Source organism: Pseudomonas sp. TE21435 (genome assembly GCF_056279265.1).
The window spans coordinates 3,029,650-3,242,500 of record NZ_JBWBQZ010000001.1 but is presented as its reverse complement, the minus strand read 5'-3'; the positions used below and the strand labels follow the sequence as shown (position 1 = coordinate 3,242,500).

Sequence of the window (212,851 nt, the reverse complement as noted above, 5' to 3'; positions counted from 1 at the left end):
TGCGCAACGTTAATCGACGCAGGGTTAGTCGGTCCCTAAGGCGAGGCTGAAAAGCGTAGTCGATGGAAAACAGGTTAATATTCCTGTACTTCCAGTTATTGCGATGGAGGGACGGAGAAGGCTAGGCCAGCTTGGCGTTGGTTGTCCAAGTTTAAGGTGGTAGGCTGAGATCTTAGGCAAATCCGGGATCTCAAGGCCGAGAGCTGATGACGAGTGCTCATTAGAGCGCGAAGTGGTTGATGCCATGCTTCCAAGAAAAGCTCCTAAGCTTCAGATAACTGGGAACCGTACCCCAAACCGACACAGGTGGTTAGGTAGAGAATACCAAGGCGCTTGAGAGAACTCGGGTGAAGGAACTAGGCAAAATGGCACCGTAACTTCGGGAGAAGGTGCGCCGGTGAGGGTGAAGCACTTGCTGCGTAAGCCCACGCCGGTCGAAGATACCAGGCCGCTGCGACTGTTTATTAAAAACACAGCACTCTGCAAACACGAAAGTGGACGTATAGGGTGTGACGCCTGCCCGGTGCCGGAAGGTTAATTGATGGGGTTAGCGCAAGCGAAGCTCTTGATCGAAGCCCCGGTAAACGGCGGCCGTAACTATAACGGTCCTAAGGTAGCGAAATTCCTTGTCGGGTAAGTTCCGACCTGCACGAATGGCGTAACGATGGCGGCGCTGTCTCCACCCGAGACTCAGTGAAATTGAAATCGCTGTGAAGATGCAGTGTATCCGCGGCTAGACGGAAAGACCCCGTGAACCTTTACTATAGCTTTGCACTGGACTTTGAGCTTGCTTGTGTAGGATAGGTGGGAGGCTTTGAAGTGGGGACGCCAGTTCTCATGGAGCCATCCTTGAAATACCACCCTGGCAACCTTGAGGTTCTAACTCAGGTCCGTTATCCGGATCGAGGACAGTGTATGGTGGGTAGTTTGACTGGGGCGGTCTCCTCCCAAAGAGTAACGGAGGAGTACGAAGGTGCGCTCAGACCGGTCGGAAATCGGTCGTAGAGTATAAAGGCAAAAGCGCGCTTGACTGCGAGACACACACGTCGAGCAGGTACGAAAGTAGGTCTTAGTGATCCGGTGGTTCTGTATGGAAGGGCCATCGCTCAACGGATAAAAGGTACTCCGGGGATAACAGGCTGATACCGCCCAAGAGTTCATATCGACGGCGGTGTTTGGCACCTCGATGTCGGCTCATCACATCCTGGGGCTGAAGCCGGTCCCAAGGGTATGGCTGTTCGCCATTTAAAGTGGTACGCGAGCTGGGTTTAGAACGTCGTGAGACAGTTCGGTCCCTATCTGCCGTGGACGTTTGAGATTTGAGAGGGGCTGCTCCTAGTACGAGAGGACCGGAGTGGACGAACCTCTGGTGTTCCGGTTGTCACGCCAGTGGCATTGCCGGGTAGCTATGTTCGGAAGAGATAACCGCTGAAAGCATCTAAGCGGGAAACTTGCCTCAAGATGAGATCTCACTGGAGCCTTGAGCTCCCTGAAGGGCCGTCGAAGACTACGACGTTGATAGGTTGGGTGTGTAAGCGCTGTGAGGCGTTGAGCTAACCAATACTAATTGCCCGTGAGGCTTGACCATATAACACCCAAGCAATTTGCGCTGAGGCCAAATTGTGGTGGTGAAGACGAAACGAACCGAAAGTTCGCGACGACCCACAAATATCGCATATCCGAATTGGCTGGCATGTCTGCAAAGACGTACTGGCAACCGAATTTCTTGACGACCATAGAGCATTGGAACCACCTGATCCCATCCCGAACTCAGTAGTGAAACGATGCATCGCCGATGGTAGTGTGGGGTTTCCCCATGTGAGAGTAGGTCATCGTCAAGATTCATTTCGCAAAACCCCTATCTGCGCGAGCAGGTAGGGGTTTTGTCTTTGTGCCTGGAAAACACTGTAGGAGCCGGCTCGCCGGCGATGCGCCGCGTCAGCGGCGCCCCGGGGGCCACGCTCATGGAAAGTGTGACTCGAACACCGATACAGTTCCTCATATGGCCATCTCCCACAATTCGAGTCGGAACACTAGAATAGAGCCGACGCATCCATTCAGAACCCCTTTATGCCTAACCCTGTCGAACCCGAAGCGCTCGCGCAGCTGCGGCTGGATGAACTGGTGGCCTGCCACGAGTGCGACCTGCTGATGCGCAAGCCAACCCTGCAGCATGACGAGAAGGCCCTGTGCCCACGCTGCGGCTATGAGCTCTATGCCCATCGCCACAACCTGGTCAACCGAAGCCTCGCCCTGGTGCTGACGGCGCTGCTGTTGTACGTGCCGGCCAACTTCCTGCCGATCATGCAATTGCACCTGCTCGGTCAGACCTCCGACGATACGGTCTGGAGTGGCGTGCTCGGCCTGTACAACTCAGAGATGCGCGGTATCGCCGTGGTGGTGTTCCTGTGCAGCATGGCCATCCCGCTGCTGAAGCTGCTGTGCCAGCTGGCGGTGCTGTTGAGCATCCGTTTTGACTTCGGTCGCAGCTATGGCCTGCTGATCTATCGTATCTACCACCACCTGCGTGAGTGGGGGATGCTCGAGGTCTACTTCATGGGCGTGCTGGTGGCCATCGTCAAGCTGGTCGACCTGGCCGAGCTGAGCATCGGCCTGGGCCTGTTCTGCTTCATCAGTCTGCTGCTGGTGCAGGTCTGGCTCGAGGTGGTCATGTCGCCGCACCAGATCTGGGTGGCCTTGTCGGGGGAGGATGTCCATGCGGGCGATTGATGCAGGCATCCTGGTCTGTAATGAATGCCATGAGCTGAACCGCCATGAGCCTGGCAGCAACTCGCAGGCCTGCACCCGCTGCGGTGCGGTGGTGCACGCTCGGCGGCCCAACAGTATCGTGCGTACCTGGGCGCTGCTGGTCACGGCGATGATTCTCTATATCCCGGCCAACGTGCTGCCGATCATGACCGTCAGTGCCCTGGGGCAGGGCAGCCCGGACACCATCATGTCTGGCGTCATCACCCTGATGAAGCACGGCATGTTGCCGATCGCCGCCGTGGTGTTCATCGCAAGCATCCTGGTGCCCACCTTCAAGCTGGTGGGTATCGCCCTGCTGCTCTATTCGGTGCAACGCCACCAGCCCCTGTCCGCACGGCAGCGCATCCTGATGTACCGCTTCATCGAATTCATCGGCCGCTGGTCGATGCTGGACATCTTCGTCATCGCCATTCTCGTGGCCGTGGTGAATTTCGGCCGCATCGCCAGTGTCGAAGCCAACCTGGGCGCTGTCGCCTTCGCCACTGTGGTGATCCTGACGATGCTCGCCGCTTTAACTTTCGATCCCCGACTGATCTGGGACAACACGGAGTCGGATGACGACCATGAGTGACTTGCCTACGGCTAAAACCCGCCCAGCTTCGAACTGGTCGGCCATCTGGATCCTGCCGCTGATTGCCTTGGCGATCGGCGGCTGGCTGGCCTGGCAAGCCTACAAGGATGCCGGCATCGAGATACAGGTGCGCTTCGAGAGTGGCGAGGGCATCGTCGCCAACAAGACCGAGGTCATCTATAAAGGCATGTCGGTGGGCAAGGTGGTCGCCCTGGTGCTGGATGACAAAGGGGACAGCCGTGGCGTCGTCGCCACCGTCGAGATGCGCAAGGAGGCAGGCCCGCACCTGACCAAGGGCACGCGCTTCTGGCTGGTCAAGCCGAGCGTCAGCCTGGCAGGTATCTCGGGCCTGGAGACACTGGTTTCAGGTAACTACATTGCCGTCGATCCCGGGGAGGGGGAGCCTACCAAGCGCTTCACCGCGCTCAAGGAAGCTCCGCCACTGTCCGATGCCGAGCCGGGCTTGCACCTGACCCTCAAGGCCGAGCGACTGGGCTCGCTCAACCGCGACAGTCCGATCTTCTACAAACAGATCCAGGTAGGTCGGGTGAAGAGCTATCGGCTGTCTGAAGATCAGGGCACGGTAGAGATCAAGGTGTTCATCGCGCCAGCCTATGCCAGCCTGGTGCGCAAGCACACACGTTTCTGGAACGCCAGCGGGGTCAGCATCGATGCCGACCTGTCCGGGGTCAAGGTGCGCACTGAATCGCTGTCGAGCATCGTGGCCGGGGGCATCGCCTTTGCAACGCCGGAGAACCGCAAGGACAGCCCGCCCACCGATCCAAGCCTGCCGTTCCGCTTGTACGAGGACTTCGACGCAGCCCAGGCCGGCATCCGCGTCAAGGTCAAGCTCAGTGACTTCGAAGGTTTGCAGAAGGGGCGTACACCGGTGCTGTACAAGGGCATCCAGGTGGGCACGCTCAAGGATCTCAAGGTCGAAAATGACCTTGCCAGTGCAACGGCCGAGCTGACCCTCGACCCACTGGCCGAGGACTACCTGGTCGAAGGCACGCAGTTCTGGGTGGTCAAGCCGTCGATCTCGCTTGCCGGTATCACCGGCCTCGAGGCATTGGTGAAGGGTAACTACATTGCGGTGCGCCCGGGCGAGCCGGGCGCCAAGCCCCTGCGCGAGTTCGAGGCGCGTGCCAAGGCGCCACCATTGGACCTGAAGGCGCCCGGCCTGCACATGGTGCTGTTCGCTGACACCCTGGGCTCGCTGGAAGTGGGCAGCCCGGTGATGTACCGCCAGGTGCGCGTGGGCAGCGTGCAGAGCTACCAGTTCGCTCGCAACAGCAAGCGCATCCTGATTGGCGTGCACATCGAGAAGGAATACGCCAACCTGGTCAACGGTTCCACGCGCTTCTGGAATGCCAGTGGCATCACCCTGACCGGTGGCCTGTCGGGTATCCAGGTCAAGAGCGAGTCGCTGCAGACGCTCATGGCCGGCGGTATCGCCTTCGACACGCCGAAACCGGATGTACCGCTCAAACGGCATATCCCACGTTTCCGCCTGCATGAAAGCCAGGACGCGGCCAACCGTGCCGGTACCCTGATCACCATTCGCGTGGACCGCGCCGATGGCCTCAAGCCGGGCACGCCGATCCGCTTCCGCGGGTTGGACGTGGGCAGCGTAGAGAGCGTCGACCTGACTGGCGACCTGCAGGCGGTTCTGCTCCGTGCGCGGATTACTCAGGCGGCCGAGCGTATCGCCCGCGTGGGTACGCAGTTCTGGGTGGTCAAGCCTGCCTTGGGGCTGGTGCGTACCCAGAATCTCGACACGCTGATCGGCGGCCAATACCTGGAGGTGCTGCCAGCGCTCAAGGATAAGGGGCCGCAGCGTGACTTCATCGCCCTGGGCGATGCCCCCGAGGTGAAAGGCGAGGAGGTCGGCCTGCCGCTGACCTTGAGCGCGGCGCGTCGTGGCTCGATCAAGCCGGGCGTGCCGGTCACCTACCGTGAGATCGCAGTGGGCAAGGTCACCGGCTTCGAACTGGGTCAGACCGCCGACCGGGTACTTATCCACATCCTTATCGAGCCTCGCTACGCCGGACTGGTGCGTGGCGGCAGCCGCTTCTGGAACAGCAGTGGGTTCGGCTTCGACTGGGGCCTGTTCAAGGGCGCCACGGTACGTACCGAGTCGGTGGAGACCTTGATCGAGGGTGGGATTGCCTTCGCCACGCCCGATGGCGAGCAGATGGGCAACCCGGCGCGACCGCAGCAGACCTTTGCGCTGTTCGACAAGCCGGAGGATGAGTGGATGCAGTGGGCGCCGAAGATCCAGATCGGCAAGTAATGATGGGATGGGCCGCTATGCGGCCCTTTCGCCGCGGTTCTTCGTCACGACAAGCCGGCTCCCACGCCGACCGCATTGGCCTCGGGCCATTCGTTATTCTGTGGCAGCCGGCTTGCCGGTAGCCTAGAAGGCACCGACGCTAATGCAGTTTTGGCGAGTAACGAGAAAATCACAGGCATAAAAAAACCGACCCTAGGGTCGGTTTTTTCGACAAGAACGTCGCTTAGGCAGCTGCAGCTTCTTTCAGTGCCTTGATGTGGCCATTCAGACGGCCTTTGTGGCGAGCAGCTTTGTTCTTGTGGATGATACCCTTGTCGGCCATACGGTCGATTACAGGTACAGCCAGAACGTAAGCGGCTTGCGCTTTTTCGGCGTCTTTTGCGTCGATGGCCTTGACTACATTCTTGATGTAGGTACGGACCATGGAACGCAGGCTGGCGTTGTGGCTGCGACGCTTCTCAGCCTGTTTTGCACGTTTCTTGGCGGAAGGTGAGTTGGCCACCGTCGAGCTCCTCGAAAGACTTTAGGTAAATAGCAAACAAAATAGGCCGCGAATCATGCCGATGAGTCGATCGGATGTCAAGGCCACCTGCAAGGTTCCGCCGAGTGGTGAGCCAACAGGAGGGAAATATTCCTTTCTGTCGCACGACCTGTAAACTCGGGAATTTTTGGCTCCCCTGCGAAGGCGCGGGAGTATCGCACATTCGGACGCTGTCTGGCAGCGTCCTCTGCCCCTGGCGTGAAACTTTTCGATGAACCTGCTCAAATCCCTGGCCGCGGTCAGCTCCATCACCATGATTTCCCGGGTGCTCGGCTTCGTGCGCGATACCATCCTGGCGCGGGTGTTCGGCGCCGGCATCGCTACCGATGCCTTCTTCATCGCCTTCAAATTGCCCAACCTGCTGCGGCGGATCTTCGCCGAAGGCGCGTTCTCCCAGGCCTTCGTGCCGATCCTTGCCGAGTACAAGACCCAGCAGGGCGAGGAGGCCACCCGTACCTTCATCGCCTATGTCAGTGGCCTGCTGACCCTGATCCTGGCGCTGGTCACCGCCATCGGCATCCTCGCCGCGCCCTGGGTGGTCTGGGTCACGGCACCGGGGTTTGTCGACAGCACCGAGAAGTACGAGCTGACCACCGCGCTGCTGCGGGTGACCTTTCCTTATATATTGCTGATCTCGCTGTCGTCGTTGGTCGGTGCGATCCTCAACACCTGGAACCGCTTCAGCGTGCCGGCGTTCACCCCCACGTTGCTCAACGTGGCGATGATTGCCTTCGCCGTGCTGCTCACGCCCTACTTCGACCCACCGATCATGGCCCTGGCCTGGGGCGTGCTGGCCGGTGGCCTGGCGCAACTGCTGTACCAGCTGCCGGCGCTGAAGAAGATCGGCATGCTCGTGCTGCCGCGCCTGAACCTGCGCGATACCGGCGTGTGGCGCGTGCTCAAGCAGATGCTGCCGGCGATCCTTGGGGTATCGGTGAGCCAGATCTCGCTGATCATCAACACCATCTTCGCCTCCTTCCTGGTGGCCGGCTCGGTGTCCTGGATGTATTACGCCGACCGCCTCATGGAGCTGCCCTCCGGCGTGCTGGGCGTGGCCCTGGGCACCATCTTGCTGCCGACCCTGGCCAAGACCTACGCCAACCAGGACCGTGAGGAGTATTCACGGATCCTCGACTGGGGCCTGCGCCTGTGCTTCCTGCTGGTGCTGCCCTGCACCCTGGCCCTGGGCATCCTCGCCGAACCGCTGACCGTGGCGCTGTTCCAGTACGGCAAGTTCACCGCCTTCGACGCAGCCATGACCCAGCGGGCGCTGGTCGCATATTCGGTGGGGCTGATGGCGATCATCCTGGTCAAGGTGCTGGCACCTGGCTTCTATGCGCAGCAGAATATCCGCACACCGGTGAAGATCGCCGTGTTCACGCTGGTGTGCACGCAGTTGCTCAACCTGGCCCTTGTCGGCCCGCTGGCCCATGCCGGGCTGGCCCTGGCGATCAGCCTGGGCGCCTGCCTGAACGCCGGCCTGCTGTACTGGAAGCTGCGCAGCCAGCAACTGTTCCAGCCGCAACCGGGCTGGGCGATGTTCCTGCTCAAGCTGGTGCTGGCAGTGGCGTTGATGTCGGGCGTGCTGTTGCTGGGCATGCACTACATGCCGGCCTGGGAGCAGGGCAACATGCTCGAGCGCTTCGTGCGCCTGGGCGCTCTGATCGTCGCCGGTGTGGTGACCTATTTCGGTTGCCTGTACCTGTGTGGTTTCCGCCCACGGCATTTCGCCCGCAAGGCGCTGCACTGAGGCGCGAAAAGGGTCAGGCGTCGGTTTTTCGCATTCCATACCCCGTGGTGGCGCTGCTGCCTGTCACCAGCGCCCGGGTGTGGTTATAATCGGCCACTTTATGAGCAAGAAGCGCGTTATGCAGCTGGTTCGAGGTCTTCACAACCTGCGCCCCGAGCACCGGGGCTGTGTCGCCACCATTGGCAACTTCGACGGGGTCCACCGCGGCCACCAGGCGATCCTCGCGCGCCTGCGCGAACGTGGCCAGGAACTCGGCCTGCCCACCTGCGTGGTGATCTTCGAGCCACAGCCTCGCGAGTATTTTGCCCCGGATACCGCGCCGGCCCGCCTGGCGCGCCTGCGTGACAAGGTCGAGCTGCTGGCCGGCGAGGGCATCGACCGGGTGCTGTGCCTGTCGTTCAACCAGCGCCTGAGCCAGCTCAGCGCCGAGCAGTTCGTCAAGGCGGTGCTGGTCGATGGCCTGGGCGTGCGCCACCTCGAAGTGGGCGACGACTTCCGCTTCGGCTGCGACCGCGCCGGTGATTTCGCCTTCCTCACCGAAGCCGGCAAGCGCCATGGCTTCAGCGTCGAGGCAGCCAACACGGTCATCCAGGACGGCCTGCGGGTCAGCAGCACCGAAGTGCGCAAGGCCCTGGCCGATGGCAACTTCGAGCTGGCCGAACACCTGCTGGGCCGCCCGTACCGCATTACCGGCCGCGTGTTGCATGGCCAGAAGCTGGCCCGCCAGCTCGGCACCCCTACCGCCAACATCCAGCTCAAGCGCCGTCGCGTGCCGCTGTCCGGGGTCTACCTGGCCAGCATCGAGATCGACGGCCAGCAGTGGCCGGGTGTCGGTAATATCGGAGTACGCCCCACCGTTGCCGGTGACGGGCGTCCTCACCTGGAGATTCATCTCCTGGACTACGCCGGTGACCTCTATGGCCGGCGCCTGACGGTGGAATTCCACCACAAGCTGCGTGAAGAGCAGCGTTTCGCCTCCCTGGAGGCGCTGAAGTCGGCGATCGACGCGGACATCGCCGCCGCACGTGCCCACTGGCACGCTCAACCGCTAACGAAGAGCCTGAAATGACCGACTACAAAGCCACGCTTAACCTTCCGGACACCGCCTTCCCCATGAAGGCCGGCCTGCCTCAGCGCGAACCGCAGATCCTGCAGCGCTGGGACAGCATTGGCCTGTACCAGAAGCTGCGCGAAATTGGCAAGGATCGTCCGAAGTTCGTCCTGCACGACGGCCCGCCCTATGCCAACGGCAAGATCCATATCGGTCATGCGCTGAACAAGATTCTCAAGGACATGATCGTCCGCTCCAAGACCCTGTCGGGCTTCGACGCCCCGTACGTACCGGGCTGGGACTGCCACGGCCTGCCGATCGAACACAAGGTCGAGGTCACCCATGGCAAGCACCTGTCCGCCGACCGCACCCGCGAGCTGTGCCGCGAGTACGCAGCCGAGCAGATCGAAGGGCAGAAGACCGAGTTCATCCGCCTGGGCGTGCTGGGTGACTGGGACAATCCGTACAAGACCATGAACTTCGCCAACGAGGCCGGGGAGATCCGCGCCCTGGCCGAGATGGTCAAGCAAGGCTTCGTGTTCAAAGGCCTGAAGCCTGTGAACTGGTGCTTCGATTGCGGTTCGGCCCTGGCCGAAGCCGAAGTCGAGTATGCCGACAAGAAGTCCCAGACCATCGACGTCGCCTTCCCGGTCGCCGACGAGGCCAAGCTGGCCGCTGCCTTCGGCCTGGCCGCGCTGGCCAAGCCCGCCGCCATCGTGATCTGGACCACCACCCCGTGGACCATCCCGGCCAACCAGGCGCTGAACATCCACCCGGACTTCACCTACGCGCTGGTCGATACCGGCGAGCGCCTGCTGGTGCTGGCCGAAGAGCTGGTCGAGTCGTGCCTGAAACGCTATGCCCTGGAAGGTTCGGTCATTGCCACCGCCCCGGGTTCGGCCCTCGAGCTGATCAACTTCCGTCACCCGTTCTACGACCGCCTGTCGCCGATCTACCTGGCCGAATACGTCGAGCTGGGCGCCGGTACCGGCGTGGTGCATTCCTCGCCCGCCTACGGTGAAGATGACTTCGTCACCTGCAAGCGCTACGGCATGGTCAACGACGACATCCTCACCCCGGTGCAGAGCAACGGCGTGTACGTCGAGTCGCTGCCGTTCTTCGGCGGCCAGTTCATCTGGAAGGCCAACCCGGCCATCGTCGACAAGCTCAGCGAAGTCGGCGCGTTGATGCACACCGAAACCATCAGCCACAGCTACATGCACTGCTGGCGCCACAAGACCCCGCTGATCTACCGCGCCACCGCGCAGTGGTTCGTCGGCATGGACAAGCAGCCCACCAGCGGCGACAACCTGCGCGAGCGCTCGCTCAAGGCCATCGAAGAGACCAAGTTCGTTCCGGCCTGGGGCCAGGCGCGCCTGCACTCGATGATCGCCAACCGTCCGGACTGGTGCATCTCGCGTCAGCGCAACTGGGGCGTGCCGATCCCGTTCTTCCTGGACAAGCAGACCGGTGAACTGCACCCACGTACCGTCGAGCTGATGGAAGAAGTGGCCAAGCGCGTCGAGCAGCAAGGCATCGAGGCCTGGTTCAAGCTGGATGCCGCCGAACTGCTGGGCGATGAAGCCGGCCAGTACGACAAGATTTCCGACACCCTTGACGTCTGGTTCGACTCCGGCACCACGCACTGGCACGTGCTGCGCGGCTCCCACGATATCGGCCACGCCACCGGCCCGCGCGCCGACCTGTACCTGGAAGGCTCCGACCAGCACCGCGGCTGGTTCCACTCTTCCTTGCTGACCGGCTGTGCCATCGACGGCCACGCGCCGTACCGCGAGCTGCTGACCCACGGCTTCACCGTGGACGAGAACGGCCGCAAGATGTCCAAGTCGCTGGGCAACACCATCGAGCCGGAAAAGGTCAACAACACCCTGGGTGCCGACATCCTGCGCCTGTGGGTCTCCGCCACCGACTACTCCGGTGAGATGGCCGTTTCCGAGCAGATCCTGCAGCGCAGCGCCGACGCCTACCGCCGCATCCGCAACACCGCGCGCTTCCTGCTCTCCAACCTGTCCGGCTTCGACCCGGCCCGCGACCTGCTGCCGGCCGAGGACATGCTGGCCCTGGACCGTTGGGCGGTCGACCGCACTCTGCTGCTGCAGCGCGAGCTGGAGGAGCACTATGGCGAGTACCGTTTCTGGAACGTCTACTCGAAGATCCACAACTTCTGCGTGCAGGAGCTTGGTGGCTTCTATCTCGACATCATCAAGGACCGCCAGTACACCACCGGCGCCAACAGTGTCGCCCGCCGCTCCTGCCAGACCGCGCTGTACCACATCAGCGAGGCGCTGGTGCGCTGGATCGCGCCGATCCTGGCGTTCACCGCCGACGAGATCTGGCAGTACCTGCCGGGCGAGCGCAACGAGTCGGTGATGCTCAACACCTGGTACCAGGGCCTGACGGAACTGCCGGCCGACGCCGAGCTGGACCGCGCCTACTGGGACCGCGTGATGGCGGTCAAGGCGGCGGTCAACAAGGAGCTGGAGAACCAGCGCACCGCCAAGGTCATCGGTGGCAACCTGCAGGCCGAAGTCACCCTGTTCGCCGAAGAGGGCCTGACCGCCGACCTGAACAAGCTCGGCGACGAGCTGCGCTTCGTGCTGATCACCTCGGCCGCCAGCGTGGTGCCGTTCGTCCAGGCCCCGGCCGATGCCGTGGCAACCGAAGTGGAAGGTCTCAAGCTGAAGGTGGTCAAGTCCGGCCATGTCAAATGCGGCCGTTGCTGGCACTTCCGCGCCGATGTGGGCAGCCACCCGGAGCATCCGGAAATCTGCGCCCGTTGCGTCGACAACCTGAGCGGTTCGGGCGAGGTGCGCCACTATGCCTAATGCGTCCGCGGGGCGTTTCGGGCGCCTTGCCTGGCTCTGGCTGAGCCTGGTGGTGCTGGTCCTCGACCAGGCCACCAAGGTCTACTTCGAGGGCGCGCTGAGCCTGTACCAGCAGATTGTGGTCATCCCTGACTACTTCAGCTGGACACTGGCCTACAACACCGGCGCGGCGTTCAGCTTCCTGGCCGACAGCTCCGGCTGGCAGCGCTGGCTGTTCGCCGTGATCGCCGTGGTGGTCAGCGCCGTGCTGGTGGTCTGGCTCAAGCGTCTGGGGCGTAACGAGACCTGGCTGGCCGTGGCCCTGGCCCTGGTGCTGGGCGGTGCATTGGGCAACCTGTACGACCGCGTGGTGCTCGGCCATGTGGTCGACTTCATCCTGGTGCACTGGCAGAACCGCCACTATTTCCCGGCCTTCAACCTGGCCGACAGCGCCATTACCGTGGGCGCGGTGATGCTGGCGCTGGATATGTTCAAGAGCAAGAAGTCCGAGGAAGCCGTCCATGACTGAGACCCGTATCGGCCAGAACACCGAAGTCACCCTGCACTTCGCGCTGCACCTGGAAAACGGCGACACCGTCGACAGCACCTTCGACAAGGCCCCGGCCACGTTCAAGGTCGGCGACGGCAACCTGCTGCCGGGCTTCGAGAACGCCCTGTTCGGCTTCAAGGCCGGTGACCAGCGCAAGCTGAGCATCGCCCCGGAGAACGCCTTCGGCCAGCACAACCCGCAGAACGTGCAGGTGATGCCGCGCTCGCAGTTCGAAGGCATGGAGCTGTCCGAAGGGCTGCTGGTGATCTTCAACGATGCCGCCAACACCGAACTGCCAGGTGTGGTAAAAGCGTTCGACGATAACCAGGTGACCATCGATTTCAACCATCCACTGGCTGGCAAGACCCTGAACTTCGAGGTGCAGATCCTCGACGTGAAGGCCGTGTGAGCCTGGAGCCGAGCATGCAAATCAAACTCGCCAACCCGCGCGGCTTCTGTGCGGGGGTCGACCGGGCGATCGAGATCGTCAACCGCGCCCTGGAAGTCTTCGGCCCGCCGATCTACGTGCGCCACGAAGTGGTGCACAACAAGTTCGTGGTCGAAGACCTGCGCAACCGTGGCGCGGTGTTCGTCGAAGAGCTGGACCAGGTGCCGGACGACGTCATCGTCATCTTCAGCGCCCATGGCGTTTCCCAGGCCGTGCGCCAGGAAGCCGCGGGCCGTGGCCTGAAGGTGTTCGATGCCACCTGCCCGCTGGTGACCAAGGTGCATATCGAGGTGGCCAAGTACAGCCGTGATGGCCGTGAGACCATTCTCATCGGCCATGAAGGGCACCCGGAAGTCGAAGGCACCATGGGCCAGTACGACGCCAGCAACGGCGGTGCCATCTACCTCGTCGAGGACGAGGACGATGTTGCCAGGCTGCAGGTGAACGACCCCGACCACCTGGCTTTCGTCACCCAGACCACGTTGTCGATGGACGACACCAGCCGGGTGATCGACGCCCTGCGCGCACGCTTCCCGAACATCGGTGGCCCGCGCAAGGACGACATCTGCTACGCCACGCAAAACCGCCAGGACGCCGTCAAGCAACTGGCCGACGAGTGTGACGTGGTGCTGGTGGTCGGCAGCCCCAACAGCTCCAACTCCAACCGCCTGCGCGAGTTGGCCGAGCGCATGAGCACCCCGGCCTACCTGATCGACGGTGCCGAGGACCTGCAACGCAGCTGGTTCGACGGTGTCCAGCGCATCGGCATCACCGCCGGTGCCTCGGCGCCCGAAGTGCTGGTGCGTGGCGTGATCGAGCAGCTCAAGGCCTGGGGCGCCACCGGCGCCGAAGAGCTCGACGGCCGCGAAGAGAACATCACCTTCTCGATGCCCAAGGAACTGCGGGTTCGCTCGCTGATCTGACTTAGTCACCTGCACAGCGGCGGCCCTCGTCGCTGCGCAGGCTGACCCGGCCACTGGGGCTCAGCACCACCTGATGCTGGCTGCCAGGCCCGCTGCGCTGGCAGATGTCCAGCGTGATGCCGACAAAGCCTTCCCCTATCGGTGCGCCCCGCCTGCTGAAGCGCACCTCCCGCGCAGAACTGGCTACTACCTTTACCGGCTTGGCCAGGCGATGTTCGCGCAACATCTGGCCGTCGTGCTCTTGCGACACGCGCCAGCCTTTGCCCCAGTCACCTTCCAATGGATGAACCGTCAGCGCCTGTTGTTGCAGCGCGGCCTGGTTGCGCGCGGCGCGCAGTGCCTGCGCCAGTTCCCGGGCGACGGCGGCCAGCTGCAGGGTTTCGCCGAGCCTGGCGTAGGCCGTTGTCCCCAGGTGTGTCAGCAGGCTGCCAATCATCAGTGCGCACATCATTTGTAGCAGTGTTACGCCTTGTTGCTTCACCGTGCATTCCTCCCTGGAAGTGCTTCGCTGTAGCTTCCGGCCTGGCCGCGCGAGGCGCCAGTCAGCCGGTTCGGGCAGACGGCGAGGAAAGATCCCAGGAGGGCGACGATGCGAGCGAAGGACGGCGGGATGACGCTGCTGGAGGTGCTGCTGGCGATGACGGTGCTGGCGCTTGGGGTGTTCGCCGCAGCGGCCATGCAGGTGCGTGGCATGCAGGCGGCCGAGAGCACCCGGCGCGATGGTCAGGCGTTGCAACTGGCTCAGGGCATGCTCGAGCGGGTGAGGGCCAGCGGCACGCTCGAAGCGGGGGAGGAGAGTGCCTGGCGCTCGCGGGTCACCCAGGTGCTTGGCGCCTCGGCACAGGGGCGGATCAGGCGCCACGCCGGCATGTTGGAGCTGCAGGTGAACTGGCCGGCCCAGGCAGAGGGTCGCCCGGCCTTGCAGTTGCAGGGCAAGGTACTGCCATGAAACGCGGGCAAGCGGGCGCCGGGCTGGTCGAAGTGTTGTTGGCCGTGGCCCTGGGGGCGTTGTTGCTGGTGGCGGCGGGCCAGTTGTTCGGCCAGGCCTATCAGGCCTGGCGGCTGCAAGGCGCGGTGGCGAGGCTGCAGGACGATGCGCGCCTGGTCCTGCAGCGCCTGGCCGAGGATATCCGCATGGCGGGCATGTTCGGCTGCCTGCGCCTGGAGGCGGCGGACTTCGCCGATCCGCAGGCTGCGCTAGCCTTCGCCAGGCCAATCGAGGTCAACGCTGACAGCCTCACGCTGGTAGGCGCCGAGCTGCCGGGATTGCTCGGTGCGCCGGACTGGACCGTGCTAACCGACTGTCGCAGTTGGGCGCAGGTCCTGCGTGGCCAGCATGTGCCTGGCGATGCCCTGCTGGCCTTGCCGGTGCGCCGGGTTACCTACCGCGTGCGCAATGGCAGCCTGATGTTCACCAGCAACGCCCAGCATGCCAGCCTGGTCGACAATGTCCGGGCCCTGCGGGTGCGCCAGGGCGACGGTCGCGTCGATATCGAGTTGCTCATGCAGGACCGCGAACATCGGCTGGAGCAGCGCCATGCACTGAGCGTGGCCGTGCGCAATCCTGGGGCTGGCGCATGATTCGCCAGCGTGGCGTGGTGCTCTTGCTGGCCCTGAGCCTCAGCCTGCTGCTTGGCCTGCTGACCGCTCTGGGCATGCGCGAGGCCTTGCTGCAGGCGCGGCAGGTCGGCGAACAATGGCGCAGGGCGCAGGCCTTCGAACAAGCCGAAGCCAGCCTGGTGGAAGGGGCCGCGTTGCTGCAAGGCGGGTTGCCTGCGTTGTGTCTTGACTGCCTGCCGCCTGAGCTGCCGACGGCATCACCTGCCGCGCCGTGGCGAACCACCGACAGTGGCTACGTGCTGCTCCAGCACCTGGGGCAAACACTCCGTGCCGTCGGCCTGCCGCGAGACAAGCGGGTCGACCTCGTGCGGATCACGGCGCTGAGCCACCAGGTGCGTGGCCGACAATTCCTGGAAGCGGTCTATGCCGTGGACGGGCAGGGCAGTATCGGACGCATCAGCTGGCGGCAGCGCCTGGAGGAGGGCTGATATGCAGCGGGGCCTTGGTCTGATCGAATTATTGATTGTCGTGGCGCTGATCGGCATGCTGGCAGCCATTGCCTACCCCAGTTACAGCGACCAGCTACGCCGTGCCGCGCGCGGCGAGGTGGTCGGGCTGCTGCAGGACGCGGCGTTGCGCCTGGAACAGCATCACGCGCATGTCGGCGGCTATGCCGACAGCGAGCAGCTTGTCACGGTATTGTCGGCTGGCAGCCGCTACTACCGCCTGCAGGTACAGCGCGACGAAGACGCTTTCACACTGCTTGCCCGCCGTGTGACGGAGACGTTCATGGCAGGCGACCGCTGTGGCGACTTCCGCCTCGATCACGCTGGCGTGCGTGACAACCCGGGCGGCAGCGAAGACGAGCAGACATGCTGGGGAAGCTGAAGATCAAAAGGTGCCCGCGCACCGTGGAATTACTTCAGGTGTTGGATCGAACGATGAGCAAGCAAGTAGTGATTGTCGGCGGTGGCGTCATCGGCCTGCTGACGGCGTTGAACCTGGCGGCGGATGTCGACCGGGTGGTGGTGTGCGACCAGGGCGAAGTAGGGCGTGAGTCGTCCTGGGCCGGTGGCGGCATCGTCTCGCCGTTGTACCCCTGGCGTTATAGCCCGGCGGTGACGGCGCTGGCGCATTGGTCGCAGGATTTCTATCCACAGCTGGGCGAGCGTCTGTTCGCCAGCACCGGCATCGACCCGGAGGTCCACACCACCGGGCTGTACTGGCTGGACCTGGACGACGAAGCCGAGGCGCTGGCCTGGGCGGCGCGTGAGCAACGGCCGCTCAGCGCCGTGGATATCTCGGCTGCTTATGACGCGGTGCCCGTGCTGGGAGCGGGCTTCCACCGCGCCGTGTACATGGCGGGCGTGGCCAACGTGCGCAACCCGCGGCTGGTGAAGTCGCTCAAGGCGGCGCTGCTGGCGCTGCCCAACGTGACCCTGCGCGAACATTGCCAGATCAGCGGTTTTGTCCATGAAGGCGGGCGTGTCGCCGGGGTACGTACCGAGCAGGGTGTGCTGGCTGCCGACGAGGTGGTGCTCAGTGCCGGTGCCTGGAGCGGCGATCTGCTGCAGACTTTGGGCCTGAGCCTGCCGGTGGAGCCGGTGAAAGGGCAGATGATCCTGTTCAAGTGCGCCGAGGACTTTCTGCCGAGCATGGTCCTGGCCAAGGGCCGCTACGCGATCCCGCGTCGCGACGGGCATATCCTGGTCGGCAGCACTCTGGAGCATGCCGGTTACGACAAGACCCCGACCGCGGATGCACTTGAGAGTCTGAAGGCTTCGGCGGTGGAGCTGCTGCCGGCGCTGGCAGATGCCGAGGTGGTGGGGCACTGGGCTGGCCTGCGCCCTGGGTCGCCGGAAGGCATCCCTTACATTGGCGCGGTGCCGGGGCATGAGGGGCTATGGCTGAACTGCGGCCATTACCGCAACGGGCTGGTGCTGGCGCCGGCGTCTTGCCAGCTGTTCAGCGACCTGCTGCTGGGGCGTGCGCCGATCATCGATCCGGCGCCGTATGCGCCGCAAGGGCGTTTGGCTTAAGTTCGTCGGGCCCGCTGTGCGGGCCTTTCGCCGGCAAGCCGGCTCCCACAACGACTGCGCTGGCTTCGAACCTTGTGGGAGCCGGCTTGCCGGCGAAAGGCCGCAGGGCAGCCTCGCTCAGCGCGGTTGCCCCGGCCCTTGCTCCAGATGCTGCTGGCTGCAATACCAGTCCTTGCCCAACTGCAACGCCCGGTCATTGGGCAGGTGCACGCCGCAATGGGCGCAACGCACCATCTGCAGCGGGTCCTGCAGGCGCGGTTCGGCAGGCGATTGCTGACTGGTCTTGAACTTGCGCCACAGCCAGAACGCGGCGGCGATCAGGGCGATCCAGAAAAGTAGGCGAACCATGGTGTCCAGCTTGTCGAATGAAGAAGGCGACAGTCTAGGACGCGGCCAATAAAAAAGGGAGGCCTCGGGCCTCCCTTTCTTTGCATGCGACGTATCAGTCGAACAGACCGAAGGTCATATAGCTGAACCAGCTGCGGTCCTTCTCGGCTTCCTTCGGACCTTCCGGCAGGATCGGGTCGCCGTTCTCGTCCTTGGGCAGCAGTTCTTCGGGCATCTCGGAGCGGGCGTCCTGGAACTGCTTGACCACGTCCTGGTTGGCGCGGGTCTCGCCCGGCGGCAGCGGGGTCTTGGTCTCGATCAGGCCCAGGGTGGCCTTGGACAGCCACGAGCGGTTGCCGTTTTCGTCGACCTTGGTGACGAACTGGCCATCGACCAGGCTCGGGTGGTCCGGGTAGTTGAGCTTGAGGGTCTCGAGGCTGGTGGCGGCCAGTTCGTCCAGGTGCATGCGCTGGTACGACTCGACCATCACCGCCAGGCCGTCACCCACCGACGGGGTTTCCTGGAAGTTCTCCACCACATAGCGGCCACGGTTGGCGGCGGCCACATAGGCCTCGCGGCTCAGGTAGTAGTTGGCCACGTGGATTTCGTAGGAGGCCAGCAGGTTGCGCAGGTAGATCATGCGCTGCTTGGCGTCCGGGGCGTAGCGGCTGTTGGGGAAGCGGCTGGTCAGCTGGGCGAATTCGTTGTACGAGTCGCGGGCGGCGCCCGGGTCACGCTTGGTCATGTCCAGCGGCAGGAAGCGCGCCAGCAGGCCGCGGTCCTGGTCGAACGAGGTCAGGCCCTTGAGGTAGTAGGCGTAGTCGACGTTCGGGTGCTGCGGGTGCAGGCGGATGAAGCGCTCGGCAGCCGACTTGGCGGCCTCGGGCTCGGAGTTCTTGTAGTTGGCGTAGATCAGCTCGAGCTGGGCCTGGTCGGCGTAGCGGCCGAACGGGTAGCGCGACTCCAGGGCCTTGAGCTTGTTCACGGCGCTGGTATAGCTGGAGTTGTCCAGGTCGGCCTGCGCCTGCTGGTACAGCTCGGCCTCGCTGAGGTTCTCGTCAATGACTTCCTTGTTCGAGGAACAGGCAGCGGTGAGCCCGAGGATGGCGATCAGCAGCAGGTGTTTCACTTGCATGGCGGCTTGCGTCCCTTTGACGGCCGCTGTCTTGGGCGGTGCCGTCCTGTTATGATGAGCGCCCCCGGCCAAACCCCGGGGCAAAAGAAGCCGTATTTAACCACAAGCGCGCAGCCGAAACCAAAGGCTGAACGCCCGTCGATTCGAGCATGTCCGAGATCATTCAACTTAGCGCAGAGGTCCCGTCCGAACTGGGCGGCCAACGCCTCGACCAGGTCGCCGCCCAATTGTTCGCCGAGTACTCGCGTTCGCGCCTGTCCTCGTGGATCAAAGATGGCCGCCTGACCGTCGATGGCGCGGTGCTGCGGCCGCGCGACACCGTCCACACCGGCTCCATCCTGGCCCTCGAGGCCGAGCAGGAGGCCCAGGGCGAATGGGTGGCTCAGGACATCGAGCTGGACATCGTCTATGAAGATGACCAGATCCTGGTGATCAACAAGCCGGCCGGGCTGGTGGTCCACCCGGCGGCGGGGCACCCCGACGGCACCCTGCTCAATGCCCTGCTGCACCATGTGCCGGACATCATCAACGTACCGCGCGCCGGTATCGTGCACCGCCTGGACAAGGACACCACGGGCCTGATGGTGGTGGCCAAGACCCTGCAGGCGCAGACCAATCTGGTCGACCAGCTGCAGAAGCGCTCGGTCAGCCGCATCTACGAGTGCATCGTGGTCGGCGTGGTGATCGCCGGCGGCAAGATCGACGCCCCGATCGGCCGCCACGGCGGCGAGCGCCAGCGCATGGCGGTCACCGATGGCGGCAAGCCAGCCGTCAGCCACTACCGCGTGCTCAAGCGCTTCCGCTCGCACACCCATGTGCGGGTCAAGCTGGAGACCGGCCGTACCCACCAGATCCGTGTGCACATGGCGCATGTGGGCTATCCGCTGGTCGGCGACCAGACCTACGGCGTGCGCTTCCGCATTCCGCCGGCCGCCAGCGTGGCCATGGTCGAGGCGGTGAAGAACTTCCCGCGCCAGGCCCTGCACGCTCGCTTCCTGGCCCTGGATCACCCGACCACCGGTGAGCGCATGGAATGGGCCTCGCCGCTGCCGGACGACTTCCTCTGGCTGCTGTCGCTGCTCAACGACGACCGCGAGAGCTTCATCGGATGAGTGGCCTGACGCAGGCGCTGATCATTCCCGACTGGCCGGCCCCGGCCTCGGTACGCGCCTGTGTCACCACCCGCGAGGGCGGCGTCAGCCTGCCGCCCTATGAATCCTTCAATCTTGGCGATCATGTGGGCGATGACCCCGCTGCGGTTGCCGAGAACCGTCGTCGCCTGAGCGACGAATTCGCCATCCAGCCAGCCTGGCTCAAGCAGGTACACGGGCTGGTGGTGGCCGATGCCGACCCTGCCGTGGTCGCCGAGGCCGATGCCAGCTGGAGCGACCAGCCAGGCATCGCCTGCACCGTGATGACCGCCGATTGCCTGCCCGCCTTGTTCTGCGACCGCGCCGGCACCCGCGTGGCCGCCGCCCATGCCGGCTGGCGCGGTTTGGCCGGTGGCGTGCTGGAAGCCACCCTCGACCGCCTGGCCCTGCCACCTGAAGAGGTGCTGGTGTGGCTGGGCCCGGCCATCGGGCCGCAGGCGTTCGAGGTCGGCATGGAAGTGCGCGATGCCTTTACCGCCGTGCATCCCGAGGCGGCCGCGGCGTTCGTCGACGGCGAGCGGCCGGGCAAGTTGATGGCCGATATCTACCAGCTGGCGCGGATTCGCCTGGCGGCGCGTGGGGTGACTGCCGTTTATGGCGGAGGGTTCTGCACGGTCAGCGATCCACGCTTCTTCTCTTATCGCCGTACCCCGCAGGGTGGGCGGTTTGCTTCACTGGTGTGGCTCAGCCCTCGCTAAGCCTGGGGCCGCTTCGCGGCCCAATCGCTGGCAAGCCAGCTCCCACATGCCAAAGTCTGTACTGCCCCTGTGGGAGCCGGCTTGCCGGCGATTGGGCTGCGCAGCAGCCCCGGCAATATCAATCCCATCACCACCCTGCTGACCTCCGTCAACCCCGCTACGCTTGAATCTTCCAGAATCACCCTTATCTATTGGTCATCTCAGGCAGGTTCATCATTACAGGTGCTGTCCATCGCTCCGCCTGCCCTTTAAAGGAAGGTATCCCCCATGCGAATAGACCGACTGACCAGCAAGCTGCAACTCGCGTTATCCGATTCCCAATCCCTGGCCGTGGGCATGGACCACCCGGCCATCGAGCCCCTGCACCTGCTGCAGGCGCTGATCGACCAGCAGGGCGGCTCGATCAAGCCGCTGCTGATGCAGGTCGGCTTCGACGTCAACAGCCTGCGCAAGGCGCTGACCAAAGAGCTCGACCAGCTGCCGAAAATCCAGAACCCCACCGGCGACGTGAACATGTCGCAGGACCTGGCGCGCCTGCTCAACCAGGCTGACCGCCTGGCCCAGCAGAAGGGCGACCAGTTCATCTCCAGCGAGCTGGTGCTGCTCGCCGCCATGGACGAGAACAGCAAGGTGGGCAAGCTGCTGCTCGGCCAGGGCGTGAGCAAGAAGGCCCTGGAAAACGCCATCAACAACCTGCGCGGCGGCGCGGCAGTGAACGACGCCAACGCCGAGGAATCGCGCCAGGCCCTGGACAAGTACACTGTCGACCTGACCAAGCGCGCCGAGGAAGGCAAGCTCGACCCGGTAATCGGCCGTGACGACGAGATCCGCCGCACCATCCAGGTGCTGCAACGCCGTACCAAGAACAACCCGGTGTTGATCGGTGAGCCCGGCGTCGGCAAGACCGCCATCGCCGAAGGCCTGGCCCAGCGCATCATCAACGGCGAAGTGCCCGATGGCCTCAAGGGCAAGCGCCTGCTGGCGCTGGACATGGGCGCGCTGATCGCCGGCGCCAAGTACCGCGGCGAGTTCGAAGAGCGCCTCAAAGGCCTGCTCAACGAACTGAGCAAGCAGGAAGGCCAGATCATCCTGTTCATCGACGAGCTGCACACCATGGTCGGCGCTGGTAAAGGCGAGGGCGCCATGGACGCCGGTAACATGCTCAAGCCGGCCCTGGCCCGTGGCGAACTGCACTGCGTAGGCGCCACCACGCTCAACGAGTACCGCCAGTTCATCGAGAAGGACGCAGCCCTCGAGCGCCGCTTCCAGAAGGTGCTGGTCGAAGAGCCGAGCGAGGAAGACACCATCGCCATCCTGCGCGGCCTGAAAGAACGCTATGAAGTGCACCACAAGGTGGCCATCACCGACGGCGCGATCATTGCCGCGGCCAAGCTCAGCCACCGCTACATCACCGACCGCCAGCTGCCGGACAAGGCCATCGACCTGATCGACGAAGCCGCCAGCCGCATCCGCATGGAGATCGACTCCAAGCCGGAGGTGCTCGACCGCCTCGACCGGCGCCTGATCCAGCTGAAGGTGGAATCCCAGGCGCTGAAGAAGGAAGAAGACGAAGCGGCGAAGAAACGCCTGGAAAAACTGACCGAGGAAATCGAGCGTCTGGAGCGCGAGTATTCCGACCTCGAAGAAATCTGGGCCTCGGAAAAGGCCGAGGTGCAAGGTTCGGCGCAGATCCAGCAGAAGATCGAGCAGGCCCGCCAGGAACTGGAAGCCGCGCGCCGCAAGGGCGACCTCAGCCGCATGGCCGAGCTGCAGTACGGGGTGATCCCGGACCTGGAGCGCAGCCTGCAGATGGTCGACCAGCACGGCAAGACCGACAACCAGCTGCTGCGCAACAAGGTCACCGAGGAAGAGATTGCCGAAGTGGTGTCCAAGTGGACCGGCATCCCGGTGGCGAAGATGCTCGAAGGCGAGCGTGAGAAACTGCTGAAGATGGAAAGCCTGCTGCACGAACGGGTGATCGGCCAGGACGAGGCGGTGACCGCCGTGGCCAACGCCGTGCGCCGTTCCCGCGCCGGGCTGTCCGACCCGAACCGCCCGAGTGGTTCGTTCCTGTTCCTTGGGCCCACCGGGGTGGGCAAGACCGAACTGTGCAAGGCGCTGGCCGAGTTCCTCTTCGACACCGAAGAGGCCATGGTGCGCATCGACATGTCCGAGTTCATGGAGAAACACTCCGTGGCGCGTCTGATCGGTGCCCCACCAGGGTACGTGGGCTATGAAGAGGGCGGTTACCTGACCGAGGCCGTGCGCCGCAAGCCATACTCGGTGGTGCTGCTCGACGAGGTGGAGAAAGCCCACCCGGATGTGTTCAACGTGCTGCTGCAGGTGCTGGAGGATGGTCGCCTGACCGACAGCCACGGCCGTACCGTGGACTTCCGCAACACCGTGATCGTGATGACCTCCAACCTGGGCTCGGCACAGATCCAGGAACTGGCCGGTGACCGCGAAGCGCAGCGTGCGGCAGTGATGGACGCGGTGGGCGCGCACTTCCGCCCGGAGTTCATCAACCGTATCGACGAAGTGGTGGTGTTCGAACCGCTGGGCCGCGAGCAGATCGCCGGTATCACCGAGATTCAGCTTGGCCGCCTGCGTGGTCGCCTGGCCGAGCGCGAGCTGTCGCTGAGCCTGAGCCCGGAGGCGTTGGACAAGCTGATTGCCGTCGGTTACGACCCGGTGTACGGCGCACGGCCATTGAAGCGTGCGATCCAGCGCTGGATCGAGAACCCGCTGGCGCAGTTGATCCTGGCGGGCGAGTTCCTGCCGGGTGCGGCGATCACCGCGAAGGTGGAGGGCGACGAGATCGTCTTCGCCTGACCCGCAGTAAACGAAGAGCCCCGCGTCAGCGGGGCTTTTTTATGTGTGCTGTCCGGCCTTATCGCGGGGCAAGCCCGCTCCCACGCCGATCTGCGCCAGAAGATACCCAATGCGTGGGAGCGGGCTTGCCCCGCGATAAGGCCAGTGCAGGCAGCGCAAACCCCTGATTTTCCGGCTTCCCAGCTAACTTGCTGAAAATTTTGAAAAAAGTGCTTGCACAAAAATCAGAGTGCCCCTAATATTCGCCCCGCTGTCAGGCACTGAGCAGATCGCCAGCAACACCGACGATCTGAAAACAACTTACAAATCAGTAAGTTGAACGAAAAAAAGTGGTTGACAAGCAAAACGAAGAATGTAGAATAGCCGGCCTCAGCAGCGACAACGCGAAAGCGGATAGCCAAAGAGATCGAAGCTAACACAGGCTTCGAAGCAGTAAAGATGTACCGAAGTTCAGTTCCGCGATAGCTCAGTCGGTAGAGCAAATGACTGTTAATCATTGGGTCCCTGGTTCGAGTCCAGGTCGCGGAGCCAATCTCGGGGTGTAGCGCAGTCCGGTAGCGCGCCTGCTTTGGGAGCAGGATGTCAGGAGTTCGAATCCCCTCACCCCGACCATTTTCCGGGTCGTTAGCTCAGTTGGTAGAGCAGTTGGCTTTTAACCAATTGGTCGTAGGTTCGAATCCTACACGACCCACCATGTAAAAAGGGCATCTCGAATGAGATGCCCTTTTTCTTTTGTCCGCGATTTATATCCCCGCCCTTTGCTACCCTGTGGCCTTCGCCCGCAGGAGCGCCCGCGCATGCCACTCAAAGCCAGTGTTTTCATTGCCTCCAGCCTGGATGGCTTTATCGCCCGCGAGGACGGCGGCCTCGATTGGTTGATGGGGGCGACTCAGTCCAGCGACGACCATGGCTATGCCGGTTTCATGGCGGGCGTCGATACGTTGGTAATGGGGCGCGGCACCTTCGACAAGGTCATGACCTTTGGTGAGTGGCCGTACCCTGATACGCGAGTGGTGGTGGTCAGCAGTACGCTCGAGGCACTGCCCAGGGGTGTGTCAGGGCGCGTCGAGCTGCATCCGGGGCCGATCCCGGCGTTGCTCGAGCACCTGCAGGCCACGGGCGCAAAGAGCCTCTACCTGGATGGCGGCAAGCTGATTCAAGGGTTCTTGCGCGAGGGGCTGGTGGATGAACTGACCATCACCCGCATCCCCGTGCTGCTGGGGCAGGGGATACCGTTGTTCGGCGAGTTGGCGAAGGATGTGCTGTTGCAGCACATGAAGACGACCAGTTACGAGAGTGGGTTCGTGCAGAGCACGTATCGCGTGGTCAAGTAAACAGTAGCGGCCGCGTTGATTCGGCTCGATCCCTGTAGGAGCGGCTTCAGCCGCGATCACCCGCAAAGCGGGTGCCAGGCACCGCAGTGCCTGCATCGCGGCTGAAGCCGCTCCTACAGAGCAACCTCAAGGGCTGGAAGCCTCAGTGCAGCTTTAGGCGCGGCTCGGTGCCCCGCCCAATCTTGCTGCCCAGCATCAGCATCAAGGTGCGGAAGGTCCCGTACAGCGCCATCTGGTGCATGCGATACAGCGACACATAGAACATCCGCGCCAACCAGCCCTCCAGCTTCACGCTGCCCATCAGGTTACCCATCAAGTTACCCACCGCCGAGAAGCGTGACAGCGATACCAGCGAGCCGTAGTCCTTGTACTCGTAGGTCGGCAGCGGTTTGTTCTCCAGGCGCAGCTTGATGCTCTTGGCCAGCAGCGAGGCCTGCTGGTGCGCGGCCTGGGCCCGTGGCGGCACGTTGCGGTCGGTGCCCGGCTGCGGGCAGGCGGCGCAGTCGCCGAAGGCGAAGATGTTGTCGTCCAGGGTGGTCTGCAGGGTCGGGCGCACCACCAGTTGGTTGATGCGGTTGGTCTCCAGGCCGTCGATGTCCTTGAGGAAGCCCGGCGCGCGAATGCCCGCCGCCCAGACCTTCAAGCTGGCCTGGATCACTTCGCCGGCCGCTGTCTTCAGGCCATCCTCGGTCACTTCGCTGACCGCGGCATTGGTCATCACCGTCACCCCGAGTTTTTCCAGGGTCTTGTGCACCGGCACGCTGATGCGCTCCGGCAGCGCCGGCAACACCCGTGGGCCCGCTTCGATGAGGGTGATGTGCATGTCTTTCGGCTGGATCTTGTCCAGGCCATAGGCCGCCAGCTCGTGGGCGGCGTTGTGCAGCTCGGCCGCCAGTTCCACGCCGGTGGCGCCGGCACCGACGATGGCCACGCTGATCTGCTCGCTGGCCACATCACCCGCGTGGGCGCGCAGGTAGTGGTTGAGCAGTTGCTGATGGAAGCGCTCGGCCTGCTTGCGGCTGTCGAGGAACAGGCAGTGCTGCGCCGCGCCCAGGGTGCCGAAATCGTTGGTATTGCTGCCCACGGCGATCACCAGGGTGTCGTAGCCGATGGTGCGCGCAGGCAGCAGCTCACGGCCCTCGTCGTCGAGGGTCGCGGCCAGCTGGATCAGTTTACTTTCGCGGTCCAGGCCGCTCATGCGCCCCATCTGGAAGTTGAAGTGGTTCCACTTGGCCTGGGCCACGTAGTTCAGTTCGTCTTCCGAGGAGTTCAGCGAGCCGGCCGCCACTTCGTGCAGCAGTGGCTTCCAGATGTGCGTCAGGTTGGCATCAACCAGGGTGATCTCGGCCTGTTTGCGCTTGCCCAGGCTTTTACCCAGGCGGGTCGCCAGTTCCAGGCCGCCGGCGCCGCCGCCGACAATCACGATGCGATGAGTCATGGGGATATCTCACAAGTTTTACGGAATTCGTGGACACAAGGTCCGGCCGCATCCGGCATGAGAGGCGGGCGAGCGCGAGGCAGCTCATAGCACCAGTCCACTCAGCAGGCGGCTCAACAGGCCCAGACCGATGGTCACGGCCACCACCAGCAGCAGGAGCAGCCACGGCCGGAAGGGCCGGCGCTCGACTTGATGCTGGGGGGCGCTCAGATACTCATCGACGCGACGCTGATCTTCAGGATTCAGGCGGCTGGTCATGGTGGGCCTCGTCAGATAGACGTTCGTGACTGCGTGCACGCCACAGCGCTCACGCAAACGCATGGGTCGAATGATAATGCTTTCTATCCCTGGCGCCGAGTGTACGTGATCGCAAAGACACCCGGCACTGGATCAAAGACTGATGCCTACGTCGAACACGATGCTGCGCCCCAGGTTGCCGCGCAGGAAATCCGGCGCGTCCGGGTGGGCGAACAGCACCCGGGCGAAAGTCGGCCCCACCAGCGACAGCGACCGCCAGCCCTGGCGCAGGTACTCGGTGGGCGGCGGGAAATGGCTATTGAGGTCGAGCACTTCGCGCTTGAGGCTGGCGAAGGCGATGATGTCCAGCTCGCTCAGGTCCAGCCCGCGCTCGCGGTAGTTGTGCGACTTCTTGCGCAGGGTCGGCGCCAGGCGCGCCAGCAGCTCCTGGGCGCTGATGCGCCGGGGCCGCTGCTCGCGGCGCACCAGCTGGGCCAGGGAGAAGGCGCTGCGCCGCCGTTGCAGCTCCTCGCGCCATTCATCGTTGAGCCGGCGGCCCTCGTCGAGCACGAAGAACACCTCGAACGCCGCGTCGCGGAACAGCACGTCCGGTGGCTCTTGCCCGGCCGGGGTGAAATCCTCGCTGCGGTAGGGGATGTTCAGCCCTTGCAGCAGGCGCTGGCAGACCCAACGCTCGCGCTCCCATTTGCGGGCATTGGACAGGAACGCATTGGCTTGCTCGGCCTGGATGGTAAGCAGGCGCAGGTAGTCTGAGTCATCCATGGGGACAAGCTTAGTCGCTAATTGATGACGGTAAGATGCTGTTTGTGCGTAGGAATCAGCCCAGCACCAGCCACTGCTGCACCACCCCCAGCAGATGCAGCAGCCCGCCGCCCAGGCAAATGGCCGAACTGACCGCGATAAACCGCCGGCTTCGCCCGGTGCCGGCCAGCACCAGCGGCCCCAGCAGGCCCCGCGCCAGGTACACCAGGGTGATCAGGCAGATCACCGGCAACAGCAAGGGCAACGGGCGCATCAGCCCAGCCGCTGACAAGGCATAGGCCGACCAGACGAGCAGCACCGCCGCGATCGCCGCAGTGACCAGGGCCGGGTAGACGCGCCCTTGCTCCGCCGCCCTGGCCATGCGCTCGCCAGCGCCGAACAAGCGGTACCAACGCGGGCCAACGGCGATCACCGCCAGGTGCAGCACGCCGGCGATGGCGCTGAACGCCGCGCCGAGCAGCAGCGGCAGGTTAAGTCCTTCAGGCATGGTGGACGCGTCCTGCATCGAAATGAGGTGCCAGCCTATAGCAACCGGCTGAAAGGGAGAATGGGTGTAGACTCAGGCTTGTCCACATGGCCGACAGGGATATTGTTCAGGTGATCAGCGCACAAGTCTTGTCCAGCACCAGCCTTACCCTTGGCTGGATAGGTTACGTGCCCCTGCTGATCTGGGCCGCCAGCCGCACCCGCTGGGTCGAGCTGTTCACTGACACCCGCCGCCAGCACCTGCTGTTCGGCACGGTGTTCTGCCTGTTCATACTCTGGCTGGTGCGCCGCGACTTCGATACCGGGGTGTCGTACCACTTTATCGGCATGACCGCCGTCACCCTGCTGCTGGACTGGCCATTGGCCGTGCTCGGCGGCTTTCTCGCCCAGCTTGGCCTGTTGCTGATGGGCCGCCAGGACCTTGCCGCCATCGGCGTCAACGGCCTGCTGATCGTCGGCCTGCCGGTGCTGGTCACCGAGGTGTGCGCGATCCTGGTCGAGCGCGCCCAGCCGCGTAACCTGTTCGTTTATATCTTCTGTTGCGGGTTTTTCCCGGCGGCGTTGACGGTGTTGCTGTGCCTGGCGGCGGGGTTGGGGGTGCTGTGGATGGACGAGCGTTTCGCCATGCCGGAATGGCTAAGCGACTTCGTTGGCTACCTATGGCTGATGATGTTCCCCGAGGCGTTCATCAATGGCACGGTGATCAGTGCGCTGGTGGTGTTCTGCCCGGAGTGGCTGGAGACCTTCAACCGCAGCCGCTATTTGCAGGCGCCGTGGAAGGATGAAGAGCGCTAAAGCGTTATCGAGTGGCCTCTCGCCGGCAAGCCGGCTCCCACACCGACCGCGTAAACCTAAAGCCAAGCGCCGTCCCTGTGGGAGCTGGCTTGCCAGCGATGGGCCGCAACGCGGCCCCAGGATTCAAGCAGCAGCTGTTGTCAAGGCTGCGCGATCCGTTTAGTGCCGCGGCTCCAGATCCCCCGAATACAGCTCATCCTCGGACTCCTCCGCCCCGGCGATCTTGTGCTCCTCGGCCGCCCAGGCGCCCAGGTCGATCAACTTGCAGCGGTCCGAGCAGAACGGCCGGAACGGGCTCTGCTCGCCCCATTCCACGGGCGCCCCGCAGGTCGGGCAATCAACGGTCATCGGCTGGCTCATGGCTGGCCTCCTCGTAAAGTCAGGTAAAAGTGGTGCAGGCGGTCGATTTCGTCGTGCAGCGATTGCAGGTCACGATCATTGACCACCACGTCATCGGCATGGCGCAGGCGTTCTTCCCGGGCCAGCTGGGCCTTGAGAATCGCCTGCACCTGTTCCGCGCTGGTGTTGTCGCGGGCCAAGGTGCGTTGCACCTGCAACTCGGTCGGCGCATCGATCACCAGGATGCGCTGGGTCTTCTGGTGCTGCCCCGACTCGATCAACAGCGGCGAAACGTACACCGCATAGGGCGTCTCGGCCTTGGCCAGGTAGCTGAAGATCTCCTGGCCGATCAGCGGGTGCAGCAGTTGTTCCAACCATTGCCGTTGGCTCGGGTCGGCGAAGATGAGTTGGCGCAGGGCGCCACGGTCGAGCTGGCCGTCCGCCTGCAGCACGCCTGCGCCAAAGCGCTCGACGATGCTGGCCAGGGCAGGGCGCCCCGGCTCGACGACCCAGCGCGCGGCCTGGTCGGCATCGACCAGGTGCACGCCCAGTTCGACGAAACGTTCGGCGGCGGCGCTCTTGCCGCTGCCGATGCCGCCAGTGAGGCCAAGAATCCAGGGTGTGAAGGGCGCTGTGCTCATCAGGTTCCAAGCAGTTGCAGGTATGAGGCGACTATTTCATCACCCCAGAGCAATGCGATCCACCCCGCAATGGCCAGATAAGGCCCGAAAGGCAATGCCGCGCCCATTTGCGTGCGCTTGAAACGCACCAGGGTCAGCCCGATCAGCGCCCCCACCAAGGACGCCAGCATCAAGGTCAGCGGCAGGATCTGCCAGCCGCCCCAGGCACCGAGCATGGCCAGCAGCTTGAAGTCGCCAAAGCCCATGCCCTCCTTGCCGGTGATCAGCTTGAAGACCCAGTACACCGACCACAAACTCAGGTAACCCGCCACCGCGCCCCACAGCGCATCGCTCAGCGGCACCAGCAGCCCGAAGGCGTTGCCGATCAACCCCAGCCACAACAGCGGCAGCACCAGCACATCCGGCAGCAACTGGTGCTCGGCATCGATCAGGCTCAAGGCGATCAATCCCCAGGTCAGCAGCATCACTGCCAGCGCCTCCACGCCTGGCCCGAAATGCCAAGCGACCAACAGCGACAGCAGCGCGGTGGCCAGCTCCACGAGTGGATAACGCGCACTGATCCGTGCCTTGCACCCCGAGCAACGCCCACGCAAGGCCAGGTAACTCAGCACAGGAATGTTTTCCCACGCGCGAATCTGGCGCTGGCAGTGCGGGCAGCGCGAAGCCGGCAGGCACAGGTCGAAGCGCTCGTGCTCGGCCTGCGGCAGCCCCAGCACCTCCTTCGCCTCCCGCTGCCATTGGCGCTCGAGCATGATCGGCAGCCGGTACGCCAGCACATTGAGAAAACTGCCCACCAGCAGCCCCAGCACTGCGGCCAGGGCGTAGAAAAACGGCGGATGTTCGACGATTACGGTCCAGGCATTCATGTTCAGATCAGGCTACCCAACTGGAAGATCGGCAAATACATCGCCACGACGAGGCCCCCCACCAGCAGCCCGAGGATCAGCACGATGGCCGGCTCCAGCAGCGTGGTCAACTGCTCCAGCGCCTGGCTCACCTGTTCTTCGTAATGCAGCGCGGCCTTGTCCAGCATCCGGTCGAGGGTGCCGCTGGCTTCGCCCACCGCCACCAGCTGGCGCAACAGCGGCGGGAACAGCGCATCCGCCTCCATTGCCTGCTGCAGGCCCATGCCACCGGCCACGTCCTGGCGCAACTTGAGGATCGCCCGCTCGTGCAGGCTGTTACCACTCACCGGCGCCACCGTGGCCAGCGCATCCAGCAACGCCACCCCGGCGGCATACGAGGTCGCCAGGCTACGGGCAAAGCGCGCCAACGCCGCCTGCCCGAGCAAGGTGCCCACCACCGGCACCCGCAACACCCCGCGCAATATCCACAGGCGCGCCGGCAGATGCCGCCGGTACAACGCCCGCACCCCAAACCCCAGCGCAGTTATCAACAGCACCAACCACCCGACGTGATTGCCCAGCCCTGTGGATAAATCGATCACCCACTGGGTGAACGCCGGCAGTGCCTTGTCGAAACTGGCGAACAACCCCTGGAACCGCGGCACCACCTCCAGCAGCAACAACGCCGCCACCCCCAGCCCCGTGAGCAGCAACAGCGCCGGATACAGCATCGCTTTGCGCACCTTCTGCCGCAGCGCCTGGCGTTTCTCCAGCATGGTCGCCATCTGTTCCAGCTGCCGGTTCAGCGTGCCCGACTGCTCGCCCACCCGCACCAGGTTGCAGTACAGCGCATCGAACCACCCCGGATGGCGCTGCAAGGCATCCGCCAAACCCAACCCCGCCGCTACATCCTGTTGCAACCGCACCAGCAGCGCCGCCATGGCGCTATTCACCGTGCTGCGCGCCATCACCTCGAACGCCTGTAACAGCGGCACCCCCGCCGTGAGCAAGGTCGCCAGCTGCCGGCTGAACCCCGGCGCATCCACCTTGCCCGCCCGTTGCGGCCAGCGCCAGCGCAGCCCACCCGCCAGCCGCACCCGCGTCGCGCGAATCCCCTGCTGGCGCAACCACGCCTGCACGAACGCCGGGCTGCGCCCAGTGTGCTGGCCCTGTTGCGGCGCGCCGCTGGCATCGACGCCTTCCCAGGCGTACAGACGGGTGGAAGCAGGCATGGCGAGAGTCCTTTTGCACGAGGGCGAAAAGCCCGGTAACAGCTTGCCCGGCCTGCTGCCGGGCGCGTTTCCCTGTGGCTCACTAGAGTAGTCCAGCGAAGATGACGCCCCGCCGCGCAGGGGTGACAAAAGGTGTCGGTTCAGGCCTACTGCGCGCCTGCCGGCCGGGGCGCGCCACGATGAAAGCGCCCGCCGCGCCTCCACGTATCACGAAGGAAGACCGTTCATGAAAGGGCAACGAGGTATCACCCTGATCGAACTGATGATCGTCGTCGCGATCATCGGCATCCTGGCGACCATCGCCATCCCCCTGTACACCAACCATCAGGCCCACGCCAAGGCTACCGCCGCGTTGCTGGAAATCTCCGCGCTGAAGACACCGATGGACGTGCGCCTGAACGACGGCAAGGACGTGCCCGACGTCGCCAGCCTCGGCGGCCAGCCCGCCACCGCCCACTGCGCGATCACCGCCAGCGGCAAGGCCGCCGACGGCACCGCCAGCATCGCCTGCACCCTGGCCGACGCACCGGCCAATGTGCTGGGCAAGACCGTGACCCTGGCGCGTACCCAGGCAGGCTGGACCTGCGTGACCACGGTAGAGGAAGACCTCGCGCCCAATGGCTGCACGGTGCAATGAAAGTGAGGTGAAACAGGGGTTTGCGTAACCGACACGGCAGTGGTACGTTGCGCAACACGCCGGTGTAGCTCAGTCGGTAGAGCAGCGCACTCGTAACGCGAAGGTCGCAGGTTCGATTCCTGTCTCCGGCACCAGATATCAAGAAGGCTTGCAGCGATGCAGGCCTTTTTTTGGGTTCTTCACGGATTGCCGGGAAAGTCATACTTGATCTTCATGAAAAAGAATTCGCTGTCCCGGTAGCCGTAAGCCATCCGCTTGATCACCTTGATCCGGTTGTTTATGCCTTCCAACTGCCCGGTGTGCATGGGCCATCGCACCCTGCTCAGGATGCCGCGCCAGTATCCCTTCAGCCGTCTAGCAAACTGCTTCAGCGCCGGTATTTCGCTTTCAGCAGCCAAGCGCAGCCACTGTTTCCAGGCTGATCGCCACCCCCAAGCGGTGGTAGGCGACCACAGGGCTTTGAGCTCTGCCTTCATCAAGTAAACTGTCATCAGCGATTGGTTGGCCGCCAGCAGATCCTGCAGATGTACCTGCTGATCTTCTCGCTTGAGGTTCTCTGGATTGCGCAGCAGCAGCCACCGCGCTTGCTTGATCACCTTGCGCGCGGGTTTGTCCTGGCGCAGGCGGTTGGCCTCATCGACCCGTACCCGGTCAATCACCTCTCGCCCATACTTGGCGACCACATGAAACAGGTCATAGACAACGCGTGCCCTAGGGCAATGTTGGCGCACCTCCAAGTCAAATGCGGTGTTCATGTCCATTGCCACTGCTTCGATCCGTGCACAGCCCTCCGGCCCCAGCTCCTCGAAAAAGGGCCTGACAGCGGCTCGGCTACGCCCTTCGCCAATCCACAGCACCCGGCGAGTGTCGGCATCCAACACCACGCTGGCGTAGCGATGCCCTTTGAACAGAGCGAACTCATCCATCACCAAGCGTCTGGGCTGGGCCCTCGGCAGCTTCTCCAGTGCGGCCTGTAGCGCCCGCCGCTCCAGCAAACGCACGCTGTCCCAATGCAAACCAAACAGCTCCGCGACGTGCAAGGTGGGCAGTCTTTGGCAAGCCTGGATCACGGCTTCGGACAAACGCCTGGTCATCCGCGAATAGCGGTCAAGCCAGCGGACTGACTCCATTCGCTTGCCACATGCGCTACACCCAACGCGTCGCAGCTCGACATTCAATCGCACCGCCCGGCCAAGAATGGGCAGGTCACGGATTGAGCGCTGACAGTATTCGTGGATGGCGGTGCTGGGCTGATGACAGCCGCTGCAGGTGGGGAATCTGGTGGGCTGCGGAATCAGGTCGATCAACAGGTCGTTGCCGTCATGCCGGATCGCGGTGACAGAAAAGCCCTCCCAAAAGGGCAGAAACGTATTAATATCGTGCACAAGAACGCCGGTTTGTAGATGTGTTTGCTCGCACGAACATCATCCATCAAACCGGCGTTCTTGTTTCTGTCTTTCCCGGGATTCCGTGAAGAACCTTTTTTTGTGCCTCGAGAAAGAGCTAAGTGTTTTCAGTCGTGCTCCCTCGACCGTGTGCATCGGATCGACTCGTACGATTCGCTTAGCTACCTGCTGCCTAGCGAGAAAATACATCCGTCGCCTTTTGGGGGCCCTTTTTGGATCGTGTCCCGGGAAGTGGTGTAACTGAACCAGCCGAAGGCGCCCTGCGGGCGAAAGAGGATGGTCATCGTGGTTCTTGGCTAACGTTGAGTTTGCGGACTTAACCTTCACCAGAGAAACCACGATGACCAAGCCCACTATCGCATTGACCGAGTTGGTTGAGAAAGGGGCAGATGCTGATCTGCTCAAGCAAATGATCCAGTTCGTTGCCCAGCGCATGATGGAGTTCGATGTCGAAGGCCTGTGCGGTGCCGGCTTCGATGTCAAAAGCCCAGACCGGACAAACAGCCGCAATGGCTACCGTGACCGCCTGTGGCAAACCCGTGCCGGCGACGTCGACCTGAAGATCCCCAAGTTGCGCCAAGGCAGCTACTTTCCGGGCTTCCTCGAACCTCGACGCACCGCCGAGAAGGCCATGGCGGCGGTCATTCAGGAGGCCTACATTCAAGGCGTTTCAACGCGTTCAGTAGATGAGCTGGTGAAGGCCATGGGCATGACCGGCATTTCCAAAAGCCAGGTGTCACGGCTGGCAGGCGAGATTGATGAACGCGTTCATGCGTTTCTTGATCGGCCACTTGAAGGTGACTGGCCCTACCTCTGGATCGATGCCACCTACGTCAAGGTGCGGGAGGCCGGGCGCATCGTCTCGGTCGCCGTAATAATCGCCGTGGCCGTGAACACTGACGGTGGCCGCGAAGTCCTGGGCATGCGGGTTGGGCCATCGGAGGCCGAGCCGTTCTGGACAGACTTCCTGCGCAGCCTCATGCGACGTGGCTTACGGGGCGTGAAGCTGGTCATCTCCGACGCCCACGAAGGCCTGAAAGCAGCTGTGTCCAAGGTCTTCAATGCGACCTGGCAGCGCTGTCGCGTGCACTTCATGCGCAACGCCATGGCCCATGTCGGCAAGGGCCAGCGCACCATGGTAGCGGCGCTGCTGCGCACGGTCTTCGCCCAGGACAGCCGTGCCGAATGCCATCAGCAATGGCGTTTGGTCGCTGATCAACTGCGCGAAAAATACCCCAAGATCGCGACACTCATGGACGGCTGCGAGGATGAAGTGCTGGCTCACATGGCGTTTCCAAAAGCGCACCGACAGCAGTTACACAGCACCAACCCGCTTGAACGGCTTAACGCTGAAATCAAACGCCGCACCGATGTCGTGGGGATTTTTCCCAACGATCCGGCCATCACACGGCTGGTAGGCGCGATGCTGCTGGAGCAGAACGACGAGTGGTGCCTGCAAAGACGCTACATGCAGTTGGAGGCCTTCGAAGCGGTCAGCGATAATCCACAGGCCAAGCTGTCGGCCGTGATCAACTAAACGGCAAACTCAGTGGCCAGAGCCATGATGAGTTACACCACTTCCTGGGACACAATCCAAACCTTGAGCTAAAACTCATCCTCAGAAAGTGCGTAGGTTGTTGCGTTCCCATTCGCTACTTTATAGAGGGTGAGTGTGATCACCGCGTACTCAGTACCGCGATACGTAGTCTTTTCAGTTAATTGCATGGGTTCTGATCGAGATAATCCACCGGATTTGAGGTCTCGGTAGCGAACGTCATAGCGGCCTTGCGTGAGGTTTTTCATCGTGAACTGACTGTGCGCTGGGATGAATACCTGCCGTGCCGGACGAGCCACGGTCCCTTGTAGCGCCACGAGCTTCAAAAAGACATCCGAACTGTTCCGCGTATTGTCGATTGTTACTTCTGAATGACCGGACGTGTGGGTTTGAGGCTCGCCTGCCAGATAACCTGCGTTTTTTGGCCATGGACGGCCATTCGGAGTTGCTTTAGGTCTGACATAGACCTGTTTGGTGACTGCCGCTGGTGACGCTGTGGCAGGGCTACTCTGAGCAGTTTTTCCGTTAGGGTTGATTGGTGATTGTGTTGCAATAGGTTGAGCCGAGTAGGGCATTGGTCCTAGCGGCGGTGTGTAACGAGATGCAGGTGCATTGATTACAGCAATAGCAATCCCTAAACCTACTGCGACGATTGCACCCAAATGGATGAAGAAGCGCTTATGGATCAGCCCCCAGCTGCTTTTTAGCTGCTTGGCCTCGGTGAGGCCTCCTAGCTCCCGCATGAACAATTCGAGGTTGCCGGTCAGGCTCTCTTTCTCTTTTACTGATACCCCTCCAGGGCTGGATTCGCTTGGTATTTTCTTGCAGTACGTCATCGCGCTTTGAGCAAGTGACTGTGCCAAGTCGGGCCGACCGGTCGCATAGAAATAGTAAGCCTGGTAGCCCAGCATCCGGGCATTCTCAAGAGGTGGCTGGGTACCTCCGAACATGTTCGTCACTAGCGCCTGTAGCGTATAGATCGGCCCCCACGGAAAGCCCCACCAACCCAGCAGCCAGGTGATTGCAGACGCTTTCAAGGACTGCTTTTGAGCACAGTCACTACAGTAGACACCAGCTATAGGCTTCCGCAGAGTGACCAAAAGGAAGCTTTTCACGGAGCGGAAAACTACTACCCTAGGCTGGGCTGAAACCTTTGCGCAGATCGTACAGCTGATAGGATCCGGAATCGCAGACGCGGTTGGTTCGGCGCTTGTACTGGCGGGCTCTCTTCTATCGTATTCGGCTCTCAATTCCGGGTCTGAGAGCACTGCATAAGCCTCATTCAAAAATTGAAATTGCTTAGTGGTGTCTTTCGCGGCGTTACGGTCAGGGTGTAGGTCCATTGCACGCCTGCGATATGCTGCCTTGATCTGGTCATCTGTGGCGGCGGGGCTCACGCCCAGAACTGCATAGAAACCATGAGGGTCGTTTTTGTCGCTTTGCATGAAACTATCCTTGTCAGCCCTAGTGGCTAGCAGGTACGTGTGGCTCAGATCGAATGGACACCCTCAATCGCAAGCAAGTGGCTTGAGAATACTGGAGTAACGATCCGAAGAATGCCAATTCGCGGGTATACCCAATAGTAGCTAATTGCCACTTTGACAGTCCAACTTAACCAAGGGAGCCATGTCTGCGTGTAGCACTTTTACAAGCCCACCACCCATTCTCTACGATGTAGGCAATTTCTCGCAGCCTCCATTGCCTTTTCCCGACCGTCCTGAGCTTGCATTAGCAGCTCCCAAGGAATAAATTCCCTCCGTCGCGGCCATTTCCGCGACCGGGTTTGGCGACCCGACCGAAAAAGGCGCAACGGCGCCCCGACCACGATTGCAGGCGCTTTTTTTGTGTCCGCAGTTCCGTGTAATGGCGGCTGTGCGTGGGAGACCTTCGGGTCTGCCGGGTTCCTTTTCCTCGGTTCGCCAACCTGCGTACAGCTGCCACCCTATTCGTTTGGCGACGATGGTGTGGTGCTTCAACCGAAAAGGACCTCATGCATGCATTTCGCAAATCTGTACAGGATCCTCGCATCCGCTCTCCGCCGCCCAACCCGTGCGGCCACCCCATCCCCAGCCTTCTACCCGATCGACAGCCAATCCCTCGCCGAACGCGCCAACCGCGAGGTGTCCCATGACTGACCGTGACCGCATGTCTACCCTGCAAAGCTACGTCTGGACCCTCGAACTGCTAGGCGAGGCGCTGGTCCAGCATGACGAGGTGCTCGAGTGCGAGCACAACCCGCAACTGAGCTTCCGCAACACGGCGGGCATTCACCAGGCGATCCGGATCATCAGCCGCTTGGCCAGTGAGCAGTTCGGCAAGCTGGAGGTGATGAAAGAAGAGGGTGTTTCTACAGGCTGATGCTGCGCATCATCGGGGCCGCTTTGCGGCCCTATTGCGGGGTGTGTCCTGAGCAGACTTCACTTGAACCATCGCGTCTTGCAAGAGCGTGCCCGGTCGGCAACGCATCGCTTGCCCGGTGCTTCATCACCCCCGAATCAGCGTCTACCAGAACCACCCACCCCGAGCCAGTTCCTGCTCACAACTCCGATATTGCGCCCCAAACACCGACGCCCGCGCCTGCACCTTCTGCGACACGTTCTTCAGCCACGGCTTGGCATCGTAGCTGCGGTTGCGGTAGCCACCCCAGCCTTCGTGGTAATTCAGGTACTGGCCATAGGCGTCCCACTTGGACGTGCCATTCACCCGTTGGCTCTTCTGCATGTACCAGCCCATGAAGTCGAGGGCGTCGGCGAAGTCGTCACGGGCGGCGCCCCAGCCGCCGGCTTCGCGCTTGTAGTCGGCCCAGGTCTCGTCCTTGGCCTGGGCGTAGCCGTAGGCGGTGCTCACCCGGCCCCAGGGGATGAAGCCGAGGAAGTAATAGCGCGGCGGCAGGGCGTCGTGCTTGAACGAGGACTCCTGGTACATCATCGCCATCGGCACCTGCACCGGGGCGCCCCAGCGCGCCTGCATCTTCAACGCCGCCTCGTGCCACTTCGGCTTCTCGCGGAAGATCTCGCAGAGGTTGTCGGGGTTGGCGGGCGGCTTGGTGGCACAGCCGGCTACAGCCAGGAGCAGGGCCGGCAGGGTGAGCCGAAGCATGGAGGGGGTTTCCTTGTGCGGACGTCGGGGTCGCAGGGCGCTGACGCTTTATACATTCTTTTGAGATGCAGATGAATCAGCGGGCGATCACACGATGCCGAGCTTTTGCTCTGCCCTGCAGTGAAAAGCCTACAGGAGCAATACTCTTCATACGCGACGCTCAGGTAGCCGTTCTATATCACCCCGACAGATGCGACCATGCCGCGAAAGTGGCTGCTCGGCTGCGGGGTGTCTCCAAGGTGCGTCCGCTTGGGGCGGGAGGCCCAAGTGGCGGAGCTTCGAATGGGTGCGCACCGTAGCAATCGCGGCAGTTGGCCAACTTTATGAACCTTGCTAATGATTGTTAAAAAGTTTCAACGGCATCGATCTGCCGTGGCCTTTGAGCGGCGGTTCATCATCGCTGCGTCGGCGGACGGTCATCGTGGTGTTGGCGCGGCAGCCGGGCATGACGCTCTGCCAATGCCATCAGGCGCGGCACAAGGCCGCCCCGGCAGGTGGGGCGGCATAGGCACGCTCAGCGCCCGGTCGCTTGCTCGATGAGCAACTGCCAGTTGCGCGCCTCTTGCCAGTCGGCGGCAAAGGGCAGCTGAAGCCAGTAGGGATGCTGGCCAGCGCTCTGCAACTGCACGTGCAGGGTGAAGGTGCGCACGGTGTCGTGGGTGGTGGTCGAAGTGGAGCGGGACTTGCCGCCGCCGATCATGCCGAAATGGTTGTTGAACGCGTAGACGTTGCGCCAGCCGTGCTTGGTGGTGGTCTTGGTAGTGCTGCGGGTGACAGCCTGTTCGTCCACGCGCACTTGCTTGACCACCCGTGGCGCATCCATCAATGCGTGGCACTCGCCGGTTTCCGGGGCCAGCACATACAGCGCGTGGCTGTCGGGGAACACCGCCAGCATGCGCCCGCCGCGGCACACCCAGCGGTATGGCCCCAGGGCCTGGCTGGCCAGGAATGCCTTGCCATGCTCCATGCGCGCCGCATCGAGTGTGCGCCAGGCCTTGTCCAGCGCGCGTTGGCGGGGGTACCACAGTACCGACACCGGGTAGTACAGCAGCCACAACAGGCACCAGAGCAACACGGCATAGATCGGCCCGCCGATGTAATGGCCCTGCCAGATCCACTTGAGCATCAGATAGGCGCAGTAGGCGGCTTGCACGCCCATGAATGCCAGGGTGACCTGGCGCCGGCGCTGGTGCAGGCTGGCCTCGGCCTGCCGCACCTGTTCAACGGCGCGGCTGAGCGGTTCGGGTGTGGCGGTGAGGAGGGTATCGGCGGCGGTAACGTGTTGCTGAACTGACATAAGGCATCCTGCGCATGAAGGCTACGCGCGCCACTCTGGGCGCGACGGGCCGGGAGTATACCTTGGGTAAAACGCAGGGTTCGAGCCGGGAGCGGGCGAGGAATGCCAGTACTTCGTTTGCTGCTCGGTCAGTGACTTTTCCGACGGACAATGCGCATGGCTATAGGCGTATTACTCGTTGAACTCCGCAGCGACGTCGGGCTGCCGGGAGGGCGATCTCGAGGTGGCCGCTTCGAACCACCCCGGCCACGAACTACGCTGCCGGTTCTCCACCTGCACACAGGGAATCAGCCGCTCACGCAGCACCTCGGTCCTGCCCACGCTCACCGCCAGCCGATACTTGGCGCTGTGCACGCATTCCCGATCGCCAAACTCGCAACGGTCCAGGCGGGTGCCGCCGCACGGCCCGTTTGCCAGCCCCTTGGGGCAGGTCTCGGGGCAGATATACAGCGTGTCCTCCAGCCGGCAACTGCCACAGGTATCGCAGCCCACCATCGGCCGTTTGATACGCCGCTCCAGCTGGTGCAGCCACTGCGCCGCCGTGGGGTTGGCCCACAGTGGCCGGGTCACGGCCCAGCCGAAGGCCTTGCTCAAGGCGGTGGTGCGGCTGAACAGCTGGTGGTGCATCGCCGACAGCAGGTGATAGCGAACCTTTTCCTTGTTGGAGGCGGTGATCTGCCGTTGCCCGAGGCGCCAGGCGTGCCCGGGTGGATGGAAGGTGGCCGGCTCAAGGTCCGCTTCCTGCCAGGCCGCTTCCCAGGCCGGGGTCCAGTCTTCCAGTGAGGTGAACTGCGGTTGCAGTGCGCTGATGGCCTGCTCCAGCGCCTCGAACTGCGCCACCTCGTGGATACCGGACAAGTGCACCCCGGCATAGCCCATCAACTTCAGGCCGATCACCTGCAAGGCCAGGCGCTGGTTGGCGCGCTGCTTGGCGTAGGTCTTGGAAACCGCAGCCTCGGCGGCCAGCAGTGCGCGCATCGATGGCGTGACGGTCACCCCGGCAACATGCTCGAGCATCCCGGCACGGCCCTCGGTGAGCGCCATGATGCAGGCCATCAGCGGCTTGGGGCGGGGTTGGCGCTGCATCCAGTCGAAGGCTTCCTGATGCTTATCGATATCGAAACCCAGTTGCAGGATGAACAGGTCGGCTCCGGCGGCGAGTTTCTTTTCAGCCTTGCAGTACTGCGCGCCGCCTTCGGCCTCCTGGTACTTGAACGGGTTGAGCGCGGCGGCCAGCAGCCAGTGCGGGCGGGCCTGGCGGACGATCTGCAGGGCGGCGACGGATTCGAGGTAGCGCACCGGGCGCTCGCCCGGGACGTGGCCGGGCAGACGGTCGCCGGTGAGCAGCAGGAGCTGGTCGAGGCCGGCGGCGTCCATGCGTTGCAATTGCGCCAGCAGTTCGCGACGTTCGCGGTCCTTGCCTGAGAAGTGCAGCAGGGCGGGGACGGGCTCGGCCAGGCTGTTGAAGGCGTCCAGCGGCGACATGTCCAGGGCGCTGCCGACGCGGTCGCCGATGGCCACGGTCAGCGGCCAGCCGCACAGCTGGGTGCGGGCCATGAGGGTGTCGAGGGTGGCGAAACGCTCGGCGCTGGGCTTGGGCACGAACTCCAGGATACAGGCGAAGGCGTTGGCGTCCAGGGTCGTTTTCAGCAGGCTCATGGGGTGTGGGCTACCGGGTTGGGGCAGGGTGGCAGTGTGCGACAGGTGGGCGGCGTTGGCATGTCTGATTGCGCGGGTGAGTGTGTTGATTGAGACATTTGGGTCACCTGGGGCGACGTCATCGCGGGGCAAGCCCGCTCCCACGAAGCCTGCAACAACTTCGATGGCTGTAATGGCTCATCACAGGAATTGGCACTATGAACAAATCTTGAGTTCATCTCAAATTTAATGAGTTTGTCTCACATTAAACCGCAGCCCAGAATCTCCCTCATTCATTTTAAAAAGATCGAGGGACCACGACATGGCACTGGCACACAACCTGGGTTTCCCACGTATCGGCCGCGACCGTGAGTTGAAGAAAGCCCAGGAAGCGTTCTGGAAGGGCGAGCTGAACGAAGCCGGCTTGCGCGCCGTGGGCCGTGAGCTGCGTGCCGCCCACTGGCAGGTGCAGAAGGATGCCGGCATCGACCTGCTGCCGGTCGGCGACTTCGCCTGGTACGACCAGGTGCTGACCCACTCGCTGACCTTTGGCGTGATCCCCGAACGCTTCCGTGCCAAGGACGGTGCCAAGCCGACCCTGCAGACCCTGTTCGCCATGGCCCGAGGCGCCGTGGCGACGGACCGAAGCGATAGCTGCTGCGGTGGTGCCCACGCCCAGGAGATGACCAAGTGGTTCGACACCAACTACCACTACCTGGTCCCCGAGTTCAGCGCCGACCAGCAATTCGCCCTGAGCTGGGAGCAGCTGTTCGAGGAGGTCGAGGAGGCCAGGGCCCTGGGCCATGCGGTCAAGCCGGTGGTGATCGGCCCGTTGACCTACCTGTGGCTGGGCAAGGCCAAGGGCGCCGACTTCGACAAGCTCGACCTGCTCGACCGCCTGCTGCCGCTGTATGACCAGATCTTCAACCGCCTGGCGGTGCAGGGCGTGGAGTGGGTGCAGATCGACGAGCCGATCCTCGCCCTCGACCTGCCGCAGGACTGGAAGAACGCCTACGAGCGGGTCTACAACATCCTCCAGCGCGCGCCGCTGAAAAAACTGATCGCCACCTACTTCGGCGGCCTCGAAGACAATCTCGGCCTGGCCGCCAACCTGCCGGTCGATGGCCTGCACATCGACCTGGTGCGTGCCCCGGACCAGTACCCGACCATCCTCGACCGCCTGCCGGCCTACAAGGTGCTGTCGCTGGGCGTGGTCAACGGCCGCAATGTCTGGCGCTGCGACCTGGACAAGGCGCTGGAGGTGTTGCGCCATGCCCATGAGCGCCTGGGTGATCGCCTGTGGGTGGCGCCGTCGTGCTCGCTGCTGCACAGCCCAGTGGACCTGGACCGTGAAGACCAGCTCGATGACGAACTGAAAAGCTGGCTGGCGTTCGCCGTGCAGAAGTGCCGCGAAGTGACGTTGCTGGCCAAGGCACTGAACCAGCCCGAAGCCGACGAGGTACTGGCGGCGCTGGCGCAGAGCCGCGCCGTGCAGCGCAGCCGCGCCACCTCGCCACGGATTCACAAGCCGGCGGTGCAGGCCCGAGTCGCCGCGATCAAGCCAACCGACAGCCAGCGCACCACCGCTTTCGAGCAGCGCATCGCCAAGCAGCGCGCCGGGCTCAACCTGCCGGCGTTTCCGACCACCACCATCGGTTCGTTCCCGCAGACCGCGGCCATCCGCCTGGCGCGCCAGGCGTTCAAGCAGGGCAAGCTGACCGAGGCCGACTACATCGAGGCCATGCACAGCGAGATCCGTCATGCGGTGCAGATCCAGGAGAACCTCGGCCTGGACGTACTGGTGCACGGCGAGGCCGAGCGCAACGACATGGTCGAGTACTTCGCCGAACAGCTGGACGGCTACGTGTTCACCCGTTTCGGCTGGGTGCAGAGCTACGGTTCGCGCTGCGTGAAGCCAGCGGTGATCTTCGGTGACCTGAGCCGCCCGAAGGCGATGACCGTGGACTGGATCACGTACGCCCAGGGCCTGACCCGCAAGGTGATGAAGGGCATGCTGACCGGCCCGGTGACCATGCTGATGTGGTCGTTCCCGCGCGAGGACGTGAGCCGCGAGGTGCAGGCACGCCAGCTGGCGCTGGCCATTCGTGACGAAGTGGTCGATCTGGAAGCCGCCGGCATCAAGATCGTGCAGATCGACGAGGCCGCTTTCCGCGAGGGCCTGCCGCTGCGCCGCAGCGCCTGGCCGCGCTACCTGGAATGGGCCACCGAGGCGTTCCGCCTGTGTGCCTCGGGCGTGCGGGACGAGACGCAGATCCACACCCATATGTGCTACAGCGAGTTCAACGATGTGATCGAGTCGATCGCGGCGATGGATGCGGATGTGATCACCATCGAAACCTCGCGCTCCGACATGGAGTTGCTGGAGGCGTTCGAGCGTTTCGCCTACCCGAACGAGATCGGCCCGGGGGTGTACGACATCCACTCGCCGCGGGTGCCGAGCAAGGAGGAGATGGTCAAGCTACTGTGCAAGGCGGCACAGCGGATTCCGGCCGAGCGGTTGTGGGTGAACCCGGATTGCGGCTTGAAGACCCGTGGCTGGCCGGAGACCGAGGCAGCTTTGGTGAACATGGTCGCCGCTGCCCGCGAGTTGCGCGCTTCGGCCTGATCCCATCGCGGGGCAAGCCCGCTCCCACGTAGGTTCATTCCGGCGTTGTGGGAGCGGGCTTGCCCCGCGATTGGGCCCGCGCATGTTCCCCGGACTTCGGCTAGAGTGCCCGGACATCCCTGCCGAAGCCCTGCCATGAAGCTCATCCACCTCACCCTGATCTGCCACGCCCGCACCGCGGCGCAAAGGGTGGGGCGTTTCGCTCTGGATAGTGAGCCGTTGCTGGAGTTGCCCTCGCTTGTGCCTGAACCGGCGGTGCGCTACCTCAGCGCACCGGAGCTGCGCGCCCGGCAGACGGCCGAGGGCCTGAGGGCGACGGTTGATGAGGGGCTGCGCGACTGCGACCTGGGCACCTGGAAAGGTCAGCCGCTCAAGCAACTGGATGAGGCCGCGTTGCAGGCGTGGCTGAGCGACCCCCATGCCACGCCTCACGGCGGCGAATCGCTGGCCGCGCTGTGCGAGCGTGTTGCCCACTGGATGGACAGCGCCCTGGGCGAGGGTGAATGGATCGCCGTGACCCACCCCTTCGTCATCCGCGCCGCAATGCTGCATGCGCTGGGCGCGCCTCTGCAATCCTTCCACCGCATAGATGTGCAGCCCCTGGCCAATGTGCGTTTCAGCCATTACGGTCAGTGGCGGGTGCGACTGGGCTGAGCATTGTGGGGCCGCTCCGCGCCCCATTCGCCGGCAAGCCGGCTCCCACAGGGATGGCACTTGGCTTGAGAGCAGAGCGGTCGGGGTGGGAGCCGGCTTGCCGGCGAAAGGGGCGCGAAGCGGCCCCGACGACATCAGCTTGAATGATCGGCTCGTACCAAACTCGGCACAACACGAACGTAGACCAGCTCGCTGACCAACTCCACCAGCGTCTGGGTAATAACCGCCGCTGCCGCCAACGCCCGGATCGACTCAGGCAGCGCCAACGCCAGCGGCAGCACCACCAACGAATTACGCGTGGCGGCGCTGAAGGTCACCGCCCGGGCCTCGCCTGTGGACAACTTGAACAGCCGCGCCGCAAACCATCCGAGCAGCGGCGCCAGCAAAGCGAAGCCGACATACACCGGCACTACCGGCAGCAGGTCGTCCAGCCGGCTGGCGACCACGCCGATCTGCGAGCCGATCACCGCGATCAGCACCAGGGCCATGGCCGGCACCGGCAGCCAGGCCCAGGCATCGTTCCACTTCGAAACCAGCGCAGAGCGCCGCGCCCCGGCGCTGGTGGCGACGGCCAGCAGCAGTGGCAGCACGATCAGCAGCACGAAGGCTTCGACAAATGGCGCCACGGAAATCTCCACATGGCCGGCGCCGCCGAGCATCAACGCCAGGTACAGCGGCAGCAGCGCCAGTTGCACCAGTAGCAGCACGGGCGTGGCGGCCAGGGTCAGGCGCGCGTCGCCCTTGCCGAGGTGGGTGAACACCACCACATAGTCGATGCACGGCGTCAGCAGCACCAGCAGGGCGCCGACCAGCACGGCGGGGTGCTCGGCCAGCCCGCGTGTGCCGGCCCAGACCAGCAGCGGCACCAGCACGAAGTTGGCCAGCAGCAGCGCGCCCATGAAGCGCCGATTGCCAAGCCCCGCGCGCAGGTCGAGGAACGGGATCTGCAGGAACATCGCGTACATCAGCACGGCAATGGCCGGGGTCACCAGCGCTTCGAGCGCGCCGGCGGCGCCGGGTGCGAGCAGGCCGAGCACGGCGGCCAGCGCTACGGCGATGAAGTACAGGGGGATCTGGTTTTGCTCGAGTTGCGCTCTGTCCACGGGCGGCCTGGCATTTCCGACTGGATTACTGGGGCAGGCAGGGTACTATCCGGCGCAGTCCATAGGGAGTGATTCGATGAGAATTCTGGTGGTCGGTGCAAGCAAGGGATTGGGCCAGGCGCTGGTGCAGGGCCTGGGTGGGCATGGCGATACGCTGATCGGTGTGTCGCGCAGCAGGCCGGTGGCGTTGCCGGGCGCGGCGCAGTGGATCGAGGCCGACCTCGGCCAGCCGCGCCAGGCCGCGGCGATCATCCATGAGGCGGTGGCCGACGGTGGGCTGGACGTGCTGGTGTACAACGTCGGCATCTGGGAGGCGCGGGCCTTCGAGGAAGGCTACAGCTTCCTCGATGATGACGAGGCGCAGATCGAGCGCATGGTCGACACCAACATCACCGCGCCGCTGCTGCTGATCAAGCGCCTGCTGCCGCTGCTGCTGCAGAGTGCCCGACCACGGATCATCCTCACCGGCTCCACCTCCGGCCTGCCGGGCAGTGGTCGCCCGGAGGTGACCTTCGGCGCCAGCAAGTTCGGCTTGCGCGGCATCGCCGAAAGCTTGCGCGAAGGTTTCCGCGAACAGGGCCTGGGGGTGAGTTGCCTGAACCTGGGTTACCTGAACACCGAGGATGGCCTGGACGTGCCGCTGGCCGAGGCCGAACGGCGGGGCGAGGGCTCGCTGATCCCGCTGCACGATGTGGTGCAGGTGTGCCGGATGATGCTGAATCTGTCGTCGGCCAGCTATGTGCGCGACATCACCTTGCCGGCGCTGCGCGACGAGCGCTTCTGAGCTGCGAGGGCGCGCACTGATGCTGAAAAGGCCCGACAGGAGAACCCGTCGGGCCTGGGCGAAGGTCTCAGCTGACCAGACAGATCGCCCGCAGTTTTGAGCCTTCGCGCACTTGCGTGGTGGTATCGCCGAGCCATTGCTGGGTATCGGTCTTCTGCTGTTTGGAGAACACGTCTTTGACGTTGTTCCAGCTTTCCACCGACAGCTGGTAGATCGCCTGGGACAAGGTGTAAGACGATTGGAAGGTGATGGTGCCCTTGTGGCTGGACGCCTTGATGGTGAATTCGCTGGCGTACAGCATGAAGTTCACCGAGCCGCTGTCGCCGGTTTGCAGGATGTTCTGGTTGAAGTTCGACTGGCGCTCGGTCTGCTCGGAATAGGACAGTGCCGCATTCACCAGGCTGCTGAGGGACTGTTTGATCTGTTCGACATCCTGGTTCTTCAGGCCGATGAAGCCTTTGACGAATGAGTCGACCAGCGCGTTGGCGTCATGGCTTTTTTGCTGGATCTGCGTGACTTGCGCTGCCAGCAGGGAAAGGAACGGGATTTCCGCGATCTGCTGGGTGAAGGCGATGAAGTGCTCACGGTCACCGGCGGACTTCGGCTTCTGGTCGGTCGGCTGGTCCAGTGGGTTGTAGCCGGAGCGTCGGCGGGCAATGTCGATGGCCGTCTGCAGGCCTTCGTAGATGCTCACTGGTGCGCTGCCGGGGCTGACGTTGGCGTCCGCATCCTTGGCATAGCTGCCGGTCGCCGTGCCCTTGGCCGGGCTGAAGAAGGGGTTGATGGCATCCGCGCCGCTGCGCATGGATTGGCCAGTCGCCGTGAGCAGTTGGCGGTTGTAGTCTTGCGCGAAAATGTTGCCGCGCAGCGCAGTGGATTTTGCATTCGCCTTGGTTTCCGTCAGCCAGGCGTGGGCACTTTCTTTTTCCGATGGGATTGCTCCTGGAGCGTGCATGTCAAATCCCTTTAGCAGATTTATTTATAGGGTCGATTGCGCTCGAACTTAAGCAGTTCAGGGAGTGCCTGACACAGGTTAGAGGGCGCCTTGAAAGTGTCAAAGTGTTGTTTTGGTGGCAGTCGGAAAGTAGGGGGCGCTGGTGAGAGTATTCGAATTAATGGCGCAGCTGCTTATCGTGAGGGGTTAAGTTGATGAGACGTTAAGTGTTCATTTGAATATGTTTGTTTCTTTTATGAGCTCTTTAAAGCTGCACTATTAATTACAACTAGTGCTTGTGGATGGCGATTGTTCAGGGTGGGCAACAGGTCTTCGGGGCCGCTTCTGCGGTCCATCGCCAGCGGGCCGGCTCCCACCGAAACAGCGCATGGCTATTGGGCAGTGCGAACGGGGTGGGAGTCGGCTTGCCGACGATGGGCTGCAAAGCAGCCCCAAAAGCCGTCAGGTCAGCGTTCGATTGCCAGGGCCACGCCTTGGCCGCCGCCGATGCATAGCGTCGCCAACCCTTTCTTCGCATCGCGCTTGATCATCTCGTGCAGCAGGGTCACCAGCACCCGGCAGCCCGACGCGCCGATCGGGTGGCCCAGGGCAATGGCGCCGCCATTGACGTTGACCTTCGCCGCATCCCATTCCAGCTGCTTGCCAACCGCCAGCGCTTGGGCGGCGAAGGCCTCGTTGGCTTCGATCAGGTCCAGGTCGGTAAGCTGCCAGCCGGCCTTGTCCAGGCAGCGCTGGGTTGCCGACACCGGGCCGATGCCCATGATCGCCGGGTCCACGCCCGCGCTGGCGTAGGCCGCGATCTTCGCCAGCACCGGCAGGCCCAGGGCCTTGGCCTTGCTGGCGCTCATCAGCAGCACGGCGGCGGCGCCGTCGTTGAGGCTGGAGGCGTTGCCGGCGGTGACACTGCCGTCCTTCTTGAACGCGGCGCGCAGTTTGCCCAGGGACTCGGCGGTGGTGCCGGGGCGTGGCTGCTCGTCGGTGTCGAACACCAGCGGCTCGCCTTTTTTCTGCGGGATGTGGATCGGGGTGATCTCGTCCTTGAAGCGGCCGGCCTCGATGGCGGCCACGGCCTTGCGCTGCGACTCGGCGGCGAAGGCGTCCTGCTGCTCGCGGGTCAGGCCGTACTTGTCCACCAGGTTCTCGGCGGTGATGCCCATGTGGTAATCGTTGAAGGCATCCCACAGGCCGTCGCTGATCATGCTGTCGACCAACTGGCCGTGGCCCATGCGCTGGCCAGTGCGTGCCGAGGGCATCACATAGGGCGCCAGGCTCATGCTCTCCTGGCCACCGGCGATCACCACCTCGGCGTCGCCGCAGCGGATGGCCTGGGCGGCCAGGTGCAGGGCCTTGAGGCCCGAGCCGCAGACCTTGTTCAGGGTCAGGGCAGGTACTTCGTAAGGCAGGCCGGCCTTGACGGCGGCCTGGCGGGCGGGGTTCTGCCCGGCGCCGGCGGTGAGCACCTGGCCGAGGATCACTTCGTCGACCTGGGCCGGGTCCAGCTGGGTCTGGGCCAGCAGCTGGCGGATCACCGCGGCGCCCAGTTCCACGGCGGACACGTTGGCCAGGGCCCCCTGGAAGCTGCCGATGGCAGTGCGGGTGGCGGCGACGATGACGACTTCGTTCATTGTTGTTCTCCAGGATACGAGCGTGATCGTCACAGCATCCGCGCCCGGGGCTTATTTGAGAAGTTTGTTTTTCTTTGCCATTGATCCGAAATTCAAATGAATGATCGGGGTCGCGGCATGCCTTCATTCGGTCAGGGCCAGGTTTGGCCGCTCCCGTGAGCCTGGGGCCGCATGGCGGCCCTTTGCCGTTCAGCGCACGGTGCTGGCCTGGATCGCGGTCAAGGCGATGGTGTGCACGATGTCGTCCACCTGCGCCCCGCGCGGCAGGTCGTTGACCGGCTTGCGTAGCCCTTGCAGCATCGGCCCGAGGCTGACGCAGTCGGCGCTGCGCTGCACCGCCTTGTGCGTGGTGTTGCCGGTGTTCAGGTCGGGGAACACGAACACTGTGGCCCGCCCGGCCACCGGGCTGGCGGGCGCCAGCTGGCGGGCGATCTCGGGGTTGGCGGCGGCGTCGTACTGCAACGGGCCGTCGATCAGCAGGTCGTGCTCGGCCTGCTGCGCCAGGCGCGTGGCCTCGCGGACCTTCTCCACCTCTTCGTCGCTGGCCGCCGAGTCGCTGGAGTAGCTGAGCATCGCCACCCGTGGCGCGATGCCGAACGATTCGGCCGACTCGGCGCTCTGCCGGGCGATCTCGGCCAGCTCGGCGGCGCTGGGGTGCGGGTTCATCACGCAGTCGCCATAGACCAGCACCTGGTCGGGGAACAGCATGAAGAACACCGAGGACACCAGGCTGCTGCCTGGCGCGGTCTTGATCAGCTGCAAGGCCGGCCGGATGGTGTTGGCGGTGGAATGCACCAGGCCCGAGACCAGGCCGTCGACTTCACCGAGTGCCAGCATCATGGTACCGATCACCACCGGGTCTTCCAGTTGCTGCTCGGCCATCGGCGCGTTGAGGTTCTTGCTCTTGCGCAGGTTCACCATGGGCTCGACATAGCGGCCACGGATCACCTCGGGGTCGAGCACCTCCAGGTCCGGCGGCAGGCTGATGCCCTGGGCGCGGGCCACGGCCTGCACTTCCTCGGGCTTGGCCAGCAGCACGCAACGGGCGATGCCCCGGGCCTGGCACAAGGCCGCAGCCTGCACCAGCAAGGGCTCGGCGCCCTCGGGCAAAACGATGCGCTTGTTGGCCTGCTGGGCGCGCTGGATCAACTGGTAGCGGAACACCGCCGGTGACAGGCGCAGCTCGCGTGGCGTGCCGCAGCGCTGGTGCAGCCAGGCGGCGTCCAGGTGGCTGGCGACGAAGTCGGTGATGAACTCGGCGCGCTCGCGGTCGTCCACCGGGATCTCGCGGTTCAGCGAGTTGAGCTGGTTGGCGGTGTCGTAGGAGCCGGTGCTCACCGACAGGATCGGCAGGCCGGCCTGCAGGGCGCCGCGGCACAACTCGAGGATGCGCGGGTCGGGCTTGCTGTCGCTGGTCAGCAGCAGGCCGGCCAGGGGCACGCCGTTGATCGCCGCCATGCACACGGCGAGGATGATGTCGTCGCGGTCGCCCGGCGTCACCACCAGGGTGCCGGAGGTCAGCAGCGGCACGGTGTTGGCGACGGTGCGCGCGCAGATGATGATCTTGCTCATGCGCCGCTGGTCATAGTCGCCGGGGTTGAGCACCTGGGCGCCGAGCAGCTCGGCCACGTCGCGGGTGCGCGGGGCGTTGAGCTCGGCCTGGTAGGGGATGCAGCCGAGCAGGCGGAAGTCGTTGCCGCGCAGCAGCGGCGAGTGCTCGCGCAGGCGTGTGGCGAAATCGGCCATGCTTTCGTCGGTGCGCACCTTGTTGAGGATCACCCCCAGCACCTTCGGGTCGCGCGGGCCGCCGAACAGCTGGGCCTGCAGTTCGACGCGGCCGGACAGCTCGCTGAGCACCTCGTTTTCCGGCGCCGACACCAGGATCACCTCGGCGTCCAGGCTCTTGGCCAGGTGCAGGTTGACCCGGGCGGCATAGCTGGCGTGACGGGTCGGCACCATGCCCTCGACCACCACCACGTCCTTGCCGACGCAGGCCTGCTGGTACAGGCGGATGATCTGTTCGAGCAGTTCGTCGAGCTGGCCGTCACCGAGCATGCGTTCGACATGGCCCAGGCTCAGGGGCGTCGGCGGCTTGATGCCATGGGTGCGGGCGACCAGTTCGCTGGAGCGCTCCGGGCCGGTGTCGCCGGGGTGCGGCTGGGCGATCGGCTTGAAGAAGCCGACTTTCAGCCCGGCGCGCTCCAGGGTGCGCACCAGGCCCAGGCTGATGGAGGTCAGGCCGACACCGAAGTCGGTCGGCGCGATGAAAAATGTCTGCATGCGTGCTTCTCGGAATAAGCGGTGCAAGGAGTTCAGCGGCCAAGGGTAGCGCTAACGGCACCTTGAGCGCACCAGCCGCAGGCGAATACCTGGCCGATGCGCCGGGCGCGTTCGTTGGCATCGAGCACCCAGGGCCGGGCCTGCCACGGCGGCTGGTGGCGCAGATGCTGGGTGTGGCCGCAGGACAGCTCGACCACCCAGTGCCGCTCTTCGTCGAGGTGGAAGCCGGTGATCCGACTGATGGGCTGCTGTTGGTCCGCGCCGGGTTCGCAATCGGCCGATGCGTTGGTTACACTTGTTCGTTCTATATTCTTTTGCAAAAGGTCTTGCCCCATGCTGATCGCCGCCAACAAGGCTGTCTCCATCGACTATACCCTCACCAACGACGCAGGTGAGGTCATCGACAGCTCCGCCGGTGGTGCGCCGCTGGTCTACCTGCACGGTGCCGGCAACATCATCCCGGGCCTGGAAAAAGCCCTGGAAGGCAAGCAGGCTGGTGAGGAGCTGACCGTTGCCATCGAACCCGAAGAAGCCTACGGCGAGTACTCCGCCGAGCTGGTCAGCACCCTGAGCAGCAAGATGTTCGAAGGCGTCGACCAACTGGAAGTCGGCATGCAGTTCCACGCCTCGGCGCCGGACGGCCAGATGCAGATCGTCACCATCCGCGACATCGACGGCGACGACGTGACCGTCGACGGCAACCACCCGCTGGCTGGCCAGCGCCTGAACTTCAAGGTCAAGGTTGTCGACGTGCGTGACGCCAGCGAAGAAGAAATCGCTCACCGTCACATCCACGGTGAAGGTGGCCATCACCACTGATTTTCTGCGCTAAGCTCAGAGAGTCGCCAGGCGCTCGGGCAAGCCGGACTTGCCCTCCTCGGGAGGGTGGACGGTTTGGCCGCGCGCCTTTTTCGTGGGCGGGATTCGCCCCTGCGGCAATCGGAACCTGAGAGGGGATTTCATCATGAGTGCATTTCACGACCTGACGTTGAAGGCGCTGAACGGCGAGGACCTGCCCCTTGCACCGTTCAAGGGCCAGGTGGTGCTGGTGGTCAATGTCGCCTCCAAGTGCGGCCTGACGCCGCAATACGCTTCGCTGGAAAAGCTGCACCAGCAGTACAAGGGCCAGGGCTTCAACGTGCTCGGCCTGCCGTGCAACCAGTTCGCAGGCCAGGAGCCTGGTAGCGACAAGGAAATCCAGGACTTCTGCAGCCTCAACTACGGCGTGAGCTTCCCGCTGGGGGCCAAGCTCGAGGTCAACGGCGCGCAACGTCATTCGCTGTATCGCCTGCTGGCGGGCGAAGGCGCCGAGTTCCCCGGCGACATCACCTGGAACTTCGAGAAGTTCCTGGTCGGCAAGGATGGCCGGGTGCTGGCACGTTTTGCCCCGCGTACCGCGCCAGACGATCCGACCGTGGTGCAGGCGATCGAGAAAGCGTTGGCCTGATCATGGTTTGCCCAGCGCCGGCCCGCCGGCGCTGGGCAACACGGGCCCGGGCAACCTAGAACGCCACGGACGTCTGCACGTAAAGCGTGCGCGGCTCTCCCACGTACTTGCCCTTGTTGTTGTCATCGAACGAGCGGGTGTAGTACTCGCGGTTGAACAGGTTCTTCACCCCCACCGCTACCTTCAGGTTCGAAAGCGCAGGCCCGAAGTCATAGCCGGCGCGGGTGCTGACCAGCATGTAGCCGGGGATGCGCCCGGTGCTGCCGTCGGCGCTCTCGCTGCCGGTGTTGGCGTTGTCGGCGTACTGGCTGCTCTGGAAGCTGCTGTCCAGGTTCAACTGCCACGGGCCTTCGGTATAGCCGATGCCCAGCGTGCCCTTGTGGCGCGACGAGAACGGCACCTGGTTGCCCTTGTTCGGACCGTCTTCACGAATGGTGGCGTCGACGAAGGCGTAGCCGGCATGCACATCGAAACCGGCCAGGGCCGGGCTCAGGCCGTCGAGGGCGTAGCGCACGCTGGTCTCGATGCCCTGGTGGCGGGTTTCGCCACGGGCGATCACCGAGTCGTTGGTCTGGTTGCTTTCGTACTGGTTGTCGAAATTGATCAGGAACGCGCCGATCTCTGCCTGCAGGTCGCCATTGTCGTAGCGGGTGCCGACTTCCCAGGTGCGCGCCTTCTCCGGTTTCACCTCGCCACTGCTGACCCGGTTGGGCATCTGGCTGTACTGCACGCTGCCGAACGAACCTTCGGTGTTGGCGTACAGGTTCCAGTCGTCGGTGAGGTGGTACATCACGTTCAGTGCGGGCAAGGCGGTGTTGTAGCTGCCCTGGTACTGCTGGCCGTTGAGCTTGTTGCTCTGCCGCGAGTCGATCATCTCGTAGCGGATGCCCGGGGTGATGGTCCAGCGGCCGATGTCGATGCGGTCGTCCAGGTAGATCGCGTGGGCTTCGGTACTGCCGCGGGTGTCGCGGTCATTGCGGCTGGCCGTGGTCGGCAGGGCGCCGTTGACCGGCTCGCGGTAACGCAGTTCATGGCCGGCTTCGTTGACGTAGCGGTAGCCGACGCCCAGCTCGTGCCAGCTGTCGCCCAGGGCCAGGCCCTGCGAGAAACGCGTTTCGATACCGCGCACCCAGTACTCGCGCGGCGACAGCGAGACGAAGCTGCCCTGGTCCAGGTAGCCGCTGCGCAGGGTCTTGGTGAAGAAGCTGTTGACGCTGAACTGGCGGTCGTCCTGCTTGTAGTCGTAACCGAAGTTGAACAGGGTGCGACGGCCCCAGAACTTGTCCTTCAAGCGGGTCGACTGGTACGGATCGGCGTCGAAGTCTGCCGTGCTGAGGCCGCCGGGCATTTCAGCCTCGCCCTCGTAGTACTGGGCCATGGCGTGCAGGCTGTTGGCGTCGTCCAGTTGCAGCTTGCCCTTGAGCATCAGGTCGTCGATCTGCGTGTCGCTGTGCTCGCGCCAGTCACTGCCACGGGTGCCGGAGTAGAGCAGGGCGCCGCCCAGGCCGTTGGCGTTGGTGCCGCCGATCAGCAGGTTGGCGCTGTTCTTCAGGCCATCCTGGCTGGACGACGGGCTGAGCTGGTTCTGCATCGCCGCCTTGAAGGTGGCCTCTTCGGGAATGGCGCGGGTGACGAAGTTGACGATGCCGCCGACGTTCTGCGGCCCGTAGCGTACCGCGCCGCCGCCGCGCACCACGTCGACGGCGTCCATGTTGCCCAGGCTGATCGGCGCCAGCGACAGCTGCGGCTGGCCGTAGGGGGCGAAGGGCACCGGGATGCCGTCCATCAGCACGGTGGAGCGCGAGGCCAGGCGCGGATTGAGGCCGCGGATGCCGAAGTTCAGCGCCAGGTCGTGGCTGCCGGTGCCGTTGTTTTCCGGGGCGTTGACGCCGGGGATGCGGTTGAGCACTTCGCGGGCACTGCTGGCGCCATTGCGTTCGAAGTCGTCGCGGCGTACCACGTCGCGGGCACCGGGGTGCTCGAAGACGTTGTCCTGGCGGGCCTCGGCCAGCCAATCGCCGACCACGGTCGAGGCGCCCAGCTCGACCGGTGCATTGCCGCCCGTGGCCGGCAGCGGTTGCAGGCTATAGGCATTGTCGGCCTCCTTACGCGCCTGCAGGCCACTGCCGCGCAGCAGGGCGTCCAAGCCCTGGCCGACCTCGTACTGGCCTTCCAGGCCGGGGCTGTTCAGACCTTGAGTGAGGCCGGGGTTGAACGAGATCAGCGCGCCGCTTTCGCGACCGAACTGGTTCAGGGCCTGTTCCAGTGTGCCGGGCGCGATATGGTAGTCGCGGGGCTCGCCGGCCAGGGCGAACGGGGCGGCGAGGATCAGGGCGTAGGCGAGGGGACTGAGGCGCAGGGGCATGTGACGGAGGTCCTGTGACAAGGGGTTCTGCCTTCTCTGTCACGCGAGGTTCGCGAAATGGCTCAACGGATATGAAATAAATGTGCGCTGGCACCGCTCTTCGTGGGAGCGGGCTTGCCCCGCGATGGCCATGTGTTGCCGCTCGCTTGTCTCTCAGCCGGTTTTCGCTGCCTCGAGCGACACCCAGTACCGGGTGAACCGTCGCACCTTCACCGGGAGTGCCACCTCAAGCATTTCCAGGATCCGTTCACTGTCGGCCAGTGGATACGACCCGGAAATCCGCAGCTCGGCGACGCTTTCGCTGCAACCCAGTTGCCCGAGCCGATAACGCCCAAGCTCGGCGAGAAAATCGCCCAGGCGCATCTGCGACACCACCAGCATGCCGTCTACCCAGGCCGCGCGGTTGGGGTCGAGCGGCGCGATGGCCTGCCAACCGCCCACGGCAAACCGCGCCTGGTGGCCGGCCAGCAGCGGTGTGCCGGCCACGCTGGCGCTGCCGCTGAACACCGAGACCAGGCTGAAACCGTCGAACTGGCGCACATCGAAGCGCCCGCTTTCCAGGCGCAGTTCGCCCTGGGCCGTGGCTAGGCGCAGTGGACGGGGATCGTTTTGCACGTCGAGCAACAACTCGCCCTCCTGCAATCGCACCCGGCGCTGCTGGCCGTCGAAACGCACATCGGCGGCGCTGCGGGTGTTCAGGTGCAGCTGGCTGCCGTCGTCGAGGGTCAGGCGGCGGCGCTGGCCAACCGGGCTGCGGTAGTCGGCCATCAGCCCGGGCAGCGGATTGTGCTGCTGCAGGCCCAGCCCGGCGGCACTGGCCACGCCGGCCAGCAGCAAGACCTTGAGGGCGCGGCGCCGGGCGGGTGAAGGTGGTGCCTGCAGGGTGGCGTGGACCACTGGCGCGGTCACGCCGCGCAGGCGCTGGTTGACCTGCTGGATATGCGCCCAGGCGCGCTGATGCTCGCTGTCTGCCTGCAGCCAATGCTGCAGGGCCTGGTGCTGGTCGAAATCGGCACTCTGCGATTCGATCAGCCAGTGCACCGCCTGTTCGGCGATCTGCGCCGAGAACGTGCCGTTCACAGGGCGAAGTAGCAGCGCAGGGCTGCCTTGTGCAGGTAGCGCTTGACCGTGGCCAGGGAGATGCCCAGCTCACGGGCGATCTCGCCCTGGCCCAGGCCATCGACCTGGGCCAGCAGGAAGGCGCGCTTGACCAGTGCCGGCAGGCCGTCCAGCAGGCGGTCGAGCGCCTGCAGGGTATCGAAGATAAGGGCTTTGTCTTCCTCGCTCGGTGCCACCTGTTCGGGCACCTGGGCCAGGGCCTCAAGGTAGGCGCGCTCCAGTTCCTGGCGGCGGAAATGGTTGCACAGCACACGCTTGGCCACGGTGGTGAGGAACGCACGGGGCTCGATCAGTTGCGGCGCTTCGCGGGCCTGGAGCAAGCGCACGTAGGTGTCCTGTGCCAGGTCGGCGGCACTCTGCGGGCAGCCCAGGCGCCGTCGCAGCCAACCGGTCAGCCACCTGTGGTGGGCGAGGTAGAGGCCTTCGACGGTGGAAGAGAGGGCGCTGGGCACCGATGCGACTCCGGCGCCGGATAGCGCAACTGGAAGTAAGAATTGTTCGCATTGTATTCATGCCGCTGGTGTTCGGCAATCGCTGCCGACGCAAGGCATGCGACCGCTCGCGCCGCCATGCTTTGCTTATGAGAATTGAAATCATTAGTATTGCAGCCCCAATTCCCGGACCCTCGCCATGAAGAGCAAAGCTGCCGGCCTTCCCCTGAGCTACCGCCTGGCCGTGACCTCACGCAGCCTGGCCGCGCTGCTGGGTGGCTACCTGCTGGCGTCGATGGCCAGTGTCTGCATCACCCTGCTTGCGCCGATGACCCAGGCCGACGCGACGATGACCGGGATGATGCTGTCATTCGTCTTCTACCTGATCGCCTTCATCTGGTGCTTCGCCTGCCGCAGCGCCTGGCGCGCCTGGCTGGGCATGCTGCTGCCAAGCCTGGTGCTGGGGCTGATCAACGCACTGGCCTACTGGATGAACCTGCCATGAAAGAAGGCTTCCGCCAGGCCATGGCCTGGCTGCACACCTGGACCGGCCTGATCTTCGGTTGGCTGCTGTTCGCCATCTTCCTCACCGGGACGCTGTCGTACTTCAAGGACGAGATCAGCCACTGGACCCAGCCCGAGGTGCAGAGCCATCCGCTCGACCCGGTAACCAGTCTTGGCCTGGCCCAGCGTTACCTCGAAAGCAATGCCGGCCACGCCAGCACCTGGTTCATCCGCCTGCCCAGCGAGCGCGAGGCGGCGCTGAGTGTCAGCTGGCGCGACCCGAACGGTGGTGGGCGTCGTGGCTTCACCGACAAGGAGCTCGACGCGCGCACCGGCGAGGCGGTCGAGGCCCGCGACAGCCGTGGCGGCGAGTTCTTCTACCGCTTCCACTTCCAACTGCAGATGCCGCACCCATGGGGGCGCTGGCTGTCGACCTTCTGCGCCTTCATCATGCTATTGGGGCTGGTCACCGGGATCATCACCCACAAGAAGATCTTCAAGGAATTCTTCACCTTCCGCCCGGGCAAGGGCCAGCGGTCCTGGCTCGACGGCCACAACGCCATCGGTGTGCTGGTGCTGCCGTTCCACCTGATGATCAGCTACAGCAGCCTGGTGATCTTCATGTACATGGTCATGCCGGCCAGCATCCTGGCCAGCTACGGCGACAGCAGCGGCTACTTCAACGATGTGTTCGGCCGCGACGAGGTGCCCGAGGCGGTTGCCCAGGCCGCGCCGCTGGCGCCGTTGAGCGACCTGTATGCCAAGGTCCAGGAACAGGCGCCGGGGGCGCGCATGGGCTACATCCAGGTGCACAACCCCGGTGACCGCAACGCCCGGGTCACCTTCACCCGCGCCTCGGCCGACAGTGTCGCCTACCAGCGCAGCGCCATCTGGACCTTCGATGGCGTCAGTGGCGAGCTGCTGCGCCGCGGCGCGCCGGAAAGCGCGGCGATGACCACCTCGTTCACCTTCGTCGGCCTGCACATGGGCAACTTCGCCGGGCCTTGGCTGCGCTGGCTGTACTTCGCCTTCGGCGTGGCCGGCACCGCGGTGATCGGCACCGGGCTGGTGATGTGGCTGGGCAAGCGCCAGCTCAAGCATGCCAAGAGCGCACGCATGCCCGGCGAGCTGCGCCTGGTCGAAGTGCTGAACATCGCCAGCATGAGCGGCCTGTTGCTGGGCGTGGCGGCGTTCTTCTGGGCCAATCGCCTGCTGCCGGCAACGCTGGAAGGGCGGGCCGACTGGGAAATCAACGGTTTCTTCCTGGCCTGGGGCGCGTCATTGCTCCACGCCATGCTGAGGAGCGGGCGCCGCGCCTGGGGCGAGCAACTGACGCTGGGCGCGCTGGCGTTCGCCTTGCTGCCGTTGCTCAACGCACTGACCTCCGACAAGGGGCTGGATCACTCCATCGCCTCCGGTGACTGGGCCATGGCCGGTTTCGACCTGACGGCCCTGGCCACCGGCCTGTTCCTGGCCTGGGCCGCCGGCAAGATGCTGCGCGCGCCCAAGCCGGCCGCCAAGCGTGCGCCCCGCGCCGCCAAGACCGTGGAGGCGAGCTGATGCTGGGAGTTGCGCTGATGGGCTTCGCCGGTTTCGCCGGCCTGTGCCTGGCCATGGAAAAACACTTCAACGACCTGCTCGGGCGCAAGCCCACGGGGCGGCAGCTACGAGCCTTGAAAATCACGGGCTGGGCGTTGCTGCTGCTGTCGTTGATCCTCGCGGTGAATGGGCGCGGCTGGGCCCTGGGCCTGGTGGAGTGGATCGCCGTGCTGATGGCCGGGGTGACCCTGTGGGTGTTCGGCCTGCCCTATCAGCCGCGGCTGTTGCTCGGCGCGGCGCTTGCCAGCCTGGTGCTAGGGCCGCTGCTGGCCGTGCTGGCGGTCTAGGCCCTTGAGCGACTCCGAGGCCGGCGGCGGGCGGGCACGCTTCCTCCAGGTGTTCCTCGCCCAGCGTGCGCGCATGGAGGCGCTGGTCAGCCGCCGCGTCGGCTGCCGCGCCACGGCGTCGGACCTGGTGCAGGACTTGTTCCTGCGCTTCTGGCGGCGCCCCGAGGTGAAGGTCGAGGCGCTCGACACCTACCTGCTGCGCAGCGCCAGCAACCTGGCCATTGACTACCTGCGCAGCGAGGGCAGCCGCGATCGCGCTGCCGAGGGTTTGCACGACCCCGACGAAGCCCACTGCGCCCAGGCGCCCGAGCAGGCCCTGGAGGTCGACCACGACCTGCAACGCATCGAGGCTGCCCTGCGGGCATTGCCCGAACGCACCCGGCAGATCTTCCTGCTCAGCCGCATCCATGGTTGCACCTACGGCGAGATCGCCAAGGCCATGCAACTGTCCCAGAGCGCGGTGGAAAAGCATATGATGCGCGCCCTCGAAGCGTGCAAGGCGAGTGTTGCCGAACCCGCGTCCCCATTGCGCCGGCCAGGGAGCGCCCGTCGATGAGTGTTGAACAGCCGATCACTGCCGCCCAGTCCCAGGCCGCCCTGCGTTGGCTGGGGCGCATCCAGCAGCAGCCGGCGCAGGCCGAGGGCGCGGCGTTCAAGCGCTGGTTGCTGGAGAGCCCCGCCCATCGCCAGGCCTATGCCGAGGCCCAGGCGCTTTGGCGCCTGAGCGAGGCGCCGGCGGCGCGGCTGGCGGCCGAGGAGCACCAAGGTCTGCAAGCATACCTGGAGGCCATGCGCCGGCCCGAGCGCAAGCGACCGTGGCGCGGCCTGGCGGTGGCGGCGAGCTTGGTACTGGCGTTGGGATTCGCGGCAGGCTGGCAGCCGCAGTTCTGGCTGCAGGACCTGCGTGCCGACTACACCAGCGGGGCGCAGGTGCGCCAGGTGACCCTGGCCGATCGTTCGCAATTGACCCTGGATGCCGGTACCGCCGTGACTGTGGACTTCGCCCATGGGCAGCGGCGCGTGCGGTTGCTGCGCGGCGCCGCATTCTTCGAGGTGACCCATACCGGCGAGCCGTTCCTGGTGGATGCCCAGGGCGGCGAAGTGCGGGTGCTGGGGACCCAGTTCGAGGTGCGCGGGCAGGGTGACGGCGCGCAGGTCACGGTGCGCAGCGGACGGGTGGCGGTGACGGCGGCCGAAGGGCAACCGGCCCGCGAACTGACAGCCAACCAGCAGTTGGCCTATGCCGGTGGTGTGGCCGCTGGGGTCGAGGCGGTGGACAGCGACAGCCGCCTGGCTTGGCGCCAGGGTTGGCTGAACTACTACCAGGTGCCGTTGGCGCAGGTGCTCGAGGACCTGGGGCGTTACTACCCGGGGCGGATCCTGCTGCTCGACGGTGAGCTGGCGCAGCGCAAGGTCAGTGGCAGTTTCCCGGTGACGGAACCGCTGGCCGCGCTGGATTCGCTGGGCAAGGTGATGGGGTTCGAGCGGCAGACGCTGCTGGGCCGGTTGACCATTTTGCGTTGACCTGAGCCGACGTCATCGCGGGGCAAGCCCGCTCCCACGAGTCCGTTCCCATAAGCCATTGCGTGGGAGCGGGCTTGCCCCGCGATAGCGTCGGAACAGCAAAATATTTCCATCAGGTGATGAGGTACCCCACGCCGGCATCCGTGTAGTGAGTGGAAGTGCGATTCATTCGCATACGATCATCCCGCCCACAGGTCCGCGTCCATGAAGTTCACCCCGCGTTGCGTCTCGCTCTGGTTCGGCCTCTGCAGCTTGTCCGCCATGGCCGTCGTGCCCCCTGCCGTGGCCGCCCAGCAGAGCCAGGTCTATGCCTTCGCCCAGCCCAGCCAGCCGCTGGCCCAGGCACTCAACGCCTTCAGCCGTACTACCGGGCAGAGCGTGGTCTATACCCTGACGCTACCGGACCTGCGGGCCCCGGCGCTGAACGGCACCTTCGACGCCGAGCAGGCGCTGCAGCAGTTGCTCGGCAACTCGGGCCTGGCCTGGCGCCGCCTCGACGCCCGCACCCTGACCCTGGAGCCGGTCGACACCTCCGGCGCGCTGAACCTGCAGGCCACCACCATCAACTCGCAACTGGACGACTACAGCTACCAGCCGCCGGCCAGCGCCTCGATCATGCGTGGCCAGGGCGCGACCCTGGATATCCCGCAGGCCGTGAACGTGGTTCCGGCCCAGGTGATCCGCGACCAGGCGCCGCGCAACCTGGACGATGCCCTGTACAACGTCAGCGGCATCACCCAGGGCAACAACTTCGGCGGTACCGCCGACACCGTGATGAAGCGTGGCTTCGGCGACAACCGCGACGGCTCGATCATGCGCGACGGCATGCCGATCGTGCAGGGCCGCGCGCTCAACGCCAGTACCGAGCGGGTCGAGGTGCTCAAGGGGCCGGCCTCGCTGTTGTACGGCATCCAGGACCCGGGCGGGGTGATCAACGTGGTCAGCAAGCGCCCGCAACTTACCCAGTACAACGCCCTGACCCTGCGCGGCTCGACCTACGGCAGCGGCAAGAACGGCAGCGGTGGCGGCCTGGACAGCACCGGTGCGCTGGGGGAGAGCAACCTGGCCTATCGCCTGATCGTCGATCATGAGGATGAGGACTACTGGCGCAACTTCGGCGTGCACCGCGAATCGCTGGTGGCGCCATCGCTGGCCTGGTATGGCGAGGACACCCAGGTGGTGCTGGCCTATGAGCACCGCGAGTTTCGCTACCCGTTCGACCGCGGTACCGCCTTCGGCAGCGACGGCCATCCTCTGAATATTCCTGCCACCCGCCGCCTGGACGAGCCGTTCAACGATATGGAAGGGCGCTCCGACCTGTACCGCCTGGAGGTCGATCATCAGTTGGACGATGCGTGGAAGCTGCACGTCGGCTACAGCTTCAACCGCGAGACCTACGACGCCAGCCAGGTGCGCGTGACCGGCGTGGATGAAAGCCAGGGCACGTTGTCGCGCAGCATCGACGGTACCCGGGGCGCCCTGAGTCGCGATCAGTTTGCCACCTTCAGCCTCAACGGCAGCGTCGAGCTGGCGGGCATGCGCCACGACCTGGTGGTCGGTGTCGATCACGAGGACCGCAAGGTCTACCGCGCCGACCTGATCCGCCAGAACAGCCGCTCGACCTTCAGCTACCTGAACCCGGTCTATGGCCGCGAAGTGCAAGGCACCAGCGTGCGCGCCAGCGACAGCGACCAGACCGACAAGCTGCGCACCGATTCGCTGTTCCTGCAGGACGCCTGGCACCTGGACGAGCACTGGATCCTGGTGGCCGGCGGGCGTTTCCAGCAGTACGACCAGTACGCCGGCCGTGGCCGGCCGTTCAATGTCAACACCGACACCCGCGACCAGACCTGGGTGCCCCATGCGGGCGTGGTGTACAAGGTCGATGACCAGCTGTCGTTCTATGGCAGCTACAGCGAGTCGTTCAAGCCCAACTCGACCATCGCACCGCTGAGCATCGGCGGTGGCCGCACCCTGACCCTGGACTCTGGGATCGCGCCGGAGGAGGGCAAGTCCTGGGAGCTGGGGGCCAAGCTCGATGTGCCGGGCGCGGTGAGCGGTACCCTGGCGCTGTTCGACATCACCAAGCGCAACGTGCTGGTGGCCGATGGCGACACCCAGCCGGGGACCATTCTCTACAGCAACGCAGGGGAAGTCCGCTCACGGGGTGTCGAGCTGGACCTGACCGGCCAACTCAGCGAGCGCTGGAGCCTGATCGGCGCCTATGCCTTCACCGACGCCGAGGTCACCAAGGACCCACAGCTCAAGGGCAACCGCCTGCAGAACGTCGCGCGTCACAGTGGCTCGCTTTCGGCGGTATACGACTACGGCAGCCTGTTCGGCGGTGATCGCCTGCGCCTGGGGGCAGGTGCGCGCTACGTGGGTGAGCGTGCGGGCAACGCGACAAACGACTTCGACATGCCGGCCTACACCGTGGCCGATGCCTTCGCCAGCTACGAAACCAAGCTGGACGAGCACAAGGTGCGCTTGCAGTTGAACGTGAAGAACCTGTTCGACAAGGTGTACTACAGCTCGGCGGTGAACCGTTACTTCGTCGCCGTGGGGGATGCGCGGCAAGTCAGCCTGTCGAGCACCTTCGAGTTCTGACGCCAACCTATGATGGGCGGCGTGGGAGCGGGCTGGCCCCGCGATAGCGCCCGGCAGTCAGGCGCAGAACGCCGCCCGATACTCCCCCGGCGTCGCTCCCAACGCCTGGCGAAACCGGTTGCTGAAGTGACTGGCACTGGCAAACCCGCACAGCAGCGCCACTTCGCCCAGGGGCAGCGTGCCCATGCGCAGCAGGTGACACGCCTTTTGCAGCCGTCGGGCCAGCAGGTACTGATGCGGCGGCAGACCGAAGCTTGCGCGGAACATCCGCGCGAAGTGGTATTCGGACAGGTTGCAGCGCAGCGCCAGCTCGCCCAGCGTCAGCGCCTGGTCCAGGTGGGCCTCGATAAAGTCCACCAGTTGTCGGCGCTGGTGCGGCGCCAAGCCGCCCTTGAGTTTGAGCCCTTGGCGCAGGCCGGCCTGATTGAGCACGGCGTGGTCGATGATGTCGTGGGCCAGGCTGCTGGCCAGCAGGCGCTCGCCGGGTTCGGCCCAGTCCAGGCCGATCAGCTGGCGAAAGCGTGCGGCCTGTTGCGGATCGTCGAGGAAGGTCGCCTCGTGCAGCTGCATTTCACGCGGCTCGCGGTCCAGCAGGCGGGTGCAGCCAAGGGCGAACTGCTGTTCGCTGATGTACAGGTGGGCCAGGCGGATCGTGCCGTTGACCACCCAGTTGGACTCATGGCCGGCCGGCATGATGCACAGCTTGCCCGGCGCGCCCTTGTCGGCCGGGCGTTGGCGGCGGAAGGTACCGGTGCCGTCGGCGATGTAGCACGACAACGTGTGGTGGCTGGGCGCCTGGTAGTCGCGGGCGTCGTCGCGGTTGCTCCACAACGCCGCCGCCAGCCCGTCGCCCAGGTGCGCGCTCAGCTCCAGCCGGGCGTGGGGCGAGGCATGCATGGCGTTGAAGACTTGCAGGTGGTCGAGTGCGGGCATGGGAGACTCCTCTGAAGGCCATCGTACTGCGGCGCGGGCGGGAAGGCAGCTGGCCGAAGAGGAAAAGCGCAAGTTTATGCAAGCGTCGGAATCAGGGCGCGGTAAAGACTCGTAGTCCTGGCGAGGGCTGCGCCCTCGAATCGCTGGCAAGCCAGCTCCCACAAGGTGAAGGCATGTGCTGTTCCTGTGGGAGCTGGCTTGCCAGCGATGGGCCGCGAAGCGGCCCCAAGTCGACTGTCTGGAGGAATGCCCGTGAACCTGTCGCTCTACCTGCTCACCGTCCTGATCTGGGGCACCACCTGGATCGCCCTGAAATTGCAACTGGGGGTAGTCGCCATCCCGGTGTCGATTGTCTACCGCTTCGCCCTGGCCGGGTTGATCCTGTTCGTCTTGCTGCTGCTCACCCGCCGCCTGCAGCCGATGAACCGCCGGGGCCATCTGGTGTGCCTGGCCCAGGGCCTGTGCCTGTTCTGCGTCAACTTCATGTGTTTCCTCACCGCCAGCCAGTGGGTCGCCAGCGGCCTGATCGCCGTGGTGTTCTCCACCGCCACCCTGTGGAACGCGATCAATGCACGGGTGTTCTTTGGCCAGAAGATCGCCGCCAACGTGCTTGGCGGCGGGGCCATGGGGCTGCTGGGCTTGGGGCTGCTGTTCTGGCCGGAGCTTTCCCATCATGCCGCCAGCCGCGAAACCCTTTATGGCCTGGGCTTGGCGCTGCTTGGCACGTTGTGTTTCTCCGCAGGCAACATGCTTTCCAGCGTGCAGCAGAAGGCCGGGCTCAAACCCATGACCACCAATGCCTGGGGCATGGTTTATGGCGCGTCGATGCTGGCGGGGTATTGCCTGCTCAGGGGGATCCCCTTCGATATGGAGTGGAACACGCGTTACATAGGCTCGCTGCTGTATCTGGTGATCCCGGGCTCGGTGATCGGCTTTACCGCCTACCTCACCCTGGTCGGGCGCATGGGGCCGGAGCGGGCCGCCTACTGCACCGTGCTGTTCCCGCTGGTGGCGTTGAATGTGTCGGCGTTCGCCGAGGGCTATCAGTGGACAGCGCCGGCATTGTTGGGGCTGGTGGCGGTGATGGCGGGGAATGTGCTGGTGTTTGGCAAGCCGCGAGTCAAACCGGACATTGTATTGGCGCGTTGAGCAGGTAGCACCTGTCGAAAATGGCAGGTGCGCAGGTTCCCAGGTGCTGGCTAGACTTTCCGGGATTCTTGGCCTGGGGATTAGGGATGTCGGCACCTTTGTCATGGAACAGACCGCTCACGCACTCCCAGGTCTGGGTGCTGTGCTCGGCAGCCATGATGCTGCACATCCTGCCATTGCTCATGGCGGACCATCCCTTTCTGGATGACTTTTCCCGCCAGCATCTCGCGAGCGGTGGTTGGGTTGCCTTGGGGCGTCCACTGACATCCTTGTTGTACTCAGGGCTTGGCTTTACCGCTGGTGCGGTCAATATCTATCCGCTTCCACTGCTGATGGCTGTTGTTATCAGTGGCTATGCCCTGGCCCATTTGATTCGCTACTGGTTCACCACGCCTACGCTCAGCTCCTTGTTCGTGGTGTTGCCGTTGTGGCTCCAACCGTTTTTTCTGCAGAACCTTTCCTATCAGTACGATGGCGCGGCCATGGCGCTGTCGATGGCGGCCAGCGTAGGGGCTATTGCGCTCGGTATTCAGCGATGGCGCGCTTGGTGGGGGGGAACATTGCTCGTTCTTGTTGCAGCCGGTTTCTATCAGGTAAGCATCAACCTGTTTGCCGGGCTGTGTTGCATAGAGGTGGTTCGCAGGATCATCGACGGTTCAGGTTTTCGCCAGATATGGCGACTTATATGGATACGTTTCAGTCAATTGGTGGTGGGTTGTTCGCTGTATTACGCGACCTGTGCCTGGATGATCGAAGGGTTCTATACCAGTGGCTTGCTGCCGTTCGATGAGCGATGGCTTGGCCAGGTCTTCCAGCGGATGGGGACGGTGACTGAAACCGTCGGTCTACTCATGACCCCCACCCTGCAAGGGCTTGTGATCGTGTTGGTTTGCGTGGCCACCTGGCAGCTCGTCATTGTGCTGAGGCGTGTTCAGCAGCGTGCATCATCCCGCGTGGAGTGCGTGGGCCTATGGATGACTCTGCTGGGGATGGCAGTAGCCGCCCTGGCGTTGATCCCGGGGTTGGTACTTTTCCTTGAACGTTTTCAAGGCGAGGTACGGGTGATGATGGGGCTGGGGGCCGTGATCGTCATGTTGCTGCTATTCGTGCACGGCGCCTTGGCGAGGGCGCCGCGCATGCAACTGCTGGTTCTGGCGGTCCCTTTGGTGTTCATGCTCTCGTTTTCCTTCGCGTACGGACGGGTCATGGTGCTGCAAAAGGCATTGCATCAATCGATTTCGCAAGGGTTGGCACAAGACCTCGCCCCGTACGCCGATCTGGCACCTTTCAAACATGTTTATCTCATTGATTTTTGGTTAAAAAAACCCTGGATTCCCGGCGCGGAAGGAACGCTGCGAGCGATGCCGGCAGTGAGCGCTCTTTTCCCGAACAGTTATCTCGTCTTGCCCGAGATGCTGCCTCTGGTCGGAATCGATGATTTTCGGCTTTTCTTCGACAAGCCACCCCTGGATCGACGGCAGGTGATAGCTATCAGCCCGTTGGCGTTGGTACATAGCCAGTTCTACGACATTCATCGGGTAGGCAATGATGCTTATGTGCTGATGAAGGCGCCTGCCGGATTCGAGGAAGTCGCACCATGAGCCTGGGGCGCTTTGTACGGTATGGTCTGGTGGGTATCGGCAATACCGCTGTGCATTGGCTGGTATTCCTTGTGTCGCATGTTCTTCTTGGCATGAGCCAGGCACAGGGCAACCTGCTTGCCTTCGTGGTGGCAGCAAGCCTTTCCTATCACGTCAATGCTCAATACACCTTTGCAGTTCGTCCGCAAGGACAACGCTATTTCCTGTTTCTATCTGGAATGGGCTGCTTGAGCCTGGTCATCGGTACGATTTCTGATCGTATCAACCTGTCACCTTGGCTGACGCTGGTCATCTTTTCGTTCGCCAGCCTGACGGTGGGTTACGCCTATTCACACACCGTGGTGTTCAGACGGAGGGACCCATGAACATTACGTTGGTGGTACCGGTGTACAACGAGGAGCAGACCCTCGAGTGTTTTTACCGCACCGTGCGCAGCGAGCCTTCGCTGAAAGACGCGACCGTGGAAATCGTTTTCGTCAATGACGGCAGCACCGACGATACGGAAGCCATCTGCGCCGATCTGGCGGCCAGGGACGAATGGGTCACGGCGATCAATTTCTCCCGTAACTTCGGCAAGGAGTCGGCGTTGTTCGCGGGGCTGGAGCATGCCGAAGGCGACGCGGTGGTGCCAATCGATGTCGACCTGCAAGACCCCATTGAGGTTGTCGCGCAGATGATCGAGCGCTGGCAGGGCGGCGCCGACGTGGTGCTGGCCAAGCGCCGCAGCCGGCTGGCCGATACGCGGTTCAAACGGTGGACGGCGGGGCTCTACTATCGTCTGCACAACGCCATCGCTGCGTTGCCGATCGAAGAGAACGTCGGCGATTTCCGCCTGCTCGACCGCAAGGTGGTCGCTGCCATCCGGCAGATGCCGGAGCAGCAGTTGTTCATGAAGGGCGTGCTGTCGTGGGTGGGGTTCCGTACCGAGATCATCGAGTACGACCGCCAGGAGCGGGCGGCGGGCAATAGCAAGTTTGGCTTCTGGCGCCTGTGGAACCTGGCACTGGACGGTATTACCTCGTTCAGCACGGTGCCGCTGCGGCTATGGACCTACATCGGTGGCGGTGTGTCGTTGTTCGCCCTGCTGTACGCGGCATTTCTGGTGCTGGACAAGTTGCTGTTCGGCAACGACTTGCCGGGGTACCCGTCACTGATGACAGCGATTCTGTTCCTTGGCGGGGTGCAGTTGATCGGGATTGGCATCCTGGGCGAGTACATCGGGCGGATCTACCAGGAAACCAAGCACCGGCCCCGCTATGTTGTACGCAAGGTACTGGGGCGGCGTAGCCAACCCCAGTAGGCTCTATCGCGGGGCAAACCCGCTTGCACAAACCCCGTGATTGGGCTTTCAGCTTTGCCACACCTGCGGATTCACCAAGTCCTGCGGTCGCTCGCCCAGCAAGGCCGAGCGCAGGTTGTCGATGGCCCGGTTGGCCATGGCTTCGCGAGTCTCGGCAGTGGCCGAGCCGATGTGCGGCAGGGTCAGGGCGTTGGGCAGCTTGAACAGCGGCGAATCGCCGAGCGGTTCTTTCTCGTACACGTCCAGGCCGGCGCCGCGAATGGTCCCTTCCTGCAGTGCCTCGACCAGTGCCGCTTCGTCCACCACCGGGCCACGGGCGATGTTGACCAGGAACGCGCTGGGTTTCATCAGCTTCAGCTCGCGGGCGCCGATCAGCTTGCGGGTGGCGTCGGACAGCGGCACCACCAGGCAGACGAAATCGGCTTCTGCCAACAGCTCATCCAGGCTGCGGAACTGCGCGCCCAACTCCTGTTCCAGCGCGGCCTTGCGGCTGTTGCCGGTGTACAGCACCTGCATGTTGAAACCGAAACGGCCACGCCGGGCGATGGCCGCGCCGATGTTGCCCAGGCCGACGATGCCCAGTTTCTTGCCGTGCACATCGCTGCCGAACTGCGCCGGGCCGACGGTGGCCTGCCAGTGGCCGGCCTTGGTCCAGGCGTCCAGCTCGGCGGTGCGCCGGGCACAACCCATGATCAGGGCGAAGCCCAGGTCGGCGGTGCTTTCGGTGAGCACGTCGGGGGTGTTGGTCAGGGCGATGCCGCGCTCGTTGAAGTAGTCCAGGTCGTAGTTGTCGTAGCCGACCGAGACGCTGGACACCACCTCCAGCTTGCCCGCGCCTTCGAGCTGCGCCCGGCCCAGCTTGCGGCCAACGCCGATCAGGCCGTGGGCCTCGGGCAGCGCTTCGTTGAACTGGGCGGCGATGTCGCCCAGCTTGGGGTTGGGCACGATCACGTTGAAGTCGTGTTGCAGGCGCTCGGCCATGGCCGGGGTGATGCGGCTGAAGGCCAGGACGGTCTTTTTCATCGGGCTGCTTCTCTGCAAGGTGCAAGGACGGGGTCTGCGCAGAGGGGGCCGCGTTGCGGCCCATCGCGGATAAATCCGCTCCTACAGGAAACTCATGACCCTGTAGGAGCGGATTTATCCGCGATAGAAGGCCAAGCCCTCTCATGAACCTCTCTGCCAGACGCTGAAATCAATGGTTAGCAACCTACCATTGTCCCCCGCCCGAATGCACCGGCTTTTTCAGTTGGCGATCAGCAGCTCGTGGGTTTTCAGGTCGGCCTCGTGGGCGGCGAGGATTTCCGGCAGCGAGTTGCGCAGGTACTCGACCCAGGTCTTGATCTTCGCATCGAGGTACTGGCGCGACGGGTAGATCGCATACAGGTTCAGCTCCTGCAGGCGGTACTGCGGCAGGATCCGCACCAGGCTGCCGTCACGCAGGCCATCGATGGCGGTGTAGATCGGCAGCACGCCCACGCCCATGCCGCTGCGGATCGCGGTCTTCATCGCATCGGCGGAGTTCACCTGGAACGGTGAGGTGGTGATATTGACCACCTCCTGTCCCTCGGGGCCGTCGAACAGCCATTTCTCCAGCGGGATCACCGGGCTGACCATGCGCAGGCAGGCATGCTTGAGCAGGTCGGCGGGCTTGTGCGCGAACCCGTGGCGCGCCACGTAGTCGGGCGATGCGCAGACGATGCTGTAGGTGATGCCCAGGCGCTGGGAGACGAACCCCGAGTCGGGCAGCTCGCTGGCCAGCACGATCGACACGTCGTAGCCCTCATCAAGCAGGTCGGGCACGCGGTTGGCCATGGTCAGGTCGAAGGTCACGTCCGGGTGCGACTCGCGGTAGCGGGCGATGGCGTCGACCACGAAATGCTGGCCGACACCGGTCATCGAATGCACCTTCAGCTGCCCGGCGGGACGGGCATGGGCATCGCTGGCCTCGGCCTCGGCTTCTTCCACGTAGGTAAGAATCTGTTCACAGCGCATCAGGTAGCGCTTGCCGGCCTCGGTCAGCGCGATGCGCCGGGTGGTGCGGTTGAGCAGGCGGGTTTGCAGATGGGCTTCCAGGTTGGAGACCGCCCGCGACACGTTCGCGGTGGTCGTGTCCAGTTGCGCCGCGGCAGCGGTGAAGCTGCCGAGCTGGGCCACGCAACTGAAAGCACGCATGTTTTGCAGGGTGTCCATGGGTCACTCTCGGTTTAGAGGACAAAATTGTGACATGAAGTAACGCTATTTCGCTTCCGACTAAAGCCGGATTATCGCTGTTTTGGTAACAAAGATTCGCAGGAATATACGCTTATCGCCAATGAAACCCGCCCCTAGAATTGCCCGGCCCCTCCACCTCTTCCTCGGGAAATCGCAGCTGTGCCGCGTCGCAACATCAGAGCGCTTAGCGCGCTCAGTGCCTGTGCCCTTTGTCTCACCTTGAGCGGCTGTATCGGAACCTGGGGCATCGCCCCGCAAAGCAAGACACTCCAAGCCAACCAACTGACCACTGACGACGCCATCCGTGAGGCTGCGCGTGACGCCCACTGGCCGGCCCAGCAATGGTGGCGCGCCTATGGCGACCCGCAACTCGACGCCTGGATCATCCAGGCCGTGGCCGGCAGCCCGAGCCTGGCGATGGCCGCTGCACGCGTGCGCCAAGCCAAGGCCATGGCCGGCGTGGTCGAGTCGGCGGAAAAGCTGCAGGTCAACGGCACTGCCACGCTCAAGCGCCATAACTGGCCGGAGGATCAGTTCTACGGCCCTGGCGCGTTGTCCGGCGCCAACACCTGGGACAACAACGCCGCCATCGGCTTGAGCTACGCGATGGACCTGTGGGGCCGTGAGCGCAATGCCAGCGAGCAGGCCGTGGACCAGGCGCACATGAGCGTCGCCGAGGCGCGCCAGGCCCAGCTGGAGCTGGAGAACAACGTGGTGCGCGCCTACATCCAGCTCAGCCTGCATTACGCCCGGCGCGATATCGTGCTGGCCGAGCTTGCGCAGCAGGAGCAGATCGTCGCCCTGGCCAAGCGCCGCCTGGACGGTGGCATCGGTACCCATTTCGAAGTCAGCCAGGCCGAGGCGCCGCTGCCGGAAACCCACCGCCAGATCGACAGCCTCAACGAAGAGATCGCCCTGACCCGCAACCAGCTGGCAGCCCTGGCCGGCAAGGGGCCGGGGGAGGGCGCGACACTGCAACGCCCGACCCTGACCCTCGGCGCGCCGCTGAAACTGCCCTCGAACCTGCCCGCCGAGCTGGTCGGCCAGCGCCCCGACGTGGTCGCCAGCCGCTGGCAGGTGGCGGCCCAGGCCCGTGGCATCGACGTGGCCCACGCCGGGTTCTTCCCCAATGTCGACCTGGTCGGCGGCCTGGGCTTCATGGCCACCGGGGGCGGCCCGCTGGAATTTATCACCGGGCGTAAATTCAACTACAACGTCGGGCCGGCCATCAGCCTGCCGATCTTCGATGGTGGGCGCCTGCGCTCGCAGCTGGGCGTGGCCTCGGCGGGCTATGACGTGGCCGTGGCGCACTACAACCAGACGGTGATCGGCGCGTTGAAGAACATCTCCGACCAACTGATCCGCCGTGAGTCGATGAAGGAGCAGGCGCATTTCGCCGCCGAATCCGTCGCCGCCGCGCAGAAGACCTACGACATCGCCACCGTCGCCTTCCAGCGCGGGCTCACCGACTACCTCAACGTGCTCAACGCCCAGACCTTGCTGTTCCGCCAGCAGCAGGTGCAGCAGCAGGTACAGGCCGCGCGCCTGGTGGCCCATGCCGAACTGGTCACGGCCCTGGGCGGCGGGCTGGAGGCGGGCAAGGACGTGCCGGACGAAGAGCGCCAGGCCGCACCGAAAACGCCGGCCACCCTGGCCATCTTCGACACGCCGGATTACGCCGAATGAGCACATCGAGCTTGCCCTTGCGCTGGCTGCGGAGCCTGGAATGGCGCCGGGGTTTCTTTGCCTGGGCGCGGACCGACGGCGTCACCTGGGTCTACATCTTCAAAGTCCTGGCCGCCGCCTTCATCACCTTGTGGCTGGCCATGCGCCTGGAGCTGCCGCAGCCGCGCACGGCGATGATCACTGTGTTCATCGTCATGCAGCCGCAGAGCGGCCATGTGTTCGCCAAGAGTTTCTACCGGGTGCTCGGCACCCTGGCCGGCTCGGCGATGATGGTCGCGCTGATCGCGATCTTCCCGCAGAACACCGAGCTGTTCCTGCCCAGCCTGGCCCTGTGGGTCGGCCTGTGCTCGGCGGGCGCCATGCGCTATCGCACCTTCCGCGCCTATGGTTTCGTGCTGGCCGGCTACACCGCGGCGATGATCGGCCTGCCGGTGCTGCAGCACCCCGACCAGGCGTTCATGGCGGCGGTGTGGCGGGTGCTGGAGATTGCCCTGGGGATTCTGGTTTCGACTTTCGTCAGCGCTGCGATCCTGCCGCAATCGGCCAGTGCCGCCATGCGCAACGCCCTCTACCAGCGCTTCGGTGTATTCGCCGGGGTGGTGGTCGAGGCCCTGCGCGGCGACAGCCAGCGCGACCGCTTCGAGACCAGCAACGTGCGCTTTGTCGCCGAGGCGGTGGGCCTGGAGAGCCTGCGCAACGTCACCGCCTTCGAAGACCCGCACATGCGCCGGCGCTCAGGTCGGCTGGTACGCATGAACAGCGAGTTCATGGCCATCACCACGCGTTTCAACGCCCTGCACCGGTTGCTCGAGCGCCTGCGCGCCCGTGGCCCGTTGCAGATCGTCGGCGCCATCGAACCCGGGCTGGCCACCCTGGCCGAGCTGCTGCAGCCCTACGTCGGCCGGGCACTGACCGACGCCGACGCCTTGCGCCTGGCCCTGGAGCTGGGCACCTACAAGGAAGGCCTGCAGGCCCAGGTGCGTGGTCTGCGCGCCGAGTATCTGCAGACCCGCCCCAGCGAGGCCGACCTGCTCGACTTCCATACCGCCTTCGAGCTGCTGTACCGCTTCGTCGACGAGATGTACAGCTACGCCGAGACCCACGCCTCGCTGGCCGTGCACAAGCACGAACGCGAACAGTGGGATGAACCTTATGTGGCCCAGACCAGCTGGCTGGTATCGCTGGCCGCTGGAGTGCGCGCCTCGGCGGTGCTGTTGCTGCTGGGCAGCTACTGGCTGCTCAGCGACTGGCCCAGTGGCGGCATGATGACGCTGATCGCCACGGTCACGGTGGGCCTGTCGGCGGCATCGCCGAATCCCAAGCGCATGGCGTTCCAGATGGCCTGCGGCACGGCGATCGGCGCCTTTGTCGGCTTCTTCGAAACCTTCTTCGTGTTCCCCTGGATCGACGGCTTCGCGCTGCTGTGCATGGTCCTGGCGCCGGTGTTCGTGTTCGGCGCGTTCCTTGCCTCGCGCCCGGCCTATGCCGGTTACGGCCTGGGCCTGCTGGTGTTCTTTGCCATCGGCTCGGTGCCCAACAATCTGACGGTCTACGACCCCTACACCTTCATCAACGACTACATCGGCATGGTCATCGGCATGTTCGTCTGCGCCGCGGCCGGGGCGATCATCCTGCCGCCCAACAGCCGCTGGTTGTGGAGCCGGCTGGAGCAGGAGCTGCGCGAGCAGGTGCTGTTCGCCATCAGCGGGCGCCTGCGCGGGCTGGGCTCGGCTTTCGAGAGCCGTACCCGCGACCTGCTGCACCAGGCTTACGGCCTGGCCGCCGGCAAGCCGCAGGTGCAGAGCCAGCTGATGGGCTGGATGTTCACGGTGCTGGAGATCGGCCACGCCATTATCGAGCTGCGCAAGGAGCAGGCTCGCGCCCCGGTGCACCCGGCCTACGCCGAGTCGCAGCCGTGGCGCCAGGCCATCCGTGTCATGGGCCGGGCCCTGGCGCGGTTGTTCCTGCAACCCAGCGCCAGCAACCACGAACGCGCCCTGGTGGCAGTGGACCATGCCATCAGCCGCCTGCAGGCCACCGACGAACCCTTCGCCCGGCACTTCGACACCTCGGTGCTGCGCCGGGCGCAGAGCTACCTGCATTTCATCCGTTCTTCCCTGCTCGACCCACAGTCGCCGCTGGCACCGGCGAAAGGACTGCACGATGCTCCGTGAAACCATGCCCCGCGAGATCGCCTTCCATGGCGTGTACATGCCCACCATGACCTTGATGTTCCTGTTCGCCCTGGGCCTGGCCTGGGGCCTGGACCGGTTCATCGCCAGCCATGATGGCTACCGCTTCTTCTGGCACCCGGCGCTGCTGCGCCTGAGCCTGTTCGTCTGCCTGTTCGGCGCCCTGGCGCTGTCGCTCTACTGGTGAGAATCCTGCAATGAAAAAGTTCTTCAGCCTGATCGCCACCCTGCTGGTGCTGACCGCTGCCGTGGTGATCGGCCGCCAGTTGTGGCTGCACTACATGACCACGCCGTGGACCCGCGACGGCCGGGTGCGCGCCGATATCATCAACGTTGCCGCCGACGTGCCGGGCTATGTGGTGGATGTGCCGGTCAAGGATAACCAGCGGGTGAAGAAGGGCGACGTGCTGATCCGCATCGATCCCGAGCACTATCAGTTGGCGCTGGACCAGGCCAAGGCGCTGGTGGCCTCGCGCAAGGCCACCTGGGAAATGCGCAAGGTCAACGCCAGGCGCCGCGCCGACATGGACAACCTGGTCATCTCGAAAGAGAACCGCGACGACGCCAGCAACATCGCCAGCTCCGCCCTGGCCGACTACCAGCACGCCCAGGCCCAGTTGGCCGCCGCCGAACTGAACCTCAAGCGCACGCAGATCGTTGCCACCGTCGATGGCTATGTGACCAACCTGAACATCCACAAGGGCGATTACGCCCGCACCGGCGAGGCAGTGATGGCGGTGGTGGATGAGCAGTCGTTCTGGGTGTACGGCTTCTTCGAGGAAACCAAGCTGCCCCACGTCAAGGTAGGGGATGTGGCCGAACTGCAGATGATGAGCGGCGAGCGCATCAAAGGGCATGTGGAGAGCATCGCCCGGGGGATCTACGACCGTGACAACCCACAAAGCCGCGAGCTGATCGCCGATGTGAACCCGACCTTCAACTGGGTGCGCCTGGCGCAGCGGGTGCCGGTGCGGATCCATATCGATGAAGTGCCGGAAGGGTTCCTGCTGGCGGCGGGGACCACGTGTACCGTGGTGGTCAAGCCGAGCGAGGGCTGATCCAGTTCTCGCGCTGACGCCATCGATAAATTGGCGGGCAAATGTCAGCGCTTGAGGGTGGCGTTGAATCGGGCTGTTGCTGCAGTTGCTTCCTGTAACAGCTGACTCCAGTCGTCAGGCGGGTATCCGGTGCCCAACATGCGACGGAACACTTTGTAGGCATCGTCACTGCTTTCGTAAGCGCGTTTGCTGTCGTCATCGTTTACCCAAACCAGGACGATTATCTTGCTCGACGCGTGATAACGGAAAAACAAACGATATTGCTGGAAGAACTTCGCCCGGAACCAGTGCCGGTGGGCATCTCCCAGGGTGTTGCCCTGGCGATACTCGGTTTTGGTTGGATCCTGCGCGATGCCATCAAAAGCCAGGCGAATAATTGCAGTCAGCCGTTTCCAGGCATTCTTCCTGGTGTAGCTATCGGGGGCCTTGCGCTTCAGGACCTCCAGTTCGTTTTTCAGCTGGTCCAGCTTATCGAGGAACATGGGGTGTGCGAACACCGTCCAGCCAGTTGAAGAAACGGGGGGGAGGTCAGCATCTGTCATTCATCATCCGCCGAAAGAGGTTGATCCAGATCGAGTTCTTCATCGCCAACCAGTGCCTTCAGGCGAGCGACAAACTCTGCATCGACAACCTTCAAACGTTGCGGGTTCGTGGCGATATCCCGCTCCAGGAATTCGAGGAACTGCCCCACGGCAGGGTCTTCCTCGGCTGTCTCTGCGCGGGTGAGTATCACTGCTCCGTCAGGGCGGATCGAGTAGTGAATCTTGTCACGCTTTTTCAGGCCCAACGCGCGGCGAACGGTTTCGGGGACCGTTGTCTGGTAGCGCTCGGTCAGGGTCGATTCCGCTTCGAAGGTAGTAGCCATGGTCGTCAGTCCGCGAGGAGTAATATCGGCCACGGTAATGCGAGTGCATTACCTGGTCAATGCAGTTGCATTACCTCGTGTGTACTGGCTGATCAACGGTTTTCCTGGCTCAAGCTGCCCCGACCAGCACGGGCACCTTCACCCGGTCGATCACCTTGGCGCTGATCGACGGATCCAGCAGCCTGCCTAGCCGTGTCAGGTGGCGGTGGCCGATGATGACCAGTTCGCACTCCAGTTCCCGGGCTTTGGCGACGATAGCCTCCACCGGCTGGCCGGCGACCATGCAGCCCAGGCTGTCGAAGCCGGCTTCGCGCAGCATGCTCACGGCGCTGTTCACGGCGTGCTCGGCCAGTTGCTGTTCGTCGCAGGCGGCGGGGTATTCCTCCAGCTCCTGCTCGGTGTAGGCCGTGCGGTTGTCGTGCACGGCGAAGGTCGAGTCGATGGCCAGCAGCACATGCAGGGTGTGCTCGCCGGGGCGGCAGTAGCGCTGGGCGAGGGTGAGCAGGCTGGTGGCTGCCGGGGAGGCGTCGATGGCGATCAGAACCGGGTGGGGCATGGGCAATCCTTTGGAGAATGGATGGCAGTGCTGCGCTCATCGCCGGCAAGTGGCAACGGCGAACCGCGGCGCCCACAGGGAGATGCGCTGCCTGTAGGCGCTGCGGTTCGCCGCCGCGGCTTACCGGCGGTGAGGCCACACCATTGTCGATTCAATAACCTCTGCGGATAAATGGTCCCCCACGCACGGCGCCATTGCGTCAGACGCAATCGGCCAACCTGTTACCATCGCGTTTCCCACAGCTGTCACGGAAAACGGCCATGCAACTCCCGGACATGAACCTGCTCGTCGCCCTCGATGTGCTGCTCGACGAAGGCAGTGTGGTGGGCGCCGCCCAGCGCATGAACCTGAGCCCGGCGGCGATGAGCCGGACCCTCGGGCGAATCCGCGAGGCCATGGGCGACCCGATCCTGGTGCGTGCCGGCCGTGGCCTGGTGCCGACCCCGCGAGCGTTGGCCCTGCGCGAACAGGTGCATGGCTTGGTGGAGCAGGCTGGCCTGGTGTTTCGCAGCCGCGATGCCGTCGACCTGGTCAACCTCGACCGCGCCTTCAACATCCGCACCAACGACCTGTTCATTGCCCTGTATGGCGCACAGTTGCTGCGCATGATGCTGGCCCAGGCGCCGCGCACGGTGCTGCGTTTCGTGCCCGAGGGCAGTGGCGATGACGATGCGGTGCTGCGCAACGGGCAGATCGACCTGATCATCAGCTCGGCCATCGAGCTGGGGCCGGAGATCAAGGTGCAGAGCCTGTTCAACACCTACTTTGTCGGTCTGGCCCGTGAGGATCACCCGATCTTCGATGCCGTGATCACTCCCGAGCGTTTTGCCGCCTACCCGCAGATCAGCGTGTCCCGGCGTGGCCGGGCCAACGGGCCGATCGACGTGTCGCTGGCCAACTGCAAGGTGGAGCGGCGAGTGGCGCTGATCACCACCAGCTTCCATTCGGCGATGTTTTCGCTGCCGGATTCGGACCTGATCCTGCCGATACCGGCCAATATCCTCAACAGCGTGCAGCGCTTGAAGCTGCCCTTGCGTTCGTTCGAGATCCCGGTGCCGCTGGAGAAGGTCAACGTGATGCAGGCCTGGCATCCGCGCTTCGACAATGACCCGGCGCACCGCTGGTTGCGGCAGACGTTGAAGGCTTGCGGCAGCATCGATCCTTGATCGGCAACGTTTACGTTCCATAGCCGGCAAATCCATCTGGATTGCGTCTGGCGCAACATAAAGCTGCCGACAAGTCAGTTTTCGTCAGCATTCGACCTTCTTAGACTTCCCCCAGCCCTTAAAATGTTGCTGGAGATGTCTATCCATGAGTTCCCTGACCGCGCCTTCCGCCGCGCTGGCCGCCGCCCCTGCGCCGGTCGCCCCTGCGCAGACGGCGTTCGGCCTGCGGGTGGTGGTCGGGCTGTTCGGCGTGTTGCTGGCGGTGCTGTGCGCCGGGCTCAACGAGGCGGTGACCAAGATTTCCCTGAGCGACATCCGTGGCGCCATGGGCATCGGTGCCGACGAAGGCGCCTGGTTGCTGGCGGTGTACAGCGCCGCCTCGGTCTCGGCCATGGCCTTCGCGCCGTGGCTGGCGACCACCTTCTCGCTGCGCCGCTTCACCATGACCGCCGTCGGCCTGTTTGCCGTGCTCGGCCTGATCCAACCCTTCTCTCCCAACCTGCACAGCCTGATGTTGCTGCGTGTGCTGCAGGGCTTCGCCTCGGGCGCCTTGCCGCCGATGCTGATGAGCGTGGCGCTGCGCTTCTTGCCACCGGGCATCAAGATATATGGCCTGGCCTGCTATGCCCTGACCGCCACCTTCGGGCCCAACCTCGGCACGCCGCTGGCCGGGCTGTGGACCGAGTACGTCGGTTGGCAGTGGGCGTTCTGGCAGATCATCCTGCCGTCGCTGCTGGCAATCGCCTGTGTCGGCTGGGGCCTGCCCCAGGATCCGCTGCGCCTGGAGCGCTTCAGGCAATTGGACTGGCGCGGGGTGCTGCTTGGCCTGCCGGCGATCAGTTGCATCGTCCTTGGCCTGTCGCTGGGCGACCGCTGGGGCTGGTTCGACTCGCCGCTGATCTGCTGGCTGCTCGGTGGCGGCCTGCTGTTGCTGGTGCTGTTCATGTACAACGAGTGGTCCGAGCCATTGCCGTTCTTCCAGTTGCGCATGCTCTCGCGGCGCAACCTGAGCTTCGCCCTGGTGACCCTGGCCGGTGTGCTGGTGGTGTTGTCCGGGGTGGGCAGCATTCCTTCGGCGTACCTGGCGCAGATCCAGGGCTACCGCCCGGCGCAAACCAGCCCGCTGATGCTGCTGGTGGCCATGCCGCAGTTGCTCGCCCTGCCGCTCACCGCAGCGCTGTGCAACATCCGCGCGGTGGACTGCCGTTGGGTGCTGGCCGTGGGCCTGGCGATGCTGGCGGCGTCGTGTGTGGGTAGCAGCCTGCTGACCTCGCAGTGGATTCGCGGCGACTTCTACCCCTTCTACCTGCTGCAGGTGTTCGGCCAGCCGATGGCGGTGCTGCCCTTGCTGATGCTCTCCACCAATGGCATGACCCCGCAGGAAGGGCCGTTCGCTTCCGCCTGGTTCAACACGGTCAAAGGATTGTCCGCGGTGATCGCCGGCGGCCTGCTCGACGCCCTTGGCACCCTGCGCCGGCATTTTCATTCCAACCACCTGGTCGACAGCCTGGGCAACGCGCCGCTGATCGACGACAACGCCGCTGGCCTGGCCAAGCGCATCCATGAACAGGCCCTGGTGCTGACCTCGGCCGACCTCTACCTGGTGATGGCGGGTATCGCCGTCGCCATGATCTGCCTGATCCCCTTCGTGCCTACCCGGATCTTCCCGCCGCGTGCGGTGGCCTGAAGCCGGGGCTGAATTCGAGATAGAAAGATGACCAACAACCGCAAGACGCTCTTCATCGGCTCGGCACTCGCCGTGGCCGTGCTCGCCGCCCTGGTCGGCCCCTGGATGTTCGGCAGCGATCATCGCCAGCGCACCAACGACGCCTACGTGACCGCCGACTACACGGTAGTGGCGCCGAAGGTGGCGGGCTTCATCAAGGAGGTGCTGGTGGAGGACAACCAGCAGGTGAGTGCCGGCCAGTTGCTGGCGACCATCGACCCGCGCGACTACCAGGCCGCGCTCGACGCCGCGCAGGCCCAGCTGTTGGTGGCCAGGGCGCAGAGCCTGGATGCCCGCGCCACCCTCGAACGCCAGGCCTCGTTGATCGCCCAGGCCGAGGCGGCGGTGAAGGCGGCCCAGGCCGAGGCGGCTTTCGCCGACCACGAGGTGACCCGCTACAGCCGCCTGGCCGAGCAGGGCGCCGGCACCGTGCAGAATGCCCAGCAGGCGCGCAGCGGCGTCGACCAGGCCCGTGCGCGGTTGGCCAACAGCCAGGCGGCGCTGCTGGCCACCCGCAAGCAGGTGGACATCCTCAGCGCCCAGGTGGCCAGCGCCGATGGCCAGCTCAAGCGTGCCGAAGCCGGGCTGGAAAAAGCCCGGCTGGACCTGTCCTACACCCGCATCACCGCACCGGTCGACGGTATGGTCGGCGAGCGCGCCCTGCGCATCGGGGCCTACGTCAATCCGGGGGCGCGGCTGCTGTCGGTGGTGCCGCTGGAGCGCGCCTATATCGTCGGCAACTTCCAGGAGACCCAACTGACCCATGTGCAACCGGGGCAACCGGTGAGTATCAGCGTCGATACCTTCTCCGGCGAACAACTCCACGGCCGTGTCGAGAGCATCGCCCCGGCCACCGGGGTGACCTTCGCTGCCGTGAAGCCGGACAACGCCACCGGCAACTTCACCAAGGTGGTGCAGCGCATTCCGGTGAAGATCGTCTTCGATGACGGCCAGCCGCTGTTGGCGCGCCTGCGCGTGGGCATGTCGGTGGAAGCGACCATCGATACCCACGGCGACACGCTGGCTGGCAAAGAGGTGACTGCGCGATGAGACGCCTGAGCCCTCTGCTGCTGGCCATGCTGCTGGCCGGCTGCACCCTCGGCCCGGACTTCCAGCGCCCGGACAGCGAGGCGCCCAAGGACTGGGCCGAGCCGCAAGGCGCTGCCGCGGCCAGCCAGCCGGTGGCCGAACCGCTGGAACTGCGCTGGTGGGACAGCTTCCATGACCCGCGCCTGAGCGCGCTGATCCAGAAGGTCACCGAACGCAACCTCGACCTGCGCATGGCCAGTGCCCGCCTGTTGCAAAGCCGCGCCTTGCGCAGCAGCGTGGCGGCGGACGAGCTGCCGGCGGTGGACGTGAACGCCGGGTACAGCCGTGCGCGCAACAGCGCCGAGGGGCTGAACGACCCGTCCGGCAAGTCCGGCAAGTCGGCGTACAACCTCTGGCAAGGCGACCTGGTGGCCGGCTGGGAGCTTGACTTGTGGGGGCGTGTGCGCCGCCAGGTCGAGGCCGCCGACGCGAGCGTGGCGGTGGCGGAGAACGACCGCCGGGGCGTGCTGCTGGCCTTGCTTGCGGAAACCGCCGGCAACTACATCCAGTTGCGTGCCGTGCAGCACACCCTGGACATCACCCAGGACAACCTCAAGGTTGCCCGCCACAGCCTGAAGTTGTCCGAAGGTCGTCAGGCTGAAGGGGTCGCTACCCGTCTCGACGTAGCCCAGGCCAGCGCCCAGGTGGCTTCGATCGAGGCGCGCCTGCCGACCCTGGAAGCCCGTCGCGACGACCTGATCAACGCCCTCGGCTTGCTCGCTGCCGAACCACCACGCAGCCTGCAGCGTGAGCTGCTGCAAGGTGGCGAGCTGCCCGCGCCGCAGCAGCGCTTCGCCATCGGCGTGCCTTCGGAGCTGGCCGAGCGCCGGCCGGACATTCGCCAGGCCGAGGCCCGCCTGCATGCCGCCACCGCCAGCATCGGCGTGGCCAAGGCGGACTTCTACCCGAGCATCCGCTTGTCCGGGAGTGTCGGTTTCCAGGCCATGCAACTGTCCGATTTCGGCGGCTGGGATTCGCGCCGGTTCGCCTTCGGCCCGCAGCTGTCGCTGCCGATCTTCGAGGGCGGGCGGCTCAAGGGCACCCTGGAGCTGCGCGAGGCCCAGCAGCAGGAGGCGGCGCTGAACTACCGCAAGGTGGTGCTCGGTGCCTGGCACGAGATCGACGACGTGCTGCGCCTGTACAACGCCAGCCAGCTGCGCCGTGATCACCTGGCCGAGGCGGTGCGGCAGAACCGCATCGCCCTGGAGACCGCGCAGCGCCAGTACGTGGAAGGGGCGGTGGACTTTCTCAACGTGCTGACGGTGCAGTCGGCGCTGCTGGCCAGCGAGGAACAGTGGATCGACAGCTCGGCGGCGGTGTCGCAGGCGCTGGTCGGGTTATACAAGGCGCTGGGCGGCGGCTGGCAGGCGTTCGATCAGGTTTGAAAGGCATCGCGGGGCAAGCCCGCTCCGACGATGCCTTGTGTCGTCAGAGCGGTCGCAACAGCCCGAAACGTTTGCGCAACACCCAATCCAACAGCCTCTGCGGCAGCACCCGGGCCATCAACGGCAACGCCGTGCTGCCATTGCCGATACGCACCAGCGCCGGCACTGGCGACTTGCGCGTGGCGGCCAGCAGGCGCTGGGCAAACACCGCCGCCGAAGTCGGTCGGTCCTGCGAGGCCCGCGCCCGGGCCTGTACCTGTTCGCGCAACGGCCACCATGGGGAATCGCTCGCCAGTACCTGCTCGGCCTGTTGCTGGGCATTGCTGGCGAACTGCGAGGCGATCGCCCCCGGCTGCACTTCCATCACCCGAATGCCGAACGGCGCCAGCTCCAGGCGCAAGGCATCGGTCAGCCCGTGCACGGCGGCCTTCGACGCGCAGTACGCACCGGCGAATGGGGTGACCAGCACGCCCGAGACACTGCCGATGTTCACCACCAGCCCACGCGAGCGGCGCAGCAGCGGGAACAGCGCGCGGGTCACGCCGACCAGGGCGAAGACATTGGTTTCGAACTGTTGGCGCATGGCCTCTACACCGCCGTCGAGCAGCGGGCCCATGGCGCCGTAGCCGGCGTTGTTGATGAGGATATCAAGGCCGCCGTGGCGGTCTTCCAGCTCGTCGGCCAGGCGGGTCAGTGCCTCGCCGTCATTCACATCCAGTTGGCGTGCGGCAAAGCCGGCGGCGAGCAGGGCGTCGACGTCGTCGGGCTTGCGGGCGGTGGCCCAGACTTCGTGGCCGGCATCGCGAAAGGCGTCGGCCAGGGCGCGGCCGATGCCGCTGGAACAACCGGTGATGAGGACGGTGGGCATGGGGCGGGCCTGTGTTCAGTTGGACATGGGTGTCATGGCTACCGGCCTCATCGCGGGGCAAGCCCGCTCCCACGTTGTAAGTTCAGGCGTGGGAGCGGGCTTGCCCCGCGATGAGGCCGGACTCAATTGGCGAATGTACCTTGCAGATGCTCGGCACGAAACTCCAGGGTCTGCGGCCGATACCCCGAGCGTAGCGGCGGCACCGGCAGGCAGTCGCTCCACTCGACGCCCGGCTGCAATTCGCCGGGACCGCGATAGCGGGGTGCTGCATAGGTATTCTCGGCAAGGTTCACGGTATCGCCGGGTGCATAGGCGGCCACGCGCCAGCGCAGTTCGGTCAGCGGCGCCTTGTTGCCGTTCTTCATGCGCACCTGCAGGGCGCGGTCGGCGGGGCACTGGTCGGGGGCGTAGGTCAGGCGAATGTCCAGGCGCGCCAGCTGCGAGGCCTCGCGGGTGTCCTGCCAGACCACCCCTAGCGCCACCAGGCCCAGGCCGCACACGGCGGCCAGGGAAATCGGCAGGGCCTTGGCCGGGTAACGCAGCAGCAGGACCAGCCAGGTGAGGATGAGCAGGGCGCCGATGATCATGGTGGGGCAGGCCTTGGTGGCGGGGGTTTGATCATCTTGGAGCGCCAAGCTGCAAGCTGCAAGCCACAAGAAAAAGCGGGAGCGCGACGAATCGAGCATTTCGATTCACCGCGCCCCCGCTTTTTCTTGCAGCTCGCAGCTGTTACTGCGCGATGGTCTTCACCGAAACCCCACGCTCCACCGGCGTAGAGGTGCGCCCATACACATCCTCGAAGCGCTCGATGTCATCCTCGCCCAGGTAGCTGCCGGATTGCACCTCGATGATCTCCAGCGGGATCTTGCCTGGGTTGCGCAGGCGGTGCACCGAGGCGATGGGGATATAGGTGGACTGGTTCTCGGTCAGCAGGAACACGTTCTCGTCGCAGGTCACCTCAGCGGTGCCGGACACCACGATCCAGTGCTCGGCGCGGTGGTGGTGCATCTGCAGCGACAGGCTGGCGCCCGGCTTGACGGTGATGTGCTTGACCTGGAACCGCCCGCCCATGTCCACCGAGTCGTACGAGCCCCAGGGGCGGTAGACCTCCAGGTGGTTCTGGGTTTCGCTGCGGCCCTGGGCGTCCAGCGTGTTGACCAGTTGCTTGACCCCCTGAACCTTGTCCTTGTGGGCGATCATCATGGCGTCCTTGGTTTCGACCACCACGATGTTCTCCAGGCCAATCACCGACACCAGCTTGCCATTGCCGTGAATCATGCAGTTGTGGCTGTCCTGCACCACCACGTCGCCCTTCGTCACGTTGCCGTTGTCGTCCTTCTCGTGCACATCCCACAGCGACGACCAGCAGCCTACGTCGCTCCAGCCGGCCGACAGCGGCACCACGCAGGCGCGCTGGGTCTTCTCCATCACCGCGTAGTCGATGGAGTTGTCCGGGCAGCAGGCAAAGGTGGCTTCGTCGATGCTCAGCACATCGGCGTCTTCGTCGCTGCGCTCCAGCGCCAGCAGGCAGGTGTCGTAGATATCCGGATCGTGCTTTTTCAGCTCCTCGAGGAAGCGGCTGGCGCGGAACAGGAACATGCCGCTGTTCCAGAAGTAGCCGCCGGCGCGGACGAACTCGTTGGCGCGCTTCTCGTCGGGTTTCTCGACGAACTGCGCGACCCGTGCCACGCCCTCGGGCAGCAGCGCGTCCTGGCTGGAGCGGATATAGCCGTAGCCGGTCTCGGGCTTGGTCGCCGGCACGCCGAACAGCACCATCTCGCCGCGCTCGGCGGCCACGGTGGCCAGGGCCAGGGCCCGCTGCAGGGCCTTCTGGTCCTCGATCACGTGGTCGGCCGGGAGCACCAGCATCAGTTCGTCACGCCCTTCGTTGACCAGCTTCATCGCGGTCATGGCCACTGCCGGCGCGGTGTTGCGGCCGAACGGCTCCATGAGGATGGCCTGGGTTTCCAGCTTCAGCGCACCCAGCTGCTCCTGGACGATGAACTTGTGGTCCTTGTTGCAGACCACGATGGGGGTGTCCATGCCATCGAATACCAGGCGCTCGATGGTCTGCTGGAACAGCGTGTGTTCGCCGGTCAGGGCCAGGAACTGCTTGGGGAACTGCTTGCGCGACAGAGGCCACAGACGCGAACCGCTACCACCAGAAAGAATTACCGGGATCATCATGTTTCTCCAATAGTCGTTTAGAGGCAGGGGGATCAGTTGCTAGCCACGGGGCGAGTTACCCACACCGGCGACAGGCTGTTGCCGGAACCGGTGACATACAGCACGGCCGCTTCGCCGCGCTCCAGGGCGACGGGCTTGACGTCGCCGACTTTCTTGTCGCCTGCATACAGGGCAAGGTTGACCTTGACCGGATTGATTTCACGTTCGCCACGGCCCTTGGCCGCCACCGGCTTGACCACTTCAGTCTTGCCGTCGGCGGTCTTCAGGGTCAGTTGCTGGTCGCTGAGGTTCTGCACCCGCACCAGGGCCTTCTGCTTGTTCTTGAACGGTGGCTCCTCGATCAGCTGCGGGTTGCCGCCGCTGTTGTTGACCAGGGTGTAGTACTTGTCGGCGGCCAGCTTGACCGGCACGCTCTTGCCGCCGACCTGGGCGGTGTAGTCGCCGCCGGGCAGGAAGCTGAAGTCGCTGCTGGCCTGGGCGCCGACCTGCTTGATCTGGGTGTTGCCGACGCTGGCGGCGGTGGGGCTGCTGGCGGCGTTGTACAGGCGCACGAAGGTCGAGCCTTTCGGCGCGCTCGGGCCATAGAGGGCGGCATCGGCGCCAGCGAAGGCCTGCATCGAGGTCAGGGTCAGGCCGGCGGCGAGGGTGAGGGCTTTGGCAATGGAAGTCTTGGTGGTCATGTGCGTGTTCCTCTCTATCTTCAGTGGTCCGTCCGGTTGGACGACAGGGCCAGGTTTTCTTCGGATTTGCGGGAGTTCTTCAGCTGCGCGATCCACTGCGGATCGAAGGCGCTGAGGTCGTTCTTCATTGGCAGATACCGTTCGGGGAATTCCCACACCACGACCTGTGGCGGGGCGTTTTTGAAAGCGTCGCTTTGCAGGTACTTGAGCATTGGCAGCAACGGCCCGTGGCCGTCTTCGGCGTAGTTGGCGACGTCGCTGCGCAGGGCCTGCTGCAGGGCGCCGAGGAAGTTCCAGTGCGGGTTGGCGCTGTAGCTGGTGCCCACCAGCGCCACCGGGATGCGGCTGTCGTCGAACAGCGCGTCGCCACCTTCGCCGCCCTCGGCCTGCACCGGGTGGGTCTTGCGTTGTTGCAGGGTGTCGGGAGTGGGCAGCAGGTTGCTGAACAGCGGATCGAGCGGCAGGAAGTTGGTCAGGTCACCCTTGTACGGCGCGCTGGCGCCGGCCTCGGTGATGTACGCCTGTGGCTCGCCGGTGAGCAACTGCTGGCGGTCGACGGCTTCGGCCAGCGATTGCGCAACCACTTCGGCGCCCATCGGCGTCCAGTGGGTGTCGGTGCGCAGGAATACCTGGCCGCGGGCCTTGGCCTGCTCCAGCGGCGCCAGCAGGTCGGGGGCGAACACATTGGCCTGGCGCGCCTGGGCGTGGAACTGGTTGAACAGGTCGTCGTGCAGGCTGGCCGGCGTCTCCTTGCCGATGTATTCGGAATAGAGGCGGGCCTTGGCCGGGACGATCGCCAGTACCAGTTGCACGCCCTGGCGTTGCAGTGCGTCGCGCACCCCACGCACCAGGGCCAGGTTGTCCTGCATCTGTTGCTGCGCGCCGACGGTGGGGTTGAATTCCTCGTCGGTGAACAGCCACTGGTCGCGGCCCAGCACCACGCCGGGGCGGCCTTCGTTGAACAGCTTGAAGTCCAGCGCGGCCCACAGGTTGGTGCCGACGCGCTTGATCGGGAACTGCTCGTCGTAGTGGGTTTCGGCGGCCTTGGCCAGCTTGCCGTCGAGCAGGGTCATCTGCCCGGTGCGGTTGAAACTTTCCAGCCCGCCGACCGACCATGCGCCCAACCCGACCAGCAGGCCCATGAACGACAGCGAATAGGTGATGCGAAGTGTCCGGTTCATGATCGGGGCCTCAGAACTGGAAGTAGAGGAAAGGCGAGTAGCTCTGCGCCGAGAGCTTGAGCACCGAGGCGACGAACAGCAGCAGGACCAGGGCGCGGGTCATGATCCGCGTCCAGTCCAGCCCCACCGACCCGTCGGCGTTGATTTGCACGGGCGTTGCCTTTGGCGTTGGCTTGGCGTTGCGGTAGAAATCACGCAGGCCGAAGAACGCCAGGCTGAGGTAGGCGACGACCAGCGTGGCGACCTGCAGGCCGGTGAGCTGGGCGCTGTTGATTTCCGACAGCTGCCAGTCGCCGAAGCTGAACATGGCGCCGTACATGCGGGCGGCCACGTGCAGGTTCTCGGCGCGGAAGATCACCCAGCCGACCACCACCAGCAGGAAGGTGAAGGCCCATTTCACCGGGTTGAAACGCTGTGGATTGGTGTCCAGCCCCAGCGCGCGCTCGATGGCCAGCCACAGGCCGTGCCAGGCGCCCCAGATGATGTAGGTGAAGTTGGCGCCGTGCCACAGCCCGCCCAGCAGCATGGTCAGGAACAGGTTGCGGTAGGTGTTGAAGGTGCCTTTGCGGTTGCCGCCCAGGGTGATGTACAGGTAGTCGCGCAGCCAGGTCGACAGGCTGATGTGCCAGCGCCGCCAGAATTCGGTGATCGACTGGCTGATGTAGGGCTGCTTGAAGTTTTCCATGAAGCGGAAGCCCATCATCAGGCCCAGGCCGATGGCCATGTCGCTGTAGCCGGAAAAGTCGAAGTACAGCTGCGCGGTGTAGGCCAGGGCGCCGAGCCAGGCATCACCGGTGGTGGGGTTCTGCAGAGCGAAGCAGTGGTCGGCGACCACCGCCAGGGTGTCGGCGATGAACACCTTCTTGATGAAACCCTGCATGAAGCGGGTGCAGCCTTCGGAGAACTTGTCCAGGGTGTGGGTGCGGTTGTTGAACTGGTCGACCAGGTCCTTGAAGCGCAGCACGGGGCCGGCGATCAGGTGCGGGAAGATCGCCACGAAGGCCGCGAAGTCGATCAGATTGCGCGTGGCCGGGGTGTCGCCGCGGTACACGTCGATGATGTAGCTGATCGACTCGAAGATGTAGAACGAGATGCCGATCGGCAGCAGCACGTGGGTGAGGATGAACGGCTCCAGCCCCATCGAGGTCATGATCGCGTTGAGGCTGTCGACGCCGAAGTTGGCGTACTTGAAGTAGCCGAGGATGCACAGGTCGACGCCCACGCCGAGCAGCAGCCAGCGCTGCGCGGGCTTGGTGCGCACGCCGGCGGCGCCGACTTTCAGGCCGATCCAGTAGTTCCACAGGGTGACCCCGGCGAACAGGGCGAGGAAGTCCACCCGCCACCAGGCGTAGAAGATGTAGCTGGCAACCAGCAGCAGCAGGTTGCGATAGCGATTCCCGCTCACGTAGTACAAGCCGAGGAAAACCGGCAGGAACAGGAACAGGAACACGTTGGACGAGAAGACCATCCCGGTTCTCCTAGTTATGCACAGCACCTGGGGCACAGCGCCCCCCAAACCCCCCACGAAAATGCAGGCGGCACCTTGGTCTCTGTAGGAGCGGATTTATCCGCGATTGCGATCGTCATGGCAGAGGTTGTCGGCCTGCTGACGTCATCGCGGATGAATCCGCTCCTACAGGGATCGTGTTACTTTTTCTGTTCCGCGCTCGGGTCGTAGACCCGCGTCACATCACCCCCCAGCCGGAAACTGTTGAACGGTTGCATGTCATGCTTGCGCTCGAGGGTGTCGCCGACGCACTGGTACAGCGCGCACCACGGTTCGAGCCAGGCGTACTTGCTGTCGATCTTCAGGTCCTTGAGGTCCTGTTTCACGCCGGCGCGAGTGTTGAAATGAACAGGGTCGCGGGCACCGGCCAGCACGCCTTCGCCGAGACGCTGCAGAGCGAAGTTGTTTTCCTTGCGCAGGTCCACGCCGTTGGCCTGGGCGAAGCTGGCGATCATCGCCAGCGGCGGCAGGGCGTAGTTGTGGTAGGCCAGGGCGCGTTGCTTGCGCTTGACCTCGTTGGGCAGAAAGCCCTGCTCGTCGACCTGGTTGACGCCGACCTTGTATTCCTTCACCGCCCAGTCGAACAGCTCTTGCTGGTCGGTGGCGACGGCGGTGGCCATCACCGACCAGGCCGCCCAGTAGCTGTGGTTGTTGATCTTGTCCAGCGGCAGGTCGCTCCAGTCGCGCACGGTCTGGCGTGCCAGGCGCACAAACCATTTCTCGATCTGCTCGGCCTCGGCGCGGTGCGCCGCCAGTGGCTGCGAGTTGGAGAACTTCAGGCGCAGCCACGAGCCGCTCATGCTGCCCAAGGCCCATTTGCGCATGGACTTGCCGGTATGGTTGTAATCGGTGGACATCAACGCATCGGCCCGTGCCCAGGTGTCGAGCCAGGTCAAGGCGCAGTCCAGTTGCGCCGGGCGGCCATCGCGCATGTACTGGCCGACCATCTTGCTGACGCCTTTCTCGAGGGTGGTGATGTCCTCGGTGGATTTGCGGAAGGCTTTTTCCGAGGCGACATTGAGCGTCGCCCGGGCCTTGTCCGAACCTTCGTACTTGCTGCGGAACTGCAGCGCGCCGGTATAGGGCTTGGGCGCGGCTTCGCAGCGGAAATTGCCGTCGCCGGTCTTGAGCTTCTCGATGCCCTCGTAGTAACCCTGGGGCGGCACCAGCGCGGCCTGCGCCGCGCCGCCGAACAGGGCGAGGGCGAGCAGGGCGGGTGCGGTCTTGCTGCTGATGGTGGTCATGGTCGCCTCACTGGCCAGCTTGCGCGGTGTGCTGCGCGGGGCTGGCGAAGTTGTTGCGTTTGCAGAGTTTGGCTTCGACTTTCTGCGTACCGCTTTCTGGCCCTTGTACCTCCAGGGCGAGCAGGTTCTGGCCTGCCCAGTCTTCGTCCTCGCGCATCTGGAAGACGAAGCGCCCGTCGGTGTCGGAGGTCTCGGGCTTCTCGATCTTGATGTCCTCGTGGCGGCCGTTGAGGTACCACAGGGTGGCCTGCAACACCTTCACCGAGGTGTCCTCGAACTTGATGTCGAGCTGGTGGTTGCGGTTGACCAGGTCCTTGATCACGCCGTTCTTGCCATTGACCATCAGCTCGTTCTTGCCGGGCTTGAGGGTGGCGCTGGCGCTCATCTGCGCGGGACGGTCGTCGCAGCCATCGTCGAGCAGGCCGAGGATCTGCCGCCAGATGGTTTCCTGGTCGAGGCGGTACAGCGGCGAGAACTCCCAGACCAGGATCTTCGGCGGGTTGTTCTGGAATTCCTCGCTGCCCAGGTACTGGATCATCGAGCCTTCCAGGCCGCCCCCGGGGAAGGCGACGTTGAGCACATCGGCGCCGATGTACTGCTCGAGGAAGCCCGAGAAGTTGTAGTTCTTGCCGCTGTGGCTGGTGCCCACCAGGGTGATCTGCGCGTTGCCCGAATCGCCGAACAGGTCGTCGCCGCCGGCGGCGCCCTTCGGTTCGGTGGCGAACTGGTCCATGTACTGCACCGCATAGCTGGTGCCGCACAGCTGGCCGGCGACGTTGTGCAGGGTGCCGGTCTTGCCCATGCGCCCGGACTTCCTGGTCTCGAACTCCTTGCGCGGGATGCCTTCGAAGGCCGGCATCCTGTGCACCGTGTCGGCGACGATCTTCGCCGCGCGCTCGGCGCCGTAGGGCGTCCAGTGCTGGTCGCCGCGGAAGTAGAAGTCCTTGCCCTGGTCGGCGGCGGCCAGTTGCTCGTTGGTCAGCGGCGACAGGTCGGGCACGTTGTAGCCCATTTTGCTGAAGCGCTGGAGCATGGCCTGGTAGTTGCGCAGGGCCTTCTGGTAGTCGAAGGCGGCCTTCTCTTCGGGGTTGAGCATGTTGCGGTTCACCAGGCCACGGGTCGGCTGGTACACCACCACCAGCTCGACGCCACGCTTCTTGAACGCGTCGTGCACCTGCTGCAGGCGCTTGTAGCCGCCCGGGGTGGTGTCGAACTCGGTGCGCAGGTCCTCACGGGTACGGAACAGCCAGTCGCCCTGGGCTTGCACCAGGGTGGTGAAGTTCTGCTGGTAGCGCGTGGTATAGCGGCTGGCGTCGTGGGCCTCGGGGCACAGCTGGCAGCACGGTTCGGCGCTGAAGGTCGGTGCCTTGACGTCTTCGGCGCGCACGCCCTGGCTGATGGCCAGGAGGGCGGCGGACAGGCCCAGCAGTTTCATCAGGTGTGGAGTCATGGTCTGGGCTTCCTTAGTCGATCATTTCGGTCTGGCGTTCGACCGGGTCGATCAGCACGGCCTTCTGCTGGCGCACCAGCAGGTCGAGGATTTCGTCCTGGCGCTCGCCGAGCACGCCGTTGAAGCTGATGCCGTTGGCCTTGCGCGGCATCAGCATCGACACCTTGTACAGCTCCACCGACAGCGGCGAATCGATAGACAGCGGGCCTGAACCGTTGGCCGCCAGCTCGCCGCCGACCACGATCAGCGACACCTTGGTATCGAACGGGTCGAGGGCGATGTCGCGGTCGGTGTCGGACAGGTCCTTGATGTGGCCGTACACGCCCACCAGGCCGTTGGCCATGGCGACGTTCTCGTACAGGCGGATGTTCACGCTGTTGCGCACACGGATGCCGTGGCGACGGTTGTTGATCAGCTTGTTGCCCCAGATCAGGTTGTCGCCGCTCTCGTACAAGGTGATGCCGTCGGTGTGGTTACGGTAGATCTCGTTGTAGGCGATCAGGTTGTTGACGCTGTTACGGTCGATCACCACCCCCGAGAGCTTGTTGTCGTAGCTCTTGTTGTTGATGATCCAGCTGTCGTTGACCTCACGGGAGACGATGATCCCGTGCTTCTTCTTGGTGCCGTACACGGTGTTGCCGGCGATGATCAGGCGGTGCGAGCGGTCGTGGGGGTCGATGCCGTAGACGATGTTGTCGCGGTAGGTCGAGTCCTTGATCACGAAGTCCTGGGTTTCGTAGCAATAAAAGCCGTACCACATGTCGCTGAACTCGGAACCGATGATCCAGCCGGTGGGTTCCGGGCGGCCCATCTGCTTGGCCATGTTCGGCGTGTACTGCGAGATGCTCACGCCATAGGACTTGGATTTGGCGTAGCCGAAGCTGGCCATCTTGCTGTTGACGATGTAGGTCTCGGTGCCGCCCCAGCTGAGCAGGAATGGGCGGAAATCGTCGGGCTTGCGGAAGGTCGCCGGGCCATTGGCCTGCTCGCGCCATCCAGTGACCTGGGTATCGCTGACGAACAGCTTGCCGTCGTTGACGATGAACGAACCGCCTTCTTCGGACAGGCGCAGTTCCTTGACCTTGCCGTCGATCTCCAGCACGCCCTTGCGCCCGACCACGATCGGCAGGCGCGCCAGGTATACGCCCGGCGCGGTTTCACGCAGGTACTGGCTGGGGACTTTCTTGCTCAGCTCCACCAGGTCGACGTGGCCGTCATCGACGAAGATCGCCTGGGGAATGCCGTGCTGGCGGCGGACCCATTCGGCGCCCTTGTTGTCGCCGCCGATGAACTCCTTGAGGGTATCCTCCTGAAGCATGCGGCGCACGCTGACCTTGCCCTTGTGCCGGCGGTCGATCTTCTGCTGCACGGCCTGTGCGGTGTAGCCGGACAGGTCGGGCAGCTTGGGCGGGTCCATCTTCAGCGGCTCGATCGGCGCGCTGGAGACGGTATAGGTCTTGGCCTGTTGCAGCCCTTTGGCCATTTCGGGCTCGGCGGCCTGGGCAAGGCCGCCGGCCAGCAGCAGGGCGCTGGCGAGCAGGCTGTGGCGAAGGTTCGGGTGCAGGTTCATGGCTATCCTCTCCCGGCCTCAGTAGCGCCAGATCACGTCGACGAAGGCGCGGTGCATGTACGAGTCGGCTTCTTTGCCGTAGGCGTCGCCCGGCTTGAACACACCGGCGCGCAGGCGCACCAGGGCCGACGGTTCGTCGATCGACTGGCTGATCGAGGCCGGCAGCAGGCCCTGCTTGAAGTATTTGGTCACGACCACGTCCATTTCCTGGCCGAGGTCTTTCTCGCCCTGCACCAGCGGGCGGCTGATGCCACCGTCGTCGACCACCGCGTTGATGCCGCTGGAGCCGATGTTCTGCTTGCCGTCGACGCGCCAGAACTTGTGGTAGATGAAGCTGGCGTCGTAGTCGTCGCGCAGCTGCCAGGAGGCGAACAGGGTGGCCGCCTGCAGGTTGCCCAACTCGCCGCGGAACGCCTCGCCGAAGCGGTGCACGCGCGAGCGGGTGCCGGTGAAGTTGGAGCGGTTGCTCTCAAGGCCGGTCTGCTCGAAGTTGTTCGAGCCGTCGCTGCCACCGCCGCCGCTGCCTCGGGCGTAGGCCGCGCCGACCTGCCACTGCGGGTCGAGGCGCAGGCGGATGCCGAGGTCGGTGGCCCAGGCGTTGACGTCGCCGCTCTGCTTGCCGGTGGCGACCTGATCGTTGCCGACTGCCTGGCTGCTGAGGGTGTCGCGGTCGCCGGTCAGCCAGGTGACGCTGCCCCAGTAGTTGACGGTGTGGTCGTTGCGCCAGTTGTAGGCGTCGCTGTTGGCCTCCAGACCCAGCCAGGTGAGGTCGCCGGTGCGGGTCTTGTCGAGGGCGTCGACGGTTTCGCCGGGGCGCTTCAGGCTGCCGCCGTCATGGCTGTGGTGGGCACGCAGGCCAACCCAGTGGCCGGGTGTCCATTGCGTGGCAACGTTGCCGTAGACATGGGTGCGGTCCTTGTCTTCGGGGGCCAGCTCGGTGAGGTCGGTGCGGTATTCGCTGAAGCGCTGGGCAACGCCGAGGTCGGCCTTGAGCAGGGTGGTGTCGAAGGTCCAGTTCAGCGCCTCGATATTGGTGTCGCGCCACATGCCGTCGTCGCTGCGCAGGCGCTGGCGGCCGAAGCGCAGCTGCTCGCCGGGGTAGGGGGTCAGGCCGCTGTAGCCGATCCAGAATTCGCGCATGGCCAGGTAGCTCTTGTCCGGCTTGCGGCTGTCGTCGCCGTTGTCGCTGGTGGTGCCGTCGTCGTTCTGGCGCAGGGTGTCGGTCTCGATGATGTCGGTGGCGGCCACCGCCTGGCCCATGGCGAAGGCGCTCCAGTTGCCGCGCTCGCCGTACACCCAGGGACGCAGGTCAAGGCCGAGGCCGTTGACATCGCCGCCGGAGCGGGTGCCCAGGTCGCGGTCGTCCTCGGACTGGCCAGTGATCTTCACGTCGAGGCCGAAGTTCTTCTGCGCGGTCTCGGCGGCCAGGGTCGGCATCGACCACAGCAGGGCGAAGCCCAGGCCGATGCCGGCTTTCACGAAGGGGTTGAGCGTCATAGCGAGTCCTCGGCGTCTACTTCTTCTTTCTCGTCCTGCAGCGCTTCGATGGCCAGGGTGCTGTTGGCGCCCTGGGCCATGCTGCCGCGCGCCTGCTTTTCCTGCGCCAGCAGGGTTTGCGCCTGGCTGCGCTGGTCGGGCGTGAGCTGCTGGTCGAGCTGTTGCAGCAGTTCGGCCGACTGTGGGGTCGGGTTGGCCTGGGAGAGCTGCGCGAACACCCAGGCATTGGTCGGCGCCGGGCGGATACCGTGGCCTTCGCTGAACAGCTGGGCCAGGGCGTAGTCGGCGCTGTTCTGGCCACCACGGGCGGCGGCGAGCAGGTGGTCGACGGCCTTTTGTGGCTCGACCTGGCCCAGGTAGCCACGGCGGTACAGCTGGCCGAGGTAGTAGTCGGCGCTGACCTCGCCGGCGTCGGCGGCAGACTGCAGGTGCTCCTGTGCCTTGGCCGCATCGGCCGGCACGGTCTTGCCTTCGTAGTACAGGCGGCCCAGCAGCAGTTCGGCGCGTGGCTGCTCGGCTTCGCGGCCCTTGTCGATGTAGGCCAGCAACTGGTCGGTGTCGCCCAGTTCGGGGAAGTCGTAGAGCAGCTGCGCCAGGCTCACCCAGGATGCCGGGTTGGCCGGTGCGACCTGCTCGAGCAGGTCCTTGGCGGTCTTCTCGTCGGTCTGGCCGAGGCTGCGGTCGGCCAGCACGCGGGCGACGCTGTCGACCCGGGTGGCGGGCACGGCGCCGCGGGCATGGGCGGCCTTGAGCTGCTCAAGCAAGGCGGCCTGCTGCTCGGGCTGGGCGCGTTTCTGGTAGACGGTGGCCAGTTCCACGTAGCAGATGTCGGTAGTCGACAGCGCGGCCTTGCAGATCTTCTCCACCTCGCCCAGGTGCTGGTCGTAGGTGCCCTGGGTGCGGTACAGCAGCACCTGGGCCAGGCCGGCTTCGGGGTTGCCGGCGGCGCGCCACTGGTCGATCTGTTGCTGGGCGTTGACCTTGGGGAAGCTCTGCGGGTATTGCAGGTAGAGCATCGCCAGCGGGATCAGGGTGTTCGTCTCACCTTGTCGCGCCGCGAGCTTGAGCAGGGTCTCGGCCTCTTCGCGCTCGGCCTGGGTGCTGTCGGGCTTGGCCACCAGCAGGCGGCCGAGGCGCGCCTGGGCACGGGGCGAGGTGGCGGCGGCGGCGCGGTAAGTGGCCTCGGCTTGCTTGAGCATGGCCGGGTCGCGGGTGCCGACCTGGATGTCCGCCAGGCCGACCTGGGCGTCGCTGTAGCCGAGGTCGGCGAGGGCCTTGTAGTTGCGTTCGGCGGTGGCGGTGTCGCCACGCTTGAGCGCTTCGTTGGCCAGGCGCTGGTCGGGCAGGCCGGCGCAGCCGGCCAGGGTAATGGCGGCGGCCAGGGCGCATGCCCCCAGGCGCAAGCTGTCCCTGTGGGAGCCGGCTTGCCGGCGAGAGGCCAGTGCAGGCGCTGCATCCGCTGGGCGAGTGCTGCGCACTCGATCGCCGGCAAGCCGGCTCCCACAGATATCGGGGTGTCTGCTGGTCATTATCCGATCCTCTTACAGCCCGCGGGCCACGGCCTTGTCGATCAGCCAGTTCAGCGACGGGCCACGGTCGCTGTTGACCGAGGCCGGGCGGCCGGCGAGTTCGGCCGGCAGGCCGCCGTCGGGCTTGATCTGCACGCGGATATCGGAGGCCAGGTTGTCGGTGTCCAGGCTCGAGCTGCCGGTGATCCGGCCACTGCGTACTTCATCCTCACCGGCGATCTGGAAGTTGACCCGGGTGCCCGGTTTCACTTCGTCGAACTGGCGATAGCTGAAGCGCGCTTCGATGGTCGGGGTGCTGGTACGCGGGATCAGCGCGAACACCGGCTGACCCTTGCTGGCGTACTGGCCGTCATCCACCAGCTGGCGCGAGACCACACAGTCGCACGGGCTGGTGAGGGTGCCGGAGAGCTGCTTGCCGAACAGCTCCTCGACCTTGGCCGGTTCCAGTTGCGAGTCGTCCAGGTGGCCCTTGAGCAAATCGAGCATGCTGGTGTTGAAGGTTGCCAGTGGCGCGCCCTTGGCCACGCTCGCGCCGTTTTCCACCAGGCTCTGCACGCTGCCATCGCGGGGCATGGTGACATTGGTGGTGGGCACCGCGACCACGCCGGCCTCGGCATGGCTGACGAAGTACAGGCCATACAGCGACTTGGCGACGAAGCCGAAGGCCACCAGGCCGACCACGAACACCCCGGCGGTGACGGTGACCGCGCGCAGGCGGCCGAAGGCGGACAAGCCCGAGCCTCCGTCCTTCTGCTTGCGCGCCTTGGTGAAGTTGTCGCGCTGCAGGGTGCTGAGCACGTCGCCGACGCTGATCAGCTCGCCGGACAGGTGGCTGGTGATGATATGGCGCAGGGTGGCGATGTCGCGTGGCTCCAGGTTCTGGAACTCGGTGCCGGTGCGGCCGGTGTCGCGGCTGCTGGTGCGTACCAGCAGCTCGACGTCCATCGACAGGCCGAGGTTGTCGACCACGAACTGCAGGCGGCCGCGCAGCACTTCGCCTTCGGCCAGGGGCTTCGCCGCATGGAAGGACAGGCCCCCGGCGGACAGGTCGTCAACCTTCACCTCGTGCGGCTCGCGGTTGCCGTCCAGGTAGCGCAGCTTGGCGGGAATGCGCACCCGGGCATGCTGGCGCTGCGCTTCGGATTCATGCACGACGTTGACGTTCACGGCGGTATTCATGGCGATATTCGTTCCTGTTATCCGATCCGGGGGCTCACACGACCATGAACAGCACGGCGACGAAGATGCTCGCGGCCGAGAAGGTCATGGTCCGCGAGGACCAGGTGTTGAACCATTGTTGAAAACTTGCGAGGTCGCGCTTGAGGGCAGTGGGCTGGCGGGTCCAGGACTGCTTGTCGAGGCGGAAGAACACGTAGATCTTCATCACCGCGCCGACGATCTGGTTGTAATAGAGAATCAGCGGGTAGGCCGGGCCTACGTTGTGCCCCGAGCACAGCAGCATGATGGTGAGGATCAGGCGGGTGATGCCGATCCACAGCAGGTACACCAGCAGGAACTGCAGGCCGAACTTGAAGCTGGCGATCACCGCCACGGTCAGGCCCAGCAGGCTGGTCCACATCGACACGCGCTGGTCGAGCAGGACGATGCTGGTGAACAGCCCCAGGCGCTTGAGGCCCAGGCCCAGGGCGCGGGAATTCTGCCGCAGGTTGTTGCCGTACCAGCGGTACATCAGCTTGCGGCTGGCCTTGACGAAGCTTTTCTCCGGCGGGTGCTCCACCGTGTTGATCGCCGCGTCAGGCACGTAGAAGGTGTCGTAGCCCAGGCGCATCAGGCTGAACCAGCTGGACTTGTCGTCGCCGGTAAGGAACTTGAAGCGGCCCAGGCGCCAGTGCATCAGCGAGTCGCTTTCGACGTCGGCGATGAACTCGGGGTTGGTCACCACGCTGGCGCGAAACATCGACATGCGTCCGGTCATGGTCAGCACGCGCTTGCTCAGGGCCATGGAGCACATGTTGATGTGGCGCTGGGCGAAGCGCAGCTTGTGCCATTCGCTCATGATGTAGCCGCCGCGCACTTCGCAGAACTCGTTGGTGGTCAGGCCGCCGACGTTGGGGTAGAGCTTGAACCACGGCACGGTCTTTTTCACCACGCCTTCGGCCAGCACGGTGTCGCCGTCGATCACCGCCACCACGGCGTTGTCGTCCGGGAGCATCCGCGAGATGGCGCGAAAGCCATAGGCCAGGCCATCGCGCTTGCCAGTGCCGGCGATGCGCACGATGTCCAGGGTGACGTGTCCGGGCGGGTTGTACTTGGCCCACAGACTCTTGACCAGCAGCTCGTCGGACTTCTCCACCAGCGAGCAGACCACCGTGGTGGGGAAGCCGCAGTCGATCGCCTCGCGGATCACCGAGCTGTACACCTGGGCAGTGGTCAGTGCATCGATGCGAAAGCTGGTGACCATCAGGTACACATGCGACGGGTCGGCGGCCTTGCCGAGCTTCTGCACCTTGCGGCGCAGGTATGGGTAGACCAGGTAGAGGAAGATCATGCCGCGGATGAAATGGGTGGCGCCCATGGAGTAGCGCCAGATGCCGACAGCGCCGACCAGGAAGATGAAGTGCTTCGACTGCGAATCGAAGATATCGCTGGGCAGGGCCAGGGCGATCAGCATGAGCAGGCTCATGTAGAGCAGCCAGCCGGCGCACTGCAACAGCACTGTCTGGAACCTTTGCATGTTCGGCATCCGTCGAGAATTCGGGGTGGGGAGGGCGGCGCGCTGGGGAGGGACGCGCCGCCCGACCGGGTTTACCAGCAGATGCCTTCGGTGCGGCTGGTGGTGCAGGTCGGCTTGCTCATGAAGCCGACCAGGTCGATCACTTGCTTGCCGGCCGGTGCCTGTTGGGCCAGGGCGCGGAACTTCTCATCACGGTTGCCCAGCACGATGATGTCGGCGTCGTTCACCACCTGCTCGAAGTTGGCGTTGAGCAAGGAGGACACATGCGGAATCTTCGATTCGATGTATTCCTTGTTGGCGCCGTGCACCCGGGCGTACTCGACGTTCTGGTCGTAGATGTCCAGCTGGTAGCCCTTGCCGATCAGGCGCTCGGCCAGCTCCACCAGTGGGCTTTCGCGCAGGTCGTCGGTACCGGCCTTGAACGACAGGCCGAGCAGGGCGACCTTGCGCTTGTCGTGGCTTTCGATGATGTCGAAGGCGTTCTGCACCTGGGACTCGTTGCTGCGCATCAGCGAGTCGAGCAGCGGCGCCTTCACGTCCAGGCTCGAGGCGCGGTAGGTGAGGGCGCGCACGTCCTTGGGCAGGCACGAGCCACCGAAGGCGAAGCCGGGGCGCATGTAGTACTGCGACAGGTTGAGCACCTTGTCCTGGCAGACCACGTCCATCACATCGCGACCATCGACGCCGACCGCCTTGGCGATGTTGCCGATCTCGTTGGCGAAGGTGACCTTGGTCGCGTGCCAGACGTTGCAGGTGTACTTGATCATCTCGGCCACTTCGATCGGCTTGCGGATCACCGGGGCATCGAGTTCTTCGTACAGGGCTTGCAGGACGTCGCCGCTGGCGCTGTCCAGTTCGCCGATGACGGTCATTGGTGGGTGGTCGTAGTCCTTGATCGCGGTGCTTTCGCGCAGGAACTCGGGGTTGACCGCCACGCCGAAATCGACACCGGCCTTCTTGCCCGAGCAGTCCTCGAGGATCGGGATCACCACGTTCTTGACGGTGCCCGGCAGCACGGTGCTGCGTACCACGATGGTGTGACGGCGGTCGGTGTCGCGCAGCACGTAGCCGATCTCGCGGCACACCGACTCGATGTATTCCAGGCCCAGGTCGCCGTTCTTCTTGCTCGGCGTGCCGACGCAGATCATCGACACATCGCTGGCGCGGATGGCTTCGGCGAAGTCGGTGGTGCCACGCAGGCGGCCTTTGGCGATGCCTTGCTGCAGCAACGCTTCCAGGCCCGGTTCGACAATGGGCGACTTGCCCTGGTTGATCAGGTCGATCTTGGTGCTGGACACGTCCACCCCAATCACGTCATGGCCTCGTGCCGACAGGCAACCGGCACAGACTGCACCCACATAACCCAAACCAAAGATGCTGATACGCATCGCATTCACCTCGTGTGTTTATCACGCCAGCCCTTCAGCGAAGAGCCGACCGGGTTGATTGACCAGCAGTATTCGGGCGTACGGATCCGTGGCGAATTGACACTTCACCGAACGCAGGCATGAATAAATCCGGAGCGCAAAAAGTTATGCACTCAAAGTTGGCAGTCAAAGGCCAATATTTAAAAGGCGTGCCCTGAAATGCAGCCGTCTTTATTGCAAATCGCCATTCGCGAATTGCTGTGCTTGTTCTTTCAAGTGGATAAATCCTTTGAAATCAACCACTAGGACGAATTTTAGGGGCGCTTCTCTCCTGCATGGATAATGGCTTCAGGCACTTCCTGTACCGCCGTTGAAGTTGTGGGGCCGATTGTGAATAGCGGCCCTTTGTCATCTGTAAGTCATTTCTCACGCTCAGCGCTTGAAACTCGTTACGGGTGCTATGAGCCATTGGGCGTAGCAGAAGTTCCTGGGGCGGTTCCGCCACGGTGAAAGATTTCTAAATATTTTTTCAGAGGGAAATACTTTCAATGTGATGGCACGCCACAGTTTGATCCCCGTATATAAAGGGCGAAATCGCAGGGGGATGGTTATATGCCAGCATGCGAAAATATTTTTCAAAAATCGTCAAAAAACTACGAACGGTCTTATGGCGTTTTGCGATAAGGATGTGACTGATGATTTATTGACGCTGGAATTTTGGCTGATGGCGTTTTGCAGCGTGCCCCGTTGCAGGGCTGATGGGCTCATCGCGGGCTTGCCCCGCGATGAGCTGCAAAGCGGCGCTGAAAAAATCAGCCCTCAGCGTGATCGCGCAGGAATACCAGGTGGTCGGGTTTGGACTGCTCCGCGCTGTAGTAGTAGCCCTGCGCATCGAAGCGCTTGAGCTGCTCCGGGTCGTTGACCCGCTCCTGGATCACGAAGCGGCTCATCATCCCGCGGGCCTTCTTGGCATAGAAACTGATGATCTTGTACTGGCCGTTCTTCAGGTCCTTGAAGTCGACGTCGATCACCCGTGCCTTCAGGGCGCTTTTCTTCACCGCGCTGAAGTACTCGTTGCTGGCCAGGTTCAGCAGCACGTCGTCGCCCTGGTCGGCCAGCGCCTGGTTCAGCCACTCGCTGATGCGCGTGCCCCAGAAGGCATAGAGGTCCTTGCCGCGGGCGTTGGCCAGCTTGGTACCCATTTCCAGGCGGTAGGGTTGCATCAGGTCCAGCGGGCGCAGCAGGCCGTACAGGCCCGAGAGCATGCGCAGGTGATCCTGGGCATAGCTGAAATCGTCCTCGCCCAGGCTTTCGGCATCGAGCCCGGTGTAGACGTCGCCCTTGAACGCCAGCAGCGCCTGCTTGGCGTTGGCCGGGGTGAAATCGGGGGTCCAGCTGCCGAAACGCGCGGCGTTGAGGCCGGCGAGCTTGTCGGAGAGGTGCATCAGCTCGGCGATCTGCGCTGGCGACAGCTCGCGCAGTTGCACGATCAGTTCCTGGGAATCGTCCAGGTACTGGGGCAGGGTGTGGCGCTGGGTCACCGGCGGGGTGTCGTAGTCGAGGGTCTTGGCGGGGGAAATCACCGTCAGCATCGGGTCGGCTCCTGGAATCGTCGGGCGAATTCTACGGGGCTGCCGGCGCAACGCCAAACTATGGCGACGATAGTCAGCGAACATCGCCACAGGCAAGCGGCGGGCGTCGCGTTATAGTGCGCGGCATGCCTTCAAGGAGAATGCACATCGTGCGTATCGCGTTTGCCCTGTTCGCCGGGCTGCTGAGCCTGGGTGCGCAGGCGGCCCCGGCGAATTTCGTCAGTTTCGACCGTGACCTGTGGCCCGAGCAGCTGAACAGCCCGACGCTGTTCGATGTTGCGTCGCGGGCGGAAATCCTGTCGTTTGCCCGGGTGCTGCACGAAAGCGAGATGCTCGACGAGCCGGCGTTGAAGAGCCGCCTTGGCCTGCGCCAGGTCAACCTGAGCGTCGTGCGGGCCGTGCGCGCTCGTCTGTGGCAGCGCCTGTGGACCAGTTATCAACAGGCGCAGCAGAGCTGCGAGCAGGATGCCTCGTTCTGCTACCCGGTTGAGTCCATGGCGGATCTACGCACGCAGGCGGCCGTTTTCGCCGATGATGTCGGCTCGTTCTACACCGAGTGGGTAGAGCCCAGTCATCAGTTCCATACCCGTTACCTGGATGAGCAACTGCGCAAGGCCGCGCTGTTCCCGCAGACCACCAGCGAAGTGGCGAAGCTCTCCGATCGTGAGCGCAATGGCGAGGAACTCAATGACCGGATGTTCCTGCTGACCTTCGTCAGCGGCCCTGCCCCTCAGGGCGGTAGCACCGATGCGCTGGCTGACTACCTGCGTCGGCAGAAGCTCGACGGGATTTTCTTCGTGCTCGGCAATCGCCTGCAGCAACGCCGCGATGCCGGCCCGCTGGGCGATCTGTATGCCGGCCAGTGCGTGGGTATCCAGGGCTGGGAATACCGCTCTCATGCCCAGTGGCAGGATTGGCAGGACTCACTGCGACGCAGCCAGGCGCGGGTGCAGGCCGACTTGGCCGAACAGTATGTACCGTTGTTCCGTCCGCCCTATGGCCAGCGCCGCGCCGATGGCGAAGCGTTCCTGGACAGCCAGCAACTGCGGGTTTCTCTGTGGGACATCGATGCCCAGGATGACGGGCCGCTGACCGCCGAGGCCTCGGCGCAGCGGGTGCTGACGTTGATGCTGCTGTGGCGCAAGGGGGTTATCCAGTTCCGTGACGGCTTGCCCAAGGCCCAGCCGGCGCTGGAGTGGTTGTTACAGCACACGGCCCAGAGCGGGATCGGTTGGGAAGGGTGTCGGGAGTATGCACGGCGGGGGTAGGCAGGGGCCGGGCGCTCAAGGCACGCTGGCTGTACACTGCGCCTCACGCTGCATCGACTCCAGGTTGCGTTCGATGGTCTCGCAGATCGTGTCCATCGGGATCTGATGCTCGCTGATGCGGAACGGGCTCTGCAGGTCCGTGCCGATCCGTTCGATCGCCAGCAGCATGAAGCCGACCACGGTCGAGGCCAGCGGCGTGAACCAGCCCAGCGATTCCACCAGCCCCACCGGCACGATCAGGCAGAACAGCGTGATGAACAGCCGTGGGAAGTACACATAAGGGTAGGGCAGCGGCGTATTGGCGATCCGCTCCATCCCGCCCTGGGCGTTGGACAGGTCCACCAGCGTCGACTCCAGGCGCGCCAGACGAATGCTGTCCAGCCGCCCGGCCTGGTATTCCTGGGCCAGCAGTGCCGCTGAACCGCTGAGGATGTCGTTGGCAAAGTTGTTGGAGCGATTGCGCCGCTCGAACTCGCCGGGCGGTATGAAGGCCATCAGCTCGTCCGGGCATTTCTCGTTCTTGAGGTGGGCGGCCAGGCAGTTCACATAGGCGATGTGCCGGCGCAGCAAGGTCGCCTTCACCGGGTTCGGCCCGTCAGCCGGGTCGTCGACCAGGGTCAGCACCTGCCGGGCGAAACTGCGTGAACTGTTCACCAGCGCCCCCCACAAGGTGCGTGCCTCCCACCAGCGGTTGTAGGCACTGCTGTTGCGAAAGCTCACCAGCACCACCAGCGCCGAGCCCAGCAGGGTGAGCGGGATCAGCGGCAGGCTGAACTTGCTGTTGAAGAACAGCATGAAGTCGATGGTGACCAGCACGTCCCAGATCAGCAGCCAGAACAGCGACCAGCCGATGTAGCCGAAGGTCTTGACCACCAGGCGGTACTTGCGGGCGAGGAGGGCTTTCACGTTGGGGGAACCTCGAAGCGGGGATGCAGGTTCCGACGTCGCGGGAGGGGTTAAGGTTCGCTGGGATTCGTCGCAGGGTGTAACGCGGTTTTTCTGATCAGTGCTTAAGAAGATGCCTACATCAAGCGGAGAAACGTCCCTCGCGGCGATGGTTTAGGCTCATGACCCATTCACTTTCAGGAAGTCGAGCATGACCAGTGAACTGACGTCATTCAAGGTTGCGGATCTACTGGATTCAGAGGCAGCGATTCAGGAATACCTGTCACAGGTACTGGCCGAAGGTGACGCAGATGAAATCATTCGAGCCCAGTCCCATGTCCAGGCCGCACGCTTGCGCACTACAGATGGCTAGTCCAGCCAGATTCCTTGCACCCGGTCTTTTGTACTGCACTGTCGCACGGTGAGCAGAATTGCGAGCATCGTCAGCGTGGGAGCGGGCTTGACCCGCGATGGCTGCAACGCAGCCTCAATCCAGGCCACACTGCACACCGGTAAACCATATCAACCTCAGCCCAACACCTGCTTCATCTGCACCAGCGCCACCCGACTTCCATCCGGCGCCCGCCGCTCCTCGATCCCGAACGGTAAAAAACCCAGCTGTGGATAAAGCAGCAACCCTGCGGTGTTGTGATTGAAACACGACACCCAGACCTCCCGCGCCGCGAATTCTTCGCGGGCCAGGGCGATCATGCATTGCACCAGGTAACGTGCCACGCCCTGACCCCGCGCAGCCGGCGCCACCACCACATTACCCAGCGCGCAGACGCCGCCGTGTTCGGCTTTGTAGAGGTTGGCGAAGCCAACGATCACGCCATCGGCCTCGATCACTGTCGAACCGCTGCGCTGGGCGATGGCTTCGCTCAGTTGCGCGGGTGTGAGCGGGTAGGTGGCTTTGGGGAACATGTAGAAGAGTTCGTCCGGGCTTTGAGGGAAGCCGCAGAGCGTGGCGATATCGGCAGGCTGAACGGGGCGATGGCTTAGTGGCACAGGGAATGTTCCGATGGGGCTAGAAGTCACTTACCCTGTGCGGCTGGTAACGTGAAGTCAATGCTGTGGCGCTACGGTAAATCGCACTAAGTGTGATTTTCTGTGCAGTCAGGAGTGTCGCAAGACTTGGCTAGAAGCGGTAAAGCAGCTGCCTCTTAGCACCCTGGCATGCCAGACACAAAAAAACCGACCATAAGGTCGGTTTTTTCTGGATCTTGGTGCCCCGAGGGAGACTCGAACTCCCACTCCTTTCGAAAACGGATTTTGAATCCGCCGCGTCTACCAATTCCGCCATCAGGGCTTGTGGCGCCGCAGTATAGAGAGGTCGCCCAAGGCGGTCAATCGGCTTTCATGGTCAATTTTCACGCATTGGGCTAAACTTCCCGGCCCTGTCGAACCCGAACATCATCATGCGCGTCGCCGATTTTTCCTTCGAACTCCCCGATTCCCTGATTGCCCGCCATCCACTGGCCGAGCGTCATGGCAGCCGCCTGCTGGTGCTCGACGGCCCCAGCGGCGAACTGGCCCACAAGCAGTTCACCGACCTGCTCGACTACCTGCGTCCCGGTGACCTGATGGTGTTCAACAACACCCGGGTGATCCCGGCGCGGCTGTTCGGCCAGAAAGCCTCCGGCGGCAAGCTGGAAGTGCTGGTCGAGCGCGTGCTCGACAGCCACCGCGTGCTGGCCCATGTGCGTGCCAGCAAGGCGCCTAAGGAAGGCGCGCAGATCCTCATCGACGGCGGTGGCGAGGCCGAGATGGTCGCCCGCCACGACACGCTGTTCGAGCTGCGTTTCAGCGAAGAGGTGCTGCCGCTGCTCGAGCGCGTCGGCCATATGCCGCTGCCGCCGTATATCGACCGCCCCGACGAGGGCGCCGACCGCGAGCGCTACCAGACCGTCTACGCTCAGCGCGCCGGCGCCGTGGCCGCGCCCACCGCCGGCCTGCACTTCGACGAGGCGCTGCTGGAAAAGATCGCCGCCAAGGGCGTCGAGCGCGCCTTCGTCACCCTGCACGTAGGGGCGGGCACCTTCCAGCCGGTGCGGGTCGACAAGATCGAAGACCACACCATGCATAAAGAGTGGCTCGAAGTGGGCCAGGATGTGGTCGATGCCGTGCAGGCCTGCCGCGCCCGTGGCGGGCGGGTGATCGCCGTGGGCACCACCAGCGTGCGTTCGCTGGAGAGCGCGGCGCGCGATGGCGAGCTCAAGGCGTTCAGCGGCGACACCGACATCTTCATCTTCCCCGGCCGGCCGTTCCATGTGGTCGATTGCCTGGTCACCAACTTCCACCTGCCGGAGTCCACGCTGCTGATGCTGGTCTCGGCCTTCGCCGGTTACCCGGAGACCATGGCCGCTTATGCGGCGGCGGTCGCAAACGGTTACCGCTTCTTCAGTTACGGTGATGCCATGTTCATCACCCGCAATCCGGCGCCACGCGGCCCAGAGGATCAAGCATGAGTCGCACCTGTCGAATGTCGTTCGAACTGCTGGCCACCGACGGCAAGGCCCGTCGCGGCCGGCTCACCTTCCCCCGTGGCACGGTCGAGACCCCGGCCTTCATGCCGGTGGGCACCTATGGCACGGTCAAGGGCATGCTGCCGCGTGACATCGAGGCCATCGGCGCCGAGATCATCCTCGGCAACACCTTCCACCTGTGGTTGCGCCCGGGCACCGAGGTCATCAAGAAACACAACGGCCTGCACGATTTCATGCAATGGAAAGGCCCTATCCTCACTGATTCCGGTGGTTTCCAGGTGTTCAGCCTGGGCGCCATGCGCAAGATCAAGGAGGAAGGCGTGACCTTCGCATCGCCAGTGGACGGTTCCAAGGTGTTCATGGGGCCGGAAGAGTCCATGCAGGTGCAGCGCGACCTGGGCTCGGACATCGTGATGATCTTCGACGAGTGCACGCCGTACCCGGCCGAGCACGACGTGGCGCGCACCTCGATGGAGCTGTCGCTGCGCTGGGCCCAGCGCTCGAAGAACGCCCACGGCGACAACACCGCGGCGCTGTTCGGCATCGTCCAGGGCGGCATGTACCAGGACCTGCGCATGCGCTCGCTGGAAGCGCTGGTCAACATCGACTTCGATGGCCTGGCCATCGGCGGCCTGTCGGTGGGCGAACCCAAGCACGAGATGATCAAGGTGCTGGACTACCTGCCCGCGCAGATGCCGGCTGACAAACCTCGTTACCTTATGGGGGTAGGCAAGCCGGAAGATCTTGTAGAGGGTGTGCGCCGCGGCGTCGACATGTTCGACTGCGTGATGCCCACGCGCAACGCGCGCAACGGCCATCTGTTCGTCGATACCGGGGTGATCAAGATCCGCAACGCGTTCCATCGCCACGATGAATCGCCGCTGGATCCGACCTGCGATTGCTACACCTGCACCAACTTCTCCCGCGCCTACCTGCACCACCTGGACAAGTGCGGCGAAATGTTGAGCAGCATGCTGAATACCATCCACAACTTGCGCCATTACCAGCGCTTGATGGCCGGTTTACGCGAGGCTATTCAACAGGGTAAATTGGCCGCCTTTGTCGACGCCTTCTACGCCAAGCGCGGGCTTCCCGTTCCGCCTTTGGACTGACTGTTCGCAATCATTATTAGAAAATTCCATTAGGAGAGCCCAATGAGCTTCTTTATCCCCGCCGCCTACGCGGACGCAGCAGCCCCCGCCGCCGGCCCAGCCGGTACCGGCTTCGAGTGGATCTTCCTGGTCGGCTTCCTGGTCATCTTCTACCTGATGATCTGGCGCCCGCAGGCCAAGCGTGCCAAAGAGCAGAAGAACCTGCTGAGCAACCTGCAAAAAGGTGACGAAGTTGTCACCAACGGTGGCATCGCCGGCAAGATCGTCAAGGTTGCCGACGACTTCGTGGTCCTGGAAGTGTCCGACAATGTCGAGCTGAAGTTCCAGAAGGGCGCCATTGCCGCGACCCTGCCAAAAGGTACGCTCAAGGCTATCTGAGTTACCGGTTTCATTTTTCCAGTCGGGGCGCGCAAAGCGCCCCGCGTCTTGAACGGGCGGCGTGATGCTGAACAAATACCCTTTGTGGAAATACCTGCTGATCGTGGTGGTACTGGCGGTCGGCTTCATTTATTCCGCACCCAACCTCTACCCGGATGATCCGGCGGTGCAGATCAGCGGCGCCAGTTCCGCCCTGCATGTCAGCCAGGCCGATCTCGATCGCGTCACCAAGGCGCTGACCGATGCCGGCATCACCGTCAAAGGCGGCAGCCTGGGCGAGAAGGGCAGTGCCCTGGTGCGCCTGACCAACCAGGAAGACCAGCTGCCGGCCAAGGATGTGGCGCGCAAGGCTCTCGGTGACGACTATGTCGTGGCCCTGAACCTGGCCCAGACCACGCCGCAGTGGCTGCGCAACCTGGGTGCCAGCCCGATGAAGCTCGGCCTGGACCTGTCCGGTGGTGTGCACTTCCTGCTGGAAGTGGACATGGACAAGGCCATGACCGCGCGCATGAAAGTCTACGAAGGCGAGGTCAAGACCTTGCTGCGCAAAGAGCGCGTCCGCTACCGCAGCCTGCCGCAGCAGGACGGCGGGATCATGCTGGGCTTCGCCGACGATGCTACCCGCGAACAGGCCCGCAGCCTGATCCGCAAGAATTTCAGTGATTTCGACCTGACCACCACCGAGCGCAACGAGCTCGCCGTGTTGCGCCTGGCACTGACCCAGGCCAAGGTCGCCGAGATCCGCGAATACTCCATCAAGCAGAACCTGACCACCGTCCGCAACCGTGTGAACGAGCTGGGCGTGGCCGAGCCGCTGGTGCAGCGCCAGGGTGCCAACCGCATCGTGGTCGAGCTGCCGGGCGTGCAGGACACCGCCGAAGCCAAGCGTATCCTCGGCAAGACCGCCAACCTGGAGTTCCGCTTCGGCGCCGAGCCAGGCGCGTCCAAGGCCACCACCGAGGTGTTCGAGTTCCGCGAAGGCGGCCGCTCCGCTCCGGTCGAGCGCGGCCTGATCATCACCGGTGACCAGGTCACCGACGCCCAGGCCAGCTTCGACGAGCACGGTCGCCCGCAGGTGAACATTCGCCTCGACGGCCATGGCGGCGAGCTGATGAGCCGCGCCACGCGCAGCAACGTCGGCCGCAGCATGGCGGTGATCTTCATCGAGCAGAAGCCGATCACCCGCTACGAGAAGCAGACCGTCGATGGCGTCGAGAAGGACGTTGCCGTACAGAGCTTCAAGGAAGAGAAGAAGATCATCAGCCTGGCGACCATCCAGTCGCCTTTGGGCAGCCAGTTCCGCATCACCGGCCTGAACGGCCAGGGCGAATCGTCCGAGCTGGCCCTGCTGCTGCGTGCCGGTGGTCTGGCCGCGCCTATGTACTTCGCCGAAGAACGTACCATTGGCCCGAGCCTGGGTGCCGACAACATCACCAAGGGTATCGACGCGTCCCTGTGGGGCATGCTGTTCGTCTCGCTGTTCATCATCGCCATCTACCGTGGCTTCGGCGTGATCGCCACCGTGGCCCTGGCGGGCAACATGGTCCTGCTGCTGGCGCTGATGTCGCTGCTGGGGGCCACGCTGACCCTGCCGGGTATCGCCGGTATCGTGCTGACCATGGGTATGGCGGTGGACGCCAACGTGCTGATCTTCTCGCGTATCCGCGAGGAGCTCAAAGCCGGCATGTCGGTGCAGCGCGCCATCCACGAAGGCTTCAACCGTGCGTACACCGCGATCATCGACGCCAACCTGACCAGCCTGCTGGTCGGCGGCATCCTGTTCGCCATGGGTACCGGCTCGGTCAAAGGCTTCGCGGTCACCATGTCCCTCGGGATTTTCACCTCGATGTTCACCGCCGTCATGGTGACCCGTGCAATGGTCAACCTGACCTGCGGCGGGCGTGACATCAAGAAGCTGTGGGTTTGAGGGAGCTGCGATGAAAACCATCAACTTCATGGGCGTGCGCAATGTCGCGTTCGCCATTACCGTGCTCCTCACCGTGCTGGCGCTGTTCAGCTGGTGGCAGAAGGGCCTGAACTTCGGCCTGGACTTCACCGGCGGCACGCTGATCGAGCTGACCTACGAGCGCCCGGCGGATCTCAAGGCCGTGCGTGCCGAGCTGGTCGATTCCGGCTTCCACGAGGCCGTGGTGCAGAGCTTCGGCGCCACCACCGACCTGCTGGTGCGCATGCCGGGCGACGACCCGCAACTGGGCAACAAGGTGGCCGCGGCGCTGCAGAAGGCCGGTGGCGACAACCCGGCCACGGTCAAGCGTGTCGAGTTCGTCGGCCCGCAGGTCGGTGAAGAACTGCGCGACCAGGGCGGCATGGGCATGCTCCTGGCCCTGGGCGGCATCCTTATCTACCTGGCCTTCCGCTTCCAGTGGAAGTTCGCCGTCGGTGCGATCATCTCGCTGGTCCACGACGTGGTGGTGACCCTGGGTATCCTGTCGTTCTTCCAGATCACCTTCGACCTGACGGTGCTGGCGGCGGTACTGGCGATCATCGGTTACTCGCTCAACGACACCATCGTCGTGTTCGACCGGGTGCGCGAGAACTTCCGCGTGATGCGCAAGGCCTCGCTGATCGAGAACATCAACGTCTCGACCACCCAGACCTTGCTGCGCACCATTGCCACCTCGGTATCGACCCTGCTGGCGATCGCCGCGCTGCTGTTCTTCGGCGGCGACAACCTGTTCGGCTTCTCCCTGGCGCTGTTCATCGGTGTCATGGCGGGTACCTACTCGTCGATCTACATCGCCAACGTGGTGCTGATCTGGCTGAACCTGAGCAGCGAAGACCTGATCCCGCCGGTCAAGACCGAGGGTGTGGACGAGCGCCCGTAAGGCTTCGTCCTGCGCCGTCCGGCGTAAAGAAAGGCGCGAGTGTTGAACTCGCGCCTTTTTTTTTGCTCCAAGGCTGGGAGAAGGCGGGCCATATGCCCGCGGGTACGATCAGGAGGTTCACGTGAACAAATCAATGCTGGTGGGTGCGGTTCTGGGTGCTGTCGGTGTGACTGCCGGAGGTGCTGTGGCGACCTACAGCTTGGTGAACAAGGGGCCTGAGTACGCCCAGGTCACCGACGTGCAGCCGATCAAGCAGCAGGTGAAGACGCCGCGCGAGGTCTGCAAGGATGTCACCGTGACGCGCCAGGCGCCGGTCAAGGACCAGCACCAGATCGCCGGTACGGTGGTCGGCGCCATCGCTGGTGGCCTGTTGGGTAACCAGATCGGCGGCGGTACCGGCAAGAAGATTGCCACCGTGGCCGGCGCGGTCGGCGGCGGCTATGCCGGCAACAAGGTGCAGGAAGGCATGCAAGAGCGTGACACCTACACCACCACGCAAACCCGTTGCAACACGGTCAATGACATCAGCGATAAGGTCGTGGGCTACAACGTGACCTATTCCATCGGTGAACAGGTCGGCAAGGTGAAGATGGATCATGAGCCGGGCTCGACCATCCCGCTGGACAAGAACGGCAAGCTGATCCTGAGTCAGAACCAGCCGGGGCAGTGAAGCTGCTTCAGTGCCAAAACGAAAAAAGCACCTCGAGAGGTGCTTTTTTTGTGCTCGCAATCGGCGCTTAGCGCTTCATGTGTTCCGGCAGGTGCGGCTGGATGGCAGTCAGCACGGCCTTGAAGCACTTGATGTTGCCCGCGACGATGTGGCCTTTCTCGAGGAATTCGTGGCCACCGTTGAAGTCGCTGACCAGGCCGCCCGCTTCCTGGATCAGCAGCACGCCTGCGGCCATGTCCCACTCGGACAGGCCCGACTCCCAGAAGGCGTCGAAGCGGCCGGCGGCGACATAGGCCAGGTCCAGGCTGGCGGAACCGGCGCGGCGGATGCCGGCGGTCTGGCCAGTCAGGGCGCGGAACATGCCCAGGTAGTTGTCCAGGTCGGCCATCTGGCTGTCACGGAACGGGAAACCGGTACCCAGCAGGGCGCCTTCCAGGCTGGTGCGCGAGCTGACGCGCAGGCGACGGCCATTGATCTGGGCGCCACGGCCACGGCTGGCGGTGAATTCTTCCTGGCGAACCGGATCGACGATCACGGCGTGCTCGAGGCGGCCGCGGTATTTGCAGGCGATGCTGACAGCGAAGTGCGGCACGCCACGCAGGAAGTTGGTGGTGCCGTCCAGCGGATCGATGATCCACAGATAGTCCTTGCCTTCCTCGCCGGTGCCGGCGTGCAGGCCAGTTTCTTCGCCCTGGATGGAGTGGTTCGGGTAGGCCTTGCGCAGGGCTTCGACGATGACCTTCTCGGCGGCGCGATCAACCTCGGACACGTAGTCCTTGGCCTGCTTTTCGTCGACTTTGATGCTGTCCAGGCGTTCGATGGAGCGGAAAATCAGTTCACTGGCGCTGCGAGCGGCGCGCAGGGCGATATTCAGCATAGGCTGCATGGGAAGGTCACCTGGAGATGTTAAAGAGGAAAGCCGGCCATTCTAGCAGAAATCTTTGACGACAGAAGTGTCACATTTGCTTTCATGGCGTTACGCTGGTCGGTTCTGTAAGATCGAACCCTCCTTTTTCTGCATCCGAGAGCACGACACCTTGCTGCAAAATATTCGTGTTGTCCTGGTCAATACCAGCCACCCCGGCAACATCGGCGGCGCTGCGCGTGCCATGAAGAACATGGGCTTGTCGCGCCTGGTGCTGGTGCAGCCGAAAGAATTCCCGGCCGCCGATGCCTCGGCGCGCGCCTCGGGTGCCGACGACGTGCTGGCCGGCGCCCAGGTGGTCGACAGCCTCGAGCAGGCGCTGGTCGGCTGCAGCCTGGTCATGGGCACCAGCGCCCGCGAGCGCAGCATTCCCTGGCCGCTGATCGGTCCCCGTGAGTGCGGCACCAAGGCGGTGGAGCACGCCCTGGCCGGCGAAGAAATCGCCCTGGTGTTCGGTCGCGAACACGCCGGCCTGACCAACGAAGAACTGCAGCGATGTCACTTCCACGTGCACATTCCCTCCAATCCCGACTTCAGCTCGCTGAATCTGGCCGCCGCGGTCCAGGTGCTCGCCTACGAGGTGCGCATGGCCTCGTTGGCGGTGCCGGACGCGGCGCCCAAGGTCGAGAAGGCGGACGCCAATGAGCTGGCGACCATGGACGAAATGGAGCTGTTTTATGACCACCTGGAAAAAACCCTGGTGGACATCGGCTTCCTCGACCCTGCCAAGCCCAAGCACCTGATGCCGCGCATGCGTCGGCTGTATGGGCGCAGCTCGGTCGAGCGTACGGAAATGAGCATTTTGCGCGGCATCCTCACCGAGACCCAGAAAGTTGTCCGGGGCGAGCCGCATAAACGGAAGGACTGAACGATGTTCGAGCGTCTGCGTGAAGATATTCAAAGTGTTTTCCATCGTGACCCCGCCGCGCGCAATGCCTTCGAGGTGTTGACCTGCTACCCGGGCATGCACGCCATCTGGCTGCACCGCCTGGGCAATGCCCTGTGGAAGCGCGATTTCAAGTGGCTGGCGCGCCTGGTGTCGAACTTCGGCCGCTGGCTGACCGGTATCGAAATTCATCCGGGCGCGACCATCGGCCGGCGCTTCTTCATCGATCACGGCATGGGCATCGTCATTGGCGAAACCGCCGAGATCGGCGACGACGTGACCCTCTACCAGGGTGTCACCCTCGGGGGCACCAGCTGGAACAAGGGCAAGCGTCACCCGACCCTGGAAAACGGCGTCGTGGTCGGTGCCGGGGCCAAGGTGCTGGGCCCGTTCACCGTGGGCGCCGGGGCCAAGATCGGCTCCAACGCGGTGGTTACCAAGGCGGTGCCGGCCGGCGCCACGGCGGTAGGCATCCCGGGGCGGATCATCGTCAAGACCGAGGATGACGCCATCGAGGCCAAGCGCAAGGCCATGGCCGAGAAGATCGGCTTCGACGCCTATGGCGTCAGTGGCGACATGCCGGACCCGGTGGCGCGCGCCATCGGCCAGATGCTCGACCACCTGCAGGCCGTCGACGAGCGCCTGGAGGGCATGTGTGGCGCGCTGACCCGGATGGGCAGTGACTACTGCGCCAAGGAGCTGCCAGCGCTGCCCGACGACGACTTCGCCGAGGCCTGCGTCGAGCTGAAGCAGGGCGACACTCGGTCGCATTGATTGCGCCGGCCCGATACAAGGGGCGTGTGCTCGCGCCCCTTGTCTGCTACACTCGCGGCCGCCTCCCGCATGCATACCCGACTAAAGCACTAGGTCTTATAGTTGACTTAAATGCTCGGGAATCGCATACTCGCACACATCCTGTAACTCCCGTGGTACCCATACGCCATGCGACTGACTACCAAAGGCCGATACGCCGTGACCGCCATGCTTGACCTGGCGTTGCACGCGCAGCAGGGGCCGGTGTCTTTGGCCGATATTTCCGAGCGCCAGGGCATTTCCCTCTCTTATCTGGAGCAGCTGTTCGCCAAGCTGCGCCGCAGCAGCCTGGTATCCAGCGTTCGCGGCCCAGGCGGCGGCTACCAGCTGTCGCGAGGCATGGAAACCATCCAGGTGGCCCAGGTCATCGACGCGGTCAACGAATCGGTCGATGCCACCCGTTGCCAGGGCCTGGGGGATTGCCACGCCGGTGATACCTGCCTGACTCACCACCTGTGGTGTGACCTGAGCCAGCAGATCCATGAATTCCTCAGTGGCATCAGCCTGGCCGACCTCGTCATGCGCCGCGAGGTGCAGGAAGTCGCCCAGCGCCAGGACCTGCGCCGCGTCGCAGGCCGAACCGCCCAGCTGGACAAGATTGAGACGTCCGCCGTCGACTGAAACTGCAGCGACGAGCGACGCCACCGCCTGATAGGAGATACTCAATGAAGTTGCCGATCTACCTCGATTACTCCGCGACCACGCCGGTCGATCCCCGTGTCGCCCAGAAGATGGCCGAGTGCCTGCTGGTTGACGGGAACTTCGGTAACCCGGCCTCGCGCTCCCACGTGTTCGGCTGGAAAGCCGAGGAAGCAGTCGAGAACGGCCGCCGCCAGGTCGCCGAACTGATCAACGCCGACCCGCGCGAGATCGTCTGGACCAGCGGTGCCACCGAGTCCGACAACCTCGCCCTCAAAGGCGTGGCGCACTTCTATCAGACCAAGGGCAAGCACATCATCACCTCCAAGATCGAGCACAAGGCGGTCCTGGATACCGCTCGCCAGCTCGAGCGTGAAGGTTTCGAGGTCACCTACCTCGAGCCGGGTGAAGACGGCATCGTCACCCCGGCGATGGTCGAAGCCGTCCTGCGCGACGACACCATCCTGGTCTCGCTGATGCACGTGAACAACGAAGTCGGCTCGATCAACGACATCGCCGCCATCGGTGAACTGACCCGTTCGCGCGGTGTACTGTTCCATGTCGACGCCGCGCAGTCGGCCGGCAAGGTCGAGATCGACGTGCAAAAGCTCAAGGTCGACCTGATGTCGTTCTCCGCGCACAAGGTCTACGGCCCCAAAGGCATCGGCGCGCTTTACGTCAGCCGCAAGCCGCGTGTGCGCCTGGAAGCCATCATCCACGGCGGTGGCCATGAGCGCGGCATGCGTTCGGGCACCCTGCCGACCCACCAGATCGTCGGCATGGGCGAAGCCTTCGCCATCGCCAAGCAGGAAATGGCCGCTGAAAACGTGCGCATCAAGGCCCTGAGCGACCGCTTCTTCAAGCAGGTCTCGGACCTCGAAGAGCTGTACGTCAACGGCAGCCAGACCCAGCGCGTGCCGCACAACCTGAACCTGAGCTTCAACTACGTCGAAGGCGAGTCGCTGCTGATGTCGCTTAAGGACATCGCTGTTTCGTCCGGTTCGGCCTGCACCTCCGCTTCGCTCGAGCCGTCCTACGTCCTGCGCGCCCTGGGCCGCAACGACGAGCTGGCGCACAGCTCGATCCGCTTCTCCTTCGGTCGCTTCACCACCGAGGAAGAAGTCGACTACGCCGCGCAGAAAGTCTGCGAGGCCGTGAACAAGCTGCGCGAATTGTCGCCGCTGTGGGACATGTACAAAGACGGCGTCGACATCTCCAAGATCGAGTGGGCCGCCCACTAAGCAGTCGCCGGCAAGAGCGGCTCCCTGATGAGGAAGGAATTGCACCATGGCATACAGTGAAAAGGTCATCGACCACTACGAAAACCCGCGCAACGTCGGCAAGATGAACGCCGACGATCCGGATGTCGGTACCGGCATGGTCGGCGCCCCGGCCTGCGGTGACGTGATGCGCCTGCAGATCAAGGTCAACGAGCAGGGCGTCATCGAAGACGCCAAGTTCAAGACCTACGGTTGCGGTTCGGCCATCGCCTCCAGCTCCCTCGCCACCGAGTGGATGAAGGGCAAGACCTTGGACGAGGCCGAGACCATCAAGAACACCCAGCTGGCTGAAGAGCTGGCATTGCCGCCGGTCAAGATCCACTGCTCCGTGCTCGCCGAAGATGCCATCAAGGCCGCTGTTCGCGATTACAAGCAGAAGAAAGGCTTGGTCTAAGTCGACTGCGAGGTAAGGAGTTCCGATGGCTATCAGCATGACAGAAGCCGCCGCCAACCACATTCGCCGCTCCCTCGACGGGCGCGGCAAGGGTGAGGGCATTCGCCTGGGCGTGCGCACCACCGGCTGCTCGGGCCTGGCCTACGTGCTGGAGTTCGTCGACGAGCTCGCCGCCGAAGACCAGGTGTTCGAGAACCATGGCGTGAAGGTCATCATCGACCCGAAAAGCCTGGTGTACCTCGATGGCACCGAGCTGGACTTCGTCAAGGAAGGGTTGAACGAAGGTTTCAAGTTCAACAACCCCAACGTGCGCGGTGAGTGTGGCTGCGGCGAAAGCTTCAACGTTTGAGGCTGGCTGTGGGTACTCTTTGCCATTTCGCCCTGTTCGACCTGCAACCGGCTTTCCGCCTGGACCTCGACAAACTGGCCGTTCGCTATCGCGAGTTGGCCCGTGAGGTCCACCCTGACCGCTTCGCCGACGCTTCCGAGCGTGAGCAGCGTGTCGCCCTGGAAAAGTCCGCAGCATTGAACGACGCCTACCAGACCTTGCGCAGCGCGCCGCGTCGCGCCCGTTACCTGCTGGCCATCGGTGGCCACGAAGTGCCTCAGGAAGTCACGGTGCATGACCCGGACTTCCTGTTGCAGCAGATGCAGTGGCGCGAAGAGCTCGAAGAGTTGCAGGACGAAGCCGATCTTGACGGTGTTGGTGTGTTCAAGAAGCGCCTCAAGGGTGCCCAGGACGCACTGAACAATGACTTCGCCGACTGTTGGGACGATGCAGCCCAGCGCGACAAGGCCGAGCGCCTGATGCGCCGCATGCAGTTCCTCGACAAGCTCGCCCAAGAAGTGCGCCAACTCGAAGAGCGCCTCGACGATTAACCCCGGCGTCGCCCGTGATGACGCCTAAGGTACTCAGATAAGCATGGCCCTACTGCAGATCGCCGAACCCGGTCAGAGCCCTCAACCGCACCAGCGCCGCCTGGCGGTGGGCATCGACCTGGGCACCACCAATTCTCTCGTCGCCGCCGTGCGCAGCGGGCGCAGCGAGCCGCTGCCCGATGACCAGGGCCAGGTGATCCTGCCCTCGGCCGTGCGTTATCTCGAAGGCCGCAATGAAGTGGGCCAGGCTGCCCGCGATGCCGCCTCCAGCGACCCATTGAACACCATCCTGTCGGTCAAGCGCCTGATGGGGCGCGGCCTGGCCGACGTCAAGCAGCTGGGCGAGCAACTGCCGTACCGTTTCGTCGGTGGCGAGTCGCACATGCCATTCATCGACACCGTCCAGGGCCCGAAGAGCCCGGTGGAAGTGTCGGCCGATATCCTCAAGGTGTTGCGCCAGCGCGCCGAGGAAACCCTCGGCGGCGAGCTGGTGGGTGCGGTGATCACCGTGCCGGCATACTTCGACGATGCCCAGCGCCAGGCGACCAAGGATGCCGCCAAGCTGGCCGGCCTCAACGTCCTGCGCCTGCTCAACGAGCCCACTGCGGCGGCCGTGGCCTATGGCCTGGACCAGAATGCCGAAGGCCTGGTGGCGATCTACGACCTGGGCGGCGGTACCTTTGATATTTCCATCCTGCGCCTGACCGGCGGTGTCTTCGAGGTGCTGGCCACCGGTGGCGATACCGCCCTGGGCGGCGATGATTTCGACCACGCCATCGCCGGCTGGATTATCGAGCAGGCGGGGCTGTCCTCCGACCTCGACCCGGCCACCCAGCGCCAGCTGCTGCAGGCTGCCTGCGCGGCCAAGGAAGCCCTGACCGACGCCGATGTGGTCGGTGTCAGCCACGGCGCCTGGCAGGGCGAGCTGAGCCGGGTGGCTTTCGACGCCATGATCGAGCCATTGGTCGCCCGCAGCCTCAAGGCCTGCCGTCGTGCCGTGCGTGACAGCGGCGTCGAGCTCGAAGAAGTCGGCGCGGTGGTCATGGTCGGCGGTTCGACCCGCGTGCCACGTGTGCGCGAGGCGGTCGGCGCACTGTTTGGCCGTACCCCGCTGACCTCGATCGACCCGGACCAGGTGGTGGCCATTGGTGCCGCGATCCAAGCTGATACCCTGGCTGGCAACCGTCGCGAAGGCGGCGAGCTGTTGCTGCTGGACGTCATCCCGCTGTCGCTCGGCCTCGAGACCATGGGCGGGCTGATGGAGAAGGTGATCCCGCGCAACACCACCATCCCGGTGGCCCGCGCCCAGGAGTTCACCACCTACAAGGATGGCCAGTCGGCCATGATGATCCACGTGCTGCAGGGTGAGCGCGAGCTGATCAGCGATTGCCGCTCGCTGGCACGCTTCGAGCTGCGCGGCATCCCGGCGATGGTGGCCGGTGCCGCGAAGATCCGTGTGACCTTCCAGGTCGACGCCGACGGCCTGCTCAGCGTCGCGGCCCGCGAGCTGGGTTCGGGCGTGGAATCGAGCATTCAGGTCAAGCCATCGTATGGCCTGACCGACGGCGAGATCGCCCGCATGCTCAAGGACTCGTTCGAGCATGCCGGCTCCGACAAGCACGCGCGCCAACTGCGCGAGCACCAGGTCGACGCCGAGCGCCTGCTCGAAGCGGTGCAGGGCGCCCTGGACGCCGATGGCGAACGCTTGCTCAGCAGCGACGAGCGCGAAGCGATCGAATTCCAGATGCAGGAACTACGTGATTTGCTGAGCGGCACCGATGGCGCTGCCATCGAGCAACAGACCAAGCGTCTGTCGCAGGTGACCGATGCATTTGCCGCCCGTCGCCTTGATTCGACGGTCAAAGCCGCACTGGCCGGGCGCAACCTGAATGAGATCGAGGAGTAATCGATGCCGCTGGTGACATTCCTGCCGCATGAGAAGTTCTGCCCCGAAGGGCTGACCGTGGAAGTGCCGTCCGGGACCAATATCCTGGAACTGGCCCACGACCATCACATCGAGATGGAAAGCGCCTGCGGCGGCGTCAAGGCCTGCACCACCTGCCATTGCATCATCCGCAAGGGCTTCGACTCCCTTGAGGAGGCCGATGAGCTGGAGGAAGACATGCTGGACAAGGCCTGGGGCCTGGAGGCGCAGTCGCGCCTGGGTTGCCAGGTGGTCGTCGGCGATGAGGACCTCACCATCGAGATCCCCAAGTATTCGCTCAACCACGCCGCAGAAGCGCCGCACTGAGGTTTTGTACATGAGTCTGAAATGGGTTGATGTACTTGAGATCGCCATCCAGCTTGCGGAAAGCAAGCCTGAGGTCGATCCTCATTACGTGAATTTCGTCGATCTGCGCGCCTGGGTGATGGCGCTGCCTGAATTCGATGACGATCCGTCGCGTTGCGGTGAGAAGGTTCTCGAGGCCATCCAGGCGGCCTGGATCGAAGAAGCCGACTGAGCGCACGCTGCAGGTTAGGCAATCCCCTGGAACCCGCGTATAATTCGCGGGTTTAATTTTTCGCAACACTCAATATTCTGGAGTTTTCCATGGCTGTTCAACGTACTTTCTCCATCATCAAGCCTGACGCCGTTGCCAAGAACGTCATCGGCGAGATCACCACTCGCTTCGAGAAAGCCGGCCTGCGCGTCGTCGCTTCGAAAATGAAGCAGCTGTCCAAAGCCGAAGCCGAAGGCTTCTACGCTGAGCACAAAGAGCGCGGCTTCTTCGGTGACCTGGTTGCCTTCATGACTTCGGGCCCTGTTGTTGTGCAGGTTCTGGAAGGCGAAAACGCCATTCTGGCCAACCGTGAGCTGATGGGCGCCACCAACCCTAAAGAAGCTGCTGCCGGCACCATCCGTGCTGACTTCGCCGAGTCGATCGACGCCAACGCTGTTCACGGTTCGGACTCCGAAGCCGCTGCCGCTCGCGAAATCGCTTACTTCTTCGCTGCTACCGAGGTAACCACTCGCTAAGCGAAGGCTTACGAGTGAGGGTGAATCCATGACGACATCGACTGACAAGATCAACCTGCTGGGGCTTACCCTGGCGGAAATGGAACAGTTCTTCGACTCAATCGGGGAGAAGCGCTTCCGTGCCGGTCAGGTGATGAAATGGATTCACCACTTTGGCGTCGATGATTTCGCCGCCATGACGAACGTCGGCAAGGTCTTGCGCGAAAAGCTCGAGGCCGTTGCCGAAATTCGGGGCCCGGAAGTGGTCAGCGAAGACATTTCCGCCGACGGCACCCGCAAGTGGGTGATCCGCGTTGCCTCCGGCAGCTGCGTCGAGACCGTCTACATCCCCACCGACGATCGCGGCACGCTGTGCGTGTCGTCGCAAGCCGGCTGCGCCCTGGACTGCAGTTTCTGCTCCACCGGCAAGCAAGGCTTCAACAGCAACCTCACCGCCGCCGAAGTGATCGGCCAGGTGTGGCTTGCGAACAAATCCTTCGGGACCGTCCCGGCCAAGATCGACCGCGCGATTACCAACGTGGTCATGATGGGCATGGGCGAGCCCTTGCTGAATTTCGATAATGTCATCGCCGCCATGAAGATCATGATGGAAGATCTGGGCTATGGCATTTCCAAGCGGCGCGTCACCCTGTCCACCTCGGGCGTGGTGCCGATGATCGACGAGCTGGCCAAGCACATCGATGTGTCCCTGGCCCTGTCGCTGCACGCGCCGAACGACGAGCTGCGCAACAAGCTGGTGCCGATCAACAAGAAGTACCCGCTGAAGATGCTGCTGGAGTCGTGCATGGGCTATATGTCCACCCTCGGCGGCAAGCGTGTGCTGACCATCGAGTACACCCTGCTCAAGGACGTCAACGACCAGCCCGAGCACGCCGCGCAGATGATCGAGCTGCTGCGTGATGTGCCGTGCAAGATCAACCTGATCCCGTTCAACCCGTTCCCGCACTCCGGCTACGAGCGGCCGAGCAACAATGCCATCCGCCGCTTCCAGGACCTGCTGCACCACGGCGGCTTCAACGTGACCACGCGCACCACCCGCGGTGACGACATCGACGCTGCCTGCGGTCAGCTGGTGGGCCAGGTCAACGACCGCACTCGCCGCAGCGAGCGCTACATCGCGGTGCGCCAGTTGGCCGCCGACGAGCCGCAAGACAGCGCCGCGCGCCCCTGACGAGCATCTGCCCCATGAGCCTGCGCATCGCGCTGTCGATCCTGACGCTTTCGCTGCTGGCCGGCTGCGTGTCCGGAGGCGCGGGCGACCCCCTGGCCAACCGCCAGGGGCGCGAGGCGGCGGGGCAGGCCTATGTACAGTTGGGCTTGGGTTATTTGCAACAAGGTTTGACCGAGCGCGCCAAGGCCCCTCTGGCCAAGGCCCTGGCCCTCGATGCCCGCGACGCCGATGCCCATGCCGCGCTCGCCCTGGTGTTCCAGGCCGAGGATGAGCCCGCCCTGGCCGGCGAACATTTCGACAAAGCCCTGGCCATCCGCCCGGATGACTCGCGAATCCGTAACAACTACGGCAGTTTCCTATATGCTCAGGGCCGTTTCGACGAAGCCCACGCGATGTTCCTCCAGGCTGCCGCCGATACCCTGTATCCTGAGCGTTCGCGCGTCTACGAGAACCTCGGGCTCACCGCCTTGAAGCGGGGGCAGGGCGATCAGGCCCGCGAATACCTGGAAAAGGCCCTTCGGCTGAATCAGCGGCAACCGAAGGCTTTGCTCGAAATGGCTGAGTTGTCCTACGAAAACAGGCATTATGTGCCGGCCCGGAATTACTACGATCGATTCAGCCAGCTGAGCGACCAGAATGCCCGCAGCTTGCTGCTGGGCCATCGCCTGGCACTTGCCCTTGACGAGCAGGGCACCGCGGCCCGCTTGGGCCAGCAATTACAACGACTTTATCCCGGTACGCCGGAATATCAGCAATACCTGTCGGAGCAACGATGAAAGCCGCGCACACTGAAGTAGCAGCAGCGACTCGCCAGAACCCCGGTGACGTCTTGCGCCAGGCCCGCGAAAAACGCGAATGGAGCCAGGCCGAGGTCGCTCGCAAGCTCAACCTCACGGTATCTTCGCTGAACAACCTGGAAAACGGCGCCTTCGACAAGCTGCCCGGGCATACCTTCGCCCGTGGCTACATCCGCGCCTACGCCAAGCTGATGGACATGGACCAGGCGCCCCTGGTCGAGGCCTTCGACCAGATCACCGGGACCCATGCCAAAGGCAGTGAGGTGCACGCGCTCGGCCGTATCGAAGAGCCGGTACGCCTGTCGCACAACATCCTGCGCGTGGTCAGCCTGTTGCTGCTGGTCGCCGTGGTCGGCGGCGGTTTCTTCTGGTGGCAGGACCAGAGCAACCTGCGCGGCAAGGACCTGGCCAAGATCGCCCTGGAGCACGTCGAGGTCGAGAGCGCCGACGGCACCACGCAGATTCACCCGCTGGACGAGCCGGAAGACCAGGCCGTGAGCGAGGGCCAGCAGGCCGAAGGCCAGGCCCTGCCGCTGGAACCGAACAGCGCCGAGCAGACACCGGTCGCCGAGGCCCAGGCGCCAGTCGCCTCCGTGGCACCTGCAACGCCAGCCACCAGCGCCGCGCCGACTGCCGCCGCGCCTGTGGCACCGGTTGTCGCGCCAGCCGCGCCTGCCGTGGTCACCCCCGCCGCGCCTGCCCCCGCCGCGCCAACCACAGCCGTCGCGGCCACCGCTGCGGTCGCTGAAGCCACGCCGGCCCCGGCCGGCAGCGCCAAGGTTCATATCCAATTCACCGCCGATTGCTGGACCCAGGTCACCGACGGCAACGGCAAGGTGCTGTTCAGCGCCATCAAGCGCAAGGGCGACAGCCTGGAACTGACCGGCAAGCCACCGTTCGCGGTGCGCCTGGGCTTCGCCCGTGGCGCCCAGGTGAGCTACAACGGCCAGGCGGTCGATGTCGCCCCGTTCACCAGTGGCGAAACCGCTCGCCTGAAGTTGGGACAGTAAGTCATGCACGGCGAATCTCCGATCAAACGTCGCGAATCCCGCAAGATCTGGGTCGGCAATGTGCCGGTGGGTGGTGATGCGCCCATCGCGGTGCAGAGCATGACCAACACCGACACCAACGATGTCGCCGCCACCGTGGCGCAGATCCAGCGCCTGGTCGATGCCGGCGTGGACATCGTCCGTGTCTCGGTACCGGACATGGACGCCGCCGAGGCGTTCGGCAAAATCAAGAAACTGGTCAGCGTGCCATTGGTCGCCGACATCCATTTCGACTACAAGATCGCTCTGCGCGTGGCCGAACTGGGCGTCGACTGCCTGCGCATCAACCCGGGCAACATCGGCCGTGAAGACCGTGTGCGCGCCGTGGTCGATGCCGCCCGCGACCGTGGCATCCCGATCCGCATCGGCGTCAACGCAGGCTCCCTGGAAAAGGACCTGCAGAAGAAGTACGGCGAGCCGACCCCGGCGGCGCTGGTCGAGTCGGCCCTGCGCCATGTCGAGCACCTTGACCGCCTGGATTTCCAGGACTTCAAGGTCAGCGTCAAGGCCTCCGACGTGTTCATGGCCGTCGAAGCCTACCGCCTGCTGGCCAGGCAGATCATCCAGCCGCTGCACTTAGGCATCACCGAAGCCGGCGGCCTGCGCTCGGGGACGGTGAAATCCGCCGTCGGCCTAGGTATGCTGCTGGCCGAAGGCATCGGTGACACCATCCGCATTTCCCTGGCGGCCGATCCGGTCGAGGAAGTGAAGGTCGGCTACGACATCCTCAAGTCGCTGCACCTGCGTTCCCGTGGCATCAACTTCATCGCCTGCCCGAGCTGCTCGCGGCAGAACTTCGATGTGGTCAAGACCATGAACGAACTGGAAGGGCGCCTGGAGGACCTGCTGGTGCCGCTGGACGTGGCGGTGATCGGTTGCGTGGTCAACGGCCCGGGCGAGGCCAAGGAGTCGCACGTGGGCCTGACCGGCGGCACGCCGAACCTGGTGTATATCGACGGCAAGCCATCGCAGAAGCTGAACAACGACAACCTGGTCGACGAGCTGGAAAAGCTCATCCGCCAGAAAGCGGCCGAGAAGGCCGAGGCCGACGCGGCGCTGATCGCCCGCGGCTGATACACAGATTCGTAAGGACTATTCGTGAGCAAATCGCTGCAAGCCATCCGTGGCATGAACGACATCCTGCCCGACCAGTCGCCGCTGTGGCGCTACTTCGAGGGCACCGTGGCCGGCTTGCTGGACAGCTACGGCTACAGCCAGATCCGCACGCCGATCGTCGAGTTCACCGAGCTGTTCAAGCGCTCGATCGGTGAAGTCACCGATATCGTCGAGAAGGAGATGTACACCTTCGAGGACCGCAACGGCGACTCGCTCACCCTGCGCCCCGAAGGCACCGCCGCCTGCGTGCGTGCCGTGCTCGAGCACGGCATTACCGGCAACGGCCAGGTGCAGAAGCTCTGGTACATCGGCCAGATGTTCCGCCACGAGCGGCCGCAGAAAGGCCGCTACCGCCAGTTCCACCAGATCGGCGTGGAGGTGTTCAACCTCGACGGCCCGGACGTCGACGCCGAACTCATCATGCTGACGTGGCGTCTGTGGGGCTTGCTGGGTATCCAGGATGCGGTCGAGCTGCAGCTCAACAGCCTGGGCACCAGCGCAGCCCGCGCGCGTTACCGCGATGCGCTGGTCGAGTACCTGTCGGCTCGCCTCGAACAACTGGATGAAGACAGCCAGCGCCGCTTGAAGAGCAACCCGCTGCGCATCCTCGACAGCAAGGACCAGAACACCCAGGCGGTACTGGTTGGCGCACCGAAGCTCGAAGACTACCTGGACGAAGAGTCCCGCGTGCACTTCGAGGGCCTGAAGGCCCGCCTGGACGCCGCCGGTATTCCGTTCGTGATCAACACCAAGCTGGTCCGCGGCCTGGACTACTACAGCAAGACCGTGTTCGAGTGGGTCACCGACAAGCTCGGCGCCCAGGGCACCGTCTGCGCCGGTGGCCGTTATGACGGCCTGGTCGAGCAGATGGGCGGCAAGCCCACCCCGGGCGTCGGTTTTGCCATGGGCATCGAGCGTCTGATCCTGCTGCTGGAGACCCTGGGCAAGGTGCCCGAGTCGATCAGCCGTACCATCGACGTCTACCTGTGCGCCTTTGGCGAACAGGCGGAGTTGGCCGGCCTGCGCCTGAGCGAAAGCCTGCGCGACCTCCAGCCGAACCTGCGCCTGGCGGTCAATGCCGGTGGCGGCAGCTTCAAGAGCCAGTTCAAGAAGGCCGACAAGAGCGGCGCGCTGTTCGCCCTGATCCTCGGCGACGACGAGCTGGCCAAGCAAGAGATTGGCGTGAAGCCCCTGCGCGGCCAGGGCGAACAACAGAACATTGCCTGGGATGCGCTTGCTGCGCACCTGGAAACCGCGATCGCCCAGGCGTGACGCGGTCCGACAACGAATAGGCGAATAGGAGTATTGGGGTGTCGAGTACCGATGATGAAGGCCTGGCAGCGGCCAAGGACTGGTGGAACCGCAACGGCAAGCCACTGCTGACCGGCGCCCTGCTGGCCGGTGTGGTGGTGATGGGCTGGCAGACCTGGCACAAGTACCAGGCCAACCAGTCGCAAGGCGCTTCGGCGCTGTATCAGGCCCTGCTGGAAACTTCGCTGACGCCAGATGGCAAGCCTGACGCGAGCAAGGTGGCGGAGCTTTCCGGCAAGCTCAAGAGCGAGTTCGGCGGCACCGCCTACGCCCAGTACGGCAGCCTGTTCGTCGCCAAGGTGGCGGTCGAGAGCGGCAAGCTGGACGACGCGGCGAGCGAACTCAAAAGCGTGATGGACAAGCCGGCCGACGCCACCCTGAGCGAGATTTCGCGCCAGCGCCTGGCCCGCGTGCTCGCGGCCCAGGACAAGGCCGAGGACGCCCTCAAGCTGCTCGATGGCGACACCGACAAGGCCTTCCTGGCCAGCCGTGAAGAACTCAAGGGCGACCTGCTGGTGCAGCTGGGCCGCGCCGACGACGCGCACGGCGCCTACGAAAAAGCCAAGGCCGCGCTGTCCGACGACGCCGCGATCGGTGGCCTGCAACTGAAGCTGGATGACCTGGCCAAAGGGGACGCCTGAAGTGAAGGGTTGGAAACAAGCAGCAGTGCTCACCCTCGCCGTCCTGGCGGCGGGTTGCAGCAGCAACAGCAAGAAGGAACTGCCCCCGGCCGAGCTGACCAAGTTCACCGAGGAAGTGGTGCTGAAGAAGCAGTGGAGCCGTTCGATCGGTGACGGCCAGGGTGAGACCTACAACACCCTGGTGCCAGCCATCGAGAACGACCGCATCTACGCTTCCGATGTCAACGGCGAGGTCTTCGCGCTGAACCGCATCACCGGTGACGTGGTGTGGAAGAAGGACCTCGAGCTGCCGGTTTCCGGCGCCGTGGGCGTGGGCTATGGCCTGGTCATGCTGGGTACCCTCAAGGGCGAGGTCATTGCCCTGGACTCCAGCACCGGCGAGGAGCGCTGGCGCTCCCGTGTCTCCAGTGAAGTGCTGGCTCCGCCCGCCAACAATGGCGACGTGGTGGTGGTGCAGACCCAGGACGACCGCCTGGTCGGCTTCGACGCCGCCACGGGCGACCGTCGCTGGATCTACGAGAACAGCCCGGCCGTGCTGACCCTGCGCGGTACCGGCGCGCCGGTGGTGACCAACCGCCTGGCCGTTGCCGGCCTCTCAACCGGCAAGGTGGTGGCGGTCGACATCAGCAACGGCGTGCCAGTGTGGGAAAGCCGCGTGGCCGTTCCGCAGGGCCGTTCCGAGCTGGACCGCGTGGTGGACATCGACGGCGGCCTGCTGCTGTCCGGTGGCACCCTGTACGTCAGCACCTACCAGGGCCGCGTCGCCGGCCTGGACCTGGAAAGCGGCCGCGTGCTGTGGCAGCGCGATGCCTCCAGCTACGTGGGTGTCGCCCAGGGCTTCGGCAACGTCTACGTGAGCGAAGCGTCGGGCACCGTACAGAGCGTCGACGAGCGTTCTTCCAGTTCGCTGTGGAGCAACGATTCCATGGCCCGCCGTCAGCTGTCGGCGCCGGAAGTGTTCTCCAGCTATGTGGCTGTCGGTGATTTCGAGGGTTACCTGCACCTGCTCAGCCAGGTCGATGGTCGCTTCGTCGGCCGTGAGCGTATCGACAGCGATGGCCTGCGCGCCCGCCCACTCGTGGTCGGCGACACCATCTACGTCTTTGGCAACAGCGGCAAGCTCGAGGCACTGACCATCCGCTGAAGCTATGCTTGAGCCCGTTCGCGGGCTCAGGTTGCGGCGTAGGAAACGCCGCCCGAACTCCGGCCGCTGCCTTGCAGCGGCCTTTGCATTTTCAAGAATTCAAGAGTGGAGAGCCGCATGGTTCCCGTAATCGCCCTGGTGGGCCGCCCCAACGTCGGCAAATCCACCATGTTCAACCGCCTGACCAAGACCCGCGATGCCATCGTCGGTGACCTGTCGGGCCTGACCCGTGACCGCCAGTATGGTGATGCCAGCTGGCAGGGTCGCTCGTTCATCCTGATCGACACCGGTGGTATCACCGGCGACGAAGTAGGCATGGACGAGAAGATGGCCGAGCAGTCGCTGATGGCCATCGAGGAAGCCGACTACGTCTTGTTCCTGGTCGACGCCCGTGCTGGCATGACCGCCGCCGACCAGATGATCGCCGACCACCTGCGCAAGCGGAACAAGTCGGCGGTGCTGGTGGCGAACAAGATCGACAACATCGACCCCGACATCGCCCGCGCCGAATTCTCGCCGCTGGGCATGGGCAATGCCATCCCGGTGGCCGGCTCCCAGGGGCGTGGTATCAACGCCCTGATGGAGTCGGTGCTCGGCCACATTCCGCGTGACGCCGAAGAAGAAGCCCTCGACCAGGACGTCGCCGAAGGCGAAGAGGCCGTGCGCATTCCCGGCCCGAGCGAAAAGGACGGTATCAAGATCGCCATCATCGGCCGCCCGAACGTGGGCAAGTCGACGCTGGTCAACCGCATGCTCGGTGAAGAGCGTGTGGTGGTGTACGACGAACCCGGCACCACCCGCGACAGTATCTACATCCCGTTCGAGCGCGATGGTGAGAAGTACACCTTCATCGACACCGCGGGCGTGCGCAAGCGCGGCAAGATCCACGAGGAAGTCGAAAAGTTCTCGGTGGTGAAGACCCTGCAGGCGATCAAGGACGCCAACGTGGTGATCTTTGTCATGGACGCCCGCGAAGGCGTGGTCGACCACGACCTCAACCTGCTGGGCTTCGCCCTCGACGCAGGCCGGGCGATCGTCATCGCACTGAACAAGTGGGACGGCATGGAGCCTGGCGAGCGCGACTATGTGAAAACCGAGCTCGAGCGCCGGCTGTTCTTCGTCGACTTCTGCGACATCCACTTCATCTCCGCCTTGCACGGCACCGGCGTTGGCCACCTGTACAAGTCGGTGCAGGCCGCGTTCAAGTCGGCAGTTACCCGCTGGCCGACCAGCCGCCTGACGCAGATCCTCGAAGACGCCATCAGCGAGCACCAACCGCCGCTGGTCAACGGCCGCCGCATCAAGCTGCGCTATGCCCACCTCGGTGGCGCCAACCCGCCGCTGATCGTGATCCACGGCAACCAGACCGAGAAGGTGCCCAAGTCCTACTCGCGTTACCTGGAGAACACCTACCGCCGCGTGCTCAAGCTGGTCGGCACGCCGATCCGCATCGAGTACAAGGGCGGTGAGAACCCGTACGAGGGCAACAAGAACACCCTCACCGATCGCCAGGTCAACAAGAAGCGCCGCCTGATGTCGCACCACAAGAAGGCCGAGAAGAAGCGCCGCGACAAGCGCTGATTCCGTGCTGGCTTCATCGCCGGCAGGCCGGCTCCCACAGCGTATGCACAAGCCACAATACCTGTGGGAGCCGGCTTGCCGGCGATAGGGCCCTTTGATCCACCGCAATCCCCCTATTGTTTCAACCTTTTTCCTGACCGCTCGTTCCGCTATGCTCGGATCCACCCCCGTGCCGGACAAACCCCAGGAAAGAGGGCTCCATGATCCGCAGCAAACTGCCGAACGTCGGCACGACCATCTTTACCACCATGTCGCAACTGGCCATGCAGACCGGTGCGCTCAACCTGTCCCAGGGCTTCCCTGACTTCAACGGCCCCCCGGCCTTGCTCGATGCCGTTGGCCGCCATGTGGCAGCCGGGCATAACCAGTATTCGCCGATGACCGGCCTGCCAGCCCTGCGCCAGCAGGTTGCAGCCAAGATCGCCCGGCTGTATGGCGTGGCAGTGGATGCCGACCAGGAAGTGACCATCACCCCGGGCGCCACAGAGGCGATCTTCTGCGCGATCCAGGCGGTGATCCATCCCGGTGACGAGGTGATCGTCTTCGACCCCAGCTACGACAGCTACGAGCCGTCGGTGGAGCTGGCCGGTGGCCGCTGCGTGCATGTGCCGCTGCGCGACGGCAGCTTCAGCATCGACTGGCAGAAGTTCAGCGACGCCCTGAGCCCGCGCACGCGCATGGTCATCCTCAATTCGCCGCACAACCCAAGCGGCGCCTTGATCAGCCGCGACGACCTGGAGCAGTTGGCTGCGTTGATCGGCGACCGCGATATCTACCTGGTCAGCGACGAAGTCTACGAGCACCTGATTTACGACGGCGTGCGCCACGCCAGCGTGCTGGCCCACGCGCAGCTGTACAGCAAAGCCTTCGTCATCAGCTCGTTTGGCAAGACCTATCACGTCACCGGCTGGAAAACCGGCTACGTGGTCGCGCCACCGGCGCTCAGCGCCGAATTGCGCAAGGTGCACCAGTACGTCAACTTCTGTGGCGTCACGCCCTTGCAGTGCGCCCTGGCCGACTTCATGGCCGAGCACCCTGAGCATATCGACGAACTGCCGGGCTTCTACCAGGCCAAGCGCGACCTGTTCTGCGACCTGCTGCAAGGCTCGCGCTTCAACTTCACCCGTACCCCAGGCACCTATTTCCAACTGGTGGACTACTCGCAGATCCGCCCCGACCTGAACGACGTCGACATGGCTCTGTGGCTGACCCAGGAGCATGGCGTGGCCAGCATTCCGGTGTCGGTGTTCTACCAGCAACCCATCCCCGAGCAACGCCTGGTACGCCTGTGCTTTGCCAAACGCGAGGAGACGCTGCGCCAGGCAGCGGAAAGACTATGCGCGATCTGAGCCAACTGCCGAACCTTAAAATCGCCTTGGTGCAGACCACCCTGGCCTGGCACGACCGCGAGGCGAACTACGCGCACTTCGAGGAGCTGATCACCCAGGCCGGCGAGGTGGACCTGGTGGTCCTGCCGGAAATGTTCACCACCGGGTTTTCGATGGAGTCCGAAAGCCTGGCCGAGCCGGAAAACGGTCCTACCTACAAATGGCTCAAGGCCCAGGCGAAGAAAGCCAACGCCGTGATCACTGGCAGCGTGATCATCCAGGCCGCCGACGGCAGCCATCGCAACCGGTTGCTGTGGGCGCGGCCCGATGGCGAGATCCTGCATTACGACAAGCGCCACCTGTTCCGCATGGCCGGCGAGCACAAGCACTACACTCCGGGCGAGCGCCAGGTGCAGTTCGAGCTCAAGGGCTGGCGGATTCGCCCGCTGATCTGCTACGACCTGCGTTTCCCGGTGTGGAGTCGCGATGCGCAGGACACCGACCTGCTGCTGTACACCGCCAACTGGCCGGCGGCGCGGCGCCTGCACTGGAACCGGCTGCTGCCGGCACGGGGCATCGAGAACCTGTGCTTCGTGGCAGCGGTGAACCGGATCGGCACCGATGGCAAGGGCTTTGCCTACTCCGGCGACAGCCAGGTGCTGGACTTCCAGGGTGAGAGCCTGCTCAGCGCGGGCGAGGCCGACGGGGTGTTCACCGTGGTGCTGCGGGCGGCGGAGCTGGCCGCGTATCGGGCGCGGTTCCCGGCCAACATGGATGCCGATACCTTCGAACTGCATTGATTGCTGCGCGGGCCTCATCGCTGGCAAGTCGCGGCGGCGAACCGCAGCTCCCACAGGGACGGCGCTTGGCTTGAGGGCGGCGCGGTCGGAGTGGGAGCCGGCTTGCCGGCGATGAGGCCGGCATTGCTGACCTGACTGTCTGATCAGTACACATCCCGGCGATAGCGCCCATCCTCGATCAGCCGCTGCACCCGCTCCTCGCCCAGGATTCCCTGCAGCGCCGCATCCACCCCGGCCGCCATCCCTTGCAAACTGCCGCAGACGTACACACAGGCGCCGTCATCGACCCAGCGCTTGAACTCGGCAGCCTGTTGCAACAGCACGTCCTGCACATAGATCTTCTCTGCCTGGTCCCGTGAGAAAGCCAGGTCCAGCCGTTGCAGGTCGCCGCTTGCCACCCAGCTTTGCAGTTCCTCACCGCACAGCAGGTCGTGCGCCCGGTTGCGCTCACCGAACAGCAGCCAGTTGCGTTGCTCGCCTGCCGCGATGCGCGCCTTGAGCAGGCTGCGCAGGCCGGCCAGGCCGGTGCCGTTGCCGATCAGTACCAGGGGGGGCGATCCGCCGGGCAGGTGGAAGCCGCTGTTGCGACGCAGGCGTGCGCTGACGCTGCCATCGAGTGGCAGATACTCGGTCAGCCAGCCGGAACCCAGGCCCAGGCTGCCATCGGCGTGGCGCTCCTGGCGCACGATCAGCTCCAGCACGCCGTCGCTGGCGATGGATGCAATCGAGTATTCGCGAGCGGTCAGCGGGATCAGGGCATCGATCAGCGCCTGGGCATGCAGGCCGACCAGGTGTTCGCGGCCGACCGGCAGTTGGCGGCTGGCCAGGGCCTGCGCCAGGCTTTCCTGCAGGCCGTCGAGCTGCACCGGGCAGCGAGGGTCGAGGCCCAGGCCTGCCAGGAAGGCATCGACACGGGGCTGGCCATTGCGCGGCAGGATCTCGATCAGGTCGCCTGCTTCCCAGGTTGCGGGCATTTGCGCCTGCAGGCCCAGCAGGTAGACCGGCGCGCCCTGGCTACCTGGGTTGAGCCGTTCACGGCGCAGCAGACGCCAGTTGCCGAAGCTCGGTTGTTGCCAGGCGGCGACCGGTCGGGCGCCGGTCAGTTGCGTCAGTTCCTGTTGCCACAGTTGAAGCGCGGTGGGGTCGGCATTGTCCACTTCCACCGGGCTGAAGGCGCAGGTGGCGCCACGCTCGCCAAGCCAGGCCTGGAGGCGGCGGGCGAAGCCGCAAAAGTGCGGATACTGGCGGTCACCCAGGGCCAGCAGGGCGTAGTCCAGATGCTCGAGTGCCCAAGGTTGGCCGAGCACCTTGCGCTCGAAGCCGCGGGCGCTGTCCGGGGCTTCGCCGTCGCCGAAGGTGCTGACCACGAACAGGGCACGGCTGGCCTGGCGCAATTGGGCTTCGCCCAGCTCGGCCAGTGGGCGTACCTGCACCGGCAAGCCGGCGGCTTGCAGCTGGCCGGCGCTCTGCCAGGCCAGTTGTTCGGCGAAACCGCTCTGGCTGGCGAAGCCGATCAGCCAGCTGTCGCCAGCGTTGCCCCGGTCGGCCACTGCGCCACGGGCAGCGCGTACCTGACGTTTCTTGCGCCGACGGTCGAGGTACAGCAGCCAGCCGGTGACAAAGAACAGTGGCATGGTCAGGCTGGCGAGGGTGACGATGATACGCCCCGGCAGACCGAAGTATTCGCCGACGTGCAGGGCATAGACGCTTTGCAGCAGTCGCGCCTTGAACGACTTGTCGGCATAGCGTTCGTGACGCTTGACCTGGCCGCTGGCCGGGTCGAGGGTCAGGGTGTTGAAGGCCCGCTCGTGCTCGGCGCCTTGCAGCAGGTAGAACAGCGTCGCGGGCTGGCCGCCGGCCGGCGGCAGGCGCAGGTTGTAGGTGGCCAGGTCCGGGCCTGCGGCTGCCTTGAGGTTGGCCCAGATGGCGTCATAGTCCACCACCCGTGGCGGGGCGTTCTTGTCCACTTTGGGCGGGCCATGACGACCGCCACGGCCTTCGCCGCGTTTCTGCTCGCCCGCCGCGGGCTGGTCGGCCAGCAGGCGGTTGAGGCCTTCGCGGTACCACTCGTAGGACCAGAACAGCCCGGTCAGGGCGAACAGCAGGTAGAACAGCAGGCACCAGGTGCCGAACACCGCATGCAGGTCCCAGTTGAAGGCGCGGCCTTTCCTGGCCCAGTCCAGCGTCAGCCAAGTGCGCCAGTTCAGGGCCTTGCGCGGCCAGCGCAGGTACAGCCCGGAGAGGCAGAAGAAGATCAGCATCAGGGTGCAGGCGCCGGTGATCTGCCGGCCGGTGTCGCCCATGGCCAGGAACCGGTGCAGGTTGAGCATGAGGTTGAAGAAGCCAAGGCCTGCGACTTCACCCTTGAGCTCGCCGGTGTACGGGTCGGCGTAGCGCAGCGCGCCACGGCGCTCGCCGGGCGCCGGGGTGAAGAAGATCCGCGCGGCGTTGCCGTCGCGGGTATCGACCCAGAGCATGGAGACCTGGTCGCCTTGCGCGGCCTCGACCCGACGCACCAGCTCGGCCGGCGGCAGCACGCCTTCCTGGCGTACCTCGACCTTGAGCACCTCGGCGTTGAACGCGCGCAGCAGTTCTTCCTGGAACGACCAGATCGCGCCGGTGATGCCCATCAGCGCCAGCACCAGGCCGGCGCTGATGCCAAAGAACCAGTGCAATTGGAACAGCGTCTTCTTCACCACATCGATCACCTTGTCTTGCCGCCAGCAACTGCGCGGCGTGCATTATGCCTTGATACGCAAAAGCCCCGTTCAATCGATTGAACGGGGCCTGGGGTGCGGCTTTTAGAAGTGGACGCTGGTGGTCAGCAATGCCGTGCGTCCCGCCGCCTGGTTGGCGAAGTGGGTGGAGTAGGCCTTGTCGTAGTAGACCTCGTTGGTGAGGTTCTGCACGTTCAACTGCAGGTCGATGTTCTTGGTCAGCTTGTAGGCCGCCATGGCGTCGTAGCGCACGTAGCTGTCGACCATGGTGGTGTTGGCCACGCTGCCGTACACGTCGTCTACATAGAAGGCGCCGCCACCGACCGTCAACTTCGGCGTCAGCTGGTAGGTGGTCCACAGGCTGGCGCTGTTGTTCGGCGTGTTGGGCAGCTGGTTGCCGTCGTTCGCCTTGCCCAGCGGGCCACCGTCGATCTGGCGGGCCTGCATGTAGGTGTAGCCGGCGAACACCTGCCACTTGTCGGTCAGCTTGCCGCTGGCCGACAGCTCGATGCCTTGCACACGGGTTTCACCGACGTTCTCGTAGGTGTTGGTGTTGACCTGGACCCGGGCGTTTTCCTTCTCGGTGCGGAACAGCGCCGCTGCCAAGGGACAGGCGCTGGTCGAGCAGGTCCCACTTGGTGCCGATTTCGTAGTTGGTGGTTTCTTCCGGCTCCATGTCACTGTTGAGCAGGTTGCCGGAGCGGTCGGTGGTGTTGCCCAGCGGGTTGCCTTCGGTGCCCTCGCCGAGCATGGCGCCAGGCGGTGTGGCCGAGGTGGCGTAGGACACATAGATGCTGCCGTTGTCGGCCGGCTTCCACACCAGGCCCAGCTGGCCGGTGATGAATTCGCTGGTGTCCTGGCCCTTGGCGGGTACGCCTTTGGTGCTCACTGCGGTACTGCCGTCGGCATTGTAGCCACGATAGTTGGTGTCGAAGTGGTCATAGCGCAGGCCCATGTTGAGCAGCCACTGCGGGGTCAGCTCCAGGGTGTCGAAGACATAGAGTGCGCGGGTCTTGCTGCTGGTCCTGGTGCCGGCGTAGTTGCGCGCGACGGTGCCGACCCAGGCATCGTCCGGGTTCGGGTTGTCCAGCGAGGTGCAACTGCCGCCGCTGCCCGGCCCGGTGCAGGTGAGCTTGCTGTTGGGGGTGACGGTGTAGCTCTGGCGGTCGGACTCTTCCTTGGTGAACTCGACGCCGGTGGAGAAGCTGTTCTTCAGGCCGCCCAGGTAGAACTCGCCGAACAGGTCGGTCTGGTTGGTGGTGGTGGCGGTGTTGCCCACACGGGTGTTGGCGCGACGCCAGACGCCGTTGTTGTTGACGTTGCCGGCACTGTCGTCGGGCTGGGTCAGCACGTAGTCCTGCATGCTGTTGCCGTGGCGCAGGGTGTTCTTGAGGGTCAGCGTGTCGGACAAATCGTGCTCGATGGCGAAGGTCGCGATATCGACACGGGTCTTGCGGAAGTCGCGGCCGGTCAGGCCGTAGAAGTTGTCGCTGTCGCCGCCGTCCACCGGTTTGTCCGGATGGGCAGAGGTACGGGCTCCGCTGCCTGCCAATGGCACGCTGTAGGGGATGCCGGAGTCCGGCAGGTCGTCACTTTCCAGGTGGTAGTAGTCGAGGTTGACGCGGGTCGGCGTGCCCAGGCCGAACGCCAGCGACGGGGCGATGCCCCAGCGGTCGTAGTTGACCTTGTCGCGGCCGGCGACGTTGCTCTCGTGGGTCATCAGGTTCAGGCGCCCGGCGACGCTGTCGCTGAACTGGTAGTTGCCATCGAAGGTGTAACGCTGGGTCTGGTCGCTGCCCCAGGTCCAGGCGCCGTCCAGCGAGTTGCCCAGGTGCGCGCGCTTGCTCACCAGGTTGATGGTGCCGCCGGCCGCACCGCGACCACCAATGGCCGAGTTCGGTCCCTTGGCCACTTCGACAGACTCGATGGCGAAGATTTCGCGGGTCTGGGCGCCGGTGTCACGCACGCCGTCCAGGTAGGTGTCGCCCTGGGCGTCGAAGCCACGGATGAATGGGCGATCGCCTTGCGGGTTGCCGCCTTCGCCGGCACCGAAGGTGATCCCGGGTACCGTGCGCAGGGCGTCCTGCAGGGACATGGCGTTGGTGTCCTTGATCACCTGCTGGGGAATCACCGTGATCGAGCGCGGCGTGTCCACCAATGGCGCGGTGTACTTCTGCGACGAGGCCTTGTCGACCTTGTACTCGGTGCTTGCCTGTTCGGCCTTGCCATTGACGCTGGTGGCATCGAGGGTGATGGCGGAGTTGCTGGCCGGGTCGGCGGCATAGGCCGAGGTGGCGGTGATCGCCATGCCGATGGCAGAGGCGAGCAGTCGTGGTGAACTCACAGCAGATGGCACGTGACGCATTGTTGTAGACCTTCCCCAAGGTATGAAGGCCGTGGATGTTAATGTAAGCGAATGTAAGGAACAATTGAGAAGCGTTACCATTCGCTAGGAATTTACATTCTTTACAATTTTGCCTTACGGTTTTTACGGTCTCATCCGTCGCGCTCTGGAGAAAGGGGGCTTGTGGTAGGTAAAAGGTAATCAATATCATTGACGCCCCTTTCGCTCTCGGTGCCGTCGCCATGCTGCTTCACATCCCAGGCCTGTTCGAGGCCGACGAAATCCTGCGCATTCGCGAAGCCCTGGAGCAGGCCGACTGGGCCGACGGCAAAATCACCGCCGGATACCAGTCGGCCAAGGCCAAGCACAACCTGCAGTTGCCCGAGGGGCATGCGCTGGCCAAGGAAATCGGCAGTGCGTTGATCGAACGGCTGTGGCGCAACCCGTTGTTCATGTCCGCGGCGCTGCCGCACAAGGTGTTCCCGCCACTGATCAACTGCTATCGCGAGGGCGGCAGTTTCGATTTCCATATCGACAATGCCCTGCGCCAGCCCAAGGGCAGCCCGGAGCGCGTGCGTACCGACCTGTCCTCGACGCTCTTTCTCAGCGACCCGGACAGCTATGACGGCGGCGAGCTGGTGATCCAGGACACCTATGGCGTGCGGCAGGTCAAGCTGGCCGCCGGCGACCTGGTGCTGTACCCCGGCACCAGCCTGCACAAGGTCAACCCGGTCACCCGCGGGGCGCGCTATGCGGCGTTCTTCTGGACCCAGAGCCTGGTGCGCGAGGACAGCCAGCGCACCTTGCTGTTCGAGATGGACAATGCCATCCGTCAGCTCGGCGCCGATGTGCCGGAGCACCCGTCGCTGCTGCAACTGACGGGCACCTACCACAACCTGCTGCGCCGCTGGGCCGAGGTCTGAGCCGTGTCTTATCAATTGCGTCGTGAGGAAGTGGTGGATGTGGCCGGGCTCAAGGCGATGCTCGAGCACAGCCCGGGACAGGCCGCGCAGGCGATCCTGACGGCGGCGGGGCAAGGGGCGGTCGAGGCGCAGCTGTTGCTTGGGCAGATCCTGCTCGATGGGCGCGGTATCGAAGAGGATGCCAACGTGGCCCGGCGTTGGTTCGCCATTGCCGCCCAGGGTGGCAGTGCCATGGCCCACAACATGCTTGGCCGTTGCCTCGAGCATGGCTGGGGTGGCGAGGTGGATCTCGCCCAGGCAGCCATTCACTATGCCCGGGCGGCCGACGCCGGGCTGGACTGGGGGATGTACAACCTGGCCAACCTGCTGGCCACCGGTCGTGGGGTGGCGGCCAACCAGTCCCAGGCGTTGATGTGCTACGAGAAGGCCGCGCAGTTGGGGCATGCCAAGTCGATGAACCTGTATGGGCGGTATCTGGAGCAGGGCATTGCCACCGCTGCGAGCCCGGTGCGGGCCATGCGCTGGTATCGCCGTTCGGCCGAGGCGGGGGATTTCCGCGGGATGTTCAGCCTGGCGCTGGTGCTGGTCGAGCGGGGGCAGATAGCCGAGGCCGGGCCGTGGCTGGACCGGGCCAGGGTCGAGGGCAACCTGAATTTCCTGCGCAGTGCGCTGGTGACGTTGCAGGGGGCGGGGCCAGCATTGATGGCCTTTGCGGCGCGTTATGCCGAAGAGATCGAACGGCGGGAAGACTGAGCCTGATCGTGCGGGCCTCTGCGCGAGACCGCTGCCACGAGCAAGTAGGGGCTGCGTAGCAGCCCCAAGTGATGCCTCGAGTTACAGGTAGTAAGCCTTCAGCGGCGGGAAGCCGTTGAACTCCACCGCGCTGTAGCTGGTGGTGTAGGCACCGGTCGACAGCCAGTACAGGCGGTCACCGATGGCCAGGTTCAGCGGCAGGCCGTACTTGTAGTTCTCGTACATGATGTCGGCGCTGTCGCAGGTCGGGCCGGCGATCACCACTTCCTCGGCCTCGCCTTTCTTCTCGGTCCAGATCGGGAACTTGATCGCCTCGTCCATGGTTTCGATCAGGCCGGAGAACTTGCCCACGTCGGTGTAGATCCAGCGCTCGACGGCGGTGCGCGACTTGCGCGCCACCAGCACCACTTCACTGACCAGGATGCCGGCGTTGGCGATCAGCGAACGGCCTGGCTCCAGGATGATTTCCGGCAGGTCGTCACCGAAGTCTTCCTTGAGGAAGCGGATGATCTCTTCGGCGTAGGTCTCGAGGCTGTTGGTGCGGGTGATGTAGTTGGCCGGGAAGCCGCCGCCCATGTTGATCAGCTTCAGCTCGATGCCGTCTTCTTCCTTGAGGCGCTCGAAGATCACCTTGACCTTGGCAATGGCTGCGTCCCACACGCTGATGTCGCGCTGTTGCGAGCCGACGTGGAAGGAGATGCCGTAGGGCACCAGGCCCAGGTCGCGGGCGAGGATCAGCAGGTCCATGGCCATGTCGGTCTGGCAGCCGAACTTGCGCGACAGTGGCCAGTCGGCGGTGGTGGAGCCTTCGGTGAGAATACGCACATAGACTTTCGAACCCGGCGCGGCCTTGGCGATGTTGCGCAGGTCGGCCTCGGAGTCGGTGGCGTACAGGCGCACGCCTTTCTCGTAGAAGTAGCGGATGTCCTTGGACTTCTTGATGGTGTTGCCGTAGCTGATGCGGTCGGCGCTGACGCCGCGGCCGAGCACCTTGTCCAGTTCATAGATCGAGGCGATGTCGAAGCTCGAGCCCTTTTCCTTCAGCAGGTCGATGATCTCGACCGCCGGGTTGGCCTTGACCGCGTAGTAGACCTTGGCGAATTCGAACCCGGCGCGCAGGTCGTCATAGGCCTGGCTGATCATCTGGGTATCGATGAGAACGAACGGGGTTTCCTGCTTGTCGGCGAACGCCTTCATTTTCTGGAAGGTGTCACGCGCAAAGTAGTCTTCGACCTGGATCGACATGCTCAGGGGCTCCATGGGCAAACTGAAAAGATAAGTGGCAGCAACTGAACGCCCTCCGTATCCCCACTTTGGTTCGCCTACTTCCCAAGGCATGTCGCCGAAAGCAAAAAGGTCGACCGTGCCGGGATAAAGGCGGGTGACCTTGCTGTCTCGTCGTCAGTACTTGAGCCGGATGGATCGTTTCCAGCATGGACGTTCGGCGCGCACTTTAGGGTGTGAAAACGCCAATATCAACAGGCAATCCGAGGGCATTCGTCGTGTGCCGGCGGCCTGCCGTTGCGATAACCGACCGATGTGAACCAGGTAGGTTCAGGAAAAGACCATGAGCGTAAAAAATTGTGGAATAGGTGGCGATCTGGCTGCGATCGGTTGATAGCTTCATTCTTTGCATGATGGCTCTGGTTTCGCTGCGAAAGGGCGGAGGAACCTGTTGGTGACCGTTTGTCGGTGGCTGAGGCAGGAGGGCGAATGAACACAGGGTGTTCAAATTTATGGCCACATGCTTAGCCTGGTCTTTACCACGAAATTGGCCATAAATTTTTTGTTACGCAGAGCCTATCTGGGCCATTGGTCGTGCAAGGGACATGTCGATTGCCGTCCTTGATGAGAAACATTACTATTCGCGACCTCATCTGCCTCCCTGACGACCCCGACCGTGTCCGGACCCAAAGGCTTCCTCGACCATTACCAAGAGCTGATCGGCACCTGGACGCGCAAACTGCGCAGTCGACAGCAGGCCGAGGACCTCACCCACGATGCCTTTGTGCGGGTGCTGGAAAACCCGCGCGAGCAGGTCGAACAGCCACGCGCCTATCTGCACCAGACCGCCCGCAACATCGCCGTCGACGGCTTTCGCCGCGAGGACCGGCGTCAGGCCCTGGAGCTTGAGGCCTTCGCAGGGGAGAGGGTCGCAGGGGACGACCCGGAAGCATATGTGCACGCCCTGGAACTGGCCGACAGCGTCGAGCGGGCGCTGGCCGAGCTGCCGCTGAACTGCCGCAGAGTGTTCATCTGGCAGAAGCTCGAAGGCCTGACCCAGGCCGAGATCGCCGAGCGCATGGGTTTGACCAAGAACATGGTCGAAAAGTATATGATCCGCACGCTCCGACATCTGCGTGAGCACCTGGATGTGTCGGCCAGATGAGTCAGGAGACCCCTTCGATGAAACAGCACGTGCCCGATCCCGTGGGCGAGCAGGCGGCCTGCTGGTTCGCCCGCGCTCAGGACGCGCCGCACGACAATGCCGTGCAGGAGGCGTTGCAGGCGTGGCTGGCGCAGCACCCCTCAAATCGGCAAGAGTACGAGCGCCTGGCGCAACTGTGGCGCGCCGCCGACTTCATTCCGCGTCAACACCTCGAAGCGCTGTGCCAGCCCGAGCCGGTGCGCCAGCTTCCGCGCCGCCGTCTGCTGCGCCAGGCTTTGGCGGCCGGCGTGGCAGTGGTCGCGCTGGGGCTGGGCTGGACAGGTTGGCAGTATCAGCAGCTCAACCATCAGGACACGTTGACTACGGCCCTGGGCGAGCGGCGTCAGGTCGAACTGCCGGACGGCTCACGGCTGGAACTCAACAGTGCCACCCAGGTGCAGGTGATGTTCTCTGCGGGGCTGCGCCATGTGCGCCTGGGCGCGGGCGAGGCGATGTTCATCGTCGCCCATGACAGCGATCGCCCCTTCGTGGTGAGCACTGCCCAGGGCGATGTCTCCGTCACCGGCACCCGCTTCGATGTACGACAGGATCCGGGCAGCACCCGCGTGGCGGTGGAGCAGGGTTCGGTCAAGGTACAGGGCGCGGCCGAGTCGCTGGCGCTGCTCACTGCCGGCCAGGGTTCGCATATCGATGCGCAGGGCAAGGTCGCCGCGCCCTATGCCATCGATGCCAACGCGGTGACCGCCTGGCGTCAGGGCAAGCTGGTATTCGACAACGCGCCGCTGAGCGATGTCGTGGCGGAGGTTTCGCGCTACCGCGCCCGACCTTTGCATGTGGCGTCCGGCAAGGCCGCTGCTCTGCGCCTGTCGAGCACCTTCAGCACCGACGACCCGGACGCCCTGTTGCGGGCCTTGCCGAGCATACTGCCGGTGCGCGTGAAGAACCTTGCAGACGGCTCCAGCGAAATTGTTCTGAAATAGATTCAGGTTTTTTTCCGTTCGTTCGTCTTCCCCGCCAGCTGCAACTGCCAAGCATTTCCATTTGCATGCGGTTGGCGTTTATCCCGACTCTCAGGACCCATCGAAGACGTGAACAACAATAATCCCCTTCTCCAGCTGCGCCGCCTGGCGCTGGCCCTGGCGGTCAGCGCCGCCGCCGGCAACAGCTACGCCGATACCATCCAGATCCAGGCCCAGCCATTGGCGGGCGCACTCAAGCAGTTGGGCCAGCAGACCAACCTGCAACTGTTCTTCAGCCCCGAGCTGGTGGACGGCAAGCAGGCCCCGGCGGTGTCCGGCAACCTGGCGCCGGAGCAGGCCCTGCAGCAACTGCTGCAAGGTAGCGGGCTGACCTTCGAGCAGTCCGCGGACACCGTGGTGGTCAAGCCGGCCCAGGCCGCCGGTACCCTGACCACCGGCAGCCTGGAGCTGGCGCCCACCGATATCAAGGTGGTCGGGGACTGGCTGGGCGACGCCGACCAGAGCGTGGTGCAGAACCACCCGGGCGCGCGCACCGTGGTACGCCGTGAAGCGATGGTGGAGAAGGGCACGATGAACGTGCGTGACGCCCTGCGCGGTATCCCGGGCGTGCAGGTGCAGGATTCCAACGGCACCGGTGGCAGCGACCTGTCGCTGAACGTCGGCGTGCGTGGCCTGACGTCGCGCCTGTCACCGCGCTCGACCGTGCTGATCGATGGCATCCCGGCGGCCTTCGCCCCCTACGGCCAGCCACAGCTGTCGATGGCGCCGATCTCCTCGGGCAACCTCGACAGCATCGATGTGGTCCGCGGTGCAGGCTCGGTCCGCTATGGCCCGCAGAACGTCGGTGGGGTAATCAACTTCGTCACCCGGGCGATACCCGAGAAGGCCAGCGGCGAGCTGTCGACCACCCTCGAGACCTCGCGCGATGGCGGCTGGAAGCACACCGAGTCGGCCTTCGTCGGCGGCACTGCCGACAACGGCATGGGCGTGGCGTTGCTGTATACCGGCGTGAATGGCGATGGCTATCGCGAAAGCAACAACGACAACGATATCGACGATGTGATGCTCAAGACCCACTGGGCACCGACCGATGTCGACGAGTTCTGGCTCAATTTCCACTACTACGACGGCCGCGCCGACATGCCCGGCGGCCTGACCCAGGCCCAGTACGATCACAACCCGTACCAGTCGGTGCGCGACTACGACTACTTCAGCGGCCGGCGCAAGGACGTGTCGCTCAAGTGGCAGCGGCAAATCGACGACGCCACCCAGTTCGAGGTGCTGACTTACTACACCGACAGCTTCCGTGGCAGCGCCATCGCCGCCCGCGACCAGAAGACCCTGTCGTCGTACCCGCGCAACTATCACACCTTCGCCATCGAGCCACGTCTGTCGCGGATCTTCTTCGTCGGCCCGACCACCCAGGAAGTCAGCGTCGGCTATCGCTATCTGAAGGAAGCGATGCGCGAGCAGTCCACCCGCCTGGCGCTGGTCGACAACGTGCCGACCGTGACCCCGACCTCCGACGGCCATGTGTTCCAGGACCGCAGTGGTGGCACCGAGGCCAGCGCCTACTACATCGACGACAAGATCGACGTCGGCAACTGGACCATCACCCCGGGCATCCGCTTCGAGCACATCAACACCGACTGGCGCGACCGTCCGGTGATGGACGCCAACTATCGCCCAGTGCCGGAGAAGAACCGCAGCATCACCAGCAACGAACCGCTGCCAGCGCTGAGCGTGATGTACCACCTGTCCGATGCGTGGAAGCTGTTCGCCAACTACGAGACCTCGTTCGGCAGCCTGCAGTACTTCCAGCTGGGCCAGGGCGGCGTCGGCGACAGCACGGCAAACGGCCTGGAGCCGGAGAAGGCCAAGACCTACGAAATTGGTACGCGCTATGACAACGGCAACTGGGCCGGTGAGCTGACAGCCTTCTACATCGACTTCGATGATGAGCTGCAGTACATCAGCAACGATGTCGGCTGGACCAACCTGGGGGCGACCAAGCACCAGGGCATCGAGGCCTCGGCGCGCTACGACCTGTCCGGCCTGGACCCACGCCTGCAGGGGCTGTCGGTGAATGCTGGCTACACCTACACCCGTGCCACCTACGAGGGCGAGATCCCTGGTTTCAAGGGGCGTGACCTGCCGTTCTATTCGCGCCAGGTGGCCACCGCCGGCGTGCGCTACGAGGTCAACCGCTGGACCTGGAACCTGGATGCCTACGCCCAGTCGAAGCAGCGCGCGCCGGGTACCGGGATGAACGCCGATGGCAGCTTCAACGGCAACTACATCACCCAGCCGAGCGCCGACGGGCAGTATGGCGACATTCCGGGCTACGTCACCTGGCATGCCCGGGGTGGCTATGCGTTCGGGCCGCAGCTGTCGAACCTGAAGCTGGCCGCCGGGGTGAAGAACCTGTTCGACAAGCAGTATTTCACCCGCTCAAGCGACAACAACGCGGGAATCTATGTGGGTGAGCCGCGCACGTTCTATGTGCAGGCCAGTGTAGGGTTCTGATAGCGCGTCGCCTTTATCGCGGATGAATCCGCTCCTACCTGTAGGAGCGGATTCATCCGCGATGAGGCCGGCTCAGGAAATCACTGCCTGCGCCGGCGACACGATCGAGGTCTTCGCCCCGCGCGAGCGCCCAGAACTCAGGTACGCCGCAATCGACTCCTGTGTCACCTCTCCCAGGAACACCTGTTCGGCATCCAGCACCGGCAACCACGCCCGATTGAACTCGTACATGCGCGACAGCAGGATGCGCAGGTGCTCATCGTGCGCCGCCGTGGCATTGAACGGACGCAGGAAATCCGCGCACGTCCCCTGCTGGCGGTGCATGTCGCGGCGGCGCACATAGCCCAGCGCGCGATTCTGCGCATCGGTCACCACCACATAACGGCGGTCATGCTCGTCCAGCAGTTCCAGCGCATCGCTCACCGGTGTTTCCGGACTCACCGATGGCGCGTTGTCCGCGGCATCCTCGGCACGCACCAGCAGCAGGCGCTTGAGCGTGCTGTCCTGACCGACGAAGTTGCTGACGAAATCGTCTACCGGGTGTGCCAGCAGGGTGTCCGGGTGATCCAGCTGCAGCAGCTTGCCGGCGCGGAAGATGGCGATCTTGTCGCCCAGCTTGATGGCCTCGTCGATGTCATGGCTGACCATGATCACCGTCTTGTTCAGGGCCCGCTGCATCTCGAAGAACTCGTTCTGGATCATCTCGCGGTTGATCGGGTCGACCGCGCCGAACGGCTCGTCCATCAGCAGCACCGGGGCCTCGGCGGCCAGGGCGCGGATCACGCCGATGCGTTGCTGCTGGCCACCGGACAGTTCACGCGGGTAGCGCTGCAGGTACTGCTTGGGCTCGAGCTTGATCATGCTCATCAGCTCGCGGGCGCGATCGTGGCAGCGCTGCTTGTCCCAGCCGAGCAAGCGCGGGACCACGGTGATGTTCTCCTCGATGGTCATGTTGGGGAACAGGCCGATCTGCTGGATCACGTAGCCGATGTGCCGGCGCAGGGTCACCTCGTCCAGGCCGGTGGTGTCCTCGCCATTGATGAAGACTTGCCCTGAGGTCGGTGTGATCAGGCGGTTGATCATCTTCAGCGTGGTGCTCTTGCCGCAGCCGGAGGGGCCGAGGAACACGCAGATTTCGCCTTCGTTGACGGTGAGGCTTACCGCGTCTACGGCTTTGACGTCCTTGCCGTTGACGTTGAAGGTCTTGCTGAGGTTCTTCAGTTCGATCATGAGCGCAGTCCTTCTGGAGTCAGGGCACGTTGCAGGGCTTGCAGGAGCAGGTCGGCGATGATCGCCAGCAGGCTGACCAGCACGGCGCCGACCAGCAGCATCGACATGTCGCTGCGGCTGATGGAGGTAAGAATGAGCACGCCCAGGCCGCCAGCGCCGATGGTCGCGGCGATGGTCATCACGCCGATGTTCATCACCACGGCGGTGCGCACGCCGGCGAGGATCACCGGCACGGCGATGGGCAACTCGACCATGCGCAGGCGCTGGCCGAAGGTCATGCCGATGCCGCGTGCGGCTTCACGGATACCGGGCTCGACGTTGGTCAGGGCCAGGTAGGTGTTGCGCAGGATCGGCAGCAGTGAATAAAGGAACACTGCAGTGATCGCCGGCAGTGGCCCCAGGCCCTGGCCGAACTTCGAGTAGAACGGCAGCAGCAAGCCGAACAGGGCGATCGAGGGGATGGTCAGCAGCACGGTGGCGCTGGCCTGCAGCGGGCCGGCGAACACCGGGAAGCGGGTCATCAGGATGCCCAGCGGCACGCCGACAAGGATCGCCAGGCCCACCGCGATGCCGACCAGCATGATGTGCTGCCAGGTCAGTTGCAGGACCTGTGCCCAGTCGAGGTGGACGAAGGTGTCGAGCAGGTTCATGGCTGTACCTCGCTGAGTGGGTGCTCACGCAGGAACGCGGCGGCCACCACCGTCGGGCTCTGGTGCTCGACATCGACCTTGGCGTTGAGCTGGCGCATGGTCTCGTCGTCCAGCTGTTCGGCCAGCGGCTTGAGCAGGGTGGCCAGCTGAGGATGGGCGTCGAGCACGGCCTGGCGCAGCACCGGGGCGGCGGTGTAGTCGGGGAAATAGTGCTTGTCGTCTTCCAGCAGCTTGAGGTCGAACGCGTTCAGGCGCCCGTCGGTGGTGTAGACCAGGCCGGCGAACACCTGGTTGTTGCGCATGGCGGTGTACACCAGGCCACCGTCCATCTGGCGGATGTTGCGCCGGTCCAGCGGCAGCTCGTACAGCTCGCGCAGGCCGACCAGGCCATCCGGGCGGTTGGCGAACTCGGTGTCCAGCGCCACCAGGTGGTGGCGGTCGGCTTCGTCATGCAGCACCTGGTTGAGGTCGCTGATCGAGTTGATCTGCGGGTAGGCCGCGGCGACTGCCTTTGGCAGGCCCAGGGCGTAGGTGTTGCTGAACTTCGACGGAGTCAGCCAGACCAGGCCCTTTTTCGCGTCGAGCTCTTTCACTCGCGCATAGGTGGTTGCGGCGTCGGGCATGCGCTCGTCGATATGGTTGTACGAGACCAGCGATACGCCGGTGTATTCCCACATCAGGTCGAGCTGGCCGGTTTCCTGGGCCTGGCGGGCGATGTTGCTGCCCAGGCCGGTGGTCACCCGCACCTCGAAGCCGTTGGCGCGCAGGTGCTGGGCGGTGATCTCGGCGAGCACGGTCTGTTCGGTGAACACCCGGGCGCCGATGCGGATCTGTGGTTTTTCCGCGGCCTGGGCAACGCCTGCGCAAAGCAGGGCCGCGCCCAGGAACAAGGCGATTGTCTTCTTCATGCTTTGCCTCTTCTTATTGGGCCAGGCCACGTTCCAGCCAGCGCTTGCTGGAGAAACTCACCAACGCATCGAGCGCCAGGGCCAGCAACGCCGTACAGGCGGCGCCGAGCAGCAGCTGCGGCTGGTTGTTCAGGGCGATGCCGGGGAAGATCAGGCTGCCCAGGCTGTTGGCGCCGATCAGGAACGCCAGGGGCGCGGTGCCCACGTTCAGTGCCAGGGCCACGCGCACGCCGCCGACGATGATCGGCACGGCGTTTGGCAGCTCTACCTGCCAGAGTTGCTGGCGCGGGGTCATGCCGATGCCGGTGGCGGCTTCCTTGAGCGAGGCGGGGACGTTTTTCAGGCCCTCGTAGGTGTTGCGCACGATGGGCAGGAGGGAGGCGAGGAACAGTGCGAAGATCGCAGGACCTGCGCCGATGCCCAGGATACTCAGGGCGATGGCCAGAACGGCCAGGGGAGGAATGGTGTTGCCAACGTTGAACAACTGCATGAAGCGCTCGGCCTTGTCGACCCGGTGCGGTCGACTCAAGGCAATGCCGGCGGGGATGCCCACGGCCAGCGCCGCCGCCATCGAAGCCAGCACCAGGACCAGGTGCGCTTGCAGGTAGAACCCAAGATCGTCGCGGTAGCGGGCGATCGTGTCGATGCCGATCCAGTGGATCAGCAGGGCCAGGATGACGAGCACGGCGGCCCATCCCAACAGCCCTTTTCCGTAGCGTGCAGCCACAGGCGGACTCCTTTTTTATAGTCGGCGATCACACCCCCGTGCGGCCGGCCATTCCTGGCGGCGGGCAGCGTGGTCGCGAGTAGCAGCCCGATGCGCGGCATCAGGCCATGAGCCGAACCCCGTCGGGCTCGTGAAGCAGTGAAACCAGCCCTGAAGCGAAGCGGCTTGCAGGGGAGTGGACGTCTCCGTGGACGTAAAGGTTCCCATCTGGGGCGGCATTTGGCCAGTGTTAATCACTGGGGTGTAGGAAATTTCGCGCGATAAAACAGCGTAAATATTACGTGGAGGCGTTGAAATTCCTGCTATTGAGGCGTTTGTCGGCACGATCAAGATCGCGCAGGGAAATTCGTTCAAAGAGGAGAAAATCGTGAAGACACTCGAAGAAGTCATGGCCAGTCTGTCGCCGGAACGCAGAGCGAAAGCGGAAGCGCGAGGCCGCGAGCTGATACAGGAGGGGATTTTGAGTAATCAAATCGTGATTTCAGCTTCGACACGCTCGCAAGTGTGTGATGGCCGCAAGGTGCATTTTTGATATTGAGTACGGACGGCCAGGTGTAGGGCGAGAAATTAGCGGTGTTCTCAAGATCGAGCGCCGCGCGGGCGGCGCTCGATCTCAAAGGCGCCACAAGATTTCCGCCATGCACCAGCAGATTTTGGCCCCTGCCCCGACTTCAGGTATGATATCGCCCCTTTTTGAATCCCCAGTCAGGCGATTTCCCATGACCAACCAGGCCGCCGAAGTCGCGAAGCGCCGCACTTTCGCAATCATTTCCCACCCCGACGCCGGTAAGACCACCATCACCGAGAAGCTCCTGCTGATGGGCAAGGCCATTGCCGTCGCCGGTACCGTGAAGTCGCGCAAGTCCGACCGCCACGCCACCTCCGACTGGATGGAAATGGAGAAGCAGCGCGGCATCTCCATCACTACCTCGGTGATGCAGTTCCCCTACCGCGAGCATATGATCAATCTGCTCGACACCCCCGGCCACGAAGATTTCTCGGAAGACACCTATCGCACCCTGACCGCGGTGGACTCGGCGCTGATGGTGCTCGATGGCGGTAAAGGCGTCGAGCCGCGCACCATTGCCCTGATGGACGTGTGCCGCCTGCGCGATACGCCGATCGTCAGCTTCATCAACAAACTCGACCGGGACATCCGCGACCCGATCGAACTGCTCGACGAAATCGAGGCGGTGCTGAAGATCAAGGCCGCGCCGATCACCTGGCCGATCGGTTGCTACCGTGATTTCAAGGGTGTGTATCACCTGGCCGGCGACTACATCATCGTCTACACGCCGGGGCATGGCCACGAGCGCACCGAAGCGAAGATCATCGAGAAGCTCGACTCCGATGAAGCCCGCGCCCACCTGGGTGATGAATACGACCGTTTCCTCGAACAACTCGAGCTGGTGCAGGGCGCCTGCCACGAGTTCGACCAGGACGCGTTCATCAATGGCCAGCTGACCCCGGTGTTCTTCGGTACCGCATTGGGCAACTTCGGTGTCGACCATGTGCTCGACGCGGTTGTCGACTGGGCGCCGCGCCCACTGGCCCGTGTCGCCCACGAGCGCACCGTGGAACCGGTGGAAGAGAAATTCACCGGCTTCGTGTTCAAGATCCAGGCGAACATGGACCCGAAACACCGTGACCGTATCGCCTTCATGCGTATCTGCTCGGGCAAGTACGAGAAGGGCATGAAGATGCGCCACGTGCGCACTGGCAAGGACGTGCGCATCGGTGATGCCCTGACCTTCTTCTCCTCCGAGCGCGAGCAGCTGGAGGAGGCCTATGCCGGCGACATCATCGGCCTGCACAACCACGGCACCATCCAGATCGGCGACACCTTCACCGAAGGCGAGGCGCTGGGCTTCACCGGTATTCCGCACTTCGCCCCGGAGCTGTTCCGCCGCGTGCGCCTGAAGGACCCGCTGAAATCCAAGCAGCTGCGCCAGGGCCTGCAGCAGCTGGCCGAAGAGGGCGCGACCCAGGTGTTCTTCCCCGAGCGCAGCAACGACATCATCCTCGGCGCGGTCGGTGTGCTGCAGTTCGACGTGGTCGCCAGCCGCCTGAAGGAAGAGTACAAGGTCGAGTGCGCCTATGAGCCGATCACCGTCTGGTCGGCGCGCTGGATCAGCTGCGACGACAAGAAGAAGCTCGAGGAATTCCAGAACAAGGCGGTGGAGAACCTGGCCATCGACGGCGGTGGTCACCTGACCTACCTGGCCCCGACCCGGGTCAACCTGGCGCTGATGGAAGAGCGCTGGCCGGATGTGAAATTCCGCGCGACTCGCGAGCACCACTAAGAGCAGCTGCAAGCTGCGAGCTTCAAGAAGAGGCGGGCCTGGAAAGGCCCGCCTTTTTCTTGTCGCTTGCAGCTTCAAGCGTGTAACTGACGAATGTCAGTTGCCGGCTTTTATGCTGGTCCAGATCCGCGTTCTGATGCGGTCGATCTTCGCCGGCATCGCTTCCAGCGCATACAACTTGCCCATCACGTCGTCACTCGGGTAGATCATCGTGTTGCCCTTCAGCGCCGGGTCCACCAGCGCATCCGCCTGCTGGTTGCCATTGGCGTACTGCACGAAGTTGCTGATGTTGGCCATCACCTCCGGCTGCAACAGGTAGTTCATGTACGCATATCCGGCTTTCTCGTCAGGCGCATCGGCCGGCATGGCCACCATGTCGAACCACATCGGCGCGCCTTCCTTCGGGATCGAGTAGCCCACCTTCACCCCGTTCTTCGCCTCCTCGGCACGGTTCTTCGCCTGCAGCACGTCGCCCGAGAAACCCACCACCAGGCACACGTCGCCATTGGCCAGGTCGCCGGTGTACTTCGAGGAGTGGAAGTAGCTGATGTACGGGCGCACCTTCATCAGCAACGCCTTGGCCTTGTCGTAGTCCGCCGTGTTCTGGCTATGGTGCGGCAGGCCCAGGTAGTGCAGGGCGATCGGCAGCAGCTCGGGGCCGTTGTCCAGCACCGCCACGCCGCAACTCTTGAGCTTGGCGAGGTATTCGGGCTTGAAGAACAGGTCCCACGAATCGATGGGCGCATTGTCGCCGAGCACCGCCTTGACCTTGTCGATGTTGTAGCCGATGCCGGTGCTGCCCCACAGGTACGGGAAGCCGTACTGGTTGCCCGGGTCGTTGACCTCCAGGGCCTTGAGCAACACCGGGTTGAGGTTCTTCCAGTTGGGCAACTGCGACTTGTCCAGCTGCTTCAGGGCTTTGCCCTGGATCTGCCGGGCCATGAAGTGGTTGGAGGGGAACACCACATCGTAGCCGGAGTTGCCGGTCATCAGCTTGCCGTCGAGGGTCTCGTTGCTGTCGAACACGTCGTAGGTGGGATTGATGCCGGTGGTTTGCTGGAAGTGCTTCAGCGTGTCCGGGGCGATGTAGCTCGACCAGTTGTAGATCTTCACCGAGTCGGCGGCACTGGCAACGCTGGTGGCCAGCATCAGAGGAGCGAGAAGGAGGGTGCGCATGTCGGGGTTACCTTGCTTTGTCTGTTGTTATCGAAGGCAGGCGATCAGCGGATCAGAAAATGAGGACGTAGGTCTTGCGCACGGTCTCCTGGATATCCCAGGTGCCGAGGCTGTTGGCCGGTAGCATCAGTGCGTCTCCGGCTTCTATGACCAGGGGCTCGCCGCCGTCGGGAGTGAAGGTGCAGCGGCCCTTGATGAAATGGCAGAACTCCTGCTGCACGATCTGCCGCCGCCAGCGCCCCGGGGTGCATTCCCAGATGCCGGTCTCGACGCCGTCGCTGCGCTCGACGCAGGTGACCGAGGTGACTGCGACCGGCTCGCCAAGGGGCACGGCGACCGGAGTGCTGCTGTCCAGGATGACGCTGTCGGTGTGTTTGAACTGGGTGATGCTCATGACCGGTGGATCCTGTGTGGTGGTGAGGGGAAGTCAGTGCATGAAGCCTTCCATGAAATCGGCCAACCCACTGGCCAGGCGCCGCCGCCAGGAGGCGCTGGTCGGGTTGGCGAGGGTCCGGTCCTCGTGGACGAAACTCTGGATGATCGCGTTGTAGCCCAGCCAGCGGCACGGCTCGGGCGGCCAGCTGGCCAAGCTCGACAGCGAGCGGTTGTCGTGCACCCAGGGCTGCGCGGTCAGTTCGTTGTGCTGGCCGAGGATCAGCGCGGCCAGGGTACGTCCACCGAGGTTGGTGGCGCCGACGCCTTCGCCGCCATAACCGCCGGCCAGGGCGATACCGCGCTGGCGGTCGCAGAGCATGTGCGGGCGGAAGCGCCGGGCCATGCCGAGGTTGCCACCCCAGGAGTGGGTGATGCGTACGTGCTTGAGCTGTGGGAACAGTTCGCCGAACAGGTAGCGGCGCAGCTCCACCTCGTCGGTGGTCAGGGTGAAGTCCTCGCGCAGGCGGCCACCGAAGCGGTAGCCGCCGCGGGCACCGAACACCAGGCGGTTGTCGGCGCTGCGCTGGCCATAGGTGACCTGGCGGCTGTTTTCGCTGAAGGCCTGGCCCTGGCTCAGGCCGATCTGCTCCCATGTCGACTCCGGCAGCGGCTCGGTGGCCACCAGCAGGCTCTGTACCGGCAGCTGGTGCCGCCCGAGCGGTGGCAGGCTGGCGGCGTAGCCTTCCACGGCCGGCACCACCCAGTGGCTGCGGATACGTGCCAACGGGGTGCGCACTTCGCCGGTCTGCCAGTCAATGGCTGGCGTGTTCTCGTAGATCGGCACGCCCATGGCCTCGACCGTCCGTGCCAGGCCACGCACCAGTCTGGCCGGTTGAATCGTGGCGACGTGCGGGCTGTAGAGGGCGCCGTAGGGGTTGCTTACCTTCAGCTGGGCATCCAGTTGTTCGGGGCGCAGCCAGCGGTAATCGTCTTCATTCATGCCCTGGCGGTAGAGGTCGTCGAGCCAGGCGCGCAGGCTGCGTTCCTGTTCCGGGTAGCGGGCGGCGCAGTAGAGCACTCCGCCTTTGCGGTAGTCGCAGGCGATGCCTTCGCGCAGGAGCACGTCGTGGACTTCGTCGGGGATGCCGTGCAGCAGGTCGATGCTTTCACGCCGTTGCTGCGGCGAGAGCGTGGCCAGCAGGCGGTCCTCGCCCAGCAGGTTGCCCATCAGCCAGCCGCCATTGCGTCCGGAGGCGCCGAAGCCGGCGATGTTGGCCTCGATCACCGCGATGTTCAGCTGCGGCGCCTGGCGCTTGAGGTAGTAGGCCGTCCACAGCCCCGTATAGCCGGCACCGATGATGCACACGTCGAGGTCCAGGTCCTGGCGCAGGGCCGGGCGCGCGCACAACGGCTCGTCGAGCTGGTCCATCCACAGGCTGATCGTGCGCAAAGGTTGCATCGGGTCGTGCTCCACATCCACTGAGGGTCTGTGGCGATCCTAGTGAAGCGTGGCGTGGGCTGTCTTACGTGCGTGCACGCAGGGAAATTTGCTTGAGGTAAGCCTTGGGCGACAGGCCGGTATGCTCGCGAAAGCACTTGTAGAACGCCGACAGCGAATTGAAGCCGGCGTTGAACGCCAGTTCATCGACGGGCGCCGCGACGCAGCTATTGTCCAGGCTGCTCATCAGGTGTTGCAGGCGTGCCTGGTTGACGTAGCGGTAGAAGCTTTGGCCAAGCACCTGGTTAAGCAGGTAGGAAATCTGGTTGCGGCTGTAGCCGCTTTCGTCGGCGACCCGTTGCAGGTCCAGCTCGGGGTCCAGGTACGGGCGCTGGGCCTGGAAATAATGCTCCAGGTCCTGGGCCATGGTCGATAGCTGGCGGGGAGACAGGCCGAGCCGACTGGTGGCTGGGCGCGGCCCGCTGGAGCGCAGGCCCTTTCCGTTGCCATGGACCAGCGTGGCGTACTCGTTGACCCGCCAGATCAGTCCGTCCAGCACGGTGATCGCCTCGCTGGACTGGAACGCCACCAGCCCGTCGCCACCCTGCACCGTGACCTGGTACTGGATGAACGCGGTGCAGCCATCGACGCGGATGCGGTCGCTGTGGACGATGTCCTCGCCGGCTTCATGGGGCAAGCTTGCGCGCACGTAGTCGCGCAGCTCGTCGAAACCGAGCACGCGGTTCTGGAAGAAGTCGTGGTACTGGATATCCGGGTGGTACAGGGCCATCACCCCGTCCAGGTCGCGATGCTTCCAGCACAGGTGGTAGCGCATGACGGTGGCGGCGGTGAGCGGGGTTTGCCCGGGGCCGTCGGGGACGGTGGCGATAGACATGCCGTGGATGGTGCCTCGTCATGTCCCGGTCTGACAAGAACCAGCCCGTGCGCACAGGCCGCATCCCGGGTTGCAGAAGGCCCTGCCGTTTCCGCACCGATCTGGCATTTTGCATGATGCTCAGACGTTGCCTACAAGCCAACCGCCTGATTTATAAGGAAGTCATGTTTTGACACAAAGTGGCACAGCCCCTGCACGGCCTTACCTGAGAACGGACCTCCCCCTCAGATAAAGGCGTCGAATCATGATCACACCTGCCGACTACCCCACCAACGACCCCAATCGCTCCGGAGTTTCCTGGGCCGCGATCTTCGCAGGCGCAGCAGCGGCGGCGGCCTTGTCCCTGATCCTGGTGGTACTGGGGACAGGGTTGGGCCTGGCCGCTACCTCGCCTTGGGCCGACGAAGGCGCCAGCGCCAAGGCGCTTGGGATTTCGACCATCATCTGGCTACTGATCACACAGATACTGGCCTCGGGCCTGGGTGGTTACATCGCCGGTCGCCTGCGGGTGAAATGGGCCAACCTGCACGGTGACGAAGTGTATTTCCGGGACACTGCCCATGGCTTCCTGGCCTGGGCGGTTGCCACGCTAGTGGCCGCCATGCTGGTGCTGGGTACCGCTGGCAACTTGCTGGGTGCCGGCGCCACCGCTGCGTCCGGGGTGGCTACCACCGCGGCTGCTGGTGTGGCTGGCAGCGATAGCCAGGGCAAGAACCCGATGGGCTACTTCGTCGATAGCCTGTTCCGCGGTCAAGGCCCGGTGGCAGTAAGTGACGATGCGGCAAATGGTGTGGCAGCCCGCATTCTGACCCGCTCGCTGGCCCAGGGCGGCGCGCTCTCGCCGGAGGACCGGACCTACCTGGCCCAGGTAGTGGCCCAGCGCACTCGCCTGACACAGCCCGAGGCCGAAGCACGCGTTGATCAGGTCTATGCACAACTGCAGCAGGCCAAGGTCGAGGCCAAGCAAGCCGCGGACGCTGCGACCAAGGCCGCCGCCTGGACGGCGTTGTGGACTTTCGTCGCCCTGCTTTGCGGCGCCTTCTTCGCCAGCCTGGCGGCACTGTTCGGCGGCCGGCAGCGTGATCGGGTGCAGTGGCTCGAAGCCAGTCCGGCGGACTACAACCCGCGCCACGCCTCTGCACCGATCCGATAACCCGCACAGGAACAAGGAGAATTGTCATGCGCTCATTATTGCTGTGGATGCTCGGGGTCCCTATTCCGGTGATCATCCTGATTGCATTGTTCATGCACTGAGAAATGAAAACGCCGCCCGAAAGGGCGGCGTTTTCATTGGCGCATACAGCTACAGGAACTGCTCGGCGTAGTGGCACGCCACCTGCCGCGTACTCACTTGGCGCAACGCCGGTACTTCCTTGGCGCATCGCTCGGTCGCGTACGGGCAACGTTTGTGGAACGCGCAACCGTCCGGCGGATTCAACGGGTTGGGCAACTCACCGGCAATGCGGATCTTCGGCTTCAGCGGGTCCGGGTGGATCGCCGGGGTGGCCGATAGCAGCGCCTGGGTATACGGGTGCAGCGGCTTGTCGTAGATGTCCTGCTTGGGCCCCATTTCCGCCGGCCGGCCGAGGTACATCACCAGCACCTGGTCCGCCACATGGCGCACTACCGCCAGGTTGTGGGAGATGAACACGTAGGCGGTGTTGAATTCCTTCTGCAGGTCCATGAACAGGTTCAGCACCTGGGCCTGGATCGACACGTCCAGCGCAGAGGTGGGTTCGTCGGCCACCAGTACCTTGGGTTGCAGCATCATCGCCCGGGCCAGGGCGATACGCTGGCGCTGGCCGCCGGAGAACATGTGCGGATAACGCTGGTAGTGCTCGGGGCGCAGGCCCACCTGCTCCATCATCTTCTGCACTTTCTCGCGGCGTTCGGTCTTGCTCAGCGAGGTGTTGATCAACAGCGGTTCGGCGAGCTGGTCGCCGATCTTCTGCCGCGGGTTGAGCGAGGCGTAGGGGCTCTGGAACACCATCTGCACGTCACGGCGCAGCTGTTTGCGCTGGTCCTTGCTGGCGCCCTTGACCTCGTGGCCGGCGATTTGCAGCGAACCTGAGGACGGCTCCTCGATCAGGGTCAGGGCACGCGCCAGGGTCGACTTGCCGCAGCCGGATTCACCGACCACGGCCAGCGTCTTGCCGGCCTCCAGTTCGAATGACACGCCGTTGAGCGCCCGCACCAGCGCATGGCCCTTGAACAGGCCGCGGGAGACTTCGTAGTGGCGGGTCAGCTCACGAGCGGAAAGTACGACGGCCATCACGCCACCTCCTGGTTCAGCGGATAGAAGCAACGCACCAGGCTGTGGGCCTGGGGATCAAGGGCCGGGCGCTGCCGGCGGCAGTTTTCCTGCACATAGGGGCAGCGTGGCGACAGCAGGCAACCCTGCGGGCGGTCATAGCGCCCCGGGACGATGCCGGGCAGGGTGGCCAGGCGTTCGGCGCCGATGCTGTGCTCGGGAATGGCCGCCAGCAGCGCTTCGCTGTACGGGTGGGCGGGGATGTCGAACAGCTCCGGCACCTGGCCGACTTCGACTGCTTGCCCTGCGTACATCACGCACACGCGCTTGGCGGTTTCGGCGACCACGGCCAGGTCGTGGGTGATGAGAATGAGCGCCATGTTGCGCTCTTTCTGCAGGTTGACCAGCAGTTCCATGATCTGCGCCTGGATGGTCACGTCCAGCGCGGTGGTCGGTTCGTCGGCGATCAGCAGTTTTGGCTCGCCGGCGATGGCCATGGCGATGGCCACGCGCTGGCTCATGCCGCCGGACAGCTGGTGCGGGTAGGCGTCGAGGCGGCTTTCGGCGGCCGGGATCTCGACCTTCTTCAGCAGCTCCAGCGCGCGCTGACGCGCTGCCTTGCCCTTGAGGCCCAGGTGCTGGCGCAGCACTTCCTCGATCTGGTAGCCCACGGTATAGCTGGGGTTGAGCGCGGTCATCGGGTCCTGGAAGACCATGGCGATGTCCTTGCCCACCACCTTGCGGCGCTGGCGGCCGCTGAGCTTGAGCATGTTGGTGCCGGCGAAGTCGAGTACGTCCGCGGTGATGCGCCCGGGGGCTTCGATCAGCCCCATCAGGGCCATCATGGTCACCGACTTGCCCGAGCCCGACTCGCCGACGATGGCGAGGATCTCGCCGGCATCCACGCTCAGGTCGAGGCCGTCCACCACGGGCACGGCATTGGCGTCGCCGAAGCGCACGTTCAGGTTGTTGATCTGCAACAGTGACATGGCGATCTCCTCAGGCGGCGTTCTTGAGTTTCGGGTCCAGCGCGTCGCGCAGGCCGTCGCCCATCAGGTTGATTGCCAGCACACTGAGCAAAATGGTCAGGCCGGGCAGGCTCACCACCCACCAGGCGCGTTCGATGTAGTCGCGGGCCGAGGCCAGCATGGTGCCCCACTCGGGGGTTGGCGGCTGCACGCCGAGGCCGAGGAAGCCCAGGGCCGCAGCGTCGAGGATCGCCGAGGAGAAGCTCAGGGTGGCCTGCACGATCAGCGGCGCCATGCAGTTGGGCAGCACGGTGACGAACATTAGCCGCGGCAGCCCGGCACCGGCCAGGCGCGCGGCGGTGACGTAGTCGCGGTTCAGTTCGCCCATCACCGCGGCGCGGGTCAGGCGCACGTAGGACGGCAGCGAGACGATGGCGATGGCGATCACGGTGTTGATCAGGCCTGGGCCGAGGATGGCGACGATGGCCACGGCCAGCAGCAGCGAGGGCAGCGCCAGCATCACGTCCATCAGGCGCATGATCGAGGGGCCGAGGATCTGCGGGAAGAAACCGGCCAGCAGGCCCAGCAGGATGCCCGGGATCAGCGACATCACCACCGACGACAGGCCGATCAACAGCGACAGCCGGGCGCCCTGGATCAGCCGCGAGAGCAGGTCGCGGCCCAGTTCGTCGGTACCGAGGATGAACTGCCAGGTACCGCCTTCGAGCCATACCGGCGGTGTGAGCAGGAAGTCGCGGTATTGCTCGCTGGGATTGTGCGGCGCCACCCAGGGGGCGAACAGGGCGCAGAACACCACCAGGCACATGAACGCCAGGCCGGCCACCGCGCCCTTGTTGCGCGAGAAGGCCTGCCAGAATTCTTTGTACGGCGAGGGGTAGAGCAAGCTTTGGTCGACCACGCTGGGCGGGGTGACGGATTTTGGAATCGGGCTGGTCATGGCGTAGTCCTCAGCGCTGATGACGGATGCGTGGGTTGGCCAGGCCGTAGAGGATATCCACGACGAAGTTGACCAGGATCACCAGGCAGGCGATCAACAGGATGCCGTTCTGGACCACGGGGTAGTCACGGGCACCGATGGCCTCGATCAGCCATTTGCCGATGCCCGGCCAGGAGAAGATGGTTTCGGTGAGCACGGCGCCGGCCAGCAGCGTGCCGACCTGCAGGCCGAACACGGTCAGCACCGGGATCAGCGCGTTGCGCAGGCCGTGGATGAACACCACCCGTGACGGCGACAGGCCCTTGGCGCGGGCGGTACGGATGTAGTCCTCGCGCAGCACTTCGAGCATCGACGAGCGGGTCATGCGGGCGATCACCGCCAGCGGAATGGTGCCCAGCACGATGGCCGGCAGGATCAGGTGCATCACCGCATCCTTGAACGCGCCTTCCTCGTCGCTGAGCAGGGTGTCGATGAGCATGAAGCCGGTTTTCGGCTCGATGTCATAGAGTAGGTCGATGCGCCCGGAGACTGGCGTCCAGCCCAGGCTCACCGAGAAGAACATGATCAGGATCAGGCCCCACCAGAAGATCGGCATCGAGTAGCCGGCCAGGGAGATGCCCATTACCCCGTGGTCGAACAGCGAGCCGCGCTTGAGCGCGGCGATCACCCCGGCCAGCAGGCCGATGACCCCGGCGAAGAGCAGGGCGGCCATGGCCAGCTCCAGGGTGGCCGGGAACAGGGTGAGGAATTCGTTCCATACGCTTTCACGGGTGCGCAGGGATTCGCCCAGATCGCCCTGGGCGAGCTTGCCGACATAGTCCAGGTACTGGGCCGGCAGCGGCTTGTTCAGGCCCAGGCGTTCCATGGCCTGGGCATGCATTTCGGGGTCGACCCGGCGTTCGCCCATCATCACTTCGACGGGGTCGCCGGGGATCAGGCGTATGAGCGCGAAGGTCAGCAGGGTGATACCGAAGAAGGTCGGAATCAGCAGACCCAGGCGTCGGGCAATAAAACTCAACATTGTCAGGGGTACCTCATCAGCCGGAAACGGCGCGCCGCCGGGGCCTCTTGCACAAGGTCCGGCGGCTGTTGTTGTTCTACTTCACCTTGGTGGTGGCGAAGTTGTTGTTGGTCAGTGGGTTGATCACATAGCCTTCGACGTTCTCGCGCATGGCGGTGAACATTTTCGGGTGGGCCATGCTGATCCACGGCTGGTCTTCATCGTACACCGCCAAGGCCTCGTTATAGAGCCTGGCGCGTTCATCGTTGTCGATCACTTCGCGGGCGCGGGTGATCAGGTCCTGGAATTTCTGGTTGCACCAGCGCGCATAGTTCTCGCCGCTTTTCACCGCGTCGCAGCTGAGCATCGGCGTGAGGAAGTTGTCCGGGTCGCCGTTGTCGCCGGCCCAGCCCGCCGACACCAGGTCGGCCTCGCCCTTCTTGGCGCGACGCAGCATCTCGGCCCACTCCATCACACGGATGTCGAGCTTGATGCCGATCTTGGCCAGGTCCGACTGCAGCATTTCGGCGGACAGGCGCGGGTTGGGGTTGGTCGGGCCACCGCCGTTGCGGGTGAACAGAGTGATCACCGTGCCCTCCGGCACACCGGCTTCCTTGAGCAGGGCGCGGGCCTTGTCGAGGTCGTGGGGCGGGTTCTTGTTGTCGGTGTTGTAGCCGATCATGGTCGGCGGATACGGGTTGACCCCAACCAGGGCGTTGCCCTTGCCGAACAGCTGGTCGACGTGGGTCTGGCGGTCGAAGGCCATGTCGATCGCCTTGCGCACGCGCACATCGCTCAGGTACTTGTGCTGGGTGTTCATCGAGATGTAGCCGGTAACCAGCGCCTCGATCTCGGCGACCTTGAGTTTCGGGTCGGTCTTGATCCCCGGCACGTCGTCAGGCTTGGGATACAAGGCGATCTGGCATTCGTTGGCGCGCAGTTTCTGCAGGCGCACGTTGCTGTCGGTGGCGATGGCGAAGATCAGCGCGTCGGCGGGCGGCTTGCCACGGAAGTAGTCCGGGTTGGCCTTGTAGCGGACGTTGGCGTCCTTGTTGTAGCGCTGGAACACGAACGGGCCGGTGCCGACCGGCTTGCTGTTGAGGTCGCCGGTCTTGCCGGCCTTGAGCAGCTGGTCGCCGTACTCGGCGGAGTAGATCGAGGTGAAGGCCATGGCCAGGTCGCGCAGGAAAGGCGCTTCCGGGCGGGTCAGGGTGATCACCACGGTGTGATCGTCGGTCTTCTCGACCGACTTGAGCAGGTCCTTGAAGGCCATGCTCTCGAAGTAGGGGTAGCCGACGCTGGTCTTGTCGTGCCACGGATGGTCTTTCTTCAGCTGACGGTTCAGGCTCCACAGCACGTCATCGGCATTGAAGTCGCGGGTGGGCTTGAAGTAGTCGGTGGTGTGGAACTTGACGCCTTCGCGCAGGTGGAAGGTGTAGACCAGGCCGTCGGGGCTGACGTCCCAACTGGTGGCCAGGGCCGGCTGGATCTCGGTGGTGCCGGGCTTGAAGTCGACCAGGCGGTTGAAGATGGCCTCGGCCGTGGCGTCGGCGGTGACGGCGGTGGTGTACTGGACGATGTCGAAGCCTTCCGGGCTGGCTTCGGTGCACACCACCAGCGGCTTGGCCGCCAGATTCGATGCGGCGCCCAGGATGACGGCTGCCAGGGCAGCGCGTAGCGGTAGCGATTTCATGGAACCTCCCTGCAGTGCTAGTTCCAGCGTAGCCGCCACGGCCCGTGGGGAGGCGGGCCGTGGCGCCAACGGTCAGAGGATGTTGAACGGAATGGTGGTGACGACACGGAACTCGTCGAGACTGCCGTCGCTCTGCGCCTTGCTGGCACGGTGGGCGGTATAGGTGGCGCGGATGGTGGTGTCCTTCAGCATGCCGCTCTGCACCGCGTAGCTGGTGCCGATGCCCCACTCGTAGTGGTTCTCGCCGTCCTGGCCCCGGACGTCATAGGCGGTGCCCTTGTAGTGGGTACCGTCGATATCCCAGCCGCGGGCGTTGTAGACGTTGAACTTCAGGCCTGGCACGCCATAGGGCGCCATGTTCAGCACATAGCTGATCTGCAGCGATTTCTCGTTCGGGCCGTTGAAGTCCGACAGCAGGGAGTTGGCCAGGTAGATGCCGTTGGTCTCATGCAGATAGTCGAAGTACTCGTTGCCGTTGACCTGCTGCCAGGAGGCGGTGAGGGTGTGGGCCTGGTGGGTCAGGCCGAACGACAGGCTGTAGGTGTCGTTGTCGATCTCGCCCATCTTCTTGCTGCCTTCGTCCACGGTCTTGTAGTAGTTCAGACCGGTGGTCAGGCTCAGCACCGCGCTGTCGCCCAGCACGTGGTTGGCGCCGAAGTAGTACTGGTTCCAGAAGTCGTCGACCTTGGTCGCGTAGAGGCTGGTGGTCAGGCTCTTGAGCGGCTGGTAGTTGATGCCGACGGTGCTGGCTCGGTCGGTCTCGACCCCGGCGGCGCCGTACTCGCTGCGGAACTTGCTCAGGCTCTGCTCGGTACGTGGCGAAACGCGGTCGAAGGTACCCACGTCGAACGACAGGTTCTCGAACTCGGCGCTGTGCAGGAACGCGCCCTGGAAGCTCGATGGCAAGGCACGGTTACCGATGTAGGCGATCATCGGCGTGTCGACCGACTGGCGACCGACGGTCAGCGTGGTGTTGGAGATGCGCGCCTTGACGTTGCCCAGGCCCATCTTGCTCCACTGGCCGATCGGGTCGCCGTCGCTGTGGGTCAGGGTACGGTTGTTCGGGCCGGCCACGGCGGCGCGGCCCTGCTCGAGGGCGATGGCATTGTAGGCGGCGGCCTCCACCGCAAAGCCGACGGTACCTTCGGTGAAGCCCGAGCTGTAGTTGAGGATGGTGCCCTGCAGCCAGTTGTCGCGGCTGTGGGTGTCGTGGCGGGTGCCGTCGCCCTTGGTGTACTTCCACAGCGGCGCGCGGGTGGCGCGTTCGCGGGCATACCAGTTGCGGGTGCTGCCGGACAGGCTCTGGCCATCGATGAAGCCTTTGGCTTCGGCCTGTTCGCTGCTGGACTTGAGCGCGAACGGCACGAAGTCCTGGCTCACGGGTTCGGCCTGGGCGAGGGCGCAGAAGGCGCCGACGGACAAGGCCAGTGCGGTGGTTGTGGTACGAATCAACATGAAAGCTCCCTGATATTTTTCTAGTTATCACCCGACCTTGTGGGCCGGGCTTGTCACGGTGACGCGGTACTGCAGTGTCTGCCTGGGGGTTGCCAGGCAAATCCGGGCTGCACGCTGGCGCGGGAGTGGGTCGCACTCCCGTCCGGGCGTTGCAGGGTCAATCGATGCTGACGCCGGAGAAAACGTTGCGTCCGAAGGGGCTGACCTTGAAGTCTTTCACGCTGATGCTCAGCGGCTGGTTGACCGTGGAGTGCGCGACCGGGGTGATCGGCACCTGCTGCTTGAGACGTTGCTGGGCTTGTTCGTAGAGGCTGGTGCGCTGGTCGCGGTCGGTGACCTGCTTGGCTTTTTTCACCAGTGCGTCGTATTGCGAATCGCACCACAAGGAGTAGTTGTTGCTGCCGATGGCGTCGCAGCTGAACAGGGTGCCGAGCCAGTTGTCCGGATCACCGTTGTCGCCGGTCCAGCCGATCAGGGCGATGTCATGCTCACCGCTTTTCATGCGCTTGAGGTATTCGCCCCATTCGTAGCTGACGATGCGCACCTTGAAACCGAGCTTGCTCCAGTCGGCCTGGAGCATTTCGGCCATGAGCTTGGCGTTGGGGTTGTAGGGGCGCTGTACCGGCATGGCCCACAGGGTGATCTCGGTGTCTTCCTTGACCCCGGCCTGCTTGAGCAGCTGCTTGGCTTTTTCCGGGTCGAAGGGGGCGTCCTTGATCGATTTGTCGTAGGACCACTGGGTTGGCGGCATGGCGTTGACGGCGGTCTGACCGGCATCCTGGTAGACCGCCTGGATGATCGCCTGCTTGTTCACCGCCATGTCCATGGCCTGGCGCACTTCCAGCCGGTCGAAGGGTGGGTGTTGGGTGTTGTAGGCGATGTAGCCAAGGTTGAAACCGGGTTGCGTCATTACCTGCAGCTTGCCGTCTTCCTTGAGCGCGGGCAGGTCGGCCGGGCGTGGATGCAGGGTGATCTGGCATTCGTTGCGGCGCAGCTTCTGGATGCGCACCGACGGGTCGACGTTGATCGAGAACACCAGGTTGTCGATCTTCACCCGGTCAGGTGCCCAGTAGTCCTTGTTGCCCTTGAAGCGGATCTGCGAATCCTTCTGGTAGCGCTGGAACACGAAGGGGCCGGTGCCGATCGGCTTCTGGTTGATATCGCTGGCCTTGCCGCCGGCCAGCAGGTGGTCGGCGTACTCGGCGGAGAGAATCGAGGCGAAGGCCATGGCGATGTTCTGCAGGAACGCGGCGTCGACCTTGTTGAGGGTGAAGACCACGGTCAGCGGGTCGGTCTTCTCGACCTTGGCGATGTTCTTGTCCAACCCCATGCTGATGAAGTACGGGAATTCGGTGGGGTAGGCCTTGCGGAAGGGGTGGTCCTTGTCGAGCATGCGGTTGAAGGTGAACAGCACGTCGTCGGCATTGAAGTCGCGGCTGGGCTTGAAGTCCTTGTTGCCATGGAACTTCACCCCGGGTCGCAGGTGGAAGGTGTACTTCAGGCCGTCCTCGGACACCTGCCAGTCGGTGGCCAGGCCCGGTTGCACGGCGGTGCCGCCACGCTCGAACTCGACCAGGCGGTTGTAAATCGGTTCGGCGGCGTCGTTGTCGGTGGCCGCGGTGTACTGGGCGGTGTCGAAGCCCGCCGGGCTGCCTTCGGAGCAGAACACCAGGTTGTTGGCGAGGCTCGCGGGAGCCTGGCTCAGCAGGCCGAGGGCAAGCAGGGTGGAGCTCAGTGTGGTGAGGCGCATGGCAGGTCCTTTGTCCGTGTTTTCAGGCAGCGGCAGGCAAAACGCGGCTGCTGCATCCCGGTCCTGACGATAGATGCGCCAGAATGCGGGAACCAGGGTTCGCTACTGATTTGGGTGCGGGAGCGTTCCGGCGAACACTAGGGAATTGCCCTGCGTATCGCCCGATCATGTCACCGCCCCGCCGCCAAACGCTGGCGGGGCGGTCACGACCGTTACTTGTCCACGCTGACCCCGTAGAAGGAGTTCAGGCCGAAGGGGCTGATCTTGAAGTCCTTCACTTTCGCGCTCATGGGCTGATACACGGTGGAGTGGGCGATGGGGGTGATCGGCACCTGCTCCTTGAGGATATGTTGCGCCTGCTTGTACAGCTCGGTGCGCTTGGCCTGGTCCGAGGTCGCCTTGGCTTGCTTGATCAGGTCGTCGTAGGGCTTGTAGCACCACTTGGAGAAGTTGTTGCCATCCATGGCATCGCAGCCATAGAGCGTGCCCAGCCAGTTGTCCGGGTCACCATTGTCGCCGCTCCAGCCGATCAGCATGGCGCCCTGCTCGCCGCCCTTGGAACGCTTGATGTACTCGCCCCATTCGTAGCTGACGATCTTGGCCTTGATGCCGATCTTGGCCCAGTCGGACTGGAGCATCTCGGCCATCAGCTTGGCGTTGGGGTTGTAGGGGCGCTGCACCGGCATGGCCCACAGGGTGATCTCGGTACCCTCCTTGATGCCGGCTTCCTTGAGCAGTTGCTTGGCCTTCTCTGGGTCGTACGCGGCGTCCTTGATGGTGTCGTCATAGGACCATTGGGTTGGCGGCATGGCGTTGACCGCCAGCTGGCCGGCACCCTGATACACCGATTCGATGATCTGCTGCTTGTTGACCGCCATGTCCAGGGCTTGGCGGACCTTGAGTTGGGACAGGGGATTCGCTTCGTTGCTGCCCTTGATCTTGTCCATCACGTTGTAGGCGATATAGCCGAGGTTGAAGCCGGCCTGGTCGGGCATCTGCAGCTTCTTGTCTTCCTGCAGCGGCTTGATATCGGCCGGACGCGGGAACAGCGTCACCTGGCACTCGTTCTTCTTGAGTTTCTGCATGCGCACCGAGGCGTCGGTGCTGATGGCAAAGATCAGGTTGTCGATCTTCACTTCTTCAGGATTCCAGTAGCTCTTGTTGCCAGTGAAGCGAATGTTCGAGTCTTTCTGGTAGCTCTTGAACACGAACGGCCCGGTGCCGATCGGCTTCTGGTTGATGTCGGCGGGCTTGCCCTGCTTGAGCAACTGGTCGGCGTATTCGGCTGACTGGATCGAGGCGAAGTGCATGGCCATGTTCTGGATGAACGCGGCGTCGACCTGGGCGAGGGTGAACTTCACCGTGTGGTCGTCGAGTTTTTCCACCTTGGCGATGTTCTTGTCCATGCCCATGTCGGTGAAGTACGGGAACTCGGTGGGGTAGGCCTTGCGGAAGGGCTGGTCCTTGTCGAGCATGCGGTTGAAGGTGAACAGCACGTCGTCGGCGTTGAAGTCGCGGGTCGGCTTGAAGTAATCGGTGGTATGGAACTTGACGCCTTCACGCAGGTGGAAGGTGTAGGTCTTGCCGTCATCGGAGACGTCCCAGCTGGTGGCCAGGCCCGGAATGACCTTGGTGCCGCCGCGTTCGAATTGCGTCAGGCGGTTGAAGATGGTCTCGGCGGAGGCGTCAAAGTCGGTTCCGGTAGTGTATTGCCCCGGGTCGAACCCGGCCGGGCTGCCTTCGGAGCAGAACACCAGGTTGGATGCGGCGAGGGCGGAGGGAGCGCCGGCTAGCAAGCCTGCACCTACCAGGAACGGAATGACTGCGTGTTTGAGCATGGTGGCCTCATTGTTGTCATTTTTCGAATTGAGGCGGCCTCGTGAGCCGACCTGCGGATACTTATGCAGGGGGTATTCCCAATGCAACACTCAGCAGGATGGTTGACGGCAAAAACGTGGTACGGACGTACATGGATGTCGCATCCATATAACTTTGGCGAATGTTGATCGTTTGCGAGGGGGAAAAGGGCGAAAATTTCAGGATATTTCGCACTTTATGTGACAAGCAGACGCACCCGTTTGGTGCGTAGGAAAGGTCTAAAACTGCTGTCAGAGACGGTTTTGACCGCCTCTGACATCCGGTTGAGTGAGTCAGGGCACCTGGACTTCGATCAGGCCATCGGCACTCATGCTCACTTCGCTGGTTCCGGCTTCGATATCCGGCGCCGGCGCGGATTCATCGGCGGCGCCCTTGGCCATCATCGCCATTGGCGCGTTACGCAGGTAAGGGCGTGGGTAACCGCTGCTGTTGAGGTTCAGGCTGACCACCTTGTAGCCTTTGCCGCCCAGGGCATCGGTGGCCAGTTGGGCACGCGCCTTGAAGGCGGCGACGGCATCCTTGAGCAACTCGTCTTCATTGGACTTGCGTGTGGCCGGGGCAATGGAGAAGTCCATGCCGCCCATCTTCAGGTCTTGCAGCAGGTCACCGGTGAGCTTGGACAGGGCCGGGAAGTCGGCGCTTTCCAGGCGCAGTTCGGCGCGTTCGCGCCAGCCGGTGATCTTTTGGCCCTTGGTGTCGTAGATCGGGTAGCTGTTGCGGCTGCCCTGGCTGATCTTCACGTCCTTGACCTGGCGGGCCTGCTGCACGGCCTTGTTCATGGTTTCGGTGATCTCCTTGGCCAGCTTGCCCGGGTCGGTGTTCTGCGCTTCGCTGTACAGCGTCACGACCATCAGGTCACGCGCCACTTCCTTGCTGACTTCGGCACGCAGCGACACCTGGTTGTAGCGTGGCTCGTCGGCCGCCAGGGCCGGCAGGCTGGCGAGCATGCCGCAGGACAGGGCAACGGCGGCGGCGCCGCGACGGGTAATGTGCATGTGGAACTCCTTGGCAGGGTAAGGCGTGGGTGAGCAGATCCGTTCCACGCATGGCCGATCAGACCGGTGACAGTGTAGAGGGTTCAAAAGTGCCATCATGAATCTATGACAAAGTGTGGCGCTTTGCCGCATCGCTGCAGTGGAGCGCCCGGCTTCGGTATACTCCAGCCGATTTTCCTGGAGCACTCAATTGGGAGAGCTCATGCTCGCCGTCGCACATCCGTTGTCCGCCACACGCCAGAACCTCTGGCGCCTGACCTTCATCCGCATTCTCGTCCTGGCGGCCCAGGCCGGCTCGGTAGGCGTGGCCTACTGGACCGAGCTGCTGCCGCTGCCGTGGTTCTCGCTGGCAGTCACGCTGGCCCTGTCGTCGCTGCTGTGCGCGTTCACCGCCCTGCGCCTGCGCCTGTCGCTGCCGGTCACCGAACTCGAGTACGCCCTGCAACTGGCCTGCGACCTGCTGATCCACAGTGCCCTGCTTTATTACTCGGGCGGTTCGACCAACCCCTTCGTCTCCTATTACCTGGTGCCGTTGGCCATCGCCGCGGTCACCCTGCCGTGGATCTACTCGTTGGTGCTCTCGGGTATCGCCCTGGTCGCCTACAGCCTGTTGCTGGTGCAGTACTACCCGCTGGAAACGCTGCCGCTGGCGCGCGATACCATGCAGGTCTACGGCATGTGGCTGAGCATCGCCCTGGCCGCCGGGGTGATCACCTTCTTCGCCGCGCGCATGGCCGAGGAGTTGCGCCAGCAAGAGAACCTGCGCGCCGAGCGTCGGGAAGAAAGCCTGCGCGACGAGCAGTTGCTGGCCGTGGCCACCCAGGCCGCCGGCGCCGCCCACGAACTGGGCACGCCGCTGGCGACCATGAGCGTGCTGCTCAACGAAATGCGCCAGGACCACGCCGACCCGCTGTTGCAGGAAGACCTGCAGATCCTTCAGGACCAGGTCAAGCTGTGCAAGGAAACCTTGCAGCAACTGGTGCGCGCTGCCGAGGCCAACCGGCGCCTGGCGATCGTTGAGCAGGATGTCACCGCCTGGCTCGACGAGGCGCTCAACCGCTGGCACCTGATGCGCCCGGAAGCCAGCTACCGCTTCCAGCGCCTGCGCGACGGCGTGGTGCCGCGGCTGACGCCGCCGCCGGACCTGACCCAGGCCCTGCTGAACCTGTTGAACAATGCCGCCGATGCCTGCCCGGACGACCTGGAGGTGCGCCTGGATTGGGACGCCCAGGACATCGTCATCAGCATCCGCGACCATGGCCCCGGCGTGCCGCCGGCCATCGCCGAAGCGATCGGCAAACCTTTCATTACCACCAAGGGCAAAGGCTTCGGCCTGGGCCTGTTCTTGAGCAAGGCCAGCGTGACGCGTGCGGGCGGTTCGGTGAAACTCTATAGTCATGAGCAGGGTGGCACCCTGACCGAATTGCGCCTGCCCCATGGCAAGCGAGGAGATGCATGATGAGCGAAGAAAACCAGGTCGAAGGCGAAGAGCTGCCGCACCTGCTGCTGGTGGATGACGACGCCACCTTCACCCGGGTGATGGCCCGGGCGATGTCGCGTCGTGGGTTCCGTGTGAGCACCGCGGGCTCCGCCGAGGAAGGCTTGAAACTGGCCGAGCAGGACCTGCCCGACTACGCCACGCTGGACCTGAAGATGGAGGGCGACTCGGGCCTGGTGCTGTTGCCCAAGCTGCTGGAGCTGGACCCGGAGATGCGCGTGGTGATCCTGACCGGTTACTCGAGCATCGCCACGGCGGTCGAGGCAGTCAAGCGCGGGGCCTGCAACTACCTGTGCAAACCGGCCGACGCCGACGATGTGCTGGCGGCGCTGCTCTCGGAGCATACCGACCTGGACACGCTGGTGCCGGAAAACCCGATGTCGGTGGACCGCCTGCAGTGGGAGCACATCCAGCGCGTGCTGGGCGAGCACGAGGGCAATATCTCCGCCACGGCGCGGGCGCTGGGCATGCACCGGCGCACCTTGCAGCGCAAGTTGCAGAAGCGTCCGGTCCGACGCTGAAGTCCACTGGGGGCGCTGCGCGCCCATCGCCGGCAAGCCGGCTCCCACAAGGATCATCGATGCCCTGTGGGAGCCGGCTTGTCGTGGCGACGAACCGCGACGAAAGGGCCACGTAGTGGCCCCCTGCGTTTTGTCAGGCTTTTTCTCCCGAGCGGTCAACCCGTACCGCCAGCTGTCCGGCTCCCGATGGTGCCTCGAACGCCACCTGTCCGCCTGCCGGCACTTTCGCCCGGCCAATCACCTTGCCCTCACGCAGCAATTCCAGCGGCATGCCTTCCATCGACTGGCCCGAAGCCAGTTCCAGTTTGACCTTGATATTCATCGGTGACCTCCTTGTCACGCGTTGCGATCGATATAGAGAGTGGTCTTGCCGTCCAGGCTGGCAATCAGCTCCGGTGAACCTCCGCGGAACTGGCGGAACAGGTTGCGCCCGCGTTGCTTGCCGTCCGCCGGCACCTGCACGCTCGGGTGGAACTGGTCGGTGAGCTCGGCATAGCCGCTCCAAGGGCCAATGTACGACTCGTTGAGCTGGTCGGTGATGCTGAAGGCATAGCGCACCGCGTTGCCCCGTTGCCAGTTCAGGCCATCGGGCTCACGGCGCTCCCAGCCGGTGATCACCGGCGAGGTGGCAGGGGCATCGATGAAACCGGTGGGCTTGTTCGGCTTGTAGTCCTTGAGCAGCAGGTAGGTACTCCAGCCCCACCAGTCGCCGATGCGGTTGCGGTCGTTGAGGTCGTTGACGTCCTTGCGCCGCAGCACCGCCTTGCCGTCCTGGAAGTACAGCGCGGCGAAGTTGCCGGGCACCAGGTCCTGTTCGGCGGCGTGCAGGTCGGGCGCCAGGCGCAGGGCCGAAAAGTCCTTGGCCTGGGGCACGCGGCCCTCGGCGAAGGCCTGGAACACTTCATCGGCCGAGCGCTGCACGGCGCGCGCCACTTGACGACGGTTGGCCACATCGACGCTGTCGAAGTAGCGCTTGTCGCCGTAGGCGCGCCATTGCTCGCCCTCGGCATTGCGCACGGCCAGGCCGTACTTGCTGTCCTCGTCGTGCATGAAACGCGAGATCAGCGAGCCAACGTCGCTCGGCGTGACGGTGTCGGCCAGGGCCTTGCGCGGTACCCGCAGGTGGCCGGCGGAGAACAGGTCGGTGAGGAAGTGGTCGGCGAAGGCGTTCATCGCATAGGCCAGTTGCAGGTCGCGTTCGGCGCCGCTGGCGCGGGCTTTCAGCGCCTGTTGCAAGGCCGCGGCGTGGCCGGCCTGGTAGGCCAGCAGCGCCCAGGGGCCGAAGTGGTCCCAGTTGCTGGCGGCCAGCTTCAGGTAGCGGCCCAGGGGGAACAGGTCGGAGGCGAAGCTGCCGCCGCCGGTGATGCGGTTCCAGCGTGCCGACAGGCTGTCGCCCAGTGCGTCATAGGCTTCATGGGGCTGACGGCCGTCCTTGATGGCCTGGTTGGCTGCGCGGATTTCTTCCTGCATGACCGCGAGGATCTGTTCGGCTTCCGCCTTGGCCGCCGGCAGGCGCGCCAGGGAGTCGAACGCCTGGATGAAGCGCTCGACTCGTTCGGCGTCGGTGCCGCCATCGGCAATCGGGCGCTCGGGCACCCCATAGAAGTCGCCGCCCAGGGCGATCACCTGGCCATAGGTCAGGTTCAGGCCGTTGGGCAGCGGCAATGGCGACTGATGGGCGGGGGTGCCTGGTTGGCCTGTCTCGTAACGCAACAGGGTGTTGTCGCCGATGGCGGTGTGTTCTGCGCCTTCGAAGAACAGCTCCGGGCCGCGCTGCGCAGCATTGCCGCCAGCCGACGGTGGCGCAGGGCGGTGATACTTGAGGGTGTGGTGGCCGTGCATGACCAGCACCAGATGGCTGTCGGGGCCGGGCAGGGCGATGCCGTGCTCATCGAACAACTGGTCGAGGTCAGCGACCACCAGCGTGGCCTGGGCTTTCATGGCCGCAGGCGCTGTTTGCATTCCTGGCATGATTTGCTCCTTGCAATGTCTGGATAATCCATTTTTATACTGTATGTATATACAGTGATATGCATCATATGCAGGAAATTTCCTACGTCAAGCCCCCTTTGTGCTGGCATCTGGCAGCTGTGGCGGGCGCAAGCCCCCGGCTCTCACGTATGATTGCCCTCCTAACCGCATTTCCCGGGACCACGTTGCATGCTCGCCCTTCTCATCCAGACACTGAACATCACGGCACCTGTATTCGCCATGCTGTTCATGGGCGTGCTGCTCAAGCGCATCCGCTTGATCGACGACAACTTCAACCGGGTCGCCTCCAAGCTGGTGTTCAACGTGTGCATGCCGGCGCTGCTGTTCCTCGGCATCTACCACGCCGACCTGGCGTCGGCGGTAAAACCAGGGGTGATGCTCTACTTCGTCGGCGCGACGCTGGCGTGCTTCGGCCTGGCCTGGGGCCTGGCGATCTGGCGCTGCCCGCGGGCCGACCGCGGCGTCTACACGCAAGGCGCGTTTCGCGGCAACAACGGCGTGATCGGCCTGGCACTGGCGGCCAGCCTGTATGGCGACTACGGTATATCCCTCGGCGCGGTGCTGGCCGGGCTGGTGATCCTCATGTACAACTCGCTGTCGGCGGTGGTACTGGCGGTGTACAGCCCGGACCTGAAGTCCGACCCGTGGAGCATCTGCAAGAGCATCTTCAGCAACCCGTTGATCCTCAGCGTGCTGGTGGCAACACCCATGGCCTACGGCCAGGTGCCGCTGCCCAACTGGCTGCTGACCTCCGGTGACTACCTGGCCCAGATGACCCTGCCGCTGGCGCTGATCTGCATCGGCGGCACCCTGTCGCTGGCGGCCCTGCGCGACAGCGGCAGGCTGGCCGTCGATGTCAGCCTGGTGAAGATGGTCTGGCTGCCGCTGCTGGGCACCCTGGGTGCCTGGCTGTGCGGGTTCCGTGGTGCCGAACTGGGCATCCTGTTCCTCTACATCGCCAGCCCCACTGCGGCGGCCAGCTATGTGATGGCGCGGGAGGCCAACGGCAACCATGAACTGGCGGCGTCGATCATCGTGATCACTACACTGATGGCCGCCGTCACCACGAACATCGGGATTTTCTTCTTGCAATGGGGTGGATGGATCTAGTCCAGTTGCAAGCAAAACCAATAACACTGCCTCACCTAAAGGACACTTCATGCAAGACCAGAGCACGCCCGAGCGCTTGCAGCGCGGGCTGAAGAATCGTCATATCCAGCTGATCGCGCTGGGCGGGGCCATCGGCACCGGGCTGTTCCTGGGCATCGCCCAGACCATCCAGCTGGCCGGCCCGTCGGTGCTGCTGGGCTACGCCATCGCCGGCCTGATGGCCTTCCTGATCATGCGCCAGCTGGGCGAGATGGTGGTCGAGGAGCCGGTTGCCGGCAGCTTCAGCCACTTCGCGCACCAGTACTGGAGCGAGTTCGCCGGTTTCGTCTCGGGCTGGAACTATTGGGTGGTGTATGTGCTGGTCGGCATGGCCGAACTCACCGCCGTGGGGATCTATGTGCAGTACTGGTGGCCGGACTTCCCCACCTGGGCCACTGCGGCGATCTTCTTCGTGGTGATCAACGCCATCAACCTGACCCAGGTGAAGGTATATGGCGAAATGGAGTTCTGGTTCGCCCTGGTCAAGGTGGTGGCCATCGTCAGCATGATCGGTTTCGGCGCCTGGCTGCTGACCAGCGGCCACGGCGGGCCGGATGCCAGCGTCGCCAACCTGTGGCAGTACGGCGGCTTCTTCCCCAATGGCGTCACCGGGCTGATCATGGCCCTGGCGGTGATCATGTTCTCCTTCGGGGGGCTGGAGCTGGTGGGCATCACCGCCGCCGAGGCGGCCAACCCGCGTGAGAGCATCCCGAAGGCGACCAACCAGGTGGTCTATCGCATCCTGATCTTCTACATCGGCGCGCTGGCCGTGCTGTTGTCGCTGTACCCCTGGCAGAAGGTGGTGCAGGGCGGCAGCCCGTTCGTGATGATCTTCCACGAACTGGACAGCGACCTGGTGGCGACCATCCTCAACATCGTGGTGCTGACCGCCGCGCTGTCGGTCTACAACAGCTGCGTGTACGCCAACAGCCGCATGCTGTTCGGCCTGGCCACGCAGGGTGACGCGCCGCGCCAGTTGCTTAAGGTCAGCCGCCGTGGCGTGCCGCTCACCGCGCTGGGTGTATCGGCGTTCGCCACCGGCCTGTGCGTGTTGATCAACTACCTGATGCCGGGCGAGGCCTTTGGCCTGCTGATGGCCCTGGCGGTGTCGGCGCTGGTGATCAACTGGGCGAGCATCAGCATCACCCACCTGAAGTTCCGCAAGGCCAAGCTGGCGGCCGGCATCACGCCGTTCTACAAGAGCCTGTGGCACCCGCTGAGCAACTACCTGTGCCTGGCGTTCATCGTGCTGATCCTGGTGGTGATGTACCTCACCCCGCCAATCCGTATCTCGGTGATGCTGATCCCAGCGTGGATCGCCGTGCTGTGGGTGGCCTTCCGGATGAAGAAGGCGCGTCAGGCCTGATCTGCCCCATGTCGGTTTGAAGATGGCAGTGGCGATAACATCGCCACTGCCAAACCACGAACCTCGCATTTCTTGCCCTTGCTCTTGCTCTTGCTTCTAAGCGCACGGTAGCCCAGGCGCCGCAAATTGCGACTTCAGGAGGCCGAGTGCAGGGCTTGCGTAGGGAGGCGACGGGCATGGATGCCCGTCGAGCGCCGATCAGGCCATGGATGGCCCGTCGGCGCGTACTCCCGGAGCAAGCCCGGAGCGAGGGAACCCCGGAGCGCAGCGCAGGGGCCGTATGAACGGAGCCGAACGGTTTTGCTTACTTTTCCCAGGAGAAAAGTAAGCCGCCGTAAAGGCGGAAAGGTGACTAAAAGTCGATATCTTCCAGGAATGTGCATATAAAAATCAAAACAGCCACTTAAAGAAGAGCACCTCCCGCCCCTTGCCCCACCCCCACCAACCCGCTATCGTCAAGCAATTCATCCGATGACTGGACGTAAGCCCCCCGTGACCCCGCTCATCAAACGCAGCCTGGTAGAACAAGCCGTAGACCAGCTCCGCGAGCGCATCGCTCAGGGCACCTGGTCAGTAGGCCAGCGCCTGCCCACCGAACCAGAGCTGGCCAACGACCTGGGCATCAGCCGCAACACCGTGCGTGAGGCCATGCGCGTTCTGGCTTTCAGCGGCCTGGTGGAAATCCGCCAGGGCGACGGCAGCTACCTGCGCACCGCCGTGGACCCGCTGCAGGCCGTGCAGGTGATGTCGCGCTGCGCCGTCGAACACGCCCGCGAAACCCGCCATATCCTTGAAACACAAGCCATCGGCCTGGCCGCGTTACGCCGCACCGAAGCCGACCTGCAGGCACTGCGCGAAGCCCTGCAACACAGTGCGCAGCACTACCACGGCGATGTGGATGCCTATGTCGAATGCGACCTGGTCTTCCACCAGCGCCTGGTGGATGCCGCCCACAACCCCGCCTTGAGCGAGCTGTACCGCTACTTTTCCGGCGTGGTCGGCGCGGCCCTGCAGCACAACATGACGACCGTCCCCCGTTGCCAGGCCGTGTTCGACCTGCACGGGCAGATCCTCGACGCCCTCGAACAACGCGATCCGGAGCGGGCCAAGCACCTGAGCCGGACCCTCATCGAATCCTGACCACGAGAAGGCCATGGCCGAACAACTGACCCGCAACACCGCACCCCGCGAGGCGGACCTCGAAGAACTGCTGATCGACGCCGAGGCCGACGATGAGCAAGTCCAGCAACAGCCCGTGGTGCTGCGCCGGCCCTGGCTGTTGCTGCTGGGCCTGGTACTGGTGGCGCTGAACCTGCGCCCGGCGCTGTCGAGCATGTCGCCCGTACTCGGGCAGGTGTCCGAAGGGCTGGGGCTCAGTGCATCGCAGGCGGGGCTGCTGACCACCTTGCCAGTGCTGTGCCTGGGGCTTTTCGCGCCGTTGGCGCCGATCCTGGCACGACGCTTCGGCAGCGAACGGGTCATCCTCGGCATCTTGCTGACCCTGGCGCTGGGTATCCTGGTGCGCAGTGCCCTGGGGGCCACCGGCGTGTTCCTCGGCAGCCTGATGGCGGGTGCGAGCATCGGCATCATCGGCGTGCTGTTGCCTGGCATCGTCAAGCGCGATTTCCCACAACATGCAGGCACCCTGACCGGCGTCTACACCATGGCGCTGTGCCTGGGCGCGGCAATGGCCGCGGGTGCCACGGTGCCCTTGACCCGCCACTTCGATGACAGCTGGGCGCTGGGGCTGGGCTTCTGGGTGCTGCCGGCGTTGCTGGCGATGCTGGTGTGGCTACCCCAGTCCCACCAGGGGCATGGCGTGCACAAGGTGGCTTACCGGGTGCAAGGCTTGTGGCGTGATCCGCTGGCATGGCAGGTGACCCTGTACATGGGCCTGCAGTCGTCGCTGGCCTACATCGTGTTCGGCTGGTTGCCGTCGATCCTGATCGGCCGTGGGCTGAGCCCCACCGAGGCAGGGCTGGTGCTGTCCGGCTCGGTGATCGTGCAACTGGTCAGTTCGCTGAGCGCGCCATGGCTGGCGACGCGCGGCAAGGATCAGCGTCTGGCCATCGTGGTGGTGATGCTGGTGACCCTGGGCGGGTTGTTCGGCTGCCTGTACGCGCCGCTGGAAGGGCTGTGGGGCTGGGCGATCCTGTTGGGGCTGGGCCAGGGCGGCACCTTTGCCCTGGCGTTGACCTTGATCGTGCTGCGCTCCAAGGATGCCCATGTGGCGGCCAACCTGTCGAGCATGGCCCAGGGGGTCGGCTACACCCTGGCCTCCATGGGGCCGTTCGCGGTGGGGCTGGTGCATGACCTGACCGGGGGCTGGGGCGCGGTGGGCTGGATCTTCGCGGTACTGGGGATCGGCGCCATTGCGTTCGGGCTGGGTGCCGGGCGTGCGTTGCATGTAGGTGTGGTCAGCGAGCGGGTCTGAGGCCTGCTGGCAGCTGGTTCGGGCTTCGGCACCATTCATGGCGCAAATGGCTGTGGCGCCAAAGCCGGGCCCGGACTATCTTGCGCTTCTCGAGCCCAAGCACGGATAACCGCCAATGAGCGATGCCAACAGCGCCCTGATCACCCGTTTCTACCAGGCCTTCCAGCGCCTGGACGCCGAGGCCATGGTGGCCTGCTACAGCGACGACATCGTTTTCAGCGATCCGGTCTTCGGCACCTTGCGCGGGCAGGATGCCGGGGACATGTGGCGCATGCTCACCCGCCGCGCCAAGGATTTCACCCTGACCTTCGACAATGTGCGCAGTGACGAACGCGGCGGCGGCGCGCATTGGGTGGCAACCTATCTGTTCAGCCAGACCGGGCGGGTGGTGGTCAACGATATCCAGGCGCGCTTCGTGATTCGTGACGGGCTGATCTGCCAGCACGACGATACCTTCGACCTGTGGCGCTGGTCGCGGCAGGCCCTGGGCGTGCCGGGCGTGCTGCTGGGCTGGTCGCCGATGGTGCAGAACAAGGTGCGCCAGCAGGCGTTCAAAGGCTTGCGCGCATTCCAGCAGGCGCGCTGAGGCGTTAAGCTGGCGGCCTTCTTCCGTTGCACCGAACCGAGCCGTGAGCGAAACAGCGCCTTCCCCCGACTGCAAACCCTGGTACGTCTATCTGGTGCGTGCCGCCAATGGCTCGCTGTACTGCGGTATCAGCGACGATCCGCAGCGGCGCTTCATCAAGCACCAGAAGGGGCAGGGCGCGCGGTATTTCAAGACCAGCCCGGCGCAGGCGCTGGTGTACGTGGAGCAGTGGCCGGACAAAGGCGAGGCGCTGCGCCAGGAGCGTTTGGTGAAGAAACTGCGCAAGGCGGCGAAGGAGGCGTTGGTGGCCTCCTATATTGGTGTCGCCACGGCCCCATGACACGTTGCGGCGCCTTGGCCATGCATACCCTTGGCGCCGCATAGCCTCGCGATATTTCTAGTGCTTCATGCCGAGTTCGGCATCATCCATCAGCGCCTTGGCCAGGGCGCTCAGGTAATACGACGCCCAGAGCAGCTGGGGCTTTTCTTCCATGATCCCGGTGATGGTCAGGTCGCGTACGCAGCCCATCAGTTCCGAGGCCTGGTCGCGGGCGTGCTGGCAGGGGATGCCGGGCTCGATGCAGAACAGCGGGTCGGTCATGCCTTCGCCCTGGTAGAACTTGGTCTTGCCGGCGGTGGTGGGGATGTTGTCTGTGGTCATGGTTGTTCTCCCTGAAATGGTCGGTGCCTGTGCGGGCGCCATCGCGGGGCAAGTCGCAGCGGCGAACCGCCGCTCCCACGTAGCTAAGTACTGCGAAGTTCTGGCGTGGGAGCGGCGGTTCGCCGCTGCGACTTGCACCGCGATTGGGCTTAATGCAACGTTGGCGCTTGCGCCGGCATCTGCACCTGGATCAACGCCGCTTCGAGCAACACACGCAGCGACTCCATCTCATGCATCGACGCCATCATCAGCACGGCAGCCGGCGACCTGGGTTTTAGCTGCACGGCATGATGGGCCACGGTCAAGGCGCACAGGGCGTACTCGGTGGCCTGGATGAGGGTGTCTTCAAGGGAATGAGGGTTGTGGGGTGGATCGGGAACGATCTTAAGCATGGTCAAGGTCCTGTTCGTGGATAGGGACCACCACCGGTTGCTGTCAAACAAGAAGGTGGCAGCTGTACATGGGTTGACAGACCGGTGAACAAGACCAGAAACCGGCGCACACGAGGTGCCCCACGCACAGCCGCCATAAAGCAGCGCCATGCGGTTTTGTTCGGAGCGGCCTGTCAAAGCCGGTCGCTGAATGTGCAGCGACCGTCCGAGACTAGAGGCCAACCCAGAGCACCGCAATGGCTTGAAAGGGGTTGGAAGTATGTTTGGGAAATGGACTACAGGGAATGGGGAAAGTCTTATAAACAGACGATCTGTCCCAGGTCGCCGGAGGGCGCAATGCGCCCCCGACCTTCTCAGTCCTTGCGCCGTTTCAGCTGATCGATCAGCTGGGTCGGCAGGCCTTTGATGACCAGCGTCCCGGCTTCTTCGTCATACTCGACCTTCGAGCCGAGCAGGTGCGCCTCGAAGCTGATCGACAACCCCTCGGCACGCCCGGTGAAGCGGCGGAACTGGTTGAGGGTGCGTTTGTCGGCCGGGATCTCCGGCGACAGCCCATAGTCGCTGTTGCGGATATGGTCGAAGAACGCCTCGGGGCGGTCTTCGTCGATCAGGCTGGAGAGCTCTTCCAGCGTTACCGGCTCGCCCAGCTTGGTCTGGGTGGTGGCGTAGTCGACCAGGGTCTGGGTCTTCTCGCGGGCGGATTCTTCCGGCAGGTCCTCTTTCTCGACAAAGTCGCTGAAGGCCTTGAGCAGGGTGCGGGTCTCGCCCGGGCCATCCACGCCTTCCTGGCAGCCGATGAAATCGCGGAAGTAATCCGAGACTTTCTTGCCGTTCTTGCCCTTGATGAACGAGATGTACTGCTTGGAGTTCTGGTTGTTCTTCCACTCGGACAGGTTGACCCGCGCCGCCAGGTGCAACTGCCCCAGGTCCAGGTGGCGCGAGGGCGTCACGTCGAGCTCGGCGTTGACCGCCACGCCTTCACTATGGTGCAGCAGGGCGATGGCCAGGTATTCGGTCATGCCTTGCTGGTAGTGGGCGAACAGCACGTGGCCGCCAGTGGACAGGTTGGACTCTTCCATCAGCTTCTGCAGGTGCTCGACGGCCACGCGGCTGAAGGTGGCGAAGTCTTTCTCCCCGTCCTGGTATTGCTTGAGCCAGCCGCTGAACGGATAGGCCCCGGACTCGCCGTGGAAGAAGCCCCAGGCTTTGCCTTGCTTGGCGTTGTAGCTGTCGTTGAGGTCGGCCAGCAGGTTCTCGATGGCGTCGGAGGCCGCCAGTTCGCTGTCGCGAGCATGGAGCACGGCGGGGCTGCCATCGGGCTTCTTGTCGATCAGGTGAACGATGCAATGACGGATTGGCATGGAATTCTCGGTGATAGGAGCGGTGAAAAGCCGCGCTGCAAAAGGCGTTCAGTTTAACCCAGGGCGAGGGTGGTGCAGTGGCCAGATGTTGGCGTATATGTCGGTTGTTCGTTTTTTGTTCAAATATTTGCGATTTTTCTGAAAACCCCCGAAAAACCTGAACAAAAACGCGGTCGGCAGCGGATATTTATCGATTCCTGTGGTAGCTTTGCGCGGTCTTGCGCCCCTTGGGTGGCGCATTGCTGGCAGATCGCTTGCGCGGTGTCGAACCAAACGCCGATTTGCGTATCTACATACGCGATCGACGCGGCCTCTGGATTGTCCCGGGCTGGCCCGACCACCGACCAAGCACGCTGCACAACCACTGAATTTGATAGGGAAGGAACACCACCATGGCACTGACCAAAGACCAACTGATTGCCGATATCGCTGAAGCCATCGACGCGCCGAAAACCACCGCGCGTAACGCCCTGGAGCAACTGGGCCAGATCGTCGCCGACCAACTGGAAAACGGCGCCGAAATCACCCTGCCAGGCATCGGCAAACTGAAAGTCACCGAGCGTCCTGCCCGTACCGGCCGCAACCCTTCGACTGGCGCTGCCATCGAAATCGCTGCCAAGAAAGTCGTCAAGTTCGTTCCAGCCAAAGTGCTGACCGACTCGATCAACAAGTAATTGTTGATTTGACGAAACCGCGCCCGGCTTGCCCGGGCGCGGTTTTTTCATGCCCGTGATTTACGCAAGGCGTGCCATTGCTGGCGTGCGCCATCGTCCTGGAAGCTCCAGGCGACCATGCGGCTCTGCTTCTGCCCTTGGCCCATCTCGATGATGCGCAGGGCCTTCACCCCGGCCTTTTTCAAGGCTGCCTCGATACCCGGCAGGTTGCTGGCCTTGGACACCAGGCTGGTGAACCACAGCACCTGGGCCGCGTACTGCGCGCTTTCGGCGACCAACTGGGCGACGAAGCGGATCTCGCCACCTTCGCACCACAGCTCATTGTTCTGCCCGCCGAAATTCAGCACCGGCAGCTTGCGCTTGGGGTCCTGCTTGCCGAGGTTCTTCCATTTGCGCTGGCTGCCGCGCGTGGCTTCCTCGCGCGAGGCGTGGAAGGGCGGGTTGCACAGGGTCAGGTCGAAGCGCTCGTCGGCCTGCAGCAGGCCGCTGAGGATGTGCTTGCGATCCGCTTGCAGGCGCAGGCCGATGGCCTTGTCGAGCTTGTTGGCCTGGACGATGGCCTTGGCCGAGGCCAGTGCCACGCTGTCGATGTCGGAGCCGGTGAAGCGCCAGCGGTAGTCGCTGTGCCCGAGCAGGGGGTAGATGCAGTTGGCGCCGACGCCGATATCCAGGGCGTGCACCTGGGCGCCGCGGGGGATTTCGCCGCCGTTGTCTTCGCCCAGCAGGTCGGCCAGCACATGGATGTAGTCGGCGCGGCCGGGGATCGGCGGGCACAGGTAGTCGGCGGGGATGTCCCAGTGCTGGATGCCGTACTGGGCCTTGAGCAGGGCGCGGTTGAACACCCGCACGGCTTCAGGGTTGGCGAAGTCGATGCTGGGTTTGCCGTAGGGGTTGGTGATGGTGAAGCGGGCCAGGTCCGGATGCGCCTTGATCAGGGCGGGGAAGTCGTAGCGGCCCTGGTGGCGGTTGCGCGGATGCAGGGTGGGTTTCTGGGTCATGGTGGGGTCCTGAAAAAGCATCGCCGGCAAGCCGGCTCCCACAGGATAGTGCAGTACCTGTGGGAGCCGGCTTGCCGGCGATGGGCTGCGAAGCAGCCCCCTATGGCTTCACGTTTGAATTACAGCGCAGCAATTCGCGCATGCTGTTCGGTGAAGTTGGCCAGGGCCTGCTCCGATTCGGCCAGCTTGGCGCGTTCCTTCTCGATCACCGCAGGCGGGGCCTTGTCGACGAAGGCGGCGTTGGACAGCTTGCCGCCGACGCGCTGGACTTCACCTTGCAAGCGCTGGATCTCCTTGCTCAGGCGCGCAAGCTCGGCGTCCTTGTCGATCAGACCGGCCATCGGCACCAGCACTTGCAGGTCACCCACCAGGGCGGTGGCCGACAGCGGTGCTTCGTCCTGCTCGCCGAGCACGGTGAACGACTCGACCTTGGCCAGCTTCTTCAGCAGCGCTTCGTTTTCCTGCAGACGACGCTGGTCGTCGGCGTTGGCGTTTTTCAGGAACAGCGGCAGCGGCTTGCCCGGGCCGATGTTCATCTCGGCGCGGATGTTGCGCAGGCCGACCATCAGTTCCTTGAGCCACTCGATGTCGCCTTCGGCGGCGGCGTCGATGCGGCTCTCGTTCGCTTCAGGCCATGGCTGCAGCATGATGGTCTTGCCGTCGATGCCGGCCAGCGGCGCGATGCGCTGCCAGATCTCTTCGGTGATGAACGGCATGAACGGGTGGGCCAGGCGCAGCGCCACTTCCAGCACGCGCACCAGGGTGCGGCGGGTGCCACGGGCGCGCTCGACCGGGGCGTTCTCGTCCCACAATACCGGCTTGGACAGCTCCAGGTACCAGTCGCAGTACTGGTTCCAGATGAACTCGTACAGGGCCTGGCTGGCCAGGTCGAAGCGGAACTGCTCGAGCTGGCGGGTGACCTCGGCTTCGGTACGCTGCAGCTGCGAGATGATCCAGCGGTCAGCCAGCGACAGCTCGTAGGCCTCGCCGTTCTGGCCGCAGTCCTCGCCCTTGTCCAGCACGTAGCGGGCGGCGTTCCAGATCTTGTTGCAGAAGTTGCGGTAGCCTTCGACGCGGCCCATGTCGAACTTGATGTCACGGCCGGTGGAGGCCAGCGAGCAGAAGGTGAAGCGCAGGGCGTCGGTGCCGTAGCTGGCGATGCCTTCGGGGAACTCGGCCTTGGTCTGCTTGGCGATCTTCTCGGCGAGCTTGGGCTGCATCATGCCGCTGGTGCGTTTTTCCAGCAGGGCGTCGAGGGTGATGCCGTCGACGATGTCCAGCGGGTCGAGGACGTTGCCCTTGGACTTGGACATCTTCTGCCCCTGGCCATCACGCACCAGGCCGTGCACGTAGACGGTCTTGAACGGTACCTGCGGGGTGCCGTCCTCGTTCTTGATCAGGTGCATGGTCAGCATGATCATCCGGGCGACCCAGAAGAAGATGATGTCAAAGCCTGTGACCAGCACGTCGGTGGAGTGGAACTTCTTCAGGAACTCGGTCTGTGCCGGCCAGCCCAGGGTGGAGAAGGTCCACAGGCCCGAGCTGAACCAGGTGTCGAGCACGTCGTCGTCCTGGCGCAGCTTCACATCGCTGCCCAGGTTGTGCTTGGCGCGCACTTCGGCCTCGTCGCGGCCAACATAGACCTGGCCGGCCTCGTCGTACCAGGCCGGGATGCGGTGGCCCCACCACAGCTGGCGGCTGATGCACCAGTCCTGGATGTCGCGCATCCAGGAGAAGTACATGTTCTCGTACTGCTTGGGCACGAACTGGATGCGGCCGTCTTCGACGGCGGCGATGGCAGGCTCGGCCAGCGGCTTGGTGGAGACGTACCACTGGTCGGTCAGCCATGGCTCGATGACGGTGCCGGAGCGGTCGCCTTTCGGCACCTTCAGGGCGTGGTCGTCGATGCTGACCAGCAGGCCTTGGGCCTCCAGGTCGGCAACCATCTGCTTGCGCGCGACGAAGCGGTCGAGGCCGGCGTACTGGGCTGGCAGCGAGGTGTCGAGCTGCTCGTTGACGCTGCCGTCGAGGTTGAACGCCTGCACCGCGGCCAGCACGGTGGCGTTCTTGTCGAAGATGTTCAGCAGCGGCAGGTTGTGGCGCTTGCCGACTTCGTAGTCGTTGAAATCGTGGGCCGGGGTGATCTTCACACAGCCGGTGCCGAATTCGGGGTCGCAGTAGTCGTCGGCGACGATCGGGATCAGACGGCCGACCAGCGGCAGTTTGACGAACTTGCCGATCAGGGCCTGGTAGCGCTCGTCGGTCGGATTGACGGCAACGGCGACGTCACCGAGCAGGGTTTCCGGACGGGTGGTGGCAACCACCAGGTGGTCCTTGCCGTCGGCGGTCTTGGCGCCGTCGGCCAGCGGATAGCGCAGGTTCCACAGGTGGCCCTTCTCGTCGTGGTTTTCCACTTCGAGGTCGGAGATCGCCGTGTGCAGCTTGGTGTCCCAGTTGACCAGGCGCTTGCCGCGGTAGATCAGGCCGTCTTCGTGCAGGCGCACGAAGGCTTCCTTGACCGCTTCGGACAGGCCGTCGTCCATGGTGAAGCGCTCGCGGCTCCAGTCCACCGACGAGCCCAGGCGGCGGATCTGGCGGCTGATGTTGCCGCCCGACTGGTCCTTCCACTCCCAGACTTTCTCCAGGAATTGCTCACGACCTAGGTCGTGGCGGTTCTGGCCCTTGGCCTCGAGCTGGCGCTCGACCAGCATCTGGGTGGCGATACCGGCGTGGTCGGTGCCCGGCTGCCACAGGGTGTCGCGCCCTTGCATGCGGCGGAAACGGATCAGGGCGTCCATGATCGCGTTGTTGAAGCCGTGGCCCATGTGCAGGCTGCCGGTCACGTTCGGCGGCGGGATCATGATGGTGTAGGACTCGCCTGCACCTTGTGGGGCGAAATAGTTCTCGGACTCCCAGGTGTTGTACCAGGAAGTTTCGATGGCGTGCGGCTGGTAGGTCTTATCCATGCGCGGCGGGACCCTTAGGCATTAATTCGGGAAAGCCGGGAAGTATAACCAAGCTGCGCGTTTCAAGACAGGTGTAGCGGGCAAGCCCGCTGGTGGGAGCGGGCTTGCCCCGCGATGCGGACGAAGGGTTACTCGGAACGCTTGAGCAACCGCTCCAGCCGCGCGTCGAGGCGGCGCTTGATCTCGGTCTCGATGTGCGGGGTGAAGTCGTTGATCACGTCTTGCATGATCGACTGCGCCGCGGCGCGCAGTTCGGCGTCCAGGTGCAGCAAGGTGTCCTGGCGGCGGGTCTGGGCATCCTCTTCAGGTGCCGGAGTCGGTGACGGCGCTGCGGCGGCGACGGGCGCTGTGGCGCTCGGCTCGTCGAGCAGCAGGGGGATCTGCTCCACGGTTTCGGTGAGCAGGGGCGGTTGCAGGTCGGCGTCGCCCAGCAGCTCGCGGATCGACTCCAGGTCGTCGAGCAGGTGGGCGGAATGGGTGAGGGAGTTCAGCTGCTTGTCCATCGTCGTCAGAGTCGCTGTAAGCGGTGGTCTTGCAGAGCATAGCCCTGTTCGCGGTAGAAACGGAACCGTTCACGAGCGGCCAGGCGGATGGCCGGCTCCTCGACGACGATTTCGGCAACCCGTTCGAACTGGCCGACGAAGGCCGGGACGTCGCCGCCCAGGTTGATCAGCAGGTCACGGTGTTGGCCAGCATCGGCGCCGACACCCAGCGCGACAACGGCGTCCGGGTGCTGTTCGGCATGGTCGTGGGGCAAGAAGGCCTCGCCCTTGAACTGCCACAGGCGCAGGTCGAGTTCGCTGCGCTGCGCCTCGTCCTGGCAGTGCAGATAGACCCGGTGGCCGAGGCGCCAGGCCTTTTCGCACAGCTTGCAGGCGAAATCCAGGCGCACCGACAGCGAGTCGCTGGGCAGGATGTAGAAGTCGACTTTGCTCATGGTTGTTCAGTGCCAGCCGGTGGCGCGTGGGCGCCACCGGCTGCGCGCCATCAGGCGCCGGCGCGGTCCAGCAGGTACTGGGTGAGCAGCGGTACCGGGCGGCCCGAGGCGCCCTTGTCCTTGCCGCCGCTGATCCAGGCGGTGCCGGCGATGTCCAGGTGCGCCCAATGGTAGGCCTTGGCGAAGCGCGACAGGAAGCAGCCGGCGGTGATGGTGCCGGCCTTCGGGCCACCGATGTTGGCGATGTCGGCGAACGGGCTGTCCAGCTGCTCCTGGTACTCATCGAACAGCGGCAGTTGCCAGGCGCGATCGTCGGCGCGCTTGCCTGCGTCGAGCAGTTGGCCGACCAGCGCGTCGTCATTGCCCATCAGGCCGGAGGTGTGGCTGCCCAGGGCGACGATGCAGGCGCCGGTCAGGGTGGCGATGTCGATCACCGCCTGCGGCTTGAAGCGTTCGGCGTAGGTGAGGGTGTCGCACAGCACCAGACGGCCTTCGGCGTCGGTATTGAGGATCTCGACGGTCTGCCCGCTCATGGTGGTGACGATGTCGCCGGGGCGGGTGGCGCCGCCGCTCGGCATGTTCTCGGCGCAGGCCAGCAGGCACACCAGGTTGATCGGCAGCTGCAGCTCGAGCACGGCGCGCAGGGTGCCGAACACGCTGGCGGCGCCGCACATGTCGTACTTCATCTCGTCCATGCCGGCACCGGGCTTGAGGCTGATGCCGCCGGTGTCGAAGGTGATGCCCTTGCCGACCAGCACGAACGGTTTTTCGCTCTTCTTGCCGCCCTGGTAGTTGAGCACGATCAGCCGCGGTGGCTGGTCGCTGCCCTGGCCCACGGCGTAGAACGCGCCCATGCCCAGGTCCTTGATCTTCTTCTCGTCCAGCACCTCGACCTTGAGGCCCTTGTGCGCCTTGCCCAGGTCCTTGGCCTGTTCGGCGAGGAAGCTCGGGTGGCAGACATTCGGCGGCAGGTTGCCCAGGTCGCGGGTGAAGGCCATGCCGGTGGCGATGGCGCTGGCATGCTTGACGGCGCGCTCGGCCTCGGGCTGGCCGGCCTTGGCGGTGAGCAGGGTGACTTTCTTCAGGGCGCGCGGTTCGGCCTTCTGGCTCTTGTAACGGTCGAACACGTAGTTGCCGTCGAGCAGGGTCTCGGCCAGCAGGCGGTATTTGCCGTAGTGGCCATCGCGGCCGGTAACGGCGATGTCGTCCAGGGCCAGCACGGCGTCGCCGCCACCCAGGCCTTTGAGCACGCCGGCGACGCTGGCCACCAGCTTGCGCCAGGCGCGGTCGCCGAGGGCTTCGTCCTTGCCGCTGCCGACCAGCAGCACGCGCTCGGCCTTCAGGCCCGGCAGGCTGTGCAGGAGCAGGGTCTGGCCCGGCTTGCCGGCCAGGTCGCCGCGCTTGAGCAGCGCGCTGATGGCGCCTTCGGTGGCCTGGTCGACGGCCTTGGCGGTGGCGCCGAGCTTGCGGCCTTCACCGACGGGTACGACCAACGTCGCGGTCTTGACGGATACAGCGGCTACGCTTTTTACAACCAATTCCATGTCTGGGGTCCCCGAATGATCTGTCTGTCAGTGGGCGCTGTCTTTCGCAGGCGCTCGGAATTCGCGGCTGACGGGCGCTGCCTGCCAGCGGAAAAGCTGCCAGTTTGAGCCCGCCGCGACCACGATGACAACCCCGATATGCGCCATGCTGCGCGGCCAAGTGACAGGCGCCGTCAATCACAGGATAATGCGCGCACTTTTACATGGAGGTTCGCCTTGGCGAACCGGCATTGGTCTTGGCTGTCCGAATCGTTCGTCTGGCTTTGAGCCCCTGACAACCCAGGAGTGTCTGGTTTGATCGTCTTTCGTTATCTGTCCCGCGAGGTCCTTGTGACCTTGAGCGCCGTCAGCGCTGTGCTGCTGGTGATCATCATGAGCGGGCGCTTCATCAAGTACCTGGCCCAGGCGGCCCAAGGCATGCTCGACCCGGGCGTGCTGTTCATGATCATGGGGTTCCGCCTGCCGGGCTTCCTGCAACTGATCCTGCCGCTGGGGCTGTTCCTCGGTATTCTGCTTGCCTATGGCCGGTTGTATCTCGAAAGCGAGATGACCGTGCTCTCGGCCACTGGCATGAGCCAACAGCGCCTGCTGGCCGTGACCATGGTGCCGGCGGCACTGGTCGCCTTGCTGGTGGCCTGGCTGAGCCTGAGCCTGGCCCCCCTGGGGGTTGCCCAGGTGCAGAAGATCATCGCCCAGCAAGACACCCTGACCGAGTTCGACACCCTGGTGCCGGGCCGTTTCCAGACCCTGCGCGATGGCTCCCGGGTGACCTACACCGAGCAGCTGTCCGATGACCGTATCAACCTGGCGGGCGTGTTCATCTCCGAGAAGCGCTTCAACCAGGACAAGACCAAGGACCGCGCGCCTTCGGTCCTGGTCGCCGAGAAGGGCCACCAGGAAGTGCAGGCCGACGGCAACCGCTATCTGGTGCTGCAGAACGGTTACCGCTACGACGGCAATCCCGGCCAGGCCGACTACCGTGCCATCAAGTACGACACCTATGGCGTGCTGCTGCCAAAGCCGGAGGTCGCCGAGGAGGTGACCGAGCGCGAGGCCATCCCGACCTCCGACCTGTTCGGGCATCAGGGGCTGCGTGAGCGTGCCGAGCTGCAATGGCGCCTGTCGCTGCCGCTGCTGGTGTTCGTGGTCACCTTGCTGGCGGTGCCGCTGTCCCGCGTCAACCCGCGCCAGGGCCGCTTCCTCAAGCTGCTGCCGGCGATTCTCCTGTACATGGCCTATCTGACAATGCTGATTTCCGTGCGTGGCGCCCTGGAGAAGGGCAAGTTGCCTCTCTCGCTGGGTATCTGGTGGGTCCATGGCCTGTTCCTGCTGATCGGCCTGGCGCTGATGTACTGGGAGCCGCTGCGTCTCAAGCGCGCCGCTCGCCGTGCGGAGGTGGCCCGTGGTTAAACTGGATCGCTACATCGGCCAGAGCGTGCTGCTGGCCATTCTCGCCGTGCTGGGCATCATCCTCGGCCTGGCCTCGTTGTTCGCCTTCATCGATGAGATGGGCGACCTGAGCGACACCTACACGGTCATGGACGCCAGCAGCTTCGTGCTGCTCACCGCGCCGCGCCGGCTCTACGACATGCTGCCGATGGCGGCGCTGATCGGCTGCCTGATCGGCCTGGGCAGCCTGGCCAGCAGCAGCGAGCTGACCATCATGCGCGCCGCCGGCGTGTCCATCGGTCGCATCGTCTGGGCGGTGATGAAGCCGATGCTGGTGCTTATGCTGGTCGGCTTGCTGATCGGCGAATACGTGGCCCCGGTGACCGAGAACAAGGCCCAGGCTGACCGTTCGCTGGCCCAGGGCGGAGGCGAGGCGCAAAGCTCCAAGCGCGGCATGTGGCACCGCCAGGGCGAGGAATTCGTGCACATCAACTCGGTGCAGCCCAATGGCCTGCTGCTGGGTGTGACCCGCTACCGGTTCGACAGCGAGCGCAAGATCCAGACCTCCAGCTTCGCCCGCCGGGCGCAGTACGTCGATGGCAAATGGATGCTCAACGACGTGGCCACCACCTACTTCCGCGGTGACCATACCGAAGTGGTCAAGAGCCCTGAAGAGGTGTGGGACGTGTCGGTGACTCCTGAGCTGCTCAACACCGTGGTGCTGGCACCGGAGTCGCTGTCGATCACCGGGCTGTGGGACTATATCCACTACCTGTCCGATCAGGGGCTGAACAACGCGCGCTACTGGCTGGCGTTCTGGACCAAGGTCCTGCAGCCGGTGGTCACCGCAGCACTGGTGCTGATGGCGATTTCGTTCATCTTCGGTCCGCTGCGTTCGGTCACCCTTGGCCAGCGCGTGTTCACCGGTGTGCTGGTGGGCTTCGTGTTCCGCATTGCCGGGGAGCTGTTGGGCCCATCGAGCCAGGTGTTTGGCTTCCCGCCGCTGCTGGCGGTGGTGATCCCGGCCGGTATCTGTGCGCTGGCGGGCTTGTGGTTGATGCGCCGGGCGGGTTGATGGCCTGAGCTGCACAAAGAAGCCGACCCTTGGGTCGGCTTCTTTGCGGGTGCTTTTCGCAAGCCTGATGCCCGCGCAGCTCACTTCTTGCGCTTGGGCAGGCGTACCAGTTGGGTCTCGGAATAGATGTCGTGCCAGCTGCGTTTACGTTTGTCGAACAACGACCAGATGAAACCCAGCCCCAGGCACAGCCATGAGGCGATCGACACCACGAAACGCAGCAACGCCTGCCAGAGGCTGATGGCGCTGCCATCGGCGTTCTGCACGCGCATGCCCCACACCTGCATGCCAAGGGTCTGGCCGCCGTGGGTCCAGAACTTGGCGAAGAAGCCGAACAGGGCGAACAGCAGGATCGTCGACAGCAGCGGGTCGCCGTCCAGGGCACCGGCCTCGGTGAGCTCGCGCATGCGCGCCTCGCCGATGATCGCCATCTGGATCATCTTGTAGGCGCCGGCAGTCACGATCAGCAGGGCGGTGCACAGCAGGAAGTCGTAGAACATCGCGGCCAGGCGACGGCCCAGGCCGACCGGCGGGAAATCACCCTGGGGGTTGAGCAGTGGCTTGGACATGCATGACAGCTCCAGATGGCAAAGGCCCATTCTATGGAATTGCGCGCACAAAAAAGCCCCTGTGCGTCAACACAGGGGCTTTTTTCAGGAAGTCACGCTTCTGGAATGACTTCGTCAGCTTGCATGCCTTTCTGGCCTTGCACAGCGATGAAGGTCACTTTCTGGCCTTCCTTGAGGCTCTTGAAGCCGTTGCCTTGAATGGCACGGAAGTGAACAAACAGATCAGCACCGCTTTCTGGGGTGATGAAGCCGTAACCTTTTTCGTCATTGAACCACTTGACGGTACCGTTCTGACGCTCAGCCATTGTCTTATTTCCTATGAAGCTTAAATATTGATGACAGTTTCTTTCACACTTTTTGTAAGTGAAAGACTACTGGGCTGGGTTGCAGGAAAGTAAGAGACGTCGAACGGGTTGTAGCAGATTGCGGCTACTGGCCCAGGTCACGAACTGTTGCGACCCATGCAAACACAGTGCAGTGACTCTACGCCAACTGCCGAACGAAAAACAAGCCCTCGCGACGGGTGAAAATCAGGCTTTTCCCGATCACCGAACGATTTGTCGGAAACGCCGTGGCGCCTGGCCTGGCGCTATGTTCAGAAGTTATTGGACAGGTTCGAAAACGAATATGTTGAACCTGTCCAACCCACTCATTCAGCCACGGTAGTAACGTTGCGCCACGAAAGGCATTTTGCTGACTTTCATGGCAACTTGCTTGCCGCGCACCATTGCAAACAGCGCAGTGTCCAGGGTGGCGTGTTCGTTATCGACATAGCCCATTGTGACCGGCGCGCCGAGCGTCGGGCCGAAGCCGCCGCTGCACACCTCGCCGACCACCTTGCCTGCCGCGTCGACGATCTGCGCGCCTTCACGCACCGGGGTGCGCTCCTGGGGCAGCAGGCCGACACGCTTGCGTGCCACGCCTGCCTGTTGCTGGGCAAACACGGTCTCGGCGCCCGGGAAACCACCGGCACGCGCGCCGTCGGCCCGACGCACCTTGGAAATGGCCCACAGCAGGCTGGCCTCGATCGGCGTGGTGGTGGTGTCCATGTCGTGACCGTACAGGCACAGGCCGGCTTCCAGGCGCAGTGAGTCGCGTGCGCCAAGGCCGATTGGCTGTACCTCTGGCTCGGCCAGCAGACCGCGCGCCAGCGCTTCGGCCTCGTCGGCCGGCACGGAGATCTCGAATCCGTCCTCACCGGTGTAGCCCGAGCGGCTGACATAGCAGTCGGCGCCGAGCAGTTGAACAGGCTGGAACTGCATGAATGTCATCTTCGACACAGCAGGTGCCAGGTGCTCCAGCACCTTGACCGCAGCCGGGCCTTGCAGGGCGAGCAGGGCGCGCGCCTCGAACAGCGGCTGGATCTCGCAGCGGCTGCCGATGTGCTGGCGCAGGTGCGCCAGGTCCTGGTCCTTGCAGGCGGCGTTGACCACCAGGAACAGGGTGTCGTCGCCGAGGTTGGCGACCATCAGGTCGTCAAGGATGCCACCCTCGGCATTGGTGAACATGGCATAGCGCTGCATGCCCACCGGCAGGTCGATGATGTCCACCGGCACCAGGGTCTCCAGGGCCTTGGCGGCGTCGTTGCCGCGCAGGATGATCTGGCCCATGTGCGAAACGTCGAACAGACCGGCCTGCTCGCGGGTGTGCAGGTGCTCCTTGAGCACGCCCAAGGGATATTGCACGGGCATGTCGTAGCCGGCGAACGGCACCATGCGCGCGCCCAGTTCCAGGTGCAGGGCGTGCAGCGGGGTCTTGTGCAGTGTTTCGGACATCGGTGACTCCTCGGTTTTTATTCGGGTCAACATTCGATGATGTTGACGGCCAGACCGCCGCGGGCGGTCTCCTTGTATTTGCTTTTCATGTCGGCGCCGGTCTGGCGCATGGTGCGGATGACCTTGTCGAGGGAAACGTAGTGCTGCCCGTCGCCGCGCAGGGCCATGCGCACCGCGTTGATCGCCTTCACCGAGCCCATGGCGTTGCGCTCGATGCAGGGCACCTGGACCAGCCCGCCAATGGGGTCGCAGGTCAGGCCCAGGTTGTGTTCCATGCCGATCTCGGCAGCGTTCTCCACTTGCTGCGGGGTACCGCCCATCACTTCGCACAGGGCGCCTGCGGCCATGGAGCAGGCCACGCCGACCTCCCCCTGGCAGCCCACCTCGGCCCCGGAGATCGATGCGTTCTCCTTGTAGAGAATGCCGATCGCCGCGGCAGTGAGCAGGAAGCGCACCACCCCGTCCTCGTTGGCGCCGGGCACGAAGCGCATGTAGTAGTGCAGCACCGCGGGGACAATGCCGGCCGCGCCATTGGTCGGTGCCGTGACCACGCGACCGCCGTAGGCGTTTTCCTCGTTCACCGCCAGGGCGTACAGGTTGACCCAGTCGAGCACCGACAGCGCATCACGCAGGCTGGCTTCCGGATGCCGGCTGAGCTGGCGGTACAACGCCGGAGCCCGGCGCTTGACCTTCAGCCCGCCAGGCAGGATGCCTTCGTGCCGGCAACCGGCCTCCACACAGTCCTGCATCACCTGCCAGATGCGCAGCAAGCCGGCACGGGTCTCGGCTTCGGGGCGCCAGGCGGCCTCGTTGGCCAGCATCACCTGGCTGAACGGCAGGTGCTGCGCGGTGCAGTGGCCGAGCAATTCCTTGCCGGTCTTGAAAGGGTAGGGCAGTACGGTGCTGTCCTCGACGATGCGGTCATGGCCCGCCGCATCCTCGTCGACCACGAAGCCACCGCCCACCGAGTAGTACTCGCGGCTGCGGATCTGCAGGCCGGCGGCATCGAAGGCGCGGAAGATCATGCCGTTGGGGTGGTAGGCCAGCGGTTTGCGGATCATCGCCAGGTGCTGCTTTTCGACGAAGGCGATATCGTGTTCACCGAGCAGGCTGAGCCGACCGCTTTCACGAATGGCTTGCAGGCGTGCGGGGATGGCTTCGGTATCGACGGTGTCCGGATGCTCGCCTTCCAGGCCAAGCAGCACGGCCTTGTCGCTGCCGTGGCCCTTGCCGGTGGCACCGAGCGAGCCATACAGCTCGGCCTTGACCGTGGCCGTGCTGGCCAGCAGGCCATCACGACGCAAGCCTTCGGCGAAGCGCGCGGCGGCACGCATCGGGCCGACCGTGTGCGAGCTGGAGGGGCCGATGCCGATCTTGAACAGGTCGAAGACGCTCAAAGACATGCTGCTTCCTCCTGATGATGGCCAGTAAGCCCATTGGGGCTGCCAGGCAGCCCATCGCCAGCAAGCCGGCTCCCACAGATTAGCGCTGAACCTGTGGGAGCCGGCTTGCCGGCGATGGGGCGCGCAGCGGCCCCACCCGATCAGACGTCCTGATAGCTCTCGATCGACGGGCAGGCGCAGACCAGGTTGCGGTCGCCGAACACGTTGTCGACGCGGCCGACCGGTGGCCAGTACTTGCCTTCCACCAGGCTCGGCAGCGGGTACACCGCCTGCTCACGGCTGTAGCCGTGGGCCCATTCGCCGGCCAGTTCCGCCGCGGTGTGCGGGGCGTTCTTCAGCGGGTTGTCGTCCTTGTCCAGGCTGCCGTTCTCGACCGCGCGAATCTCTTCACGGATCTGGATCATGGCGTTGCAGAAGCGATCCAGTTCCTCTTTCGACTCGCTTTCGGTCGGTTCGATCATCAGCGTGCCGGCCACCGGGAAGGACATGGTCGGGGCGTGGAAGCCGAAGTCGATCAGGCGCTTGGCGACGTCGTCGACACTGATGCCGCTGGTGTCCTTGAGCGGACGCAGGTCGAGGATGCACTCGTGCGCCACCAGGCCGTTGCCGCCGGTGTACAGCACAGGATAGTGCTCTTCCAGGCGGCGGGCGATGTAGTTGGCGTTGAGGATCGCCATCTGCGAGGCGCGCTTGAGGCCCGCGCCACCCATCATGCGAATGTACATCCAGGTGATCGGCAGGATGCTGGCGCTGCCGAACGGTGCGGCGCATACCGCGCCCTGGGTGTTTTCCAGCTGGGCATGGCCCGGCAGGAACGGCGCCAGGTGCGCCTTGACGCCGATCGGGCCGACGCCCGGGCCGCCACCGCCGTGGGGGATGCAGAAGGTCTTGTGCAGGTTCAGGTGCGAGACGTCGCCGCCGAACTTGCCGGGGGCGCACAGGCCGACCATGGCGTTCATGTTGGCGCCGTCGATGTACACCTGGCCGCCGTTGTCGTGGATGATCGCGCAGATCTCGCCGATGGCTTCCTCGAACACGCCGTGGGTCGACGGGTAGGTGATCATGATCGCTGCCAGGCGTTCGCGGTGTTCGATGGCCTTGGCGCGCAGGTCGTCGATATCGACGTTGCCGCGTGCGTCGCAGGCGGTCACCACCACGCGCATGCCGGCCATGTGCGCGGTGGCCGGGTTGGTGCCGTGGGCCGAGGACGGGATCAGGCAGATGTCGCGGTGGCTGTCGCCACGGCTGCGGTGGTAGGCGCGGATCGCCAGCAGGCCTGCGTACTCGCCTTGGGAACCGGCGTTGGGCTGCAGCGACACGGCGTCATAGCCGGTGGCGGCGCAGAGCATGGCTTCCAGCTCGCTGGTCATCTGCAGGTAGCCCTGGCTTTGCGCGGCCGGGGCGAACGGGTGCAGGTTGCCGAACTCGGCCCAGGTCACCGGGATCATCTCGCTGGCGGCGTTGAGCTTCATGGTGCACGAGCCCAGCGGGATCATGCTGCGATCCAGGGCCAGGTCCTTGTCGGCCAGGCGGCGCAGGTAGCGCATCAACTCGGTTTCGCTGTGGTAGCGGTTGAACACCGGGTGCTCGAGGATCGCCGACTGGCGCAGCAGGCCGGCCGGCAGGCGCACGGCGACCGTGTTGGCCAGGGCGGTGAAGTCAGGGCTGGCCTGGCCGCCGGCGAACAGCTGCCACAGGGCCTCGACATCGGCCTGGGTGCTGGTTTCGTCCAGCGACAGGCCCAGCTGGGCGGCGTCGACCTGGCGCAGGTTGATGCCCTGGGCGCGGGCCTTGTCGTGCAGCGCGCCGGTGCTGTCACCGGTGGCCAGGGTCAGGGTGTCGAAGAAATCACCGGTGACGACCTTGATGCCCAGCTTGATCAGGCCGGTAGCGAGGATCGCGGTCAGCGCATGGGTGCGCTCGGCAATGCGCTTGAGGCCGGCAGGGCCGTGGTACACGGCGTACATGCTGGCGATGTTGGCCAGCAGCACCTGGGCGGTGCAGATGTTGCTGGTGGCCTTCTCGCGGCGGATGTGCTGCTCGCGGGTCTGCATGGCCAAGCGCAGGGCTGGCTTGCCGAAGCGGTCGATCGATACCCCGACCAGACGGCCCGGCATGTCGCGCTTGAAGGCGTCGCGGGTGGCGAAGTAGGCCGCGTGCGGGCCACCGAAGCCCAGCGGCACGCCGAAGCGCTGGGCGCTGCCGATGGCCACGTCGGCGTCGAACTCGCCCGGCGGGGTGAGCAGGGTCAGGGCCAGCAGGTCGGCGGCCACGGCCACCAGGGCGCCTGCGCCGTGCAAGCGCTGCACCACCTCGCGGTAGTCGAACACGTCACCGTTGCTGGCCGGGTACTGCAGCAGGGCGCCAAAGAAGGCGCTGACGTCGCCCAGTTCGCGCTCGTCGCCCACCACCACCTCGATGCCCAGGGGTTCTGCGCGGGTGCGCAGCACGTCGAGGGTCTGCGGGTGGCAGTGCACGGAGGCGAAGAAGGCATGGCTGGCCTTGTTCTTCGACAGGCGCTTGCAGAAGGTCATGGCTTCTGCGGCGGCGGTGGCTTCGTCGAGCAGGGAGGCGTTGGCGATCGGCAGGCCGGTGAGGTCGCTGATCAGGGTCTGGAAGTTCAGCAGCGCTTCCAGGCGGCCTTGGGAAATCTCCGGCTGGTACGGGGTGTAGGCGGTGTACCAGGCCGGGTTCTCCAGCAGGTTGCGCAGGATCGGTGCCGGGGTGTGGGTGTTGTAGTACCCCTGGCCGATGTAGCTCTTGAACAGCTGGTTCTTGCCGGCGATGGCTTTCAATGCGGCGAGGGCATCGGCCTCGCTCTGCCCGTCGTGGCTGCCGAGCACGCTGGTGCCCTTGATGCTGTCGGGGATGACCGCGGCGGTCATGGCTTCCAGCGAGTCGAAGCCCAGGGTCGTGAGCATGGCCTGCTCGTCAGCGGCGCGTGGGCCGATGTGGCGGGCGATGAATTCGTTGGCGGTGCCGAGGTTGATGGTCATGGCGATTCCTCAGGCGTCGTCGTTGGCTTTGAGCAGGCGGTCGTAGGCATTCTGGTCGAGCAGGGCTCCGACTTCAGCCATGTCGGCAGGCTTGAAGCGGAAGAACCAGCCTTCGCCCAGCGGGTCTTCGTTGACCAGCTCGGGGCTATCGTTGAGGCCTTCGTTGACCGCGACCACTTCACCGGTCAGTGGCATGTATACGCCGCTGGCGGCCTTGACCGACTCCACGGTGGAGGCTTCGGCGCCCTTGTCGTACTGCTGCAGCTCCGGCAGTTGCACATAGACCACATCACCCAAGGCGTTCTGGGCGTAGGCGGTGATGCCCACGGTGACGCTGCCATCGGCTTCGACGCGCAGCCATTCGTGATCTTCGGTGAAACGCAACTCGCTCATGGGAATTCCTCGGGAAGCAGGGGCGTTGGGCGCGGTAGGTTCCGCGCTCTTAAGGTTGGAATTCCCTTAGCAATAATGCGGCCAGTATTAAAAAGACTTATAAATCAAATAGTTAGTTTATGAATGCAATCGATTCGTCATTTTTGTGGAATGAAATCGATACAGGAGGAGGGTGATTCAAAAGCATTGTGGGATCAAACCCTTGTGCACAGGCACCCAGATGGATGTGTAGCGAATTCGGTACGATGTAATGATTTCAATACGGCCTGCTTCCGGGGGCAAGACTGGTCCGGCGAAGCGGCATCAGGCCTTGTTTGGAATACCGTACTTGCGCAAGCGCTGGGCTATCGCGGTATGCGAGGTTTGCAAGCGCCCCGCCAACTGCCGCGTCGAGGGATAGCTGGCATACAGGCGTTGCAGCAACTCCCGCTCGAAATCCCCCACTGCCTGTTCCAGGCTCGCTACCTCGCCATCCTGCCCCCGCGCGACCGAGGTGCCGGCGATGTCCAGGTCGCCGATATCCACCACATTGCTTTCACAGATGGCCGCGGCGCGGAAGATCACGTTCTGCAACTGGCGCACGTTGCCAGGCCAAGGGTTGGCCAGTAATGCCGGGTGTGTAGCGGGTGCGAGCCGGCAGGGCGGGCGCTGGATCTGGGTGCAGGCCTGCTGCATGAAGTATTGCGCCAGGGACAGGATGTCCTGGCCGCGATCACGCAGTGGCGGCACCTGCAGGTTGAGCACGTTGAGGCGGTAGAACAGGTCTTCACGGAAGGTGCCCTCGGCGACCATGCGCTCGAGGTCGCGGTGGGTGGCGCTGATGATGCGCACATCCACCTTCACCTCGCGGTCGCCGCCGACGCGGCGGAAGCTGCCGTCGCTGAGGAAACGCAGCAGTTTGGCCTGCAGGTACGGCGACATCTCGCCGATCTCGTCGAGGAACACCGTGCCCTGGTTGGCCAGCTCCATCAGCCCGGGCTTGCCGCCGCGCTGCGCGCCGGTGAAGGCGCCCGGGGCGTAGCCGAACAGCTCGCTCTCGGCCAGGCTCTCGGGCAATGCCGCACAGTTGAGGGCGAGGAACGGCGCGGCATGGCGGCTGCTGATGGCGTGGCAGGCGCGCGCCACCAGCTCTTTGCCAGTGCCGGTTTCGCCATTGACCAGCAGCGGCGCGTCGAGGGCCGCCACGCGCAGGGCGCGGGCCTTGAGGGTGCGAATCGTCGGGGAGTCGCCGAGCATGGCGTCGAAGCCTTCGGCGTGGTCGTGGTGGAGGGCCGACAGGCGCTCGCCCATACGGTTGGGCGGGTACAGCGTCAGCAGGCCGCCGGCATGGGTGATCGGCGTGGCGTCGAGCAGCAGGCTCTGGCCGTTCAACTGCATTTCGCGCATGGGCAGGTGGAAATTGTTGTCCAGCAGGGCCTGGAGCAGGTCGGGGTCGCCGAACAGCTCGCCCACCGAACGCCCGGCGGACTCACGCCCGCACAGGGCGATCAGCGCCGGGTTGGCCAGCAGCACCTTGCCGGCACTGTCCACCGCCAGCACCGGGTCGCTCATGGCGGCGAGCAGGGCGTCGAGCTGCAGGTGCCGGCGTTGGCCGGGGAGGATGTCGACCACTTCCACCGATTGCACGCCGCGTACCTCGAACAGCGCGTCGTGCAGCTCTTCGAGCACGGCGGGGCTCAGGGTCGGGGCGTCGATGTAGACGTTCGGCGGGACCATCTCCACGGCATCGAGGTTGAGGTTGCGGGCGCCGAGCAGGGCCAGGACTTCCTGGGTGATGCCGACGCGGTCGATGAAGCTGACGTGGATGCGCATGGGGAGATCGGGGCAGTGGCCAAGCGAGTGCGCCAGTATGCCTTGGGAAGGGCGCTAAACCCAATCGCGGGCAAGCCCGCTGCCACGAAGCCCCGCGATTGGACTCAGCCCAGATGCTCAGGCTTGATCGAATCGCCCGATTTGACATCGAGCTTCTGGCGAATGTCTTCGAACATGTAGTCGTAGAGCTTGTGCGGCGAACCGAGACTCTCGAACTTCTTCGGCGCTGGCAGGTACGACTGGGCCTTGCGGCTCAACTGCATCAGAAAGCTCGGCAGCACCTGGTCCTTGGCCAGGAAGAACTTCTCATCGACGGCCTTGCCCTCGATGTGGCCATGCATGCGGAACTGGATGCCGCGGCCTTCGCTGGGATCCGACACGGCCTCGTAGTCGATGCACAGGTCGTAGCTGTGGTCGTTGGTGTTCAGCGCGGTGCGCTCGATATGCACGTGACCGGGTTGATACTGGGCCATGGCGAGGTCCTCCGGAAGGTTGAAAACGGCCGGTGCCAGGCACCGGCCAACTGCGTTCAACGGTAGCTGATTCCCGGCTTGGCGGTGGAAACGCGGGTACCGGCGGTGCCTTTGACGATGTCCTCGATGTTCTCCAGCGAGCTGATTACCGCGACCTTGCCGGTATGCCGGGCGAAATCGCAGGCGGCCTGCACCTTCGGCCCCATGGAGCCGGCGGCAAAGCCCAGCTTCTCGAGCTCGTCGGGGTGCGCCTGGGCGATGGCTTTTTGTGTCGGCTTGCCGAAATCGATGTACGCCGCATCGACGTCGGTGGCGATGATCAGCAGGTCGGCTTCCAGCTGTTCGGCCAGCAGCGCCGAGCACAGGTCCTTGTCTATCACCGCCTCGATGCCCTTGAGCTTGCGGTTTTCGTCGTACATGGTGGGGATGCCGCCGCCGCCGGCGCAGATCACGATGCTGCTTTTTTCCAGCAGCCACTTGATCGGGCGGATCTCGAAGATGCGCTTGGGTTTAGGGCTGGCCACCACCCGGCGGTACTTGTCGCCGTCGGGCTTGACCACCCAGCCTTTGTCCTTGGCCAGGCGCTCGGCCTCGTCCTTGGCGTACACGGGGCCGATGAACTTGGTCGGGTCCTTGAACGCCGGGTCGTTGGCGTCCACTTCAACCTGGGTGAGCAGCGTGGCGAACGGCACCTCGAAGTCCAGCAGGTTGCCCAGTTCCTGTTCGATCATGTAGCCGATCATGCCTTCGGTTTCAGCGCCAAGCACGTCCAGCGGATAGGCTTCATCTGGCTTGTACGACAGCCCCTGCAGCGACAGCAGGCCGACCTGCGGCCCGTTGCCGTGGGCGATGACCAGTTCGTTGCCGGGATGGATCTTGGCGATCTGTTCGGTGGCGGTGCGGATATTGGCGCGCTGGTTGTCGGCGGTCATCGGCTCGCCGCGGCGCAGTAGGGCGTTGCCGCCCAATGCAACAACGATACGCATGGGGAATGTCCTTTGCGATTTAGGGTGAGCGCCTCATTCCTTTGTGGGAGCCGGCAAGCCGGCTCCCACAGAGTCAAGGCCGCTGTCAGAGATCAGCCAGGGTCGACACCAGGATCGCCTTGATCGTATGCATGCGGTTTTCCGCCTGCTCGAAGGCGATGCACGCCGGCGACTCGAACACGTCATCGGTCACTTCGATGCCGTTGGCCAGGTGCGGGTACTGTTCGGCGATCTGCTTGCCGACCTTGGTGTCGGAGTTGTGGAACGCCGGCAGGCAGTGCATGAACTTGGTGCGCGGGTTGCCGGTGGACTTCATCAGCTCCTTGTTCACCTGGTAGGGCAGCAGTTGCTGGATACGCTCGCCCCAGGCCTCGACCGGCTCACCCATCGATACCCAGACGTCGGTGTGGACAAAGTCGACGCCCTTGACCGCAGCTTTCGGGTCTTCGGTCAGGGTGATGCGCGCGCCGCTTTCTTCTGCGTACTTTTTGCAACGCTCGACCAGGTCGTCATGCGGCCACAGCGCCTTGGGCGCGGCGATGCGCACGTCCATGCCGAGCTTGGCGCCGATCAGCAGCAGCGAGTTGCCCATGTTGTTGCGGGCATCGCCCAGGTAGGCGTAGCTGATGTCGTGCAGTGGCTTGTCGCTGTTTTCGCGCATGGTCAGCACGTCGGCGATCATCTGGGTCGGGTGATACTCGTCGGTCAGGCCGTTGAATACCGGCACGCCGGCGAACTTGGCCAGTTCCTCGACGATCTCCTGCTTGAAGCCGCGATACTCGATGGCGTCGTACATGCGCCCGAGCACGCGGGCGGTGTCCTTCATGCTCTCCTTGTGGCCGATCTGCGAGGAGTTGGGGTCGATGTAGGTGACGTTGGCGCCCTGGTCGTAGGCGGCGACTTCGAAGGCGCAACGGGTGCGGGTCGAGGTCTTCTCGAAGATCAGGGCGATGTTGTTGCCCTTCAGGTGCTGCTGCTCGGTGCCGGTGTACTTGGCGCGCTTGAGGTCGCGGGACAGGTCCAGCAGGTAACGCAGCTCGCGGGTGGTGTGGTGTTCGAGGCTGAGCAGGTTACGGTTGTGGATGTTGAACGCCATGATGATTCTCCTTGAGTTCGGTAATCCCCCGGCCGCCGCTGGGTGAGCACGGCCGGGGTGATGGACGTTTAGTAGTCGATAGGGTCGCGCACGATCGGGCAGGTCATGCAGTGACCGCCGCCGCGGCCCCGGCCCAGTTCGCCGGCGCTGATGGTGATGACTTCGACCCCGGCCTTGCGCAGCAGGGTGTTGGTGTAGGTGTTGCGGTCATAGCCGATGACCACGCCGGGCTCCACGGCCACCACGTTGTTACCGTCATCCCACTGTTCGCGCTCGGCGGCGAAGCTGTTGCCGCCGGTCTCGACCACGCGCAGTTTCTTGAGGTTGAGCGATTCGGCCACCACCTCGATGAACGATTTGTTCTCGCGGCGCACGTCCATGCCGTAAGGCTTGCTGCTATCCGGACGAATCACGAACGGCACGATTTCCTTGACCACTTCGGGGAAGACGGTGACCAGGTCGCGGTCGCAGAAGCTGAACACGGTGTCCAGGTGCATGGCGGCGCGGGATTTCGGCAGCCCGGCGACCACCACCTTCTCCACCGCGCCCTTGGCGAACAGCGATTGTGCCAGTTGGCCGATTGCCTGGCGCGAGCTGCGCTCACCCATGCCGATCAGCACGACACCGTTGCCGATCGGCATCACATCGCCACCTTCAAGGGTGGCCTTGCCATGGTCCTTGTCCGGGTCGCCGTACCAGACTTCGAAGTCGGCATGGGTGAACTCTGGGTGGAACTTGTAGATGGCGCTGGTCAGCAGCGTTTCCTGGCGTCGCGCCGGCCAGTACATCGGGTTGAGGGTGACGCCACCATAGATCCAGCAAGTGGTGTCACGCGTGAACTGGGTATTGGGCAGCGGATCGAGCAGGAAACTGGAGTGGCCCAGGTAGTCGCGGTACATCTTGATCACGCTCGCGCCTTCGCTGTCGGGCAGGTCTTCGCCTGCCACGCCGCCGATCAGATACTCGGCCAGCTTGCGTGGCTCAAGCCCTTCGAGCCAGCTGCGCACTTCGTTCTTCAGGCCGATGCCAACAGTGTCGTCGGTGATCTTGCGGTCGAGGATCCATTTCAGCGCTTCGGGGTTCTGCACGGTCTCGGTCAGCAGGTTGTGCATTTCCAGGACCTCGATGCCGCGTTCACGCATCTTGGTGACGAAGTCGAAATGGTCGCGCTTGGCCTGGTTGACCCAGATGACGTCGTCGAACAGCAGCTCGTCGCAATTGCTTGGGGTCAGCCGTTGGTGCGCCAGGCCCGGGCTGCAGACCATCACTTTGCGCAGCTTGCCGGCTTCGGAATGTACGCCGTATTTCTGTTTCTCAGTGGACATGGTGAATCCTCCTGTAATGCGAAGACATGGGTTCAGAGCGTCAGGAAGCCGTCATACAAGCCGTAGGCAGCCACCAGGGCGCCCGCGACCACGGCGGCGAAGATCAGTTTTTCCACGCTGGTGAAGATTGGCTGGCCGACCTCGCGTTTGGCCTTGGCGAACAGGATCGCGCCAGGGGCATAGAGCAGCGCCGAGAGCAGCAGGTACTTGACGCCACCGGCGTACAGCAGCCAGATCGCGTAGAGCAGGGCGATGCCGCCGATGATCAGGTCTTTCTTGCGTTCGGCCAGGGCCTGTTCGTAGGTTTCGTTGCGCCAGGCGAGCAGGAAGGCATAGGCCGCCGACCACAGGTAAGGCACCAGGATCATCGAGGTGGCGAGGTAGATCAGCGACAGGTAGGTGCTGTTGGAGAACAGGGTGATGACCAGGAAGATCTGCACCATGGCGTTGGTCAGCCACAGGGCGTTGGCCGGCACATGGTTGGCGTTCTCGCGGCGCAGGAACTCCGGCATGGTGTGGTCCTTGGCGGCGGCGAACATGATCTCGGCGCACAGCAGCACCCACGACAGCAGGGCGCCGAGCAGCGAGATGATCAGGCCGACGCTGATCAGCACCGCGCCCCAGTGGCCCACCACATGTTCAAGCACGGCGGCCATCGACGGGTTCTGCAGCTTGGCCAGCTCGGGTTGGGTCATCACGCCCAGCGACAGCACGTTGACCAGCACCAGGAACAGCAGCACGGTGACGAAGCCGATGACCGTGGCCTTGCCGACGTCGGAGCGTTTTTCCGCACGGGACGAGAAGATGCTCGCGCCCTCGATGCCGATGAACACCCACACCGTGACCAGCATCATGTTGCGCACCTGGTTCATCACGCTGCCCAGCTCCGGTGTGCCCACGGCCCAGATATCCGCGGTGAACACATCGAGCTTGAAGGCGAACAGGCAGATCAGGGCGAACAGGGCCAGCGGCACGACCTTGGCCACGGTGGTGACCAGGTTGATGAACGCGGCTTCCTTGATGCCGCGCAGCACCAGGAAGTGCACGGCCCACAGCAGGACCGAGGCGCCGATCACTGCCGCCGGGGTGTTGCCCTCGCCGAAGATTGGGAAGAAATAGCCCAGGGTGCTGAACAGCAGCACGAAGTAGCCGACGTTGCCCAGCCAGGCGCTGATCCAGTAGCCCCAGGCCGAGGAAAAGCCCATGTAGTCACCGAAACCGGCCTTGGCGTAGGCGTACACACCGCCGTCGAGGTCGGGTTTGCGGTTGGCCAGGGTCTGGAACACGAAGGCGAGGGTGAGCATGCCCACCGCGGTGATGGCCCAGCCGATCAGCACGGCGCCGACACCGGCGCTGGCGGCCATGTTTTGCGGTAACGAGAAGATCCCGCCACCGATCATCGAGCCCACTACTAGTGCAACAAGCGCACCCAGTTTTAGTTTTCCGGGAGAATCAGACATTTATCGACTCCGTACCAGGAGAAAGTTGACCTCAGAATAAATCTGACGCCTGGATCATTCGCTGACTTAGATCAGTTCATGCCAGCATGAAGGTAAGAAAATTCCCTCATGCGCCTCCTGGAGGATGCCGACAGCTTCGTTGCAGGCCTTGTACGCTGGCACCTCCATGTCCTTCTGGAGCAAACGCCCCGTTTTGCCTGCGAACCATGAAGTTAGTCTCTTTTGGGGGTTTCGCAAATTTTTCACAGTAAATAGCGACGCATTTAGGTGAGGGTTGAGATAGTTCGCAACTGCCACTTTTATCGGTCGCGGGCTATAGACAGTCCGGTTATGAGTGCTATAGCTTTAATGGCTCGATTCAATAAGAAACTTGTAATATTCATGTTGCCAATTACGTTTACGTTTACGCGCACGCGCGCACGAGGAGCCCCATGAACGAACCGGGACAGAAGCTGCGCCTGGGCGCGCTGATCGCACTGGTGGTCGGTTCGATGATCGGCGGGGGGATCTTTTCGTTGCCGCAGAACATGGCGGCGCGCGCCGATGTCGGGGCGGTGCTGATCGGCTGGGGCATCACCGCAGTGGGCATGCTGGCGCTGGCCTTCGTGTTCCAGACCCTGGCCAACCGCAAGCCGGAGCTGGACTCGGGGGTGTATGCCTACGCCAAGGCTGGTTTCGGCGACTACATGGGTTTTTCCTCGGCCTGGGGCTACTGGATCAGCGCCTGGCTGGGCAATGTCGGCTACTTCGTGCTGCTGTTCAGTACCCTTGGCTTCTACTTCCCGGTGTTCGGCCAGGGCAACACGCCTGTGGCCATCGGCTGCGCCTCGTTGCTGCTGTGGGCGGTGCACTTCCTGGTGCTGCGCGGCATCAAGGAAGCGGCGTTCATCAACCAGGTGACCACCGTGGCCAAGGTGGTGCCGTTGCTGATGTTCATCGTCATCGCCGCGTTCGCCTTTCGCGCCGATATCTTCACCCGCGACATCTGGGGGCTGAGCAATCCGCAGTTCGGCAGCGTGCTGGAGCAGGTACGCAACATGATGCTGGTCACAGTGTTCGTGTTCATCGGCATCGAGGGGGCGAGCGTCTATTCGGGGCGAGCGCTGCGCCGTTCGGACGTGGGCAAGGCCACGGTGATTGGCTTTCTCGGTGTGCTGGCGCTGCTGGTACTGGTCAACGTGTTGTCGTTGGGGGTGATGACCCAGCCGGAGCTGGCCGGCTTGCAGAACCCCTCTTTGGCCTCGGTGCTGGAGCATATCGTCGGGCCCTGGGGCGCCTTGCTGATCAGCATCGGCCTGGCGGTGTCGCTGATCGGGGCGTTGCTGTCGTGGGCGCTGCTGTGTGCCGAGATCCTCTTCGCCACCGCCCGCGACAAGACCATGCCGCGGTTCCTGGCGCGGGAAAACGCCAACCATGTGCCGGCCAACGCACTGTGGCTGACCAATGTGATGATCCAGGGCTTCCTGCTGATCACCCTGTTCTCGGCCGGGACCTATACCAGCCTGATCTACCTGGCGTCGTCGATGATCCTGGTGCCTTACTTCTGGTCGGCAGCCTATGCGGTGTTGCTGACCGTGCGTGGCGAGAGCTACCAGGGGCAGGCGGGGCTGCGGCGCAAGGACATGCTGGTCGCAGTGATCGCGCTGTTGTATGCGGTGTGGTTGCTGTATGCCGGTGGGCTCAAGTACATCCTGCTGTCGGCGTTGCTCTACGCGCCGGGGGTAGTCCTGTTCGCCCGGGCCAAGCGTGAGCAGGGGCAGGTGCTGTTCACCACATGGGAGAAGCTGATTTTCGCGGCGGTGCTGGTGGGCGCCGGGCTGGCGGCGTATGCGCTGTATTCGGGGTTGCTTAGCCTCTGACGGCTCATGGCGGGCGCGATTGAATCAATTTTGCAGTTCGACGCTGCCTTGAGGAATAGGCCGTTCCGGGCGCGACCAGATCCACAGGTTGCCCAGCGCCATGCCGCCGATGGCGAGGAACACGGGCCAGTGGTGCTCGAGGACGATCAGCATGAGGCTCGCGCACAGCAGCATGCTGAGGGTGGCGCTGACCTTGGCGCGGCGCTGGATTACCTTGCCGTTGCGCCAGTTGAGAAGGATCGGGCCGAACAGCCGGTGGTTCTCCAGCCAGGCGGACAGGCGCGGCGAGCTGCGGGTGGCGGCCCAGGCGGCGAGGAGGACGAACTCGGTGGTGGGCAGCCCGGGAATGACGATGGCCACCAGGCCAATCCCCAGGCTGACGTAGGCCAGGATCGCGTAGAGCAGGCGGGATACTTTGGAGCGGGCGATTCGGGTCATGGTCTCACTGCAACGGTGCGGCCGCCCGCGGGCGGCCGGGTAAAGCGTGTCAGGCCAGCGCCGCGTCGGCGGCATAGGCATGCTTGAGCAGCTCGGTGAAGCGTTCGAAGGCGGCGACCGCGCCACGTTCGGCGGCGGCGTCTTCCTCGGGCGACAGGTCCAGGCTGTCGAGAATGCGGGTGAACTGTTTCCAGCCTTCGGCGCGACCACCCGCCGGTTCGCCCAGGTGACGGGCGCCGAAGGTTTCGGACAGTTCCAGGGCCACGGCGCGCTTGATCAGGAACGCGGCGCCCAGTTTGGAGCCTTCGGAGACGAAGATCCAGCCCAGGGCTTCGCCCAGGCTTGGCTTGCCCAGGGCGCCGGCGAAGGGCGCGGGCACTTCGGTGTCGAGGTCGGCCAGGTCCAGGCGGGCCTGCTCGGCGCGGCAGCGCTCGGCCAGATCCGGCACGATGGCGATCAGTTGCGGGTCGGTGTACAGCGCCTGCAGCTCGGACTGGAACAGGTACTGGGCGACCACGAAGCGGGCGAAGCTCTCGCGGCTGTCGAACGGCTTGTGCGACTTGACCAGGGCGTCCAGCTCGGTGTGCGGGGCGTGGGTGACCTGGTTCAGGCGCTGGGAGCGCAGGTTGGCGCGTTCGGTGGAAGGGGCGGTCATGGGGGGCATCCTTGGAAAATGGGGCGTCTAGTGACAAGACGAAACAGAAGACGCGGAACAGTAAAAAAACCTCACCTGCGAAGTGAAATCATTCGCACAGGACTCGACGCAGCGCCGGGCAAGCCTGCTCCCTCAGGCGAGCTGGGGAACGGGCTTGTCCGGCGATGGCGATCTCGCCTCGTCAGATATCCCACACCAGGTTGATGGCGAAGTTGCGACCCGGCGCCGTCAGGCGATCGAGGTTGGCCGGCTGGGTGGCGGCCGCTTCGCTTTGGCCATTGGGGCTGCCCACCATGGCGTACTTGCGCACATCGTCCCACTGCCAGTACTTTTTGTCGGCCAGGTTGTAGACGCCGCCGTTGATGGTCAGGTCGTCGGTGATCCGGTAGAACCCGGTGAGGTCGAGCACGCCGTAGCCTGGCGTGCGGAAGTCCGAGCTGGAGCCGTCCGGGGCGAAGAACTTGGTGTCGTCCACCCGGTTCTTGCGCTTGACCACGGTCCAGCTGAGCTGGCTGCCATAATCCGCTTGCTCGTAGCCGACCCCGAAGACGCCGGTCAGTGGGTTGACACTGTTCAGTGGCTGGCCGGTGTCGTCATTGCGGCCATAGGCATAGGCGATGGAGCCGATGCTGTAGAGGCCTTCCGGGGCGCCGAAGAGGTCCAGGTTCAGGCGGCCCTTGACCTCGGCGCCCTTGATGGTGGCGTGCTTGATGTTGCTGGTCTGGAAGGCGCTACCCAGGTTGGAGGACTTCACCGCCTCTTCGTTGATGAAATCTCGGTACTTGTTGTAGAAGACCGCCACATCGAAGCTGCCGGCATCGAAGTTGCCACGCAGGCCGGTTTCGTAGCTTTTGCTCTTTTCAGGTTGCAGGCCTGGGTTTGGCTCCACCACGTAGCCACCGGCCGGGTTTTCGAAGCGGCCCCAGATGGCCTTGGCGCTAGGGGTGCGGAAACCTTCGGCATACTGGCCGTACCAGGTGTAGTTGTCATTGAAGGCATAGGTCACACCGAACTTGGGCGACACCCGGTGCCACTTCTTGTTCTCGTCGTTGCGGCTGGTTTCCGGGGTCGGGCTGGTGTCCTGCGCGCCGCGCAGGTATTCGGCGGTCATCTTCGGATCGATGCGGGTGTAGTCGTAGCGCGCGCCCGGCAGGAAGGTCCAGTTGTTCCAGCGGATCTCGTCCTGGACGAACAGGCTGTAGGTGTCGATGGTCGGATCGGGGAAGTCGCTCACGGGCGCCTGGTAGTCAGCCGGGCTGTCCTGGCCCACGGCCCGGCAACTGCCGCCGACCACCAGGCAGGTCCCGCTGCCGGTGCGCAGGCCAGTGACCTTCTCGTGCTTGAACGTTGTGCCGTAGGTCAGCAGATGGTCCGTGGCACCGATGCTGAAGGCTTTGTCCAACTGGGCGTCGAGTACCCATTGGCGGTCCTTGTAGGTGGTGTCGCGCTGGCGCTGGACGGTGCGGCTGAACGGGAAATAGATTTCCGAGGTGGCCTGGTCGGTCTTGGCGATCTGGTAGTTCAGGCTCCACTTCACGTGGTCGGCGACCAACGAATCCAGGCCGAACTCGTGATTGAGGCCGAAGCGTTCCCGGGTGACCGTGTCATTGCCGGTACGGCTGCGGTACATGCCCAGAGGCCGGCTGCCATCGAACGGCCCACCCACTGCGCTGAGGATGTTCTGGTCGCGGTCGTCCTTGTAGCGCTCGTAGGTGAAGCCCAGGCGAGCGTCGTCGGCGTAGTTCCAGCCAAGCTTGGCCAGGACGTTGGTGGTGCGCACGTCTTCGGGGTTGGCCTTGGTGCGATCGATGCCGGTACCGCCGTGCTCGCCGTAGGACTCGGTTTCGTGGCCGTTGCGCTGGCTCAGGTGCAGCAAGCCATCGAAATCACCCTGGCGCCCAGCGACCGTGGCGGAGGTCAGCCAGCTCTCATCGGCCGAGCTGTAGCCGGTCTTCAGGCGGGCACCGACATCCTTGCCCGGCTTGATGATGTCCTCGGGGTCGAGAGTGAAGTAGCTGACCGCCCCGCCGATGGCGTTGCTGCCATACAGCACCGAGGCCGGGCCTCGCAGGATCTCCACGCGTTTGACGACTTCGGGGTCGACGTAGTTGCGCTGGGTCTGGGCAAAGGGACCGTAGAAGAAGCTGTCGGGAATCGACACGCCGTCCACCTGGGTCAGTACCCGGTCGCCATCGATACCGCGGATGTTGTAGCCGTTCAGGCCACTGCGCTGGCCGGTGCCGGACACCGAGACGCCAGGCTCGTAACGTACCAGCTGCTTGATGTCGTTGACGTTCTGCCGGTCCAGTTGCTCGCGGGTCTGCACGCTGACGGTGCTCGGCACCTGGCTGACGTCCTGGGCGCTACGGGTGGCGCTGACGGTCACCTGCTGCAGGGCGATGGCGTTGCCGGCGGCCTGGCGTTCCAGCACCACGTTGCCGTTGCCGATCTTGCGGTAGCCCAGGCCGGTGCCGCGCAGCAGGCGCTGCAGCGCCGCTTCCGGGGCCAGCGAGCCCTGTACGCCCGGCGAGGCCACGCCGTCGGCCAGCTCGGCGCTGAAGCCGACCTGCCAGCCGGTGACCTGGCTGAAGGCATTGATGGCCTCGACCAGCGGTTGCTGGGCGATGGCGAAGCGGTAGTCGCCCATGCGCGGGCTGCTCGCCTGGGCCGGTTCCACGGCCAGCGCGGGCAGGCTGCAGGCGCCGCTGGCGAGCAGGGCCAAGGTCAACAGGGACAATTGCCCGCGGCGGCGGGAAGAAGAGGACGGGCGGGTTTGACCTGTGGGCATCGAAAGCGCTCCCTGTCGCGCGTAAGTCATAGACAGTGTTTGTTCTCGTTTTCGAACGAGAATCAATCGTATTGGCTACAACGAGACGGGTGAGGCAGGGTGATCGCGTAAAAAAACTTGCAAGGTCAGTTGAGGATTACCACGGCCGGGTACTCATGCAGTTGCGCCGAGGTGATATGGGCCAGGGCACGTAGCGTTTCCAGTGGCTGGTCGAGGCGGTAGTTGCCGGTGACCGCGACCTGCTCCAGGTGCGCGTTGCGGTTGATGATCCATCCCGGGTAGTAGCGGCGGACCTCAGCGAGCACCTGGCTCAGCGGGCAGTTCTCGAACACCAGGCGGCCTTCGATCCAGGCCAGGTCCTTGCTCATGTCGGGGCGCTGGCGCTGACCGAAGCCCGTGGGGCCGACGCTGATGCTGTCGCCGGCACTCAGGCGGATGCGTTGGTCGCTCGCGGCCTGCAGGTCGACGTCGCCGCGCTGCACCCGCACCTGGGCTTCGCCATCGAGGTAGCGCACGGCGAAATCGGTGTCGCGCACGCTGGCGCGCAGTGGGCCGGCCTGGACTTCAAGCGGCGGCTGGCTGGCGTTGGACACCTGGAAGTACGCCTCGCCCTGTAACAGGCGGGCGACCTTGCGGCCATCGCGTTCGTCGCTGGCGAAGGCCGAATTGGTGTTGAGCAGCACCTTGGCGCCGTGGTCCAGCTCCAGGCGCTGGCGCTCGCCGACCACGGTCAGGTGGTCGGCCTGCAGGCGCACCGGCAGGTTGCCGAAAGTGAACAGCCCGACCAGCAGCACCGCGGCGGTAGCCAGCGGTTTCCAGTGGCTGCGCAGGCGCCCGGCAAGCGAGCGCTTGCGCCTGTGCTGCAACTGGCCGGCGGCCTGGCGCAGCGAGGCGCCGTTCCACAGCGCTTCGGCCTCGACATAGGCCTCGGCGTTTTCCGGCTCGGCGCCCAGCCAGTGCTCGAACGCGCGGGTGTCGTCTTCGCTGGCGCATTGCAGGCGGATCAACCAGTCCAGCGCCTCTTCGCGGGCACGGGCGCGGGCATCAGGCTCGGCGGGTGACGGGCGAGGGGTGGGGTGGTCGGTCACGGGGGATCCTTGCATCGGGCATTTTTTGCGCATGATCAGTGCAGACCTTGCCCATGGCAAGGGCTTTGCGCTGACCCGCGGCGAGCGGTCGCGTCACTGGTGACGATCGGCCACGCCCATGCAGATGGCCATGATCAGTTTCAGCTCCTTCTGCACGGTGCTGGCCGAGACGCTCAACTGCTCGGCGATTTCCAGGTAGCTGGCGCCGTGCAGGCGGCTGAGGATGAAGATGCGTTGCTGGCGTTCGCTCAACTGGCCGAGGCTGACGCTCAGGTGCTTGAGCAGTTGCTCGGCGTGGGCGGCGTCCTCGCTGCTCGCGGCAGGCGCCGCGACGTTATGCAGGACTTGCTCGGGCACGTCGTCCACCAGCGTGCGCGCCTGCACCCGGCGCGTGCGCAGGTGGTCCAGGGCAAGGTTGCGGGCGGTCTGGAACACGAAAGGTTCCAGGTGCTCGATCGGGCGCTCGCCCAGAGCGCGGGTGACCCGCAGGTAGGTTTCCTGCAGCAGGTCCTCGGCGGTGCTGGGGTTGCCCACCATGCGCTGCAGCGTGCGCAGCAGAGTGAGACGCTGGGTGAGGAACACTGAATTGAACCGGGACTGACTCACGGGGGAACCTGGCCGATGAAAAGCTAATGATAATGCTTATCATCTTGTTGTCAGGTCAAGCTGGGAATTGTTAGGAAAAGGTAAAGATTGTGTGGGGAGTTATTTCGGGGGTGTATGCCGTGAGGTTTTCAGCGCTTATGAGGTCGAGCGCCGCCCGCGCGGCGCATCGCGAATAAATTCGCTCCTACATTTTGTTGCAACGTAACCATGCCTGTAAGGCCATGGTTGTCAGCCTTGTTTGCAGGGTTCAAGACATGCGCCAGGACTGGCACCCATGGCGTGACAGGTTCGGCACGTTGCAACAAATGTAGGAGCGAATTTATTCGCGATGCGCCGCGCGGGCGGCGCTCGATCCCACAGCCGCTAAACCTCTACAGCCAGGCCCCTCAGCGTGCGTTGAACAACGCCAGGCAGTTATCCAGCATGCGGTTGGAGAAACCCCACTCATTGTCGTACCAGGCCAGTACCTTGAGCATCCGCCCGTTGGCGCGGGTGTGGTTGGCGTCGAAGATCGACGACAGTGGGTTGTGGTTGAAGTCGCACGACACCAACGGCAGGGCGTTATAGCCCAGCACCCGGGAATGACGGCTGGCCTCGAGGAACAGCTGGTTGACTTCCTCGGCGCTGGTTTCGCGCTGCAGGTTGACGGTGAGGTCGACCAGCGACACGTTGATCACCGGCACTCGTACGGCCATGCCGGTGAGCTTGCCGGCCAGTTCCGGCAGTACCAGGCCGACGGCCTCGGCGGCGCCAGTCTTGCTCGGGATCATCGACTGGGTGGCCGAGCGGGCGCGGTACGGGTCGCTATGGTAGACGTCGGTGAGCACCTGGTCGTTGGTGTAGGCGTGGATGGTGGTCATCAGGCCTTGCTCGATGCCGAACTCGCGGTGCAGCACCTGGGCGATCGGTGCCAGGCAGTTGGTGGTGCACGAGGCGTTGGAGATGATCTGGTGCGAGGCGCGCAGCACATCGTGGTTGACCCCATATACCACGGTGGCGTCGACACCCTTGGCCGGGGCGCTGACAATCACCTTGCCGGCCCCGGCGCTCAGGTGCGCGGCGGCCTTGGCACGTTCGGTGAACAGCCCGGTGCATTCGAACACCACATCGATGGCCAAGGTCTTCCAGGGCAGCTCGGCAGGGTTGCGGATGGCGCTGACGGCGATGCGGTCGCCATTGACGGTGAGGCTTTCGTGGTCGGCCTCGACAGTGGCGTCAAAGGTGCCGTGGACGCTGTCGTATTTGAGCAGGTGGGCATTCATCGCGCTGTCGCCCAGGTCGTTGATGGCGACGACCTGCAGGTCCTGGCGGTAGCCCTGCGTGTACAGTGCGCGCAGGACGTTGCGTCCGATGCGGCCGAATCCGTTGATGGCGATGCGTAGGGTCATGGTATTACCTCTGGCAGTCGGGTGAAGCCTGTGGCACAAAGGACAGCTTCACTGAAACGGTTTTGTTGTTGGAATTACAAGATTATTCACCGAGAGATAGAAAACAAGCCTTTTTGCTGGCAGTATTTTGTTTAAACATACAACGAGTGGTTGGGTTATCCCCCTGTCGAGCGGTCCATGCGCCTTTTCCTAGAGACTAGGTCGCAATCGTTTGGAGGGAAAATGCCCCAGTAAAGCCGCCCCACAGTTAGCCTGGAGTCCAGTACATGCATCCGCGCATCCTTGAGGTCACCGAACGGCTGATCGCCCGCAGCCGCCGTACCCGTGAACGCTACCTTGAGCTGATCCGTGGGGCGGCCAGTGACGGACCCATGCGCGGCCAGTTGCAGTGCGCCAACTTCGCCCATGGCGTGGCCGGCTGCGGTGGGGACGACAAGCAGACCCTGCGGCTGATGGACGCGGCCAACGTGGCCATTGTCTCGGCCTACAACGACATGCTCTCGGCGCACCAGCCGTACCAGCACTTCCCCGAACAGATCAAACAGGCGCTGCGCGAAGTCGGTTCGGTCGGCCAGTTCGCCGGCGGTGTGCCGGCCATGTGCGACGGCGTCACCCAGGGCGAGCCGGGCATGGAGCTGGCCATCGCCAGCCGTGAAGTGATCGCCATGTCCACCGCCATCGCCCTGTCGCACAACATGTTCGATGGCGCGCTGATGCTGGGCATCTGCGACAAGATCGTCCCCGGGCTGATGATGGGCGCCTTGCGTTTCGGCCACCTGCCGACGATCTTCGTGCCGGGCGGGCCGATGGTCTCGGGCATCTCCAACAAGGAAAAGGCCGATGTGCGCCAGCGCTACGCCGAGGGCAAGGCCACCCGCGAGCAACTGCTCGAATCGGAAATGAAGAGCTACCACGGCCCCGGCACCTGCACTTTCTACGGCACCGCCAACACCAACCAGCTGGTGATGGAGGTCATGGGCCTGCACCTGCCGGGCGCCTCGTTCGTCAACCCCTACACGCCGCTGCGCGATGCCCTCACCGCCGAGGCCGCGCGCCAGGTCACGCGCATGACCAAGGCCAGTGGCAGCTTCATGCCCATTGGCCAGATCGTCGACGAAAAGGCGCTGGTCAACTCGATTGTCGCCCTGCACGCCACCGGCGGCTCGACCAACCACACCCTGCATATCCCGGCCATCGCTCAGGCCGCCGGCATCCAGCTGACCTGGCAGGACATGGCCGATCTGTCCGAGGTGGTGCCGACGCTGTCCCACGTCTATCCCAACGGCAAGGCCGACATCAACCACTTCCAGGCCTCCGGTGGCATGGCCTTCCTCATTCGCGAGCTGCTCGACGCGGGCCTGCTGCACGAGGACGTTAACACCGTGGCCGGGCATGGCCTGCGCCGCTACACCCAGGAGCCGTTCCTGGAGGATGGCCGCCTGGTCTGGCGCGAGGGGCCGCAGCACAGCCTCGACGAAAGCATCCTGCGCCCGGTGGCGCGGCCGTTCTCCGCCGAGGGCGGTTTGCGGGTGATGGAAGGCAACCTTGGCCGTGGCGTGATGAAGGTTTCCGCCGTGGCGCCCGAGCACCGGGTGGTCGAGGCGCCTGCCCGGGTGTTCCACGACCAGCAGTCGCTGGCCGATGCATTCAAGGCCGGCGAGCTGGAGCGGGACTTCGTCGCCGTGGTGCGCTTCCAGGGGCCGCGCTGCAACGGCATGCCAGAGTTGCACAAGCTGACGCCGTTCCTCGGCGTGCTGCAGGATCGCGGCTTCAAGGTGGCGCTGGTCACCGACGGGCGCATGTCCGGTGCCTCGGGCAAGATCCCGGCGGCTATCCACGTCTGCCCGGAGGCTTTTGATGGTGGCCCGCTGGCGCGGTTGCGCGATGGTGATATCGTGCGCGTCGATGGTGCCGAAGGCACGCTGCGGATCATGGTCTCGGCCGAGGAACTGGCCGACCGTGAACTGCCTGCGCCACCCAAGGGCAACGACCTGGGGTGCGGGCGTGAGCTGTTCGGCTTCATGCGTGTGGCGTTCAGTTCCGCCGAGCAAGGCGCGAGCGCCTTCACCTCGGCCCTGGAGAACCTCGAATGAAGGCCTTGCTGGTCGGCGACATCGGTGG

At 64.2% G+C, this 212,851-nt stretch carries 192 protein-coding genes, 5 tRNA genes, 2 rRNA genes and 1 pseudogene (2 of these 200 running past the window's edge); 102 read left to right on the top strand and 98 right to left on the bottom strand.

What is annotated here, in order from left to right:
* The 5 genes from ACZ9C1_RS14620 to ACZ9C1_RS14600 form a co-directional block, all read left to right on the top strand.
* A 23S ribosomal RNA gene (locus ACZ9C1_RS14620) occupies positions 1-1,588 on the top strand; it begins 1,305 nt to the left of the window's first position.
* A gap of 137 nt (positions 1,589-1,725) precedes the next feature.
* Positions 1,726-1,841, top strand: a 5S ribosomal RNA gene (rrf, locus tag ACZ9C1_RS14615).
* Positions 1,842-2,070: 229 nt separating this feature from the next.
* Entirely contained in the window at positions 2,071-2,730 is a 660-nt protein-coding gene (locus tag ACZ9C1_RS14610; RefSeq protein ID WP_102682164.1) for a paraquat-inducible protein A, read from the top strand.
* A complete protein-coding gene (locus ACZ9C1_RS14605) occupies positions 2,717-3,340 on the top strand; it encodes a paraquat-inducible protein A (protein WP_198755440.1) in 624 nt (207 codons plus the stop codon). Before ACZ9C1_RS14610 ends, ACZ9C1_RS14605 begins: the two co-directional genes overlap by 14 nt.
* Positions 3,333-5,633: a PqiB family protein gene (locus ACZ9C1_RS14600; protein ID WP_110700077.1), complete on the top strand. Its 2,301-nt coding sequence runs from the start codon at positions 3,333-3,335 to the stop codon at positions 5,631-5,633. The genes ACZ9C1_RS14605 and ACZ9C1_RS14600 overlap by 8 nt, the downstream gene beginning before the upstream one ends.
* Positions 5,634-5,856: 223 nt before the next feature.
* On the opposite strand, the gene rpsT is transcribed toward ACZ9C1_RS14600, so the two are convergent.
* Positions 5,857-6,135 carry a 30S ribosomal protein S20 gene (rpsT, locus tag ACZ9C1_RS14595; protein WP_023533220.1) on the bottom strand — a complete coding sequence of 93 codons (279 nt, stop codon included), beginning with the start codon at positions 6,133-6,135 and terminating at the stop codon, positions 5,857-5,859.
* Positions 6,136-6,385: 250 nt separating this feature from the next.
* On the opposite strand from rpsT, the gene murJ reads away from it, so the two are divergent.
* The 6 genes from murJ to ispH all read left to right on the top strand — a co-directional run bounded on the left by murJ (position 6,386) and on the right by ispH (position 13,721).
* Complete coding sequence (gene murJ / locus ACZ9C1_RS14590; protein ID WP_457378122.1) at positions 6,386-7,924, top strand: murein biosynthesis integral membrane protein MurJ; 1,539 nt, start codon at positions 6,386-6,388, stop codon at positions 7,922-7,924.
* A gap of 118 nt (positions 7,925-8,042) precedes the next feature.
* Complete coding sequence (gene ribF, locus ACZ9C1_RS14585) at positions 8,043-8,993, top strand: bifunctional riboflavin kinase/FAD synthetase (protein WP_102682160.1); 951 nt, start codon at positions 8,043-8,045, stop codon at positions 8,991-8,993.
* On the top strand, positions 8,990-11,821 hold the full coding sequence (ileS, locus tag ACZ9C1_RS14580; RefSeq protein WP_110700075.1) for an isoleucine--tRNA ligase: 2,832 nt from the start codon (positions 8,990-8,992) through the stop codon (positions 11,819-11,821). The genes ribF and ileS overlap by 4 nt, the downstream gene beginning before the upstream one ends.
* Positions 11,814-12,329, top strand: coding sequence for a signal peptidase II (gene lspA, locus ACZ9C1_RS14575; protein ID WP_102682158.1), 516 nt, complete (start codon positions 11,814-11,816; stop codon positions 12,327-12,329). The genes ileS and lspA overlap by 8 nt, the downstream gene beginning before the upstream one ends.
* Entirely contained in the window at positions 12,322-12,759 is a 438-nt protein-coding gene (locus tag ACZ9C1_RS14570) for an FKBP-type peptidyl-prolyl cis-trans isomerase (RefSeq protein ID WP_023629753.1), read from the top strand. The genes lspA and ACZ9C1_RS14570 overlap by 8 nt, the downstream gene beginning before the upstream one ends.
* A 14-nt stretch (positions 12,760-12,773) precedes the next feature.
* Positions 12,774-13,721 carry a 4-hydroxy-3-methylbut-2-enyl diphosphate reductase gene (gene ispH / locus ACZ9C1_RS14565; protein ID WP_102682157.1) on the top strand — a complete coding sequence of 316 codons (948 nt, stop codon included), beginning with the start codon at positions 12,774-12,776 and terminating at the stop codon, positions 13,719-13,721.
* 1 nt (position 13,722) lies between these two features.
* Here ispH and ACZ9C1_RS14560 read toward each other — a convergent pair whose 3' ends face one another.
* On the bottom strand, positions 13,723-14,157 hold the full coding sequence (locus ACZ9C1_RS14560) for a GspH/FimT family protein (RefSeq protein WP_476254114.1): 435 nt from the start codon (positions 14,155-14,157) through the stop codon (positions 13,723-13,725).
* A gap of 153 nt (positions 14,158-14,310) precedes the next feature.
* Here ACZ9C1_RS14560 and pilV point away from each other — a divergent pair, with 153 nt between their 5' ends.
* Genes pilV through thiO form a run of 5 tightly spaced genes read left to right on the top strand, consistent with a single transcriptional unit; the run spans position 14,311 to position 17,320 of the window.
* Positions 14,311-14,670 carry a type IV pilus modification protein PilV gene (gene pilV / locus ACZ9C1_RS14555; protein ID WP_476254113.1) on the top strand — a complete coding sequence of 120 codons (360 nt, stop codon included), beginning with the start codon at positions 14,311-14,313 and terminating at the stop codon, positions 14,668-14,670.
* Positions 14,667-15,302: a PilW family protein gene (locus ACZ9C1_RS14550; protein WP_476254112.1), complete on the top strand. Its 636-nt coding sequence runs from the start codon at positions 14,667-14,669 to the stop codon at positions 15,300-15,302. Before pilV ends, ACZ9C1_RS14550 begins: the two co-directional genes overlap by 4 nt.
* Positions 15,299-15,769, top strand: a complete 471-nt coding sequence (locus ACZ9C1_RS14545) for a hypothetical protein (RefSeq protein ID WP_476254111.1) — start codon at positions 15,299-15,301, stop codon at positions 15,767-15,769. Before ACZ9C1_RS14550 ends, ACZ9C1_RS14545 begins: the two co-directional genes overlap by 4 nt.
* 1 nt (position 15,770) lies before the next feature.
* On the top strand, positions 15,771-16,169 hold the full coding sequence (locus ACZ9C1_RS14540) for a type IV pilin protein (protein ID WP_476254110.1): 399 nt from the start codon (positions 15,771-15,773) through the stop codon (positions 16,167-16,169).
* A 53-nt stretch (positions 16,170-16,222) separates the two neighbouring features.
* Complete coding sequence (gene thiO, locus ACZ9C1_RS14535) at positions 16,223-17,320, top strand: glycine oxidase ThiO (RefSeq protein WP_457378128.1); 1,098 nt, start codon at positions 16,223-16,225, stop codon at positions 17,318-17,320.
* Positions 17,321-17,437: 117 nt separating this feature from the next.
* On the opposite strand, the gene ACZ9C1_RS14530 is transcribed toward thiO, so the two are convergent.
* Both ACZ9C1_RS14530 and ACZ9C1_RS14525 read right to left on the bottom strand, forming a co-directional pair.
* Positions 17,438-17,668 carry a PP0621 family protein gene (locus tag ACZ9C1_RS14530; RefSeq protein WP_102682150.1) on the bottom strand — a complete coding sequence of 77 codons (231 nt, stop codon included), beginning with the start codon at positions 17,666-17,668 and terminating at the stop codon, positions 17,438-17,440.
* Positions 17,669-17,762: 94 nt separating this feature from the next.
* A complete protein-coding gene (locus ACZ9C1_RS14525; protein WP_046854166.1) occupies positions 17,763-18,782 on the bottom strand; it encodes an outer membrane protein assembly factor BamD in 1,020 nt (339 codons plus the stop codon).
* Between the two features lie 149 nt (positions 18,783-18,931).
* Between ACZ9C1_RS14525 and rluD the strand changes: the two genes are divergently transcribed.
* The 7 genes from rluD to ACZ9C1_RS14490 all read left to right on the top strand — a co-directional run bounded on the left by rluD (position 18,932) and on the right by ACZ9C1_RS14490 (position 24,797).
* Positions 18,932-19,894 carry a 23S rRNA pseudouridine(1911/1915/1917) synthase RluD gene (gene rluD / locus ACZ9C1_RS14520; RefSeq protein ID WP_038706814.1) on the top strand — a complete coding sequence of 321 codons (963 nt, stop codon included), beginning with the start codon at positions 18,932-18,934 and terminating at the stop codon, positions 19,892-19,894.
* Complete coding sequence (gene pgeF / locus ACZ9C1_RS14515; protein WP_476254109.1) at positions 19,891-20,631, top strand: peptidoglycan editing factor PgeF; 741 nt, start codon at positions 19,891-19,893, stop codon at positions 20,629-20,631. Before rluD ends, pgeF begins: the two co-directional genes overlap by 4 nt.
* Before the next feature lie 267 nt (positions 20,632-20,898).
* On the top strand, positions 20,899-23,463 hold the full coding sequence (clpB, locus tag ACZ9C1_RS14510) for an ATP-dependent chaperone ClpB (protein WP_102682148.1): 2,565 nt from the start codon (positions 20,899-20,901) through the stop codon (positions 23,461-23,463).
* Between the two features lie 455 nt (positions 23,464-23,918).
* Positions 23,919-23,994, top strand: a tRNA-Asn gene (locus ACZ9C1_RS14505).
* Between the two features lie 4 nt (positions 23,995-23,998).
* Positions 23,999-24,075 (top strand) — tRNA-Pro (locus ACZ9C1_RS14500).
* A 6-nt stretch (positions 24,076-24,081) separates the two neighbouring features.
* Positions 24,082-24,157: transfer RNA gene (locus tag ACZ9C1_RS14495), tRNA-Lys, on the top strand.
* Positions 24,158-24,260: 103 nt separating this feature from the next.
* Positions 24,261-24,797 carry a dihydrofolate reductase family protein gene (locus tag ACZ9C1_RS14490; protein ID WP_198755446.1) on the top strand — a complete coding sequence of 179 codons (537 nt, stop codon included), beginning with the start codon at positions 24,261-24,263 and terminating at the stop codon, positions 24,795-24,797.
* Positions 24,798-24,939: 142 nt separating this feature from the next.
* On the opposite strand, the gene ACZ9C1_RS14485 is transcribed toward ACZ9C1_RS14490, so the two are convergent.
* From ACZ9C1_RS14485 to ACZ9C1_RS14470, 4 genes are all read right to left on the bottom strand, one after another.
* Positions 24,940-26,235 carry an NAD(P)/FAD-dependent oxidoreductase gene (locus tag ACZ9C1_RS14485; protein WP_476254108.1) on the bottom strand — a complete coding sequence of 432 codons (1,296 nt, stop codon included), beginning with the start codon at positions 26,233-26,235 and terminating at the stop codon, positions 24,940-24,942.
* Between the two features lie 84 nt (positions 26,236-26,319).
* Positions 26,320-26,493 (bottom strand): DUF3094 family protein, encoded by a 174-nt coding sequence (locus ACZ9C1_RS14480; protein WP_023631877.1) that lies wholly within the window; start codon positions 26,491-26,493, stop codon positions 26,320-26,322.
* Between the two features lie 132 nt (positions 26,494-26,625).
* The gene (locus tag ACZ9C1_RS14475) at positions 26,626-27,255 is read right to left on the bottom strand and encodes a DUF1780 domain-containing protein (RefSeq protein ID WP_038706811.1); all 630 of its coding nucleotides are present in this window, start codon (positions 27,253-27,255) and stop codon (positions 26,626-26,628) included.
* A gap of 55 nt (positions 27,256-27,310) precedes the next feature.
* Entirely contained in the window at positions 27,311-27,742 is a 432-nt protein-coding gene (locus tag ACZ9C1_RS14470) for a hypothetical protein (protein WP_111532045.1), read from the bottom strand.
* A gap of 86 nt (positions 27,743-27,828) precedes the next feature.
* On the opposite strand from ACZ9C1_RS14470, the gene ACZ9C1_RS14465 reads away from it, so the two are divergent.
* A complete protein-coding gene (locus tag ACZ9C1_RS14465) occupies positions 27,829-28,536 on the top strand; it encodes an energy-coupling factor ABC transporter permease (protein WP_102682144.1) in 708 nt (235 codons plus the stop codon).
* A gap of 159 nt (positions 28,537-28,695) precedes the next feature.
* Here the strand turns inward: ACZ9C1_RS14465 and yacG are convergent, their stop codons facing one another.
* The 4 genes from yacG to ACZ9C1_RS14445 are packed head-to-tail and all read right to left on the bottom strand — an operon-like array spanning position 28,696 to position 31,593.
* Positions 28,696-28,896, bottom strand: coding sequence for a DNA gyrase inhibitor YacG (gene yacG, locus ACZ9C1_RS14460; RefSeq protein ID WP_046854173.1), 201 nt, complete (start codon positions 28,894-28,896; stop codon positions 28,696-28,698).
* The gene (gene coaE / locus ACZ9C1_RS14455; protein ID WP_038706809.1) at positions 28,893-29,516 is read right to left on the bottom strand and encodes a dephospho-CoA kinase; all 624 of its coding nucleotides are present in this window, start codon (positions 29,514-29,516) and stop codon (positions 28,893-28,895) included. Before coaE ends, yacG begins: the two co-directional genes overlap by 4 nt.
* Positions 29,516-30,382 carry a prepilin peptidase gene (locus ACZ9C1_RS14450; RefSeq protein ID WP_476254107.1) on the bottom strand — a complete coding sequence of 289 codons (867 nt, stop codon included), beginning with the start codon at positions 30,380-30,382 and terminating at the stop codon, positions 29,516-29,518. The genes coaE and ACZ9C1_RS14450 overlap by 1 nt, the downstream gene beginning before the upstream one ends.
* A gap of 2 nt (positions 30,383-30,384) precedes the next feature.
* Positions 30,385-31,593 carry a type II secretion system F family protein gene (locus ACZ9C1_RS14445; protein WP_476254106.1) on the bottom strand — a complete coding sequence of 403 codons (1,209 nt, stop codon included), beginning with the start codon at positions 31,591-31,593 and terminating at the stop codon, positions 30,385-30,387.
* Positions 31,594-31,819: 226 nt separating this feature from the next.
* Between ACZ9C1_RS14445 and ACZ9C1_RS14440 the strand changes: the two genes are divergently transcribed.
* On the top strand, positions 31,820-32,230 hold the full coding sequence (locus ACZ9C1_RS14440; protein WP_476254105.1) for a pilin: 411 nt from the start codon (positions 31,820-31,822) through the stop codon (positions 32,228-32,230).
* 58 nt (positions 32,231-32,288) lie between these two features.
* Positions 32,289-32,364, top strand: a tRNA-Thr gene (locus tag ACZ9C1_RS14435).
* 45 nt (positions 32,365-32,409) lie between these two features.
* Here ACZ9C1_RS14435 and ACZ9C1_RS14430 read toward each other — a convergent pair.
* On the bottom strand, positions 32,410-33,615 hold the full coding sequence (locus ACZ9C1_RS14430) for an ISL3 family transposase (protein WP_457378950.1): 1,206 nt from the start codon (positions 33,613-33,615) through the stop codon (positions 32,410-32,412).
* A 361-nt stretch (positions 33,616-33,976) separates the two neighbouring features.
* On the opposite strand from ACZ9C1_RS14430, the gene ACZ9C1_RS14425 reads away from it, so the two are divergent.
* Positions 33,977-35,173 carry an IS256 family transposase gene (locus ACZ9C1_RS14425; protein WP_016391483.1) on the top strand — a complete coding sequence of 399 codons (1,197 nt, stop codon included), beginning with the start codon at positions 33,977-33,979 and terminating at the stop codon, positions 35,171-35,173.
* A 68-nt stretch (positions 35,174-35,241) separates the two neighbouring features.
* Here ACZ9C1_RS14425 and ACZ9C1_RS14420 read toward each other — a convergent pair whose 3' ends face one another.
* The gene (locus ACZ9C1_RS14420; RefSeq protein WP_476254104.1) at positions 35,242-36,636 is read right to left on the bottom strand and encodes a J domain-containing protein; all 1,395 of its coding nucleotides are present in this window, start codon (positions 36,634-36,636) and stop codon (positions 35,242-35,244) included.
* A gap of 682 nt (positions 36,637-37,318) precedes the next feature.
* On the opposite strand from ACZ9C1_RS14420, the gene ACZ9C1_RS14415 reads away from it, so the two are divergent.
* The gene (locus tag ACZ9C1_RS14415) at positions 37,319-37,549 is read left to right on the top strand and encodes a hypothetical protein (protein WP_102682137.1); all 231 of its coding nucleotides are present in this window, start codon (positions 37,319-37,321) and stop codon (positions 37,547-37,549) included.
* Positions 37,550-37,693: 144 nt separating this feature from the next.
* On the opposite strand, the gene ACZ9C1_RS14410 is transcribed toward ACZ9C1_RS14415, so the two are convergent.
* The 3 genes from ACZ9C1_RS14410 to ACZ9C1_RS14400 form a co-directional block, all read right to left on the bottom strand.
* Positions 37,694-38,290, bottom strand: a complete 597-nt coding sequence (locus tag ACZ9C1_RS14410) for a transglycosylase SLT domain-containing protein (protein WP_434729102.1) — start codon at positions 38,288-38,290, stop codon at positions 37,694-37,696.
* Positions 38,291-38,804: 514 nt separating this feature from the next.
* Positions 38,805-39,587 (bottom strand): hypothetical protein, encoded by a 783-nt coding sequence (locus ACZ9C1_RS14405; protein ID WP_139668906.1) that lies wholly within the window; start codon positions 39,585-39,587, stop codon positions 38,805-38,807.
* A gap of 171 nt (positions 39,588-39,758) precedes the next feature.
* Complete coding sequence (locus ACZ9C1_RS14400) at positions 39,759-41,246, bottom strand: methylenetetrahydrofolate reductase C-terminal domain-containing protein (RefSeq protein ID WP_476254103.1); 1,488 nt, start codon at positions 41,244-41,246, stop codon at positions 39,759-39,761.
* A 301-nt stretch (positions 41,247-41,547) separates the two neighbouring features.
* On the opposite strand from ACZ9C1_RS14400, the gene metE reads away from it, so the two are divergent.
* Positions 41,548-43,851, top strand: coding sequence for a 5-methyltetrahydropteroyltriglutamate--homocysteine S-methyltransferase (metE, locus tag ACZ9C1_RS14395; protein ID WP_476254102.1), 2,304 nt, complete (start codon positions 41,548-41,550; stop codon positions 43,849-43,851).
* A gap of 135 nt (positions 43,852-43,986) precedes the next feature.
* Positions 43,987-44,505 carry a histidine phosphatase family protein gene (locus ACZ9C1_RS14390; protein WP_476254101.1) on the top strand — a complete coding sequence of 173 codons (519 nt, stop codon included), beginning with the start codon at positions 43,987-43,989 and terminating at the stop codon, positions 44,503-44,505.
* A 134-nt stretch (positions 44,506-44,639) separates the two neighbouring features.
* Here the strand turns inward: ACZ9C1_RS14390 and ACZ9C1_RS14385 are convergent, their stop codons facing one another.
* A complete protein-coding gene (locus ACZ9C1_RS14385) occupies positions 44,640-45,608 on the bottom strand; it encodes a bile acid:sodium symporter (RefSeq protein WP_476254100.1) in 969 nt (322 codons plus the stop codon).
* 76 nt (positions 45,609-45,684) lie between these two features.
* On the opposite strand from ACZ9C1_RS14385, the gene ACZ9C1_RS14380 reads away from it, so the two are divergent.
* Positions 45,685-46,392 carry an SDR family oxidoreductase gene (locus tag ACZ9C1_RS14380; protein WP_476254099.1) on the top strand — a complete coding sequence of 236 codons (708 nt, stop codon included), beginning with the start codon at positions 45,685-45,687 and terminating at the stop codon, positions 46,390-46,392.
* A gap of 67 nt (positions 46,393-46,459) precedes the next feature.
* On the opposite strand, the gene ACZ9C1_RS14375 is transcribed toward ACZ9C1_RS14380, so the two are convergent.
* The 4 genes from ACZ9C1_RS14375 to ACZ9C1_RS14360 form a co-directional block, all read right to left on the bottom strand.
* The gene (locus ACZ9C1_RS14375; protein ID WP_023631032.1) at positions 46,460-47,347 is read right to left on the bottom strand and encodes a hypothetical protein; all 888 of its coding nucleotides are present in this window, start codon (positions 47,345-47,347) and stop codon (positions 46,460-46,462) included.
* Positions 47,348-47,793: 446 nt separating this feature from the next.
* A complete protein-coding gene (locus ACZ9C1_RS14370; protein ID WP_277502030.1) occupies positions 47,794-48,972 on the bottom strand; it encodes an acetyl-CoA C-acetyltransferase in 1,179 nt (392 codons plus the stop codon).
* Between the two features lie 189 nt (positions 48,973-49,161).
* Positions 49,162-51,252 carry a phosphate acetyltransferase gene (gene pta, locus ACZ9C1_RS14365; RefSeq protein WP_457378140.1) on the bottom strand — a complete coding sequence of 697 codons (2,091 nt, stop codon included), beginning with the start codon at positions 51,250-51,252 and terminating at the stop codon, positions 49,162-49,164.
* 32 nt (positions 51,253-51,284) lie between these two features.
* Positions 51,285-51,587 (bottom strand): DUF3565 domain-containing protein, encoded by a 303-nt coding sequence (locus tag ACZ9C1_RS14360; RefSeq protein ID WP_198755867.1) that lies wholly within the window; start codon positions 51,585-51,587, stop codon positions 51,285-51,287.
* On the opposite strand from ACZ9C1_RS14360, the gene ACZ9C1_RS14355 reads away from it, so the two are divergent.
* Both ACZ9C1_RS14355 and ACZ9C1_RS14350 read left to right on the top strand, forming a co-directional pair.
* Positions 51,586-52,071, top strand: a complete 486-nt coding sequence (locus ACZ9C1_RS14355; protein WP_046854201.1) for an FKBP-type peptidyl-prolyl cis-trans isomerase — start codon at positions 51,586-51,588, stop codon at positions 52,069-52,071. The genes ACZ9C1_RS14360 and ACZ9C1_RS14355 overlap by 2 nt on opposite strands.
* Before the next feature lie 145 nt (positions 52,072-52,216).
* On the top strand, positions 52,217-52,699 hold the full coding sequence (locus tag ACZ9C1_RS14350; protein ID WP_102682126.1) for a glutathione peroxidase: 483 nt from the start codon (positions 52,217-52,219) through the stop codon (positions 52,697-52,699).
* A gap of 55 nt (positions 52,700-52,754) precedes the next feature.
* On the opposite strand, the gene fecA is transcribed toward ACZ9C1_RS14350, so the two are convergent.
* The 3 genes from fecA to ACZ9C1_RS14335 form a co-directional block, all read right to left on the bottom strand.
* The gene (gene fecA / locus ACZ9C1_RS14345) at positions 52,755-55,064 is read right to left on the bottom strand and encodes a TonB-dependent Fe(3+) dicitrate receptor FecA (protein ID WP_476254098.1); all 2,310 of its coding nucleotides are present in this window, start codon (positions 55,062-55,064) and stop codon (positions 52,755-52,757) included.
* A gap of 153 nt (positions 55,065-55,217) precedes the next feature.
* Positions 55,218-56,144, bottom strand: a complete 927-nt coding sequence (locus tag ACZ9C1_RS14340) for a FecR domain-containing protein (RefSeq protein WP_476254097.1) — start codon at positions 56,142-56,144, stop codon at positions 55,218-55,220.
* Entirely contained in the window at positions 56,141-56,635 is a 495-nt protein-coding gene (locus tag ACZ9C1_RS14335) for a sigma-70 family RNA polymerase sigma factor (protein ID WP_476254096.1), read from the bottom strand. The genes ACZ9C1_RS14340 and ACZ9C1_RS14335 overlap by 4 nt, the downstream gene beginning before the upstream one ends.
* A gap of 178 nt (positions 56,636-56,813) precedes the next feature.
* Between ACZ9C1_RS14335 and ACZ9C1_RS14330 the strand changes: the two genes are divergently transcribed.
* From ACZ9C1_RS14330 to ACZ9C1_RS14305, 6 genes are all read left to right on the top strand, one after another.
* Positions 56,814-57,119, top strand: a complete 306-nt coding sequence (locus ACZ9C1_RS14330; RefSeq protein WP_094011745.1) for a DUF3649 domain-containing protein — start codon at positions 56,814-56,816, stop codon at positions 57,117-57,119.
* Complete coding sequence (locus ACZ9C1_RS14325) at positions 57,116-58,678, top strand: PepSY-associated TM helix domain-containing protein (protein ID WP_476254095.1); 1,563 nt, start codon at positions 57,116-57,118, stop codon at positions 58,676-58,678. The genes ACZ9C1_RS14330 and ACZ9C1_RS14325 overlap by 4 nt, the downstream gene beginning before the upstream one ends.
* Positions 58,678-59,004 carry a DUF3325 domain-containing protein gene (locus tag ACZ9C1_RS14320; RefSeq protein WP_476254094.1) on the top strand — a complete coding sequence of 109 codons (327 nt, stop codon included), beginning with the start codon at positions 58,678-58,680 and terminating at the stop codon, positions 59,002-59,004. The genes ACZ9C1_RS14325 and ACZ9C1_RS14320 overlap by 1 nt, the downstream gene beginning before the upstream one ends.
* A gap of 4 nt (positions 59,005-59,008) precedes the next feature.
* Positions 59,009-59,560 carry an RNA polymerase sigma factor gene (locus tag ACZ9C1_RS14315; RefSeq protein ID WP_250888375.1) on the top strand — a complete coding sequence of 184 codons (552 nt, stop codon included), beginning with the start codon at positions 59,009-59,011 and terminating at the stop codon, positions 59,558-59,560.
* A complete protein-coding gene (locus ACZ9C1_RS14310; RefSeq protein ID WP_476254093.1) occupies positions 59,557-60,528 on the top strand; it encodes a FecR family protein in 972 nt (323 codons plus the stop codon). Before ACZ9C1_RS14315 ends, ACZ9C1_RS14310 begins: the two co-directional genes overlap by 4 nt.
* A gap of 204 nt (positions 60,529-60,732) precedes the next feature.
* On the top strand, positions 60,733-63,135 hold the full coding sequence (locus ACZ9C1_RS14305) for a TonB-dependent siderophore receptor (RefSeq protein WP_476254092.1): 2,403 nt from the start codon (positions 60,733-60,735) through the stop codon (positions 63,133-63,135).
* Between the two features lie 57 nt (positions 63,136-63,192).
* On the opposite strand, the gene ACZ9C1_RS14300 is transcribed toward ACZ9C1_RS14305, so the two are convergent.
* Positions 63,193-64,068 carry a helix-turn-helix domain-containing protein gene (locus ACZ9C1_RS14300; RefSeq protein WP_110700001.1) on the bottom strand — a complete coding sequence of 292 codons (876 nt, stop codon included), beginning with the start codon at positions 64,066-64,068 and terminating at the stop codon, positions 63,193-63,195.
* Between the two features lie 252 nt (positions 64,069-64,320).
* Between ACZ9C1_RS14300 and ACZ9C1_RS14295 the strand changes: the two genes are divergently transcribed.
* The 4 genes from ACZ9C1_RS14295 (at position 64,321) to ACZ9C1_RS14280 (ending at position 68,118) form a co-directional block, all read left to right on the top strand.
* Positions 64,321-65,217 (top strand): DMT family transporter, encoded by an 897-nt coding sequence (locus tag ACZ9C1_RS14295; protein WP_476254091.1) that lies wholly within the window; start codon positions 64,321-64,323, stop codon positions 65,215-65,217.
* A gap of 86 nt (positions 65,218-65,303) precedes the next feature.
* A complete protein-coding gene (locus ACZ9C1_RS14290; RefSeq protein WP_457378146.1) occupies positions 65,304-66,818 on the top strand; it encodes a glucosyltransferase domain-containing protein in 1,515 nt (504 codons plus the stop codon).
* Complete coding sequence (locus ACZ9C1_RS14285) at positions 66,815-67,183, top strand: GtrA family protein (protein WP_457378147.1); 369 nt, start codon at positions 66,815-66,817, stop codon at positions 67,181-67,183. Before ACZ9C1_RS14290 ends, ACZ9C1_RS14285 begins: the two co-directional genes overlap by 4 nt.
* Entirely contained in the window at positions 67,180-68,118 is a 939-nt protein-coding gene (locus ACZ9C1_RS14280; protein ID WP_476254090.1) for a glycosyltransferase family 2 protein, read from the top strand. Before ACZ9C1_RS14285 ends, ACZ9C1_RS14280 begins: the two co-directional genes overlap by 4 nt.
* A gap of 48 nt (positions 68,119-68,166) precedes the next feature.
* On the opposite strand, the gene ACZ9C1_RS14275 is transcribed toward ACZ9C1_RS14280, so the two are convergent.
* Together ACZ9C1_RS14275 and ACZ9C1_RS14270 are read right to left on the bottom strand one after the other, a co-directional pair.
* Positions 68,167-69,141, bottom strand: coding sequence for a 2-hydroxyacid dehydrogenase (locus tag ACZ9C1_RS14275; protein WP_102682113.1), 975 nt, complete (start codon positions 69,139-69,141; stop codon positions 68,167-68,169).
* A 219-nt stretch (positions 69,142-69,360) separates the two neighbouring features.
* Positions 69,361-70,308 carry a LysR family transcriptional regulator gene (locus ACZ9C1_RS14270; protein WP_110699994.1) on the bottom strand — a complete coding sequence of 316 codons (948 nt, stop codon included), beginning with the start codon at positions 70,306-70,308 and terminating at the stop codon, positions 69,361-69,363.
* Positions 70,309-70,488: 180 nt separating this feature from the next.
* Between ACZ9C1_RS14270 and ACZ9C1_RS14265 the strand changes: the two genes are divergently transcribed.
* The 4 genes from ACZ9C1_RS14265 to ACZ9C1_RS14250 are packed head-to-tail and all read left to right on the top strand — an operon-like array spanning position 70,489 to position 75,265.
* Positions 70,489-72,015: an efflux transporter outer membrane subunit gene (locus ACZ9C1_RS14265; RefSeq protein WP_277502002.1), complete on the top strand. Its 1,527-nt coding sequence runs from the start codon at positions 70,489-70,491 to the stop codon at positions 72,013-72,015.
* Positions 72,012-74,189 (top strand): FUSC family protein, encoded by a 2,178-nt coding sequence (locus tag ACZ9C1_RS14260; protein ID WP_476254089.1) that lies wholly within the window; start codon positions 72,012-72,014, stop codon positions 74,187-74,189. Before ACZ9C1_RS14265 ends, ACZ9C1_RS14260 begins: the two co-directional genes overlap by 4 nt.
* Before the next feature lie 4 nt (positions 74,190-74,193).
* The gene (locus ACZ9C1_RS14255; protein WP_008097766.1) at positions 74,194-74,394 is read left to right on the top strand and encodes a DUF1656 domain-containing protein; all 201 of its coding nucleotides are present in this window, start codon (positions 74,194-74,196) and stop codon (positions 74,392-74,394) included.
* A 10-nt stretch (positions 74,395-74,404) separates the two neighbouring features.
* The gene (locus tag ACZ9C1_RS14250) at positions 74,405-75,265 is read left to right on the top strand and encodes an efflux RND transporter periplasmic adaptor subunit (RefSeq protein WP_102682110.1); all 861 of its coding nucleotides are present in this window, start codon (positions 74,405-74,407) and stop codon (positions 75,263-75,265) included.
* Between the two features lie 44 nt (positions 75,266-75,309).
* Here ACZ9C1_RS14250 and ACZ9C1_RS14245 read toward each other — a convergent pair whose 3' ends face one another.
* The 3 genes from ACZ9C1_RS14245 to ACZ9C1_RS14235 all read right to left on the bottom strand — a co-directional run bounded on the left by ACZ9C1_RS14245 (position 75,310) and on the right by ACZ9C1_RS14235 (position 76,686).
* Positions 75,310-75,807, bottom strand: coding sequence for a type II toxin-antitoxin system YhaV family toxin (locus ACZ9C1_RS14245; protein ID WP_102682109.1), 498 nt, complete (start codon positions 75,805-75,807; stop codon positions 75,310-75,312).
* Positions 75,804-76,130 carry a type II toxin-antitoxin system PrlF family antitoxin gene (locus ACZ9C1_RS14240; RefSeq protein ID WP_102682108.1) on the bottom strand — a complete coding sequence of 109 codons (327 nt, stop codon included), beginning with the start codon at positions 76,128-76,130 and terminating at the stop codon, positions 75,804-75,806. Before ACZ9C1_RS14240 ends, ACZ9C1_RS14245 begins: the two co-directional genes overlap by 4 nt.
* Before the next feature lie 109 nt (positions 76,131-76,239).
* A complete protein-coding gene (locus tag ACZ9C1_RS14235) occupies positions 76,240-76,686 on the bottom strand; it encodes a universal stress protein (RefSeq protein ID WP_139668950.1) in 447 nt (148 codons plus the stop codon).
* A gap of 260 nt (positions 76,687-76,946) precedes the next feature.
* On the opposite strand from ACZ9C1_RS14235, the gene ACZ9C1_RS14230 reads away from it, so the two are divergent.
* The 4 genes from ACZ9C1_RS14230 to ACZ9C1_RS14215 all read left to right on the top strand — a co-directional run bounded on the left by ACZ9C1_RS14230 (position 76,947) and on the right by ACZ9C1_RS14215 (position 82,052).
* The gene (locus ACZ9C1_RS14230) at positions 76,947-77,852 is read left to right on the top strand and encodes a LysR family transcriptional regulator (protein ID WP_102682106.1); all 906 of its coding nucleotides are present in this window, start codon (positions 76,947-76,949) and stop codon (positions 77,850-77,852) included.
* Between the two features lie 145 nt (positions 77,853-77,997).
* On the top strand, positions 77,998-79,539 hold the full coding sequence (locus ACZ9C1_RS14225) for an MFS transporter (RefSeq protein WP_457378152.1): 1,542 nt from the start codon (positions 77,998-78,000) through the stop codon (positions 79,537-79,539).
* Between the two features lie 27 nt (positions 79,540-79,566).
* Positions 79,567-80,628, top strand: coding sequence for an HlyD family secretion protein (locus ACZ9C1_RS14220; RefSeq protein ID WP_102682104.1), 1,062 nt, complete (start codon positions 79,567-79,569; stop codon positions 80,626-80,628).
* Entirely contained in the window at positions 80,625-82,052 is a 1,428-nt protein-coding gene (locus ACZ9C1_RS14215) for an efflux transporter outer membrane subunit (protein WP_457378153.1), read from the top strand. Before ACZ9C1_RS14220 ends, ACZ9C1_RS14215 begins: the two co-directional genes overlap by 4 nt.
* 43 nt (positions 82,053-82,095) lie before the next feature.
* Here the strand turns inward: ACZ9C1_RS14215 and ACZ9C1_RS14210 are convergent, their stop codons facing one another.
* The 15 genes from ACZ9C1_RS14210 to yaaA all read right to left on the bottom strand — a co-directional run bounded on the left by ACZ9C1_RS14210 (position 82,096) and on the right by yaaA (position 101,419).
* The gene (locus ACZ9C1_RS14210; RefSeq protein ID WP_094011735.1) at positions 82,096-82,920 is read right to left on the bottom strand and encodes an SDR family oxidoreductase; all 825 of its coding nucleotides are present in this window, start codon (positions 82,918-82,920) and stop codon (positions 82,096-82,098) included.
* Between the two features lie 122 nt (positions 82,921-83,042).
* Positions 83,043-83,507: a multidrug transporter gene (locus ACZ9C1_RS14205; protein WP_102682166.1), complete on the bottom strand. Its 465-nt coding sequence runs from the start codon at positions 83,505-83,507 to the stop codon at positions 83,043-83,045.
* A 142-nt stretch (positions 83,508-83,649) separates the two neighbouring features.
* Positions 83,650-85,104, bottom strand: a complete 1,455-nt coding sequence (locus ACZ9C1_RS14200) for a mannose-1-phosphate guanylyltransferase/mannose-6-phosphate isomerase (RefSeq protein ID WP_139669305.1) — start codon at positions 85,102-85,104, stop codon at positions 83,650-83,652.
* A 35-nt stretch (positions 85,105-85,139) separates the two neighbouring features.
* Positions 85,140-85,787 (bottom strand): alginate O-acetyltransferase AlgF, encoded by a 648-nt coding sequence (locus ACZ9C1_RS14195; protein WP_476254088.1) that lies wholly within the window; start codon positions 85,785-85,787, stop codon positions 85,140-85,142.
* A 20-nt stretch (positions 85,788-85,807) separates the two neighbouring features.
* On the bottom strand, positions 85,808-86,968 hold the full coding sequence (locus ACZ9C1_RS14190) for an alginate O-acetyltransferase (protein WP_476254087.1): 1,161 nt from the start codon (positions 86,966-86,968) through the stop codon (positions 85,808-85,810).
* 10 nt (positions 86,969-86,978) lie between these two features.
* Positions 86,979-88,436, bottom strand: a complete 1,458-nt coding sequence (locus ACZ9C1_RS14185) for an MBOAT family O-acyltransferase (protein WP_102682099.1) — start codon at positions 88,434-88,436, stop codon at positions 86,979-86,981.
* A gap of 179 nt (positions 88,437-88,615) precedes the next feature.
* Positions 88,616-89,719 (bottom strand): mannuronate-specific alginate lyase, encoded by a 1,104-nt coding sequence (locus tag ACZ9C1_RS14180; RefSeq protein ID WP_139668958.1) that lies wholly within the window; start codon positions 89,717-89,719, stop codon positions 88,616-88,618.
* 7 nt (positions 89,720-89,726) lie between these two features.
* Positions 89,727-91,169, bottom strand: a complete 1,443-nt coding sequence (locus ACZ9C1_RS14175; RefSeq protein WP_476254086.1) for an alginate O-acetyltransferase — start codon at positions 91,167-91,169, stop codon at positions 89,727-89,729.
* Between the two features lie 13 nt (positions 91,170-91,182).
* On the bottom strand, positions 91,183-92,739 hold the full coding sequence (gene algG / locus ACZ9C1_RS14170) for a mannuronan 5-epimerase AlgG (protein ID WP_457378157.1): 1,557 nt from the start codon (positions 92,737-92,739) through the stop codon (positions 91,183-91,185).
* Between the two features lie 18 nt (positions 92,740-92,757).
* Complete coding sequence (locus ACZ9C1_RS14165) at positions 92,758-94,236, bottom strand: alginate export family protein (RefSeq protein ID WP_102682095.1); 1,479 nt, start codon at positions 94,234-94,236, stop codon at positions 92,758-92,760.
* On the bottom strand, positions 94,233-95,765 hold the full coding sequence (gene algK / locus ACZ9C1_RS14160; RefSeq protein ID WP_476254085.1) for an alginate biosynthesis TPR repeat lipoprotein AlgK: 1,533 nt from the start codon (positions 95,763-95,765) through the stop codon (positions 94,233-94,235). The genes ACZ9C1_RS14165 and algK overlap by 4 nt, the downstream gene beginning before the upstream one ends.
* A 12-nt stretch (positions 95,766-95,777) precedes the next feature.
* Complete coding sequence (locus tag ACZ9C1_RS14155; RefSeq protein ID WP_277501970.1) at positions 95,778-96,944, bottom strand: alginate biosynthesis protein Alg44; 1,167 nt, start codon at positions 96,942-96,944, stop codon at positions 95,778-95,780.
* A gap of 34 nt (positions 96,945-96,978) precedes the next feature.
* Positions 96,979-98,460, bottom strand: coding sequence for a glycosyltransferase family 2 protein (locus tag ACZ9C1_RS14150; RefSeq protein ID WP_457378159.1), 1,482 nt, complete (start codon positions 98,458-98,460; stop codon positions 96,979-96,981).
* A 71-nt stretch (positions 98,461-98,531) separates the two neighbouring features.
* Positions 98,532-99,848, bottom strand: a complete 1,317-nt coding sequence (locus ACZ9C1_RS14145) for a nucleotide sugar dehydrogenase (RefSeq protein WP_102682091.1) — start codon at positions 99,846-99,848, stop codon at positions 98,532-98,534.
* Positions 99,849-100,639: 791 nt separating this feature from the next.
* Entirely contained in the window at positions 100,640-101,419 is a 780-nt protein-coding gene (gene yaaA / locus ACZ9C1_RS14140; RefSeq protein ID WP_046854239.1) for a peroxide stress protein YaaA, read from the bottom strand.
* 149 nt (positions 101,420-101,568) lie between these two features.
* Here yaaA and ACZ9C1_RS14135 point away from each other — a divergent pair, with 149 nt between their 5' ends.
* The gene (locus ACZ9C1_RS14135; RefSeq protein ID WP_139668964.1) at positions 101,569-102,687 is read left to right on the top strand and encodes a polysaccharide deacetylase family protein; all 1,119 of its coding nucleotides are present in this window, start codon (positions 101,569-101,571) and stop codon (positions 102,685-102,687) included.
* Between the two features lie 15 nt (positions 102,688-102,702).
* On the opposite strand, the gene ACZ9C1_RS14130 is transcribed toward ACZ9C1_RS14135, so the two are convergent.
* Entirely contained in the window at positions 102,703-103,593 is an 891-nt protein-coding gene (locus tag ACZ9C1_RS14130) for a bestrophin family protein (RefSeq protein ID WP_111532086.1), read from the bottom strand.
* 190 nt (positions 103,594-103,783) lie between these two features.
* Between ACZ9C1_RS14130 and ACZ9C1_RS14125 the strand changes: the two genes are divergently transcribed.
* On the top strand, positions 103,784-103,945 hold the full coding sequence (locus tag ACZ9C1_RS14125; RefSeq protein ID WP_198754927.1) for a helix-turn-helix domain-containing transcriptional regulator: 162 nt from the start codon (positions 103,784-103,786) through the stop codon (positions 103,943-103,945).
* Between the two features lie 155 nt (positions 103,946-104,100).
* On the opposite strand, the gene ACZ9C1_RS14120 is transcribed toward ACZ9C1_RS14125, so the two are convergent.
* Positions 104,101-104,580 carry a GNAT family N-acetyltransferase gene (locus ACZ9C1_RS14120; RefSeq protein ID WP_277501963.1) on the bottom strand — a complete coding sequence of 160 codons (480 nt, stop codon included), beginning with the start codon at positions 104,578-104,580 and terminating at the stop codon, positions 104,101-104,103.
* A 216-nt stretch (positions 104,581-104,796) separates the two neighbouring features.
* Positions 104,797-104,881 (bottom strand) — tRNA-Leu (locus ACZ9C1_RS14115).
* A 109-nt stretch (positions 104,882-104,990) separates the two neighbouring features.
* On the opposite strand from ACZ9C1_RS14115, the gene queA reads away from it, so the two are divergent.
* From queA to ACZ9C1_RS14085, 6 genes are all read left to right on the top strand, one after another.
* Positions 104,991-106,040 (top strand): tRNA preQ1(34) S-adenosylmethionine ribosyltransferase-isomerase QueA, encoded by a 1,050-nt coding sequence (queA, locus tag ACZ9C1_RS14110; RefSeq protein WP_102682086.1) that lies wholly within the window; start codon positions 104,991-104,993, stop codon positions 106,038-106,040.
* A 14-nt stretch (positions 106,041-106,054) separates the two neighbouring features.
* Positions 106,055-107,170, top strand: coding sequence for a tRNA guanosine(34) transglycosylase Tgt (gene tgt, locus ACZ9C1_RS14105; protein WP_023629281.1), 1,116 nt, complete (start codon positions 106,055-106,057; stop codon positions 107,168-107,170).
* A gap of 42 nt (positions 107,171-107,212) precedes the next feature.
* Positions 107,213-107,548: a preprotein translocase subunit YajC gene (gene yajC / locus ACZ9C1_RS14100; RefSeq protein WP_023629280.1), complete on the top strand. Its 336-nt coding sequence runs from the start codon at positions 107,213-107,215 to the stop codon at positions 107,546-107,548.
* 64 nt (positions 107,549-107,612) lie between these two features.
* The gene (gene secD, locus ACZ9C1_RS14095; protein WP_476254084.1) at positions 107,613-109,475 is read left to right on the top strand and encodes a protein translocase subunit SecD; all 1,863 of its coding nucleotides are present in this window, start codon (positions 107,613-107,615) and stop codon (positions 109,473-109,475) included.
* A 10-nt stretch (positions 109,476-109,485) separates the two neighbouring features.
* Positions 109,486-110,394 carry a protein translocase subunit SecF gene (secF, locus tag ACZ9C1_RS14090; protein WP_046854246.1) on the top strand — a complete coding sequence of 303 codons (909 nt, stop codon included), beginning with the start codon at positions 109,486-109,488 and terminating at the stop codon, positions 110,392-110,394.
* A gap of 121 nt (positions 110,395-110,515) precedes the next feature.
* Positions 110,516-111,064, top strand: a complete 549-nt coding sequence (locus ACZ9C1_RS14085; protein WP_476254083.1) for a glycine zipper 2TM domain-containing protein — start codon at positions 110,516-110,518, stop codon at positions 111,062-111,064.
* A 67-nt stretch (positions 111,065-111,131) separates the two neighbouring features.
* Here ACZ9C1_RS14085 and suhB read toward each other — a convergent pair whose 3' ends face one another.
* Positions 111,132-111,950 (bottom strand): type III secretion system regulator SuhB, encoded by an 819-nt coding sequence (suhB, locus tag ACZ9C1_RS14080; protein WP_046854248.1) that lies wholly within the window; start codon positions 111,948-111,950, stop codon positions 111,132-111,134.
* A 151-nt stretch (positions 111,951-112,101) separates the two neighbouring features.
* On the opposite strand from suhB, the gene trmJ reads away from it, so the two are divergent.
* From trmJ to ACZ9C1_RS13975, 21 genes are all read left to right on the top strand, one after another.
* A complete protein-coding gene (gene trmJ, locus ACZ9C1_RS14075; RefSeq protein ID WP_102682080.1) occupies positions 112,102-112,857 on the top strand; it encodes a tRNA (cytosine(32)/uridine(32)-2'-O)-methyltransferase TrmJ in 756 nt (251 codons plus the stop codon).
* Between the two features lie 3 nt (positions 112,858-112,860).
* Entirely contained in the window at positions 112,861-113,649 is a 789-nt protein-coding gene (cysE, locus tag ACZ9C1_RS14070) for a serine O-acetyltransferase (protein WP_102682079.1), read from the top strand.
* A gap of 168 nt (positions 113,650-113,817) precedes the next feature.
* Positions 113,818-114,309: a Fe-S cluster assembly transcriptional regulator IscR gene (gene iscR / locus ACZ9C1_RS14065; RefSeq protein WP_023630639.1), complete on the top strand. Its 492-nt coding sequence runs from the start codon at positions 113,818-113,820 to the stop codon at positions 114,307-114,309.
* 44 nt (positions 114,310-114,353) lie between these two features.
* A complete protein-coding gene (locus tag ACZ9C1_RS14060; protein ID WP_023630638.1) occupies positions 114,354-115,568 on the top strand; it encodes an IscS subfamily cysteine desulfurase in 1,215 nt (404 codons plus the stop codon).
* Between the two features lie 46 nt (positions 115,569-115,614).
* Positions 115,615-116,001: a Fe-S cluster assembly scaffold IscU gene (iscU, locus tag ACZ9C1_RS14055; RefSeq protein ID WP_023630637.1), complete on the top strand. Its 387-nt coding sequence runs from the start codon at positions 115,615-115,617 to the stop codon at positions 115,999-116,001.
* 25 nt (positions 116,002-116,026) lie between these two features.
* Positions 116,027-116,350, top strand: a complete 324-nt coding sequence (gene iscA / locus ACZ9C1_RS14050) for an iron-sulfur cluster assembly protein IscA (RefSeq protein ID WP_023630636.1) — start codon at positions 116,027-116,029, stop codon at positions 116,348-116,350.
* A gap of 8 nt (positions 116,351-116,358) precedes the next feature.
* On the top strand, positions 116,359-116,880 hold the full coding sequence (gene hscB / locus ACZ9C1_RS14045) for a co-chaperone HscB (protein WP_031315121.1): 522 nt from the start codon (positions 116,359-116,361) through the stop codon (positions 116,878-116,880).
* Positions 116,881-116,923: 43 nt separating this feature from the next.
* A complete protein-coding gene (hscA, locus tag ACZ9C1_RS14040; RefSeq protein WP_102682077.1) occupies positions 116,924-118,786 on the top strand; it encodes a Fe-S protein assembly chaperone HscA in 1,863 nt (620 codons plus the stop codon).
* Between the two features lie 3 nt (positions 118,787-118,789).
* Positions 118,790-119,131, top strand: a complete 342-nt coding sequence (fdx, locus tag ACZ9C1_RS14035; protein ID WP_046854253.1) for an ISC system 2Fe-2S type ferredoxin — start codon at positions 118,790-118,792, stop codon at positions 119,129-119,131.
* A 10-nt stretch (positions 119,132-119,141) separates the two neighbouring features.
* Complete coding sequence (iscX, locus tag ACZ9C1_RS14030; RefSeq protein ID WP_102682076.1) at positions 119,142-119,342, top strand: Fe-S cluster assembly protein IscX; 201 nt, start codon at positions 119,142-119,144, stop codon at positions 119,340-119,342.
* An 89-nt stretch (positions 119,343-119,431) separates the two neighbouring features.
* Positions 119,432-119,857 (top strand): nucleoside-diphosphate kinase, encoded by a 426-nt coding sequence (ndk, locus tag ACZ9C1_RS14025; protein ID WP_023630072.1) that lies wholly within the window; start codon positions 119,432-119,434, stop codon positions 119,855-119,857.
* Between the two features lie 28 nt (positions 119,858-119,885).
* Entirely contained in the window at positions 119,886-121,028 is a 1,143-nt protein-coding gene (rlmN, locus tag ACZ9C1_RS14020; protein ID WP_102682075.1) for a dual-specificity RNA methyltransferase RlmN, read from the top strand.
* A 14-nt stretch (positions 121,029-121,042) separates the two neighbouring features.
* Entirely contained in the window at positions 121,043-121,804 is a 762-nt protein-coding gene (pilW, locus tag ACZ9C1_RS14015) for a type IV pilus biogenesis/stability protein PilW (protein ID WP_198754929.1), read from the top strand.
* Entirely contained in the window at positions 121,801-122,835 is a 1,035-nt protein-coding gene (locus ACZ9C1_RS14010; protein ID WP_457378163.1) for a RodZ domain-containing protein, read from the top strand. Before pilW ends, ACZ9C1_RS14010 begins: the two co-directional genes overlap by 4 nt.
* A 3-nt stretch (positions 122,836-122,838) precedes the next feature.
* Positions 122,839-123,948, top strand: a complete 1,110-nt coding sequence (ispG, locus tag ACZ9C1_RS14005) for a flavodoxin-dependent (E)-4-hydroxy-3-methylbut-2-enyl-diphosphate synthase (protein WP_023630055.1) — start codon at positions 122,839-122,841, stop codon at positions 123,946-123,948.
* A gap of 24 nt (positions 123,949-123,972) precedes the next feature.
* Positions 123,973-125,262, top strand: coding sequence for a histidine--tRNA ligase (gene hisS, locus ACZ9C1_RS14000; RefSeq protein WP_102682072.1), 1,290 nt, complete (start codon positions 123,973-123,975; stop codon positions 125,260-125,262).
* Positions 125,263-125,300: 38 nt separating this feature from the next.
* The gene (locus ACZ9C1_RS13995) at positions 125,301-125,942 is read left to right on the top strand and encodes a tetratricopeptide repeat protein (protein WP_038706767.1); all 642 of its coding nucleotides are present in this window, start codon (positions 125,301-125,303) and stop codon (positions 125,940-125,942) included.
* The gene (bamB, locus tag ACZ9C1_RS13990) at positions 125,917-127,086 is read left to right on the top strand and encodes an outer membrane protein assembly factor BamB (RefSeq protein WP_094011722.1); all 1,170 of its coding nucleotides are present in this window, start codon (positions 125,917-125,919) and stop codon (positions 127,084-127,086) included. The genes ACZ9C1_RS13995 and bamB overlap by 26 nt, the downstream gene beginning before the upstream one ends.
* A 117-nt stretch (positions 127,087-127,203) precedes the next feature.
* Positions 127,204-128,667 (top strand): ribosome biogenesis GTPase Der, encoded by a 1,464-nt coding sequence (gene der, locus ACZ9C1_RS13985; RefSeq protein ID WP_102682071.1) that lies wholly within the window; start codon positions 127,204-127,206, stop codon positions 128,665-128,667.
* Positions 128,668-128,867: 200 nt separating this feature from the next.
* Complete coding sequence (locus tag ACZ9C1_RS13980) at positions 128,868-130,016, top strand: pyridoxal phosphate-dependent aminotransferase (RefSeq protein WP_457378165.1); 1,149 nt, start codon at positions 128,868-128,870, stop codon at positions 130,014-130,016.
* The gene (locus ACZ9C1_RS13975) at positions 130,004-130,795 is read left to right on the top strand and encodes an amidohydrolase (RefSeq protein ID WP_102682069.1); all 792 of its coding nucleotides are present in this window, start codon (positions 130,004-130,006) and stop codon (positions 130,793-130,795) included. Before ACZ9C1_RS13980 ends, ACZ9C1_RS13975 begins: the two co-directional genes overlap by 13 nt.
* A 143-nt stretch (positions 130,796-130,938) precedes the next feature.
* On the opposite strand, the gene ACZ9C1_RS13970 is transcribed toward ACZ9C1_RS13975, so the two are convergent.
* Positions 130,939-133,494: a PepSY domain-containing protein gene (locus tag ACZ9C1_RS13970; RefSeq protein ID WP_476254082.1), complete on the bottom strand. Its 2,556-nt coding sequence runs from the start codon at positions 133,492-133,494 to the stop codon at positions 130,939-130,941.
* Positions 133,495-133,596: 102 nt separating this feature from the next.
* A pseudogene (locus ACZ9C1_RS13965) lies at positions 133,597-135,877 on the bottom strand (TonB-dependent receptor).
* A gap of 221 nt (positions 135,878-136,098) precedes the next feature.
* Between ACZ9C1_RS13965 and ACZ9C1_RS13960 the strand changes: the two are divergent.
* Both ACZ9C1_RS13960 and ACZ9C1_RS13955 read left to right on the top strand, forming a co-directional pair.
* Positions 136,099-136,779, top strand: a complete 681-nt coding sequence (locus ACZ9C1_RS13960; RefSeq protein WP_046854262.1) for a Fe2+-dependent dioxygenase — start codon at positions 136,099-136,101, stop codon at positions 136,777-136,779.
* Positions 136,780-136,782: 3 nt separating this feature from the next.
* Positions 136,783-137,532 (top strand): tetratricopeptide repeat protein, encoded by a 750-nt coding sequence (locus ACZ9C1_RS13955; protein ID WP_217868445.1) that lies wholly within the window; start codon positions 136,783-136,785, stop codon positions 137,530-137,532.
* Between the two features lie 81 nt (positions 137,533-137,613).
* Here the strand turns inward: ACZ9C1_RS13955 and ACZ9C1_RS13950 are convergent, their stop codons facing one another.
* Positions 137,614-138,777: a type III PLP-dependent enzyme gene (locus ACZ9C1_RS13950; RefSeq protein ID WP_025337787.1), complete on the bottom strand. Its 1,164-nt coding sequence runs from the start codon at positions 138,775-138,777 to the stop codon at positions 137,614-137,616.
* A gap of 655 nt (positions 138,778-139,432) precedes the next feature.
* Here ACZ9C1_RS13950 and ACZ9C1_RS13945 point away from each other — a divergent pair.
* From ACZ9C1_RS13945 to ACZ9C1_RS13935, 3 genes are all read left to right on the top strand, one after another.
* Entirely contained in the window at positions 139,433-139,921 is a 489-nt protein-coding gene (locus ACZ9C1_RS13945) for a sigma-70 family RNA polymerase sigma factor (RefSeq protein WP_476254081.1), read from the top strand.
* Positions 139,922-139,938: 17 nt separating this feature from the next.
* Positions 139,939-140,901 (top strand): FecR family protein, encoded by a 963-nt coding sequence (locus tag ACZ9C1_RS13940; RefSeq protein ID WP_476254080.1) that lies wholly within the window; start codon positions 139,939-139,941, stop codon positions 140,899-140,901.
* A 108-nt stretch (positions 140,902-141,009) separates the two neighbouring features.
* Positions 141,010-143,427 carry a TonB-dependent siderophore receptor gene (locus ACZ9C1_RS13935; RefSeq protein ID WP_476254079.1) on the top strand — a complete coding sequence of 806 codons (2,418 nt, stop codon included), beginning with the start codon at positions 141,010-141,012 and terminating at the stop codon, positions 143,425-143,427.
* Positions 143,428-143,499: 72 nt separating this feature from the next.
* On the opposite strand, the gene ACZ9C1_RS13930 is transcribed toward ACZ9C1_RS13935, so the two are convergent.
* Genes ACZ9C1_RS13930 through ACZ9C1_RS13915 form a run of 4 tightly spaced genes read right to left on the bottom strand, consistent with a single transcriptional unit; the run spans position 143,500 to position 146,942 of the window.
* Positions 143,500-144,657, bottom strand: coding sequence for an osmoprotectant ABC transporter ATP-binding protein OsmV (locus tag ACZ9C1_RS13930; protein ID WP_102684927.1), 1,158 nt, complete (start codon positions 144,655-144,657; stop codon positions 143,500-143,502).
* Positions 144,654-145,307, bottom strand: a complete 654-nt coding sequence (locus ACZ9C1_RS13925; RefSeq protein WP_102684926.1) for an ABC transporter permease — start codon at positions 145,305-145,307, stop codon at positions 144,654-144,656. Before ACZ9C1_RS13925 ends, ACZ9C1_RS13930 begins: the two co-directional genes overlap by 4 nt.
* On the bottom strand, positions 145,304-146,215 hold the full coding sequence (locus ACZ9C1_RS13920) for a glycine betaine ABC transporter substrate-binding protein (protein WP_457378169.1): 912 nt from the start codon (positions 146,213-146,215) through the stop codon (positions 145,304-145,306). Before ACZ9C1_RS13920 ends, ACZ9C1_RS13925 begins: the two co-directional genes overlap by 4 nt.
* 13 nt (positions 146,216-146,228) lie before the next feature.
* A complete protein-coding gene (locus ACZ9C1_RS13915; protein WP_111532099.1) occupies positions 146,229-146,942 on the bottom strand; it encodes an ABC transporter permease in 714 nt (237 codons plus the stop codon).
* 367 nt (positions 146,943-147,309) lie between these two features.
* Between ACZ9C1_RS13915 and ACZ9C1_RS13910 the strand changes: the two genes are divergently transcribed.
* Positions 147,310-147,474 carry a hypothetical protein gene (locus ACZ9C1_RS13910; RefSeq protein WP_430943807.1) on the top strand — a complete coding sequence of 55 codons (165 nt, stop codon included), beginning with the start codon at positions 147,310-147,312 and terminating at the stop codon, positions 147,472-147,474.
* A gap of 187 nt (positions 147,475-147,661) precedes the next feature.
* Complete coding sequence (locus ACZ9C1_RS13905; RefSeq protein WP_023629783.1) at positions 147,662-149,245, top strand: peptide chain release factor 3; 1,584 nt, start codon at positions 147,662-147,664, stop codon at positions 149,243-149,245.
* A 96-nt stretch (positions 149,246-149,341) separates the two neighbouring features.
* On the opposite strand, the gene ACZ9C1_RS13900 is transcribed toward ACZ9C1_RS13905, so the two are convergent.
* The 4 genes from ACZ9C1_RS13900 to ACZ9C1_RS13885 all read right to left on the bottom strand — a co-directional run bounded on the left by ACZ9C1_RS13900 (position 149,342) and on the right by ACZ9C1_RS13885 (position 153,129).
* The gene (locus tag ACZ9C1_RS13900; protein ID WP_198755464.1) at positions 149,342-150,421 is read right to left on the bottom strand and encodes a polyamine ABC transporter substrate-binding protein; all 1,080 of its coding nucleotides are present in this window, start codon (positions 150,419-150,421) and stop codon (positions 149,342-149,344) included.
* Between the two features lie 52 nt (positions 150,422-150,473).
* Positions 150,474-150,815: a cupin domain-containing protein gene (locus ACZ9C1_RS13895; RefSeq protein WP_102684919.1), complete on the bottom strand. Its 342-nt coding sequence runs from the start codon at positions 150,813-150,815 to the stop codon at positions 150,474-150,476.
* A 33-nt stretch (positions 150,816-150,848) separates the two neighbouring features.
* A complete protein-coding gene (locus tag ACZ9C1_RS13890) occupies positions 150,849-152,255 on the bottom strand; it encodes an NAD(P)/FAD-dependent oxidoreductase (protein WP_476254078.1) in 1,407 nt (468 codons plus the stop codon).
* A gap of 64 nt (positions 152,256-152,319) precedes the next feature.
* Positions 152,320-153,129, bottom strand: coding sequence for a helix-turn-helix domain-containing protein (locus ACZ9C1_RS13885; protein WP_139669012.1), 810 nt, complete (start codon positions 153,127-153,129; stop codon positions 152,320-152,322).
* A gap of 244 nt (positions 153,130-153,373) precedes the next feature.
* Here ACZ9C1_RS13885 and ACZ9C1_RS13880 point away from each other — a divergent pair, with 244 nt between their 5' ends.
* Entirely contained in the window at positions 153,374-154,282 is a 909-nt protein-coding gene (locus ACZ9C1_RS13880) for a hypothetical protein (protein ID WP_139669015.1), read from the top strand.
* Between the two features lie 150 nt (positions 154,283-154,432).
* Here the strand turns inward: ACZ9C1_RS13880 and ACZ9C1_RS13875 are convergent, their stop codons facing one another.
* From ACZ9C1_RS13875 to ACZ9C1_RS13835, 9 genes are all read right to left on the bottom strand, one after another.
* Positions 154,433-155,401, bottom strand: coding sequence for a peptide ABC transporter ATP-binding protein (locus ACZ9C1_RS13875; RefSeq protein ID WP_102684915.1), 969 nt, complete (start codon positions 155,399-155,401; stop codon positions 154,433-154,435).
* The gene (locus tag ACZ9C1_RS13870; protein ID WP_046854275.1) at positions 155,401-156,369 is read right to left on the bottom strand and encodes an ABC transporter ATP-binding protein; all 969 of its coding nucleotides are present in this window, start codon (positions 156,367-156,369) and stop codon (positions 155,401-155,403) included. The genes ACZ9C1_RS13875 and ACZ9C1_RS13870 overlap by 1 nt, the downstream gene beginning before the upstream one ends.
* Positions 156,370-156,379: 10 nt before the next feature.
* Positions 156,380-157,306: an ABC transporter permease subunit gene (locus tag ACZ9C1_RS13865; RefSeq protein WP_046854276.1), complete on the bottom strand. Its 927-nt coding sequence runs from the start codon at positions 157,304-157,306 to the stop codon at positions 156,380-156,382.
* 10 nt (positions 157,307-157,316) lie between these two features.
* Positions 157,317-158,327, bottom strand: a complete 1,011-nt coding sequence (locus tag ACZ9C1_RS13860; RefSeq protein ID WP_028689623.1) for an ABC transporter permease subunit — start codon at positions 158,325-158,327, stop codon at positions 157,317-157,319.
* A 76-nt stretch (positions 158,328-158,403) separates the two neighbouring features.
* Positions 158,404-159,999, bottom strand: a complete 1,596-nt coding sequence (locus ACZ9C1_RS13855) for an ABC transporter substrate-binding protein (RefSeq protein WP_139669017.1) — start codon at positions 159,997-159,999, stop codon at positions 158,404-158,406.
* A 72-nt stretch (positions 160,000-160,071) separates the two neighbouring features.
* Positions 160,072-161,454 (bottom strand): OprD family porin, encoded by a 1,383-nt coding sequence (locus tag ACZ9C1_RS13850; protein WP_431196980.1) that lies wholly within the window; start codon positions 161,452-161,454, stop codon positions 160,072-160,074.
* A gap of 157 nt (positions 161,455-161,611) precedes the next feature.
* The gene (locus ACZ9C1_RS13845) at positions 161,612-163,204 is read right to left on the bottom strand and encodes an ABC transporter substrate-binding protein (protein ID WP_476254077.1); all 1,593 of its coding nucleotides are present in this window, start codon (positions 163,202-163,204) and stop codon (positions 161,612-161,614) included.
* 212 nt (positions 163,205-163,416) lie between these two features.
* The gene (locus ACZ9C1_RS13840) at positions 163,417-165,042 is read right to left on the bottom strand and encodes an ABC transporter substrate-binding protein (RefSeq protein WP_102684912.1); all 1,626 of its coding nucleotides are present in this window, start codon (positions 165,040-165,042) and stop codon (positions 163,417-163,419) included.
* Between the two features lie 312 nt (positions 165,043-165,354).
* Positions 165,355-166,077, bottom strand: coding sequence for an SIMPL domain-containing protein (locus ACZ9C1_RS13835; protein WP_102684911.1), 723 nt, complete (start codon positions 166,075-166,077; stop codon positions 165,355-165,357).
* 202 nt (positions 166,078-166,279) lie between these two features.
* On the opposite strand from ACZ9C1_RS13835, the gene ACZ9C1_RS13830 reads away from it, so the two are divergent.
* Together ACZ9C1_RS13830 and ACZ9C1_RS13825 are read left to right on the top strand one after the other, a co-directional pair.
* The gene (locus ACZ9C1_RS13830) at positions 166,280-167,536 is read left to right on the top strand and encodes an ATP-binding protein (RefSeq protein WP_102684910.1); all 1,257 of its coding nucleotides are present in this window, start codon (positions 166,280-166,282) and stop codon (positions 167,534-167,536) included.
* Positions 167,536-168,096, top strand: coding sequence for a response regulator transcription factor (locus tag ACZ9C1_RS13825; RefSeq protein WP_023632665.1), 561 nt, complete (start codon positions 167,536-167,538; stop codon positions 168,094-168,096). The genes ACZ9C1_RS13830 and ACZ9C1_RS13825 overlap by 1 nt, the downstream gene beginning before the upstream one ends.
* A gap of 133 nt (positions 168,097-168,229) precedes the next feature.
* Here the strand turns inward: ACZ9C1_RS13825 and ACZ9C1_RS13820 are convergent, their stop codons facing one another.
* Both ACZ9C1_RS13820 and ACZ9C1_RS13815 read right to left on the bottom strand, forming a co-directional pair.
* Complete coding sequence (locus tag ACZ9C1_RS13820; RefSeq protein ID WP_277501872.1) at positions 168,230-168,418, bottom strand: hypothetical protein; 189 nt, start codon at positions 168,416-168,418, stop codon at positions 168,230-168,232.
* 14 nt (positions 168,419-168,432) lie between these two features.
* Positions 168,433-170,067 carry a phospholipase gene (locus ACZ9C1_RS13815; RefSeq protein WP_476254076.1) on the bottom strand — a complete coding sequence of 545 codons (1,635 nt, stop codon included), beginning with the start codon at positions 170,065-170,067 and terminating at the stop codon, positions 168,433-168,435.
* A gap of 189 nt (positions 170,068-170,256) precedes the next feature.
* Here ACZ9C1_RS13815 and ACZ9C1_RS13810 point away from each other — a divergent pair, with 189 nt between their 5' ends.
* The 6 genes from ACZ9C1_RS13810 to ACZ9C1_RS13785 all read left to right on the top strand — a co-directional run bounded on the left by ACZ9C1_RS13810 (position 170,257) and on the right by ACZ9C1_RS13785 (position 175,963).
* Positions 170,257-171,198, top strand: coding sequence for an AEC family transporter (locus tag ACZ9C1_RS13810; RefSeq protein WP_139669025.1), 942 nt, complete (start codon positions 170,257-170,259; stop codon positions 171,196-171,198).
* A gap of 49 nt (positions 171,199-171,247) precedes the next feature.
* Positions 171,248-172,603, top strand: a complete 1,356-nt coding sequence (locus tag ACZ9C1_RS13805; RefSeq protein WP_476254075.1) for an amino acid permease — start codon at positions 171,248-171,250, stop codon at positions 172,601-172,603.
* A 492-nt stretch (positions 172,604-173,095) separates the two neighbouring features.
* Positions 173,096-173,743: a FadR/GntR family transcriptional regulator gene (locus ACZ9C1_RS13800; protein WP_476254074.1), complete on the top strand. Its 648-nt coding sequence runs from the start codon at positions 173,096-173,098 to the stop codon at positions 173,741-173,743.
* A gap of 13 nt (positions 173,744-173,756) precedes the next feature.
* Positions 173,757-175,037, top strand: coding sequence for a CynX/NimT family MFS transporter (locus ACZ9C1_RS13795; protein ID WP_102685473.1), 1,281 nt, complete (start codon positions 173,757-173,759; stop codon positions 175,035-175,037).
* Positions 175,038-175,152: 115 nt separating this feature from the next.
* Entirely contained in the window at positions 175,153-175,623 is a 471-nt protein-coding gene (locus ACZ9C1_RS13790) for a nuclear transport factor 2 family protein (protein WP_277501860.1), read from the top strand.
* A 43-nt stretch (positions 175,624-175,666) separates the two neighbouring features.
* Entirely contained in the window at positions 175,667-175,963 is a 297-nt protein-coding gene (locus ACZ9C1_RS13785; RefSeq protein ID WP_102685471.1) for a GIY-YIG nuclease family protein, read from the top strand.
* Positions 175,964-176,020: 57 nt separating this feature from the next.
* On the opposite strand, the gene ACZ9C1_RS13780 is transcribed toward ACZ9C1_RS13785, so the two are convergent.
* The 3 genes from ACZ9C1_RS13780 to yejK form a co-directional block, all read right to left on the bottom strand.
* Positions 176,021-176,284 (bottom strand): DUF3077 domain-containing protein, encoded by a 264-nt coding sequence (locus ACZ9C1_RS13780; RefSeq protein WP_214500541.1) that lies wholly within the window; start codon positions 176,282-176,284, stop codon positions 176,021-176,023.
* A gap of 149 nt (positions 176,285-176,433) precedes the next feature.
* On the bottom strand, positions 176,434-176,676 hold the full coding sequence (locus ACZ9C1_RS13775) for a hypothetical protein (protein ID WP_046854291.1): 243 nt from the start codon (positions 176,674-176,676) through the stop codon (positions 176,434-176,436).
* 353 nt (positions 176,677-177,029) lie between these two features.
* A complete protein-coding gene (yejK, locus tag ACZ9C1_RS13770) occupies positions 177,030-178,037 on the bottom strand; it encodes a nucleoid-associated protein YejK (protein WP_110699888.1) in 1,008 nt (335 codons plus the stop codon).
* A gap of 392 nt (positions 178,038-178,429) precedes the next feature.
* On the opposite strand from yejK, the gene ACZ9C1_RS13765 reads away from it, so the two are divergent.
* Positions 178,430-178,711 carry an HU family DNA-binding protein gene (locus ACZ9C1_RS13765; protein ID WP_004882926.1) on the top strand — a complete coding sequence of 94 codons (282 nt, stop codon included), beginning with the start codon at positions 178,430-178,432 and terminating at the stop codon, positions 178,709-178,711.
* Positions 178,712-178,758: 47 nt separating this feature from the next.
* Here the strand turns inward: ACZ9C1_RS13765 and rlmF are convergent, their stop codons facing one another.
* The 5 genes from rlmF to ACZ9C1_RS13740 form a co-directional block, all read right to left on the bottom strand.
* On the bottom strand, positions 178,759-179,709 hold the full coding sequence (rlmF, locus tag ACZ9C1_RS13760; RefSeq protein WP_102685469.1) for a 23S rRNA (adenine(1618)-N(6))-methyltransferase RlmF: 951 nt from the start codon (positions 179,707-179,709) through the stop codon (positions 178,759-178,761).
* 119 nt (positions 179,710-179,828) lie between these two features.
* Entirely contained in the window at positions 179,829-182,675 is a 2,847-nt protein-coding gene (locus ACZ9C1_RS13755; protein ID WP_476254073.1) for a valine--tRNA ligase, read from the bottom strand.
* A 128-nt stretch (positions 182,676-182,803) separates the two neighbouring features.
* Positions 182,804-183,178: a DNA polymerase III subunit chi gene (locus ACZ9C1_RS13750; RefSeq protein WP_277501852.1), complete on the bottom strand. Its 375-nt coding sequence runs from the start codon at positions 183,176-183,178 to the stop codon at positions 182,804-182,806.
* Between the two features lie 5 nt (positions 183,179-183,183).
* Positions 183,184-183,612 carry a DNA polymerase III subunit chi gene (locus ACZ9C1_RS13745; RefSeq protein WP_102682976.1) on the bottom strand — a complete coding sequence of 143 codons (429 nt, stop codon included), beginning with the start codon at positions 183,610-183,612 and terminating at the stop codon, positions 183,184-183,186.
* A gap of 50 nt (positions 183,613-183,662) precedes the next feature.
* Positions 183,663-185,156 carry a leucyl aminopeptidase gene (locus ACZ9C1_RS13740; RefSeq protein WP_110699880.1) on the bottom strand — a complete coding sequence of 498 codons (1,494 nt, stop codon included), beginning with the start codon at positions 185,154-185,156 and terminating at the stop codon, positions 183,663-183,665.
* A gap of 294 nt (positions 185,157-185,450) precedes the next feature.
* Between ACZ9C1_RS13740 and lptF the strand changes: the two genes are divergently transcribed.
* Positions 185,451-186,566, top strand: a complete 1,116-nt coding sequence (lptF, locus tag ACZ9C1_RS13735; RefSeq protein WP_102682966.1) for an LPS export ABC transporter permease LptF — start codon at positions 185,451-185,453, stop codon at positions 186,564-186,566.
* Entirely contained in the window at positions 186,559-187,620 is a 1,062-nt protein-coding gene (gene lptG, locus ACZ9C1_RS13730; RefSeq protein ID WP_023632477.1) for an LPS export ABC transporter permease LptG, read from the top strand. Before lptF ends, lptG begins: the two co-directional genes overlap by 8 nt.
* Positions 187,621-187,700: 80 nt before the next feature.
* Here the strand turns inward: lptG and ACZ9C1_RS13725 are convergent, their stop codons facing one another.
* The 12 genes from ACZ9C1_RS13725 to arcD (ACZ9C1_RS13670) all read right to left on the bottom strand — a co-directional run bounded on the left by ACZ9C1_RS13725 (position 187,701) and on the right by arcD (ACZ9C1_RS13670) (position 201,908).
* The gene (locus tag ACZ9C1_RS13725) at positions 187,701-188,189 is read right to left on the bottom strand and encodes an RDD family protein (protein WP_046854298.1); all 489 of its coding nucleotides are present in this window, start codon (positions 188,187-188,189) and stop codon (positions 187,701-187,703) included.
* Between the two features lie 92 nt (positions 188,190-188,281).
* The gene (locus tag ACZ9C1_RS13720; RefSeq protein ID WP_139669039.1) at positions 188,282-188,494 is read right to left on the bottom strand and encodes a cold-shock protein; all 213 of its coding nucleotides are present in this window, start codon (positions 188,492-188,494) and stop codon (positions 188,282-188,284) included.
* A gap of 348 nt (positions 188,495-188,842) precedes the next feature.
* Positions 188,843-189,964 carry a glycine cleavage system aminomethyltransferase GcvT gene (gene gcvT, locus ACZ9C1_RS13715; protein WP_476254072.1) on the bottom strand — a complete coding sequence of 374 codons (1,122 nt, stop codon included), beginning with the start codon at positions 189,962-189,964 and terminating at the stop codon, positions 188,843-188,845.
* Between the two features lie 26 nt (positions 189,965-189,990).
* Positions 189,991-191,367 carry an L-serine ammonia-lyase gene (locus tag ACZ9C1_RS13710; protein ID WP_102682964.1) on the bottom strand — a complete coding sequence of 459 codons (1,377 nt, stop codon included), beginning with the start codon at positions 191,365-191,367 and terminating at the stop codon, positions 189,991-189,993.
* Between the two features lie 140 nt (positions 191,368-191,507).
* Positions 191,508-194,363, bottom strand: a complete 2,856-nt coding sequence (gene gcvP / locus ACZ9C1_RS13705) for an aminomethyl-transferring glycine dehydrogenase (protein WP_476254071.1) — start codon at positions 194,361-194,363, stop codon at positions 191,508-191,510.
* A 9-nt stretch (positions 194,364-194,372) separates the two neighbouring features.
* The gene (gcvH, locus tag ACZ9C1_RS13700; RefSeq protein WP_277501844.1) at positions 194,373-194,756 is read right to left on the bottom strand and encodes a glycine cleavage system protein GcvH; all 384 of its coding nucleotides are present in this window, start codon (positions 194,754-194,756) and stop codon (positions 194,373-194,375) included.
* Between the two features lie 303 nt (positions 194,757-195,059).
* Positions 195,060-196,568 carry a sigma-54-dependent transcriptional regulator gene (locus tag ACZ9C1_RS13695; RefSeq protein ID WP_277501842.1) on the bottom strand — a complete coding sequence of 503 codons (1,509 nt, stop codon included), beginning with the start codon at positions 196,566-196,568 and terminating at the stop codon, positions 195,060-195,062.
* 104 nt (positions 196,569-196,672) lie between these two features.
* Positions 196,673-197,041, bottom strand: a complete 369-nt coding sequence (locus ACZ9C1_RS13690) for a DUF5064 family protein (RefSeq protein ID WP_031315061.1) — start codon at positions 197,039-197,041, stop codon at positions 196,673-196,675.
* Between the two features lie 56 nt (positions 197,042-197,097).
* Positions 197,098-198,027, bottom strand: a complete 930-nt coding sequence (arcC, locus tag ACZ9C1_RS13685) for a carbamate kinase (RefSeq protein ID WP_102682959.1) — start codon at positions 198,025-198,027, stop codon at positions 197,098-197,100.
* Between the two features lie 85 nt (positions 198,028-198,112).
* Entirely contained in the window at positions 198,113-199,123 is a 1,011-nt protein-coding gene (locus ACZ9C1_RS13680; protein ID WP_046854307.1) for an ornithine carbamoyltransferase, read from the bottom strand.
* A gap of 68 nt (positions 199,124-199,191) precedes the next feature.
* Positions 199,192-200,448, bottom strand: a complete 1,257-nt coding sequence (gene arcA, locus ACZ9C1_RS13675; protein WP_139669056.1) for an arginine deiminase — start codon at positions 200,446-200,448, stop codon at positions 199,192-199,194.
* A gap of 32 nt (positions 200,449-200,480) precedes the next feature.
* Positions 200,481-201,908 carry an arginine-ornithine antiporter gene (gene arcD, locus ACZ9C1_RS13670; RefSeq protein WP_102682957.1) on the bottom strand — a complete coding sequence of 476 codons (1,428 nt, stop codon included), beginning with the start codon at positions 201,906-201,908 and terminating at the stop codon, positions 200,481-200,483.
* 431 nt (positions 201,909-202,339) lie between these two features.
* Between arcD (ACZ9C1_RS13670) and arcD (ACZ9C1_RS13665) the strand changes: the two genes are divergently transcribed.
* On the top strand, positions 202,340-203,767 hold the full coding sequence (arcD, locus tag ACZ9C1_RS13665) for an arginine-ornithine antiporter (protein ID WP_277501837.1): 1,428 nt from the start codon (positions 202,340-202,342) through the stop codon (positions 203,765-203,767).
* A 24-nt stretch (positions 203,768-203,791) separates the two neighbouring features.
* Here the strand turns inward: arcD (ACZ9C1_RS13665) and ACZ9C1_RS13660 are convergent, their stop codons facing one another.
* From ACZ9C1_RS13660 to gap, 6 genes are all read right to left on the bottom strand, one after another.
* A complete protein-coding gene (locus ACZ9C1_RS13660; protein WP_476254070.1) occupies positions 203,792-204,205 on the bottom strand; it encodes a YbaN family protein in 414 nt (137 codons plus the stop codon).
* A 49-nt stretch (positions 204,206-204,254) separates the two neighbouring features.
* Complete coding sequence (locus ACZ9C1_RS13655) at positions 204,255-204,860, bottom strand: biliverdin-producing heme oxygenase (RefSeq protein WP_038706745.1); 606 nt, start codon at positions 204,858-204,860, stop codon at positions 204,255-204,257.
* A gap of 181 nt (positions 204,861-205,041) precedes the next feature.
* The gene (locus ACZ9C1_RS13650) at positions 205,042-207,648 is read right to left on the bottom strand and encodes a TonB-dependent receptor (protein ID WP_476254069.1); all 2,607 of its coding nucleotides are present in this window, start codon (positions 207,646-207,648) and stop codon (positions 205,042-205,044) included.
* Positions 207,649-207,773: 125 nt separating this feature from the next.
* On the bottom strand, positions 207,774-208,736 hold the full coding sequence (locus ACZ9C1_RS13645; protein WP_110699855.1) for a FecR family protein: 963 nt from the start codon (positions 208,734-208,736) through the stop codon (positions 207,774-207,776).
* 93 nt (positions 208,737-208,829) lie between these two features.
* Positions 208,830-209,342, bottom strand: coding sequence for an RNA polymerase sigma factor (locus tag ACZ9C1_RS13640; protein WP_023632569.1), 513 nt, complete (start codon positions 209,340-209,342; stop codon positions 208,830-208,832).
* A 386-nt stretch (positions 209,343-209,728) separates the two neighbouring features.
* A complete protein-coding gene (gene gap, locus ACZ9C1_RS13635) occupies positions 209,729-210,730 on the bottom strand; it encodes a type I glyceraldehyde-3-phosphate dehydrogenase (RefSeq protein WP_038706743.1) in 1,002 nt (333 codons plus the stop codon).
* A 266-nt stretch (positions 210,731-210,996) separates the two neighbouring features.
* On the opposite strand from gap, the gene edd reads away from it, so the two are divergent.
* Positions 210,997-212,823, top strand: a complete 1,827-nt coding sequence (edd, locus tag ACZ9C1_RS13630; RefSeq protein WP_476254068.1) for a phosphogluconate dehydratase — start codon at positions 210,997-210,999, stop codon at positions 212,821-212,823.
* Positions 212,820-212,851: the 5' end (the start) of a glucokinase gene (locus ACZ9C1_RS13625; protein WP_102682952.1), read on the top strand. 925 nt of this gene lie beyond the right edge of the window; only the first 32 of its 957 coding nucleotides appear in the window; it begins with the start codon at positions 212,820-212,822; its stop codon lies off the right edge, out of view. Before edd ends, ACZ9C1_RS13625 begins: the two co-directional genes overlap by 4 nt.

Coding starts and splice junctions, on each gene's coding strand:
- ACZ9C1_RS14610 (WP_102682164.1), top strand. CDS start 2,071: ATGCCTAACCCTGTCGAACCCGAAGCGCTCGCGCAGCTGCGGCTGGAT.
- ACZ9C1_RS14605 (WP_198755440.1), top strand. CDS start 2,717: ATGCGGGCGATTGATGCAGGCATCCTGGTCTGTAATGAATGCCATGAG.
- ACZ9C1_RS14600 (WP_110700077.1), top strand. CDS start 3,333: ATGAGTGACTTGCCTACGGCTAAAACCCGCCCAGCTTCGAACTGGTCG.
- murJ (WP_457378122.1), top strand. CDS start 6,386: ATGAACCTGCTCAAATCCCTGGCCGCGGTCAGCTCCATCACCATGATT.
- ribF (WP_102682160.1), top strand. CDS start 8,043: ATGCAGCTGGTTCGAGGTCTTCACAACCTGCGCCCCGAGCACCGGGGC.
- ileS (WP_110700075.1), top strand. CDS start 8,990: ATGACCGACTACAAAGCCACGCTTAACCTTCCGGACACCGCCTTCCCC.
- lspA (WP_102682158.1), top strand. CDS start 11,814: ATGCCTAATGCGTCCGCGGGGCGTTTCGGGCGCCTTGCCTGGCTCTGG.
- ACZ9C1_RS14570 (WP_023629753.1), top strand. CDS start 12,322: ATGACTGAGACCCGTATCGGCCAGAACACCGAAGTCACCCTGCACTTC.
- ispH (WP_102682157.1), top strand. CDS start 12,774: ATGCAAATCAAACTCGCCAACCCGCGCGGCTTCTGTGCGGGGGTCGAC.
- ACZ9C1_RS14560 (WP_476254114.1), bottom strand. CDS start 14,157: ATGATTGGCAGCCTGCTGACACACCTGGGGACAACGGCCTACGCCAGG.
- pilV (WP_476254113.1), top strand. CDS start 14,311: ATGCGAGCGAAGGACGGCGGGATGACGCTGCTGGAGGTGCTGCTGGCG.
- ACZ9C1_RS14550 (WP_476254112.1), top strand. CDS start 14,667: ATGAAACGCGGGCAAGCGGGCGCCGGGCTGGTCGAAGTGTTGTTGGCC.
- ACZ9C1_RS14545 (WP_476254111.1), top strand. CDS start 15,299: ATGATTCGCCAGCGTGGCGTGGTGCTCTTGCTGGCCCTGAGCCTCAGC.
- ACZ9C1_RS14540 (WP_476254110.1), top strand. CDS start 15,771: ATGCAGCGGGGCCTTGGTCTGATCGAATTATTGATTGTCGTGGCGCTG.
- thiO (WP_457378128.1), top strand. CDS start 16,223: ATGAGCAAGCAAGTAGTGATTGTCGGCGGTGGCGTCATCGGCCTGCTG.
- ACZ9C1_RS14530 (WP_102682150.1), bottom strand. CDS start 17,668: ATGGTTCGCCTACTTTTCTGGATCGCCCTGATCGCCGCCGCGTTCTGG.
- ACZ9C1_RS14525 (WP_046854166.1), bottom strand. CDS start 18,782: ATGCAAGTGAAACACCTGCTGCTGATCGCCATCCTCGGGCTCACCGCT.
- rluD (WP_038706814.1), top strand. CDS start 18,932: ATGTCCGAGATCATTCAACTTAGCGCAGAGGTCCCGTCCGAACTGGGC.
- pgeF (WP_476254109.1), top strand. CDS start 19,891: ATGAGTGGCCTGACGCAGGCGCTGATCATTCCCGACTGGCCGGCCCCG.
- clpB (WP_102682148.1), top strand. CDS start 20,899: ATGCGAATAGACCGACTGACCAGCAAGCTGCAACTCGCGTTATCCGAT.
- ACZ9C1_RS14490 (WP_198755446.1), top strand. CDS start 24,261: ATGCCACTCAAAGCCAGTGTTTTCATTGCCTCCAGCCTGGATGGCTTT.
- ACZ9C1_RS14485 (WP_476254108.1), bottom strand. CDS start 26,235: ATGACTCATCGCATCGTGATTGTCGGCGGCGGCGCCGGCGGCCTGGAA.
- ACZ9C1_RS14480 (WP_023631877.1), bottom strand. CDS start 26,493: ATGACCAGCCGCCTGAATCCTGAAGATCAGCGTCGCGTCGATGAGTAT.
- ACZ9C1_RS14475 (WP_038706811.1), bottom strand. CDS start 27,255: ATGGATGACTCAGACTACCTGCGCCTGCTTACCATCCAGGCCGAGCAA.
- ACZ9C1_RS14470 (WP_111532045.1), bottom strand. CDS start 27,742: ATGCCTGAAGGACTTAACCTGCCGCTGCTGCTCGGCGCGGCGTTCAGC.
- ACZ9C1_RS14465 (WP_102682144.1), top strand. CDS start 27,829: ATGGCCGACAGGGATATTGTTCAGGTGATCAGCGCACAAGTCTTGTCC.
- yacG (WP_046854173.1), bottom strand. CDS start 28,896: ATGAGCCAGCCGATGACCGTTGATTGCCCGACCTGCGGGGCGCCCGTG.
- coaE (WP_038706809.1), bottom strand. CDS start 29,516: ATGAGCACAGCGCCCTTCACACCCTGGATTCTTGGCCTCACTGGCGGC.
- ACZ9C1_RS14450 (WP_476254107.1), bottom strand. CDS start 30,382: ATGAATGCCTGGACCGTAATCGTCGAACATCCGCCGTTTTTCTACGCC.
- ACZ9C1_RS14445 (WP_476254106.1), bottom strand. CDS start 31,593: ATGCCTGCTTCCACCCGTCTGTACGCCTGGGAAGGCGTCGATGCCAGC.
- ACZ9C1_RS14440 (WP_476254105.1), top strand. CDS start 31,820: ATGAAAGGGCAACGAGGTATCACCCTGATCGAACTGATGATCGTCGTC.
- ACZ9C1_RS14425 (WP_016391483.1), top strand. CDS start 33,977: ATGACCAAGCCCACTATCGCATTGACCGAGTTGGTTGAGAAAGGGGCA.
- ACZ9C1_RS14420 (WP_476254104.1), bottom strand. CDS start 36,636: ATGCAAAGCGACAAAAACGACCCTCATGGTTTCTATGCAGTTCTGGGC.
- ACZ9C1_RS14415 (WP_102682137.1), top strand. CDS start 37,319: ATGACTGACCGTGACCGCATGTCTACCCTGCAAAGCTACGTCTGGACC.
- ACZ9C1_RS14410 (WP_434729102.1), bottom strand. CDS start 38,290: ATGCTTCGGCTCACCCTGCCGGCCCTGCTCCTGGCTGTAGCCGGCTGT.
- ACZ9C1_RS14405 (WP_139668906.1), bottom strand. CDS start 39,587: ATGTCAGTTCAGCAACACGTTACCGCCGCCGATACCCTCCTCACCGCC.
- ACZ9C1_RS14400 (WP_476254103.1), bottom strand. CDS start 41,246: ATGAGCCTGCTGAAAACGACCCTGGACGCCAACGCCTTCGCCTGTATC.
- metE (WP_476254102.1), top strand. CDS start 41,548: ATGGCACTGGCACACAACCTGGGTTTCCCACGTATCGGCCGCGACCGT.
- ACZ9C1_RS14390 (WP_476254101.1), top strand. CDS start 43,987: ATGAAGCTCATCCACCTCACCCTGATCTGCCACGCCCGCACCGCGGCG.
- ACZ9C1_RS14380 (WP_476254099.1), top strand. CDS start 45,685: ATGAGAATTCTGGTGGTCGGTGCAAGCAAGGGATTGGGCCAGGCGCTG.
- ACZ9C1_RS14375 (WP_023631032.1), bottom strand. CDS start 47,347: ATGCACGCTCCAGGAGCAATCCCATCGGAAAAAGAAAGTGCCCACGCC.
- ACZ9C1_RS14370 (WP_277502030.1), bottom strand. CDS start 48,972: ATGAACGAAGTCGTCATCGTCGCCGCCACCCGCACTGCCATCGGCAGC.
- pta (WP_457378140.1), bottom strand. CDS start 51,252: ATGCAGACATTTTTCATCGCGCCGACCGACTTCGGTGTCGGCCTGACC.
- ACZ9C1_RS14355 (WP_046854201.1), top strand. CDS start 51,586: ATGCTGATCGCCGCCAACAAGGCTGTCTCCATCGACTATACCCTCACC.
- ACZ9C1_RS14360 (WP_198755867.1), bottom strand. CDS start 51,587: ATGGGGCAAGACCTTTTGCAAAAGAATATAGAACGAACAAGTGTAACC.
- ACZ9C1_RS14350 (WP_102682126.1), top strand. CDS start 52,217: ATGAGTGCATTTCACGACCTGACGTTGAAGGCGCTGAACGGCGAGGAC.
- fecA (WP_476254098.1), bottom strand. CDS start 55,064: ATGCCCCTGCGCCTCAGTCCCCTCGCCTACGCCCTGATCCTCGCCGCC.
- ACZ9C1_RS14330 (WP_094011745.1), top strand. CDS start 56,814: ATGAAGAGCAAAGCTGCCGGCCTTCCCCTGAGCTACCGCCTGGCCGTG.
- ACZ9C1_RS14325 (WP_476254095.1), top strand. CDS start 57,116: ATGAAAGAAGGCTTCCGCCAGGCCATGGCCTGGCTGCACACCTGGACC.
- ACZ9C1_RS14320 (WP_476254094.1), top strand. CDS start 58,678: ATGCTGGGAGTTGCGCTGATGGGCTTCGCCGGTTTCGCCGGCCTGTGC.
- ACZ9C1_RS14310 (WP_476254093.1), top strand. CDS start 59,557: ATGAGTGTTGAACAGCCGATCACTGCCGCCCAGTCCCAGGCCGCCCTG.
- ACZ9C1_RS14305 (WP_476254092.1), top strand. CDS start 60,733: ATGAAGTTCACCCCGCGTTGCGTCTCGCTCTGGTTCGGCCTCTGCAGC.
- ACZ9C1_RS14300 (WP_110700001.1), bottom strand. CDS start 64,068: ATGCCCGCACTCGACCACCTGCAAGTCTTCAACGCCATGCATGCCTCG.
- ACZ9C1_RS14290 (WP_457378146.1), top strand. CDS start 65,304: ATGTCGGCACCTTTGTCATGGAACAGACCGCTCACGCACTCCCAGGTC.
- ACZ9C1_RS14285 (WP_457378147.1), top strand. CDS start 66,815: ATGAGCCTGGGGCGCTTTGTACGGTATGGTCTGGTGGGTATCGGCAAT.
- ACZ9C1_RS14280 (WP_476254090.1), top strand. CDS start 67,180: ATGAACATTACGTTGGTGGTACCGGTGTACAACGAGGAGCAGACCCTC.
- ACZ9C1_RS14275 (WP_102682113.1), bottom strand. CDS start 69,141: ATGAAAAAGACCGTCCTGGCCTTCAGCCGCATCACCCCGGCCATGGCC.
- ACZ9C1_RS14270 (WP_110699994.1), bottom strand. CDS start 70,308: ATGGACACCCTGCAAAACATGCGTGCTTTCAGTTGCGTGGCCCAGCTC.
- ACZ9C1_RS14260 (WP_476254089.1), top strand. CDS start 72,012: ATGAGCACATCGAGCTTGCCCTTGCGCTGGCTGCGGAGCCTGGAATGG.
- ACZ9C1_RS14255 (WP_008097766.1), top strand. CDS start 74,194: ATGCCCCGCGAGATCGCCTTCCATGGCGTGTACATGCCCACCATGACC.
- ACZ9C1_RS14250 (WP_102682110.1), top strand. CDS start 74,405: ATGAAAAAGTTCTTCAGCCTGATCGCCACCCTGCTGGTGCTGACCGCT.
- ACZ9C1_RS14245 (WP_102682109.1), bottom strand. CDS start 75,807: ATGACAGATGCTGACCTCCCCCCCGTTTCTTCAACTGGCTGGACGGTG.
- ACZ9C1_RS14240 (WP_102682108.1), bottom strand. CDS start 76,130: ATGGCTACTACCTTCGAAGCGGAATCGACCCTGACCGAGCGCTACCAG.
- ACZ9C1_RS14235 (WP_139668950.1), bottom strand. CDS start 76,686: ATGCCCCACCCGGTTCTGATCGCCATCGACGCCTCCCCGGCAGCCACC.
- ACZ9C1_RS14230 (WP_102682106.1), top strand. CDS start 76,947: ATGCAACTCCCGGACATGAACCTGCTCGTCGCCCTCGATGTGCTGCTC.
- ACZ9C1_RS14225 (WP_457378152.1), top strand. CDS start 77,998: ATGAGTTCCCTGACCGCGCCTTCCGCCGCGCTGGCCGCCGCCCCTGCG.
- ACZ9C1_RS14220 (WP_102682104.1), top strand. CDS start 79,567: ATGACCAACAACCGCAAGACGCTCTTCATCGGCTCGGCACTCGCCGTG.
- ACZ9C1_RS14215 (WP_457378153.1), top strand. CDS start 80,625: ATGAGACGCCTGAGCCCTCTGCTGCTGGCCATGCTGCTGGCCGGCTGC.
- ACZ9C1_RS14210 (WP_094011735.1), bottom strand. CDS start 82,920: ATGCCCACCGTCCTCATCACCGGTTGTTCCAGCGGCATCGGCCGCGCC.
- ACZ9C1_RS14205 (WP_102682166.1), bottom strand. CDS start 83,507: ATGATCATCGGCGCCCTGCTCATCCTCACCTGGCTGGTCCTGCTGCTG.
- ACZ9C1_RS14200 (WP_139669305.1), bottom strand. CDS start 85,104: ATGATCCCGGTAATTCTTTCTGGTGGTAGCGGTTCGCGTCTGTGGCCT.
- ACZ9C1_RS14195 (WP_476254088.1), bottom strand. CDS start 85,787: ATGACCACCAAGACTTCCATTGCCAAAGCCCTCACCCTCGCCGCCGGC.
- ACZ9C1_RS14190 (WP_476254087.1), bottom strand. CDS start 86,968: ATGAACCGGACACTTCGCATCACCTATTCGCTGTCGTTCATGGGCCTG.
- ACZ9C1_RS14185 (WP_102682099.1), bottom strand. CDS start 88,436: ATGGTCTTCTCGTCCAACGTGTTCCTGTTCCTGTTCCTGCCGGTTTTC.
- ACZ9C1_RS14180 (WP_139668958.1), bottom strand. CDS start 89,719: ATGACCACCATCAGCAGCAAGACCGCACCCGCCCTGCTCGCCCTCGCC.
- ACZ9C1_RS14175 (WP_476254086.1), bottom strand. CDS start 91,169: ATGACTCCACACCTGATGAAACTGCTGGGCCTGTCCGCCGCCCTCCTG.
- algG (WP_457378157.1), bottom strand. CDS start 92,739: ATGAACCTGCACCCGAACCTTCGCCACAGCCTGCTCGCCAGCGCCCTG.
- ACZ9C1_RS14165 (WP_102682095.1), bottom strand. CDS start 94,236: ATGACGCTCAACCCCTTCGTGAAAGCCGGCATCGGCCTGGGCTTCGCC.
- algK (WP_476254085.1), bottom strand. CDS start 95,765: ATGACCAGCAGACACCCCGATATCTGTGGGAGCCGGCTTGCCGGCGAT.
- ACZ9C1_RS14155 (WP_277501970.1), bottom strand. CDS start 96,944: ATGAATACCGCCGTGAACGTCAACGTCGTGCATGAATCCGAAGCGCAG.
- ACZ9C1_RS14150 (WP_457378159.1), bottom strand. CDS start 98,460: ATGCAAAGGTTCCAGACAGTGCTGTTGCAGTGCGCCGGCTGGCTGCTC.
- ACZ9C1_RS14145 (WP_102682091.1), bottom strand. CDS start 99,848: ATGCGTATCAGCATCTTTGGTTTGGGTTATGTGGGTGCAGTCTGTGCC.
- yaaA (WP_046854239.1), bottom strand. CDS start 101,419: ATGCTGACGGTGATTTCCCCCGCCAAGACCCTCGACTACGACACCCCG.
- ACZ9C1_RS14125 (WP_198754927.1), top strand. CDS start 103,784: ATGACCAGTGAACTGACGTCATTCAAGGTTGCGGATCTACTGGATTCA.
- queA (WP_102682086.1), top strand. CDS start 104,991: ATGCGCGTCGCCGATTTTTCCTTCGAACTCCCCGATTCCCTGATTGCC.
- tgt (WP_023629281.1), top strand. CDS start 106,055: ATGTCGTTCGAACTGCTGGCCACCGACGGCAAGGCCCGTCGCGGCCGG.
- yajC (WP_023629280.1), top strand. CDS start 107,213: ATGAGCTTCTTTATCCCCGCCGCCTACGCGGACGCAGCAGCCCCCGCC.
- secD (WP_476254084.1), top strand. CDS start 107,613: ATGCTGAACAAATACCCTTTGTGGAAATACCTGCTGATCGTGGTGGTA.
- secF (WP_046854246.1), top strand. CDS start 109,486: ATGAAAACCATCAACTTCATGGGCGTGCGCAATGTCGCGTTCGCCATT.
- suhB (WP_046854248.1), bottom strand. CDS start 111,950: ATGCAGCCTATGCTGAATATCGCCCTGCGCGCCGCTCGCAGCGCCAGT.
- cysE (WP_102682079.1), top strand. CDS start 112,861: ATGTTCGAGCGTCTGCGTGAAGATATTCAAAGTGTTTTCCATCGTGAC.
- iscR (WP_023630639.1), top strand. CDS start 113,818: ATGCGACTGACTACCAAAGGCCGATACGCCGTGACCGCCATGCTTGAC.
- ACZ9C1_RS14060 (WP_023630638.1), top strand. CDS start 114,354: ATGAAGTTGCCGATCTACCTCGATTACTCCGCGACCACGCCGGTCGAT.
- iscU (WP_023630637.1), top strand. CDS start 115,615: ATGGCATACAGTGAAAAGGTCATCGACCACTACGAAAACCCGCGCAAC.
- iscA (WP_023630636.1), top strand. CDS start 116,027: ATGGCTATCAGCATGACAGAAGCCGCCGCCAACCACATTCGCCGCTCC.
- hscA (WP_102682077.1), top strand. CDS start 116,924: ATGGCCCTACTGCAGATCGCCGAACCCGGTCAGAGCCCTCAACCGCAC.
- fdx (WP_046854253.1), top strand. CDS start 118,790: ATGCCGCTGGTGACATTCCTGCCGCATGAGAAGTTCTGCCCCGAAGGG.
- iscX (WP_102682076.1), top strand. CDS start 119,142: ATGAGTCTGAAATGGGTTGATGTACTTGAGATCGCCATCCAGCTTGCG.
- ndk (WP_023630072.1), top strand. CDS start 119,432: ATGGCTGTTCAACGTACTTTCTCCATCATCAAGCCTGACGCCGTTGCC.
- rlmN (WP_102682075.1), top strand. CDS start 119,886: ATGACGACATCGACTGACAAGATCAACCTGCTGGGGCTTACCCTGGCG.
- pilW (WP_198754929.1), top strand. CDS start 121,043: ATGAGCCTGCGCATCGCGCTGTCGATCCTGACGCTTTCGCTGCTGGCC.
- ACZ9C1_RS14010 (WP_457378163.1), top strand. CDS start 121,801: ATGAAAGCCGCGCACACTGAAGTAGCAGCAGCGACTCGCCAGAACCCC.
- ispG (WP_023630055.1), top strand. CDS start 122,839: ATGCACGGCGAATCTCCGATCAAACGTCGCGAATCCCGCAAGATCTGG.
- bamB (WP_094011722.1), top strand. CDS start 125,917: ATGACCTGGCCAAAGGGGACGCCTGAAGTGAAGGGTTGGAAACAAGCA.
- der (WP_102682071.1), top strand. CDS start 127,204: ATGGTTCCCGTAATCGCCCTGGTGGGCCGCCCCAACGTCGGCAAATCC.
- ACZ9C1_RS13980 (WP_457378165.1), top strand. CDS start 128,868: ATGATCCGCAGCAAACTGCCGAACGTCGGCACGACCATCTTTACCACC.
- ACZ9C1_RS13975 (WP_102682069.1), top strand. CDS start 130,004: ATGCGCGATCTGAGCCAACTGCCGAACCTTAAAATCGCCTTGGTGCAG.
- ACZ9C1_RS13960 (WP_046854262.1), top strand. CDS start 136,099: ATGCTGCTTCACATCCCAGGCCTGTTCGAGGCCGACGAAATCCTGCGC.
- ACZ9C1_RS13950 (WP_025337787.1), bottom strand. CDS start 138,777: ATGTCGATCCAGGTCGAAGACTACTTTGCGCGTGACACCTTCCAGAAA.
- ACZ9C1_RS13940 (WP_476254080.1), top strand. CDS start 139,939: ATGAAACAGCACGTGCCCGATCCCGTGGGCGAGCAGGCGGCCTGCTGG.
- ACZ9C1_RS13930 (WP_102684927.1), bottom strand. CDS start 144,657: ATGATCGAACTGAAGAACCTCAGCAAGACCTTCAACGTCAACGGCAAG.
- ACZ9C1_RS13925 (WP_102684926.1), bottom strand. CDS start 145,307: ATGAACCTGCTCGACACCTTCGTCCACCTCGACTGGGCACAGGTCCTG.
- ACZ9C1_RS13920 (WP_457378169.1), bottom strand. CDS start 146,215: ATGAAGAAGACAATCGCCTTGTTCCTGGGCGCGGCCCTGCTTTGCGCA.
- ACZ9C1_RS13905 (WP_023629783.1), top strand. CDS start 147,662: ATGACCAACCAGGCCGCCGAAGTCGCGAAGCGCCGCACTTTCGCAATC.
- ACZ9C1_RS13900 (WP_198755464.1), bottom strand. CDS start 150,421: ATGCGCACCCTCCTTCTCGCTCCTCTGATGCTGGCCACCAGCGTTGCC.
- ACZ9C1_RS13895 (WP_102684919.1), bottom strand. CDS start 150,815: ATGAGCATCACCCAGTTCAAACACACCGACAGCGTCATCCTGGACAGC.
- ACZ9C1_RS13890 (WP_476254078.1), bottom strand. CDS start 152,255: ATGCAACCTTTGCGCACGATCAGCCTGTGGATGGACCAGCTCGACGAG.
- ACZ9C1_RS13885 (WP_139669012.1), bottom strand. CDS start 153,129: ATGTCTATCGCCACCGTCCCCGACGGCCCCGGGCAAACCCCGCTCACC.
- ACZ9C1_RS13880 (WP_139669015.1), top strand. CDS start 153,374: ATGATCACACCTGCCGACTACCCCACCAACGACCCCAATCGCTCCGGA.
- ACZ9C1_RS13875 (WP_102684915.1), bottom strand. CDS start 155,401: ATGGCCGTCGTACTTTCCGCTCGTGAGCTGACCCGCCACTACGAAGTC.
- ACZ9C1_RS13870 (WP_046854275.1), bottom strand. CDS start 156,369: ATGTCACTGTTGCAGATCAACAACCTGAACGTGCGCTTCGGCGACGCC.
- ACZ9C1_RS13865 (WP_046854276.1), bottom strand. CDS start 157,306: ATGACCAGCCCGATTCCAAAATCCGTCACCCCGCCCAGCGTGGTCGAC.
- ACZ9C1_RS13860 (WP_028689623.1), bottom strand. CDS start 158,327: ATGTTGAGTTTTATTGCCCGACGCCTGGGTCTGCTGATTCCGACCTTC.
- ACZ9C1_RS13855 (WP_139669017.1), bottom strand. CDS start 159,999: ATGAAATCGCTACCGCTACGCGCTGCCCTGGCAGCCGTCATCCTGGGC.
- ACZ9C1_RS13850 (WP_431196980.1), bottom strand. CDS start 161,454: ATGTTGATTCGTACCACAACCACCGCACTGGCCTTGTCCGTCGGCGCC.
- ACZ9C1_RS13845 (WP_476254077.1), bottom strand. CDS start 163,204: ATGCGCCTCACCACACTGAGCTCCACCCTGCTTGCCCTCGGCCTGCTG.
- ACZ9C1_RS13840 (WP_102684912.1), bottom strand. CDS start 165,042: ATGCTCAAACACGCAGTCATTCCGTTCCTGGTAGGTGCAGGCTTGCTA.
- ACZ9C1_RS13835 (WP_102684911.1), bottom strand. CDS start 166,077: ATGCACATTACCCGTCGCGGCGCCGCCGCCGTTGCCCTGTCCTGCGGC.
- ACZ9C1_RS13830 (WP_102684910.1), top strand. CDS start 166,280: ATGCTCGCCGTCGCACATCCGTTGTCCGCCACACGCCAGAACCTCTGG.
- ACZ9C1_RS13825 (WP_023632665.1), top strand. CDS start 167,536: ATGAGCGAAGAAAACCAGGTCGAAGGCGAAGAGCTGCCGCACCTGCTG.
- ACZ9C1_RS13820 (WP_277501872.1), bottom strand. CDS start 168,418: ATGAATATCAAGGTCAAACTGGAACTGGCTTCGGGCCAGTCGATGGAA.
- ACZ9C1_RS13815 (WP_476254076.1), bottom strand. CDS start 170,067: ATGCCAGGAATGCAAACAGCGCCTGCGGCCATGAAAGCCCAGGCCACG.
- ACZ9C1_RS13810 (WP_139669025.1), top strand. CDS start 170,257: ATGCTCGCCCTTCTCATCCAGACACTGAACATCACGGCACCTGTATTC.
- ACZ9C1_RS13805 (WP_476254075.1), top strand. CDS start 171,248: ATGCAAGACCAGAGCACGCCCGAGCGCTTGCAGCGCGGGCTGAAGAAT.
- ACZ9C1_RS13795 (WP_102685473.1), top strand. CDS start 173,757: ATGGCCGAACAACTGACCCGCAACACCGCACCCCGCGAGGCGGACCTC.
- ACZ9C1_RS13790 (WP_277501860.1), top strand. CDS start 175,153: ATGAGCGATGCCAACAGCGCCCTGATCACCCGTTTCTACCAGGCCTTC.
- ACZ9C1_RS13780 (WP_214500541.1), bottom strand. CDS start 176,284: ATGACCACAGACAACATCCCCACCACCGCCGGCAAGACCAAGTTCTAC.
- ACZ9C1_RS13775 (WP_046854291.1), bottom strand. CDS start 176,676: ATGCTTAAGATCGTTCCCGATCCACCCCACAACCCTCATTCCCTTGAA.
- yejK (WP_110699888.1), bottom strand. CDS start 178,037: ATGCCAATCCGTCATTGCATCGTTCACCTGATCGACAAGAAGCCCGAT.
- ACZ9C1_RS13765 (WP_004882926.1), top strand. CDS start 178,430: ATGGCACTGACCAAAGACCAACTGATTGCCGATATCGCTGAAGCCATC.
- rlmF (WP_102685469.1), bottom strand. CDS start 179,709: ATGACCCAGAAACCCACCCTGCATCCGCGCAACCGCCACCAGGGCCGC.
- ACZ9C1_RS13755 (WP_476254073.1), bottom strand. CDS start 182,675: ATGGATAAGACCTACCAGCCGCACGCCATCGAAACTTCCTGGTACAAC.
- ACZ9C1_RS13750 (WP_277501852.1), bottom strand. CDS start 183,178: ATGGACAAGCAGCTGAACTCCCTCACCCATTCCGCCCACCTGCTCGAC.
- ACZ9C1_RS13745 (WP_102682976.1), bottom strand. CDS start 183,612: ATGAGCAAAGTCGACTTCTACATCCTGCCCAGCGACTCGCTGTCGGTG.
- ACZ9C1_RS13740 (WP_110699880.1), bottom strand. CDS start 185,156: ATGGAATTGGTTGTAAAAAGCGTAGCCGCTGTATCCGTCAAGACCGCG.
- ACZ9C1_RS13725 (WP_046854298.1), bottom strand. CDS start 188,189: ATGTCCAAGCCACTGCTCAACCCCCAGGGTGATTTCCCGCCGGTCGGC.
- ACZ9C1_RS13720 (WP_139669039.1), bottom strand. CDS start 188,494: ATGGCTGAGCGTCAGAACGGTACCGTCAAGTGGTTCAATGACGAAAAA.
- gcvT (WP_476254072.1), bottom strand. CDS start 189,964: ATGTCCGAAACACTGCACAAGACCCCGCTGCACGCCCTGCACCTGGAA.
- ACZ9C1_RS13710 (WP_102682964.1), bottom strand. CDS start 191,367: ATGTCTTTGAGCGTCTTCGACCTGTTCAAGATCGGCATCGGCCCCTCC.
- gcvP (WP_476254071.1), bottom strand. CDS start 194,363: ATGACCATCAACCTCGGCACCGCCAACGAATTCATCGCCCGCCACATC.
- gcvH (WP_277501844.1), bottom strand. CDS start 194,756: ATGAGCGAGTTGCGTTTCACCGAAGATCACGAATGGCTGCGCGTCGAA.
- ACZ9C1_RS13695 (WP_277501842.1), bottom strand. CDS start 196,568: ATGCGCATCCACGTCAGCTTCATCGACCGCGTCGGCATCACCCAGGAA.
- ACZ9C1_RS13690 (WP_031315061.1), bottom strand. CDS start 197,041: ATGGCCCAGTATCAACCCGGTCACGTGCATATCGAGCGCACCGCGCTG.
- arcC (WP_102682959.1), bottom strand. CDS start 198,027: ATGCGTATCGTTGTTGCATTGGGCGGCAACGCCCTACTGCGCCGCGGC.
- ACZ9C1_RS13680 (WP_046854307.1), bottom strand. CDS start 199,123: ATGGCGTTCAACATCCACAACCGTAACCTGCTCAGCCTCGAACACCAC.
- arcA (WP_139669056.1), bottom strand. CDS start 200,448: ATGTCCACTGAGAAACAGAAATACGGCGTACATTCCGAAGCCGGCAAG.
- arcD (WP_102682957.1), bottom strand. CDS start 201,908: ATGTCTGATTCTCCCGGAAAACTAAAACTGGGTGCGCTTGTTGCACTA.
- arcD (WP_277501837.1), top strand. CDS start 202,340: ATGAACGAACCGGGACAGAAGCTGCGCCTGGGCGCGCTGATCGCACTG.
- ACZ9C1_RS13660 (WP_476254070.1), bottom strand. CDS start 204,205: ATGACCCGAATCGCCCGCTCCAAAGTATCCCGCCTGCTCTACGCGATC.
- ACZ9C1_RS13655 (WP_038706745.1), bottom strand. CDS start 204,860: ATGACCGCCCCTTCCACCGAACGCGCCAACCTGCGCTCCCAGCGCCTG.
- ACZ9C1_RS13650 (WP_476254069.1), bottom strand. CDS start 207,648: ATGCCCACAGGTCAAACCCGCCCGTCCTCTTCTTCCCGCCGCCGCGGG.
- gap (WP_038706743.1), bottom strand. CDS start 210,730: ATGACCCTACGCATCGCCATCAACGGATTCGGCCGCATCGGACGCAAC.
- edd (WP_476254068.1), top strand. CDS start 210,997: ATGCATCCGCGCATCCTTGAGGTCACCGAACGGCTGATCGCCCGCAGC.